The organism is Ruegeria sp. ABV3_008 (genome assembly GCF_056161185.1).
On sequence record NZ_JBSWYP010000001.1, the window covers coordinates 110761 to 338837 of the forward strand.

The following is a 228077-nucleotide window of genomic DNA, read 5'->3' on the forward strand; positions in this document are numbered from 1 at the left end:
GGCTCGATGTCGGCGCAACGGACTTTGTTCAGAACCAGATCCGTGCCGTAGCCCAAAGCGGCGTGGGGGTTCTCTATATCTCCACTGAACTTGAACATGTGCTCGACATCTCTGACCGCGTCGCCGTGATGGCCTTTGGCCGGATCACGGGTGTTGTCGATCCAGAAAACACAAGTCTTCAAGACATCGGGCTCTTGATGACCGCAGCGCCGGAGGAGGTCCAATGAACAGATTTACCATGCAACGCCGGATTGCGATTGCTTTACTTTTAGCGCTGAGCGTTGGCGGGGTGCTGATCCTGCTGGACGGGCACAACCCGTTTGAGGCCTATAAGGTTCTGTTTCTGGAATCCTTCCTGAATTACTGGGGTTTCTCCAATACTTTGGTCAAAGCCTCGCCGATGCTTCTGGCCGGACTAGCCGTGATCATTCCAATGCGCGCCGGTGTATTCAATATCGGTGGCGAGGGGCAGATCTATATTGGTGGGTTGTTCGGCGCCGTCTTTGCTTTGGCGATCCCCGATCTGCCCAGTCTATTAGGCGTGCCGCTGATATTTATCGCCGCCGCCGCCGGCGGGGCGTTCTGGGCGGCAATTCCCGCGTATCTCAAAGCCTATCGGGGCACGAATGAGGTCATTGTCACGCTGCTGATGAACTTCATTGCAATCCACATCGTCAGCTACGCCGTGGCGGGGCCGCTATTGGCTGAAGGCGCGCCATATCCTTATTCTGAAGAAGTGTCAGAAGACTATCGCCTGCCTATTCTGATGCCGCAATCTGATACCCATGCGGGCTTTGTATTCGGGCTGGGCATGACGATCATCTTGTATTTCTGGCTACGCTTCACGCCATCGGGTTTCCAACTGGACCTTGTGGGGCGCAATGCGCGCGCTGCGGCCTATGCCGGTGTGAACCAGAAAAAGACCATCATTCGCGCCATGTTGATCGGCGGCAGCCTTGCCGGTATCGCCGGCGCAATCGAGGTGATCGGGTTGAAGTACCGCCTGTTTCACCTGTTTAGCGATGGCTACGGCTATGACGGAATTGTCGTCGCCTTCCTTGCGGCTCTTAATCCAATTGTCGCGCCTTTGACCGCGCTGTTCCTTGCCGGGCTCTCTGCCGGGGCGGGAACGATGCAACGTGCCGTCGGGGTCGACAGTTCCGTCATCGAAGTGGTCGAGGGGCTCGTCGTGGTTTTTGTCGCTGCCGCCCTCGTGACACCGCGAACTAGGTCAAAATCCATTCTGAAACTCCTGGCAAAAAACCTGCGGCTGCGCCGCCAAACACAACGCCAAAAGAAAGAGGCATAGGCTATGATTGATCTTGTTTTTTTGGGCGACGTCCTTGCCGGAACCGCCCGATTGGGTACGCCAATTGCTTTTGCTGCCCTTGGCGGGGTGATCGCGGAACGTGGCGGGCTATACAACATCGGCCTCGAAGGTCAGATCCTCGCCGGAGCGCTTGGCGCTGCTGCTGGTTCTTTCGCAACGGGCTCCGCCGTGATCGGGCTCGGATGCGGGATCATTTTCGGCCTGATCTCTGGCCTGCTGCTTGGGTATATGTCGATCCGGCTGCGCATCAACCAGTTGGTTGGCGGTATCGCGCTCAACCTGCTGCTGGCCGGACTCACAGCTTTTCTGTCCCGTCAGATATTCGGGGCTCAGGCCGGAGGGGCGCGGGTAAACGGGTTCTCGCAGATCGATATTCCCTTCTTGTCAGATCTTCCCGTCGTTGGCCCGTCCCTGTTTTCCCAGGATCCGCTGTTCTACCTATTGATCGGATTGGCAATAGCAGCCTGGTTCTGGCTGATGAAATCCCACAAGGGTCTGGACCTGCGCGCCGTTGGCGAAAACCCGAAGGCCGCGGACTTGGCCGGGGTTCCTGTCTTTCGCATGCAATATCTCGCAATTGCAGTCAGCGGAACCCTCGCGGCGCTGGCCGGGGTGCACCTGGTCTTATCGCAAGTCTATGTGTTTGCGGAAGGCATGAGCGCGGGCAAGGGCTTCATCGCGCTTGCGGCAATCATCTTGGGACGTTGGTCGCCCATTGGCGCGATCTGCGCGGCGCTTTTCTTCGGCTTCTGTGATGCGGTGCAGTTCAAACTTCAATTCACCTCGCCAGAGATTCCCTATCAGCTCTTCCTGATCTTGCCTTACCTCGCATCGCTCATCGCTCTCGTGGTCCTCAGCGCCAAGGCCAGCGCACCTGCAAGCGTCGGACTGCCCTACGACCGGGAGCATCGATAAATCTCAGCCGTGACGTGAGAAACCATCGTTTTTCACGTCGCGATCCTCCCGTCACCCTGACAACACATATCCAATATGGGAGAACAACAATGCAATTGAAGTCCAAACTATTGGCGGGGCTTGCGGCACTGATGTTGGTCGGGCCTGCGGCCGCTGAGGGGATCGAACGCGCTGCGATCGTTATGCCCGGATCGATTTCTGATAATGGCTGGAACCAAGCCGGATTCGAAGGTCTTACTAAGGCAGGTGAAGCGCTCGGCTTTGAAGCCGCATTTTCCGAAAGTGTGCATCAGCCGGAACAAATCGAAGTTCTGAGTGACTACGCACGCCGGGGGTATGACCTTGTGATCGGTCACGGCGGAGAATTCCAGGACGCAGTGGAACGTGTCGCAGCACGCTTCCCGGAAACCATGTTCATGGTGAACAACGGGCTGGGCACCAAAGACAACATTGCCAACGCGGATTTCTATTTCAGCCAAATCGCTTATCTGATGGGCTACGTCGCGGGCTCCATGTCAGACACAGGCACCATTGGCATAATCGCAGCGCAACATTTCAAATTCACGACCGACACCGTTGCTGGCTATGAAGCAGGGGCCAAAGCGGCCAATCCGGACGTCAGAGTTCTGGTAACCTGGACCGGCGACTGGGATGACATCGCCAAGGGCAAAGAAGCTGCCTTGAACCAAATTTCCCAAGGCGCCGATGTCGTCTGGCCGACAATGGACAGCGCGACGCTGGGCTCTATGCAGGCCGTTCAGGAAAAAGGTGTCTATGGCATCGGCATTTATCGTGATGCGATCAACGAATGGCCGGAAATCCTGCAGTCCGCTATTTTGGATGTCCGAGGCAACATGCGGTTCTACCTGGAACTGGCAGCTGCTGGAAAACTGGAAGGTGCACTCTACCGGGCGGATATGGGCAATGAACTGGCCATGCGGATCGGGTCGTTCCACCCAGATATCCCGGTAGACGTTGTGGATGAAGTCAACAAGCTGATCGACGCCATGAAGTCAGGCACTTTGGTTGTAAATCCACAATAATGCATCCCTAATAGTCGCTCCTCCTTTCACTCTCGCCTCCAAGTCTGGGGGCATTTTTTTTTGTCAGAGAAATCAATGATTGAAGCCTTTCGCTTGTACCGCGTGGGACTGTGTTTCCCCCGATTTCGTCGGAGTCGCTGTGCTTTCTATTGATGGTTTTTAGTTCTGCAATGTCCGAAAACAAACAACTCCAGGACTGCCCAAGATCCAACCATGCAAAACGCTCAATCAACACCGTCCTTGCAAAATCTGTGACCAGACATTCCTGCGCATTGCAGCATCGGTAGAACTGGGCTCGGTGCAGCCCTTGCGTCCCGACTCCACAGGCGACCGCTTCCCAACACCGAATGTCCCCGTTTCCGGCTATCGCACTGACAGGGATGAAGTACCTAACCGGCACCAACGGCGGCTTCCGGTGCTCTGGCCAAGCCCGCCCCGCTGCGTCGCCGCAAGGCAGCTCTGAGCCCAACTTGCTCCTTCATCGGGCTGCAGCGAAGGACTTCTTATGGTCTGGCGAAGCTGCCAGCAGAATGCCAGATCGTTACTTCAGTGCCTCATCGATTGCTGCCGCGCAGTGGACGAGTGTCGTGTCGAATACCGGAACCGGTACGTTACTTTGATTGAGCAGCATGCCAACTTCGGTACACCCAAGGATGAGACAATCCGCGCCGGCATCACGGAGGCGGCTCGCAATACGTACATATTGAGCTTCGCTGCTTGGTGTCGTGATGTCTTTGCAGAGCTCTTCATAAATTATGCGATGCGTTTCTGCTCGGTCAGCTTCGTTTGGCAAGACCGGCTCAAGAGCAGCATCGCGCAAACGCCCCGTGTAAAAGTCTTGCTCCATTGTGAATGCAGTTGCCATGAGGCCAGGGCGCCTTAGCCCAGCATTTCTAATTGCCTTTGCGGTCGCGTCAGCAATGTGAAGCAGAGGTATGCCGACACCGGACATCATCTGCTCGACGAGCTTATGCATCGTGTTCGTCGCAAGGATCAGGATGTCGGCACCGCCGCGCTCAAGACCTTTGGCCTCTTTATTCAGAACTTCACCGGCACGTGCCCAGTCGCCGCGCGCTTGAAGCACTTCTATCTCGGCGAAATCCAGTGAGCGAATGAGCAACTGAGGTGAATGCAATCCGCCAAAACGCTCACGGGTAAGCCTGCAAAGTTCAGCATAGTAGAGTTGCGTCGATGCGGCGGACATGCCGCCAAGTATACCAATCGTTTTCACGCCCGCCTCGCTGCAAATGAATAGATGTTGATAAGTAAGTACTCGAATGCGGACATCAGTTGAAGGTCGGCTCCGTCCGCTCGCCGTTTGTCGAGGCCGGTTGCAGCGAAGGGGAGGTTTCCGATCCGCGAGATTTCGGCGCTTTGAATGACCGGTTCGACGACTTGGGCTGCGTCGCGGCGAAAGAACTGCCGCGCACGCCAAGCAATGCTGCGTCAGCGAAAGCCGCGATTGCAAAAGTCGGGATTGTCCGCGACTCGGACATAGCCTCATTTTTTGCCACCGTCCGCTCCTGCACAAAGCAGTCTTTCGAGGTACGTGTTTCGAAAATTTCGGCGTCAACGTCGGCTAAGCGTATCTTTTCAGTCACCTGACAGAAACGCTCAGATGACCGAGTCGAGCCCAAAGGCGACGTCGTTTTCTACTGCAACATCAGCCGGAATGGGCGGGAAGCGGAAGTTCGCTGCAGATGCGAGCTTAGTGAGGGGGGCAGCTTTGACCGGGCATTGCTCGTGACGCTGCCCTCGATTCGATCGCGATCAAATAGTGGCCGATGTTGCGAGGTCGCCCACTCACTATCGAAGTTACGATCGGGATTAACGCCCAAAAGAAACTTGCAAAAACGTTCAGCAATTCCGCGCTTCTTGAATAACTATTTCAAAAACTGTGAACGACTTTTCGCGTTCTCGACCAAGGGTATTTGCAGTTGATTTAAGGAGCCCGAAATCACTCATTGAGTTCTCAACAAGTTGGTTCCTACTTGGGTTTCCATTTTCCCTCCCAGCCGCTCACGAGGGCCCCTTGGACGATATAGCGACCGAACCAATTTTGCAGGACTGTGAATGCTATTGATTTTGGCGCGTCGCGACCAGTCTTGGTAGCTGAAAGGTTGCTCATTTGTTGAGTTCGCGCCAATCAGATCACGTCGAGATTTTGTTATAAATTTGTCAAAAATATGACTCACGCCTTTCAAAAACCAATGAGAGGGTCTGGCGCATTGTCGTCTGGCAACTCGATTGTTCCACCCAGAACACAGTTCCGTTCCTGGCTTTGAAAGGCACTAAAATGAATGCTTTGATCAGTGAATTCCAACCCAACCCAACTGGTTCCGACCCTGCAACTCAGACGATTGAACTCTTTGGTCCTGCGGGGCAGAGTTTTTCGGCATGGTTGTTGAGCATCGAAAGCGATCAGGGCGGATCGGCGGGTACCGTAGATCGCGCATTCCAGATCAGTGGAACATTCGACGCATCTGGAATTCTGACGGTAGAGGTTCCGGATCTGGAAAACCCAAGCTTCACCTACGTTCTGGTGGATGAGTTCACAGGGTCAGTCGGCGACGATTTTGACACGGACAATGACGGCGTTCTGGATATCGATCCTGCATTGTTGGGCATCACCGAGGTTTATGATGCGATCGGGATTCCTGACTCAGAGGCGGACGAAAATTTTGTTTACGGCGCGCAATTGGGTGGCGTCGATTTCAGCTTCACCGGTGCGGAGCCAGCGCGCGTTTTCCGCAGCGGATCGGAAGGGGACCTCTACGCTGTAAATGTGATTGGCGATGCCGAAGTAATTGATACAAATGGCAATGCGATCAGCGTAAGCGAATTTACCGAAAACCCGGCGGATGCCACCAACTTTGGCGAGGTGAATGCGTCTTTTGTTGCACCTGCCACCGCGTTCACACTGGAACTGCTGCACTTTACAGATCAGGAAGCAAACGCTGCCACTATCGACAATATAGACAACCTGTCTGCTGTTCTGAACGCGCTGCGGGCCGAGGATCTGGGCAGTGACGGTCTGCCTGACAACACCCTCACGCTGTCAGCAGGAGATGCCATCATCCCCGGCCTGTTTTTCGACGCTTCCGAGTCTGTTTTTGGCTCGCAAGGTATCGCAGATATTCAGATTCAGAACGAGTTGGGCGTTCAAGCCATTGCTCTGGGCAATCACGAGTTCGATCTTGGCACTGGTCTGTTGGCCGGTCTTATCGATGGTTCCGCAACGGGTGATTTTTCGGCGTTGACAACCGGTACCGCGTTGGACGGGCAAGATTTCACTGGCGCGGCCTTCCCGTACCTTTCGGCGAACCTCGACTTCTCAACCGATGCCAACCTGGCACCGCTGGAGACTGCCGGCGGACAGGACGCTGCGACATTGAACAACGTGGTGACGTCGTCAGTGGTGTCGGATGTAAACGGTGAACTCATCGGTATTGTTGGTGCAACAGTTCCAACGATCCGCTCGATTTCCAGCCCCGGTGCTGATCTGGGTATCTCTCCAGAGTGGGCGAGCGGCACACCGACAAGCGAAGAACTGGATGCGCTCGCCGCTATTCTGCAGGCCGAGGTAGACCAGTTGCTGGCCGACAACCCGGACATGAACAAGGTCGTGCTTCTGTCGCACATGCAGCAGATCTCGATCGAGCAAGAGCTGGCGTCGCGGCTTGAGAATGTCGACATCATCGTTGCGGGCGGTTCGAACACCCGCCTGTTTGACAACAATGACCGCATCCGCGACGGGGACAGCGATCAAGGCCAGTACCCGCTGTTCATCGAAAACGCCGGCGGCACCACGACTGCGGTCGTCAATACCGACGGCAACTACAAATATGTTGGGCGTCTCGTCATCGACTTTGACGAAGATGGCAACCTGATCCCGACCAGCTATGACGAGGAGGTCTCGGGTGCATATGCAACCGACGATCAGGGCGTCGCAGATCTTGGTGCCGAAGGGTTGGTTGATCCGGAAATCGATGCCATCACAGACGCGATTCAGTCGCAGATCGTCGCAACCGAGAGCAACGTATTCGGTGTGTCGAACGTGTTCCTGAACGGCAACCGCTCGGGCACCTTTGCAGCGGACGATCCGGATGGGGTGCGCACACAGGAAACCAACCTCGGCAACCTGACGGCGGACGCAAATCTGGAATACGCTCAGGGTTTCGATGACACCGTGGTCATATCGATCAAGAATGGTGGCGGCATCCGAGCAAACATTGGTGAGATTGTTGTTCCGGCCGGTGGCACCGAAGCCGTTCGCCAACCGAACTCGGCCGTGTTGGACGAAAACGGGGTTGAGGTGAAGCCCGAAGGCGGCATCAGCCAGAACGACATTGCGACCACGCTGGCGTTCAACAACGGGCTTACTTTATTGGATATGACCCGGCAGGAATTGAAGGACTTCCTGGAAGGCTCTGTCTCGGCGCTGCCAACTGGCGCCTCGGGCGGCTTCCCTCAGCTTTCCGGCTTGCGGTTCTCGTTTGACGAGACACAGACGGCCCAAACCTATGATGTTGATGGGAACATTCTGGTCGCTGGTGAACGGGTGATCAACGCAGGCATCTTTGACGAGGATGGTGAACTGATCGCCGAGATCGTGCGCGACGGAGAGGTTGTCGGCGACGGCAACGAAACGTTCCGCGTCGTGACGCTGAACTTCCTTGCCAACGCGGGCGACGAAATCCTGTCGAACCTGTCCAACCCGAACCGAGTGGACCTGATCGATCTGGACGGTGACGGAGTTGACGACGACCTCTTCACAGGCGATGCAACCTTTGCGGCGGATGGTAGCGAACAGGACGCATTGGCTGAGTATCTGGATAACAACTTCCCAAACGCAGAGAACGCGTTTGATCAGGCTGATGTTGGCCCAGAAGGCGATCTGAGGATCCAGAACCTGAGCTTCACTGAAGATACAGTCTTCGGCGACACGCCCGAACCAGAACCCGCTCCAGAGGCGACTGGCGATGTGATCTTTGAGCAGGTCGCAATCTTCCAGGGCGAAGGCGAAGAACCCGGTGACGGCGATGGCGCCGCGGAATCTGTGGCACACGAGGGAGGCAAGCTTTATGTCACGAACGGCGCTCAGGATCGCATCGACATCTTCACCATACCCGACACGGCTGGCGCAGACCCAGAGCCTGCGGATGCAATCGATCTGAGCGGCTTGGATGGCTATGACGGCGTACAGTCGGTCGCGGTAAAGAATGGCGTTGTTGCTGTCGCGATCTCGCGCGCTCCGGTCGAAACGTCGGTCTTTGGTGGCACAGCAGTGTTGTCGCAGGCAGGTTTTGTCGCTCTGTTTGATGCGGAAACTCTGGAGCTGCTGTCGACAATTGATGTGGGCAATCTGCCGGATCAACTGACCTTCAACGAAGACGGGACACAGTTGCTGGTTGCCGGTGAAGGTGAGAAGAACGACGACAGCGATAACGATGACAACCCACCGGGTACAGTCGCTGTCATTGACACCACAGACCCGACCGCGCCAAGCGCTGAAATTCTGGACTTCGCACAGTTCAACGGCCTCGAGGACCTGGCCCGCAACGCTGGTATCCGTATTCAAGATGGCGTCAGCTTTGCCGAAGATGTCGAGCCGGAATATATCGCGATCAGCCCCGATGGCACCATGGCATTTGTCTCGCTGCAGGAAAACAATGCCATCGCCAAGATCGATCTGGCTACTAACGCGATTGTCGATGTCTTCTCGCTGGGAACCGTTGATTTCAGTGGTGAAAGCGCTCTGGACGCGGATGACAATGGTGAGATCAACATCACCAATTTCGACAATCTGGTCGGCTTCCGCATGGCGGATGCGATCACCTCGTTCGAAGTGAATGGCCAGACCTTCATCGCTACGGCAAACGAGGGCGACAGCCGGGACTTTGATGAAGATCGCGTCGGTGATCTGGCCGACGCCGGCTTGATCGACCCAAATGTCGACATCACCGGGTTGGAGCGTTTGGAGGTTTCGACCACCGACGGGGATACGGATGGCGACGGCGATATAGACGTGCTGCACACCTTCTCGTCACGGTCCTTCTCGATCTTCGATGCGGATGGCAATCTGGTCTTTGACTCGGGGGCCCAATTCGAACAGATCATCGCCGATTTGGCGCCAGAAAGGTTTAACGACGATGACGGTGACGATGGCGAGGATCGCTCGGACGCCAAAGGCCCGGAACCAGAAGCCATCGCGGTGGGTGAAGTAGGTGGTCGCCTCTATGCCTTCATCGGGTTGGAGCGGGACAGCGGCATCATGCTCTATGACATCTCGGAGCCGGAAAACGCGTTCTTCGTGAACTATATTCCGCCGCTTCATGTCGACAACGCAGCCGAAGGGGAACCCGCACTGCATTCGCCCGAAGTCATCGCCTTCATCTCGGAAGAGGAAAGCGGCACAGGCAATGCGCAAATCGCGGTTTCCTACGAAGTGTCCGGTACCACGGCGGTCTACGATCTGACTTCGATCAACCCGATCGTCACGATCCCTGAAATTCAGGGCGAAGGCCACATCTCGGAATACGAAGGCCGTACTGTCACTACCACGGGTATCGTCACAGCGGTGGACACCAACGGCTATTACCTGCAGGACGCCGAGGGTGACGGCAACGACGCCACATCAGATGGTATCTTCATCTTCACCAACTCAGCCCCGACCGTTCTGGTGGGCGATGAGGTTACCGTATCGGGCGATGTGTCCGAGTTCATTCCGGGCGGCGCGGGAACCGGAAACCTGTCGATCACTCAGATCAGCGCCAACACCGAAGAGGTCCTGTCCTCAGGCAACACGGTGGACGCTCTGGTTTTGGGTGCAAATGGCCGTCCGATCCCAACCGATGTCGTGATCTCGCCGGATGAAACGCCGGTCAATTTGCAAGACGAACCGGGTGAGTTCAACCCTGAGACCGACGGCATCGACTTCTACGAAAGCCTCGAAGGGATGCTGGTCACCGTGGACAACCCGGTCGCCATCTCGGCCACCAACCGCTTTGGGGAGAGCTGGGTTGTCGCGGATGATGGCGCCAATACAACGCCAGGTCTGAATGACCGGGGTGGTCTGAACCTCAATGCCGACGCAGATGGTCTGGGCGATCTCAACCCGGAACGGATCCAGATCCAATATGACAGCGGATTGCTGCCTGAAGGCTTCACCGGTCCCGAGTTGAATGTCGGCGACGACCTCAGCAACGTGACCGGTGTAGTTGGCTACGGCTTCGGCAACTACGAGATCAACGTGACCGAAGCGTTCACTGTCGAACAACCGACTTCGAATGTGGCAGAAGTCACCGAGATCGCCGGGTCAAAGACCGAGCTGACCGTTGCGACCTATAACGTCCTCAATGTCACCTCGAATGAGGCTGACGGTGACGCGGATCAGATTGCTCAATTGGCACAGCAGATCGTCAACAATTTGGGTAGTCCCGACATTCTTGCGCTGCAGGAAATTCAGGACAACTCGGGTGTGACGAATGACGGTACTTTGGACGCAGACGAAACTCTGCAGGCCATCGTTGATGCCATCGCGGCAGCGGGTGGACCGGTCTATAGCTTCCAAAGCGCCGTTGTGGATGAAGACGGTGAAAACGGCGGCGTACCGGGCGGCAATATCCGCAACGCGTTCCTCTACAATGAAGAGCGGGTTGAGGCGAACTCCTTCCTGACACTGGAAAGCAACGTGCTAACGGATATGGGGGTCACCAATCCCGATGCGTTCGAAGGTTCACGCGATCCGCTGCTGGGTGTGTTCACCTTCAACGGTCAGGAAATCACGCTGATCAACAATCACTTCTCGTCGCGCTTCGGGTCCGAGCCGGTGTTCGGTGGACCGCAGCCCTTCAATCAGGGCGGTGAAGATGAGCGTGAGGCGCAAGCCCTGACGATCAACGAAGTGGTGGATGGTCTGCTGGCCAATGACCCGGATGCGAACATCGCGGTTCTGGGCGACCTGAACACCTTCGATTTCACTGACGAGTTGACCGAAGATCTACCAGGTGTCGGGGATGAGCAGGTTCTTACCAACCTAATTGAACTGTCTGAAGGGGACGAGGCTTATAGCTTCAACTTCCAAGGCAACTCTCAGGCGTTGGACCATATCTTCGTCACCGACAGTCTGCTGGAAGGCGCGAATGTCGACTTTGTGCACGTGAATGTGGACTTTGCGGACGCAGCTTCAGATCACGAGCCGATTGTCGCCAGCTTCACGCTGGAAGCCCCGGCCGAGGATCAGTTCCTAATCGGTACACGCAAGAAAGACACGCTGGAAGGCGATGCGGGTGATGACATCATCCTGGGCCTGAAGGGGCGTGATCTTCTGATCGGCAATGACGGGGATGACTTCATCTTCGGCGGCCGCGGCAGAGATGTGATCAAAGGGGGCGGAGATGATGACTCGCTCTTTGGTGGTCTTGGCCGTGACACGATCTTCGGCGGCGAAGGCGATGACCTGATCGATGGCGGGCGCGGCAGGGACAAGCTGGAGGGCGGTGAAGGAGATGATGTCTTTGTCAATGTCGATGCCGGCGACGTCTTCCACTTCTACGGCGACTTCGGAAATGACGAGGTCTACGGCGACTCGGTAGAGGTGGAACAGTTTATCTTTGCCAAGGTGAACAGCGATGACATCGCAATCGAAGAGGTCGACGGTGCGCGCATCGTGACTGTCAGCGGTGATGAGACCTTTGGTACCGTTACAGTCTTCGACGGCGAGTGCGAAGACAACTGCCTGATGTTTGTCTAATATCACGGTGGGGCCGGTAGCTTCAAAGCTCCGGCCCTGTCACTTTCATACAAGGCCCAAGTTGCAGCAAGCTAAGAGTGACCGGGCCAGCGAGACTGAGTTTTTCGTTGCGATCACGTGCATCATCCTAACCCCTTTCAGAACACGGCAATTCCAAGTAACGTTCCCGAATTGTTACGTTCTGAAGGGGGTAGGCATGAAGAAAGTGCTTTACATTGCCGAGACAGATGGCCGCGGAACAATCGAGTGTGTTTGGGTGTCACGTCCAGCAGATCGATACCCAACCTTGTATAACCCTGCCCGCCATCGGTTTGACCCGGCAGACCCGGCTGAGTTTTCCGGTTCAACGAAATCGGCAATCTCGTCGTGGTTGGTGGCCTACCAATCAGAAAGGGAATGACGCGGCGCTGAACAAGCTGCTTTTGCCAGGGCAAACCCCGGCCAGTTAGTGCGCTGTCACTCTCAGTTTGTCCCTTGACGCTGATCTGCGGACACATTAGCGGCTGTTTCCTTTGCAATACATGTCGGAGACCTAAGCCATGGCCCCAGTCAGCCCTTGGATTGGTATCGATTTTGGTACCTCGAACTCCGCTGTTGCCTATCTTGATGTGAATGCACCCCGATTGGTTCAATTCGATGATTTGGCGACAACAATACCCACCACGTTTTTCTTCGATTTTGATACGCGCGAAACCTTGATTGGGGAACCGGCCAATCGCGCATTGCTGGAAGGGTTGGAGGGGCGCTTTATGCGTGGGCTCAAACGGGTTCTGGGCACCACTTTGATGCATGAAAAACGTCAGATTTTGAACCAAAGGCTGACATTCGTCGAGATCATTGGGTCCTTTTTGCGCAACCTGAAGGACCGTGCCGAGGCTGAGCGCGGCGGGCCGTGCACACATGTCGTATCAGGGCGCCCAGTGGTTTTTCACGGCTTAGACGACCCGCGCGAAGCGCAAGCCGAAGCCGACCTGCTCTCATGCTATGAGGCAGCCGGTTTCACCGAAGTTCTGTTTTGCCCTGAACCAGCCGCCGCCGCTATCGCAACGGGTGGGGTGAGCCATGGTAGCACAACCGGTCTGGTCGTGGATATCGGGGGCGGGACCTCGGACTTTTCCGTTTTTAAATCTGGGACTTCAGGTGTTGAAATTCTGGCCAATCATGGTGTGCGGATCGGTGGCACGGATTTCGACCGGGCCATCAGTATCGATCAGGTGATGCCCGTTCTGGGCAAGGGTTCGAGGATTAAAGATGTTTTTGGCAACCGTGTTTCTCCAACGCCCAATGCGATCTTCAATGACCTTGCGACCTGGGAAATGATCCCGTTTCTCTACACCGCGCAGAACCGGCGCATGGTCGCTGAAATGCAAAAACTGACAGATTCTCCCCAGCGGCTATCCCGGCTCGCCTCGGTTCTGGAACACGAATTGGGCCACGAACTGGCCTTTGCGGTCGAGCGTGGGAAGATCGCTGTGAACACAGGCGTGAAAAGGCCAGAAATCCAGCTGGAAATGTTGGAAAGCAAGTTGTCTGTACCGTTGAACAGTATCTTGGTTGCGCACAGTCTTGCGGCCCATGCGGCGCTTCTTCACGAAGGAGCGCTTGCGGTGCTGCGTAAGGCTGATCTGGCGCCTGAGCAAATCGACCGTGTCGTCTACGTCGGCGGCTCCAGCCTGATGGCCATTGTGCCTGAGACGATGCGTAGCGTATTCCCGACGGCTGTGCATTCTTTTGCCTCAGTGTTTACCGCAGTAGCCGAAGGGCTGGCCGTCGTGGCTGATCGAGAAGTTAGATAATCTCTGCCCTACGCCAAAAATGGCTGCCGGCTGCGGGCAGAGGATGCGCGGTTCATCCCAACGTGGGATCAAGAGTAACAGGATTTGTAAGGTCCGTTAACTTCCGCTTTTCGTGTAGCACCCATAAACTGAGTAACGACGGTACAAATGCTTGAATGTCGTCGTGCCGTCGGTCTGGGCGAGCTCTCGCATCGCGGTTTCCTGGGTCGTGCGAGGAGCCACATGAAACCGAGCGAGCCATCCCAGCAAACCGCGTTGGAACCAGCGAGGCAGGCCTGCACTGTCGCCGAAATCGACCACATACAACCGTCCGCCGGGCGCGAGATGCCGTGTCGCCTCGGTCAAAGCTGCCGTCCAGTTGGGGATCATCGAGAGGCTGTAGGATAGGACAATATGGTCGAAGCTTTCGATGCCGAACATCGCCATAGGGTCAAACTGGCAAGCATCCCCATGGGCAAGCGATACACTCTTGTCCAGCTTTGCCCGCGCCGTTGTTAACATTTGATCCGAGATATCAAATCCAACTACCTGGGCCTCGGGATATCGTTTGTGGATCATCGCGAGATTGCGCCCGGTGCCGCAAGCAATCTCCAGCACGCGCGCGCCCGGCTGCACGCCCATTTCCTCGATCAAATGGTCGCGTCCCAAAAGGTAATACTTCCGGGTTAGATCATAGATCAGCCGCTGGTAGCGATAGGTTTGATCCATCAGCTGAGCATGTTGGAGTGCGTCGGTCATCTACACAGCCTTTCGGTATAGATGTACACCGCCATAGATCGCGGAACGATCGGTTTTAAATGCGGTTTCGGAAGCGTCTTTGTCATAGGTCCACTGGCGCAAGGTTATGGCCTCAATCCGTCCGGGCAATATGTCATCGGCCCCTCCGGTGCGGAACAGCACCCGTGCACCCGGTCGCGCGGTGCGGGTGATCTGCGTCCAAAGCGCGTTCAGTTGTGCATCCGTCATCCAGTCTTGCGCATCCAGAAGAACGTAAACCGACTTCGACTCGTTGGGTGCAAGACTCAAGACATCAGTGATGGAACGATTTCTGACTGTGGCTCGGCCTGCTACGCTGCGAAGTACAGCAAAATGCCGAGCCTCAAGATAGGGGGGCACTGGCCCATTCCCATCCGGGGCATAGGCGCGGTTCGCAGCCTGCCACGCAAAGTAATTTTCGGCGATAGGGAAGTCGCAAAACAGCTTGCGTGTACGCGCCTTGAGGACCGGGAGGATGTCGCCATCGGTCTCCCTGGCCAGCTTGTCATATTGCGCGGGTGGAATCCCCAGCCCGAACAGAGAGGCGCGACGACGGGCCATGAACTTGACGAAACGCGAGTCAAAGAGCGGCGCTATCTGAGTGTTGAAGAAGGTATCTTGTTCGGCAAGGGTTTTGGCCTGCAAGAGCTGTGTGAAATCTACACGGCCTATACGAGCTACCGTATGAACGGCACCCAGAAATCTACCGAGCACTCCAAAGCGATAAAAGTCGCGTGCAAACATCGACTTGCGGGTCTGCAATTTCGCGCGACCATTCCAGAACGACTGTGATTTGGCATCCAGACAAGGCAGTACGTACTGGTCCAGCAGCGCGACATTCTCGGGCCGATCTGCGAAACCAAAAACTGAATAGAATGCCGTGTGATCGGGCAAGTGCCGGGCCGCGGCGAGCTTGAGGCGGTTCAGCTCGACATGCCACGGCGACAGATCAACCGCAGTCAGCGAAGCGGGCTGCGCCGTCAGATAGGACATCACATTGCATCCGCCTGAGGCGATGCAAATGATGTCATCCTTTTCGTTCAGGTCCAAAGCGACCATGTCACAGACCGGATCTTCCCAAATCTGCGGGTAGACCAGGCCCCGAAAAAGAAAAGCAAATACCCGCTCGGAGAGCGTATCCAGAGAGATGGTGCGATTCTCGTAGACCGCGTCCCTTATTGAATCCGTGCTCGCGAGGCTCATGCCTGTTCCCTTTCAGAGGTAGAGTTGGATGGGTTTTGCATACGCGGCGCCCGCTTTCGGCGCGTTTGGCGTTTTTCCAGCAATCGCAATCGGTTGCTGCGCGCCTCCCAGTCGATAAGTCGCAGTTCACCGTTCATGTCCTCGACAATAGCGGTACAGCTTTCGACCCAATCGCCGGTATTCACGTAGTGGATGTCACCTATTTGGCGGACTGCAGCATGATGAATATGGCCGCAGATCACACCGTCAAAGCCGCGTTGGCGTGCGTCCGCTGATAAGACTTCTTCATATTTTCCAATGAAGTTTACCGCCTGCTTGACCTGATGTTTGGACCATTTCGAAAGCGACCAATACTTGCGCGACCAAAGCCGACGCAGCATGTTGATTTTGGGGTTGAGCCAGATCAATGTCGCGTAAACGCGATCACCGAGATAGGCCAACCACCTTGCATTGGCGATGACCGTGTCGAACTGATCCCCATGGGTAACGAGATATCGTTTGCCATTTGCGGTCACGAACGTGTCGTCGTCCTTGACCTCAATGCCACCAAAATGAATGCCCGGAAAACGGCGCATGACCTCGTCGTGATTACCCGGGATGAAGACCACCCGAGTTCCTTTTTGTGCCTTTCCAAGAATGCGTTGGACAACTTCATTGTGGGCATCTGGCCAATGCCAGCCGCGTTGGATCTGCCAGCCGTCAAAGATGTCGCCCACAAGGTAGAGCACATCGCAGTCATGCCTTCTGAGGAAATCCGCCAATAATGGCGCACGACACCCCCGCGTCCCCAAATGGACATCGGAAATGAAAATCGCGCGGTACTTTGTCATCGGCGGTCCAGTCGAAATTTGAGACCGGGGTTATAGGTGGAATATGTCAGCTTCATTACGGAGCCAAATTTTGAGCCGTTTTTGAACCTGTGGCGTGCCAACCAGAAAAGAAGCCTATCCAACAATGACGTAGCTTAGCTCGGCGACGGTTTGCTTCGTTGCACGGATTGAAAGCTCGGGCTTCTGCAGATTTTGTGCACGCCGCGAATGGAGGCAATGCCGATTGCAACTGCAGCAATCTAAGACTGCGCCGAAGGTCGGCTATGGGCCGTCATTACACATCCCAACAAGCTGACTTATCGGCAGCTTTGTCCGCGTTGCGGTCATTGCTCCAATTTCCGCCAGCGTCCGCTTTTGCGAGGAGCTGCCATTCACGGTAGGAATTTCAACATTTGTGCCCTGAGCGATTAGCCCACCGCTGTTTGAAGTTTTGTATTCGGGAAAAATCGAAAAATTTTTGGGCAGAGCGCAACACGTAAAAATCGAAAATATTCTGGAAGGGGTAACGTGATGTGGGGAGGCCCAGCTCCACTGGCCCCGGTGTTTTTGTCGGGGTGGGGGGGGGGTATTTTCAGGGTTTTGGTGGGGGGGGGTATTTTCAGGGTTTTGCCTCGCCTGACAAAACCCACCCCGACGCCTACCTTTCGATCGACGAAGCCTCACTGCATGCTGGTACTAGGTCGATCTCATTGTGTATCCCGATCGCCGTTGGTTTTGGGTTTCGCGGGTTGGATGACGCAGGCCACGTCGCGCGTATTCTCATTACGTCAGCGGCGCAGTAGCACTTTACGCCATGTCGCTGGATACACTCGTGGTATTCTGCCCCGACATATGTCCGGTCACGGCGCTTGCCTTCTCGAATGCGGATTAGGAGAACAGGTTGCAGGTCGTAGTGCCAGCGGATGTCACAGGCCGCACAGGCATGGATATCCCTGCCGAGGCTACCGAACACCCGTGTGGCGACCTCCACGGCGTCGGGATTACCATCCAGAAATTCGAATATGAGGGGCGTCGCCTCAATGGTGACGACACCGGACTTGCGGGCCTGTGCGGTGCGCTTCCTGCGCTCGTGCCGGTTCATGTTAAAAGACCCGAGAGGAAGGAAAGTGAGGAAGGAATGTGTATTTTTTAAATTTATGACGTGCGCGGTGTGTCTGTATGTATATACACCTCCCTGTCATACAGTTCGGGAGGGAGCGCGCTCTCGCGTATTATGTGATTATATATATTCATTCCTTCCGTTCCTTCCTCTCAAAACTCGTCAGGAAGGCCCAAAAAATCATTTAACTTTTTGATTTGTTTTGGTAATTACGAAAAAATGCTCTTTTGGTCGCTGTTCGAACCTTCCGGCTCTCCAAAGTCCGCTATCTCTCCCAAGGTGTTCCAGAACGCCTTGAAGCCGTGGTCTGAGTACCGCTCACCGACATTGCTCAAAGTCCACTTTTGGTACGCCTCTCGAACCTTTTTTCGGGAAATTCGGACTGGTTCCTTCCTCCAATCGGGGGTTTTTTCAACGATTCCGTGCTCAAAAAAGTACCCCTCTACCGGGAATTCTCCGCTGTGAACGGCTTCCATCCACCATCGGTGGACGCCTTTGAGAGACTGTTCTTTCTGGTGGATGGTTTCAGCTGTGAGGGGGCGGTCGCGCTCTGGGTTCCAGTCCGACACGTCGCGGTTCAGCATCTTTTGTAGGAAGTGCGCCGCGCCGTCGCCTTCAATGTGGTTGGACAGGCGTTCGAAGTATTCATAATCGCGCTTCCGGTCATCACTGGTCCGACCCACTACGACGCGACGGTCATCATGCTCCACGTGGACGGCGTGACTTTCGTTAGTGGCGGCGACGATGCCCAGATATGAGGGGGTGGTTTCGCCGTCGAGCCCCTTGGCCTCAAGCAGCATCGTTTTGGCCGTGATGCGCCGTTTCATTTTCTGGTTGGCCTTCTTGTCACCGACAAAGAAGCACTCGTCTGCGAACACGTAGCAGGCGCTCATGAGGTGCTTATTGAATTTCCCCAGCAGGTGGCCGCTTTCTTCGATCACCACGGCGTGTTGATTGAAAATACGCTGCGCCAACAGGTCGTCAAAGATGATGCCTTTACGCGTGCCCTGCCCGCCGAGAAAGGCGGGCATGACGCCCATTACACGGGCCGGGTCTTGGATTTTGGCAGCGATGAAATTCAGGGTGTATTCGTTCAGCGCTTCGTCGCCATTGCAGATCACGTCGCGGATGTGGTCGAGGATCAGGTCGCACGGCCCCTCTTTCGGCTCAACACCCCAACCCATCCACAGGTTCAGGAAACCGTCAGGAACCTCGCCTGTGGGCATCATGACTGTGCCCTTGTACTGGCGTCGGTCGGGTGATGCCATCCAAAGCGGACCGGCAGGCACCAACCCTTCGGGGGTCGCAACGGTGATGTTTTCGACCAGAGCCAAGAAATCTGCCTTGGTGAGCAGCGAAAGAACCTTGCGCATTTTCATGTCGCCGGTCGTGTTCTTCTTGAGCCGCATCGGCTGCTCAACCCAATAACCAACGCGGAATTTGCTGCCGATGATTAACGCGAAGAATTCTGCGTTTAAAAGTTCCGTGGCCTGTTGCGCGGCGTCCTGTCGTTCGTCTGCGTCGCGGTGCTTGATCATCCGCTTGAGCGACTTTTCGAGGTTCTTCTTGGTCATTCGAACACCTGCGTCGGTGCAGTCGTCCCGTAGCGCGTCGAGCGCGTCGTCATGTTCGAGCCAGTCCATCTCAGCGATTTCCGCCAGACGCCGTTTGATGTCTTTTTTGTTCATTTCAACCTAGTCTCCATCATGCGGGAGATTCTCGCCTCGCGGGTGTCTTGTTCGCGTCTCGGGAGCTTTCTGAGCGCGTCGAACCGGCGGGCGAACATGTCCCGGTATTCCGCGTCAGTGCCAAGGATGTACTTGCGCACCTTCCCGTGCGCGTGAGACGTGAGGCGTCGGCCATAAGCAAAGATCATGCCGGTGATGGCACCGTCTCGGTAATCGGGTTCTAGTGGGTCGCGGGTCTTGGCTTTGTCGTAGACGCTGGGGTGCATCAGGACATCACCCACGGTCACGAGTTGCCCGTTGGACAGGTGCAACACAAAATCCGACCCAAGGACCGTGTGTTCCGTCTCATGCATGCCCAGCAGTTCCTTGCGCCGTCCGCGCTGCGTGGCGTCGGTCACATGCGCGGCGATGGCCCCTGGCGTAGCCGCGACGCCCAGCGCTGTGCGCGCCTCTACCTCAAGCCGTTCGCCTGCCCAGACTTCTCGCTTTGCGTGTGCCCTGTCGCGGGTCCGCGCTAACTCGCGCGCGACGCGCTCCGCATACTCATGCTCCTCATCGGATGTCAGGTCTGGAAAGACCCGTCGCGTATCGGCCAGGGCCAGCCCCTCGCTGATCAGGAAAGCGTCAGGGCGGCGTTGCTCCAAACCCTCACCACATACAGCCCCGGCGGCGTAGTCCTGCCGTGAGGGTTGGTACATACACGGGTCAAGCGTGGCACGTATCAATTGCGCGCCACTGCCTGAGATGAGGATGTAGCCGAACCCGTTCAGCCAGAGGCGTTTGAGCAGGACCTCGGCTGCGCGGGGTATGTCCGTGCCGTCCTCAACGCCCATGTATAGGCGCTGCCCTTTGAGCCCGACCACCTCGCAATCGAGAACAGTATCGAAAATATAGGAGGACGACGAGCAACCCCACAACACGTCGTGGTCGGCATATCCCGGCACGGCGGTCACGACCTGTCGCCACAAATCCTCACGGCTCAGCGCGGAGTGGTCGGGTCGTGGGTCATAGTCGGCAGCGAGGATGGCTGGACCCTCGGGCCATGCGAAATGGTCCTCGCTGCGGGCGATGGTGCCGGGTGTGACCCGTTCCTTGGTAACCAGCAGCACACCATCGTCGGGCATGTCGATTGTCGGGACGCCGTAGGTCAGCACGTCCCGCCCAGCGCGCAGTTCAGTGTTCAGCACTGTAGCGAAATCCGCCATGTTGGTGGCCTCGTCCACGAACGCCCGCCCCGCGCTGAGCCAGCCAACGGTTTCCTTATCCAGTTCGTTGTCAGCGCCCCAGCGGTAGTGTTTGCCACCCGTCTCGGGTTTAGTCAGTTCAATCCGCGTGTAGCTGAGCGGCGGGGTGTTCCGATTACGCGCCATTTCACCGTTTTCCTTCATCTTGCGCCCACAGAAGCTTGTGTTGCGGGCAATTCATCGTTTTACTGCGTGTTTCGGCGGCTCGGGCAGAGGCGGTCACTGTTCGCGTCACTGATGCCCCTCCGAAACAGCACTTATTTCCCTCACGCTCGCTGGTTCAGGAGCGCCAGGTCCAGATCACGCGGCATCGTCTCGCTCCTTTGGCTGGATGCGGTTCCGTTCCTTGAAGGCGTCGATGCTGGCGCGGTCGATGCGCGTGACGCGCCCGTTCGAGTAGCCGGTCAACTCGCCGCTACTGAGCCAGCGCCAGACGGTCGAGGACGACACCTGCAACTCGCGACAGGTTTCCTTGACGGACAGGTCCGAGGATTGATTTGGGGTAGGGACCGGGGCGCTTATGCTGCGTCTCCTGCCACCTTAGCCAAAAGGGCAGGGTCGGGCACGTAGGCGTTGTTCGCCTTGTACTCATCTAGTGAGGTTCGTGTGATGCGCTCTTGCTTGCCTACGAAGTAAGTAGACAATTGCCCGGACGCTATCAGCTTGCCGACCGCATTACTCGAGACGTTCATCTCAGTGCATGCCTCGGCGATAGTCAGGTCAGGCTCTCTAGCCATGTGTCACTCCATTAATTAGGTCGTGACACTTGGCTAACAGGGGGTGTTCCAGATGGACGAATTCGTAACTCAGTTACGCGCAAACTATCTTTTTAGCGGTCCATTTTTCTTGAATTCCGCCCGTATCCAGCGGGCTATGCTGCCCTCGGAAGGTAGTTTCGCCACCTCATCCGCAGTCCGTTCTAACGACATCTCATCATAAACCCGTTCCGCGAGGTGTTTCGCCGAACCTGCCATGTTTGGGCTGCGTTCAACTATCGCCATCGCTCGCCTAATCACCTCGTCATGGTGAAGACGACGACCGGGGCGGGCGTTCTTACCGCGCGCGCTGTTGCGCTCGCTCAGGACGCTTTGCACTGCCGTGTAAGCCGATTCTGCCTCTATGTGATCCTCTCGGGGGTCATGCCCGTCTAGGTTCAGCAGGCGCAATTTGATGAAGTCCAGCGCACTCACTTTACCCGATGGCAGCGCCGCCAGCCGCTCGGCTTCTTCGCGGCTCACTTTCAGGCGGCGCATGATCGTGGCCGTGGTATCGACGCGCTGGGCGTCGGCGAACGGGTTGGGTTTCGGCTTGGTCATGCCCGTCCCTCCGACAACTGCACCACGCTCTCAGCGGTGAGCCCGTCGAGGAAGTCCGCCCATTTCTGCCACCATTCGGCGGCGGGCTGGTTCAACTCGGATAGCTGATAATGCGCGTCCGCCTCGCTGGTGTCAGGGCTATGTGCGGACAGGCGGTCGCGGATGTCCTTGCCGCCACCGTTTTCGGCAACCCAACTAAGCAGCGCCTTACGGTTGGCGTGGCTGGTGTAGTCGGTGGGCAGGCTTAACTCGTCGCGCTGCCGCGCCCAATTCAACGAGACAGTCTTGCGGCCACGACGACCGAACACACGACCCTCTCGCGTGGGTTGGTTGCGCAGCAACTCGACCGCCTGCGCCGAGAGCATGACCAGATGTTCTTTCTTGGCTTTCATGCGCTGGGCGGGAATGGTCCAGCGTCCATGTTCAAGGTCAATCTCCGACCACTCAGCGCCCAGCGCCTCGCTGATGCGGGTGCCCGTCAGCAGTTGCAGGCGCATGATGTCCCGGTCGATGACTTGCAGTTCGTCAAGGCCCCGGACCATCGTGCGCAGTTCGGACATGGACGGGCGGTAGTCCTTGATCTGTGATTTCGGGGTCTTATCCAACTGCGGGACCGGTACGCCTGCGGGCATCATTTTCTTCTCGCTGGCCCACTTGAACATGCTTGCCATCGCCATGCGGATGTTGTGCGCCGCACCGGGCTTGTCATCTATCAGGTGGGCAAACGTTGCGTTCAGGGCCTCCACGTCCAGCGCGCCGAGGCGCATGCCGCCATGGTTGGGCAGGACGTTCTTGGTGAGGATGTTCTCCGACCGCCGCCACGACTTTGTGCCGCGCGTCTGCATGGCTGTGATGTAAGCCTCGGTCAGTTCGTCCAGCGTCGTTTCAGACCGCTTGTCGGCGACCTTGGTGACGGGCTGCGCCCACGCCTCTCGTGCCTCGGCAAGGCTCATGGCGGGGTAGTGCCCGAGGGTGATTTGTCGCTGCCGCTTGCCTTTCTGGGTGCGGTAAATCCAACGCTTGCCCCGTGTGGTGGCTACAAGCGTAAGGCCCGCGTATTGCGGGTCCGAGAGACGCCGACCGGGTTTCAGGCGGCGGCAGGCCAGATCAGTCAATTCCTTGGCAGCGGTTCCGTTCGCCTGTTCGAGGGCAAACGCAACACTGGCGCGCAGTTCCTTGCGGATGCCCGTGTCGAGTGCAGCCTGCATCAGGTCAGCAACAACCTCGCGGGGGTCGCGGTCGTCCTGATCCACGAGACTTGCAACTGAGGTCAGAAAGTCAGATGTGTTCTTTGTCATGGCCGCGTCCTTATGCAGTTCGGTCGTGTCAGTCGGGCGGGTGTTGACGCACCCCCCGACACCTTGGATTTAGCAACGCCATCGCACCGCTACCAGCCCCTCGTCACTGATGCGTCACTGTTTTGGCATGATATCCACGCGGGTTGAGTGGGTCTGACAGGGGCAGTGAAACGGTTTGGTGATACAAGCAAACGCCTGTTTTTTTTGTGTTTTTCCATGAATTTGCAGGGGGTTCGCTGGCGCGGGGTATGAGAACGCCCGGTTGCGGGTTATTTGCGTCTGGCTGCTTTGGCAGGTGGTGGGGATTGTGTCAAGAGCGGGAGCGAGGGGCCAGCCCCTCGCGCTCCCCGAGGTATTTTTAGCCAGATGAAGGAGGATCACGGAATTGCACTTAGGCGGGGGGCGTGCATGATGTCAGGAAAGCAAAGAGGGCTTCATGGCAGCAACAGATTTTTTGGAAACGGCGCAGGGGCGGCGGTTGGCTTATCACAAGAGTGAAGGGGCCGGGCCGACAATTGTTTTTCTGGGAGGTTTGAAATCGGATATGGAGGGCACCAAGGCCGTTCATCTTGAGGCTTGGGCGCAGGCGCGGGGGCAGGCGTTCTTGCGGTTTGACTATTCCGGGCATGGAGAAAGCTCTGAGGCGTTCACTGACGGCTGCATTGGCGATTGGCATGAAGATACGCTGGCAGCGGTAGGTGCCTTGACTGAGGGGCCTTTGGTGGTCGTTGGGTCGTCGATGGGCGGCTGGCAGGCGTTGCTGCTGGCCAAGGCGTTGCCGGAGCGACTTGTGGGCATGGTGACCATCGCCGCAGCCCCGGATTTTACCGAGGACGGCTATTGGGCGTCCTTCTCAGATGCGCAGAAGGCAGCGCTGGAGGAGGTTGGGCATGTGGAATTGCCCTCGGATTATATGGAGCCTTACATCATCACAAAGCGTATGATCGAGGATGGTCGGCAGCGCCTGGTTCTGCGGGACGCGTTGGATTTACCGTTTCCCGTACGTTTTTTGCAGGGAACGGCTGATACGGCGGTGTCGACTGAAACAGCCTTACGTCTAATTGAGCATGCGACAGGAACGGATATGCGATTGTTGCTGGTCAAGGATGCGGACCATCGGTTCTCGGACGGGCCGTGCCTTGGCTTGATCGAGAACGCCGTTCTCGACGTTTTGGGGGATGAGTGATGCGCTGGTTCGGATGGGTGCTGGGGCGAATTCTACTGGTTCTGATCGTTGTCGGAGGCCTGATCTATTGGTTCGGGCCGCGGGAAGAGGTGAACCTGGATCCCGATTTCGACCCCCGCAAGTTTGGCGAAGGTGTTCAGGTCTATTTTGAAAGCACGGAATCCGCCTTTGACGATATTGTTCCCGGCGTTGAAAAACGTGTGATCTGGCAGGACGGGTTCAAAGAACAGCGCACGCCTTTTTCGGTGCTATATGTCCATGGCTTCTCGGCCAGTTCAGAAGAGATCCGCCCCGTGCCTGATATGGTCGCTGATGCTCTTGGGGCCAATCTGGTTTATGCGCGCTTGCAAGGACATGGGCGCAGTGGGGCCGCGATGGGCGATGCGACCGCCTCGGGCTGGATGCAGGACATGGCCGAAGGGCTGGCGGCGGCCAAGGCCGTTGGGGAAAAGGTCGTAGTCATTTCGACATCGACCGGGGGCACGCTGGCAGCGGCGGCCGCTTTGAACCCGGACCTCAGCGAGGATGTCGCGGCAATGGTGTTTGTGTCGCCGAATTTCGGAGTGAATGCGACAGGGGCGTTCATACCCGGTCTGCCTTGGGCTCGGGATTGGTTGCCACTGCTGATGGGGCCGGAACGAGATGTATCCGGGCCAGATCCAGAAAAGAACAAGTACTGGACTTCGGTTTACCCGTGGGAGGCCGTGGTGCCGATGACTGTTCTCGTCGAAACGGTCTACGGTCTTGATTTCTCACAAGCTTTGGTGCCGGCGCTGTTCTGGTTCTCGGATGATGATCAGGTTGTGCGCCCGGACAAGACACACAAGGTGGCCGAGGCCTGGGGTGCGCCAGCAACAGTTGAGCTTGTCACAATGGGGTCGGGGGATGATCCGATGTCGCATGTGATCGCCGGTCGCCTGATGTCTCCGGACCAGACAGAGCCGACGGTGAAAGGGGTATTGGCGTGGTTGAAAACGCAGGGGATCGAATGACCCCTCGTTCAAGGGCATAGCGATGCGCAAGCCGGGCAGTATGTGGAGCCTTGAGACGCTGGGTCGTGTGCGTCTGTCCCGGCATTTCTTCATGCGCGATTTCCTGTACTCCGAGATCGGGAATTTCCACCAAAAGCAGAACCTGCCGGAGAGCCCGGATCTGGCCATCGAAACCGGCAGCGCCTTTTGCCAAGCTTTGCTGGACCCACTAGAGGAGACCTTTGGCCGGGTCGCAGTGCGCTCGGGCTATCGGTCGCCGTCCTTGAATACGTTCGGCAACGAAAACCGGCTGAATTGCGCGCGCAATGACAATCCGTTGGAGTGCCATATCTGGGACTGGGGGCAAGGTGAGGCGCGAGTCGCTGGTGCGTCTATCGTGATCCCCTGGTTTGCGGATCGCTACACGCAGGGGCGGGACTGGCGCGATCTGGCGTGGTGGATGCATGATCATCTTGACTACTCCGAGATCTGGTTTTTCCCGAAACTCTGCGCATTCAATCTGGTGTGGCGCCCCACGCCTCAACGCCGGATCGACAGCTATATCGCGCCCAAAGGTTGCCTTTTACGACCGGGGGCCGAGCCAGCCGAAACACTTTCCGTCCGTCAGAAACGCTATGCTGATTTCCCGTCGTTCCGTGGAATCGCCTATCCATAAAGATTCACTTGCTGGGCTGATCCAAACCTTCCATCCTGATGAGAAGGAACGACTCGGATAACCGAGCAGAAGGAGGCCCCACGTGATTGAGCCGCTGGTGTTGTTGCCGGGTTTGATGTGTGATGCCCGGCTGTTTCATCCCCAAATTGATGCCTTTTCACGCCGCCGCGCCGTGGTCGTCTCGGCGATCAGTCGGGGGGAGCGGATTGAAGAGATCGCCTCGGATCTGTTGGATCAGCTGCCTCATCGGTTCGCGCTGGCCGGGCACGGGCTGGGAGGCGTGGTGGCGTTGGAGCTTGTCCGTCGCGCCCCGGATCGGGTGTCGCGGTTGTGCCTGATCTCAACGGATGCTCAGGCCGACACACCGCAGATCGCAGCCGCTCGGGAAGATCTGATCATCGGCGCGCAGGCTGGTCGGCTTGAAGAGGTTATGCGGCGGGTTGTCGGGTCGGACACTCTGGCGCCGGGGCCGCAGCGGATCCCCGTTTTGAACGACCTGCTGTCAATGGCAATTGATTTTGGCGCCGAGGTTTTTGTCACCCAGATGCGTGCGCTGCAGAGGCGCGCGGATCAGCAGGGCACGTTGCGCCGGATCAAAGCGCCCAGCCTGATCCTGTGTGGAAAGCATGACCGGCTGACGCCCGAGCGCAAACATGCCTTTATGGCGGACATGATCCCAAATGCGGTGATGCACACAATTGATGCGGCCGGATATCTGCCAAGTCTGGAAGCGCCCGAGCAGGTGATCGACCTGATGCAGGCGTGGCTGGATGAACCCTTGCGCATGGCCTAGGGGTAGAGCGCTGCGCGTTCCTCTTTGCTGATCACCGTCGGTGTCACGACGGGCTCAAAACTCTCAGGATCAAAGAACGGCGTGTTCTTCCACCCGCCGGATAGTCTTGATTTGATCACGCGCCTAAGCAACCCAATTGCCGCCGGAGCCAGATTTTCGTGCTTTTGCTTTCCGTTGGGCCGAGGCACGAACCCGCGAGTCGCAATCGGGCCAAGCCGCGCGTGATCGGCGATACGCAAAGCGATGAACCCCGCAAAGGGAAATCTGGCGGTGCGTGGCGTCGTTGCCAAGGGCGCGTTGCAGCATTTGGCATACCATCGCAGCATACCCTTCGGGCTCAGTGACATCGCCGCCAAATGGTCGGCGCCGCTGTCAATCGTCACCTCGTCGGGGGCGATTTGAAACACCTCAACCGGGCCGGGGGCCGGGTCGGGTTGGCCGAAGTAACGCTGGGCGGCACGGCAGTCGTGGCAAAAGCATTCGGCATGGGTACCCAGACGCGCACCATCGGATGTGATGCGCCCTGTCAGTGTCCCACAGGCGCAAGAAAAGGTGAGGTCAGACTCTGACGCCAAAGCCCTTACGCGACTTTATTGCTGTTGGCCGCCCGACGACGCGGTTTGCGGCTGTTCTCGTTCATGAAGTCGATGACCAGCGGGCGGATATTGTCGCGCCAGCTGCGGCCTGCAAAGATGCCGTAGTGCCCCGCACCGGGTTCAACATGGCTGGCTTTCTTGCTGTCTGGCAGACCGGTGCACAGATCAAGCGCTGCGATACACTGTCCGGGGGCCGAGATATCGTCATTCGCGCCTTCCACGGTTTTCACGGCCACATCGGTGATCTTGCCCATATCCACCTTGTGCCCGGCGACGACAAACTCGTTCCGCCCGATCTCGCGGTTTTTGAAAATGCGTTCGACCGTGGAGAGGTAAAACTCGGCTGGCATATCCATGACAGCGAGATATTCATCGTAGAAGCGATTATGGGCATCATGGTCCGAGGCTTCCCCCCGCATCACGCGCTGGATCTGATCCGTGAAAGCGGTGGAGTGGCGTTCTGCATTCATCGACATGAACGACGCCAGCTGCAACAGGCCGGGATAAACCATCCGACCCACGCCTTTGTATTTGAAACCAACGCGCTGGATCATGGTCTCTTCCAACTGGCCCATCGTCACGCGACGGCCAAAGTCGGTTACGTCGGTCGGGGTAGCGTCGGGATCGACCGGGCCACCGATCAGTGTCAGGGTGCTGGGTTGGGCCTTCGGTTCGACCTCGGCCAGATAGGCGGTTGCGGCCAGTGTCAGCGGCGCAGGTTGGCACACGGCGACCACGTGCGTGTCCGGGCCAAGCTCCTTCATAAAATCGACAAGGTAGAGGGTGTAATCCTCGACATCGAACTTGCCAGCGGACACGGGGATATCGCGCGCATTATGCCAATCGGTGATGTAAACTTCGCAATTGACCAGCAGACTTTTGACGGTCGAGCGCAGCAATGTGGCGTAGTGACCGGACATTGGAGCCACCAAAAGCACCTTGCGAGGTTGCGTTTCGCGCCCGTTTACCTTGAAATGGAGAAGGTCCCCAAAGGGACGCTCCAGAACCGAGGTGACTTCGACCAGATGATCTTTGCCATCTTCACACGTGAACGTCCGGATGCCCCAATCGGGCTTCGCGACCATGCGTTGGAAGGTGCGCTCGGTCACTTCACCCCAGGCGGCCATCCAGCTGAACGCCGGGTTGGGAACCATCGAAAACAGCGGGTAGGAGGCCATCGCGTTTGCCGTCGAACCAAGCCATTGGTTCGTATTGCGCATGGTTTCCATCAGATCGTAGGTCATCATGTAGCGCATCGAAGGATCCTCCGGAGTATCAACCTAAGAGTTCGGACCATTCGTCGCTTTGTCGACCAACGTCCGCGACGTTATTCTGCATAGCAGCGAGAGTAGGGGTGAATTGTTAAAATGACAACAAGTGAAGACAATACGGGCCAAGTTACCGAAGAACATATTGAACGCATTAAAGAAAATATGGAGAAGGTTGAGGCTCTCTCCAAGCGACTGATCGAAGTCATGGCTTCGAAGAAGTCTCATGTCCCGGCATTGGACGGCCCGAATCAAGAGCTTTATGCACGTGCGGCAACGGCCTATTGGGCCGACGCATTGCAGAATCCCGCCAAACTGCTGGAACAGCAGATCGAATACTGGGGCAAGTCCGTTCTGAACTTTGCCGAGGCGCAGCAAGCCCTGACCACAGGCGAAGTGGATGAAGACGAACCCAAACCCAAGGACAAACGCTTTTCCAATCCGCTTTGGGACACCAACCCCTATTTTCGCTTGATCCGCCAGCAGTACCAGACCAATGCCGAGGCCATCGCGCAGGCGGTGTCGTCAGTCGAGGACCTTGAAGACAAGGACAAGCAGCGCCTTCAGTATTTCTCACAGCAGATCATTGACCTGATGGCCCCCACCAATTTTCTGGCAACCAACCCCGATGCCTTGGAGAAAGCTGTCGAAACCGAGGGGCAATCCCTGATCCAAGGGCTTGAAAACCTCGTCTCGGACCTTGAGGCCAATGATGGTGAACTTGTGGTCAAGCTTGCCGATGACAGTGCCTTCGAGGTTGGAGTCAATATTGCGACCAGCCCCGGCGATGTTGTTTATCGCAACCGCATGATGGAGCTGATCCAATACAAACCAGCAACCGAGACGGTGCACGAAACGCCCATCGTTCTGTTCCCGCCGTGGATCAACAAATTCTACATTCTTGACCTCAAAACCCAGAACAGCCTGATCAAATGGGTGACCGAGCAGGGATACACCCTGTTTGTCGTTAGCTGGATTAATCCCGACTCCACCTACGCTGATGTGGGGATGGAGGACTATATTCAGGACGGGTTCCTGACTGCGATCGAGACGGTCAAGAAGATCTGCAAAGTAAAACAGGTCAACGCCGTCGGGTATTGCATTGCGGGCACCACGCTCAGCCTGACCCTGTCACTGCTCAAACAGCGCGGGGACAAATCGGTCAAGTCGGCGACCTTCTTTACGGCTCTGACCGATTTTGGCGATCAAGGAGAATTCACGCCGTTTTTGCAAAACGACTTTGTGGATGGGATCGAGGATCAGGTCGCCAAAGATGGCCTTCTACGCGCGTGGATTCTTGGGCGTACGATGTCCTTCCTGCGTTCGCGCGACCTGATCTACACGCCTGCAATCCGCAGCTATATGATGGGAGAGACCCCTCCGGCTTTTGACCTGCTGTATTGGAATGGCGACGGCTCGAACCTGCCGGGGAAGATGGCGGTGCAGTATCTGCGCGGCCTGTGCCAGCACAACGAATTCGTGGGCGAGGGCTTCGAGATGCTGGGCCACAAGCTGCATGTCAGGGATGTGGACGTCCCCCTGATGGCTATCACCTGCGAGACGGACCATATCGCCCGCTGGAAAGACTGCTATCGCGGTGTTCAGCAGATGGGGTCCAAGTCCAAGACTTTTGTCGTATCAGAGTCCGGCCATATCGCCGGAATTGTGAACCCGCCCAGCAAGAAGAAATACGGCCACTACACCAACCCAGATCTGAAGTTGGATGCCGAGGCCTGGTTGAAAGACGCTGACTTTCACGAAGGATCCTGGTGGCCGATGTGGGGCGCTTGGCTGAAGAAACGGTCTGGTAAGCAGGTTCCGGCGCGCGAAACGGGTGATTCGGAGCATCCAAGCCTGTGTCCGGCGCCTGGCAGCTATGTTTTGCTCAAGGCAAATCGCTGATTTCAAAATGAAACTTTATTTTTTCTGCATCGCAGCAAGAAAAAACTTGAAATGCTGCGATGCAGAAATCATATTGTCCTCAAGCCGATGGAAACCGGGGTGGGCCCGGTTCGGTGAAAAGGATTAGGACAATGGCAAAGACCCAAGACTTCACCGCGATCATGAAAGACGTCATGGGCGCGTTTCCGGTAGACACCACCGCAATGGAAGGTGCCTTCAAATCGACCGCAGCGCTGAACGAAAAGCTGTCGGGCGTTGCTCTGGACGCGGCTGAGAAATCGGCTGAAATCTCGAACAAATGGACCAAGGACACCCTGGCCAAGCTGACCGAGATGTCGAAAGCAAAGGCCGAGCCTGCTGACTACGCAAAAGCCGCAACCGACTTCGCAAGCGCGTCGGCTGAAGTTGCTGCTGAAAACCTGGCTGCTTTCGCTGAAATCGCGAAAAAAGTTCAGTCGGAAACCGTTGAGCTGCTGATGGCCGCTGGTAAAGACGCTGCTGAAGAAGCAACCGCAGCTGTCAAGAAAGCGACTTCTGAGGTGACGACTGCTGCCAAGAAAGCTGCAGCTGCCAAGTAAGAACGTCCGCGACGGGCATCTTATCCTCCCTATAGGTGCCATCGCGTTGGGCAGGTCGATTGACCTGCCCTTTCTTTTTGTGCTGCAGTCGCATAACCTCTGCTGCAACGCATCATCCTTGGGGAGGGTACAAGGTGTCGGACAAAGAAAAACCGCTGTTGATCAAGCGCTATGCCAGCCGTCGGCTGTATAACACCGAGACCAGCGATTACGTGACGCTCGAAGATATTGCGGGGTTCATCCGCGATGGGCGCGAAGTTCAGATCATTGATCTGAAAACGGGCGATGACCTGACCCGCCAGTACCTTTTGCAAATCATTGCCGAACACGAAAGCCGGGGCGAGAACGTCCTGCCGGTCAATGTTCTGAACGATCTGGTGCGTAGCTACATGGTGCCGGGTGGGGGCATGATGCCGCAATTCCTGCAAAGCTCATTCGACATGCTGCGCGAAAGCCAAAGCAAGATGATGGAGAACATGAACGCCATGAACCCGATGTCTCAGATGCCGGGGTTTGAGGCGATGCAGGCGCAGCAACAGGCTTTTCTCAAAGCGATGACTGGCGGGTTGTCTGGCAACTGGTCAGGCCCCGACAAAGAGGACGAGTCCGAACCGAAAGAGGATCTGGACGACATCAAAAAGCAATTGGCCGAGTTGCAGCAGAAGCTTTCGAAATTGAACTAGAGGCATAAGCGATGCGCTGGCTGGTCCTGTGTGTCGCTATTTTGTGGTCGCAAGCCGTTTGGGCCGAGGGGCAGTTCTCTGAAAACTGGTCGGCGGTGTGTCGGTTGGGGACCGATACATCTGCGGGATGTCAGGATATTCGGGCGCGTGAGATACTCGATGCGTCCGAGGCCCCTTGGCGCGCGATTGGTCGCGTGAACTACGCAGGGCGGGACCAACGATCTCATTGTACGGGTGTTCTGATCTCGGAAAACCATGTGCTGACGGCGGCGCATTGTCTCTACAATCGATCACGCAAACGCTGGATACCTCCCGAGAGTATTCGATTTGCTGCCGGGTACCAGCGGGGCGAGGCGGTCTCGGTTGCGCGGGCCGACGACTATATCTTACCTGCGGGTCAGGATGTATCGGTCAGCTTCTCCGATCAGCCCGAATTAGACTGGGCCATTCTGGTGCTGGACGCTCCGATCGGGGCCGAGGTCGGTTTCGTGAAACCGGCAAATCAAGAGGTCGAGGCAGGCTTCGTCGCGGGCTATCCGGGTCTGAGACCCCACGTTCTGAGCCAGACAGAGATCTGCGCCATGCGCCCATACTCGGACCAATCGCTACGTGGAATTTGCCCGGTGATGATGGGGGATTCCGGCGCGCCGCTGTTGGTGAAGACCTCGGACGGGCTGCGGGTGGCCGCTATCCTGTCCCGCATTGCGCCGACCCCCGAAGGGATCGACGCGTTGTTCGTCTCAGTGCTTGGAGTTCAGGTGCCGTAAGCAGGAACCGGGCCAATCACCTCACCGACCGAGGCCAGCAGGATGTCGGCGATCACGTCCAGTTCCTCGCGCGTCAGGCGTACGGGCAGGCGCACGTCACAGGCTGTCATCAGCATGGCACGGGTTTGCGGCAGTTCGAATTGCTCAGGCAGGAACTGCCAGTTCCAGAAGGCGCGGGCATTGTCTTCGCTCATGCCAAAGACCTGAACTTTGACGCCACGCGCCTCGGATGCGGCGGCAAAGGCGCGGATTTCACCCTCATCCATGCCGACCAGATTGAATTGAATCGAATCCGGTGCACGACGTTCGGGCGCAAGCGGGGCGGGGACGTCGATATAGTCCGACCTGTTCAGCCGTTCCGCTACATAATCGTGGTTTGCCAGCCCATCGCGCACGCGGCGCGCCAGTTCTGGGATCTGAGGGCGGATCACTGCGGCGCTGAGATTGCTCATCCGCAAATTATAAAGCGGGAGTTTGTTCTGCCAGCGCGCAAAGGCCTGCTCCAACTCGGGCGAGTTGTCGCCATGCGGGGTTTTGTGCTTCTTCCAGTTATGCTCGTAGGCGCCTGACATGATCACGGTGCGCGCCACCAGATCGGCGTCGTCGGTGATCAGAATGCCACCTTCGCCCGCGTTGATCATCTTGTAGGACTGGAACGAGAAGCAGCCAATTTTGCCGATGGTGCCGATGTTGCGCCCATGCCAGGTGGTGCCCAGCGAGTGGGCGGCATCTTCGATCACCGGGATATCGCGCGCGTCGCACAGCGCCATGATCGCATCCATATCCGAGGTATGGCCGCGCATATGGCTGACGATCACCGCTTGTACATCGTCTAGCTTGGCCTCGAAATCAGCCATGTCGATGCGGTAGTTCGGACCAACTTCGCACAGAACCGGAACGCAATCCGCATGCACGACCGAAGATGGTACGGCTGCAAATGTGAAGCCTGGGATCAGAACCCGTGCATCCCGCGGCAGGCCAAATGCCTTCAGCGACAGAAACAGAGCAGCCGAGCAGGAGGAAACAGCCAATGCGTATTTTGTTCCCAGCAGCGCGGCGAACTCGGATTCCAGCAAAGCAACCGGCGCGTCCTGCGGCGCGGTGTAACGAAACAGGTCGCCTGACTGCATCAGGGCGTCAATTGCGTCTCGTGCGGCGGCGGGGATGGGTTCGGCGTCATGAACGTTGGGTGGCAGCGTCATATTTGGTTTTCCCGAATTCTAACTTTCACTTTATTAAATCAAGCATCCCGCCCGTGCCAAGCCCCCAAACGCAAGATCGGCAAAATTTCACCAAATTGTCGTATGGAAAACGGGGGCTAGATCCCCAGCCGATCCCGCATCGCGTACCATGTCATCGCCAGCACCAGCAGAGGGCTGCGCAGGGCCGGACCACCGGGAAAGGGCAGGGCCGGGACACGGGCCATTGTATCGAACCCTTCGGCCTGCCCTTGGATGGCCAATGCCATCAGTTGACCGGCATGTGTTGCGGTGCCGACGCCATGGCCGGAATAGCCAGAGGCGGACAGGATATTCGGCGCAACACGCGTAAGATAAGGCATCCGCCGCATTGTAATCGCCAGAGTGCCGCCCCACGCGTAGTCGAGCCTGACGTCCCGCAGATGCGGAAAGATCTCGGTCATTGGCTTGCGCACGGTGGCGGCGATATCCGAGGGGAAACGGTAGCCATAGCTTTCGCCTCCGCCAAACAGAAGGCGCCCATCGGCGCTGAGGCGGAAGTAATTCACCACGAATTTTGTATCTGCAACGGCGACATCCTGCGTCAGCACGCGCGCGGCCTCAGCCCCAAGCGGTTCTGTCGCGGCGATGAAGTTGTTGATCGGCATCACCCGCGCCGCGACCTGCCGGTTCAGTGTCCCAAGGTATCCGTTGCAGGCCAGAATGACGTGTTGGGCGCGAACCTTGCCGCCTTCAGTTAGAACCGTGGCCGGGTCGCCTTGTTCGATCCCTGTCACCTCCGTGCCCTCAAAGACACGCACGCCCGCGGCCTCAGCAGCACGGGCCAGACCGAGCGCATAGTTCAACGGGTGCAGATGCGCCGCCCCCATATCCAGATACCCACCCTTGTAAGCGGGTGAGGGGCAGAGGGCTTGGCCTGCCTCTTCATCCACCAGCTCGATCTGATCGTAGCCGTAGCGGTCCGACAAATGCGCGGCATGGGCGTGCAGATCGCTGCGCTCGGACGCTGACAGGCCCAGGTTGGCGATCCCAGGCTTCAGATCGCAGTCGATTTTGTGCTTTTCAATCAGCGATTTGACCAAGGCCTTCGCATCTTCGGCCAGATCCCAAAGCTTGGTAGCGTCGTCCTGCCCGACGAGCCGCTCCAGATCCTCTTGATCCATGCGCTGGGCGCTGCCCAACTGGCCGCCATTGCGGCCTGATGCGCCAAAGCCCACTCGGTGTGCCTCAAGCAGGACAACGTCCATCCCGGCCTCGGCCAGATGTAACGCAGCCGACAAACCCGTATAGCCACCACCGACGATACACACATCGGCGCGGGTTTCGCCCTTGAACTCAGGGAACCGCGCGAGCGGATTGGCTGTTGCGGCATACCAGCTTGCCGGATACTCGGCTTTGCTATCGTTGGAATAGAGAAGGTTCATCTCTGGTGACCCCAAAAGGCTCAGACGTTCAGCAAGAGATGTTCCCGCTCCCACGGAGAGATCACCTGCAAAAACTCTTCATACTCGGCCCGTTTCACGATGCCATAGACGCGGGCGAATTCGGGGCCCAGAATCTCATGCAGTTCCGTGGCTCCGTCAAACAGTTCCAGAGCATTCCCCATCACCTGCGGGATATCCCCGTCACCCTCGTAGGCGTCACCGTAGAACTGACGGCGTGGGCGTTCCTGTTGGACCAGACCCAGATAGCCACAGGCCAGTGACAGCGCGACCCCGAGATACGGGTTGCAGTCCATCCCAGCGATACGGTTCTCCACGCGTCGCGCCTCTGGCCCGGACAGCGGCACCCGGATACCCGTGGTCCGATTGTCCCGCGCCCATTCCAGATTGATCGGCGCAGCATGGTCTTTCACGTAACGGCGGTACGAGTTCACATACGGTGCCATCACGGCAAGACCGGCGGGCAGGTGTGTCTGCAGGCCAGCGATGAAGTGATAAAACGCGTCCGTCTCACCGCCTTGTGGTCCGGAAAAGATGTTCTGGCCGGTCTCTATGTCGATGATCGAATGGTGGATATGCATCGCCGATCCCGGCTCATCCTCGATCGGTTTCGCCATGAAGGTCGCAAAGCAATTGTGACGCAGCGCGGCCTCGCGGATCAGGCGTTTGAAGTAGAAAACCTCGTCCGCCAGCTTCACTGGATTGCCGTGGCGCAGGTTGATCTCAAGCTGGCCTGCGCCGCCTTCCTGAGTTATCCCGTCAATCTCAAACCCCTGATGTTCGGCGAAGTCATAGATGTCGTCGATCACCGGGCCGAATTCGTCCACGGCCGTCATGGAATAGGCCTGACGCGCGGCGGCAGGACGGCCCGAGCGGCCCATCATCGGCTCAATCGACTGCGCCGGGTCAACGTTGCGGGCGACCAGAAAGAACTCCATCTCCGGGGCGACCACCGGCTTCCAGCCCTTGTCGTGATAGAGCTGCACAACACGCTTCAGCACGTTGCGCGGGCTGTAGGGGATCGGGTTGTCGTCGCGGTCATAGGCGTCGTGGATCACCTGCAGCGTCCAGTCGCCAGTCCAAGGCGCCGCCGATGTGGTCGAGAAATCCGGTTTCAGGATCATGTCGCGTTCAATGAATCCGTCCTCACCCGCGGCTTCACCCCAGCCGCCCGTGATCGTCTGGTAGAAGATACTGTCAGGCAGGTGGAAATAGGATTGCCGCGCGAATTTCGATGCGGGAACGGCCTTGCCGCGGGCAATGCCCGGCAGGTCCGAGATGATGCACTCGACCTCATCCAGCCGATGTCCGGCGATATAGTCTTGTGCGGCCTGCGGTGCTGCGTCTGTCCAATCGGCCATCAGGCCCTCGCTTTCTTCAGAAAATCCGCCATGATCTGCGCGATCCGGGCATTGTGATCCGGTGCTGTTTGTCTGTTCGCTGCGGCTTGCATGAGGTCATCAGGCACTAACCCTTTGCCCCGCGTGCGCATCAGGCCCGAGACGAAATCGTTGGTAAATTCAGGGTGCGCCTGCACGGTCCAGATTTGGTCACCATAGCGCAGCATGGCGTTTTGGCAGAAATCGTTGCTGCCGATCACTTCGGCCCCGTCGGGCACGGCCACGACCTGATCCTGATGCCAGGCGTTCAGCCAGACGTTGTCGCCATCGAAGTTATATTCGGTCCGTCCAACCGACCATCCACCTTGGTACTTTTCAACTTTGCCGCCCAGGGCCTGCGCGATGATCTGATGGCCAAAGCACACGCCCACCAGCGGCTTTTCGCTTTGGTGAATCTGACGGATCAGATCCTCAAGCGGGGGAATCCATGGCAGATCCTCATAGGCCCCGTAGCGAGAGCCTGTGATCAGCCAGCCATCTGCATCTTCTGCGCTATCTGGGAAGATCCCGTCAACGACTGCGAAGGTTTTGAATTCAAACCCATGCCCGTCCAGCAATGCCGGGAACAGAGAGTCATAGTCCCCGAAATCCTGCATGAGCGCATCGGGGGTGTGGCCAGTTTGTAGAATGCCGATTTTCATAAGTCACCGAATTTGATCAAATTCAGAAATACCCGAGAGCGGGCCTTCGGGCAAGGGGGTCACACGGCCTCGAGATAGCTTAGCCAGTGTTCGTCCTCGGGGCGGTCTGCAAAACGTGCAATTTCCTGGCTTTTGGTCATCGACATGTTGCGGATCAATTCCGACGGGAAAAGCCGGGCTATGATCGGGTCACTTTCGAACAGGTCGATGGCGGCGGACCAGTCACCAGCCAGCTGAGGCAGGCCATCAATCTCATAAGCATTGCCCGAGATCGGGGCGGGGGGCACCATGCCGTCCTCGATACCGACCAGCGCTGCGCCCATAACGGCACTCAGCATCAGGTAAGGGTTGATGTCGCCGCCAGCCACGCGGTGTTCGATACGTCTGGCCGAGGGCGCTCCGCCCGGAATACGGATGGCGGCGGTTCGGTTTTCATAGGCCCAGCTTGCACCGGTGGGTGCATGAGCGCTGGGCACAAGCCGCGCGTATGAATTCCCATGAGGGGCAAAGATCAGAGTGCTGGCGGGCATGGCCGCGAGGCACCCGGCCACGGCTGAGCGCAGCAGGTCGGTGCCCTCGGGCCCGCCATCGTCGAAGATGTTCCGCCCATCTTGGTCGAGGACAGAGAAATGCACATGCATCCCGTTTCCCGCGTCCTCGGCATAGGGTTTCGACATGAAGGTCGCCGCAAACCCATGTTTTCGGGCCAACCCGCGTGTCAAGGCTTTGAAAAGCCACGTATCATCGGCGCAGCGCATGGCGTCCTGATGATTGAGGTTGATCTCGAATTGACCGATACCGCTTTCGGAAATTGCGGTTTGTGCGGGGATGCCCATCGCGGCGCAACCGTCATAGAGATCGGTGAAGAACGCCTCGAACGCGTCCATTTCAGCGACAGACAGAACTGCCTCGTCCGTCAGGCGGCGACCAGTGATCGGGTTGAGAGGCGCTAGTGGTTGGGGGCCGGACGCGTCGACAAGGGTAAATTCCAGCTCGGTCGCCGCAACGACTGACCAGCCGCGCTGCGCGTAGCGCGACAGCACGGAGGCTAGCGCATGGCGCGGGTCGCCCGCAAAGGGAACGCCGTCATCGTCATAGAGGCTCATGGGAACCAGGGCTGTTAAAGTCGCCAACCAAGGGACCGGAACGGGCCCGCGCTCGGTCGGGAGCAGGATGCCATCGGCGTCACCGGTTTCGAACACGAGGGGGCTTCCGTCGATATCCGCGCCCCATAGATCGACGTTCAAGGCCGAGAACGGCATGCGCACAGCACCCTTGCTCAGCTTATCGGCATATGTTGGCGGGACGCGCTTGCCTCGCATCTGACCATTCAGGTCGCAGGCGGCAACGCGGAAATTATGCAAGGCGTTCAGGTCCATTGGGGCTGTAGCTCCTCTCGGTTATCCGAGATGTAGCGAAGCCAAACGGCCTTGTCACGAAATTTGATCAAATTTCAGCGGTGGAAAAAGGCGTCGGCACAAATTGCGCCGACGCCCCGTGTTTTAGGATCAGACGAAGGTCACGCCGTTTTCCGCCATGGGCAGGGTCGTGACCTTCACACCCGAAAGCGCGCGGATGGCATTCGCCAGCGCCGGGGCGGACGGAGGCGTGCCCGGCTCTCCAACGCCCGTGGGCGCTTCGGCTGACGGAACGATATGGACGTCAATCGCCTGGATGTCGCCGATCCGCAGAGGCTCGTAATCCGGGAAGTTGAACTGGTCCACCGCGCCGCTGGTCAGCGTGATCTGATCGCGCATGACGTGACCAATGCCATAGCCGACACCACCTTCGATCTGTGCTTTGACCACATCGGGGTTCACCGCGATGCCGCAATCAACGGCACAGGTGACTTTTTCGATGCGAACTCCGCTGTCCAGATCGCCGGACACCTCGACTACTTCGGCCACAAAAGAGCCAAAGGACTTGTGGACCGCGATGCCTTGCGCGCGCCCGGCTGGAGCGTCGCCCCATCCTGCCTTCTCAATCGCCAGCTTCAGAACTCCAGCCTTGCGGGCCTGATCTGCGCTGCTGTCATCGCTGAGATGCGCCAGGCGGAACTCGACCGGGTCGCGACCGGCGGCCTCGGCGGCCAGATCCATCATGGTCTCCATCGCATAGCCCGTGTGGGTATGCCCGACCGAGCGCCACCACAATACAGTCGTCGCTTTCGGTGTATCCGTCAGACCCACGGCCATCCCGGGGATGGCGTATGGGCTGTCAGAAACCCCTTCGACCGAGCTGTGGTCGATGCCGTCATGCACCAGAACGGCTTCGAAGGGCGTACCTTTGATGACCGATTGACCGGCGATTTGATGGTGCCATCCGACTATGTTTCCTTCACCGTCCAGACCGACGCGCACTTTGTGACCAAAGGCGGGGCGGTAGTAACCGCTGCGAATGTCATCTTCACGTGTCCACACCAGTTTGACTGGGCGAGAGCGGTCGGTGACCACGAAGGCCAGTGCAGCCTCGACCTGATAATCCGCATCTGGTGTCGCGCGGCGGCCAAAGGACCCGCCTGCCAGCATTGTGTTGATATGTATCTTCTCGGCCGGAAGCTCGAAGATCTGCTGGTAGGCCATATGCGGGCCGGTCGGCATCTGCGCGCCATCATGCAGGACAATGTCTCCATCCGCAGTCTGTTCGATGGTGCAGTTCAGGGGCTCCATTGGAGCATGGGCCAGAAGCGGGAAGTAGAAGGTCCGCTCAACCACAGTGTCAGCGCCGTCGATGGCGGCAGAGACGGCGGCAAAATCGGCCTTGTTGACGTTGTAGGTCGGCTCGGCCTCCAGCGCGTCCATGATCTCGGCCTTGATCTGATCCGAGTCGCGGGTTTCAGCGCCTGACATGTCCCATTCGACCTCAAGCGCATCACGCGCCTGAATCGCGGCCCAGGTGTTTTCCGCGTAGACGGCGACACCCGCTTGGTTGGGCAGAACGGCTGCATTGATGTAGCCTTTGACCTCTTTCGAGGCGCTATCGTCAAACCCTAGCGCAATTCCGCCCTTGGATTCGGGGCGTTTGATCATGGCGATCATCTGGTTGGGCAGGTGGACGTCCATGGCATACATGGCCTGACCATTGCCCTTGATCGCCGAATCTTTACGCCGAACGGCTTCATTTCCGATCAGGCGGAACTCGGACGGGTCCTTCAGACGCGGCTCGGTCGGGGCGTCCAGCTGAGCGGCTGCGGCCACGAATTCGGCAATTGGAGCCGACTTGTCGCCGGATTTGACAATGCCTTCTTCGATTGTGATGCCCGATGCGTCGACGCCCCAGCTTTGGGCCGCCGCGTTGATCAGCATCTCGCGTGCGGCAGCACCGGCCTGACGGTATTGCAGCCACGAATTCGCCATCGCGGTCGACCCGCCCGTGCCTTGGAACGGGCCGAACAGAAGGTTGTTGTAGACGTTGGGATCAGAGGGCGCGAATTCGTATTCGATCTGGTCCATTGTCAGGCCGATTTCTTCGGCAATCAGCGTGGGCAGACCGGTCGCAGGACCCTGACCCTTCTCAAAGTGTTTGACGATTGCGGTCACAGTGCCGTCGGCATCAATTTTAACGAAGGGGTTGAACTGAGCGGTCTCGGATGAAGCCGCCGCCAGTGCGCCATCTGGACGCGCGCCAACCAGCAGGACGGCACCAGCAGCTGCTGCGCCTTTCAGAAATCCACGGCGAGAGGTGTTGATGGTCATGGATCAGGCCTCCAGAATTTCAGATGCGCGCTGGATACCGGCGCGGATACGTTGATAGGTGGCACAGCGGCAGGCATTGCCGTACATGTATGCGTCGATCTCTTCAGCGCTGGGCTTGGGGTTCTCAGCCAGCAGGCCAACGGCCGACATTACTTGACCCGACTGGCAGTAGCCGCACTGTACCACGTCTAGCTCGACCCAGGCCTGTTGGACAGCTGCGCCGATCTTGTCCTCACCGACGGCTTCGATTGTGGTGATCTCGGCGTCTTCGACGTCTTCGATATAGGTCTGGCACGAGCGGACAGGCTCGCCATTCAGATGCACGGTGCAGGCGCCGCAAGACGCGACGCCGCAGCCAAATTTGGTTCCGGTGAGCTTCAACTCATCCCGGATCACCCAGAGCAGGGGCGTGCCGGGTTCGGCGTCGACGGTATGCGTCTCACCGTTCAGTTTCAGATTGATGGCCATGAGGGGATACTCCGTGTTGGCTTGCTACCTGAGTCGGTAAACTGGCGGGTTTACATGTGGCACAGAAAGCCGCGCCTGTAAACTCCCGCGTTTACCTAGTGTTTGACCCGGCGCTGTCAATGGGTCTATAGCAATGACATGAATGAGATCAGCGCGCCCAATGCGTCCAAATATGCACAGATCATCGAAGCTGCGGTGGCCGAATTCCAGGAAAAGGGGTTCGCGGCGGCCAGCATGGATCGTATTTCGCGTCAGGCTGAAGTCTCTAAAAGGACGCTTTATAAGTATTTCGAAAGCAAGGAAAATCTGTTCCGCTCAATCGTGACGGAACTGTCCAGTCGCTTCGCCGAAGTGCTTGAGATCAGGTATGAAAAAGGGCGCGATGTTCGCGAACAACTGACCGAGCTGGCTTGGGCCGAGGGGCGCATTCTGATGCTGCCGGATGTGATGGCCATGTCCCGCATGGTGATCAGCGAAATCCTGCGCAACCCGACCTTGGCTGAACAAGCGCAGGGCAAGCTGGACAAGACGGCCTCATTCATCGACATGCTGCGCGAGGCGGCTGCGGACGGGCAATTGAAGATCGACGACGCAGAACAGGCTGGTCGCGAATTTATCGGCCTGATCAAGGCGCGGGCGTTCTGGCCGCTGTTGTTTTCGGGAACGGTTCTCAGCCATGAGGAAATGGCGGACACGATCAACAACAGCGTCGAGATGATGATGCGCAGATACAGCCCGGATACCGCGCAGCGTTCAGCGCCATAGGGCGGACAAACCCGTCCCTACATGCCGTTGCGCGGGATCACGTCATTCCATTCCGTTTTGAAGAACAGCGTGTCTCCGTCCCAGCATTCGACCGTGGCGTTCAGCACGAAATCACTTGCCGTGGCCGTCTGCTGAGACCAGGTCTTGATACGTGCATCCCAATCGCCACGCTCAAAGCGGGTTTCCTGCCGCATGGTCGCGATCGCGGATAGGGGATCATCGGGCAGAATGGAGTAGATCCGCTCGGACGTGTCGGAAATCTCGGTCCCTGTTTCCAGCACCTTCTTCGCTGATGGGCCCATGACGCCGCCACCGATGAAGACGCGCTCCGTCAGCCTGCCGGTGTGGGCGTCCCGTGTCAGCGTCGTCTCGGACCCGCCCTGACCTCTGGTCGAGGTCTCGGGCACCGAACCCGGGACCGGAACCGGAAGGTCCCGAGGGGCCGGCGCATCTGGTGCATTGGTGCGAACGGGCAACGACAAGGCCGAGGAGCCGGGCACGACAGTTGCGCAAACCGGATTCGGGGCGGGCCACAAGATAGGCCAATAGGCGGTAGCAAGCTGCACCATGATCCGGTGACCGACAGGAACGTTGTAGCCGATGGCGTGCAACTGGATCGAGATCTCCATCTCTTCTCCTGGCACGACCGGGGTTGGTTCTGTGTCACTTTCGCGGTGCATCAGGTTGAAGAACCCGCGCGAGATCAGGGTCTGCGCGCCGTCGGGGGCCTCATCAATCAGCAGGGCTGCGACAAAGGCCTGAGGCTGGTCGACACTGACCCGCAACGCGATTTCAGGTTGGCCCAGAATGTCCAGCGGTGCCTCCAGCGTGTCACTGCGGAAGACCATCGCCCCGGCGGCGTCGATCCGACAATCCAGTGGCAAATCGCCCGGAATACCGAAAGAACACATGACCCCACCGGCCGAGCCGAATGTCTGCGGCGAGGTGATCTGCATCTGCGCGCCTGTTTGCGCCTGAGCGTCCAGCGACCCCGCGTTCAGCCAATAGGTCTCGTTCGACACGTTGGGCGAGGGCCAGCTGGGCTCCTCGACCCAGCGCCCGGGGCGGTGCGTTTGCGTTCCAGCAGGGCGCGTGCTGTCCATCATGTATAGGTGCAGCGAAGGCTCATCCATGATCCCGGTTTCGATCCCCTTCAACCAATAGTCCCAGAACCGCAGGACCTCGGTGATGAAATCGACCTGTGGGGTGGGCTTACCCTCGTGCGGGTAGAGATGCGACCACGGGCCCATCATCACCTTGACCGGCACATTAAGGTGTTCCGAGATCCGGAACGGCGTGTCGCGATAAAGATCGGCCCAGCCGCCGAAATAGTAGACGGGCACATTGATTGCGTCATAGTCCTCGCAGATCGAGCCACGTCGCCACATCTCGTCATGGGTTTGATGTTCCAGCCACATGGCGGGCCAGAACTCCATCGCCTCAAGCCGTTCAAGCCAGAGGTCGCGCCACTTGTCCTCGCCCACGATTTCGGGGTCGGGCGGGAAGGCGTTCAGCAATTGCATGATCGAGCCCCACCAGAAATTGTCACCAGCCAGCACGCCTCCGTAGAAATGGATGTCTTCGCGCCAGCGGTCGTCACAGCCCATGACGGGCGCGATGGCTTTCAGCGCAGGGGGGCGTTTGGCGGCAACCTGAAACGAGTTGTAGGCCCCCCAGCTTTTGCCGAACATACCGACATTGCCGTCGCACCACGGCTGTTCGGCCAGCCACGCGATGACATCCACACCGTCCTGCGTTTCCTGATGCGAGTATTCATCCTCGGCCAGTCCACCGCTATCGCCGTTGCCGCGAATATCCACCCGGATTGAGGCATAGCCCGCCTCGGCAAAGCGCGGATGCATGGTTTCATCGCGAAGGCGCGTGCGATCTCGGCGACGATAGGGGATGTATTCCAACAGGCAGGGCACCGGGTTATCGCGCGCATTGGGTGGCAACCACAGACGCGCGGCCAATTGCGTGCCATCGGACATCGGAATCCAGACGGTTTCGATCACCTCTACGCTATTCATGGCCGGGTCCTTCCTGTTGTTTTGGCTCGTGTTTCTCTCAAGCACCTGTGTCGCGTCGCCGCGTTTGGTCGTATGAAACGCACAACCCGTTCAGCGCGCAAGCGAATAGGAGGCTTCGGGCCGCAAAATGTGACTCAAGTTTGCCGTTCCGCTGTGATAGCCACACGCAGGCACAGACCGGGATTTGTCAGGTGACAGAGAATAACGTGAAGAACTTGGACCGAGCAGCGCGTTTAAGCGTGGCACCTATGATGGATTTGTGCGACTGATCGTAGAGTGTTGTTTTATATTTGTTTTTTAAGGGTGATATTGGCGCGTAGCACATATGTAGCAATCGTCTCTACCTGATGGTGAAGCCATGCTTCACTTGTTTGATGATGCAGCATTCTCGGCTTTGCAGCAAGCGAACGTGCAGAGGAACGCCGAGCCTGACCTTTGTCGGGAACTCTGTGAATGTAGTACCTTGCTGAAACGCTCTGGCTGTTCAGCCGAAGGCCGTTGCCTTTCGCGTCACGGCGGGGTCGGGTTTTTCTTCGGGGATCATGACAAACTCCCGGAGAAATACTTGAGACCGCAAGTCGCGCCCGATTTCAATTCTTATGATTTTCAATAGGAGTTCGCGAGCAGAATCTGGGTCTTCCGTCGACTTTTTGACCTCATCGGACTCCCGTCTCTCTTGGCACGGGAATAGGTCAGGGGAATTCCGGCCCTTGGATGACTTTTAAGCATTCCGAATTACTTCTTCGGTATGCGCAATATTGTTAACCAAGCGTATGGAATTTTTTCGTCAGCAGTGGCCGTTGTCCTGCTACTTGGCACCATGGTTGTTATCCTGCTTGCGACCGGCAGTTTCCTGAGGGAGATCGCAAATGCTGTGACCTCATCAGGTGCGGAGGTGTCATATGAGGACCTACAACAGCTTTTTGCACTACTTCTCGGGGCTATTATTGCGCTGGAGTTGGCGCATTCCGTGCATCTTATGGTAATGGGCAGCAAGGGCTATGAGCAGGTCAGGATCGTGTTGATGATCGGTATTTTGGCCGTAGTCAGAAAACTGATCGTCATGGAAATGGATCAGGTTTCGGGCATTCTGATTTTTGGCTTGGCCGCGGCTGTGTTGGCATTGGGTGGTGCTTTTGCGTTGCTGCTCTGGGTCGATCGGACAACGGCCTTGAAAGAGAAAACCTAAGCTGGTCTGTTTCACAGCAACCATCCGAAATCTACAAAATGAGGTTCAACTCAGAATGAAATCCGGGAGTGGGCAAAAATCACTGCAAAGGCGTCGTACTATCAACGACTGACAATAACTTGGGAACTGCTTCCAAGCATTGGAAGAAAGGTCATTTCTTTATCGAGTTTCTGATTGAGGCGACCAGATCGTGCAACTGAGAAATTTCGCTGAGCAACCCAAGGCGAACGAGCTCGGACAGAGCTTCATTCGTTGATTTAATCCTGTTTGCTTTTCGCCATCCTTCGGCCGCGGCGGCGAGCTCAGCATCCAACTCAATCAGGTAAGTCGTAGCACCTGATGCTCCGTTGGGTGCAGGACCATGCTGCGTGCTGCCGTCAAAAGGCTGACTTGCGTCAGTTGGCACGTTCTTTCCCCTAAGTTGCGGTGAGCATTAGGGTAGGTAGGTTTCGGGTCGCCCGGTAGTTGTGGTGATCCACTACGTAGTAATACGTATAAGTGTAGCCGTCGCTCTATTCCGTCATCCTGATGAGGTCTGCGATTCCGCGTGCCTGCATTTTTTCGCGGATGCGGGATCGGTGAACTTCAACCGTGCGACGGCTAAGCCCGAGTTCACCGGCAATCTCTTTGTTGAGCTTGCCTTCAAGAAGCAACTGCAAAACCTGATGTTCGCGATCCGTCAGTTTCGACAGGCGCTCTTCTACGATTTTCTTTGGCACAGTTGAAATCGGCTTGTTGGCAATACTGGTTTCAGCCGATTTGATTGCCTCAAGAATTTGTTCAACGGGCGGTGGCTTTTCGATAAAGTCAACGGCGCCCAGCCGCATGGCCTGAACAGCGGCAGGTACGTCGCCATGCGCTGTGATTACGATAACTGGGCAGCGCGCATCCGTTTCGCTCAGATGCTTAAGTAGTTCCATCCCGCTCATGCCCGGCAGTCGAAGATCCATAATGAGACAGGAATTTGCATGCCTGTCGAACTGATCAAGAAAAGCTTCAGCTGATGTCAAAGGCTCTGTTTGATATCCATAGGCTTCGAGGACAGCGCAGAGTGAGTTCAAGACTGCCGTATCGTCTTCTACAACGTAGATCAGCATGTCATTGAGCTTGGTAGACATTTGCTTCCTCATTCAGCGGTAGGTTGAAGACCACAGTCGCACCGGTGGGCGCGGGTTCAACCCAGATTTTTCCGCCATGTGCTTCAAGGATAGAACGGCACAAAGATAAGCCAATACCCATGCCCATTGTTGTCGTTGCGCGTAGTGGCTCGAAAAGAAAGTCCTGTATCTCATCAGGAATCCCGGGCCCGGAATCCCGAACCACGACCTGAACATGGTTTCCCAGCCTCTTGCTTTCTATGGTCAGCCGGTGGTCTTCACGGTTTTCCATGGCCTGAAGACTGTTGCGCACCAGATTGAGGACTACCTGCGATAGTTGAACCGGGTCTCCCACGACCTTAGGCAAACCGTGATCAAGATGGGTGGTCACTTGCAGGTCAGGAAGCTCGCTTGCGACCAATGCCAGATCCAGCCCCTGTTGTATCACTTTGTTGATGTCAATGAGGTCAGTGTTAAGATCGCCGCTGGAAATGAAATTTCTGATGCGTTGAACCAATTCGCCTGCGCGCGCTGTCTCGTTGACGGCCATATCAATATGGTTTTGGGCGGGCTCTGGAATTTCGACGCCGGACCGAACCAACTCTTGACGGCACGCGTTTACATAGTTCGATACCGCCGTAAGGGGTTGATTGAGTTCATGTGCGATGGCCGAGGCCAATTCCCCCATCGAACTTGCCCGAGCTGCGTCAAGCAGAGCATGGCGCAACTTGATTTTCTCAGCTTCTGCTTTCTTCTGCGCCTCTAACGCGGCCTGTTCATGTTCCAGACTGTTCAATGCAAAAAGCGCACGCCGTAGGATGCGCAAGGCATCCCGGTCCATGGCGTCAAAAGGTTTGCTTTGTCCGCGTCGCTCCTCGCTCCAAAGCGCGAATGAGCCGCGTGGTGAAAGGCGGGTTGCACCTTTATCTGTTTGTGTTTCAATCTTCTCGGGTTTCCCGGCCCAACTGATCGTCTGGACGTATTCCGAACGCAGGAGAACCAGATAGTCTTTCCCATCTTCCGAAAGTTCCAGAAACGCTGCGCCGGCTGCCTGTTCGATTTGCTCATCATTCAGTTGCGTCATTGAGGACAGATGCGAGGACGTTGCAACACCGTCATTGGAATGTGCGCGTAAAGGTTGAAATTCGATTGGATGCGATGGTACCGAACCGACTGTGGTGACTGTGCGACCCAGAACCAGAACCAAGCCTTGGACGTCTATCATCTCCATCAAGGCTTCGGCCTGATCTCTGACCAGATCACTCAAAGCAGCTCCGCTTCGCGCGCGCTGTTCGATTTGGAATGCGGTCTTTTCCGCGGTAATGCATTTTTTCAGTTGGTTTGTGTTTTCGATGCTTTGAAGCAGGGCAGAGGTCGTGCTGGCCAGAAGCTCTGCAAATCGCAGTCTGCTGGAGGACACGAGGCGTTTGCCGTAATGATGGCAGGCGACCAGCCCCCAAAGTTCATTGTTTGTCACCAGCGAAATCGAAAGGCTGGCACCAACACCCATATTGTTCAGGTACTCGACATGAACCTGAGCCACTGCGCGCAGTTTCGAGTACGTCAGATCAAGTGGACGAGAAGACGTTTCGCTGGCCACCTCACCTGACCGGGAGACGATCGGGATGCGTGTGCCGTTTATGTCGGGGATGGTGCGAATGACATTCAAAGTAAAATGTCGGCGCGCTGGATCAGGGATATCAGACGCGGGGTAGTGCAGGCCCAGAAAGCTGTCCGGTCGGTTTGTGCTCTCGGCGATGACTTCGCCGTGTTTGTCTTCGGCGAATTTGTAAATCATGACGCGGTCGAAACCGGTCACATCTCGGATCATCTTGGCACTGGCTTCGGCAATCTCGACCAGAACGCCGGGTTTGACGAGTTCGGAAATGATGCCCTGCCGCAGAATTTCGTCTTCCCAAACGGCAGTTGGGCTTGGTTCGGGTTCGACGAACTCCAGAATTATGTGGCCGCGATATCTGTGCGGAAAGCACTCGACGCGAAGCGCATCGCCCGTTTGGCTTTCGATGCTGAAGAACCAAGGCTTGAGGAGTTCCGGGATGGACGGCTCCAATGGCAATTCAAGCAATCGCCGTGTGTTTTCGTCGCCAATCAGCTCGGAGATATGCCTGCCCAGAATGGCTTCTGCCGCAGCACCGACGAACAGGTACGTGTTCTGGCTGGCGTATTCGATTTCCAGGGTTTCTTCCGATAGGGCAACCAGCGCGCCATGAGGCTGAACAGCCCCGATCAGATGGATCGGTTCGCGGTCGCACGTGCTGAGATCGACGCCATTGGACATCAAACCGCTCCCTGTTTGGGTCTCGGATCCAGTGGCGCAAGCCAGTCGTCCAGCAAACGAAACGTGTCCTTTGCGCCAGACACAAGATCATCAAGCGAACTGGCGGAAAACTGCAGGTGGTCCAGATATTGCAGGGTCATGCGCCACCGGTTTCGGCCTTCGACTCGGCACCAGTCCCAATATTTTCTGCCAAGTGTATTGTCTGTGCTCAGAAGCCTTTCCGCGGCCTTGTTGATGAGCGCCCCGCCCATTGTTGCACCCTCAACGACGTAAAGCACACCACCTACCGTTTTCGGTGTCACAACCTCGGCAATTTCTCTGCAGGTTGGACCGGTCGAAACGTTGTCGTGGTCAACTTCCAGATCGCGGATATCCTGCGCAATCAGGCGCGATCTTTTCTCGTACCAGAAAGGTGGTGTCGAAACGTCATCGTCGGCCAGCGCCGCTAAAACCGCATCATCCAATGGCGCATAAAACCCATGCAAGCGTTTAATTAACGCCTGATATTCAGACCGTTGTAGCGTACCGTCGAGCAGCGCCGCGAAACTGAATTGCGCGTGCAGTTTGTTGTGCAAGACGTCCGTTTCGTTCCGCAATACCGCCCGCAAGGACTGGCCGTCCATTTTTGACAGAGCTTTCAAATGTTTTCCTCCGATCTGCGCAATTGGCAAGTCTACGGACCAAGGCGATGAACGAGACCTCCACAAGCTCGGCAGGATCATTTCGAAACGACCGTGCGCTCATAACTTAGGTCTATCGTGAAAAAAATCTGGTGCAAAATCAATGAGACACTGGGTGAGCGATTTGAAAATCTGGTAGTTCTGCGGTATTGCTTTTTTACACTGGAAAAGGTGAGACGGCGTTGTGAGTAGTCAAGACACGGGTTTGTTGACCCAATTTTCCGAACTTGATGCTGGGACACTGAAGTCTTTGCTGACACACGCGGCGGATGTCCTTCTTTTCGTTAGTGAGGATGGCCTGATCAACGATATCATCGGAGATTCAAAGTTGCTCGACAGCCTTGGGGCCTCCAGTTGGGGAGGACAATACATCAGTGATGCTCTACCCGGCGACGCTTGTGCCCAGTTCCGGGAGTTCCTGTCAGACGCTGCAAATGACCAACTCCGGCGGGAATGTGTGGTTCAGCACGAGACGGGCGACGACCGTACGAAAACGATCGCCTACTCGATCGCGCCTATGGAAGAGGCGCACCCGGGTATCGTATTGGGTAGGGACATCAGCGCGTTTTCGGAATTGCAAAACCGTGTCGTCGAATTGCATCGGATGATGGGAGAAAAGCTCGATGCTCAGAAACGGATCGAGGCTGAATACAGAACCCTGTTCAGCATTGGGTCAGAGCCGTTTTTGATTGTGAACGTGGCCTCCGGGCAGATTATTGACGCCAATCCGGCGGTTGCCAAAACTCTGGGGGAAGAACTGGAATCGCTATCGAACCGGCCAGTTGTTTCCCTGTTTCGAAAATCGGATCACAAAGAGCTGAAAGCGCTCCTTGATGCCGTCGCGCGTACGCAGGCTCCGGCATCGATGCAAGCGCGCTTTTCAAACGGGCAGCCGCTTATTGTGGACGTTTCGCCGAGTTTCGGCGGTACCGAAACGGCCGTTGTGCGGTTGCGCCCGGCAGGGTCTGAGGGTGGGCAGATGGTGACCGAAGACGTTCTCGTCGAATGGGTTCGAGCGGCAGTTGAAGCCATTGTCGTCACTGACGATGCGGGTAAAGTCATTTGGCACAACACGGCGTTTGAGGAACTGGTCCATCTCGCCCCGTCGACTTCCGAGCTGGGTTTAGGTGAGTTCTTTGATCCTGCGGACTTGGATTTCGCTTCCGTCCTGAAAATTCTAAGGGATAACCCCCGCATTCGCTCCCTACCTGCCAGCGTTAGACGGCCCAACGGTCAAACCCTTGAAGTCGAGCTTTCCGGGACTGTAATCCCTGACTCTGATCCTCGCAGGATCGGGTTCGTTTTTCGGAACCTTTCAACCCGGTTGACCAACGATAGCGCAAATTTCGTCGCTGACGCGTCGATTGAGGCGATGCTCAGTCGGATCGGAAAGGCTCCGCTACGCGAATTGGTTCAGGAAGAAACGTCGGGTCTGGAGAAAAACCTGATACTTGCTGCGCTGAAACTGACTGGCAATAACCGAGCCGCGACGGCCAAGGTGTTGGGCCTCAGCAGGCAAGGTCTCTACAGCAAGTTGGACCGTTACGGTCTTGGGTCCGATTGACGGGAGTCTTCAATCGCTGAGCGGACAAGCGAAACGAACAGCTCTGGCGCTTCTTCATGCGCAAGATGCCCAAGATTGGGCAGTTCGGTCAGCGTCGAGTTTGGAAGCGATTTTTGCACCTCAGCAGTACGGTCCGGCGGCACTGCCTGATCATTCAGGCCAACGACGATTTCCATCGGGGTCTGCGATTGGGAAAGGGTTGTTTTGAAGCCCCTCAACGACCATTGCGCCATCATGAACAAAGCCCCCTGAACATGTTTGCGGTCCTTCAACAGCCTTGCATACAGCGACAGTTGCTCGGCAGGGATCGTTGACCCGGTTGAAGCGATCAACCGTTTTGCACGAGACATGGCGTCAGGACCAAGTGTGAAGAGCCACGGTGTCAGCGGGTTCACGGCCAAAGACTTGGCTATGAGCGGGAAGAGCACTCCCGCTAAACCGTCAAAGTCAGTGAAGGCCGGGTTTATCGCCAAAACGGATTGAGGCCGAGTGTCCAGCGTCAGGTGATGTTCACAGAGTTGCAGAGCGATTGCGGCCCCGGCGGAATGGGCAATAACCTTCTGCGGCTGCCACCCTTCCTGTTTGCAAAGAGCGGCGACATCTTCGGTCATCTGGGTCAATCCGCTGCGGTTCGAGGCACCCAGAGTCGTGAAACCATGTCCGGGCAGATCGATTGCAACGACATGATGATCCCGCGAAAGCTCTGTCATCATTGCGTTCCAGCTATGAGTTGAAGCGCCCGCACCATGCAGGAAAAGCAACGTTGGTCCTTTGCCATGTTCTTGTACATGCCAGCGATGTGGTGCGCAGACTACGCGTCGAGACCATGCATTGTGCGGCCAGGTTGGTAAGTCGCGCTGCCAGTCCATCGCTCAGGTGTGAACTGCGGTTTCAATCGCCTGCGTCAGCCCCGCAGTGGTCGCGCGGGGCAGGGCGACATGGTCGGCGCCCATTCGATGTGCCAGACTTTGAAGCGCCTTCTGGGGGCGGATGGCGGTATCCAGAACAACGCTGCGGATTTTAGAGGCGCGCAGCCAATCGGCGGTGTGTTCTGCATCTTCGGTGGCCTTTTGTCGGTTTCTCTGGCCATCCAGCGCCACGTTCGCACGGCCATCTGTTAGCAGGATCACGGTTGGGGTCATGCCCCGCTTATGAGCGCTACCCGCCATTATCCCTGCGCATTGCAGCCCGTCGGCCAATGGCGTCGCGCCACCTCCTGGCAGGGCGGCCAGTCGTCTCTTTGCCAAGACCAAAGACCGATTCGGGGGCAAAAGGACATCAGCCGAGTCATTGCGGAACCCGATCAGGGCCACTTGATCTCGATGGGAATAGGCGCGGGCCAGCAGGTGTTCGACCGCGCCCTTGGCTTCGTTCAAGCGGGCACGTGCGGCTGATCCTGAGGCATCGACAAGGAAGATCAGCAACCGTTCGGTCTGGGTCTCAAACCGTTTCAGGCAGATATCGCTGGGTAGCACGCTGACATGGCCCTCGGCGGCGCGCCGCAGTTTCTGCCAGGGCGCGGCCATGCGCAGCGTGGCGATCAGATCAACCCGGCTGCGTCCGTCCGGCCTGCGGCGACGCGACGCGATGGGCCGTCCGCGTTGTTTAGCAATGCGCGCGTCTCCGGCGCCAGTTCCTGTGGCTCCGGCGCGGCGGGAGCATGCGTGTGGCAGAAGCCCTTCGGGTAAGGCTATCCGCACGGCTTCAACCAGCACGTCCTGATCGGGGTTACTATCTGATGGCGAGGAGGGCGCTGGCTGTTCGGGGGTGAGCGCTTCGGCCTCGGGTTCTGGGGCAGGCAGGCAGGTCGCACGATGCGCCAGAACCAACGTGGCTGCGATTTCGAGGTCTTCGGTTTCCACAAGCATTCGCCCACTCAGCGCTGCATTACATCGAGCGGCTTTCAATGCAAAAGATGGCGCGCGCAGGCTGGGGATGCCCAGCCGTGCAGAAAGATGCACAAGGGTGGAAATATCCGTTGCCTTTGTCTGAACGGCTGGTAGCAGAGCACGCGCGTAATTCAAATCTTCGGTGTCTATGGCAGGCGGATCGCACGCGCGCAAATCAGTCAGATCAATGCGCAAGGCAAGGCGGTCGGCCAAGGCTGGGGCCAGTGTTTCCTCAGGCTCGGCGCCTTCATCGAAGGCAATCAGGCAGGAATGACCTTCATCCAACCTGCGCGCCAGTTTGGCGGCCAGTTGATAATGACAGCGTTCCGCCATGCACAGGTGATAAGCCGCTGGTCGGTGCAAAAGACCTTGGCGATAGATTTGCTGTCCTTTTGCAAGGGTTGCCGCGAAATCCATCGAGGCAAATAGCTCGGCATCCGTCAGAGAAGGATGCAGCCGCTGGTGTGGTAAGCCCAGATCAGGCAGTGTCGCCACACAAACATCGCGGGCGGGTCCAGCGCGGGCACGCAACCCAATGCCGCCCAATCCAACCGGGTCGACGGCGAACAGGCGCAGGCTGCGCCACACATGCGCCCATGGATCGGGCGAGGGTGTCATCCCAAGACCTCATCCAATGCTCGGCGGACGCGGGCAACAGATCCGGCCTCGTCCATCGGGTCGCGGCGCAGGCGGTGGGCCAGCGCGATCGGCGCAATACGACGGATGTGCCGACGCGTGACCGAGGCCGCGCCTTCGTAAGCCGCCAATGCACGGCAGGCGCGAACAAGGGTCAGTTCTCCACGCAACCCGTCCGAGCCGAGCGCAATGCACAGTTCCGCGCAGTCGCGTAGTTCGCGCTTGCGGATTTTGATGTCTGGCAGGGTTTCACGCGCAGTTAGTATGGCTTTGCGTACACGGGTGTCCTCGCGGTGCCATTTCTTCAGGAACTTGTCGGGTTGCAACTCAAACGCATCCCTGCGTTGTACCACTTCGACCCTTTGATCGATATCATCAGGTGACCGTACTTCGACCGACAGGCCAAACCGGTCCAGCAATTGCGGACGCAGTTCGCCTTCTTCGGGGTTGCCAGACCCGACCAACACGAACCGAGCCGGATGACGGATCGAAAGCCCCTCGCGCTCGACCACATTTTCTCCGGTTTGGGCCACATCCAAGAGTAGATCGACGAGGTGATCTTCCAGCAGGTTGACCTCATCAATGTAAAGGTATCCCCGGTTCGCTTGTGCCAGCAGCCCAGGTTGAAAGGCCTTCTCGCCATTCACCAAGGCGCGCTCGATGTCCAAAGCGCCGGTCACCCGATCTTCGGTCGCGCCCAAAGGCAAATCGACGACAGGGGTGGGGTAGTCGAGAACCTGCGCATCTTCAGCCACCTCGGCCCAATCCGGGCAAGCGGACTGTGTTGCGGATTGCACCGGGCAGCCCTCAACCGCCGAGATCGGTGGCAGCAAAGCGGCCAACGCGCGGACGGCGGTGGATTTGCCGGTGCCCCTGTCGCCAAAGACAAGGACCCCACCAAGTTTCGGATCAATCGCTGTCAGGATCATGGCGAGCTTCATCTGATCCTGACCTACAATTGCGGAGAATGGAAACGCGTGCGTCATGTGTTGTCCTGACCCTCCTTCAAAACCACCGGGTGCTTCCCTTCCCAGTGGCCGGCTTCGTTTATGACGTCGAACCTTGCGTAAAGCTCTTCGCGGAACCAATTGCCTTCACGCACCGCTTTCACGGCCTCGGAATGCGGGCCGGGGTGACGGGCGAAGGCGGCCATCGATCCGGTATCTGGCCAGATCGAGAACGTAATTTGATTAAGGAACGGTACCTCTCCCAACCCGACCTTCATCAGCACATCCGAGTTCGAGCCGATCATCTGACTGATATCCGGTACCCTGCGCCAGAACCGCATCAGGATCTTCGGCTTCAGCGTCGCGCGGGTGAGTGCTGCCGTAAGCGACCCGGTGGGCGTCGGACTGTCGATATGGAACGGGTTCTGCCCCGACCAAGCGCCGCGGGATGAGATCGGGCGTAGGAACACAGTCCAATGTTCGCAAGCATGGTTTCGATACCATCTGAACGGGCTGGCGGATTTCAGGAGGCTCTGCGCCGTTTTTTCATCTGACCAGACACATAAGACAGCCCAAACGGCGGTATTGGGGCGCGGCGTAAACCCTTCGCCGGTGCCAGAGCCGCAGAGTTTCCAGAATTCCAGCCCGTTGAGTCGCGACAACGGCCAGCGTGCCAAGCCCATCATAGCAAAGGCACCGAGACGGCTGAAAACGCCGTCGAAACGAAACAGGCTCAGGGTTGCGACTTGAATGATCGAACCTCCATAGTGTCAATTTAGATTGACATATTAACGTCAAAACCGGAAGACTTTTGATGGAGTGTGTCAATTTAAGTGAACAGATTGGGCCGCTAACGTATGACTCGCCTTGACGCGCAACTGACCCAAGACGCGATCCCTGTTGGGGATGACCGGTCTCATGCCGTGGTGATCGGTGCGGGACTGGGTGGTTTGGCCGCTGCGATGCGGCTGGGGGCGAAAGGCTACCGTGTCAGCGTTCTGGACCGGCTGGATATGCCCGGTGGACGCGGTTCGGTTATCTGGCGCGAGGGACATCGGTTTGATCTGGGTCCTACGATTGTAACTGTGCCCGAGGTGTTTCGCGACCTTTGGGCCGATTGCGAGCGCGACTTTGACGAGGACGTGAAGCTGGTCTCGCTGGACCCGTTCTACGAAATCCGCTGGCCGGATGGCTCGAAGTTTGCAGCGCGGCAGGGCGCTGATGAAATGGAGACCGAAGTCGCACGCCTGTCGCCCGGCGACGTGAAGGGCTTGCGCAAGTTCCTGAAGGACAGCGAAGCGCGCTATCTATTTGGCTTCGAAGATCTCGGACGTCGTCCGATGAACCGTCTTTGGGACCTGATCAAGGTCCTGCCGACCTTCGCCCGGATGCGCGCGGATCGCTCGGTCTATGCCCACGCAGCGCGACGGTTCAAGGACCCGCGCCTGAGGATGGCGTTCAGCTTTCATCCTTTGTTCATTGGCGGAGACCCAACGCAGGTGACCTCGATGTATATTCTGGTCAGCCATCTGGAAAAGGCGTTTGGCGTGCATTACGCCATTGGCGGTGTCGCGGCTATTGCCGAAGCCATGCGCAATGTCGTTCGCGATCAGGGCGGGCTTGTGCGTCAGAATGCCGAGGTGGATGAGATTCTGATCTCTGGTGGCGCGGCGCAAGGTGTGAAGCTAACCTCTGGAGAGGTGATCAACGCAGACATCGTCGTCTCCAACGCCGACCCGGGCCATACCTACACCAAGCTTCTGCGTAAAACCGGGCGCAAACGCTGGACCGATGCCCGGCTAAAGCGCACCCGTTGGTCCATGGGTCTGTTCGTTTGGTATTTTGGAACCAAACGCACCCGCAATCTGTGGCCCGATGTTGGGCACCACACGATCCTGAACGGGCCGCGCTATCGCGGGCTGATCAACGATATCTTCAAAAAGGGGCGTCTGGCCGAGGACATGAGCCTCTATGTCCATCGCCCGTCGCTGACCGATCCGACCGCAGCGCCTGAGGGGGATGACACCTTTTATGCCCTCAGCCCCGTGCCGCATCTGGGGCATGACAGTTCCGTTGATTGGGTCACGCATGCCGAGATCTACCGCCAGCGCGTGCAAGCGGTGCTGGAGGATCAGCTTTTGCCCGGATTGGGCCAGCACCTGACAGCGTCCGAGGTATTCACGCCGGACACGTTCCGCGACCGCTACTTGTCACCTTTGGGCTGCGGGTTTTCAATTGAGCCCCGCATCCTTCAAAGCGCATGGTTCCGGCCGCACAACATCAGCGAAGAAGCAAAAGGGCTGTATCTGGTTGGTGCAGGTACACATCCAGGCGCGGGCTTGCCGGGCGTGGTCAGCAGTGCCGAAGTGTTGGCGAAACTCGTCCCTGATCCGGTGGGTGTGCGATGATCGACCCCCAGGATATGCAATTCTGCCGGGATGCGATCCGGCACGGGTCCTTGTCTTTCCATGCGGCCTCCAAGCTGCTGCCACAGTCAGTGCGCGATCCGGCGCTGGCGCTCTATGCGTTCTGTAGGCTGGCGGATGACGAGGTTGATCTGAAAACCGAAAAGGCCGCCGCCGTTCTGATGCTGAAAGAACGATTGGAGCTGGTCTATGCCGGACGTCCGCGTAATGCGGCACCAGACCGGGCGTTCGCAGCGCTGGTGCAGGGGTATGAGATGCCCCGCGCTTTGCCCGAAGCCTTGCTGGAAGGTCTTGCTTGGGACGCGATGGAGCGGCGTTACGATGATATCTCAGATCTGATCGCGTATTCTGCAAGGGTCGCGAGTGCCGTGGGTGTGATGATGTCTGTGCTTATGGGCGAGCGCAACGCCGACGCCCTGGCGCGGGCCTGTGATCTCGGTGTCGCCATGCAATTAACCAACATCGCCCGTGATGTTGGCGAGGATGCGCGTGAAAACCGTCTTTACCTGCCGTTGAAATGGCTTAAGCAGGAAGGCGTCGACGCGAATGCTTTCATGGCAGATCCACGCGCCGAGCCGGGCATACGCATCTGTGTCTCTCGGTTATTGAAACACGCGCAAGACCTGTATGTGCGGTCAGAGACGGGAATTGCTGAACTGCCATTGCAATGTCGCCCGGGAATTTATGCCGCGCGTTTTGTTTATGCCGGTATCGGCGGGCAAATTCGCAAGTCCGGTTTTGACAGCGTGTCGCAGCGTGCGCGGACGGGGCAGGGGCAAAAACTCGGCTGGCTGATGTGGTCCCTGTGCCGTACTGCGTTGAGCGCGGTTGCGCCTCGGTCACCTCGCCTATACGCTCGGCCCTTGCCTGAAACCGCATTTCTGGTGGACGCTGCGGCGCATAACCGGCCCGCTCAAACGGATTGGAGCGATACGTTGTACGCAGCCTTTGCGCAGTTGCAGACGTCGGAAAACGCCCGGCGACGGCACACTATGGCCTCAGTACGGACGCATGCAAGATAATGTTTATTCTGTATTTTCTGATCTTCTTTGCAGCTTGTGCTGCAGCCGGTGCGACTGGCGGTATGTTTCCGCCGGGCCAGTGGTATCGTGACCTGCGAAAGCCATCGTGGACACCGCCGAACTGGTTATTCCCGGTGGCCTGGACGACACTTTACGTTTGTATGAGCTGGGCAGGGGCCCGTGCTGCGGTGGCTGGTGATGCAAGCCTCGCGCTGGCACTTTGGGGGTTGCAGATCGCGATCAACACGCTTTGGACGCCGGTCTTCTTTGGCTTGCGGCGTTTGCGGGCTGGAATGGTGGTGCTGTCTGCGCTTTGGGTTGCGGTGGCGGCGACCATGCTTGCGCTTTGGTCCGTCGATACTTGGGCGGGTGTACTCTTCGTTCCCTATCTGGCTTGGGTCAGTGTCGCGGCGGCGTTGAATTGGTCGGTGCTCCAACTAAACCCCGAAACTGCCAATAGCCCGCCTCCGATCGAAACCTAAAAGGTCCAGCTTGCGCGGCGTGGGACTCGCAAGGCCAACATTGGTTTCAACAACGGAGACCGAAATCTGCGTAAGTCCAGCGCTTCATACACGCCGGTTGTTTCCACTCCGCCCAGTTGAGTTCTGACCATAGCACGCGAGTAGAATGGTGCATCCAGCATGTTCATCACCTGTCGGGGGCGATACTCTTCGTCTGCCCGCGTCTCACGCCGGACGGCCCAAAGGCTACGGTTCAGCCGTGCCTTGGGGGGCAGGGGGGCAGGTTTGGCTCTGCCATTTGAATCGAAAGACACGGCCAGACTCAAGGCTGAGCCGTCCAGTCGTTGAGCGTCATAAAAACAGGTGCCGCCCTCGGCGGTCGGGAAGCGACCCCATGACCAATACGAGAAGTCCTCTTCCAGTGCGCGGGTTCCGAAATTCGCGTCGAAATACCCATGCCCAGTCCACTGCCAGCCCATGGCTGTCAGATCGACATCGATCCGCGCGGTTGGGGCAAACGGTCGCCAGACATGGGTGTTGTCTGCAGTCAGCGGCAGTTCCACATCGGTCAGGGCTGTCGGTTCCAGAACCACCTGTCCCCGAACGGGCGAGATCATTGGTGGAGCCCCCATCTCATTGATGTCGATGATCAGCTTGTCGCCGTCCCACCGCATCGACGAGGGGCCAACGGTCATACTATCGCGCGTCAGTCGTAGGGCCGAACGCCCCCTGTCCGTCATCGTGAACCGTCCGCCGGGTCCATACGTGGCCACGTTGATGCAGACATGGTTTTCCGGGTCTTTGCGACCCGACCATCGATACCAAGGCGAAAAAACCGAACCGATAAAGGCTATTATCGAGATTGCCCGGCTCTGATCGTCGCTGATCCCGTCGACATACCACCAGGCATAGCCGTTGGGCGGGACGTTGAGGGCGAAGTTTGGTCTTGCATGATCGTCTCGACCGCGTGCCGGGCGGAGAGCGCAGCCATCGGCAGCCCCGCTCCCGGATGTGTGCCGCCGCCTACCAGATATAAGCCCTTGATCGATGTCCGCGCCCGCGGGCGCTTCAGCGCTGCCGTCAGCCCATGCGGGCTCTGCCCGTAGAGTGATCCGCTGCTCTCGGGGAACAGAGCCTCGAAATCCGCCGGGCGAGTCAGGTTGGCTTGCCCCGGTAGCGGATCGAAGGTCAGGTCGAAGCGGCGAAGCACGTCGAAAGTACGCGTTTGGCATATCTGGAACTCCATATCGGGTGCAGGGCCGGTGCCAAGGGGCGGGGCGTTCTGAATGATTTCGAACCGTTCGCGCACCCCGGGGGACTTTTGCATGACCGGTCCTCGGTCTTGCGCGCAAACATAAATCGACTGCTGGCGGGGAAAGAGACCGGCTTGCAATTCTTCAAACTCCGGACTGCTCGGATCGGTGAAGAAAACGTTGTGATGCTCCAGATCCAGACCACGCGGGACTGCATCGAAACTCCACACCACCGCTGACAGGCTGCGTGGGGTGTTCAGTGTCTGCTGAGCGACACCAGTCACATTCGGCCCCAGCGCCCCTTTAGCCAGCGCTCGGGGATCCCCGTTGAAGATCACGAGATCTGTCTCGATTGTAGTCCCGCCGTTGTATTCGACACCTTTAACGTGGCCGTCTTCGCAAGACACCGAAGTCACCTCGGTGTCATACTGAAAACGTGCACCGTGCCTCTTGCACAACGCCTCCAGCGCCTTTGGCAGGGACTGCATACCGCCCTTAACCGACCAAACGCCTGCTGCTTCGGCTTGCCAAATGAGGCTGAGCAATGCAGGAGACTGGTGCGGCAGACCACCAACGTAGGTTGCATAACGGTTGAACAATTGAGCAAGACGCGGGTCACTGAACCTGTGAGCCAGCTTCCCGCGAAGGCTTTGCATTGGCGCCATTGCCCCAAGCAATGCGGGGTGCCGAAGAAACGTCGTCGCAAGATCTACTGGCGATGGCTGAGGTTTCTCCATCATCGTCGGGCTCAGAGCGACAAACAGGGCTTTGGTTTCAGCGTTAAAGCGCATGAATTCCGCCTCTGCCTCGGGTCCGGCAAATTCTTTGATCGCTTTGCGGTTTGCATCCAGTCGGTCGTGCAGATCAAGCTTAGTTCCATCGGGCCAGAAATGCCGAGCGATAATGGGCAGCTTGTGGAGCTCAATGTGATCGTCCAGCCGCTCATCCAAATTGGCGAAGACGTCGTCGAATATATGCCTGAGGGTCAAAACAGTTGGGCCCGCATCAACAGCACCACTTTCAGAGGGGAGAGTCCTGACCTTTCCGCCCGGATCGGCCTGTCGTTCGAGAACAGTCACACTGAACCCGGACGCGCACATCCGCGCGGCGCTGCACAGGCCGCCAATGCCCGCGCCGATGACCACCGCGTGGCGCATATGCGTTTGTTTCGCGCTCATAAGGAATTGTTGACTCCGAACAGATAACTGTCCAGTGTAATTTACACTATTGTGTCAATTTAAACTTTCACACTGGGTTGTCAGAGCAAAGGGATGCGCATGGAACTGAAGACAAGGATCGATAGTGCCATACAGCAGAACATTGCTCGCGCAAGGGTTGCCCCAGCACCGGATCAGCTTGCAAGGGCCTTGGACTATGCTTGCTTTCCTGGCGGCGCGCGGGTGCGTCCGACGATCTTGATGTCCGTCGCGCTGGCCTGTGGTGACGATAGACCCGCCGTAGCAGATGCTGCCGCGGCTGCGCTCGAGATTATCCATTGTGCAAGTCTTGTTCACGATGATTTGCCCTGTTTCGACAACGCGGACATCCGGCGCGGCAAGCCATCTGTTCACCGTGCGTTTTCAGAACCTTTGGCGGTTTTGACCGGTGACAGCTTGATCATCTTGGCCTTTGACATTCTGACACGCGCCGCCACGCATGAACCGCAACGCGCACTGGGGCTGCTGTCCTTGTTAGCGCAGCAGACGGGTATGCCGAATGGCATCTGCGCTGGGCAAGGGTGGGAGAGCGAACAGAGCATTGATCTGAGCGCCTATCACCGATCCAAGACCGGTGCGTTGTTTGTTGCAGCGACTCAAATGGGAGCCGTTGCCGCCGGGCACGATGCTGAACCTTGGTATGAATTGGGTGCACGGATTGGCGAAGCCTATCAGGTCGCAGATGATCTTCGGGATGCGCTTTACGATGAAAAGACACTTGGCAAGCCTGCCGGGCAGGATGATCTTCACGGTCGTCCAAGTGCGGTCGAGCAGTTTGGCATCAAGGGCGCAATACAGCGGTTGAATGATATCTTAAGCGGCGCAATCGCCTCGATTCCGTCCTGTCCGGGAGAAGCCATCTTGGCCCAACTGGTGCGCAAACAGGCAGAAGCGTTGACACCAGTTACGCCGGCAGTTGCGAAGGCCTGACAATGGAACGGTCGCCTCTTGTTGCGCGCCCTTTTTCGATCAGCACTAAGCTTGAACGTCTTTTGGGACGGAGTGATGTGCAATCCTTTGCGATGCGCCTTCCGATTGCACGCCGGTATGCCAAGCGGGACGGGGCCGAGATATTCGAGGTTATTCAAGGCTTTGTTTCAAGCCAGGTGCTTATGGCACTGGTTGAGTTTGAGCTTTTCGACCGCTTGGCGGATGGCCCGAAATCGGTACGGCAATTGGCCCATGAAATCGGGGTGAATGCGGAACGTCTGCAGGTCTTTTTGCAGGCTGGCGCGGCTTTGGGTTTTCTACGCCAGCGAAAGGGTCAGTTTGGCCTTGCACGCAAGGGCGCGGCATTGCGTGGTGTTCCCGGCCTTGCCGATATGATCCTTCATCACCGCGCTTTGTATCGCGACCTTGAAGATCCAAGCGCATTCCTGCGCGACAGCACGAGCACCGAGCTTGCCGAGTTTTGGCCCTATGTTCACGACGCATCCAAAGTTGGCCGGGAAGAGGCAGACCGCTATTCCCATTTGATGGCGCGCAGCCAGCGGTTGGTGGCCGAGGATACCCTGCGCAAAGTTCGACTTCACGGTGTAGACCATCTTATGGACATCGGAGGTGGCAGCGGTGCCTTTCTCGCCGAAGTCGCGCGGCGCTATTCGCAGATGCAGTTTACACTGTTTGATCTGCCAGAAACACGCACAGCCGCAAATGCTTATCTTGCGTCCGTCGCGCTGACGGATCGCATCAACTGCATTGCAGGCAGCTTTAGATCGGACCCATTACCAACCGGAGCGGATGCAATCAGCCTGATCCGAGTGCTTTATGACCACGACGATGCGACGGTTCGTGATCTTTTGAATAAGGTGTTCGAGGCACTGCCGCCCGGTGGACGTCTGGTCATTTCTGAACCGATGTCCGGTGGAGAAAGGCCGGACCGGATCACAGATGTCTATTTTGCAATATACACTCTTGCGATGGGCACCGGGAAAACCCGTTCGGCAGCACATATAACTGAATTGCTGGCTGAGGCAGGGTTTGTGGATGTCAGTCATCCAAAGCCGCTTCGAAGTTACATCACAGGGGTTATCACAGCTGTGAAGCCGCAGTAGCGGGAAATCTCTCAAAGTGTCAGTTTTAATTGACAGATACATACGTAAAGTTAAACTGACATAATAGCTCGCCAGGGACTCACCCATCGGGTGTCCCAAGTCGGCGAGGGGAGGGAAGACCGTGAGATCTTCAGCCGTAGTACTGCATGGACCCGGGCATCTGTCTGTTGAGTCTGTGACATTATCCCCGCCATCCGCATCGGATCTGGTGGTTGAAATCCGTCATTCCGGGGTCTCGACTGGAACAGAAAAACTGTTTTGGTCCGGGGAGATGCCGCCCTTTCCCGGCATGGGTTACCCACTGGTTCCCGGCTATGAGGCCGTGGGCGAAGTGGTCGAGGCCGGGTCCGATACGCGGTACGGTGTGGGCGATGCGGTGTTTGTACCCGGAGCCACCTGTTACGAGGATGCGCATGGGTTGTTCGGAGGTTCCTCGCGCCTGATCGTGACGGATGCGGATCGTGTCACGCCACTCGACTCGGGCTGTCAACGTGAGATGACACTGCTGGCGCTGGCCGCCACAGCGCGTCATTCGATGGCCGGTTTGGGCCATCAGGTCCCTGAACTGATCGTCGGCCACGGTGTGGTTGGCCGCCTGCTCGCGCGCCTCACCATCGCTGCCGGAGCACCAGCGCCGCTGGTGTGGGAGACCAACCGCGCCCGACGCGATGGGGCCGAAGGCTATCAGGTTATCGCCCCCGAGGAAGACCCGCGCCGCGACTATGGCTGTATCTACGATGCCTCGGGCGACAGCGCGATCCTGAACTCTCTGGTCTCGCGCCTGAGACGCACGGGCGAGATCGTGCTGGCCGGGTTCTACACCCAACCGCTCAGCTTTGCTTTCCCGCCCGCCTTCATGAAAGAAGCCCGGATGCGCATCGCGGCGGAATGGACGCCCGAGGATATGCGCGCCACCCGCTCGCTGGTCGAAAGCGGGGCTTTGTCGCTGGACAATCTGATCAGCCATATCGCGCCCGCGTCGGATGCCGCAACGGCCTATGCCACAGCCTTTGAAGATCCCGACTGCCTGAAACTTGTTCTTGATTGGGAGATCACATGAAAGACGACGCCCCCAACCTGAAAGAGTTCGACGCCCGGCTCAAGGCCGAGGCCCATGAGGATTTGGCCGACGTGTTGCCGACCGAGGCGGTCAAGAAAACCCAGATCATCGCGATCTATGGCAAAGGCGGGATCGGCAAAAGCTTCACGCTGGCCAATCTCAGCCACATGATGGCCGAGCAAGGCAAACGCGTGCTGCTGATCGGCTGCGACCCAAAATCCGACACCACCTCGCTGCTATTTGGCGGCAAGGCATGCCCGACGATCATCGAGACCTCGACCCAAAAGAAACTGGCGGGTGAAGAGGTGAAGATCGGCGATGTTTGCTTCAAGCGTGGCGGTGTTTACGCGATGGAGCTGGGCGGCCCCGAGGTCGGGCGCGGCTGCGGTGGTCGCGGTATTATCCATGGGTTCGAACTGCTCGAGAAGCTGGGCTTCCACGATTGGGATTTTGACTTCGTTCTGCTGGATTTCCTGGGCGACGTGGTTTGCGGCGGCTTTGGCTTGCCGATTGCGCGAGACATGGCACAGAAGGTCATTCTGGTTGGCTCGAACGACCTGCAATCGCTGTATGTGGCGAACAATGTCTGCTCGGCGGTGGAGTACTTCCGCAAGCTCGGCGGTAACGTTGGCGTCGCCGGCCTGGTCGTGAACAAGGATGACGGAACGGGCGAGGCGCAAGCTTTTGCCGAGGCGGTAAATATCCCGGTTCTCGCGTCGATCCCACAGGATGATGATCTGCGTAAGAAATCAGCGAACTATCAGATTGTTGGCACGGAATCCGGCCAGTGGGGCCCTCTTTTCGCCGCCCTCGGTGTGAACGTGGCCGACGCGCCGCCGGTCCGGCCTGCGCCTTTGGATCAGGACGGTCTGCTGGCGCTGTTCGACGGTAAGGAAACCGGGGCGGGCATCGAGTTGGTTCCAGCCACCGACGAAGACATGCGCGGAAAGAACGCAGCGCCTAAGAAGTCTCTGGAAGTGATCTACGACGACGCATGAACAAAGAAGTCACATATGACGCGTCCGCCGAGGCGCAGGTGATCAAGGGCGAACCTCGCGTGGAAACCGTCGGTGAGCCGCCTGCCTTGGGCTGTCATTCTGGGTCCGAGATGGAAGACGCCGCGCGCATCGCAGGCCAGTCCGAGTTGCTGGACCAATATGCGCGCGATTACCCGCAGGGCCCCCATGACAAGCCGCAAAGCATGTGTCCCGCTTTTGGCTCGCTGCGTGTCGGGTTGCGGATGAAACGGGTGGCTACAGTGCTGAGCGGCTCGGCCTGCTGTGTCTATGGTCTGACCTTTGTCAGCCATTTCTACGGCGCCCGGCGGTCGGTGGGCTATGTGCCGTTCAACTCGGAAACGCTGGTCACTGGCAAGCTGTTCGAAGACATCCGCGCGGCTGTTTACGATCTCGCGGACCCTGAGAAGTACGATGCAGTTGTTGTCACCAACCTCTGCGTGCCAACCGCCAGCGGCGTGCCGCTGCGGCTTTTGCCAAATGAAATCAATGGGGTGCGGATCGTCGGGATTGATGTGCCGGGGTTCGGCATTCCAACCCATGCCGAGGCCAAGGATGTTTTGGCCGGTGCCATGCTGGCCTATGCCCGCTCTGAGGTCGAGGCAGGGCCGGTCTCCGCCCCGGACGGTGCGCGGCAGGACCGGCCTACTGTCAGTTTGTTGGGCGAGATGTTCCCCGCCGATCCGGTGATGGTTGGACAGATGTTGGCGCCGCTGGGTCTGGCAGCTGGGCCAGTTGTTCCCTGCCGCGAATGGCGCGAGCTCTACGCTGCGCTGGATTGCGGTGCTGTGGCCGCGATCCATCCGTTCTACACCTCGGCCATTCGGGAATTTGAGGCCGCAGGCCGTCCTGTATTGGGAAGTGGACCAGTCGGGGTTGAGGGCACGGCTGCTTGGCTGTCGTCCATCGGTGACGCGTTCGGTCTTCCTGCGGAGACGGTAGGCACGGCGCAGAATGCGTTCCTTCCCGCAATCAAGGGCGCATTGGCCGCTGCCCCGATTTCTGGAACAGTGACTGTCTCTGGCTATGAGGGCAGCGAATTGCTGGTGGCGCGTTTGCTGATCGAAAGCGGCGCGAGCGTGCCATATATCGGTACCGCCTGCGCCAAAAGCCAATGGTCCGCGCAAGACGCTGACTGGCTGGAAGCGCATGGTGCTAAGGTGCAGTTCCGCGCCTCGTTGGAGCAGGATTGCGCGGCGATGGAAGGGGTCAAACCCGATCTGGCCATCGGCACAACTCCGGTGGTGCAAAAGGCCAAGCAATTGGGCATCCCGGCGCTTTATTTCACCAACCTGATATCTGCCCGTCCACTGATGGGACCTGCGGGCGCTGGATCATTGGCGCAGGTGATCAACGCGGCGATCGCCAATAAGGACAGGATGGACCGCATGCGCGACTTCTTCGAAGAGGTCGGCACTGAGGATACCGCCGGGATCTGGGAAGGCGATCCGAATCTGCGCCCCGATTTCCGCGCCATCAATCAGAAAAAACTGGAACGGCAGGCCAAGGCCGCCAAAGCGCAGGAGATGATCTGATGCTCATCCAAGATCATGACCGCGCCGGGGGCTATTGGGGGGCTGTTTACGCTTTCTGCGCCGTGAAGGGCCTGCAAGTGGTAATCGATGGGCCGGTTGGCTGTGAAAACCTGCCTGTTACGTCTGTCCTGCACTACACCGACGCTCTGCCGCCGCATGAATTGCCCATCGTTGTGACTGGTTTGGGCGAAGAGGAACTGGGCCGCGACGGGACCGAAGAGGCGATGAAACGCGCTTGGGGAACGCTTGATCCGGCACTGCCTGCGGTGGTTGTAACCGGGTCGATTGCCGAGATGATCGGCGGAGGCGTGACGCCTCAGGGCACTAACATCCAACGCTTCCTGCCGCGCACCATTGATGAGGATCAGTGGGAAGCCGCTGACCGTGCGATGACGTGGATTTTCACAGAATTCGCAATGACCAAGGGCCGTATGCCGCCCGAGAAGAAACGGGACGAGGGCGCAAAGCCGCGCGTCAACATTCTTGGGCCCATGTACGGCACGTTTAATATGCCCAGCGATCTGGCCGAGATCCGGCGTCTGGTCGAAGGCATCGGGGCCGATGTCAATATGGTCATGCCTTTGGGCGCGCATCTGGCCGAGATGCGCAATCTGGTGAATGCCGACGTAAATATCGTCATGTACCGCGAATTCGGTCGGGGCCTGGCCGAGCTGTTGGGCAAACCCTATCTGCAAGCCCCGATCGGCGTCGACTCGACCACCAAATTCCTGCGCAAATTGGGTGAGCTTACGGGATTGGATCCGGAACCGTTCATAACGCGCGAAAAGCATTCCACCATCAAACCGGTCTGGGATCTGTGGCGTTCGGTCACGCAGGATTTCTTTGCCACGGCTTCGTTCGGAGTTGTCGCCAATGAAACTTACGCGCGCGGCCTGAGGCTGTTCTTGGAAGAGGATCTGGGCCTGCCTTGCGGTTTCTCGGTCGCGCGCTGCGCCGGGACCAAGACCGACAATGATCAGGTGCGGGCGCTGGTGGCGCAGAAGAAGCCTCTGGTCGTGTTCGGCAGCATCAACGAAAAGATCTACCTCGCGGAACAAAAGGGCGGGTTCGGGCCATCCCCGGCCTTTATTCCAGCCAGTTTTCCGGGTGCCGCGATCCGTCGGGCAACCGGCACGCCCTTCATGGGTTACGCGGGCGCGACCTATGTGCTGCAAGAAGTCTGCAACGGGCTGTTCGACGCCCTGTTCCACATCCTGCCGCTTGGCACCGAGATGGACGCAGGCCCGGCCACGCCTGCCACGCAACGCACCGAATTGCCGTGGGACGAGGATGCCAGCGCAGCGCTGGAACGCATTCTGGAAACTCACCCCGTTCTCACCCGCATTTCCGCCGCGAAATCCCTGCGCGACGCCGCAGAGAAGGCGGCCCTATCCAACGGGGACGCGCGCGTCTTTGCCAGCACCGTTCAGGCGTTGGACCCCGCGCGTTCCAAAACTGATCCAACCGAAGGAGGAGACCTGTGCCAGCAGCAACCCTGAATTCACACAGTGACACGGACAAAAAGCGGACACAGCGCCCGCCCGAGTTCATTTTCTACTTCGCGATCCTGTTCCTGATTTCGATCCCCTTCGCGATGATCGAATGGATCAGGCTGTCCCTGCGCCGCCGCACGCTGAACCTGCGTGGACCTTTGGCGCGGGCCTGGTCCGAGGCCGACAGGATCACGCCAATCATCTTTTCCAGATGACGGCGACCCGAGATCCGGCCCGCACCACGCGGGACGGGGCCCAGCCGCTGGGTAAGCGGCGTCAGCATAATGATCCGGAGGTTCTTTATGGCTGATAATGACGACCTGTCCTTCACAGGTCTTACCGACGAGCAAGCTCAGGAGCTGCATTCGGTCTACATGAGCGGCCTATGGCTGTTCGCGATCGTTGCGCTGGTTGCACATATCGCAACCTACATCTGGGCTCCGTGGTTCTGAGGAGGGATCGACAATGGCAAAATTTTACAAGATTTGGCTGATCTTCGATCCGCGTCGCGTCTTTGTAGCGCAAGGCGTATTCCTCTTCCTGCTCGCCGTCATGATCCACCTCGTTGTGCTTAGCAGCGGTCTCAACTGGTTTGAGAACGCGGCATCAACCGCCGGGTTCTAAACCCGTTCGGCGGCATCGCGTGATGGACTAAGAGACTGCCGCGGGCGGCATGACTCGCCCGCGGCGCAGACCGGGACACTGGCACCCGGCACGGACCGAAAACGTCGGAGCAAGACTATGGCGATGCTGAGCTTTGAAAAGAAGTACCGAGTCCGGGGAGGGACGCTGATCGGTGGCGACCTGTTCGATTTCTGGTTCGGTCCTTTCTATGTTGGCTTCTTTGGCGTCACGACGGTGTTCTTCGCCGCGCTTGGCACGATCCTGATCTTTTGGGGTGCGGCGATGCAAGGCACGTTCAACCCCTGGCTTATCAACATTGCCCCGCCAGACCTCAGCTATGGTCTGGGGATGGCCCCGTTAATGGAAGGCGGGCTGTGGCAGATCATAACTTTCTGTGCAGTGGGCGCCTTTGTCAGTTGGGCGCTGCGCGAGGTTGAAATCTGCCGTAAGCTGGGGATGGGGTATCATGTGCCCTTCGCCTTCAGTTTTGCCATTCTGGCTTATGTCACGCTGGTTGTGTTCCGCCCGCTGCTGATGGGCGCGTGGGGGCATGGGTTTCCATATGGCATCTTCAGCCACCTCGATTGGGTGTCAAATACCGGCTACGCCTATCTTCATTTCCACTACAACCCGGCTCATATGCTGGCCGTGACTCTGTTCTTCACCACCACTTTTGCCCTTGCCCTACACGGTGCGCTGATCCTTTCCGCGGCCAACCCGGAAAAAGGGGAAGAGATGAAAACGCCCGATCATGAAGACACATTCTTCCGCGATTTTATCGGGTACTCGATCGGGACGCTGGGCATTCACCGTCTCGGATTTTTGTTGGCCATCAACGCAGTCTTCTTCTCTGCCGTGTGCATCATCATCTCGGGGCCCGTATGGACGAAGGGCTGGCCCGAATGGTGGAATTGGTGGCTGGAGTTGCCGATCTGGCCCTCACAGGCGGGGATGTGATCCATGATTGAGTATCAGAACATCTTTACCCAAGTGCAGGTCCAGGGCGAGCCCGAATGGGGCATGGACGACAACCGCCGGATGGGGCGCGAGCGTATAGGCAAGCCGTTCTTCTCGAAGCTGGCGGGTTGGGTCGGCAACGCTCAGATCGGACCAATCTATCTGGGCTCTTTTGGAGTGATCAGCATCGCCACCGGCATCCTGTGGCTCAACATCGTTGGCTTGAACATGCTGGCACAGGTCAATTGGTCAATTTCCGAGTTTCTGCGCCAAGGCTTCTGGCTGGCGCTGGAACCACCCAGCCCGGAATACGGGCTGACGATCCCACCGCTGAGTGACGGGGGCTGGTATATCATCGCCAGTGTCTTCCTTCTGGTCTCGGTCATGTCCTGGTGGTTGCGCACCTATGCGTTGGCGATGGAGCACAAGATGGGCAAGCATGTCGCCTGGGCCTTTGCCTCGGCGATCTGGCTTTTTCTTGTGTTGGGGCTGTTTCGTCCGATCCTGATGGGATCGTGGTCCGAGGCGGTACCCTATGGCATCTTCCCGCATCTGGATTGGACCACGGCGTTCTCGATCCGATATGGCAACCTTTACTACAACCCATTCCACTGTCTCTCGATCGTATTCCTCTATGGTTCGGTTCTACTGTTTGCCATGCACGGGGCGACCATCTTGGCAGTTACGCGTTTTGGTGGCGACCGCGAGTTGGAGCAGATTGTGGATCGCGGTACGGCAACGGAACGCGCGGCGCTGTTCTGGCGCTGGACCATGGGGTTCAACGCCACAATGGAGGGGATTCACCGCTGGGCCTGGTGGTTTGCGGTACTTACCCCGATCACCGGAGGGATTGGCATTCTGCTGACCGGTACCGTGGTCGACAACTGGTTCATCTGGGCACAGGAACACAACTTCGCCCCCGCTTATGACGGGTCATACGGATACGAAGCCTTTGGCACTTACGAAGGCTTCATAGGGCAGGAGAACTGAGATGCTTCCCAAGTGGTTTGATGAGTGGAACAGGGAAAACCCGACGGATATCTTTGGCCCTGCGATCCTTGTGGGGGCGCTGGGCGGCGCGATCTTCATTGCAGCGATGTTGGTGGCCTTCGGCCAGCCCTTTGCCACCAAAAGCATCCAGACCGGCCCGCGTGGGACAGGCATGTCGGTGACCGAGTTCATCAACGATGTCGAACGTCCTGATCCGACAATCGAGGAATACCTGACCGAAGAACCCTATCCCCCGCAGCCTGGCGACGTTCTGGCCCGGGATATCTACGAAAACGTGCAGGTGCTTGGTGATCTGACTGAGGACAACTTTAATCGCCTGATGACGGCGATGACCTTTTGGGTCTCGCCCGAGCAAGGCTGCGCTTACTGCCATGGCGATGGGGATCTGGAAACCTATGGCGAGGATAATCTCTACACCAAACTGGTTTCCCGGCGCATGATCGAGATGACCCAGAACATCAATGAAAACTGGGATGGGCATGTGAACGCCAACAAAGAGGTCGGCGTGAACTGTTATACCTGTCACCGAGGTCAGAACGTACCCAGCGACATCTGGTTCCGCATCACTCCAGTCGTCGATGCGATGACGGGATGGGGTGCGGTACAGAACCGTGCGACGGTGCAAAGCCAGTCAACATCGCTGCCATCAGATGCACTGGAAACCTACCTTCTGGACTACGGAATCATCGGTGTTCATGATTTGGAATCCCGCGTTGCCGGTTCGCCCGCAGACGAAGGCTTCCGGTCCATTCAGGACACCGAACGCACCTATTCACTGATGAACTACATCGACAACTCCTTGGGAGTGAATTGCGTGTTCTGCCACAACAGCCGCGCCTTCTACGACACGGCCGAGGTCACCCCGCAATGGGCCACCGCCAGCCTTGGCATCGCAATGGTGCAGGAGTTGAACAACGATTACCTGGTGCCGCTGGGCGAGCTTTACCCGGAAGAGCGACTGGGGCCGATCCATCAGGACGCGCCCAAAGCGGCGTGCCGGACCTGCCACAAGGGCTATCAGCAGCCCTTACAAGGCATGAACATGATCGCGGATTGGCCGGAACTGACGACGTCAGAAGTGCCAGAGTACGAATAGGGCCAGCCGTCTCCCCATGACCGGCTGACGCCCTTACGCAGCACGGACCTGGTGGCTTCCCCGGTCCGCGCATGGGGCACAAAATGCCTCGCAACTGTTCTGTGGCGACAGAACATCTGGCTGGTGATCTGCACGGACGTGCGTTCGGTACCGTGCAGATCGCCGGTCGACTGACCGGAGTAAGGCTATGACACACCCAGATACACCGCTGTTGGACCGCGTTGCCGGGCCAGCTGATCTGCGGATGCTCAGCGATGAAGAGCTTGCACTGATCGCCGATGAATTGCGGGATGAAGTGATCGACATTGTTTCGGAAACCGGCGGGCATCTGGGGTCTTCGCTGGGCGTGGTTGAACTGACTGTTGCATTGCATGCTGTGTTTAATACGCCAATGGACAAGCTGATCTGGGATGTGGGCCACCAGTGTTATCCGCATAAGGTTTTGACCGGGCGGCGCGACAGGATGCGGACCTTGCGCCAAAAGGATGGGCTAAGCGGTTTTACCAAACGCTCAGAGTCCGTGTTTGATCCATTCGGAGCAGCGCATAGTTCTACTTCGATCAGCGCAGCGTTAGGGTTCACGATTGGTCGCGATATGGGCATGCCAACAGGGGATGCGATTGCGGTGATTGGAGATGGCTCGATCAGTGCCGGTATGGCTTATGAAGCGCTGAACAACGCGGGTTGTGAAGGGCGGCGGTTATTCGTGATCCTGAATGACAACGAGATGAGCATCGCTCCGCCAGTCGGTGCAATGTCGACCTATCTGTCGCGGCTCTATGCCTCGGAGCCGCTGGCTCGGATGCAATCCCTGTCCGAAGGGTTCGAGGCCGCCATGCCTCCACCGGTGCGTGCCGGAATGCGCCGGGCGCGACAGCTGGTGTCGGGGCTGCCGGGCGCAGGTACGCTGTTCGAGGAATTGGGTTTCGACTATATCGGTCCCATCGATGGGCATGACATGGACCAGCTCTTGCCCGTGTTGCGCGCCGCGAGGACGCGCGCGACCGGGCCGGTCCTTATCCACTGTGTGACCGTCAAAGGCAAAGGCTATGCCCCAGCCGAGAATAGCGCAGATAAGTATCATGGCGTGTCCAAGTTCGATGTCTCAACAGGGGCAATGAACAAAGCTAAGGCCAACGCGCCCAGTTATACCTCGGTGTTTGGCGACACCCTGACAGACGAGGCCAGCCGAGATCCGTCTATCGTTGCGGTGACCGCTGCAATGCCGGCCGGGACCGGGGTCAAAACGATGGCTGAACGGTTCCCTGGTCGTGTATTCGATGTCGGCATCGCCGAACAACACGCCGTCACTTTTGCGGCCGGGATGGCGGCCAGTGGTCTAAAGCCCGTCTGCGCTATTTATTCGACCTTCCTACAGCGCGGGTATGACCAAGTAGTACATGACGTTGCTTTACAGGGGTTGCCGGTCCGCTTTGCGATTGACCGCGCGGGCCTTGTCGGGGCTGACGGTGCGACCCATGCAGGGGCTTTCGATTTGACCTATCTGTGTAGCCTACCTGGATTCGTGGTCATGGCCCCGTCGGATGAGGCTGAGCTGCGCCACATGATTGCAACTTCGCTGTCCCATGATGATGGGCCGTCGGCTGTTCGCTTCCCGCGTGGGGCAGGGGTGGGCGTAGAGCTTCCCGAACGCGGAGAGATCCTTCCCATTGGCAAAGGGCGGATCGTTCGCGAAGGCGAGGACGTGGCCATCCTCTCACTGGGCGCACATCTTGCCGAGTGTATGGCGGCGGCAGATATGCTGGCTGATGAAGGGCACCAACCAACGATTGCAGATGCAAGATTCGCCAAGCCAATCGACACCGAGCTATTGGCTGAACTGGCGGCCCGCCACAGTGCTATCGTCACGGTGGAACAGGGCGCGCAGGGCGGGTTCAGCGCTCATGTCCTGTCACATCTGGCGAATTCGGGCGCTTTGGATCGGGGCCTGAAGATGCGTACGGCCACGCTGCCCGATAGGTTTATCGAGCAGGCCGCGCCGAGTGAGATGTATGAAGATGCGGGAATGACCGCGCGGGATATCGCAGATGTTGTCCGCGGGCTTTACGCTCGCGAGACAAAGGTCATCTCTTTCCCTGCTGCCCGTTAGGTCTGAGGGCCGACCGAGTTCAGATAGGCCCAGATGTTGGCGGCCTCATCTTCTTTGCGCAGTTTAAAAGTCATTTTTCCACGCGCGCTGGTGTCGTCGAGGTATTCCTTCAGGAATTTGGACGGATCAGCCACATAAGCGGTAAAGTCTGCCTCTTCCCAGACCAGACCGGCTTCTCCTGCCGCGACCATCGAGTCCGAGTAGTTGAAGCCTTCATACGTTCCGGCAGTCCGACCCACGACACCATACAGGTTGGGCCCGGTCTTGCCGCCTTTTACAATTTCTTCGCCAGCGTCATCGACAATGACATGGCAGGCTTTGCATTTATTGAAATTCTTTGCGCCTTTCTCAGCGTCCCCCTCGGCAAAAACGGGGCCCGCGAAAACAGCCAGTGCTGCGCCGGCAGACAGGATTCTTTTCATCTGTATTTCCTCCTCCGAAGTTCTTTTAAGTTAGAGCATCAGTCTCAAAGTCAATTTTGCACACAATGAGATCAGGCAACCGCGTGCGCCAAAGCACACTGCTTCCAAAGTACCATCAACGCCTCGACCAGGCGGTCGATATCGTCATCGCTGTGCAAGGGCGACGGTGTAAACCGCAACCGCTCAGTTCCTTTCGGGACGGTCGGATAGTTGATCGGTTGCACGTAGATGCCGTAGTCGCGCATCAGGATATCGGACAGCATCCGGCATTTGACCGGGTCCTTGATCATCACCGGGATAATGTGGCTGGGGTTGTCCATATGCGGGATGCCATAGGCGTTGAGCTTGTCGCGCAGACGCTTCACTTGGCGCCGCTGGGCCAAACGTTCAGCACTACTGGTTTTCAGATGCCGAATGCTGGTTGTCGCCGCCGCCGCAACCGCCGGCGGCAGGGCGGTCGTGAAGATAAACCCGCTTGAGAAGCTGCGCAGGAAATCACACAGCGCCTCGGACCCGGTGACATAGCCGCCGACACAGCCGTAGGCCTTGCCCAACGTGCCTTCGATCAGGGTGATGCGATCTGCCAGCCCTTCGCGTTCGCTGATGCCGCCGCCGCGCGGACCGTATAGGCCGACGGCGTGGACCTCGTCCAAATAGGTCAGTGCGCCGTGCTTCTCGGACACCTCGACGATTTCTTTCATCGGGCAGATATCGCCATCCATCGAATAAACGGATTCAAAGGCCACGATCTTGGTGCTGTTGACAGGGAGGGCCGCCAGCTTGCGATCGAGGTCTTCGGGATCGTTGTGCTTCCAGATGACTTTCTTGGCCCGCGAATGGCGGATACCTTCGATCATCGAGGCGTGGTTCAGTTCATCACTCAGGATCACCGCATCCGGCAGGCGGCTGCCCAGGGTCGACAGCGACGCCCAGTTTGACACATAGCCCGAGGTGAAAACCAGAGCAGCCTCTTTGCCATGCAGGTCGGCCAGTTCCGCCTCAAGCCGAACGTGATGGTGGTTGGTGCCCGAGATATTGCGCGTACCGCCAGCACCGACGCCGCAGCTGTCGATGACGTCTTTCATCACCTCGCGTACTTTCGGGTTCTGACCCATGCCAAGATAATCGTTGGAACACCAGACAGTGACCTTGTCAGGGCTGTCTTCTACGTGGGATTTCGCGGTCGGGAACGCGCCGCAGAGCCGTTCAAGCTCGGCAAAGATCCGGTAATTGCCTTCCTTTTTCAACTGATCCAGCTGCGCGTTGAACATCTTGTCAAATTCCATGACGTCCCTCCCTTTCGGTATTCATGGTGAGCGGTTTCGGGTCCGGCAGCATCCAGCGCCACAGCTTCGCGTCGGGCAGCGGCAGAACCAGCAACCAGTGTTCCAGTAAGGCCAGCGCAGTGAGGCTGGCCAACAAGATTTGCGTTGTCTTGATCGGGTCAGTCGCGGCATGTCCGGCGCGCGCCATGAACAGGGCGACGGCGACGGACAGCAGCGATACGGAAATGGGAAAAAACCAGTTCATCCGGGCGATGCGGAAGTGGCTGGGCAAGTGCGCCAGGTGGTCGGGCAGAAACTCGGTATTGAACTTCGGCACGCCGAAAAACAGGTTCAGCTTGGCCGAGATGCGGGCGGAGAAAAGGATGCCGAAGCACCAAGCGCCGACAGTGTTGGGCTGGTTCCAACTGATCAGCGCCAGCACGATAGTTATCAGGACCAATAGCATCTCGTGATAAGCAATGGTGCCCCAGGCGCGGATAAAACGCTCCCATAATGGCGCGTCGGTGGGGCATGGATAGGCGTTTGGGCCGGTGATCATACCGCATAGGAAGGCCAACTCGATCCAGCCCCAAATCGCCAGAGCGCTTGTGAAACCCAGATAGATCGAGCCGGTACTGCCATCGCCCAGCGACAGCCAGAACCCGGCCAGCCCTGCGATGAGTACGGGCAAGGAGCACAGCGCAGTGCGGTTGCGTCCGCCCGCGCTACGGCGGACAACCCACAGGATCGCCCCGGTGGAGAACCACCAGAGGAAAAGCGCAATAGGCGCGGCGATCCAGGGGGCGAGGGTCATCAGTAGCAGGGCTCCAATCTTGTTTGAGCCGGAACTTGATGCTTTTTCGCAGGGATGAAATACAGCGCGGCAAAGGCGCGACCAGCGCGGAGCGAACCCCAAAGCTGAGCGACCTTACCCGCGATGCCACCGCGTTCCTTCGCCTTGGCAATGTCTGCGTTGGCCCGATACAGCGCACGGCAGTTCTTGAGCCAGCGTGGATCGTCGATATCCAGCGTGATCGGGAAGATCTGCTTGCTGAGCTCGCTGGTCTTCTCGAACACCGCGTGGGCATACCAATCCGGATCGACGCCCAATGCCTCATGGAAGGCGGGCCGCTGATGGTCGCGCACGAACATGGTCGCGTAGACGGCGGTCAGGAAGAACTTGATCCACAGCACATTGACGCCCGAGGTCAGCTTTGGGTCGGTCTTCATCAGCAAAGCAAACGCCTCGCCATGGCTGAACTCGTCATTGCACCACTCTTCGAACCACTTGAAGATCGGGTGGAACCGATGTTCGGGGTTGGCCTGAAGATGCCGGAAGATAGTTATGTAGCGGGCGTAGCCGATCTTTTCCGACAGGTAAGTGGCGTAGTAGATGAATTTGGGCCGGAAGTAGGTGTATTTCTTCTTCTGGGTCAGGAAGCCCAGATTCACCCGTAGCCCGGCCTCGCGCAGCGCATCGTTGATGAAACCCGCATGGCGCGCCTCATCCCGAGCCATCAGTTGGAACAGCTGGGTGATGTCCTTGTTGTTCCCACGCCGCTTCATCTCTTTGTACAGCACACAACCCGAGAATTCGGCGGTGCAGGACGAGATCAGGAAGTCGATGAACTCTTTCTTCAACTGCGGCTCCATTCCGCCCCAGTCGATCTGGTCCCAATCCTCGTTCTTCTTGAAATGCCCCTTGTTGGGGTCCGAGAGCATCTGGGCGATCAGCCCGTCCCAGTCCTCGCGCACCGAGGAGACATCAATGGCATCCAGCTCATCAAAGTCAGTAGTATAAAAGCGTGGAGTCAGCAGGGTGTTCTGCATCGCCGTCTCGGTCGCCATTTCGTCGTTATAGATCGCGTCCTGTTCGGCTGCGATGGCCAGGCCCTCTTCGACCGTGGTGGCGTCGGCGGTGTGTTTGGATTGCATGTTCATAGCGTGACCTCCTCAGAGAAGGAGAATTCGCACAGCTCCATCACTTCGAAATCGCCCGTAAGGCGGGTCCAGAGACGTTCGAGCAGGCTGGCGCGTATGATCGTCGCTTCGCGCTGTTCGATGACGATCTCACCGAACGGGGCCATGATTTCTGGGCCTTTCACCTGCACTTCGTCGCCGGGATAGATCACGGCACCGTTGTCGAACCTTACATGGGCGTGCAGGCTCTCGAATTTGTGGCTCACCTCGACTGTGCAGGGCGCGCGTTCAAAGTCTTTTGTCAAAAGTCCCATGTTGGCTTCCTTTCAAGGTTGGTCCAGAAGTCTGGCGAAACGACTGGCATTATCAGCGCCAAATCCCATGAGGTCGGCGCTCCATCCCGTTGCGGGATCGGTGATATCGAGACGGCCGTTGGCGCGGCGCGTTACGATGACGGGGGTGTGTGCAGGCAGATCGGCCTGCGCGCGATTGCGGTCGATGACCCGGGCAACACCGGCGACAAAGCCGCCCTGGGTGGCGTCCAGCCGGGCAATGACTGCACCTTCGGGCGACAGCACGCTGACGGCACCGCTGACGCCATCGCTGATCAGGATCATCGCACGCTCATGCGTAATTTCGGCCGCCGGAGGCGTCGCCGAAAGTGGCACATCGGCGATGCGGGCATAGGTGACGATGGCCAGAACAGCACAAACCAACAGCCCCATGGCCCGAAGCAGCGCGCGCGGGATCAACTCGCGGTCTTGGCTATGGGATTGGGTATCGGTCATGCCGTTCTCCTATTCCGCCGCGATTGGGTTCATGGTGCGCTCGACGCGCGGGATGCTGACCTGCGCCTCGGCGGCATCTGCGAAGATGCGCGCGACGTTTTCCGCATCTGGGATGCAGCGCAGGGCAGGCTGGGTGTTGAAACGCCACGGCCGCACATGGGGCCAGCAGAGCAGATAGCTGAACCGCGTCGGACCTTGCAGTGTCAGGGCAATTGTCCCGGTGCCATCCTTGCGCAAATCCAGATCGGCGCTTGCGATTTTCGAGTATGGTAGGTTCAGCGTGATGGTCAGCGCGGCCCCGATCCGCATGGCGACGCGACGGTTGGTCAGCGTGTACATCGTGCACCGGGCCTGAATGACCGAAAACAGGACGAGAAGCGCGCAGGTTACGGCCCCAAGGATCACGAAGGGCAGCGACGCGGCAAAGGCCAGATCCAATGGCATCAGGTCCACCACCGACACAAAGCGCCAGAGCGTCAGGACCGCAAAATAGCCCGCAATCCACAAGACACTGACAGAGGATTTCGCAAGCGCCCACCAGTGCGGGCGACCCTGCCAAAGGATCACCTCACCCTCGGGCGGGCGTTCCGGCAGGCCCGGCACCGGTTCGACTGCGAAATCGTCATGTGACATGCGGGTGGCTCCTGTCCTTAGATCTGCGGCTCTTGTCGGGCTTCGCTGGCGTAAAGCGTGCCGCCGGCGTAGTAGGCGCTGATTTTCTCTTCCTCGAGCAGGGTGACCTGATCGGGGTTCGCGATCTGCGGCACGTCCTTGACATGCTCGGCAAAGATCGAGCGGACCTTGACCCGGTTTGACCAGATGCGCGCCATGGTCAAAGGCACCAGCCGGGTGCCGCCGCCATGTTCCGCGTCCAGTTCGTATTCGAGATAGCGGACCAGTTGCTCAGGTACGTCGACCCACATATCGGTGACGGTGCCGACGGCCTGATTGTCGCCGGTCACAACGGGTTTGCCGCGCGGGTCTCGGCCTGCGGCGTGCGAGAATGCCTCAAGTTTGCGCATTGGCTGCAGTTTGAGGTGTCCATGGCCGTCCAGTTCCGGAATATCGCGTCGCGGAGCCCAGGCGGCGGGCCCCACACCGTCGACCATCGGGTTGCCGGTGGGCTCGAACGGATACCCTCCAGCGGCGTTTGTGCGTTCCAGTGCCAGATCATCGCGATCACCGCGTTGGCCGCTGGGAACAGTCAACTCTCCGCGTCCGTGGGGCAGTTTGAAGGTCTTGTCATCCGGGACCGGGAACAGACCCTGATTGGGCGCTTCCTCACCGTCGTCATCGACCAGAGGAAAGCCCTCGCGCATGTTTTCCCGTTGGATGTAGAAGATCAGAAGGGCGAAAAAGACCCAGAAAAGCCAGATCGACAGGCTGGCGAGGTCGAATTCTCCGAAAAAGGTCTGGGTCATGCCGTGATCCTTTCATTCAGTGTTTTGCGCATCATGCCGGGAACTCCGGCAGACCGGTTGGGCCAGTCGCCCGACGTTTGCGCGTCGCCAGCGGCCCAAGCACGATGAGTGTGATGAAAAGCAAAGCGATTTCAGTGTGGTAGACGACGGAATAACCCGTCGCGTTCGAATTCAGTGCGGTGCCGAGGTTGCCCTGCAGCGCTTGTATGTTGACGATGTCACGCAGTGCGCCGCCAAGGGCGATAGCAAGCCCCGAGGCGGTTGCTTGCGCAGCACCCCATGCCCCCAAGGCCAAGCCACGCCCGGCAAAGCCCTGTTCTGGCAGGGACATGGTTGAGATCAGAGTGCAAACGGCGAAGATACCCCCGCCAAAGCCGATCAGCCCGGCGCCGGTGAAGAACAACAGCGGGGCCTGCATCGGGGCCGAGAAGATCACGGCGCTGAACGCGGCGATCCCGACCAGGATGCCACCGCAGGAGAGGCGGATCGGATCGCGACCCAGCCCGAGGAGGCGCGCGGACAGCCCATACCCTGCGAGTGCTCCGGTGGCCCACATGGCCGTCAGAACGGTCGTGGACGAGACCGAAAGGCCAAGAATTTCACCGCCATAAGGCTCAAGCAGCACGTCCTGCATGTTGAAAGCCATGGTGCCCAGGAAGACGACCGCCAGCAGGCGCCCAGCTTGACCTCCGCTTAGCAGATCGGACCAGGCATCGCTGAACCGGGGGCGAGGCGCTGCACGTTCTTCGGCGCTCATGGGGCGGACTTTTTCCTGCCGCCAGAGGGCGATCAGGTTCAGTACCATGCCAACCACTGCCGCGCCCTGAACCACGCGGATCAGGCGCAGGTCTGAGAAATCGCGCAGCAGCCAGCCAACGATCAGGGCCGAAGCCCCCATGCCAATCAGGAACATCACGTAAAGCAGGGCGACGACCTTGGGCCGCGTCTCGGGTGTGGCCCGGTCACAGGCCAATGCCAGCCCGGCGGTTTGGGTCATGTGGATGCCCAAACCCGCCATCAGGAAAGAAATCGCCGCCAGCGCCTCACCGGCGTAGGGGACATGCAGCGTGGAATGGCCGCCCAACACCAGCAGTGCGAACGGCATCACAGCCAGCCCGCCCATCTGCCAGATCGAGCCGAACCACAGGTACGGGATGCGTTTCCATCCTATCGCGCTGCGATGGGTGTCACTGCGGAAGCCCAGAAGAGCGCGGAAGGGTGCAATCAGGACCGGCAGGGCGATCATGATCGCAACGACCGTAGCGGCCACGCCCAACTCGACAATCATCACACGGTTCAGCGTGCCCAGCAACATGACCGAGGCCATCCCGACCGACACTTGGAATAGCGACAGCCGCAGCAACTGGCCCATCGGCAGGTCCGCACTGGCGGCATCTGCGAAGGGCAGGAACTCGGCCGGTATCCGGGTGAAGGGCGAGGGGCGATGGCTCATAAAGCAACCTCCAGCGCGTGAGAGATGTAAAAGCCGCAATTAACGCGACCCAGATCGCGGACCGTTCCGGCATCATCGAGCCTACGGGTCAGCACCTTGGTGTTGTGGGGCACCATAGTTGGCGAGCGGTCATTTTTTGGAAAAACCTTGCCTGCGTACCACATGGCGGCCAGCAGAGGCGTGCGCGGAGCCACGGTAAACCGGACGTTTGCGCCGTGACCTGCGAAGCGATCCACCGCGTCACGGATATGGTCGGCGTCATAGTAGATCAGGCTGTCCATGGCGAAGACTTGATCAAACGGGCCATTGGGCTCATGCAGCATGTCGCCCGCGTGGAAATCGACTTGGTCCTGCAGCGCCGCGGGCAAGCGCGCTCGGGCGATGTCGATCAGGGCAGGGGAAATGTCGATGGCCACCACCTCGGCCCCACGTGCAGCAAGGATTTCGGTCAATTGGCCAGTGCCACAGCCCGCATCCAGAACACGACGTCCGGTCAGATCTGCGGGCAACCCCTCCAACAGGCGGTTGCGCATCTGATCGCGGCCTTCGCGCACAGTCTGGCGGATCTTTGAAACAGGCGCATCGCTGGTCAGCCGCTCCCACGTGCGGGTGGCGGTACGGTCGAAATAGGTTTCGACCCGAGCGCGTGTGGCTTCATAGGTCATCAGTCAAACCCCAACAGCTCAAAGATTTCCCGGTCTGGCAGAGGTTCAGGCGCCAATGCCTCAGTCCCGTTCCAAAGCGTCTCAGCCAGCCGGACATATTCAGCACGGCAGCGGACGATGTCCTCGTCATCATCCATCTCGAACAGGGTTTTTTTCTTCAGGCGCGAACGGCGGATGGCGTCGACATCGGGCATATGCGCGATGCGCTTGAAGCCGACCTGATCGCAGAAGCGGTCCACCTCATCCGTGTCGCGGCTGCGATTGGCGACGCACCCGGCCAGACGGACTTTGTAATTGGCGGATTTCGCCTGAACAGCAGCGATGATCCGGTTCATCGCATAGATCGAGTCAAAGTCGTTCGCAGTGACAATCACCGCCCGGTCGGCATGTTGAAGCGGCGCAGCGAACCCGCCGCAGACCACGTCGCCCAACACGTCAAAGATCACCACATCGGTGTCGTCCAGCATGTGATGCTGCTTCAGCAGCTTAACGGTCTGCCCAACCACGTACCCGCCGCACCCTGTGCCTGCCGGAGGACCACCGGCCTCGACACATTGCACGCCGCCCCAGCCTTCGAATACGAAATCCTCTGGGCGCAGCTCTTCGGGGTGGAAATCGACCTCTTTCAGAATGTCGATCACGGTCGGCACCAGGGACCCGGTCAGGGTAAAGGTGCTGTCATGTTTCGGGTCGCAACCGATCTGCAGCACCCTTTTGCCCAAAGTCGAGAACGCGGCTGACAGGTTCGAACTTGTGGTGGATTTCCCGATCCCGCCCTTGCCGTAGACCGAGAAAACCTTGGCCCCTTCTATCCGCGCAGTCGGGTCCTGATGCACTTGAACCGAGCCTTCACCATCAAGGCCAGTCAGGTTTGGAGGGTTTTTGTCCAATGGGCTCATGATGTGTTCCTCATTCCGCGGCAATCCCTTCCATCCGGTCTTCCAGCGCGTCTGCCGCGCGTTGCAGCGCGTCGAGGGTTTCCGCATCGGGTTGCCAATAGGCGCGATCGCTGGCCTCGAGCAGGCGGTTGGCCATGCGGCTGGAGGCGACCGGGTTCAGATCGGCCAGCCGGTTGCGCATGTCTTCATCCAGCACGAAAGTTTCCGAGATGCGCTGATACACCCAAGGTTCCACCTGACCGGTGGTGGCCGACCAGCCCAGTGTGTTGGTCACATGCGCCTCGATCTGGCGAACGCCCTCGGCGCCGTGCTTCAATAATCCTTCGTAGAATTTCGGGTTCAGCGAGCGGGACCGTGTCTCCAGCGCCACTTGATCGGCCAAGGTGCGCACTTTGCCATCGCCCCGTGTCTGATCGCTGATATAGACCGCTACATCCGAACCCCGTGCCCGGCGCACGGCGCGGGAAATACCGCCCAGAGTATCGAAATAGTGGTCAACGGTGGTGACGCCTAACTCGACGGATTCGAGGTTCTGATACGCAACCTCGACGTCTTTCATCGTTTGTTGCAGCAGATCGGTGTTCTTTTGCGCTTTGCCCTTGGTGTCATAGGCGAAACCCTTGCGGGCCTCGTAGGCGTCGGCCAATTCGTCCTCGTCCACGAAGGCCAGACTGTCGACCAGTTGATTGACGTTCGAGCCATAGGCCCCTTCGGCATTCGAGAAGACGCGGAGGGCGGCCTCTTCCAAGGACACATTCATGCGCTCGGCATAGGCAAGTGAATGCGCGCGGATGAAGTTCTGGTCCAGCGGCTCATCGGCTTGTGCGGCCTTCAGCGCGGCCTCGGCCAGCAGGCGGGTTTGCAGGGGCAGCAGGTCGCGGAAAATACCCGAAAGGGTCATCACCACGTCGATCCGGGGACGGCCCAGTTCCGATAGAGGGATCAGGTCCGCCCCGGACAGACGGCCAAAGCTGTCAAACCGGGGTTTTGCGCCCATCAGGGCCAGTGCCTGCCCGATGGGGCCGCCATCGGATTTGATGTTGTCGCTGCCCCACAGCACCAGGGCCACGCTGCGCGGCAGGGTATCATGGGTTTTCAGCAGCAGTTCCGCCTGTTTCGCACCGTCTTGGCAGGCATAGGCTGTGGGCATCCGGAACGGATCGAAGGCATGGATGTTACGACCTGTGGGTAGAATATCGGGGTTGCGCAGCAGATCGCCGCCGGGAACAGGTGGTGTAAATCGACCTTGCAGCGCTCGCAGCAGGGCGGGGAGTTCGGTCTCTCGGGACAGCGCCGCGTCCATTTCGGCGCGACCTGTCGTGTCCAGATCGAGCAGGTCCAGATAGTCTGAGCGCTCGTGCTCAGCCATCGGTTGGCCGACCACATGCAGACCTTCCGGGATCAACGCGCCTTCGGTATCCAGCAGGGTATGCCACAGGGCCGCTGGGTCTTGTCCGTCCAGATCCACGGCCTCGGCCTGATCCGCAATCAGCGTTTCAAGATCCGCGCGGTCGGGTGCATTCGGGGGCAGGGCGCGCCAGCGGCTGAGGCTGTCTTTCAGTTCAGCCAATCCTTTGTACAGCCCCGCGCAGGAAAGCGGCGGAGTCAGGTGGCTGACGGTCACCGCGCCAGACCGGCGCTTGGCCAGAGTGGCCTCGGACGGGTTGTTTGCGGCGTAGAGGTAGATGTTCGGCAGGTCTCCGATGAGGCGATCTGGCCAGTCCGCGCCGCTGAGACCAGTTTGTTTACCCGGCATGAATTCCAACGCGCCGTGCATACCGAAGTGCAGTACGGCATCCGCACCGAAGCTGTTGCGGAGCCATAGGTAGAACTGAGCAAAGGCGTGGGTCGGGGCAAAGCCGTGTTCGAACAGCAGGCGCATTGGGTCGCCCTCGTATCCGAAGCCCGGTTGCAGACCGACGAAGATATTGCCGAACTGACGCCCCAGAACAAAAACGTCGCGCCCATCCGTCTGAACCCGACCGGGGGCGGGTCCCCAACTTGCCTCAATCTCATCCAGCCATGGCGTATCGCGCACGATGTCATCGGCGCTGATCTTGGCAGCGACGTTGGCCTCTTGCCCGTAAATCTCGGCGCTGCCGCCCAACACAGCTTCGCGCAGGTCTTCGACCGTTTCGGGCGGCTCGAGATCATAGCCATCGGCCTTCAACGCCCGCATCGTGTTCAGCAGAGACGCGAAGACATCCAGATGTGCGGCGGTTCCAGCGGCCCCGGCATTGGGTGGGAAGCCGAAGAGAACAATTGCCAGCTTGCGCTCGGCCGCGCGGGATTTGCGCAGAGCAGCTAACCGAGCCATACGGGCGGCCAAAACCTCAATCCGCTCGGGGCAGGGGGCCATGGCTTTGCTGGTGATGGTTTTGCAGTTCAGAGAACAGCCAGTGCAGCCATTTGGCCCGTGGCGCCCGGCGAAAACGGTGGGAACGGTTGCGCCATCCAACTCGGGCAGGGCGATCAGCATAGTGGTTTCAATCGGCCCAAGCCCTTGCGGAGACGCGGCCCATTGATCCAGAGTTTGGAACTCAAGCGGGTGTGCCGATACGTAAGGAATATCAAGGTTTTCCAAAACCTTGATCGCGTTTTCATTATCATTGTAAGCCGGACCGCCCACAAGCGAGAAACCGGTCAGCGACAACAGAGCGTCAATCTTGCGAGCACCATCCTTTTGAAAGAACTGGTCGACGGCAGGCCGCGCATCCAACCCACCTGCGAAGGCCGGGATCACCCGCAAGCCCTTGACTTCAAGGGAACGGATAACCGCATCATAATGCGCGGTGTCAGAGCTGAGCACATAGGACCGCATCATCAGAACACCCACGGTCGCACGCGGTTTGCGAGGAGCAGGCAGGTCCTCCACATCAGTGGTGATACGCTGGGGCAAGTCCGGGTGATACAGACCCGCATCGGGATACTCGCGCGGGTCCGGAGCCTCCGCGTTCTGCCATTCCGGCCTGTCAGCGTAGCGGCTGATTAGGAAACGAACCATCGCCTCCATATTGTCGTCAGAACTGCCAAGCCAGTACTGCATGGTGATGAACCAAGCGCGCAAGTCCTGAGCCTTGCCGGGGATGAATTTCAGGATCTGCGGCAGGCGGCGCAGGATTTTCATCTTGCGCTGGCCGGTATCGGAGGATGGCTTGGACGAGCCCCGCAGCCTACGCAGCAGTTTCAGAGCGCCTGAGGTTGGCGCGGCCATATCCAGCGCGCCCATGCGGGTCAGCTTGACGATCTGCGCATCGGCAATGATGCCGATCATCGCGTCGCAACTGTCGCGCCGGGCCTGAAGCGCGGGCAGGATTGCGTTGATATGTTCTTCAAGGAACAGAAGATTGGCGATGACGAGATTGGCCTTGGCGACACCCTGTCGCGCGGCTTCAAGCGCAGTCGGGTCTTCGCCCCATTCCGCAGCGGCAAACACTTCAAGTTCCAAGCCGGGAAAATCGGATTGTAGTCGCGCCAGAACCCGATCACACGGACCGGCGGCGTGGCTGTCCAGCGTCACGATCGCGATGCGATAGGGCCGATATGTCTGGCTGTCATCGCGCATAGTGGGCCTTGGCCTCGTAAAGTGTTTCGACGGAGATTTCGGATTCGCCCCGCGCCTCGGCAAACGCTTCCGTATTGCGCCGCGCCTTGCCGCGCACGAAGAAGGGGACTTTGCGCAGCTCACGCTCGGCGTCATCCAGCCAGATGATATGGGCGCCGGTGGAATCCGCTATTTCTGCAACCTGCTTGGCTCCATGGGCATGATGCGAGGGGCCGGCGGCGTCGTTGAATTCGGGGTCTTCGCGGAACATGTGCAGCAGGTGTTCCTCCAGCCCCATGACCAGCGGATGTACCCAAGTGTCAAAGATCACGTTAGCGCCTTCGATACCCATTTGCGGCGAATAGCGGGCGGGGAAGTCCTGTACATGAACCGGAGCTGAGATGACGGCACAGGGAATGCCCAGACGCTTGCCGATGTGGCGTTCCATCTGCGTGCCGAGGATCAGTTCAGGCGCGAGGTCCGAAATCCGCGCCTCGACCTTAAGGTAATCATCAGTGATCAGCGCCTCGACACAGATCTCCTTGGCCAGTGCGCGGATCGGGCGGGCCATTTCGCGGTTGAAACAACCGATGCCGACGACTTCGAACCCCATTTCCTCGCGCGCGATACGAGTGGCGGCAGCGACATGGGTGCCATCGCCAAACAGGAAGACGCGCTTGCCAGTCAGATAGGTGCTGTCGACGCTGGCCGAGTACCACGGAAGGCGCAGCCGGTCGGTATCCAGGCTCGGTGCGCATCCGGCGAGCGCGGCTACTTCATTGACGAACTCCCTCGTCGCACCGACGCCGATGGGAATAATGCGTGTATAGGGTTGGCCGAGGTTCCGTTCCATCCAGCGACAGGCGCTTTCACCGGTTTCGGGATACATCAGCACGTTGAAATGTGCGGCCCCCAAGCGCGTAATGTCGGACGGTGTCGCGCCAAAAGGGGCAGTAACATTAACTTCGACGCCCATATCATTCAGTAGGGCTGTGATTTCGGTGATGTCATCGCGATGTCGGAAACCCAGCGCGGTGGCACCGATCAGGTTGCATGACACGCGTTTCGTGCGTTCGGTCGGTTTGGCGAGGCAACGCACGATTTGTAGAAAGGTCTCATCCGCACCGAAGTTCTCTTTCCGCTGATAGCTGGGCAGTTCCAGCGGGATCACCGGAACGGGCAGTCCCAAGGCTTCGCCCAACCCGCCGGGATCGTCCTGGATCAACTCGGCGGTGCAGGAGGCGCCAACGATCATAGCCTGTGGCTGGAATCTGTCATACGCAGCCTGACAGGCGTCACGGAACAACTTGGCAGTGTCAGACCCCAAATCACGCGCCTGGAACGTCGTATAGGTCACCGGCGGGCGGTGATTGCGACGTTCGATCATGGTGAACAACAGATCGGCGTAGGTGTCGCCTTGCGGAGCGTGCAGAACATAATGCAGCCCGGTCATCGCCGTTGCGACGCGCATGGCCCCCACATGGGGCGGGCCTTCATATGTCCACACCGAAAGCTTCATTCTGCCGCCACCCCCAAAAGGCTGCGCCGACGCAGTGGGCGGGCAAACAGACCAGCCAGATCACCGGCTTGTTCGTAGAAATGGATGGGCGAGAAGACCAACTCGATGGCCCATTTGGTCGCCAGCCCTTCGGCTTCGAGCGGGTTGGCAAGTCCTAAGCCGCAAACCGTCAGATCGGGCTGCGCAGCGCGCACCCGGTCGAGTTGTTTTTCGACATCTTGGCCTTCGGACAGGGTTGGACCGTTTTGGATTTCAGCAAGGTCTTGGCCGACCAGATCGCGGTGAAGATAGGGTGTTCCGACCTCAACCAGTTCCATGCCGCATTCACGAGACAGGAAACGCGCCAGCGGAACCTCTAACTGACTGTCAGGCATCAGGAAAACGCGCTTCCCTCTGAGCGGTTCCGAGGCTTGCGCAATCGCCTTTTGTGCCCGCAGGCGCGCGGACTGCGTGACCGCGTCCACATGATCTGCCGAAATACCGAAGCGGGCAGCAACGGCATGCAGCCATGCAGTTGTACCCTGCTCACCCAAAGGGAACGGCGCGCGGATTGGTTGTGCGCCCCGGCGCACCAGAATGTCGTGGGTCTCACCCAGGAAGGGCTGCACAAAGGCCACCTGAGTATTCGGTCCAATCCCGAACTCTTGGTCGCTGGAGCGATTGGGGAGCAGCCGGACGTTCGACACACCGATCTTCGACAGCAGGTCCAGCATCTGATCCTGAACAACGTCCGGCAGACCCCCGGCGACGACCAGCTGCGCTGCGTCGCTGTTGGGCATCGCCGCAACCATCGCGGCCAGGCAACTGTCTTCGCCCTGCGTAAAAGTGGTCTCGATCCCCGAGCCGGTGAAGTTCAGCACCCGGATCTTTGGCGCATAGCGCGCGTTCAGCCGTTCAGCCGCTTTGGCAAGATCCAGCTTAATCACCTCGGACGGGCAAGAGCCAACAAGGAACAATCGGCGAATGTCAGCCCGTCTTGACAGTAAACGGTCAACTTCGCGGTCGATCTCTTGCTGCGCGTCGGCCATGCCGGCCAGATCAGTCTCTTCAAGAATCGCTGTGCCAAAGCGCGGCTCGGCGAAGATCATGACGCCGGCGGCGCTTTGCAGCAGATGCGCGCAGGTGCGCGAGCCGACCACCAGAAAGAAGGAATCCGGCATCATCCGGTGCAGCCAGATAATTGATGTCAGACCGCAGAAAACCTCGTGCTGGCCACGCTCACGCAGCAGCGGCGTCTGGGTGCAGCCCGTGGATATGGGAGCAGCGGTATTCATGCGCGGGCCTGCATCTGCAACCGCGCGCGGCGGAGCTTCCAAAGGAACTGCCCAGCGTTGATCACATACGCCAGATACGCGGCCAAGGTCAGCAGCATCAGTTGTGTCGGTGTTAGCCAACCTGTTGAAAGGGCGACCAAATACGCCGTGTGCAGGGCGATGACCAGAAAGCTGAAAACGTCTTCCCAGAAGAAGGCAGGGGCCAGCAGGTACTGCCCGAACACGACCTTTTCCCAGATCGCACCGGTGACCATAATTAGGTACAGAACGAGCGTTTTCAGGACAATCGAAACGGTGGCGATCGTGTATCCCTCACCGGTTGCAAGGTAGCGCAGCACCAACCCAAGCGAGACAAGAAACACCGCAAATTGCAGCGGTGCCAGGATGCCCTGAACGGTCGTCCAATATGTGCTGTCCCGGCGCGCCAGTTGGTCCGGTGTGTAAAGCTGGTGCGTTCCAGGCGTACTCATGGCTGGTCGCGCCATGGTGGCCTCCCTCCTGAACTTCTACACCAGCGTAGAGGGCTGGATTGGAAAGTGTCAATTAAAACTTACACTCTGGAAAAGTTGAAGAGAATCCACGACTTTCTGGATTTGCAACTTGGATACTGAATTATATTATTGAAATTAAATGATAATATAAAGTTCCGCGTTCATTCCGGATGGAGATATCCACAATATGTCTACTAAGTTTGACAAATCCGTCCACTTGAACCAGACTGATCCGAGGTCAGTTAACCACCCCAATAACGATTCCAGTCGCAGCCCTTTAACAAGGATTGGATACTCCGATGCCACCTGTCGATCCATTTCAAGGCAATCGACCACTGGATCAAAACCAACTTGAAGCGTTTGCGAAGCAGGTCTTGAGTTCCCTTGACTCGCAGTCACAGAACCCGTCGTTGCTGGATCTCAATGAGGTGACAGATTGGCTGTTTGCCGAGGTGATGTACGACGGAGACTTTTCTCAAGAAACGGCAATTGATTTCTTGAGGGAAACTGGTGTGTCATCGTCCGAGATTATTGACATATGCATCCCTGAAGCCGCTCGTCGCGCTGGTCAGATGTGGGTGGATGATGAAGCGAGTTTCGCGACGGTAACATTTGCGTCTTCGCGTCTCTATGCACTGTGCAAGGCCTTGTCAGATAACTGGGACATGCGCCCGCGTCGTACTGGGCAGCCCACGATCCTTGTCGCTATAGCACCTGGTGAGCAGCACATGATCGGATCAGTCGTGATGACGTCGCAGTTGCGCCGCATGGGATGTTCCGTTCAGTTGATCGCCGGAGCCAAACAAAAGGAAGTGGTATCATGCATTCGGCGGGGGCGGTTTGATGCTGCGCTGATCTCCTGTGCTGGAACCCAGGCTCTTGACAATGCGGTACGTTTGATCACACGTATTCGGTCAGAAATAAACCGGCCGCCAAGGCTGGTTATTGGCGGGGCAATAGAGAAGCAGGTGAAGTTGACTTCAACAGGAACAGGCGCGGATATTACCACATCCAACTTCGAAGTTGCGCTTGCCGGACTGGCGAACGCCAAGGATCGTGCGGGTCCTCTCGCGGCTCAATGACATGACGTCGGGCAAGCCGAACCCTTGGCAGATCGCCGCACTGCCAATGATCGAACCAGAGTTCTTAGCAGGCGTTCTTTCTGAAGCGTCAGATATAGCATTGATCATAGATGCAGAGGGCGTGGTCATGGCCGCGTTGGTCAGCGAAAACGGTGCCCCTTACGGCGATCTGGATCATTGGGTTGGCAACAATCTGACAGACTATTTGACCGAGGAGTGCCTTCCCAAGCTGGACCGCATACTCAAGCAGACTGCCGAAAGCGCCAGTATTCAGCAGGTCGAATTGAACCATCGGGACAAAATGGCTTGGCAATATCCGGTTCGATATTCGATACATCCGGTCGGACACAGCGAGCCTGCCATCCTGATGCTTGGGCGTGATTTGCGACAAGTCGCTGAAACTCAACAGCAATTGGTTCAGGCCCAACTGGCGTTGGAGCAAGGCTATGAGGAGCGGCGTGAGTTTGACGCGCGCTACCGCATGCTGATGTCGGTCACGCGTGACGCTTTTGCGTTGGTGTCGGTCACAGATGGGCGTATTCGCGATTTGAACGATGCGGCCGCGCATCTGTTAGGGGCTGCTAAAGACCAGCTTCAGGGCCAGCCCTTTGCAAATGAATTCAAGGATCGCGGACGTTCCGAATTTGTTCAGAACATTTTGGCTCTGGCGCTTTCAGAGGTCGACGCTGAGGTGACCATTCAGGCCAAGCGTACGCGCAGTGACATAACGATAACGCCGATTAGTTTCCGGGCCGGCGGGGAGCGTTTGCTGATCTGTCGTCTGGAATCTGGCACAACGGAAGAACACGCCAGCGATCAGCTGTCGGACAATCTGGCTCGGCTGTTCCGGACGGGGACTGAGGCGATTGTTTTCACGGATAGCAAGGGTGTCATTCAGTCGGCAAATGAAGCATTTCTCAGGCTCGTCGATTTTGCCCATCACGTAGACGTGCGGGGAACCAGCCTGGCTGAATACATGTCGCGCGGTCAGATTGACCTGAATGTACTGCTTGATAATGCAATGAAATCAGGTCGCATGTCCGTATATGCGACCAAGTTTTGCAACGACGTGGGCGTTTGGACAGCTGCCGAGGTCTCGGTTTCCTATTTGAACAGCCGCTCTAATCCATCCGTCGCATTTGTGATCCGGGACGCAACGCGGTCCGAGGCGATGCGGGCGCCGGTCAACAATCGTCAGAATCTGGCGGGTGGGGACGTGGTTGATCTGGTGGGTTCGGCGCATCTCAAGGAAATCGTGTCCCAGACCACGGATGTGATCGAGCGCATGTGCATTGAGACGGCGATTGAGCTAACGGGCAATAACCGGGCTGCCGCTGCCGAAATGTTGGGCCTGTCGCGCCAAAGTCTATACGTCAAGTTGCACAAGCTGGGAATTCAGGAAAAACAAGACGGCGAATAGCGCGCGTTTTTCTTGCATCGACTCAAGTTGTCAATCAAGATTGACACATGAGCGCAAATCCTGATTTACACTCATCCTCCTGGCCGCAGCCACTGGCGGCGTTGGAGTTGATCAAGCCCATCACCTGGTTTCCACCGATGTGGGCGTTTTTGTGCGGGGTGGTGTCCTCGGGCGGCGCATTGTCTGGACAGATCGGATTGATCCTGTTGGGCCTCGTCCTTGCCGGCCCGATTGTCTGCGGAATGAGTCAGGCCGCGAATGACTGGTGCGACCGTCATGTCGACAAGATCAACGAGCCCCACCGCCCTATTCCGTCGGGTCGTATCCCCGGTATGTGGGGGGCTTGGATCGCCATCGCGATGAGCGTTCTGGCCTTGGCGGTCGGTTGGCAGTTGGGGCCCTGGGGCTTTGGCGCAACCGTGTTTGGAGTGCTTGCAGCCTGGGCCTATTCGGCTGAACCCGTACGGCTGAAACGTTCAGGCTGGTGGGGTCCGGGCCTTGTGGCCCTGTGTTACGAAGGCCTGCCCTGGTTCACCGGCGCGGCGGTTCTGTCGGCTGGGGCACCTTCCTCGCAAGTCGTGATCATCGCTGCGCTCTATGCGCTTGGCGCGCATGGGATCATGACGTTGAATGATTTCAAGGCGTTAGAGGGTGATCGGCAATTGGGGATCAACTCCCTTCCGGTGACACTCGGACCTGAGCGCGCTGCTCGTTTGGCATGTTGGATGATGATTGTGCCGCAAATGGCCGTCATTGCTCTGTTGACGCTTTGGGGCCAACCGATCTTTGCTGTGGCTATCCTGGCTGCAGTGATCGGTCAGCTGATGGCAATGCGCGTCTTGCTGAAAGACCCCAAAGCAAAGGCACCTTGGTACAACGGCACCGGCGTATCCCTTTACGTCGGTGGCATGATGATCGCGGCCTTTGGCCTGCGTGGATTGGAGGCTTTGGTATGAGCAACTCCGGATATCTCTCTTGGATCGGAATTGTCCGGCTGGGTCTGGTTCAGATGTGTTTGGGGAGCATCGTAGTTCTCACAACATCGACCCTGAACCGGCTTATGGTGGTCGAACTGGCGCTGCCTGCGATCCTGCCGGGCCTTTTGGTGGGTCTGCATTACGGTATTCAGATTTCTCGCCCACATTGGGGCTTTCTGTCGGACGCGACGGGGCGGAGGACCCCATGGGTTATCGGGGGCATGGCGATCCTTGCGTTTGGGGCTTTGGGTGCGGCGTTCTGCATTCCGCTCTTTGGCGAGAGCTTCTGGTTAGCGCTGTTCCTGTCGGTCCTCTCGTACACAGCGATCGGCGTGGGGGTCGGCGCGTCAGGCACGTCATTGCTGGCTTTACTCGCTACTGCCACGGCGCCTCGCCGCCGCGCGGCTGCTGCAACGATCACATGGCTTATGATGATTGCCGGGATCGCGATTACCGCCGCATCTGTTGGTGCGATGCTCGATCCGTATAGCCCGTTCAGACTGCTTGTCATCGTCGCGTGTGTCGGGTTGGGCGCCGTAGTTCTGACGTCTGTGGCCACATGGCGCATCGAGGCGGGCGTAGAGACTGTTATACGGCCATCGAAAGCTAAGCTGCGATTCCGCGACGCTCTGCGCGACGTCTGGGCGGATGATGCGGCACGCAGGTTCACTGTGTTTGTCTTCCTGTCGATGACAGCCTTCTTCATGCAGGAATTGATCTTAGAACCCTATGCGGGACTGGTATTCGGCTTTACGCCGGGCGAATCCACATCCCTGTCTGGGGCACAAAACGGCGGGGTATTCCTTGGGATGCTCTCAGTTGGGATCGCCGTAACCGGGCTGAGGATCGGATCGCTGCGCGGTTGGGTGGTTGCAGGCTGCCTGGGTTCTGCGGTCAGTCTGGGGGTGATCTTCGCGATGGGCCAGATGGGGCCGGGTGCCCCACTGATATGGGCCGTTGTGGCGCTTGGCTTCTTCAATGGCATGTTCGCTGTGGCTGCGATCGGCGCCATGATGGAACTGGCCGGTGAGCATGCCAGTGGACAAGAAGGCACGCGCATGGGGCTTTGGGGTGCAGCACAAGCAATTGCCGCTGGTGTCGGAGGTTTGCTGGGCGCAGCGGCGGCGGATGTATTCCGGTCAGCGATGTCGGATGCAAACGCGTTCGGAGCGGTCTTCCTCGCCGAAGCTGCCCTGTTTGTCGCCGCTGCAATCCTTGCCGATCAAGTCATTCACGAAACACGGCGTGATACGCACGTCGTTGCGGGAGAATAGCCATGTATGATGTCGTAGTCGTCGGTGGCGGCCCAGCCGGAGCCACAGCCGCCGAAGATCTGGCAAAAGCCGGGCATAAGGTTTGCATGCTTGACCGGGACGGGCGGATCAAGCCTTGTGGCGGGGCGATCCCGCCGCGTTTGATCGAGGACTACAACATCCCTGACGAACAATTGGTGGCCAAGATCAACACGGCGCGCATGATCTCTCCGACCGGGCGGCAGGTGGATATTGCCATCGAAAACGGATTTGTCGGGATGGTCGACAGAGAGTATTTTGATGAATTCCTGCGCCAGCGGGCACAATCCGCCGGTGCGCGGCGCCATACGGGGACGTTCCTGCGGATCGAACGAGACGAACGCGGCCCTTCGGTTGTCTATCGGGAAAAACAGAGCAAGGAAGAGGTGAAACTGCCCACGCGGCTGATCATCGGTGCGGATGGAGCGCGGTCAAACGTTGCGCGGGCCGAGGTTCCCGGTGGTGACAAGATCCCCTATGTCATTGCTTATCATGAGATTATCGAAGCACCGGACGCGGTGCAGGCCTATGATCCGACCCGATGTGACGTGGTCTATGATGGATCGATTTCTCCAGATTTCTATGGCTGGGTGTTCCCTCACGGCCAGACCGCCAGCGTAGGTATGGGGACCGGTATCAACGGGTTCGACCTCAAGAAAGCGACGAAGGAGCTGCGGAGCGTATCCGGTTTGGAGGGGTGCCGTACAATCCGTCACGAAGGCGCACCGATTCCGCTAAAACCATTGGATCGCTGGGACAACGGTCGCGACGTCGTTCTGGCTGGGGATGCTGCAGGCGTGGTGGCTCCAAGCTCGGGCGAGGGGATCTACTACGCGATGGTAGGTGGCACGGTTGCGGCAACCGCTGCGCAAGCCTGCCTTGCCTCATGCAAGGTTTCCGACCTCAAACTGGCGCGGCGACTGTTCCTGAAAGAGCATAAGACGGTTTTCCGCGTGCTGGCTTCGATGCAAAACGCCTATTACCGCTCAGACGACCGACGCGAGCGGTTCGTGTCGCTATGCCATGACATCGATGTGCAGCGCCTGACGTTCGAGGCCTATATGAACAAGAAACTGGTCAAGGCGCGCCCGATGGCGCATGTGCGCATCGGTCTGAAGAACCTTGCGCATCTGACGGGGCTGGTTCGGGCGGAATTCGTATGAACACGATGATTCCCGCTTGGCTCGACGGCAGTCTGCAACCTGTAGAAAAGCTGAAAGCGCATCAGTTGGGTCTGCGTCACAAGGCGGTATCAGTCTTTGTTCTGCGGGGGCCGACCTTGTTGTTGCAGAAACGGGCTGCGGGTAAATACCACACGCCGGGCCTCTGGGCGAATACGTGTTGCACCCATCCGCAGTGGAATGAGGTCTCGCTTGATTGTGCAACTCGACGCTTGCGCGAAGAGTTGGGGATCACCGGTTTGTCGCCACGCTTCACCACTGTGCTGGAATATCGCGCCGACGTAGGGCAGGGGTTGATCGAGCATGAACTGGTCGACGTCTTTTGTGCCGAAGCGCCCATTGACCTGGCGGTGAATGCAAACCCTCACGAGGTCTCGGATACGCGCTGGGTTCATGTGTCTGATCTAAATGCTGAGATCGAGCGCACGCCAGACGCTTTTACACCGTGGCTGCAGATTTACATGCGAAACCATGCGCAGAAAATTCTTGGACCGACCCTCACGGCCGACCTTTTATCTTAGCCATATCTGCTGGTTAGTCTACTGACGGGTTGTAAAGCATCCGTTTGCCGCCCGAAATCACCGAGATTTTTCTGGGCTTGTTCGACAGCAGCTTGAACGGCAGAATCCGCTGCGACATGAAACGTGTCCCAGACATCGCCGAGCGTTTGGTGCGGTGCTTCGTCAGCAGTTTCCAGTGCATCGCCCGCGATACCAGCCCGCGATTTGCGTTTGCATAGGGGTTCATGTCCGGGGTCAGGAATCTGGGATGATCGCGCAGAATTTTCTGACCGATGAACAGGTCCATGTCAGGTTCGTCACGGACATACTGCGTTTCGGTTTCGACCTTTGCCGGCACGCTTTGGACGCTGTCCATGATCTTCATGGCGTTCCGTGCGGCCCCGAACGGGGTGAAAGGCGCGCGCATCACAATCAGTGTTGCCCCGTCTTCTTTCAGCATTTTGGCATAGACGGCTGCAGTATCTTTGGCGACCCGCGCGGCGTGAATTTTACCCGCCAGACCCCTTGCAGCTCCTTTGAAGACGTCGATATTTGCATCGGGATGCCCGGCTTCGCGCAGCGCTGTCCTCACGCCTTCGGCTGTGGTTTCGTCTGCGTATATTCTTGAAATTACAGTCGTCATGATCGCTCCTGTTCTTCAGTTCAATGTCGGGCACCGGTTCGGCGGGTTAGGTCGGTCTGGCTTTCGTCAACTCCATTTGCTTTCAGTTAAGGTAGGCCGAATGGTCAGGCCGGGTAGGGTGCAGGCGCAAGAGCGGCAAAACCGCAACGAGAGCGAAGGCAAGAAAGAGAATCTGCATCGAAAAGACCGGTAGATAGGCGACTTCGGGCGCAAACTGGTGATCACCCTGCAATTGCAGCATCAAATCTCGGATGACGCCGCCCAGTGCAACACCAGCACCAGCGGCTGTCGCCTGAACAGCCCCCCATGCGCCAAGCGCGAGCCCGGTTTGGGTTTTAGGCGCTGATCGCATGGTTGCGGTTAGCGTTCCATGACCAAACAGACCAGCACCGACACCGGTTGCAAAGGTTCCGGCCACGAACAGGGACAACCAATCCAGCGGCGAGGCCAGAATGATCGCGATGTAACCCGGAATGCCGACAAGAGCCCCCATCAGGCACATACGGGTGGGTGAGCCGCCCCGGCCCAGGATGCGCGAGGCAACAGCCAGACCAAACAACGTGCCAAGTGCCAGCGTCGCGGTGAGCTTAGTGGTCGCGGCAACCGACATTCTCAGAACCTGACCGCCATAGGGTTCGATGATCACATCCGCAATTCCGAAGGCGAAGGTTCCCAAAGCGATCACCGTTAGCAAACGTTTTGCTCCGGCCCGATTTGCAAACCTTTCCCAGGCGACTGAAAATGGCGGTGCTGGGACGGCTTTGACATGCCGACCTCTCGGCTCTTGTTTCCAAACTGAGAAACCGTTCAGAAGAACTGTAATGACTGCGGCACCTTGAATGACCTGGATCAGGCGTCCCGGGCTGTAGTTTTCAAGCAGCGCACCAAAGATGAATGCAGATCCAATCATCCCTATAAGCAGCATGACATACATCAGCCCAACGACCTTGGGCTGGTCCTCTTGCGGAACAAGGTCGGTCGCAAGCGCAAGGCCAACGGTCTGAACCATGTGAACTCCCGCGCCGACCAGCAGGAAAGACAACGCCGCCGAAGACAAGCCGATCCAGCGGGGGGCGTCGATCGCCTCGCCATAACCCGATAACACCAGCAGCGCGAAGGGCATGATGGCAAAGCCGCCGAATTGCAGCAGCGTACCGCGGTAAATGTATGGGAAGCGCCTTAAGCCAAGGGCCGAGCTGTGCGTATCTGATTTGAACCCAATCAACGCGCGCAAAGGTGCGAATAAAATGGGCAGGGCAATCATCACCGAAACCAATGCGGCGGAAACACCCAACTCGACAATCATCACCCGATTCAATGTGCCGACGAGCAGGACCAAGGCCATGCCAACAGTGACTTGAAACAAAGACAGTCGAAGAAGCCTTGTCATCGGAACATCATCGCTCGCCACGTCTGCGAAAGGCAGATACCGCGTGCTAAGCCGCGACAGCTTATTCAGTGCAAATGACCGATAGTCGAGCATTGCTCAATACTTGTCCCAAATCGTCTCATGCCAGCCGATATCTTCAAGCGACTGGTCTGTCCGGTGCCGCTTAGCACCGGACCCGTTCCGTTGTTTTTGCTGGCCTCAGTGCTCCGGAGGCGGAACCGCCTCGGATGCCGATGCCAGAACGGCTGGTGCTTCGACCGTCGCTACAGCCAGAGTACCATCCGGCATCTCTACCAGGATCCGATCGCCGCTGGACGCAGTGCTTGCAGAAACAAACGATGCTTTCGCGGTCGCTTCGCCATCTTCCTGCGGTAGCATCGCGGTTTCCTCACCGCTGCCTAAAGGCTGACCAGATAGGAAATCAGATACCCAAGTCGTGTTGCTGAGAACCGCTACATGAACCGCAAACGATCCAACCGCGACCGCTGACAAGAACAGCGGAATGCCAACAGTGGGTTTAACGACGAGCCAGATTTTTGAGTTGTTCATCTGATCGCTCCTTTCATCCGAGCCAAGGTGTTGCGACCGCGACAAGGATATGCGCGAGCAGAGCGATAACGCCAAACACACGGGTCCCGTCGATCAGGTAGCTGTGGACCTCTTCAGCCTCACGTAGGTTGAGACCGGTTGGCCATACTTTTTCTGGGTCGTCAGACATGATTGCCTCCCGTTGATCGGCTGTTGAAAATAACGTGCCAAAAACGCGTGGAACGGATCCTGCACGGCAAGTTCTCCGGTCGGGTGCGCACAGCCGATATGGAGCGCATTCAAAGAAACCGAAGTGTCATTATTATATGACAGTTAAAACTGTCAGGTCAATTAGACACTTTTTAGAGTCCGCATTTTGGAAAGATCCTGCCTTTCATCGCGACAACATTCCCAAAAATATGAATAGGAAACCCATTCAACTCGATTTCCAGAAGTTTCTTGTTCCACCATCTTCACGCTTGCCGGACTTCGAAAGGTTTACTTGACGCTGCGCTGTTTTCTAACGACACGCCTGCGAGTTTGACCCCATGGGGCACATGGCGTTCTCTGCCCGCAATCTTATTGGTGTTTGGTTCCTCGAATTTCTCCTTGAGGTTTGCGGAAGGCGGTTTCTTAGAAGCCTTTTTCCTCTTTGCTGTGCGTGGTGGGGGCGGGCATTTTTGAGCAGTAGTGGCCGCGACAAGGCGCTGTGTACGGTCGTTGAGCTTGGTCATGGATTACACCCATCTTGGTCTCTGGGGAATTCGGTTCGAACATCAAAAAAAACCGGGGTTTGATAGTCGATTTCCGGTGGGCAACGGATGCATGCACAATGAGCATGCCCGGCTCAGTATCCAGCAGCATTCGTGCCGCTGTTTGTATGCTTTGGATGTGCTACACCGTAGCACGTTCGAATCGAACGCCCCCGGAAACACCCCGGAATCCAAGGTAATCGTGCTACGCGAAGGTCGAAGGTGCATGGAGTTAGTGCTTTGAAAAATAACGCACAAAAAGCGGCACGCCTAAGCGTGGCACCCATGATGGACTGGACCGACCGCCATTGCCGGTTTTTGCATCGGCTGCTGAGTGAGCAGACGCTGCTTTACACCGAGATGGTAACCGCGCCCGCGCTGGTGCGTGGTGGAGCGTTGCATCTGTTGGATTATAGCCCGCAGGAACATCCAGTTGCTCTGCAGTTAGGTGGCTCGGACCCAGAAGAGCTGGCGCAGGCCGCGCGGCTTGGAGCTGAGGCCGGGTATGATGAGATCAACCTGAATTGCGGTTGCCCATCGGACCGGGTGCAATCGGGCACGTTTGGGGCTGTATTGATGAAAGACCCTGCGCGGGTCGCCGACTGCGTGGCCGCTATGGGTGAGGCTGTCTCGGTCGATGTGACCGTCAAATGCCGGATTGGCGTGGACGATCAGGAACCGCGCGACGTGCTGCCGGACTTTCTGGACAAGATACAGCAGGCCGGGTGCCGACGGGTGACGATCCACGCGCGCAAGGCGTGGCTACAGGGGCTCAGCCCGAAAGAGAACCGCGATATCCCTCCGCTCGACTATGACCTCGTTCATCAGATGAAGGCTGATTTCGCGGATCTTCACATATCGATCAATGGCGGCATTACCTCGTTGGACGAGGCGCAGACGCATCTGGAGGCCGGGCTGGACGGGGTGATGATTGGACGGGCGGCCTATCATCAGCCCTCGGACACTCTGTCTGAGGCGGATGTGCGGATTTACCAGAGCGGCAACGCTCGGGACCCGATCAAGGTGGCCCGGCAAATGGTGCCCTATATCGAGCAGCACCTTGTCAACGGAGGGCGTTTGCACCAGATCACGCGGCATATGCTTGGCCTCTTTGCCGGACGCCCCGGTGCACGGGCCTGGCGGCGCGCGCTGTCGGAAGGGGCGGTGCAGGATGGGGCAGGGCCCGAAGTGATGCTGAAGGCGCTCGATCACGTGGCGCCTCTGGCCGAGGTTTGAACGAATGAAGCCCGGTCTCTGACCGGTTTGGGGGGAAGATGCCCGAGACGATGTTGCTGGCCCAGATGCTGGGCCTTTTGCTTGTAATTGGCGCACTTGCGGGCGTTCTGGCGGGGCTGCTTGGCGTGGGCGGAGGCATCGTGCTTGTGCCTGCGTTTTTTTACGCGTTCCAAACGCTTGGATATGGCGGGCCGCAGTTGATGCAGCTGTGCCTGGCGACGTCCTTGGCGACGATCATCGTAACCTCGGTCCGGTCGGTGCTGGCCCATAACAAGAAGGGCGCCGTGGATTGGCAGATCCTGCGTGGATGGGGGCCGGGTATTGTCGTGGGGGCGATTGTCGGCGTGCTGGTCGCCTCGGCCTTGCGGACAGAGGCCCTGCAGGCGCTGTTCGGCGTTCTGGGCATGGTGATTGGTGCGTATCTGGGCTTTGGTCGCTCGGAATGGCGCTTGGGGGATGCGATGCCCAAGGGGATCAAGCGCGCGGTTCTGTCCCCGTCCGTTGGGTTCCTGTCGGTGCTGATGGGGATCGGAGGCGGCAGTTTCGGCGTCCCCCTTATGAGCCTTTACAACACGCCCATCCACCGGGCTGTGGCAACGGCTGCAGGGTTCGGAGTGATCATTGCCGTGCCGTCGGTGCTGGGCTTTCTTTTCCTGGAGATCGCCCCTGAACACAGGCCCCCGCTGACGATTGGGGCCGTGAACCTTGTGGCCTTCGGGCTTGTGGTCGCCATGACGATGATTACGGCCCCTTGGGGCGTCAAACTCGCTCATGCGATGGACCCGAAGCCGCTCAAGAGGGTCTTTGCACTGTTCCTGACACTGGTCGCTTTGAACATGCTGCGGAAGGCGTTGGGATGGTAGAGGATTTCTGGGCGAAGGGTTGGGTCAAATTCCCGTTCGACCTGGCTCTGGCGGAATGGATTGGGCAAGTTTTGCCCGCCGCTCAGCAGTCGGTCACGGCCCCTGAACATGCCGAATGGCTGGATTGCGAGGGCACATGGTTTGTTGGTGTCGACGCCTTGCCCAATGATGAACTGGGCAAAGTAGGGGCGTCAAATCCGCTGTCCGGGATGGCTATGGATTTCATCGCGGCGCATCTGGGCGCATTGCCGCTGCATCCGGGGCAGGTGTCGATCATCTATCCGGGGTATCCCCGCCCTCGGAAGGGTGAAAGCGAGGCCGCCGGGCGCTACAGGCGCAATCGCGACGCGGCGCATGTGGACGGGTTACGACCTATGGGGCCGGAGCGTCGTCGTCGCGTGGATGAACCGCATGCGTGGATTTTGGGCATTCCCCTGTCGGATGCCAGCCCCGATGCCTCGCCGATGGTGTTGTGGGAAGGTAGCCATATCCTTATGGGAGAGGCCTTCAGAGCGGCTTTTGCGGATCAGTCCCAGACCGATCTGAGTCAGGTCGACATCACCGATATATATCAGGCGACCCGCCGCGAGGTCTTCGAGACCTGCCCAAGGATCGAATTGCCTGCCAAACCCGGCGAGGCCTATCTGCTGCACCGCCATTGCCTGCATGGCGTTGCGCCATGGCCAGATGAGGCGACCGCGGGTCCGGATGGACGTATGATTGCCTATTTCCGCCCCGAATGCACAAACGGCGTCGCGGAGTGGATTGAAACACGATGATGTCTCGGTGGGGAAACGGTTCCCCCGTATTTCCCAAGCAGACCGCGCCCACATTTGCCCTGTTCGGGACTTGAGGGCTTCAAAACCCGGCTTGTCACGAAAAATGACGTAGGGTCACTTTGCGATAAGTTTATTGATTGCTGAGTCAATGAATATACAACGGACGGCGTTTTCTTCGTCGTTCCGGCTGAAAACTCTTTAGCCAGACCGTGCCGCTGCGGGTCGCCACTCACTCACGGAACCGGCTTTCGCCTCGCATTTTTCGAGGCGTGCGTCCGACCCGCAGCAGGCACACTTAATTGATTGGTTCTTAATGTCTTTCAAAAGCTTTCTACGACGCTTTTCCAAGCTGCACGATCACGCGCAACCCGTGACTGTCGCCACCACGATGGAACGGTCTGCCAAACATCCAAGAACCAGCCGGTCTGAATATTCTGACCTGTTCAAGGATGAACTCGCGACCCGACAGGCGGGCAGGCGTGACAAAGCAAAGAACGAAACCAGCCCGGTGGAGTGAGCGGTTAGCTTTTCAGACGAGCGGCCCGTCCGCCGCGCCGTTTGGCAAGGCGTGGTTTGCGGGCGGGCAGAGCCTCCATGATTTCGGCGCGTTCGCTGCTGTCCATGCGGGACCAGCGCGCGATCTCATCAAGGGTGCGGTAACAGCCGGTGCAAATCTGTTCTGTCGGGTGGACAACACATATTCGTACACAGGGGCTTTCGACCTCATCGCGCTGCCAAACCATGTTCGTCATTCGTGGTCTCCGACCCGTTACAAAAAGCGCAGCCTGTCCAGCGCTCCCTGCAAGATATACCCTGCTGCAACGTGATCAATAACCTGTCCGCGACGTTTTCGTGTCGTATCCGCCTCTAAAAGTGCCTTTTCTGCCGCAACTGTGCTCAGACGCTCGTCCCAAAAGCCGATGGGGCAGTCGGTCAGACGGGTTAAGTTGCGGGCAAAGGCACGGGTAGATTGGCAACGGGGGCCTTCGGAACCGTCCATGTTTTTTGGTAGCCCGAGGATGACGCCGCCTATCTCGCGATCCTTGATCAACTCAAGCAAGCGCGCGGAATCGACGGTGAATTTCTTGCGGCGCACGGTCTCCAGAGGGCTGGCCACCCCGCGCATCCGGTCCGAGACCGCCACGCCGATGGTCTTTTCACCCAGATCCAGCCCCATAAGCGCCGTCATCGGCGACAGGGAAGCGGCGAAACCCTCAAAATCGTCGTGGATCATTGGGCAATACCGGCTTGCAGGGCGGCTGCGTCGATCATCTCAAGCGCCTCGGGGTTGTCGGCAAAGAGGATCTCGGCTTCGTCGCGAATATCTATTGCACGCTGGGCCTGACCCAAAACGCCAAGCGCCGCGATCAGGCGCGCCCAGTCCTGAGGAGGACCGCCCTCAGTCGCCAGGCGATCAGACAGACGGTCAACCATGCCTTGGATCATCTCTTGCCGTTCTTCCGGGGTCATCTCGGCTGCGGCGGCGACATCGTCCTGACTTGGGCCGGGCTGCCCCAATGAGCTGGGGTCTGGGCCGTTGAAAACCCCCGCGCGAAAGGCAAGCTCATCCAATTGGGCGCGAATGGCATCACCCCAGGGTGCGCCCGCTGGCGCATCCCGCGCGGTGTCGACCCAGACACGATAGGCGAGGTCGGGACGTCCGGTCTGGGCCAGCATCTGCCCCCAGTAGTAGCGTGCCGGGCCGTGTCGGGGATCACGTTCAAGCGCGGCGGCCAGAACTTGCTCGGCCTCGGGCGAGATGTAGCCGCCTGCTGCAAGGATCATCTTTTCGGCCAGATCCGAGTAGTCATCGGCTGTTGCTGCCTGACCCGAAAGCTCAATAACGCGTTGCTGCGCGGCATAAGCAGCCTTGAAGTTCCCAGCATTGGCTTCGTGCTGTGTCAGCAGGATATGCCCTTGCAGGTCATTCGGCCGGGCCGCCACGGTGTCGCGCAGTTGCTGGAGCAGCGTTGCGTAGCTTTCTTCTAGTTGTCGCGGCTTCGGCGGTGTGGCAAGGGCTTCGGCCGCTTCTTGCGCCGGGCGGTTCGTCCGGACCTCCTCGGCCAATGCCAGCCTTGCGGTCAGGGGCTGGTCGGGCAGGCCGACGGCACCGGTTCGGTAATACAGCGCTAGCGCGCCACCGATCACGACCAGCATTACGATTGCGATGGTGACGACGGAAAACCCACGCGACGGGCCAGAGGTTGCCCGGTCGCCCTGCATCTGGGCGTCTGCTGCCAGAATGCGGCGTGAGATCTCGGTGCGGACCCTTTCGGCATCGGCTTCGCCAATGACACCACGGGCCAGATCACGGTCCACACCGGCCAGTTGTTCGCGGTAGACGCGCAGATCGTAGGCTGCGGTTGGCTCGTCCGCGCGGCGGCCGCGCAAAAGCGTGTAGCCGAGGAACCCTGCGACCAGCAGCGCGATCAGACATGAAATGACCCAGAACGTCATGCTCTCTCCTGAAATTCTGCCCTGACTTAGACCTGCGGGCCGCCTAAAAAAAGGGACAAATGGCCGCGAATGTGCCACATGTCGCAATAGTGCTATATTGCGGCGTTGACCGGCGTGGATATACCCGGTCGACGCGGCATACCTGCGCCAATCACCGAACCGGATGGATTCGCTTATGAAACACTATTCAGCCTTTGCTGTCGCGCGCGAAGCGTTGCGCTATCACACCGGATGGGAGCGCGCATGGCGCTCGCCCGAGCCAAAGAAAAAATACGACGTCATCATCGTCGGTGCCGGGGGGCATGGTCTGGCGACCGCCTACTACCTTGGTAAAAACTACGGCATCCAGAACGTCGCCATCATCGAAAAAGGATGGCTGGGCGGCGGGAACACGGGCCGGAACACGACCATCATCCGGTCGAACTACCTGCAGGATCCTTCGGCGGCGCTCTATGAAAAGGCGCGGGGCCTCTATGAGGACCTGAGTCAGGACCTGAACTATAACATTATGTTCAGCCCCCGCGGCGTGATCATGCTGGCGCAGACTCAGCACGAAATTCGCGGCTACCAGCGCACGGCGCATGCCAATGCGCTGCAGGGTGTTCAGACTGAGTGGATCGGACCCGAACGCGTGAAAGAGCTGGTGCCGATCATCAATCTGGACGGTCCGCGCTACCCGGTTCTGGGTGGCCTTTGGCAGGAACGCGGCGGCACTGCGCGTCATGATGCAGTGGCTTGGGGCTATGCACGCGCCTGTTCGGCCATGGGCATGGATATCATTCAGAAATGCGAAGTCACCGGCGTGCGCTCGGACAATGGTCGCGTTGTTGGCGTTGATACCACCAAGGGGGCGATCGACTGCGACAAACTGGGGATCGTGGTTGCGGGCCATTCCGGACAGCTGGCCGAGATGGCAGGCTTCCGCTTGCCGCTGGAAGCCGTTGCGCTGCAGGCCCTGGTGTCCGAGCCGATCAAGCCCTGCATGGACGTGGTCGTGATGGCCAACACTGTTCACGGCTACATGTCGCAGTCCGACAAGGGCGAGATGGTGATCGGCGGCGGTACCGACGGGTTCAACAACTTCACCCAGCGTGGCAGCTTCCATCACATCGAGGAAACCGTCCGCGCACTGGTCGAGACCTTCCCAATGATCTCGCGCCTGAAAATGCTGCGTCAGTGGGGCGGGATTGTGGATATGACCGGCGACCGGTCTCCGATCCTGTCGAAAACGCCGCTTCAGGGCTGTTTCATCAACGCAGGTTGGGGAACCGGTGGCTTCAAGGCCATTCCGGGCTCGGGCTGGGGTATGGCACAGCTGATGGCGACAGGTCATTCACCACTGACCGAGGCCTTCTCGATGGACCGCTTCAAAGAGGGTCGCTTCATCGACGAAAGCGTCGCCGCCGGGGTGGCGCACTGATGGTTAAACCGGAAACATGCTTTCGGTTGGGGTTAACGATCATGCCCGTTGTCACCCATTACACCGTTTCGGATTGCCTCCGCTCGGTCGTACCCGCTGCCGGGCGAATGCGGCGTATGAGTTTGTTCCAATGGCTTTTTGTGAGTTTGTCTTCTCAAAAAAAGCCAGCAGCCTGCGACGAAAACAAAGATCGCAATGGTGAGCGTAAGAATTGGTCCAATATCCATACTGAGCACTTGGGCCTGTGGTTGCAAAATTTCAAGCGAGGAGTGGCACGATGCTGATCCTGAATTGCCCCTATTGCGGCGTCGATGCCGAAGAAACTGAACTGGCCGCTGGCGGCGAAGCGCATCTGAAGCGCTTTGGTCCAGGCTCGTCGGATGATGAATTCCACGACTACCTGTTCATGCGTGAGAACCCAAAAGGCGTTCATTTCGAACGTTGGCGCCACGCAAATGGTTGTGGCAAGTGGTTCCACGCGGCGCGCTGCACCAACACGCTTGAGGTGTTCGGCACATATCCGGCCCAGACCACCGAGCCACCGCAAGAGATCAAGGACGCCATCACAGCCAAGCGTCCCGGCTGGACGTGGAGAGAGTTTAAATGATCCGCCCATCCATCCGTAATTTCGCCTGCGAAAGGTCCGCAACATGAGCACCCGTCTCGCAAATCAAGGCCGGCTGATTGACCGGTCGAAACAGGTTACCTTTACCTTCAACGGCACCTCGATGCAGGGCTATGAAGGTGACACGCTTGCCTCTGCCCTGCTGGCCAATGACCAGATGATGATGGGCCGGTCGTTCAAGTATCACCGTCCGCGTGGCGTCGTTGCCAGTGGCGCGGAAGAGCCGAACGCTCTGGTCGGTTTGGGCGAAGGCAACCGGTTTGAACCGAACCAGCGCGCCACCACGACCGAGCTGTTCAACGGTCTGACGTCTGTGTCACAGAACCACTGGCCGAACCTCGAGTTCGACATCGGGTCGATCAACACCCATCTGTCGCGCTTCCTGCCGGCTGGCTTCTACTACAAGATGTTCATCCATCCGAAGCCGTTCTGGAAACACGTCTACGAGCCGTTCATCCGTCAGTCCGCCGGGCTGGGCAAAGCGCCCGACAAGGACAATCGTGATGCAGACACCTATGAGCATTTCTACCACTTCACCGATGTACTGGTGATCGGTGGCGGTGTTGCCGGTCTTCAGGCGGCCAAAACGGCAGCTCAATCCGGTGCCAAGGTCATGCTGATCGAGCAGACTGCGCATTGGGGTGGTCGTGCTCCGGTTGATGGTGGAACGATCGACGGTGAGCCTGTGGATAAGTTCGTGGAACAATTAGTTTCTGAACTCGAAACAATGGACAACGTCATCCTGCGCAATCGCTGCATGGGGGCAGGGGTCTATGACCACGGCTACGTACTGGGTTACGAGCGCCTGACGGACCACACTCCGGGCGTGCAAGGCCCTCGTCACCGCCTGTGGCGTATCCGTGCCAAACAGGTTGTCACAGCAACCGGCGCGATTGAGCGTCCGCTGTCTTTCGCGGGCAACGATGTTCCGGGCGTGATGCTGGCCTCGGCCATGCGGGATTATGTGGTGAACTGGGGCGTGACCCCGGGCGACCGCGTTATCGTTGCGACCAACAATGACGACGCCTATCGCACTGCAATTGCCCTCAAGAAAGCCGGTGTGGATGTTCTACGCGTGGTCGATGCGCGCGCAAGCGCCGGACCTCTGGCGGAAGAGGCGCGTCAGCTAGGCATCCGTGTCGATCCCGGCAAGGCCATCGCCAAGGTCAAGGGCGGCAAGCGCGTCAAAAAAGTTGCGCTGTGCAACCAGGAAGGCATCGGTGGTGCACGGGAGGAGGTCGAATGCGATGCAGTCGCCATGTCGGGCGGCTGGTCTCCGGTTGTTCACATGTGGTCGCATTGCGGCGGCAAGCTGATCTGGGATGAGGCGAACGCCCATTTCCGTCCTAACCCTGAACGTCCTCCGCTGGGTGCAGACGGTGAAGGCTTCGTGATCGCTGCGGGTTCGTCTAACGGTCCTCTGGCTCTCGGTGAAGTTCTGACTGACGCGGATGCCGCAGGTAAAGCGGCGGCCAAGGCGGCCGGTTACAAGGCGAAACGCACCAAGGCTCCCACGGGCGAAACCACGGCCGAGGCTCCTATGGCCGCTGTTTGGCTGATGCCTGCCAACGCCGACATCCAGCTGCGCATGAAATCGTGGTTGGACTTTCAGAACGACGTGAAGGTCTCGGACGTTCAGCTGGCTGCGCGCGAAGGTTATGAAAGCGTCGAACACACCAAGCGTTACACCACGCTGGGTATGGCGACGGATCAGGGTAAGTTGAGCAACATCAACGGCTTGGCGATCCTTGCTGATGCGCTGGATTCCGAGATTCCGAAGGTCGGTACCACGACGTTCCGTCCGCCCTATACGCCTATCTCGCTGGCGTCGATCGGTGGTGAAGCACGTGGTGAGGTGTTCCAGCCGATCCGTCAAACGCCGATGCACAACTGGCACGACCAGAACGGTGCAGACTGGGAGCCGGTCGGCCATTGGCGCCGGACCTATGCCTATGTCCGTCCCGGTGAATCCGTACATGACGCGGTGAATCGCGAGGTAAAGAACACCCGCGAAAACCTTGGCCTGCTGGACGCTTCGACGCTTGGTAAACTGATCGTCAAAGGCCCCGATGCTGGCAAGTTCCTGGACATGATGTACACCAACATGATGTCCACGCTGAAGGTCGGTAAATGCCGCTATGGCCTGATGTGTTCCGAGAACGGCTTCCTGATCGATGACGGTGTTGTTGCCCGCATCGACGAGGACACATGGCTGTGCCACACCACCACCGGCGGTGCCGAGCGCATCCATGGTCACATGGAAGAATGGCTGCAGACCGAGTGGTGGGACTGGAAAGTCTACGTCGCGAACGTCACCGAGCAATATGCTCAGGTCGCGGTGGTTGGCCCCAACGCCCGCAAGGTACTGGAGAAGCTGAACGCCCAAGCCGGTGGCGGCATGGATGTCTCGAAGGAGGCGCTGCCCTTCATGGAATGGCGTGACGGCAAGATCGGCGCGTTCGATGCGCGGGCCTACCGCATCTCGTTCTCGGGTGAGCTGTCCTATGAGATCGCGGTCCCTGCAAGCCAGGGTCAAGCGTTCTGGGACGCTCTGATCGACGCGGGCAAAGAGTTCGGCGTGATGCCTTACGGCACCGAATGTCTGCACATCCTACGGGCCGAGAAGGGCTTTATCATGATCGGCGACGAGACCGACGGCACCGTGATCCCACAGGATCTGGGGCTGCACTGGGCGCTGTCCAAGAAGAAAGAGGACTACCTCGGGAAACGTGCCCATTCGCGGTCCCATATGGCCGATCCGGAGCGTTGGAAACTGGTCGGTCTAGAGACTGTGGATGGATCGGTTCTGCCGGACGGAGCCTATGCGGTGGGCGAGGGTGTCAATGCCAACGGCCAGCGTAACATGATCGGGCGTGTCACCTCGACCTATTACTCGGCCAATCTGGGCAAAGGCATCGCCATGGGTCTGATCAAGCACGGTCCTGACCGCTTGGGCGAGATTGTCGAGTTCCCGGGAACCGATGGCAAAACCTACAAAGCCAAGATCGTCGATCCGATCTTCTACGACAAGGACGGGGAGAAGCAGAATGTCTGAACCCATCAGTGCACTGAACCACGCCAGCTATGACGGTATCGCCAAAGTGGCCGAGGTCGGCCTGCAGGGCATGATCACCCTGCGCGGCGATCTGTCCGACAAGGTGCTGGCCAAGGCGGTCAAGAATGCAACCGGGCAGAAAATGCCCGGTCAGCGTGAGGCGCTGGTCGATGGCGATACCGGCGTATGCTGGATGTCAACCGATGAGCTGCTGGTACTTGTGCCCTATGCTGAGGTCGAGGCCAAACTGGCCGAGATGACCAACGCGCTTGGCGGTACGCATGCGCTTGCCGTCAATGTCTCGGACGCCCGTGCTGTGTTCACAGTCTCGGGCAGCAACGCGCGTGAAGTTCTGGGCAAGGTTGCTCCGGTCGATCTGTCACCTGCGGCTTTCCAACCCGGCCAAATTCGCCGTTCGCGTCTGGCTCAGGTCGCTGGTGCCTTCTGGATGGACGACGCCGAGACCCTACGCGTTGTCTGCTTCCGTTCGGCGGCTGACTATGTGTTCAAACTGCTCAAGGTTGCGGCGCAGCCGGGCAGTGAGGTCGGGGTATACTAACGACCCGACGACTGATGTCAAAAAAGGCTCCGATTTTTTGGCCGGAGCCTTTTGCGTTCTGACTTTACAATTACCAGCTAAGAGTGATCGGAGGCTCTAGCGGCGACCGCTTCAATCATGCAAAAGGATCGTTTGATAGCGATTGAGCGCCGTGGGTTCCAACAGCGCCTGCACCGTCACCGGCTGCCCGTTTTCGTCGCACAGATTGCTATAGAACCGTAGGCTGTCCAGCAGGACTTCCATACGGGAACGCCTGTCTGCCTCTTCCAAAAGCGGCGCATGCAAGGAGAGAAAAAGGGCGGGACGTTTCTGTTTCAGCCAGTCCACAAGCGTGGGCAGGACAAAGAACTCCGCCCCTTCGATATCCATTTTCACCAGCGAGACCCGGCTTAAATCCTGGACAGCCTGGAACTGCTCCCATGCGATTGTCAAAGCATCCGTTCCATGCGCCGCGTCGTGTAAAAGGGAACTGGTGGAATCGCCTGGCTCTCCTCGGGTTGAGGCCATGCGGGCCACTCCGAACTGATCTGACAACGCCACTCCGAAGGCCGAGACATTGCGGATATCGTTCAGGTCCAGGTTCCAGGCCAGATGGCGAAACGCGGTCGGATCGGGTTCAAAACAATACACATGGCGGGCATTGCGCGCACCGTAGAGGACCGTCGGCCCGATCCAAGCGCCGATATCCAGATAGTCGCTTTCCGGGGACAGAAACTGATCGAGAGCGGCGAAGGTCTCAGGCTCCCAATCTCCGGCCGAGGCTTTGCGCCAGAATTTTGAATGGTAGGGATCCAGCCGGAACGCCTGACCATTCAGGTTCCCTGCATAGTATCCGCGGGCGCGGTAAAACATCTTGCGCGCCTGTGTCAGCATCGCGGACCTCCGGGTTTTATTGTCTCGCCCCTTGACCTGCGGCAGTTGCCAAAGCATTTAACCCTTGGGAACCGCAACTTTTATTTTACAGGGGGCCGACATGGCTTTTGAACTTCCTGATCTTCCTTATGCACATGACGCGCTGGCAGCCAAGGGCATGTCCGCCGAAACGCTGGAATATCACCACGACCTGCACCACAAAGCCTATGTCGACAACGGCAACAAGCTGATCGCCGGCACCGAGTGGGACGGCAAGTCGATGGAAGAGATCATCGTAGGGACCTACGACGCAAATGCCGTCGCGCAGAACGGTATCTTCAACAATATCAGCCAGTTGTGGAACCACAACCAGTTCTGGGAGATGATGGGCCCCGGCGAAAGCGCGATGCCTGGCGAGCTTGAAAAAGCGCTGACCGAAAGCTTCGGCTCGGTTGACGAATTCAAGTCGCAGTTCAGCGCGGCTGGCGCTGGTCAGTTCGGCTCGGGCTGGGCATGGCTGGTCAAGAACGCAGACGGCTCGCTGGCCGTGACCAAAACCGAAAACGGCGTGAACCCGCTGTGCTTTGGTCAGACCGCTCTGCTGGGTTGCGACGTGTGGGAGCATTCCTACTACATCGACTTCCGCAACAAGCGTCCGGCTTACCTGTCGAACTTCCTCGACAACCTGGTGAACTGGGAAAACGTCGCGTCGCGCATGTGATCTGAGAGTCCCGTTTGGGCACAAGGGCCTGCTGGCGGAGACGCTGGCAGGCCTTTTTCATTGGCATAGTTTTTATGTGGCGCGGTTGGTCAATCCGCGCAGCAAACCTTGCGGGACCGTCTCAACCGTGACAGTCCTGCTGTAACCAACTGGCAAACCGCCATTTTGACGATTGGACCTCAAGCTTGCGTGGAAACCATCTCCTCGATCACGCGATTCTTCTGGCGGGCGTTGCCTTGATGTGCGGGCCGGTCTGCCTGCTGCTTTGGCAGTTGCTCACGGCCCTTGATCCGCTCGAGCTTTGGGCCTTGGTTCAGCGGGTCTGGCGTGGTGGCCTCAGCAGCGCTGGGATTGGGGCAGGGGCGATGATGTGGAATTCGCTGGTACTGGCCCTTGGCGTTGCCATCTTGAAAAGCGTGATGTCGATGATGGCTGCCTATGCGTTGGTGTTCTTTCGACTGCCCTGTAGCGGATTGATCTACGGCGTGATCCTGATCGCGATGTTCTTTCCGATCGAGACCCGGATCCTGCCGACCTTCGCCGTTGCCAGTGATCTTGGGCTGCTCAATTCCTACGCCGGGATGATCCTGCCGATCACGGCCAGCGGTCTGGGCGTGCTGGTCTTCCGTCAATACATGCGGCAGATCCCAAATGAAGTGATGGAGGCCGCCCAGATGGACGGCGCCGGACCGCTGCGTGTACTGTTTGATATCATTGTCCCACTGTCTCTGCCGATGATCGCGGCTGTATTCGCGATCCTGTTTGTGCTGGGGTGGAACCAGTATGTCTGGCCGATCATGATCACCACCACCAGTCAGGACCATGACACTTTGGTGCGTGGTATGGCTTACTCGGGTTTTGGCGGCACGGCAGGCATGGTTCTGGCGCTTTTGGCGCTGCTGCCACCAGCTATTGTCGTGATCGGGCTGCAGCGATGGCTGATGCGGGGTCTGACCGCAGGCATCCACTAGGTCCGCGATCTGCTCGAACATGAAGCGCAGGTGAAAACTTGCCGATACGTCAAGTTTCGGTATGAGACGGGATTGTACCGGGTCCGCCAGTGCTTAAGTAAATACAGCGGTGGGAGAGAGCCGCACTCATTGGAAGCACAAGCAAACACCGCGCCAGAACGCTCTGACCGCGAAGCAAAGAACTTGTGCCCAATACATGAGGGATAGCCATGGAAACCACTACGGGAGAGCATAATGGCTGCACTTGAACAGGGAACCTGGGTTGTTATCGCGGATGGGGAAAAGGCACTGTTCGTCGAGAACATCACCGATGCCGAAGACCCCAATCTGGTTGTTGTTTCGGTTGAGGAGCAAGAATCTCACGACCGCCCCACTGACAGGGCCGGTCGGCGGTCTGATCCGGGGCCGAACCAGAAATCGGCGGTTGAGGAGCCAGACTGGAAATCCCATGCGAAATCGCTGTTCGTGCAGGACCTCGCCAATCTTCTGAACCGCAAGGGTTTGAAAGGCAAATTCAGCAGGCTTGTACTGGTGGCCAGCCCGCACGTTCTGGGCCTGCTGCGGCGCAGGCTGCATAGTGAGGTGCTGGCCAAAGTCGTGGCCGAGGTGGACAAAACCCTGACCAACCACCCGCTTCACAAGGTCGAACAGGTGCTGAAACAGCGCCTTCGCCCTGCGCCACGTCTGGCGTGAATGAAAACGGGCGGCTTCAGCCGCCCATACATCTGCCTACCGCAAAGCGGCGATGGCCGCGTCCGCATCCTCGACCCAAGTCACGAAACTTGATAGAGATTGATCGGCAAAGCCTTGTTCGATCACCTGTTCCAGAAGGTCGCGGAGCTTGTCCCAGTAGCCCCCCACATTCACCACCACAATCTGCTTGTCATGCAGGCCCAACTGCCGCCATGTCAGGGCCTCGAATAACTCATCCAGTGATCCCGGCCCTCCGGGCAGTACCACGACGGCATCCGCATTCATGATCATGACTTTCTTGCGCTCGTGCATCGTCTCGGTGATCACGTAATGCGTCAGGTCGCTTTTGCCGACTTCGCGCTGGACCAGATGCACCGGGATAACGCCGAAGGTCTCACCCCCGGCAGATTGCGTAGCCCGCGCAACCTCCCCCATCAGACCCACATCTCCGGCCCCGTAAACCAACCGCCAGCCCTCCTGCGCCAGCGCGGTTCCCAACTGCTTGGCCGCATCAGAATAGGCGGGATTGGTGCCATTGCGTGACCCGCAATACACACAGACGGATTTCTGGGACATGACAGGTGCGCTCCGGGCTTGTTTCAGACGTTTTGACCCCTGATAGCGAGATTGATAGGTTGGCTCAACTGTCCGCCGGAACACGAGTCACTCACATCAGTTTCGCGGCGGAATGAAAGGGAAAGAATGAACGGCACATCGGGAAGCGGAAGCTCGGGCAGCTTCATCTGGGGGCTGCTTGTCGGCCTTGTAGCAATTCTTGCGGCCGGTGGTCTGTATTTGTCAGGTGTGTTTTCAAGCAGTTCCGAACCCGTGCAGGAACAGGTTGGGGTGGCAGAGGAAGCTCCTGCCCCTGAGGTTGCACCGGAAGAGGAGGCCTCGCAGGAGTCCGCACCCGAGCCAGAGGTGGCTATCGCCGAAGCCGAGGCTGAGAAACCTGCCGCAGAAGAACCCGAAGCCCAGCCCGAAGAAGTTGCAGTTGAGGCTACCCTTTCGACACCTCCGGCGTTGGACCAGATTTTCGTGTCGCCGGACGGTAGCGCGTTGCTGTCGGGTGAGGCAGAGCCGGGCAGCGAGGTTGATGTGGTGCTGAACGGTGAGGTTGTGCATCAGTTTTCTGTCGATGAAACGGGTGAGTTCGCCGAATTCGTTGCGGTCCCGTTCAGCGATGGTCCGCGCGGCCTTGTTCTGCAGTCGACCGATGGGGATGAAACCGTTCGATCTGACGACTATCTGATCGCAGCCCTGCCAGAACCCGCCCCCGAGGAGCCAGCGCCAACGGTTGAGGAAACGTCCTCGGAACCGGAAGTTGCTGAAGATCCCGAGCCTGAGGCGGAAGGTACGACTGTGGCAAATGTTGAGCCCGAACAGTCGAGGGAAACCGCAGACGCTGGTACGGAAGCTGAGGACGCCAGTACGGAAACTGCAGACGCGGGCACAGAAGCCGAGGGCACCGTTACAGAAACTGCAGATGCCGGTGCCGAAACCCAGAACACTGGTGCGGATACAGAAGAGGCCGTTGCTGAGGCTGAATTGGCCCCGGAAGAAGAAACCGAAACCCCTGCTGAAAATCAACAGGTCGCCATCCTGCGTTCAGGCGAGGATGGGGTAGAGCTGGTGCAATCCCCGTCCGAAGAGAACTCCGCGCCCGAGCAGGTTGAGCTGGACACAATCGGCTATTCAGACACCGGCGATGTGCAACTGACAGGCCGTCTCAACGAAGGATCGGCTGTACGTATATACCTCAACAACCGTCTGGTGGCGGATGTGACTCCACAAGAGGATGGCAATTGGCGGGGCGACCTCGAAGGGATCGACCCCGGCGTCTACACCCTGCGAGTGGACGAGGTGCATTCCGACGGCACAGTCCTGAGCCGGGTTGAAACGCCTTTCAAACGTGAACCCGTCGAGGTGTTGCAGGCGGCCGAGGCGCAAACCTCGGAGCAACCGCAGGAAACCCCTGCGCCGATCCGGTCGGTCACGGTTCAAGCGGGCGACACCCTGTGGGCCATCTCGCGTGAGCGATTCGGAGACGGCGTGCTATATGTCCGCCTGTTCGATGCCAACCGCGAGCTGATCCGCGACCCGGACCTGATTTTCCCGGGGCAGGTGTTCACCATTCCTGAATAAGCTCAGGCTCTGGCCTTTCTCGGGCCGGAGCCCATATTGCACTTCACACTAGGCAGGTAATGCGACGTATGCCCCCCATGACATCGGACGAATTGGCCGGAATTGACGAGCGCCGCTCTGGCTGGCGGACGATCCGCAAGGTTGCGCCATATATGTGGCCTGAGGATGAGCCATGGGTGAAGCGCCGAGTTGTGATTGCCATGGCGATGCTGGTGTTGGCCAAGCTGATCGCTGTTTATACGCCGATCCTTTACAAAGGTGCGGTGGACGGTCTGGCGGGCGAGGGCGTGCCCCCTCTGGCCCTTGGCGCGGTGGGGCTGACCGTGGCCTATGGTGTCGCCCGGATGATGACTGTGGGCTTTCAGCAATTGCGCGATGCAGCCTTTGCCCCCGTGGGCCAAAGGGCCTTGCGTGCGCTCGCGTTGGAGACCTTTCAGCATATCCATCAACTGTCCATGCGCTATCACGTGGGGCGCCGAACCGGGGGTCTCAGCCGGATCATTGAACGCGGGGTCAAGGGCGTCGAGTTCCTTCTTCGGTTCCTGCTGTTTTCCATCGGACCGCTGATCCTGGAGCTGCTGCTTGTCGCAATCATCCTGATGTGGCTGTTCGATGTCTGGTATCTGGTCGTCGTGGCTGTCACAATCGCGCTTTACATCTGGTTCACCTTTGCCGTCACCGAATGGCGCGTGAAGCTGCGCCGCGAGATGAATGATCAGGATACAGAGGCGAACCAACGCGCCATCGACAGCCTGTTGAATTTCGAAACTGTCAAGTATTTCAATGCCGAACAGCGTGAAGCGAACCGGTATGACGTGTCGATGAAAGCCTATGCGGGGGCGGCCTTGAAAACCGCCTATTCTCTGGCCTTCCTGAATTTTGGGCAGTCTTTCCTGATCACCTGCGGCCTGATCGGAGTGATGGTCCTGGCCGCGATTGGGGTTCAGAACGGCACGCTCACGGTTGGCGATTTCGTCATGGTGAATGCCTACATGATCCAGATCACCGTGCCTTTGAACTTTCTGGGCACCGTGTATCGAGAGATTCGGCAAGCACTTGTCGATATGGGCCAGATGTTCGACCTGCTGGAACAGCCCGCCGAGGTGAAAGACAAGCCGGACGCTCCGGACCTGAAGGTCAATGGAGGCGAGGTGACCCTGCAGAATGTGCGCTTTGGTTATGATCCGGAGCGCGAGATCCTCAAAGGAGTATCGCTGTCGGTGCCTGCAGGGCAGACCGTCGCCATTGTCGGCGCGACGGGGTCCGGGAAATCCACCATCGGGCGGTTGTTGTTCCGGTTTTACGACGTGACCGGCGGGGCGTTGAAAATCGATGGCCAGGACGTGCGGGATGTGGCTCAGACCAGCCTTCACGCGGCCATCGGCGTTGTGCCGCAGGACACGGTGTTGTTCAACGACACCATCCGCTACAACATTGCCTATGGCCGTGATGGCGCAACGCAGGACGATGTGGAAGAGGCCGCGCGTGCAGCACAAATCCACGATTTCATCGCCTCTCTGCCCGAAGGATATGACACCAAGGTGGGTGAGCGTGGGCTCAAGCTGTCAGGCGGAGAAAAGCAGCGTGTCGGCATCGCGCGGACGCTGCTCAAGAACCCGCCTATCCTACTGCTGGACGAGGCGACTTCGGCCCTCGACACCGATACTGAGCAGGAGATCAAGGATGCTCTGGCCCGAGCTGGCGAAGGGCGGACCGTGATCACCATCGCGCACCGTCTGAGCACGATTGCCGAGGCCGACCAGATTGTGGTTCTGGAAAGCGGTGAGATCATCGAACAGGGCACCCATGATGCGTTGTTGGCGCGCGAAGGTCGCTACGCCCAATTGTGGAGCCGCCAGCAGGCCGACACACAGGCTGCCTAAGATTTTCTGTTTGACGCGACTCGTCCACTGGTTGAAACCCCAACTAGCGCAGTATCGCGTCAGGTTTGGTTTTGCCATCGAACAGGAAAGAGCAAAGAATGAAGAAAATCGTCACTTCCTTGACACTCGGTTTGATACTCGCGGCATCTGCCGCGTCCGCCGAAGATCTGGAGTTTCTGCTGGTTAATGAAACCAGCGCGGATCTGGTCGAATTCAATGTCTCCCCCGCGTCATCCGGCAGTTGGGAGGGGAATCTTCTGCAGGATGGATACCTCGCACCAGACTATGAGATCGATGTTTTGATCGCGGATGGGCTTGTGACCTGCGTCTATGATATTCGCGGCGTGTTTGATGACGGCAGCGCGGTTGAGGACTACGACCTGGACCTGTGCGATCTGGGCGAATACGCGTTCTCGGAATAGAAAAACGTTTGAAGAAACAAAAATGGCGGGCCTTTGGCTCGCCATTTTTGTTGGTTACTCGGCTGCTTTTAGCGGTGACCCGGGCGGGATGGTCGGGTGATCCTCTTCCGTCCCTGTCGCCTGCTCGGGCCGAGGCGCCGGCTGCTCGTCCCAGACAATCTCGGTTGCTTGCGCGGCCCGAGCGCTTTGGCCGATGGCCATGTCCTGTGCAATCTGGCTGGACCGGCCTGCTGTGACTCGCGCCAGAAGTTTGCCCAGCCAGATGGCATAGGTTGTCACCCAGACTCGGAGAGCTAGCATCGATGGGGTCACGATCAGGGTCAGCACGGTGGCGATGCCGAGGCCAAAGACCACGGCGGTGGCCAGCTGTTTCCACCATAGTGCAGTGGGGCTGTCGATAGTGTAGCCGCCGTTGATGAAGTCAAGCGACAGGCCAAACATCATTGGTGTCAGACCGGCCATTGTGGTCAGCGTTGTCAGCAGAACGGGGCGAATCCGAGCCTCAGCCGTACGCACGATCGCGTCGATCCGCGGCATGTAGCGGCTGTACTCCTGATAGGTGTCGATGAGAACAATGTTGTTGTTCACAACGATCCCTGCCAAAGCGACGATCCCCGTACCGGTCATGATGATCGAGAAGGGTTGCTCCATCACCAGCATCCCGATCAGAACGCCGGTTGTGGAAAGTACAACTGCCAGCAAAACCAGAACCGAGTTGTAGAAGCTGTTGAACTGCGCCAGCAGGATTACGAACATCAGCCCCAAGGCCGCCAGAAACGCGCTGGACAGGAACGCCTGGCTTTCCGCCTGTTCTTCCTGATCACCGGTCCATTCCCATGTGATCGAAGGGTCGAACGGGTTGGTGTTCAGCCATTCAGTCAGGACGGCGATACGCTCGTTGGGATTGATCGGCGCGATGCTGGCTTCACCATTTTCAACGGCGGTGCGCAGCTCCTCGGTTGTCTCAGCCCCGGTCAATTGCACCAGATCGTATTGCTTGCCATTGGGCGCTGTGATCGCTGCAGAGGACGGCTCAGCTCCATCCGCAATCGCGCGCAGAACGGCCAAGCGCTTTTCGCCATCGTCGGGTCCAGCGACCACCGCTTTGCTCAGGCCAGCTTCGACATCGGCTTTGACGTCATAATAACGTTCCTGATCAACACGGTTGATTTCGGCCAGTTTGGCGACCGGCTGACGGGTGACAAAGTTGGACAAGGGTACGAGGCCGTCCGCCGTCCGCACCTTCAGCGTGTCCAGCGTTGACAAGACACGGTCCTCTTCGGGCAGGCGGACACGGATCTCGATCTCTTCATCCGTGGTGTCGGGGCGCATTTCGCCCAGAAGGATGCCGCGTGTGACCAGCTGTACCATGGCCCCGACGGTGGCCACGTCTGCGCCAAATCGGCCTGCCTTGGCGACGTCAACGTCGATCTGCCAGTCGATTCCGGGCAGGGGCAGGGTGTCTTCTATCTTGATCAGGCCGGGGGTCGTGTCGAAAACCTCTCGGGCGGCGACAGTAGCAGCAGTCAGCGGCTCCCACCCGTCGCCCTTGATCCGCAGATGCACGGGCTTGGCTGAGGCGGGGCCTTGTTCCAGCGCCAGAATCTCAACCTCGAAACCGGGCAGCTCGGCCAGTTGGGTGTTCAGTTCTTCCAGAACATAGTCGCCATCATATTCGGGGGCGATGAAATGCCGATCAAACAGCCCGCCCAGAATAGGTTCAGAGACGTTGGGGCGGTCTTCCCATGGGATGATTTCGAACTGGACGCGTCCAACCGTGTCTGCCGGGTCTTGCGCGCCGCCATTATTCTGGGTCAGCCCACCTTCGCCCGCGAACGAGAAGACGTTGATCACGGCCGGGTGCGCGGCAATCACCTGTTCGGCGGCCAGCACCATGGCGTCTTTTTCCATCAACGAAAGGTTGCCCCGCGCGCGAACGTAAGCGGTAGCCTGTTCAGGCTCGCTTTCGACGAAGAACTCGACGCCTCGGTTGTTTTCGCCGAACACCGAGATCACCGTCATCACAGCCATGATAACGGCAGCGATCGAGACAATCGGCATCACCGGATTGCCCACTAGGAACTTGATGACATAGCCGAAGGGCGTGTGTTCCTTGGCCGTGTGAACCTTGGTATCGGGTTTGCGCTCGATCCGGGCCGCGCCTAGCGTGACCGATCCGGCGAAAGCTCCAAGGATCATCAGAACGGCCCCGAGGAGCGAACCACCATCCTCGACCAGATAAGAGGGGTTAAGGACCTGCATCGCGCCGAGGAAGACCAAATAGAAGGACGGGGGTACCAGAACGGCGCGCAGCCACCATGGCGTACGACCACGCAACCAGTCAGAAGCACGGTCGAAAATTCGGCTCAACCGGCCCGAGACGCCGCCCATAACTGGCAGGTAGATCAGGGCCACGATCAGCGACGCGGAGAGAACAAAGATCAGCGTGACCGGTAGCATGCCCATGAACTCACCCGGAATACCGGGCCAGAACAGCATCGGCAAGAAGGCACAGAGTGTCGTGGCCGTGGAGGAGACGATGGGCCAGAACATGCGCTGCGCCGCCTCGACATAGGCATGCATCGGGCCGACGCCCTCTTTGATGCGCTTGTCCGCATATTCGACCACAACGATCGCGCCATCCACCAGCATACCAACGGCCAAGATCAGACCGAACATCACGATGTTCGAAATGCTGACCCCCATGACCGCGAGAAAGGCAAAGCACAGTAGGAACGAGGTCGGAATCGCAAAGCCCACCAAAAGCGCCGCCCGCGACCCCAGCGAGGCCAGAACCACGATCATCACCAGCGCAATCGCCGTCAGGACCGAGCCCTCCAACTGGCTGACCATGGATCCAACGATCCGGCTTTGGTCGTTCGATGTGCCCACGTCCACCGCAGCCTGCAATTCGGCGGGCCACTTGGTTTGCGCTTCGGCAATCGTGGCTTTGACCTGCTCGACCGTATCGATCAGGTTGAAGCCCTTACGCTTCACCACCTGCAACGCGACGGTTGGCACATTGTCGAACCGGGCCGTGCCTTCACGATCCTCAAACGTGTAGTTGATTTCGGCCAATTCACCCAGCGTGACGACCCGGTCGCCGTTGACCTTGATGGGCAAGCCGTACACGTCCTGCGCGGTTTTGAAGGACGATGGGATCTTGACCGAAAAAGCACCTTGAGCGCTGTCCACTTCGCCCGCTGCGATCAACTGGTTGTTGTTTTGCACAACCGTGATCAGCTCATTGGCGGTGACGTTGTAGGCCTCAAGACGCAATGGGTCGATGATGACCTCAAGTAGCTCATCGCGATTGCCTGCGATCCCGGCTTCAAGCACGGAATCAAGCGCTTCGATGTCGTCTTGCAGGTCCTTGGCGATGCGCGCCATGGTCCGTTCAGGCACCGCGCCGGTTAGGTTGACGATGACGATGGGGAACTCGGAAAAGTTCAACTCGCTCAGCGAGTATTGCTCGGCCCCGTCAGGGAACTCGGCCTGTGCGCTATTCATCGCGTCGCGGACATCGGCGGTGATCGCGGTCTTGTCCCAGCCGAATTCGAACTCAAGGAACAGGCCTGCATATCCCTCGGCGGCGGTCGCGGTCATCTCTTTGAGACCGTCCAAATCTGCCAGCTCGGTCTCCATCGGTTTGACCAGCAGGTTCTCAGAATCCTCTGCCGAGATTCCGGGGAAAACGACCGACACGAAAAGGGCAGGGACCTCGATATCCGGCTCGCCCTCTTTTGGTAGATTGACATAGGCAAACCCGCCGATGACCAGCGAAATCAGGATGAAAGCCAGAACCATGCGGGCCCGGTCGGCGGCCCAGCTGACGATACCCGTCATTGCGTGACCTCCTGATAGGTCGGGTTCACGGTGACGCCTTTGACGACGAATTCCTGCCCGACCACGATGATGTCCGTGGTTTCAGGCAGACCGTCGATCCAAACGCCCTCGGCCGTGTCGCGCAACACGCGGACCGGCATGAAATCGACCACATCGCCCGCGCCGACGGTGCGCACGCCCAACTGCCCTTCATTGCTGAGGGTCAGAGCCGATTGCGGCAGCAGATGCGCCTTGGCCCCTTCGGCCGAGATACGGATTGTCGCTGTCTGGCCATCGCGAATAGTCAGGTCTTCGTTCGGTACGGTGATCTCGACCTCAAAGGTGCGGGTCGTCTCATCTGCCGAACGGCTGAGGAAGGTTACGCGGCCTTCGACCTGACGACCGGTGACCAGTTGGGCCGAGGCCAGCGCCCCGACCTGAACGCGGTTAACTTCGGTCTCGGGCACGAAGCCAACAAGCTTGATCGGGTCCAGCTGGATGATCGTGGCGCAGAGCGTTCCCGGCTGCATCAGGCTGCCCAATTCAGCGGTGTCGCTTTCCAGCAGGCCCTGAAACGGGGCCTCAATCGTCAGCCGATCCATTTCACGTTGGGCAGCTTCAACCTCGGCAGCGGCGGATTCGATTCCGGCGCGGGTGGCTTCCAACCCGGCTTCAGCCGATTTGATGCCTGCTTCGGCGCTGCTCATCGCGGCCTCGGAGGAGACGCGGCGAGTTTCCGAGCCAAAGCCCGTCTCGGACAGTTTGCGGGCCGCTTTCAGGTTGATATCGGCCTCGGCCACAAGGGCATGTGCTTCTTCCAGACGCGCCTCTGCCTCGGGGATGCGGCTTTCGGCCTCAAGCTTGCCTGCCTTCGCTTCGGCTAGGCTGGCGGGGCGGGTGCCGGGATCAAGCTCACACAGCAGATCGCCCGCCTCAACAAAGGCGCCGCGGCGCTTGGGTTCCGAAATCACGGTCGAGGTCGTCTCGGCCAGCACTTCGACCTGACGGTTGGCTTTTGTCTGGCCGCGCAGCAGGACGGCGCTGTCAATCTCGCGCGCGACCGAGCGCAGGGCGACCACGCGCACAGCATTTTCATTGGCTAGCGAAACAACCGCCTCTTCGGTCTCTGATGGGGTGCTTTCCTCTACGTCACCTCGGCCTGCAAAGGCGAACAGCGCGTCACGCTCAAAAACAAGGAAATACAGCGCGACAATCACCAAGGCTGCATTGATGAATGAAATCAGACGCATAAAGCTGGTCTCCTTAAAAAATTCGCCGGCTTAGTCCGGGTTAGTATAGTGAAAGATGGGCGTCGGCTTGTGTATTTTCTACGCTAAACTGATTAGTTCGGTTTATTTTTTTTGGCAAGGGCACACGCAGTCAGCGGAATTGTGCAAAATCCGGCCCTTGGCTTGGCCGTAGCGCCGGGGTATGACATGGCCCACCAAGACAGGATTACAGCCCGGGGGCAGGTATGAGCGATACCGACAGTTTCATTGATGAGGTCACGGAAGAGGTGCGCCGCGACCGGCTGTATCTACTTTTGCGGCGTTGGGGCTGGGTCGGTGTTGTTGCAGTCGTGCTGATCGTCGGCGGGGCTGCATTCAACGAATACCGCAAGGCGCGGGACACGTCGCAGGCCCAGAAGCTGGGCGATGACATTCTGGCCGCGCTTGCGGAAAACAATACGGCAGCGCGTGTCGCTGGCCTAGAGCAGGTGGACGTACTGACGCCGGGTGGTGAGGCTGTGCGCAACATGCTTCTGTCGGCTTCACAGCTCGATGCTGATTCCCGGCAGGACGCGGTCGACAGTCTGAATGCTGTGGCCGTTCAGGGCGATCTGCCCGAGATTTACCGCGCCATTGCCAGCTTCAAGGCACTGCTGCTTCAATCCGACACGATGCCCGCTGCAGATCGTCGGCAACAGTTCGAGGCTTTGGCCGCCCCCGGCGCCCCGTTGCGCCTTCTGGCCCAAGAGCAACTGGCTCTGATCGACATCGCCGACGGCGAAGTAGACGCCGCGTTGGAGCGATTGCAGGCGCTGCGTCAGGATGCAGAGGTCAGCGTGGATCTACAGCAGCGCGCCGCGCAATTGATTGTTGCACTGGGCGCTGAGCCCGAGCCATTGGTCGCTCAGCAGGGCTGATTGGGCGGAACACAGGTTAATGACAGGCGAGTTCGGATTAAAATGGTAACAAGACTTTTCTCTCGCGTGGGACTGCCGATTGCGGCACTGGCCCTGACCGCTCTGGCCGCTTGTGAAGAACCCGAACAGATTTTGCCGGGCGTGCGCGAGGATATCCGACCTGCCTCAGACCTTGAAACGGTTGCCAAAAGCGGCTCACAACCAATTAGTCTTCCATCGCAGAACGCAAATGCAAGCTGGCCGCAAAGCCCCGGCACGCCGGCCTTCCGAACGTCCAATGCTTCGCTGCGTGCGACACCTCAACGTATTTGGTCGGCCTCTATCGGGGATGGCGATTCACGCAAACAACGAATTACGGCCGACCCGGTTGTCGCGGGGGGGCTGGTCTACACGCTTGATGCGGGAGCGACGGTTTCGGCGGTTACACCGCAGGGACAGGTCGCCTGGAGCACCAATCTGATTCCAGCAACCGACGGTGACGCGGATGCCACGGGTGGCGGAATGGCCTATTCGGGGGGCGTTCTCTATGTCTCCTCGGGTTTTGGCCGTCTGACGGCGTTGGATGCCAAGACAGGCGCGATCCGATGGCAGAAACGCCTGAACGCAACTGGTAGCGGCGCGCCTTTGGTGAGTAACGGACTGTTGTACCTCGTCGCTGGGGATGAGACCGGTTGGACCGTCGACACCAAGGATGGCCGCATTCAATGGCAGATCGAGGGCACCCCTAGCGTCGGCAACGTTCTGGGCGCACCTGCGCCGGTTGTGACCTCGGATCTGGCTGTCTTTGCCTTTGGTTCGGGTGATATCGCCGCGACATTCAAGCGGGGCGGGATCAGCCGATGGAATGCCTCGGTGGCCGGTGGCCGCCGCGGACGCGCCACAGCTCGGATTGTCGATGTGACTGGTAGCCCGATGGTGGTGGGCGACACCATCTTCATCGGTAACCACTCTGGCCGTACCGTTGCGTTTGACGCGGGAACAGGTGAGCGCCGCTGGACTGCAGATGAAGGCGCGGTCGATACTGTCTGGCCCGCAGGCAACAGTATTTTCCTGATCAGCGATCGCAGCCAGCTGGTCCGCTTGAACAGCGCCGATGGTTCGGTGATCTGGGCGCAGGACCTACCGGGCTTTGTCAAAGACAAACCAAACCGTCGCGGTCCGATCGTGGCCCATTATGGCCCGATCCTGGCCGGAGGGCGCATTGTGATCGCCTCAAATGACGGGTTCCTGCGGTTCTTCAACCCGGTGAACGGGGCGCTTGTGCATCAGGTCGAAGTCCCCGGAGGCGCGACCACCGCGCCTGTAGTCGCCGGACAAACACTGTATGTCGTGTCGACCAAAGGTGATCTACACGCTTTCCGTTGACCAAAAGATGCGCTAAAGGGCGCGTCTGAGTCTTGAAAGTTGAGTATCATGTCGCTGACCCTCGCCATCGTGGGCCGCCCGAACGTGGGCAAATCCACACTGTTCAACCGCCTTGTGGGCAAACGTCTGGCCTTGGTCGACGACCAGCCCGGCGTGACGCGCGATCTGCGCGAGGGTGAAGGGCGGCTGGGTGATCTGCGGTTCACCGTGATCGACACGGCGGGTCTTGAGGACGCGACTGATGATAGCCTTCAGGGCCGCATGCGCCGACTGACCGAGCGCGCGGTGGGCATGGCCGATGTCTGCCTATTCATGATCGACGCGCGCACCGGCCTCACACCGACTGATGAGATGTTTGCTGAGATTCTGCGCAAACGCTCCAAACACGTGATCTTGGCGGCCAACAAAGCCGAAGGGTCGGCTGCTGATGCCGGTGTTCTTGAAGCCTATAACCTTGGCCTCGGCGAACCCGTCCGCCTGTCGGGCGAGCATGGCGAGGGGATGACCGACCTTTACGCCCAGCTGATGCCTCTGGCAGATGCGGCTGAGGAAGAGGCCGAAGACGACGCCCCCGTGGTCGAAATCGAGCTGGATGAGGATGGAGAGGGCGAAACCCCTCTGATCACCGCAGCTAAGCCGTTGCAGGTCGCCGTCGTTGGTCGCCCGAATGCAGGTAAATCCACCCTGATCAACAAGATCATGGGTGAAGACCGCCTTCTGACCGGTCCTGAGGCTGGGATTACCCGTGATGCGATCAGCTTGCGGGTCGATTGGGCCGACCCGGATGGCGAAAGCACTCCGATGCGGATTTTCGACACTGCGGGCATGCGCAAAAAGGCCAAGGTCCAAGAGAAGCTGGAGAAGCTCTCGGTATCTGATGGTCTACGCGCGGTGAAATTCGCCGAAGTGGTTGTCGTCCTGCTGGATGCAGCCATTCCGTTCGAGCAGCAAGACCTGCGCATCGCCGATCTGGCCGAGCGGGAAGGCCGTGCGGTCGTTGTCGCGGTCAACAAATGGGACGTTGAGGAAAACAAGCAGGAGAAGCTGCGAGAGCTCAAAGAGTCCTTCGACCGGCTGCTGCCGCAACTGCGGGGCGCACCTCTGATCACCGTGTCGGCCAAAACGGGCCGGGGGCTGGAACGTTTGCGCGCCGCCATCTTGCGTGCGCATGATATCTGGAATCGTCGCGTGCCCACCGCCGCGCTGAACCGCTGGCTGACCGCCATGCTCGAGCAGCACCCGCCGCCAGCCCCGCAAGGCCGCCGCATCAAGCTGCGCTACATGACCCAGGCAAAAACGCGGCCGCCGGGCTTTGTCGTTATGTGCTCGCATCCCGACAAGATGCCGGCCAGCTATACTCGCTATCTGGTCAACGGCCTGCGTGAGGATTTTGACATGCCCGGCACGCCGATCCGCCTGACGTTGCGCGGGCAAGGTGACAAGAACCCTTACAAAGGGCGGCGCAAGAAAAACGCCGGTGCCTTGGCCAAACACCTCAAGGGACGCGCGTAACTGCGCCAATTTTCAGCATTTTCAGCGCAAGGGCGTGACAGCGCCCTTTCTGCACGCTAGCATTCAGGAGCGTGCATTTGTTTCCTGTGCGCGGTCCGTCCTGCGGCGGGTCTGAATTCCTTTTGCTTTTCATTTAACCGGGCCATCGTGGGAGAGGGCTTGATGAATCTCAGAGACTACACGCGGCAATACGCGGTTCAGGACAACAGGCTTGCAGCCCTGAGCTATTTCGGAACCTTCGCCGTCTATTTTGCTTCGCTGGCCTTGGCGATTGTGAACGTGGACCATTTGTATGTCATGGTCCCAGCCGGGATCATCTTCGCCTTTTCCGCTGTGCGACTTTACGTGCTGCAACACGACTGCGGGCATCATTCCCTGTTCGAAACCCGGCAGCAGAATGAATGGGCGGGGCACGGCCTGTCGCCTTTCACCTTTGCTCCTTTTGAGGTGATGAAGCAGAACCACAATCTGCATCACGCAGGGATCGGCAACCTTGAGCATCGGGAGACTGGTGAAATCCACACCATGACCCTGCGGGAATGGAACGAGGCAGACTGGCTCAAACGTCTTGTCTATCGCCTGTACCGCAACCCGTTCATTCTGGTGCCGGTCGGTGCTTTGTTCACTTATTTCATTCGCTACCGGTGGCCCAAAAACACGGTGCGGTTTGGTGTAAAGGGCGTTGTTCTGCACAACCTCTCGATCGTCGTTTTTCTCGGGCTGCTTTACCTGATCGCCGGGACAACAGGTATTCTGGTCTGGCTTGTGTTTTCCTTGCTGGGTGGGATGCTGGGCGTATTCCTCGTCTACCTGCAGCATAATTTCGAGGATACATATTGGGATCGTCGCCCGGAGCTGGATCCGCAGATCGCGGCGCTTCAGGGCTCGTCAGCGCTGGATTTCGGTTGGTGGTTCGATAACGCAGTGGCATGCATCACCTTGCACGACATTCACCATTTCAACGCCCGTATCCCGTCCTACCGGTTGCGGGAATGCCACTATAACCTGCCGCCCGAATACACGCCGCGTCGGATCAAGTTCCCCGAAGCCGTGGCCGCGTTGAACCTGAAACTATGGGACGAAGACTCCAAGCGACTGGTGCCTTTTCCGAAAAAAGGGCAAACTGCTAACTTGGCCCATGGATCGTCATAGGCGCAGCTCCGCTTGAAGAGCGTATATCCTGTGTATATACAGGTGACCAGGGAGACAGAGAAAGGACCCAGAATGACCGCATTGACCGAGATAAAAGGCGTTGGCGACACGCTCGCCAAAGGTTTGGCCGATAACGGTCTCAAGACCGCCGAAGCCGTTGCGAAAGCGAAACCGGAAGATCTGGTCAAGGTCCCCCGTGTCGGTGTGGCGCGCGCGGCCGTCCTGATTGCCGCTGCAAAAGAGGCGACCGCTGCGAAACCGGCCGCTGCGAAACCAGCCCCGCGTCGCGCTGCGACCCGGAAACCTGCTGCACGCAAACCCGCTACGCGTAAACCGGCGGCCCGACGCCCCGCTGCGCGCAAGACAGTTGTCGCCGCCGCTGCCGAGAAGCGCGCCGCCGAAGCTGCACGCAAAGCGGCCGAGGAAAAAGCTGCTGCAGAAGCCGCAGAGGCGAAGGCCAAGAAGAAAGCCAAGGCAAAAGCCAAGGCTGAGAAAGCTGCGAAAAAGCGGGCCGAGATGGAGGCTGCGTTCTCCAAGGCCAAGGACAAGGTGAAGGCCAAGTCCAAGAAAGGGAAGAAATCCAAGAAGGACGACAAGTCCAAAAAGGCCGACAAAAAGAAAGACTCTGGCAAAAAGGATGCCAAGAAGTCGGACAAAAAATCTGACAAGAAGAAGGATAAGAAAAAGGCGAAGAAGTAGCTCTTCCTCGCCCTTTCAAGTGTTTCTAACCGGCGCCGCGCAACGCGGATGCCGGTTTTTTATGCCAGCGTACCGTCCAGCTGCAGCGTCATCTTGCCACCCAGATAGGGGGCAAGGACGTCGGGCAGGCTGACGGTACCGTCTGCGTTCTGACCATTTTCCAGCACGGCGATCAGGCAGCGACCCACCGCAAGGCCAGAGCCGTTCAGCGTGTGGACATATTCTGGTTTGCCACCGCCTTCGGGCCGGAAACGTGCATTCATGCGGCGGGCCTGAAAATCACCACAGGTCGAGACTGAACTGATCTCCCGATAGGTACCCTGACCGGGAAGCCATGCCTCGATGTCAAAGGTACGGCGGGCACCAAAGCCCATGTCACCGGTGCACAGGATCACGGTGCGGTAGGGCACGCCCAGTTTTTCCAAAATGCCCTCGGCGCAGCGCACCATGCGTTTTTGTTCGTCATCCGAGGTCTCGGGATGGGTGATCGAGACCATCTCGACCTTTTCGAACTGGTGCTGACGCAGCATCCCCCGTGTGTCTTTGCCCGCCGAACCGGCCTCAGACCGGAAGCAGAGCGAATGCGCGGTATAACGGCGGGGCAGATAGCTTTCCTCGATCAGCGTGTCATTGACGATGTTGGTCAGCGAAACCTCGGAGGTCGGGATCAACCACCAGCCTTCGCGGGTCTGATAGCTGTCCTCGCCGAATTTCGGCAGCTGGCCGGTGCCCTGCATCATCTCGGACAGAACCAGAACCGGGCCGTTGACCTCGGTCAGACCGTTTTCGTTGATATGCGTGTCCAGCATGAACTGGGCCAGTGCACGGTGGATACGCGCAACGCCGCCAGACAACAACACAAAGCGCGAGCCAGAGAGTTTCGCAGCGGTTTCGAAATCCATACCGTTTTGAACGGCCTCAATCTCAAAATGCTCTTTTGGGGCAAAGTCCATTTCGCGCGGGGTACCCCAAAGGCTCACCTCGACATTGTCGTTCTCGTCGGCGCCCTCTGGCACATCGTCGGCGGGTAGGTTGGCAATGCGAATCAGTTGGTCTGTCAGCAGAGCGTCCAGATCCTTGGCCTCGGTCTGCATCCGGGCGATTTCGGCCTTCTTTTCAGCTACTAGCGCGCGCAGGCGTTCAAATTCGGCCTCATCACCGCGGGCTTTGGCTGCGCCGACCTCTTTGCTGGCCTTGTTCTGTTCGGCCTGCGCCGTTTCAGCAGCCAAAATCTTGGCGCGGCGGCTTTCGTCCAGCCGCAGCAGGTCTGACGACACCGGCGCGTCCCCACGGCGCGCGAGTGCGGCGTCGAAAGCAGCTGGGTTTTCGCGAATGGCGCGGATGTCGTGCATAGTTCAGATCCTTGAATGCAGTGAATCACTGCGACTGCTTATGCACCATATATCTCGGAGGGTGTAGCGCTGGTTAACCAAACCGCGCCTAACTTTCCGGCTCCTCATCGTGATGGGCCAGATGTCCGTCCCATTCCGCGGGCGGGATCTTTGGTTCGGGCGGATCAGCGATGTATGAGGGGGTCATGATCTGCACGTTATTCTCGTTGAATACGGCCACAATGTTGCGATGCAGGTCCGAGCGGATCTTTGGAATGATACTGCCTCGGGTCGTGTATCCGTTGATCTGATAGTTGATCGCGTAGTCGGCCAGCGCGGTCCACAGGACAAAGGGTTCAGGCTTGGACTTGATCCCTTTGGTGCGATTGGCGGCCTCGATCAGCATTGCCTCGATCTTTTCGGGTGGCTCTTCATAGCCGATGCCAACGGTTGTGTGCAGCAATAGCCCGCTGCCATCTGTTTTCTTCGAGAAATTCACCACGTCCGAATTCATCAGCTGCGCGTTGGGGATTGAGATCAGCTCGTTCTTGATGGATTTCAGATGGGTTTCCATCAGCTTGATCTGCACCACGTCGCCAATGTGATCCCCGATCTGAATACGGTCCCCGATCGAGGTTGAGCGGCGATAGATCACGAATAGCCCGGCCAGCATGTTCGACACGACCGAGTTCGCGCCCAACGACAGCATTGCGCCGACCAGAATGGTCAGGCCCTGAAATGCCGCCGAATCCGAGCCTGGAATGTAGGGCACGGCAAAGACCAGTGCGATCAGGATCACGACAACTCGGGCGATGTTGAAGGTGGGGTTAACCCAATGCTTCTCAAAATCCCCCATATCGAACGATCCGGCTTCGACTGCGTCGAAGAAGACCCGCATGCCCTTGATAATATACATAGTTACCCATGCGATCAGGCCAAGCATGATCATGTTTGGGATATAGCTGAGGATGCCTTTGAAGATCAGAAGGACCGGCTCGGTCAGATAGGTCAGCAGCAATTGCGCGAAATATCGTGTTTCGGCAAAGGCCAGTAAAACGAAAGACAGGTAGTAGTAGAAACCCAGGAAGAAAATCACCAAAAGGACGAAATTCAGACCGTAACGCACCAGGGCTGCAATGGCCTCGGCTTGAACGCTCTTGGCCGTGGCGGTTTCCACGTCCTTGAGGTAGCGCTTCACGAATCTCAGTGTCCGCCGTCTGATTCTGCGGTGCAGCCAAAAGATGACAACGACAAAGACAACGAAGCCCAAGGTCCAAGCTGCGGCTTCGATAGCGCCTGAAACTCGCGCCTGTTCAGTTCGGTTCAAACGGTAGGCCTCAATAGCCTGTTTGATTGCATTGCCGTGCAGAACGCTGACAACGCTGAGTTCCATCTGGTCCAATTCTGCATCGGCTTCGGTGACGATCGAAACCCGTTCACCATCAACCAGAACCCAGGTGCCGAACTCGGTTTCCTCAAAGCTGATCGTGACCTCGGACGCGTCCGACGCTTCGGCGATTTCTATGATCTTGTCTTGAACTTCTTCGGCACGCTCGGGGGCGGGTAGTGCGCTTGAGCCTCGAACCTGAAACAGAACGTCCCCGTCTATTATAACTGGGGCCATAAAAGTTTCAGATTCTGCAGCTTCTGGCACAGGCGCATCGGTCGGTGACTCTTGTGCCTCGACAGGTTGGCTTAGCCAAAGGGCTGTCGCCATTGCAGTCAGCAAATAACGTAGCAAATGGAAGGGTTTGAATTGCCGTGCCATGTGTCCCCCTTGTTTGGAACTATACCCGGTTTGAACAGTGTTCCTAGGACATATCTGCAACGTTTTGACGGTTCTTATGGTGGCAGGTGTGCGTTCAGGTGGGTCACGCTGCCGCCATTGCTTGCAAACACGCATATCAGCGCATAGGTTCCCGCCAAATTTGCGGAACGGTGCCGCAGGTCAAAGAAAAAGGAATATCCCATGGAAGGTGGCGCAATCGCCCAGTTTCTCCCGCTGATCCTGATCTTCGCGATCATGTATTTCCTGCTGATCCGTCCGCAGCAAAAGAAGATGAAAGAACATCAGGCCATGGTCGAAGCCGTGCGCCGTGGCGATCAAGTCGTCACACAAGGTGGTCTGATCGGCAAGGTGTCGAAGGTCAAGGAAGGCGACAACGAGATCGAGGTCGAGATCGCCGAGGGCGTTAAGGTTCGTGTGGTCAAATCGACCATCGCTCAGGTTCTGAATAAGACCGAACCTGCGAAGTAACTTCGCCTTACAATTCCTTGAAAAGGCAGGGTTATGCTGCAAATTGATACCTGGAAGCGGGTTCTGATCTGGCTGGTCTGTGTGACCGGCCTGCTCTTGGCTCTGCCGAATGCGTTCTACACGCGGGTCGAACAATCCAACGACGCTAAAGCTGCGATAGAGCTTGGCGCGGATACGCCCGAAAATCAGGCCGAAGCGGCGCAGTGGCCGAACTGGCTGCCGTCCTCCTTGGTCAATCTGGGCCTCGATCTGCGGGGCGGTGCGCATCTGCTGGCCGAGGTCAAGGTCGAGGATGTCTACGAATCCCGGATGGAGGCGATGTGGCCCGAAATCCGCGACGCCCTGCGGGATGAGCGTTCCACCGTTGGCACGATCCGCCGTCAGGACTCGAACCCCGATCAGATTCGCGTCCGCATCAGCCAGCCCGAGGGGATGTCTCGTGCATTGGAAACCGTTCGTGGTCTGGCCCGACAGGTTCAGACGCTGACTGGTGTCGGTGCGACTGATATCGAGGCCTTTGCCGATGGCGATACAATCGTTGTGCAGCTCTCCGAGGCGGAGAAGCTGGCCTCGGATGATCGCACCGTTCGTCAATCGCTTGAGATCGTGCGCCGCCGGATTGACGAGGTTGGTACGCGTGAACCCACCATTCAGCGCCAAGGTGCAGACCGTATCCTGATTCAGGTTCCCGGGATCGGAAGTGCAGGCGAGCTGAAAGAGATCATCGGCACGACGGCGCAGCTGACTTTCAACCCGGTTGTCGGTCGTGGCACGGACCCGGATGCCGTTGCAGGCATCGGTGAAGAAGTGGTGCCGTCGATTGACGAAAGCGGTGTGTACTACACGCTTGAATCCTCTCCTGTCGTGACTGGGGAGGAACTGGTTGATGCGCAGCCCTCGTTTGATCAGAACGGGCGTCCCGCCGTCAGTTTCCGGTTCAACACATCGGGCGCGCGCAAATTCGGCGACTACACGCTGGAAAATATCGGCGCACCTTTCGCGATTGTGTTGGATGATGAGGTGATCTCGGCCCCTGTGATCCAAAGCCACATTCCCGGCGGCTCAGGCATCATCACCGGCAACTTCACGGTCGAGGAAAGCACCAATCTCGCCATCCTGCTGCGGGCAGGGGCCTTGCCTGCCGAGCTGGAGTTCCTCGAAGAACGCACCATCGGCCCCGAATTGGGTCAGGACAGCATAGACGCCGGTAAAGTCGCCACTATGGTAGCCTTTGCCGCGGTGCTGGTGTTCATGGCGCTCAGCTACGGTTTGTTTGGCCTTTTCGCCAACATTGCCTTGATCATCAACGTGGGCCTTTTGTTCGGACTGCTGTCGCTGATCGGCGCCACGCTGACCCTGCCGGGCATTGCGGGTATTGTTCTGACGGTCGGTATGGCCGTGGACGCCAACGTGCTGATTTTCGAACGTATCCGAGAGGAACTGAAATCTGCCAAAGGTCCCGCGCGTGCGATTGAGCTGGGCTATGAAAAGGCCCTGTCGGCCATCGCGGATGCCAACGTGACCACCTTCATCACGGCGGTGATCCTGTTTGCCATGGGCAGCGGCCCCGTGCGCGGATTCGCCATCACTCTGGGCCTGGGTATCCTGACCTCGGTCTTCACCGCGATCTTCGTGACGCGCCTGATGGTCGTCATGTGGTTCGAACGCCGCCGTCCGAAAACGATCGAGGTTTGATGATGAGACTGAAACTCGTACCCCAAAGCACCTCGTTCGATTTCTTCAGCCGCTGGAAGCTCTGGCTGGGCATTTCGGCCCTGATGATGGTTGTGGCCTTTGCCTCATTCATGTTGCAGGGTTTGAATTTCGGCATCGACTTCCGGGGCGGCACAACGATCCGTACCGAAAGCACCCAGCCGATTGACGTGGGTGTCTATCGCGACGCAATTGCACCTCTCGAACTGGGCGACGTCTCAATCACTGAGATTTTTGACCCGACCTTCGGACCGGAAGACAACGTTGCAATGATCCGCATTCAGGCACAGGCAGATGCAGAAGCTGTCGAAGCCTCGACCATCACAGCTGTTGAGGGCGCGTTGCAGGCCGTGATCCCCGCTATCCAATTCGTATCGGTGGAGTCGGTTGGCCCCAAAGTCTCGGGCGAGTTGATCCAGACAGCCGTGATCGCCATCGTTTTGGCCATCGGAGCGGTGCTCGTCTATATCTGGCTGCGGTTCGAATGGCAGTTCGCTCTTGGCGCGGTCGCGGCACTTGTGCATGACGTGATCCTGACCATCGGCATCTTCTCCGAGCTTCAAATCCGCTTCGATCTGGCCATCATCGCGGCGCTTCTGACCATCGTGGGTTACTCACTTAATGACACCGTAGTCGTGTTTGACCGGGTGCGTGAAAACCTGCGGAAGTATAAGAAGAAAGACCTCAAAGAGGTTCTTAACATCTCGATCAACGAAACCCTCAGCCGGACGGTGATGACCTCGGTCACGACCCTGCTGGCGCTGATCTCGCTCTACGTGCTGGGCGGTGACGTGATCCGCGGCTTTGTCTTCGCGATGATCTGGGGTGTGATCGTGGGGACCTATTCGTCGGTCTTCGTGGCCTCGACCATCCTGCTGTGGCTGGGCGTCAAGCGCGACTGGTCCAAGCCGTCGAACAACGCAGGCAACCAGTTTGCCAACGTAGATGCCTGAGTTCTTCGGCCAGTCCCCACAGGGTCTGGCCGTTGTCTTATTCGCAGCCTTTCTTGGGGGCGTCGTTCGCGGTTTCTCGGGGTTTGGCACCGCTTTGGTTTTCCTGCCTATCGCCACCCCATATCTCGGCCCGTTCGGAGCGCTGATCGGCCTGACGATCATGGATATCTTTGGCCCCTTGCCGAATCTGCGCCGGGCTTGGAGCGCCGTGAACAAGGGCGATCTGATGCGCCTCCTGCTGGGCTGCGCAGTGGTTCTTCCGCTGGGGCTATGGGTGCTGACGCAGGTCGCGCCCGAGGTTTTCCGCTATGCGGTCAGCGGTCTGGCCCTTGCGATGCTGGCCATTCTGATCCTCGGCCTGCGCTATCACGGTCATGTCAGCCGCATGATGGTCACAGGTATCGGCGGTGCCGCCGGGTTCCTTGGTGGCGTCGCCGGGCTCCCCGGTCCCGCCGTCATCCTGTTCTACATGTCGCGTCCCCTGCCGGTAGAGGTCATTCGCGCGACGATCCTGTTGTTTCTGTTCGGGTTCGACTTCCTGCTACTCGGCTACCTTACTGGCATGGCGCAGGTCACCCTTGCCGCTGCTGGGCTGGGGCTGCTTCTGGCGCTCCCCAACCTGCTGGGCAATTGGCTGGGCGGGTGGCTTTTCCGACCAGACCGAGAACGCCTCTACCGCGCGGCCGCCTATCTGGCGATTGCACTGGCGGCCTTGTCCGGCCTGCCGCTTTGGGGGTAAATACTGCGCATGCGATTGAATGAGATCAACTACACTAACGCCGAACCGGTCGATGGATACGGCCCCGGCTTTTTCCGGATCGGAGGGCGCGTTTATCTAGGCGCCGTGCTGACCGGTCCGACGGGAACGCAGGCATGGGGCGGATACGCAGACGACGCCCCACTGCGAGACCTGTCCGAGATGGTCGACGTCCTGTTCATCGGAACCGGAGCAGAGCTGGCCCACATCCCGCCCGAACTGCGCCAAACTCTCGAATCCGCCGGGATCGGCGTCGAGATCATGAACTCCCCCGCCGCCTGCCGCACCTACAACGTCCTGTTATCCGAAGGTCGCCGCATCGCACTCGCTCTGATCCCGGTCTGACGGGATCCCCTTTATTTGGCCAAAAATATCCCGGGGAGCCGCCATTGATGCGCCATTGGTTCGAGCAACAGAGGCGGCGGGCAGCACCCCTCGCATCCGGACCCACCTAAGCGCAACACCCTAGATCCCTGCGGCAAATCCAACCTTTTGCCTGCGTCCCCAATCGGATAATCGAGTCTCATGACACTATCCGTTTCCGATCTGACCATCACTCGTGGTGGTGTGCCCGTGCTCGAGGGGTTGAGCTTTAAACTCACCTCCGGTCAGGCGCTCATTTTGCGTGGGCCAAACGGAATCGGAAAAACAACGCTGCTCCGCACTCTGGCGGGGCTACAACCTGCCTTGGCAGGAAGGATCGAAGGTGCCGAGGACCAGATCGCCTACGCCTCACATTCCGATGGTTTGAAGCCAACGCTGACGGTGGTCGAAAACCTTGCTTTCTGGGCGTCGGTCTTTGGGACCCATGACATACAGCCCGCACTGGACGCCTTTGCGCTGAATGACCTGTCCGACCGCCATGCGGGCAACCTGTCGGCCGGGCAAAAGCGCAGGCTGGGTCTTGCACGGATGCTGGTCACGGGGCGGCCGATCTGGATGCTGGACGAACCAACCGTTTCGCTCGACAAAAACGCCGTTCAGATGTTCGCTGATGCCGTGCGCGGCCATCTGGGGCAGGGCGGCTCAGCCCTGATCGCCACACATATAGACCTCGGCCTCGACGGAGAGGTTCTGGACGTCGGCCCCCACAAAGCCAAACCGCAACCCATCGACGATTTTGACGGAGGTTTCCTGTGATCGCCCTGTTGCTGCGCGACCTGAAGCTGGCCTTCCGCGCAGGCGGAGGCTTTGGTCTCGGCCTGGCCTTTTTCCTGATCGTCACTGTTCTGGTGCCTTTTGCTGTCGGTCCACAATCGTCGCTACTCTCGACCATCGCGCCGGGAATTCTATGGCTGGGTGCTTTGCTGGCCTGCCTGCTGTCCCTCGACCGCCTTCTGGCTCTGGATTGGGAGGACGGATCGCTGGACCTTCTGGCTACCGCGCCTCTCCCGCTTGAGGCTGTAGTTTCTATCAAAGCTCTGGCGCATTGGATAACCACCGGCCTACCTTTGGTTCTGGCGGCACCGTTTCTGGGCGTCTTGCTGAACCTTCCCGCGCCGGGGTTCTTCTGGCTGGTGATCTCGCTCCTGCTCGGAACGCCCGCCATGAGCGTCATCGGCACCTTCGGCGCAGCCCTGACCGTCGGGCTGAAGCGCGGCGGCCTGCTGTTGTCGCTTCTGGTTCTACCTCTCTACGTCCCAACCCTGATCTTCGGCGCAGAAGTCGCCCGCCGAGGTGCCGTCGGGATGGAGACCCAAACCCCACTTCTGATGCTGGCGGGGATCACGATGGCCACGATCGCTCTGCTTCCATTCGCCAGCGCAGCGGTTCTGCGCATCAATCTGCGGTGAAGCGCCACAACTTTGAGCAAGGTCAATTGAGAATGAACCCGAGTCAGACTAAATAACGGCCATGTCTATCGCAGCCAAAGCCAACGCCCTCTGGGAATATGCCAACCCGCGCAAGTTTCTTGCCACCAGCGAGCGTGTCTTGCCCTTTTTCTGGATCACCTCCGCGGTTTGCATCGTGGTGGGGTTGATCTGGGGCTTCTTCTTCACGCCGGACGACTTCCGGCAGGGCTCGACAGTCAAGATCATCTACTTGCACGTCCCATCGGCCCTGATGGCGATCAATTGCTGGCTGATGATGCTGGTAACGTCGTTGATCTGGCTGGTGCGGCGCCATCACGTCAGCGCTCTGGCCGCGCGAGCCGCCGCACCCGTGGGCATCGTGATGACCCTGATCGCATTGGCGACCGGAGCGATTTGGGGCCAGCCGATGTGGGGTACATGGTGGGCCTGGGATCCGCGCCTGACTTCGTTCCTGATCTTGTTTCTGTTCTATCTCGGCTACGTCGCCTTGTGGGAGGCGATCGAGGATCCAGACACCGCCGCCGACCTGACCTCGGTCCTGTGTCTTGTGGGATCAGTCTTCGCAATCCTCAGCCGCTATGCGGTGAACTTCTGGAATCAGGGGCTGCACCAGGGTGCGTCGGTCATGCGAGCCGGAGCGGTCACGGGAACGGACACCGAAGAGAAAGTTAGCAACGTTTTCTTCTATCCATTGCTGACCTGCATCATTGGCTTCGTTCTGCTGTTCATCGCATTGGTTCTGTATCGCACCGGCACAGAAATCCGCGCGCGTCGGGTCAAAGCGCTGCTGGCACGTGAAAGGGTGGGCGCATGATGCCTGATCTTGGAAAATACGCGGACGCTGTCTTGTCGTCCTACGCTGCTTCGATCCTGCTGCTCGTGGCGCTGGTCGTCTTTAGCGTGATCCGGGGACGCAAAGTGCGGGCCGAGATGGAGAAAATCGAACAAAGGATGTCGCGCAATGGCTAAGATTTCGCCTTTGATGGTCGCCCCGCCTTTGATTTTTGGTGCTTTTGCCGTTCTGGCCGGGATCGGTATGTTCCGAGACGACCCCAACGCTCTTCCATCTGCCCGCGAAGGGCAACCCGCCCCTCCGGTCGTCCTGACCGAGTTTCCGGGCAAAACGCCTTTCGACGACGCGACCCTGCGGGACGGGCAGGTCAAGCTGGTCAACTACTGGGCCAGCTGGTGTGCCCCCTGTCGCGCAGAGCATCCAAACCTTGAGGCGCTGTCGAACGAAGGCATCCCGGTCTACGGCGTCAACTACAAAGACAAGTTGGACAATGCGCAAAGCTTTCTGACTGAATTGGGCGATCCCTATACCGGCATCGGTCGCGACGAGCAGGGCCGCATGGCTTTGGATTGGGGGCTTTACGGCGTTCCCGAAACCTATGTGATCGACGGGGAAGGCACCGTGGTCCTGCGTTTCGCCGGTCCGATCACCCAACGTGTGATCGAAAGCACGATCCGCCCGGCGCTTGAAAAAGCGGCTGGCGGTTAGAGCCTGTAGCCACCGGTCACAGCCAAGGTCTCACCCGTGATGAACGCGGCGTCGTCTGACGCCAAGAACCTTACGGCCTTCGCGATATCCTCGGGCCTCCCGATCCGCCCTATGGCCGTGTTCTCGACGAACAAAGCGGTCAAGTCTTCGGTGCGTGGGTCTTCGGGGATGTTAATCGCCCCCGGTGCCACAGCATTAACCCGGATACCCTGAGGCCCAAGTTCCTTTGCCATCCCGCGTGTCCACAGGTTGAGGGCCGCCTTGCTTGCCCCATAAATCACCGCGTCTTTCGGTGGCAAAACGGCGTTCATCGAGGAAATGCTGACAATCGCCGCGCCCGGTTTCAAATGGGGTATGGCAGCCGCCAGCAAAGCAGCAGGGGTCAGCAGATTCAAATCCAAAATGGCGCGATGATCTTCCTGGTCAAAAATCTCTTTCGGAGTGGACCTGACCAAACCCGCATTGTTCACGATCACGTCCAGCCGACCGAATCGTTCGACAACGTGGCGTATGACTGCCTCAGGCTGTCCGTCCTGCGTCAGATCGGACCGTATCGGTTGCAAACCTTTCTCTTCCAACACCGGATCGGGCTCAGTGGACAGCCATGTGAAAGCAACACGATAATCGCGCCGCAGATCCTCAACAATCGCGCGCCCAATCCCCCGCGCGCCACCCGTTACCAAAGCCACTTTATCCATACCAACCTCCTGCGCACGGTTGATAGTCCACTCAGGACACAATCAACTTCTTCTGTTCAAAAATACCTCGGAGCGCGAGGCAGAGCCTCGCATAAAAAAGGACGCCGACCGGCGTCCTTCCCAGTCTGTGGATCAACACCACATCAACCCGCCTTCGCGAGATTGCGCAACACATAGTGCAGAACACCGCCGTTCTCGATGTATTCGATCTCAGGAGCTGTATCTATGCGGCATTTCAGGGTGATGGTCTTCTCTGTCCCGTCGCCATAGGTGATGGTGCAGGGTACCTCCTGCAGCGGTTCAATCGTGTCCAGACCGTGGATCGAGACCGTCTCATCCCCCTTCAACCCAAGCGTTTTGCGGGTATCACCACCGGTGAATTCGAACGGAATCACGCCCATGCCCACCAGGTTTGAACGGTGGATGCGCTCAAAACTTTCTGCAATCACGGCTTTGACACCCAGCAGAGCAGTCCCCTTCGCGGCCCAGTCACGGGACGAGCCCGCGCCATATTGTTCACCTCCGAAAACGACCAGAGGGGTGCCATTTGCCTGATACGCCATCGACGCGTCGTAGATCGAGGTCTGCGCGCCATCCGGCCCCTTGGTGTAGCCACCTTCGACCCCGTCCAGCATCTCGTTCTTGATGCGGATATTGGCGAAAGTGCCGCGCATCATGACCTCGTGGTTGCCCCGGCGTGAGCCGTAGGAGTTGAACTCACGCGGTTGCACCTGACGTTCGATCAGATACTGACCGGCGGGCGAGGTCGTGGCGAACGAACCAGCGGGTGAGATATGGTCGGTCGTGACCATATCGCCCAGGATCGCCAGCACCTTGGCCCCTTCGATATTCGAGATCGTGCCTGGCTCGGCCCCCATGCCCTGAAAATAGGGCGGGTTCTGGATATAGGTCGAGGTCGGTGGCCAGTCATAGGTTTCCTGCTGTGGAACCTCGACCTCACGCCATTTCTCATCCCCTTTGAAGACGTCGGCATATTTAGACTGGAACGCCTCGCGGGTGACGGTTGCCTCGACCAATTCCGCGATTTCGCTCTGGCTGGGCCAGATGTCCTTCATGAAGACATCATTGCCGTCCCGATCCTGACCGATGGGTTCGGATGTAAGGTCGATATCCATCGTTCCTGCCAGCGCATACACAACGACCAGAGGCGGCGAGGCCAGATAGTTGGCGCGCACATCCGGTGAGATCCGACCTTCGAAGTTGCGGTTGCCCGACAGAACCGAGGTGGCAACAAGATCGCCCTCGGAAATCGCCTCGCTGATTTCTCGCTGGATCGGACCCGAGTTGCCGATACAGGTGGTGCAGCCATAGCCCACAAGGTTGAACCCGATCTTGTCCAGATCGTCTTGCAGACCCGCGGCCTCAAGATAGGCGGAAACCACCTGCGATCCCGGTGCGAGCGAGGTCTTGACCCATGGCTTGCGGTCCAGACCCAGCGCGGCGGCTTTGCGGGCAACCAGACCCGCTCCGATCATCACATAGGGGTTCGAGGTGTTGGTGCAGGAGGTGATCGAGGCGATCACGACCTTGCCCGATTCCATACCGTAGTTCTCGCCTTTGACTTCGACCTGCTTGCCCATCGGGCGCTTGAAGGTCTTCTCCATCTCGTTCAGGAACGCGGCCTTCGCTTCGGTCAGCGCCACATAGTCCTGCGGACGTTTCGGCCCCGAGATAGCTGGAACGATGGTGCCCATATCCAGCGACAGGGTGTCGGTATAGATCGGCGCGTAGTTCTCATCACGCCACAGCCCGTTTTCCTTGGCATAGGCTTCGACCAGCGCAAGACGGTCTTCGTCGCGCCCGGTATTGCGCATGTAGCGCAGGGTTTCGCCGTCGATTGGGAAGAAGCCGCAGGTTGCGCCATATTCGGGGGCCATGTTGGCGATCGTGGCACGGTCGGCCAAAGGAAGACGATCCAAACCTTCGCCGTAGAATTCGACGAATTTACCAACCACGCCCTTTTCACGCAGCATCTCGACGACTTTCAGCACAAGGTCAGTGCCGGTAGTGCCCTCGACCATCGCGCCGGTCAGTTCAAAGCCTACAACCTCGGGGATCAACATCGAGATCGGCTGGCCGAGCATCGCTGCCTCTGCCTCAATCCCGCCGACGCCCCATCCCAGAACGGCCATGCCGTTGACCATGGTGGTGTGGCTGTCTGTACCGACAAGGGTGTCGGGATAGGCGACCTCTTCGCCGTTCTGATCAGTATCCGTCCAAACGGTTTGGGCCAAATATTCTAGGTTCACCTGATGGCAGATGCCGGTGCCAGGCGGAACGACGCGGAAGTTGTTGAAGGCGTTCTGACCCCATTTCAGGAACTGGTAGCGCTCCATATTGCGCTCGTATTCGCGGTCCACATTCATCTGGAACGCACGAGGGTTGCCGAACTCGTCAATCATGACCGAGTGGTCGATGACCAGATCCACCGGGTTTAGCGGATTGATTTTTTGCGCATCTCCGCCCAAAGCTTTGATCCCATCGCGCATCGCCGCCAGATCAACCACGGCAGGCACACCGGTGAAATCCTGCATCAGCACGCGGGCAGGGCGATAGGCGATCTCACGCGGGTTCTTGCCCCCGTTTTCGCCCCATTCCGCAAAAGCCTTGATGTCGTCGACAGAGACAGAGAATCCGTCATCTTCGAACCGAAGCATATTTTCCAGCACCACTTTCAACGCGGCGGGCAGCTTGGAGAAATCTCCCAGACCGGCCTCCTGAGCGGCGGGGATGGAGTAATAGGAAATGGTTTTGCCATTCACGCTCAGGCTGCGGCGTGTATTGGCGGTATCCTGTCCGGTTTTGATAGGCATCCTGTGGCCTCCCTCTCAAATAACTTGGAAAATGGGATTCGCTGCGGTTTATCTTGATCACGTTTGTCCGGGGTTCAAGCGTCAGTTAGTGACAAATCGAAAGTGTATACTGTGGTATGCAGATTCAAGGGCAGGAGGTCGCCTCGTCTCAAGAAACCTTGATTGGAGCTTGAAGAGCAAAACGTTTATCCGTTTTGCAAGATTTTCAAGCCGAGGGGACTCATGTTCAAATCCGCCCTAGCAGCCGCCATTCTATCCGCCTGTGCCGCCCTTTCTGTATCGGCGCAAGAGGATCCGGTTGTGATCGAGTTGTTTACCTCGCAAGGGTGTTCGTCCTGCCCCCCGGCGGATCGGCTTTTGCACGATCTGATCAAGCGCGACGATGTGATCGGGCTGGCGTTGCATGTGGACTATTGGGATTACATCGGCTGGAAGGACGAATACGCCATTCCTGATCATACGTCGCGGCAACGGGCTTATGCTCGCAATGGTGGCCGGTCGATGATCTACACGCCACAGATGGTGATCAACGGACAGAATGATGTGGTTGGCGCGAAGGCGCAGGAATTGGATCGGCTGATAAAAGCGCATCTGATCGCCGCGCCCACAGCCGAAGTCGAAGCCGAGCGTTCGGGGCAAGAGGTGACGGTGCGCGTGAGGCCGATCGACTTGCCAGCTGGGGATACCTACGACGTGCGGATCGTACAGTACACGCCGCTGCGTCATGCCTCGATCCGGCGTGGAGAGCTCGCGGGCCATGACCTCGATTATGCCAATGTGGTGGAAAGCTGGCAGATGGCTGGGCGCTGGGACGGTGTCAATGAGCAGGCGTTTTCAGCGCAGTTGGACACGGACCTGCCAGCGGTTGTTTTGGTACAGCGGGCAGGTCACGGGCCAATCATCGCGGCCGCGCATGTGAAGTGATCAGGGCATATCTTCGGGCTGAACACCCAGCCCGTTCCAGGCCTTCCAGCGGCGGTGAATCCAGAACCATTGACCCATATGCTGGCGCACCATTTGTTCCAGATCGTCGTTGATAAGCTGCGTCATGGTTCTGGGGTCGGAATGTGGCACCGGGTCGTGTAACACAATTTCGAAATCCAGACCATTGGGTTGGCGTACTGCATAGCAGGGGATCATGACCGCATTGAACTTCATCGCAAGTTCGGCATTCAGCAGGGATGTGACGGCGGGTTTGCCAAAGAACATTAACTCCTCCCCGCCATGAACGTGCAGGTCCGAGACGATTGCGATCATTTCACCGCCTTTGAGGGAGCGCACCATCTCAACCATCCCACGCCGGCCTTGTTCGAACATGGGTGAGCCGGTTTTGTAGAAGGCTTTGACATAGGCCTCGTTGAAATACGGGTTGGCCATGCGACGGAATAGGCAACCTATTGGGCGCCCGCTGCGGGCCTGCAGCGCGATTCGCGCTGCCAAGTAGTGCCCGAAATGCGCTGCGATGATCATGACCGGTCGCCCCTCGGCGGCAGCGGCATCAAAAGCAGCCACACCGGGGCCGGATGTCTTGGCGTTGCGTTGGCGCGCCGTGAACCCTTCGGGCGAGAAGTGTTCCATCATGGCCCGGCCTGCATTGTCCGAGACCTCAGCCGATATACGGTTAATGTCACGATCTGAAAGCTCAGGGCAGGTCAATTTCAGGTTGTCTCGGACCCGTTTGCGAAACCCCACCAGCGGGGCCAATCCGCGCACCAAGGTCCCCATCGCCGCGATGCGGGTTCCATAGGGTAGCAACCGCATGCCGCCGATCACGCCCTTCAGGAACAGACTGGCGACATAGTATTTCCCAAGCTCAAACCGGCTGAGCTCTGACTTTTCGACAGGCATGGAGGTGTCTCACGGCGTGTTGCATATTGCTGGGTCAGACATACAGGCCCGGCCCGGCAAGCTCAAGCACTCAGCCGGTTGAGGTTAGTCTTCGTCTTCCTCTGGCTCGATCAATGTCAGGGTACCGTCGTCCACCAACGTGCGGATGGCCCCTACGATCTCGGTCATGGCCTCTTCGGCCTCGAACTGTTTGACGCGCCCGCGTTCGGCCATTTCCTCGCGCAGATTATCCGCCATACGGGCAGAGATGTTGGACAGGATGAACTCGACCGAGGCCTTGTCATCATCGGCGGCGGCTCCAACCAGTGCGGTGACAAGGCTGGTTTGTTCGACTCCGCGCAGAATGGTGGGCACATCGCGCGTGGCGATACGGGCCGGGATATGCGCGAAGGTGAAGATGGATTGACGCACGATATCCGCGAATTCAGCGTCCTCTTCGTTCAGGGCCGTCAGCAAACCATCTCGGGTCGAGGTCGCCGATTGGTTCAGGATCGCCCCCACACGCGCACCGGGGCCATCGGAAAACGCCTGCGATGGGCGTTGATCCAGTTGAGCAGCCAGCGACCAACCGATCCGTTCCACCGCTTCGGGGGTCACATTGGCTGTTTTGGAGATCGCATAGGTGATGCGTCGCGCAATGGGGCCGGGCAGGTGCCCCAGCAATTGCGCCGCTTTGGCCGTGTCGAGCTTGGATAGCATCACGGCGGCCACCTCGGTGCTTTCTGCCTGCGCCATCTGAGCCAGATCTTCGGCTGAAACGTCTAGCAGTCGTTGCCACGGATCGCCGATCTGGCGCACGCCAGCGATCTTGCGCAATCGTGCCGCAGTGGCGGGGGCAATCTTTCCGTTCACCGCATCCAGTGCGCCAGCGAGGCCATGGGGGAAGGAGAGGCCAACGCTATCCAGCGCATCGCCAAATTCCTGCGCCACTGCATCCAATGTCACACGGTCCACAAGGCCCATCTGACCCAGTTGATGCGTGAGTGTTTCCTGCAATTCGTCGGGCAGTTCCTCCAGCGGAATATCCGCCCCTTCGTTCAGCAACAGACGCACCACGATAGCGGCCTTTTGGCGATTGCTAAGTGTGCGTGAGACGACGCGAGGCGCGTCGTCCGCCTGACCTGCGCCCGAGGGCTGAGCCCCCGGTGCCACCTGAACCAAAGTCTTCATGTCCTGCATCTGCCTGTGGTGCCAAAGTTGCGTTCCACAGGCAGGTTAGCGGGAATCAGGTAAAGAAAGGCTGAACCTCAGTAGTTGTAGGTCAGCCCGGTCTTGATGGCCTCGCGCAGAGACGCCTCGGCCCAGGTGCCTTCGCCGCCACGGGCCTTGATTTCGCGCCATTGCGCAATGGCCAGATCAGTTTTCCCTTCGGAAACAAAACCCTGAGCCATATAGCTGCGTGCCAAAAGGTTGTCGGGGTTTGTTGCGATGGCCTGTTCGTAATAGGCATTCGCTAGCTCAATGTTGCCCATCTTGCGGTGCGTGAAGCCCCAGTAGGTCAGAACGCGGTCATCGTTTTGATCGCTCATGACGCGCAGGATGTTCTGGGCGTTTTCCAATTGACCATCATAAGCCAGCTCACGCACGGCCTCATAGAGGTCCTCATCGGTGAAATTCGTCGCGCTCGGTTTGACGCAGCGCCCGCGGTCTTCGCTCCAGACCCGACCGAACAGGCATTTTTTTGTCGTGTTGGTGGGCTTGGGGGGATTGGCACCGCCGCCACCGGCCGCGTGGGCTACTATGGGGGAAAAGGCGAAAGAGGTCAGTGCAATCGCGGATGCAAGAAGAATGCGCATAGTTTTAACTCCGTGGTCAGGTCTGCTCATTGAAATCATAGTGTGATCTTCAAAAAAGCTAACACCGGAGCTTTTCGATTTATTCACAAAGCAGACAGAATTTTTGTTCACGAAGTGCGTTATGATGCAAAAAGCGCCCGGTCGATGAGGGGCCGGGCGCTTTTCTGGGATGGTTTATTCGCCGAAGACGCGCTCGAAAATCGTGTCGACATGCTTGGTGTGGTAGCCCAGATCGAATTTCTCTTCGATCTCGTCCACGCTGAGGGCGGCGGTTACCTCGGCATCGCCCAGAAGTTCGGTTTTGAAGTCCTTGCCTTCTTCCCAAACCTTCATCGCGTTGCGCTGAACCAAACGGTAGGCGTCTTCACGGCTGACACCGGCTTGGGTCAGAGCCAGGAGCACGCGCTGGCTCATAACCAGACCGCGGAACTTGTTCATGTTGGCCAGCATGTTTTCTGGATACACGACCAGCTTGTCGACCACGCTGGTCAGACGCGACAGCGCGAAGTCCAGAGTGACGGTGGTATCAGGGCCGATGTTCCGCTCGACCGACGAATGCGAGATGTCACGTTCATGCCACAGGGCCACGTTCTCCATCGCGGGTACGACGGCCATACGGACCAGACGGGCGAGACCGGTCAGGTTTTCTGTCAGAACCGGGTTGCGCTTGTGCGGCATCGCCGAGGAGCCCTTTTGGCCTTTCGAGAAGAACTCTTCGGCTTCCAGAACCTCGGTCCGCTGCATGTGACGGATTTCGATGGCGATGTTCTCGATACTGCTGGCGATGACGCCCAGAGTGGCAAAGAAGGCCGCGTGGCGGTCGCGCGGGATGACCTGGGTGCTGATCGGCTCGGGCACCAGACCCAACTGGTCGCACACATGCTCTTCAACGCGTGGGTCGATGTTTGCAAAGGTGCCAACAGCGCCGCTGATCGCGCCGGTGGCGATTTCGGCGCGCGCGTCACGCATACGAGACAGGTTGCGATCCATCTCGGCGTAGAAGCGGGCAAAGGTCAGGCCCATCGTTGTAGGCTCGGCGTGGATGCCGTGGCTCCGGCCGATGCGAACCGTGTCTTTGTGTTCGATGGCACGGCGCTTCAGAGCAGCCAGCAACCCCTCGAGGTCTGCGATCAGAATATCGGCGGCGCGGGTCAGCTGCACGTTGAAGCAGGTATCCAGAACATCTGAGCTGGTCATGCCCTGATGAACAAAGCGGGCCTCTTCGCTGCCCACATGCTCGGCCAGGTGAGTCAGGAATGCGATAACGTCGTGCTTTGTGACGGCCTCAATCTCGTCAATGCGTGCCACGTCGAATTCCACGTCTTTGGCTTTCCACACCGCGTCGGCGTTCTCACGCGGGATCACGCCCAGATCAGCCATCGCTTCGCAGGCATGCGCCTCAATCTCGTACCAGATACGGAACTTGGTTTCGGGCGACCAGATGGCAACCATCTCGGGGCGGGAATAACGAGGAATCATTGGCAGCAGGACCTTATTGTGATTTGGCAGAGAGCGATGCGGCGGGGTTTAACGCCGCAGGCCTATGGGAACAAGGCATGAGTGCCCGATTGCGGCGATCTGGCCGGGATAGTGGAAATGACGACTGCACCGACAACATTGACCGATTTCGAAGGGCGTTGGCGCCTGACGCGCACGATCCACGATGCGCGGGCCGGGCAGGTCGTGCAGGCTGAGGGAGAGGCCCTGTTGCAGCGATCCGAGGACGGGCTGATCTACACCGAAGAGGTGACGCTCAACATCCCCGGACAGCCTCCAATGAAAGGAACCCGCAAATATTTATGGCGCGACGGCGGACATCGCGTGTTGATCCATTTCGACGACGGGCGGTTTTTCCATGCCTTAACACTGGGCGAGCATAACGCCTCGGACCACCATGATTGTGCGCCTGACAGTTACGATGCCGTCTATGATTTCAACGACTGGCCCCGTTGGTCGGTGCAATGGACGGTGAATGGGCCGCGAAAATCCTACGAAATGACCACAGACTATGCTGCGATAGCGTAATCATGTTGCAGTTTGAGCGCTGACAAGGCATTGCTGGTGCAGAAATCTTGGTCCGAATTGGGAGAAGTTAAGATGAATGTAAACGTTCTGGCCAATGCGTTTGGCCCGCGTGAAGGGACTGCACTGCTTGTAAAGCAGGTTGCACTGGTCGCTCTGGGCATCGTGGCCCTGGCGGTTGCCGCGAAAATCAAAGTGCCGATGTGGCCTGTTCCGATCACCATGGGCACCTTTGCCGTCCTGACCATCGGCACCACCTATGGCGCACGTCTGGGTCTGATCACCATGTTTGGTTACCTGCTGGTCGGCGCGCTGGGCTTTGATGTGTTCGCAGGCTCCTCGGCCGAGAAGCTCGGTCTGACCTATATGATGGGCGGCACCGGCGGCTATCTGGTCGGCTACCTGATGGCGACCGTTCTGCTGGGCGCTCTGGCCGCGCGCGGCTGGGACCGCTCGGTAACCAAACTGGCACTGGCGCTGTTGCTGGCCAACGTTCTGATCTACGTACCGGGCCTGCTGTGGCTGGGTCAGCTCTACGGTTGGGACAAGCCGATCCTGGAATGGGGCCTGACGCCGTTCCTGCTGGGCGATGCAATCAAGCTGGGTCTGGCAGCCTTGCTGATCCCCGCCGTTTGGAAACTGGTCGGCGACGCGCGCGGCTAAGCGCCTCAACCTGCTGAAATTCTAACCCGCGCCCCGAGATCCGAGGCGCGGGTTTTTTCTTTTCTAGGCAAGGGGGTTCTGGACAAGACCAGCCGCGACGGGTCAATCTGCGATCAGTGAAATAATTAGGCAATTGAGATATGCGTATTCGTTTAAAGACGGCTATGGCGGCCTGCGCGGCACTTTGGGTCGGGGCGGCTGTGCCAGCTGCCGCAGATACTCCGGTGACGTATACCGACGCCGGGCGTGCGCTCTTCAGCTTTGCGGTGCCGGATTTCTGGGTGCTGCGGACAGGCGGGCCACGCGACATTGAAGACACCGAGCTGGGCGACCCCCGCGCGGTGGCGCGTGTGATAGGGTTCAAGCCGGTCACGGATGACTCGGTCTGGATGGGCTTTGTCTCGCCGGCCGGAGTTACCAGCATTCAGGACGGGTTGCGGTACCTGGATGATATCGACAAGTTTCTGGTGAATGATCCCACGGTTACCAGCACCAGCAACATTCGGATTGCAGGACTGCCTGCCAAGGTGATCCGGGGCACCGGCACGCGAGACGGAGGCGTGAGTTTCACTGCCACCATTATTGATCTGCCCCGTGGGCGCGTTGCGATTGCCGTGACAATCCTGCGGAATGGGGCCGATCCTGCCTATGTGGATGATCTGAACGCCGTGTTCGCGTCTTTCCGGTCTTTGCAATAGGGGGCTCAAATGGCACGTAAACTGATGAAGCGATCCGTTCTTGTGTTGGGTCTGGGGATTTCAAGCCTGACTCTGGCGGCCTGTGATGGCGTCAGCGTGGGGGTAGGGGTCGGATATGGTTATGATCCCTTCTACGACTCGATGCTGTGGAACGATTACTATCACGACGTGGATGTGGATATCGATATCGACCGTCCGGACAGGCCGGACCGACCGCCGGTCAATAGACCTCCGGCACGTCCGACGCCGCCGATCGCAAAGCCTCCGGCGCGGCCGCGTCCTCCGGTTGCGCGGCCGCCAGCAGCACGGCCTCCGATCCATCGGCCCGCGCCTCGTCGGGGCTGAGAATCGTCAGGCTCAGGGTAGGAGTTCGGTCGTGATATGTGCCGAACCCTCCAACGTGCGATGCACCGGGCATTTGTCGGCGATTTCCAGAAGACGGTCGCGCTGGGCCTGATCCAGAGGCCCCTCAAGCCGAATCTTGCGGCGGAACAGGTCGACCTTGGCGTCCCCGTTCAGCCCGGCATCCTGCGCGTGGACTTTGTTGTGGCACACATCAACCGACACGCTGGTCAGCGGCCACTTCTTGCGGCGCGCATACATGCGGATCGTCATCGACGTACAAGCCCCAAGCCCAGACGAGACAAAGCCGTAGGGCGACATACCCCGATCCGTGCCGCCATATGAGGCGGGCTCATCCGCGACGACATGATGGCGCGGCCCGGCCTGGATATCCTGCAGGAAGCCATTGGGATCGGCCTCGGTCACCCGGACAACACCTTCGGGTGCGCCGGGAGGCGGCGCTGGCGGGCGGAGGTCGATATAGCGCGAAACCCATGCTGAAATGACGTCAGCGGCATATTCGGCGTCTTTGGCCCGCGTGATCAGGTGATCGGCATCGTCGAGTGTCACGAAGCTCTTGGGGTGTTTGGCGGCCAAAAAGAGCGTGCTGGCATTGTCGATGCTCACCGTTTCATCCCGCGGCGCGTGCAAGATCAAAAGTGCGGCCTTGAGGTCGGCAACCGAGGGGGTCAGCGCAGCCTCCGAAATATCATCGACAAAGGCCTTGCCAATGCGGAAGGGGCGACCGCCCAGGGAAACCTCGGCGCTGCCCTCTTGTTCGATCTCGGGCAGGGCCTGTTCGAAATGGTGCGAGACGTGCCCCGGATCGGCTGGCGCCCCAAGCGTTACCACCGCCTTGACCGAAAGAATGCCCACGCGCGCGCGCAGCACTGCAGCGCCCCCGAGGGAATGCCCGATCAGCAGCGTAGGGGCCATGTCTCGGCCGGCAAGGTAGTGCGCGGCCGCGATCAGGTCTTCGACATTCGAGGTGAAGGTTGTGTTTGCGAACTCGCCCTCGGAATGACCCAGCCCTGTGAAATCAAAACGCAAAACGGCAATGCCCATTGCCGCCAAACGGGCCGAGATCCGACGCGCGGCAGGAATGTCCTTAGAGCAGGTGAAGCAATGCGCAAACAGAGCGGTCGCCAGGACGGGTCCTTCCGGCACGTCGAGTCGCGCGGCCAGACGGCCGCCGTCGTGACCGGCAAAAGTGATGCGTTCGGTGGGCATGGCAGTTCCTTGGATTTCGGTATGGGATCAATAGTGTGCAGTTGTGCCGGATGTCTCAACCCCATTGTAGGAAGCGTCACGGGAAGGTGAGCAAAATCCAGTGAATATTTCGGTATTCAAGAAATGTGATGATGCACACATCAAATATTCGTTTTCATAATTGATCTCCTCCCCCCATTTTGCAGTTGTCACACCAAGCAAGACAAGGAGACCGAGATGACACATACGGCATGCGCCCCTCGCCAGCATAACCTTCGCGCTGATCTGCTGATCCTTATCGCGCTCAGCGGGGTATTGGGCTTTTCACTGGGTCAGAATTGGGAAAGGGCGACCCCGACCAGTGTCGAAGCCGCCCTTCCATCCGAGGATTGGCACGGGAATGTCCGGCGCTCGACCTGGCCGGACTGAGTGCTTATTCCAGCCCCATCAAGCGGGCATCAAACGGGTATTTGGTCAGATTCTCATAGCCGTCTTCGGTGATCAGAACCTGATCTTCCAACTTGATCGAAAAGTCCCCACCGACCTCACCAACAGCGGCCTCGACGCACAGGACCATGCCAGGTTCGAGCGCGTAGTCATAGGCGCCCGCGACCGCTTTGTCCGGGTAAGCGACCAGCGGCCATTCATCGCACAGACCGACGCCATGCATCAGGCAGCCGTATTTCTGGGCCTGGAACTTATCGTCGAGTTTGTGCGCATTTGCGGTAAGCTCAGGGATCATGACGCCGGGTTTGAGCATTTCCATGTTGGTCATGATATGCTCATGCGCGTGCTGCATGGCATAGACCATGTCCGGGCGCGGCTTCTGGTCACCGATCCACCATGTGCGTGAGATATCGATGCAGATCCCGTATGAACCGACCAGATCAGTATCAAAGGCGATGATCTCGTTCTGTTGCGTGATGCGTGGGCCGCACTCCTGGAACCACGGGTTGGTGCGTTGGCCCGAGGCCAGCAGGCGGGTTTCAATCCATTCGCCACCGCGGCGGATGTTCTCGGCGTGCAAAACTGCCCAGATGTCATCTTCCGAAGTCTTGCCATCCCCAACATTGGCGCGGGCGAATTTCTCCATCTCGGCCACGGCGGTTTCGCAGGCGTGGCTGGCGCAGCGCATGGCCAGAATCTCATCCGGGCCTTTGATGGCGCGGGTTTTCTCGGTCAGTTCTTCGCCTTCCATCACCTCGAAGCCCTGCGCCTCAAGCGCGCGCAGACCGTGCAACATGATCTTGTCGACGGCCAGACGCTTGTTGCCGCCGCTATGTTCCTCGATCAGGATCCGCACCTCGTTCGAGAACACATCCGCCGCGACATCCACCTTGTCGCCTCGGTCGAAATAGAACAGGTCCGCGCCCGAGCGCTGCTCGCGCACCAGCGGGTTGAATTCGGACAGGAAGGGTGAGTTCTTGTAGTCCCAGATCACCATATACCCGTCAGCGCACAGCAGAACGGCGCGGAATGGGTTGTGGGTGTTCCACAGCTGCATGTTCGTGCTGTCGGTTGCATAGCGGATATTGAGCGGGTCAAAAATCAGCAGCCCGCCATAGCCACGATCCACGACGGCTTGGGTCAGACGCTTCCAGCGATGCTCGCGCATACGCTCGAGGTTGGGCAGGGCCAGCCCGGCTACGGCCCATTCCTCGAAGGCAAGCTGGGTGGGCCCGATTTCGATTCGGTCATTGTCATTCGGCGTACCATCGCCGAGCGTTGCGCCTCGGGTCGGGTCGATTTTACGCGTATCGCGGTAATGCTGGTTCATGACTGGCCTCTGCTGGTTCACCCGAGAGGTATCAAACTTCGGTCTGGGGTGTCCCAGAAGAATACGACGGATTCTTGGTCGCTTTTTTACCGACAGTCGGTCAGGCTGATGATAAGTGGATGGCATGGTTGCCATTTTACAGTCCAGTATCCCATACGATCCGAGCCAAACCCGTGCCTTGCCAGGCATTCAGCCCACCGATATGTCGGAATGGTTGCATCAGGACGATGCATTCGCCGCGCAGATGGCGCACCGCGCTACCCTGTTGAAAAACCAGCGGGACGATGTTCTGGCCCTGTCCCCCGAGGCGGAGCCAGCCGCGCAGGAGTTGCAACAGCTTGTGCTGCGTCAAACCTACCCAGAGGCGACTGACTGCGCTTTGCGTTTGGATGGCGTTCGCGTGCCGATTGATTTTGCAAACCCGTTGGATACGCTGTGCAATCTGGTGCAAGAGGATTTCTGCATCCTCCAGAAGCACGGGGATGAGCATGTTCTGACCGGTGCGATCTTGTGCTTTCCGGCCAGTTGGCTCTTGCGTGAAAAGTTCATGCGGCCGTTGGTTGGAATTCATGTGCCCGTGGACAGCTATGATGACAATATTGCCCGTCGCGTGCAGCGTCTGTTTGACGGGATACAGCCGGGGCGACCGCTCTGGCGGTTCAATGCCCTCTGGTATGACGACCCCGAGTTGCACCAGCCCCGTAGCGCCAGCGATCGGCGTGCAATCCGAGATCATGGTCGCGCCCCATATTTGCGTAGCGAACGTCAGACCCTTCTGCGCCTGCCGGAAACGCGCGCAGTGGTGTTTTCGATCCATACCTATGTTTTGGCAGCAAACCAGATGCCAGAAATGGAAAACCCCGCCTGATGGCGGGGCCTCCAAGGAGGGTCTTCGGTAATAAGGTTACATGCCAAGCACGGTGGCGACATCGGCAAATGCATTGCTGGTGTTCAGCGCTACGATCGCAATGGTAAAGACCAGAACTTGCGTGTTCAGGCGGAAATCCTCACCTCGGATCAGGTTGACCGCAGCCATCGACACAGCAATCGGAGCGGACATGCTGGCGACGACACCCGTCAGGCACCAGCTGCTCAGCCGTAGGGCGTCGCTGGGATGATCGGAATTGTCCTCTTGTTGATCAGGAGTGGCATGCGCCACCGGGTCACCTTCGGTGCGAAAGGCGATGCTCAGCAATTGCTCATCGGTCAGTTGGATGGGGCGGGGGGTAGGTTTGGCAATCTCGGACTCTTCGGGTTCTGGAAAGTTCAAACCTGCAAACTGTCCGCTGACCGACTGAAAGATCTGTTTGCGATTTCTGGGTTTGGTCGGTGCGAGCGTGTCAAAGGCGCTCATGAACTGCTCGACTGTCAGAACCGTATGAGGCGACAGCCATTCCACCCGCTGGGATGAGCAGATGTCGACCATGCGATACAGGATAACCACCAGCATCAACTCCGAGATTTCGGAATCATCCAGCAAGGGGGACACTGGGGAGATGTTGATAACCAAACGGTTGCGAGGACGCGACGCAGACGGCCTGACCAAGGTCCTAAGGCCGGCGGCACGGTCCAGACGCTCATGCCGGTCGTCGGGCTGCAGGTCCTCGGTCTCGAGCGTCAACCGCACGAGATACTGGCTGCAGACGATGCTCGCCTCAGTGTTGCTCAGCAGGGCCTTGCGCTCAACGAGGTGGCCGTAATCTTCCAAGGTCGCGGCGACAATAGTTCCGAAACGCTCGACCGCGCCGTCGGTGTCGCCTGCAAACTGCAAGCCGCCATGATAGCTGTGCTTTTTGGTCACTGCGCATTCCTTTGCCGCAAGTCGTCTTGGGCATCATTCTAAAGCGCGATGTGGGGCAGAATTTGACGAAATTGCAAAAAAATCGAAATTCAGATGGATTGACTACGCTTTGGAAACCAAGCGATTGAGGCTTTTTCCGTGCAACTATGGCGATATTGTGGCTGAACTGTGAGGGGTGCGCGGCGGGATCGCGGCCACGCTATCCATCGATTCGGGCAGCCATTATCGCGATAGATTGCTGGTAGACCGAGGCGGCGTTCCACTGTTGGATAACCTTGAAATTTGGTTGCCCCGGCTGGTAGCCGCGACCGGGTTTCCAGCCCTTCTTGCGCAGAAAATTGGCGGTTGAGGCCAGCGCATCCGTCATGTTGTAGAAATCCACACGCCGGTCCCCTGTGGCGTCGACACCGTAGGTCAGCGCGTTGCCGGGCAGAAACTGAGTATGGCCCAACTCGCCATGTTTTGCCCCTTTTGTCGCCATGGTGATACTACCCTGATCGACCAGCTTCAGTGCCCCAATTGCGTGGGGAATAAAGAACTCAGATCGGCGACAATCATACGCCAGAGTAGTTATTGCTGACACAACCTGACTTTCGCCCATAAAACCCCCAAAGCCGGTTTCCATACCGTGAATGGCGATCAGAACTCCAGCGGGAACTCCATATTGGCGTTCCAACGCGGCGTAGAATTCCGGGTTTCTGGCCTTCCGTTTGCGTCCCTGCGCAACAATGGTGTCGGCCCCGCGCACACGCATGAATTTATCCAGCGAGTATTTGAAGCTTTTCTGGTTTCGATCCGCGGCAATGGTTCCGGTCGCATATTGCGTCTGTGCAAGGGCTTGCAGGCCCTTCTTCTTCACCCCGGATTTCTTGGCCTGCTTGGCGAAATCGGCTTTCCAGGCCTCGAACCCGGCACTGGTGTTCCCACAGGGGGCCGCGAGACCAAGCGTAGGTGCAGATAGGGCGAGCGTCAGGGTTAGAATGCGCAACATCAGGTCAATTCCCTCATACAATCTGCATCAAGGCTAAACGCCAGTTCCTGCTTCGCAAAGGGTTTAATACAGGTCCAACTCGCCTGCTTGCTTGAGGTCTTCGAACCATTCATCGGGGGTTTTATCGATCTTGGCGTGTTTGACCATCATCGCGTTCATATTCGGCAGGTCTGAGGAGTCAGGCCAGTTCTCCGGCTGCCAGAGGTTGGAGCGGATGACGCATTTGGGGCAGTGGGCAAAGGCGGTTTCGACATGGACCAGCAGCGCCAGCTTGGGCGCTTTGCCTTTGATAGCCATGGTCCCCAAAAGCGTTTCATCGGCACAGATACGCGCCATACCGCGAAGGCGCAGCGTCTCCATCTTGCCGGGGACGAAGAAGATCACGCTGACGCGTGGGTCTTTCAGAACGTTGTGAAAGGTATCGACGCGTTTGTTGCCGGGTCGGTCAGGGATAGCGAGCATTTTATCCGAGATGACATGCACGAAGCCTTCGGGATCGCCACGCGGCGAGATATCGAGATACCCGTCCGGGTTGGCTGATGCTATCAGGCAGAATGTGGACCTGTCGATGAAGTCCCGGCACATCTGATCCAGAGCCGACAGTTCCTTTGCGATGATCTGAGGCAATGGCGCGCCGGTGATGCGTTCCAGCTGTTCCGCCGAGGTCACATATTCGGTGAATTGCGCGAACGGGTCATCGGGTGACATGCGCTCTCTCCCAACCTATTTTGACTGTCAGTTTGAAAGATCACGCCAAACGAAACAAGGGCGCCCGAATGGACGCCCTTGGAATGGTAGGTCTGCAACCGGCTTAGCAGCTGTAGTACATGCCGTATTCTACCGGGTGCGGTGTGTGCTCGTAGGTTTCGACCTCTTCCATCTTCAGTGCGATGTAGCCGTCGATCTGGTCTTTGGTGAACACGTCGCCCTGCAGCAGGAAGTCGTGATCGGATGCCAGAGCTTCCAGAGCCTCACGCAGCGAGCCGCAAACGGTCGGGATGTCGGCCAGTTCTTCAGCAGGCAGATCGTACAGGTTCTTGTCCATGGCTTCGCCCGGATCGATCTTGTTCTTGATGCCGTCCAGACCAGCCATAAGCAGTGCAGCAAACGCCAGGTAGGGGTTCGCAGCTGGGTCAGGGAAGCGAGCCTCGACGCGCTTGGCTTTCGGGCTTTCGGTCCACGGAATACGGACACAACCCGAACGGTTACGGGCCGAGTAGGCGCGCAGAACAGGGGCCTCAAAACCCGGGATCAGACGCTTGTAGCTGTTGGTCGACGGGTTGGTGAAGGCGTTCAGGGTCTTCGCGTGCTTCAGAACGCCACCAATGAAGTAAAGCGCTTCGTCCGACAGGTCGGCGTATTTGTCGCCAGCGAACAGGGGCTTGCCGTCTTTCCAGATCGACATGTTCACGTGCATGCCGGTGCCGTTGTCACCTGCGATCGGCTTTGGCATGAAGGTGGCCGATTTGCCGTAGGCATGTGCAACGTTGTGGATGACGTATTTGTACTTCTGCAGCTCGTCGGCTTGCTTGGTCAGGCTGTCGAAGATCAGGCCCAGCTCGTGCTGACAGGATGCAACCTCGTGGTGGTGCTTGTCCACTTTCATGCCCAGACGCTTCATGGTCGACAGCATTTCCGAGCGCAAGTCTTGCGCTTCGTCAACGGGGTTCACCGGGAAGTAACCGCCTTTGACACCCGGACGGTGGCCCATGTTGCCCATCTCGTACTCGGTGTCGGTGTTCCACGACGCGTCGGTTGCATCAACTTCGTAGGATACCTTGTTGATACTGTTCGAGAAGCGGACGTCGTCGAACAGGAAGAATTCGGCTTCCGGGCCCATGTAAGCCACATCACCGATACCCGAGGATTTCAGGTACGCTTCAGCTTTCTGAGCGGTGCCGCGCGGGTCACGCTCATAGGCTTCGCCGGTGTCGGGCTCAACAATCGAGCAGTGAAGGCAGATGGTCTTTTCCGCGTAGAACGGGTCGACATAGGCGCTTTCTGTGTCGGGCATCAGCTTCATGTCTGATGCTTCGATCGACTTCCAGCCCGCAATGGACGAACCGTCGAACATGAATCCTTCTTCCAGGAAGTCTTCATCGACCTGGTCTGCCATGATTGTCACGTGCTGAAGCTTGCCGCGCGGGTCGGTGAACCGGATGTCGACGTACTCTGCGCCTTCTTCCTTGATCAGCTGAAGAACTGCGTCCTTGCTCATTCTCTTGTTTCCTCTGAGTTGAAGATGGGTGTGTTAAAGGGCTTCCGAACCGGTCTCGCCGGTACGAATGCGAATGGCTTGCTCGACAGGCGAGACAAAGATCTTGCCGTCACCGATCTTGTCGGTTTTCGCGGCCGAGACGATGGCTTCGATCGCGGCGTCAACCTGATCGTCGTCCAATACGACCTCGACTTTTACTTTGGGCAGAAAGTCGACGACATATTCCGCGCCGCGATACAGCTCGGTGTGACCTTTCTGGCGGCCAAAGCCTTTGACTTCGATCACGCTGAGACCTTGGACACCAACGTCCTGCAGTGCCTCTTTCACTTCGTCCAGTTTGAACGGCTTGATGATCGCTTCGATCTTTTTCATTCCGGCTCACCTTGCATGGTTGTCTGAGGTGCAGTGATCACGTCTAAAGGGATGCAGCAATCCGATTGCGCGCTTCGGCGTGATCTGGTGCATCGAAAAAAGGCGACAGGTTAAATTTTGATCGGTTTGCACAAAAAGTAATCGAAATTGAATCGCGTGAGGATTTGAGATGGTTGATTTGCTGACGGCTGCGCAGATGGGTGCGCTGGAACGCGCGGCTATCGACTCGGGCGAGGTAACCGGGCTGGAGCTGATGGAGCGCGCCGGTCAGGGCGTTGTGGACGCGATCTTCGAGGAATGGCCAGAGCTGAGGGATCGAGGGGCCAGCCCCTCGAGCTCCCCGGGACATTTAAGGCCAGATGAAGGGGATCTTTTGCGCGCCATGGTGCTGTGCGGACCCGGGAACAATGGGGGCGACGGGTTTGTGGTGGCGCGGCTGCTTCAACAGCTGGGGTGGGCGGTTGAGGTGGTCTTGTTTGGCGACCCGACAAAACTGCCTGAAGACGCGCGGACGAATTATGAGCGGTGGGGCGGGCAAACGCGCGCAGCGGCGGATTTGGGGGACGAGGATTTGCGCCACCCGGATGTGTCGATTGATGCGCTGTTTGGGACAGGGTTGGCGCGGCCAATCGACGATGCTGCGCTTTGGGAACACCTTTGGGCGCATGATGATGCAGCAGATGCCTGGGCTTTGCGGCGGAAGGGGCGCGGTACAGATATCGTGCCACCACGGACCGTCGCGATTGATCTGCCCTCGGGGCTTTGTTCGGAGTCGGGAAAGGTTTTGGGGGGGGCGTTTCCCGCGCATGGTCGACGCTGTGCTCGTTCGGCCCTGACGGTTACGTTTCACTCGCGCAAGCTTGGGCATGTTCTGGGGGATGGGGCGTCCTATTGCGGGAAGCTGGTCGTGAAGGGCATCGGACTGAGGGCTGAGCAGAGCGCGCCCGAGGTGGTGACGGCGGTTCAGCCGCCGTCTGGTGAGGAGTTAGGAAAAGGTGCGTCGGGCCACAAATACGCGCATGGGCATGCTTTCATTCTAACGGGTGGTTTTGGAAAAACAGGAGCCGCGCGACTTTCGGCGCGGGGGGCGTTACGTATTGGGGCAGGGTTGGTGACATTGGGTGTGCCGCCCTCAGCGCAGATGGAGGTGGCCTCTCAGATCACGGCCCTTATGATGACGCGGGTCGCAGGGGGCGACGACCTGCGCGACATTCTAAAGGATCATCGACTTAACGCTTTGTGTCTTGGCCCCGGACTGGGCGTTGAGCGGGCGGCGGATCTGGTACCTGTTGCCCTCGCGGCGCAGCGCGCAACGGTGTTGGACGCGGACGCGCTGACGGCATTTGCCGAAGACCCCTCGGACTTGTTCGTTCAGCTACATGAGTCGTGTGTTTTGACGCCTCACGGCGGCGAGTTTGCGCGGCTGTTTCCTGATATTGCCGAGAAGCTCTCGGCCCCTCCGACCCGAGGTCCAGCGTTCTCCAAGGTCGATGCAACGCGTGAGGCTGCAAAGCGCGCCGGCTGTGTCGTGCTGTTCAAAGGGCCAGATACGGTGATCGCCGCCCCGGACGGGCGGTGTTCGGTTCATTCGGCGCAGTATGAGCGCGCGACCCCTTGGCTGGCGACGGCTGGGTCCGGGGATGTGTTGGCCGGATTTATCACCGGATTGTTGGCCCGGGGGCTCGACGCGATGGGTGTGGCGGAGACGGCGGTGTGGCTTCATGTGGAATGCGCGCGTCGGTTCGGTCCCGGATTAATCGCTGAAGACCTGCCTGAGGTCTTGCCTGATGTTTATAAGTGTATGAATATGTAAGTGCGTCTTGCGCGATCGGGATGCGAAAATCACATCTGATCGCGCGTTCGTTACAGGAATTTCCCTGTGCGCATAGCGGCTATTTGCTGCGCTCATGAGAAGCTGTCGGATTTTTCTTGGGGGCAGCCCGTTGTTTTTGCGGGAAGGCGGTTAGATGGTTGAATTAAAACAACTTATCTTGATTGCACCAAGATATTCTGTTGCGGATTCGTCACCTTCTTTCGGCGTAGGGCGCGCCCCATTGGAACGGCTCGGTGTGGTGAACATGTGAGCAAGACCTAATAACAAACCCTTTCAAGGTGAGTGACATGACCCTTAACCTGAAAACCTCGTCTGCCGCCGCTCTTTTGGCGGCGACCATGGCCATTCCAGCTGCGGCTGAGCTGAAATACGAAAACAATAGCGGCGGATATGTAGAGCTCTACGGACAGTTCAACCCGGCGCTGATCTCTGTTGACGACGGACAAGACACCGAGACACGTTTGCTGGACAACGACCTGTCCAACAGCCGTGTCGGCTTGCGCCTTATGCAGCCCTACGGCGACAACGAGTTTACGTTTCGGCTCGAAACCGGACTAGGACTGCCAAACTCGAGCGAATGGAACCAGCTGGGTACGGATTTCAGCGGTTGGACGCGTGAAGATATCCGTCACGTGGATTTCGCGCTGAAGGGCGGCTACGGCAAGTTCTCGGCGGGGCAGGGCAGCATGGCTTCGGACGGGGCGGCTGAGACGGACCTGTCTTATGTTGGAACGGCCCTCTATTCGTTCACCAACGATGAAAACTCGGGCTTCTTCTATCGCGGAACCGATGGGGTACTCAGCGACATTACGGTCGGTGACTCCAGCAGCAACTTTGACGGTGGCCGCCGGACGCGCGTGCGCTACGATACGCCTGACTTCAACGGATTCAGTGCAGCTATCGCCTATGGTGAAAACGCGCTCTCCAGCAGCGACGACGACACGTATTACGACCTTGCGATCGCGTACAACAACACCTTTGCCGGTGGCGTCGAGTTTGCTGCCAGCGTGGCCTATGCAGTGCGAGACTTCGACAATGTATCGGGTGAGCGCAAGGATACCATAGGGTCTGCCTCGGTTCTGCTGCCCAGCGGGTTTAGCTTTACCGCTGCTGCAGGGTCGCGGGACGACACCGCAAGTGGCGCATCGGATCCAAGCTTCTGGTACGCAAAAATAGCATACGAGGGCGACTGGGTGGCCTGGGGTAAAACCGGTGTGGGCATCGACTACTACGATGGCTCAGACTTCAACAACGATGGGTCGGACACCAAAGCATGGGGTATTGCTGTCGTGCAGCGGATCGACTCGATCAACACGGATGCATACCTGAAATACCGCAACCACGATTTCGAAGATGGGACGTCGTTCGACAAGAACGAAGCCTGGGTCTTGGGCGCGCGCTGGCAGTTCTGATCAGCGATAGATGTTTCACAAAACGCTCCGGTTCCAGCTGGGGCGTTTTTTTGCTGTTGAAGACGGTAAAACCGGGGTGATCCGGGCATTGCCCCCTTGCACGTGGGCGGCTGGGCAAATAGAAGGCGTCAAATTTGCCCGGCGCGCCGTTTTGCGCGCCCCGAATCCTATGGGGACTACCATAATGCAGGTTACCGAGACGCTGAACGAAGGTCTGAAACGCGGCTACAACATCGTTGTGACCGCAGCCGAGCTGGACGACAAGGTCAACGAGAAGCTGACCGAAGCGCAGCCCGAAGTCGAGATGAAGGGTTTCCGCAAAGGCAAAGTGCCGATGGCGCTGCTGAAAAAGCAGTTTGGCCAGCGTCTGCTAGGCGAAGCCATGCAGGAAACCATCGACGGTGCGATGAACAAGCACTTTGAAGACAGCGGCGACCGCCCTGCGCTGCAGCCCGAGGTCAAGATGACCAACGAGGACTGGAAAGAAGGCGACGATGTCGAGGTCGCGATGTCCTACGAGGCGCTGCCTGAAATCCCGGAAGTTGACCTGAAATCGGTTGAGCTGGAAAAGCTGGTCGTCAAAGCTGATGACGCAGCCGTCGAAGAAGCGCTGAACAACTTGGCCGAAACCGCGCAGGACTTCAAAGCGCGCCGCAAGGGTTCGAAAGCCAAGGACGGCGACCAGATCGTGTTCGACTTTGTTGGCAAGGTTGATGGCGAAGAATTCGAAGGTGGCTCGGCCGAGGACTACCCGCTTGTTCTGGGCTCGAACAGCTTCATCCCCGGTTTCGAAGAGCAACTGGTTGGCGTGAAAGCCGAGGAAGAAAAAGACGTCAACGTCACCTTCCCCGAGGAATACGGCGCCGAGCATCTGGCCGGTAAAGACGCTGTCTTCACCTGCACCATCAAAGAAGTGAAAGAGCCGGTTGCAGCCGAGATCAACGACGAACTGGCAACCAAATTCGGTGCCGAGGATCTGGAAGCCCTGAAGGCCCAGATCTCTGAGCGTCTGGAAGCCGAATATGCCGGTGCTGCACGCGCTGTCATGAAGCGTGGTCTGCTCGACGCGCTGGACACCAAAGTGTCGTTCGACCTGCCTCCGTCGCTGGTTGAAGCCGAAGCCAAGCAAATCGCACACCAGCTGTTCCACGAGGAAAACCCGGATGTGGAAGGCCACGACCACGGCGAGATCGAGCCTTCGGATGAGCACAACAAACTGGCTGAACGCCGCGTGCGTCTGGGTCTGCTGCTGGCCGAGCTGGGTCAGAAGGCCGAGGTTGAAGTCACCGACGCCGAGATGACCCAAGCGATCATGAACCAGGCGCGTCAGTACCCGGGGCAAGAGCGTCAGTTCTTTGAGTTCGTTCAGCAGAACGCACAGATGCAGCAGCAGCTGCGCGCGCCGATCTTCGAAGACAAGGTCGTCGACTACGTGTTCGAACTGGCTCAGGTGTCTGACAAAGAAGTCAGCAAGGACGACCTGCAAAAAGCCGTTGAGGCACTGGAAGAGGAATAATCCTCTTCCCCCCTTTTGGGGCGCCAAAATAGAAGCGGAGCCGCCTGATCAGGGCGACTCCGCTAGGGTGGCTTTGTACTATGAGGTGAGGGGGTCAGGCCTCATGAGCAAAAGCACGGGGGGTATGTAGCAGAGCAGTCTTCTGCTCTGGCGTGAAGGTGTTGGAGAGCGTCTCGATGAGCCTCAGAACATCTTGCCGTTCGGCCTCGGTTCGCGCTGCGTTCATCTGCTCCACAAAGTATTTCTCAAGCTCTGTGAGCGGCTTGTGGTCGCGATTTGCAGGGTTCTGATCAACCAGATTCTTGCTGTTGAACAGCTCGAGCGCCTTGTCTTCTTCCAGGAAGACATCGGTTTTGATGCCTGCAAAGTCCCGAATGGCGTCGATACGTTCATCGGTGCAATCCAGAAGGGCGGCAAGGGCCGAGACTTTGCCCATCGGCACGGTTTTACCCACATAGTCATAGGGCGCACAGTTCGACCGTTTCAGAACCCGATCCATGATCGGGTCAATCACGGTGATGATGTCCTGAATACCGGCGTTCTTCGCATATTCCAGCGAACCGATCATCAGCTCACAGGTTGCGTAAGATACCGAGTTCTTGTCTTTGCCGCGGTTCAGGCGTTGGGTGTCGACGCAGAAGCGGGTGGATTCCCACATTGTCGCGCTGCGGATCGGAGGTTCGCCGTCAAGGATGGCCGAGAATACGTCCGACAACATGTGCGGTCCGGTGGTCTGCAGGGCACGCACGGCTGCGACGACATTCCCCCCGTCGTCGAGTCCGATTACGTATGCAGGATCAAGATGATCGAATTCATCGATTTCTTTGCCGTCTTCGATTTTGACGTCCCAGCCCAAGCGCTCGCCGAAAACGCGCGCGCGCAGTTCAAACATTTCGTCAAGGACGTCGCTGAATTGGTGTCTGTTCAGCCCATCTACTACGATGATCATGGTTTCCCCCTTCGAGTGGTTGTTCGGTAAACCGATCGTTACTCGTTTGAAGGGAGATTTCTATTGGGGGTTTCCCGTATTTTGACCGAATTGTGTGATTTTTGTGTTTATCCCGGGGTGATAAGCCCGATCGCGATCGCCCTCCCAACGGCCTGAGGCGTCGTCAAAGCGCTGAGTTTTTCGCGGCTGGAGCGCAGATGAACCTCAACCGTGCGGTGCGAGATCGACAGAATGTCGCCGATATCCTGCTGAGATTTCCCTGCCGCGACCCATTGCAGGATCTCGGCCTCGCGGGTCGAGAGGTTCGGGTGATAAAGCGCACCTGTCAGCTCATCCGAGGTCACCACGTTGTCATGGATATGCACGGCCATGGACTGCAGATCGCTGATCACATGGGTATACAGCTTGCGCCATTCTTCTTTGGAACAATCCCGCGTTGCGCTCAGGAACCCGATATCCCCGTAAGGGCCGCGAACCGGTATCGTAACACCTTGATTAGAAAGGCCAAAATCATGTGCATCGCGGAATACGCGTTGGAAGTCGGGGCTGCGTTCCAAGCGGCTCCAATCAACGGGGGCGATGCTGCGTTTTGCCATGTGAAGTGTCGGGTCAATCATGACCAGACCCTGTTTCTGGTAATGCTCGTTCCAAGCATCATCATAGGTAACGAAGCCAGCAACTTTGCCCGCAGCGGGGTTCATCCCAGCGTAGGCGGCGTGATCCATATCGTGTTTTTCGCACACCTGCTTCAGAAACTCGGTGTACCGAGTTTCTGAGTCCGGCAGAGTGCTCAGATCAACGATCTCCATCTTTCGCCTACGACCTGCGGCTTATCTTGAAGTCCGGTGGTGTGGCCGGACTTGCAATTTACCTAGAGTGGAACCCAACTTACCTCACGGCAATCAGGACATCACATAATTCAAAACATGACAAGTCAATGCAGGAAATGTCTAAGCTTTTGGCGTGTTGTTTCAAGCTATAGAGCATTTTTGTCACTATTTTGCCCAAACTGCTAACAGCGCACAGGGCTTAGGGCGCGGGTCGTAACCCTGTTTCTACGAGCATGCCGCGCGCCTTTGCTTCGGGGTAAAACCCTTTGGCGTAAAGGAAAATCGCGCGTTGTTGATCTCCGTCCGCCAGCATCCAAGCCCCTTTCAGGTACTTGCCTGCGTATTCAAGATTTGTGTCTGCGTCCAGCAAACCTTGGGCATTTCCCTTGTATCCCATCGAACGTGCGGTAGCGGGCAGGATCTGCAAAAGCCCGTAATACGGCCGGTTTACAGCCCATGGCCTGTGCGTGCTTTCGCGTATCGCAAGTTTGTGGACCAGCTCTCGGGGGAGTTCGTAGTGATCGGCCCATTTGTTGATAGAGGCCCTTAGCTCGGGCGTTTCGTTGGGGTAGAGCGGCGGATCGAAGGGATCGGGGTCACCGCGTGATACCTCGGCACCGCTGCACGCGGCGAGGGCAGACAGGGCAAGGAAAGCGATGATGCTGCGACGAGAGAATAGGGCCATCAAACTACTCCGAACTTCAGGTGGCGATCATATGGATCACGGGTCTTGCTTCAACCTTAGCTTTAAAATTTGGCTGAATTTTGCTGGTTCCGATACGAAAAAGGGCCGCGCGAGTGGCGCAGCCCTTCAATCTTGTTGCGTCAGCCAGATCAGGCTTTGGCTTCGTCTTCGTCCGCCGGAGCGGCCTCGGGCGCCAGATCTTCGTCTTCCGACGCGGCCGAGCCGATGTCGTCAAACAGTTCGGCGATTTCGAATTCAGCAGCGGCTTCTTCTTCAGCAGCCAGTTCCTGAATCGATTTGCCCGATGCCTGCAGCTCGGCTTCTTCTTCCGAACGAGCAACGTTCATCTTGATCTCGACTTCAACCTCGGGGTGCAGGCGAACTGCAACCGCGTGCAGGCCCAGTTCTTTGATCGGAGCGACCAGAACGACCTGTTTCTTGTCGACGGTGAAGCCTGCTTCGGTCGCAGCGTCTGCGGCGTCACGAGGAGTAACTGAACCGTACAGAGCGCCAGCATCCGATGCCGAGCGAATCACGATGAACTGCTGACCGTCCAGCTTTTCAGCCAGGGCTTCAGCTTCTTTCTTGGTTTCCAGGTTGCGTGCTTCCAGCTGCGCTTTCTGGGCTTCGAACGACGCGATGTTAGCGTTCGATGCGCTCAGCGCTTTGCCTTGTGGCAGCAGGAAGTTGCGGGCGTAGCCGGGCTTAACGTCAACGACGTCGCCCATTTGACCCAGTTTCGCAACGCGTTCCAGAAGGATAACTTGCATGTCAGTCTCTCCTTACTTCACAGCGTAGGGCAGCAGGGCGAGGAAGCGGGCGCGCTTGATAGCACGGGCCAGTTCACGCTGCTTCTTCGCCGAAACGGCGGTGATGCGCGAAGGTACGATCTTGCCACGCTCAGAGATGTAGCGCTGCAGCAGACGGGTGTCTTTGTAGTCGATTTTCGGCGCGTTCTCACCCGAGAACGGGCAGACCTTGCGGCGGCGGAAAAATGGTTTTGCGGCCATGGTTTATGTCCTTTCGTCAGGCGTTGATCAGCGGCGCTCGCGGCGGCCTTCGCGCTCATCGCGCTTCTGCATCTGGACCGAGGGGCCCTCGGCATGCTCGTCGACCTTGATGGTCAGAACGCGCATAACGTCGTCATGCAGGCGCATCAGGCGTTCCATTTCCTGAACCGCACCCGAGGGGGCATCGGTTTTCAGGAAGGCGTAGTGGCCTTTGCGGTTCTTGTTGATCTTGTAAGCCATCGTCTTGACGCCCCAGTACTCGCTTTCGACGACGTTGCCGCCGTTGTCAGCCAGAACGGTGCCGAAATGTTCGACAAGGCTTTCTGCCTGCGCGTTGGACAGATCCTGACGCGCGATCATTACATGCTCATACAGTGGCATGTGCACTCCTGTTTATATCAAGGCGCATTTCAAAGGCGGGGCCATCTGGTCCTTCGCGACCCTGCCACGAGAGGCTGCGCGATTCATATCTCTTGCGAAGGATGGCCCCGTATACACGTTTGAGCGGGCGGGGCAAGCCCTGCCACATATGCCTCTGTGAAGTCGCCCAATTTCCACTGCTGCGCCCAATTCCTGACGCTTTTCGCCCCGAAGTTGATAAGCAACCCGGAAATAGCCGGATAGCACAGACTTACGACGGTAATCATAATAAGGGTATGGATGTTATGACCGCGATTCAGACAAATACGCTCGACAATAAAACTACGGGTACGAGCTTTGAGCATTCCGTTCCGGTCATGATCACGTTCAAAGCGAACTGGCAAGCACGGCTGGTTCTGGCGCGCGCCGTCGGAGCCTTCCTGATCGTTTCCGCCTTTTCGATGTGGCTGATGCCCGGTTCGATGTTGGGAGCCGAGGTTTGGCCGATCAAAATGGTGGCCTCGATGGTGTTTTTGATCGTTGGCGTAAGCCTGTTGACGATCGAAGTGATGGACAGCCGCCCGGATGCCTATTTTGATCCGATCCGCCGCGAGGTACGCGTGCTGCAGAAGAATGAAAACGGACGCCCTCAGACCGTTCTGCGTCGCAGCTATGACAGCCTAGGTGGTGCAAAGTTCGAGGATGACGAGGTGCAGTTGTTCGATGTTGACGGCAGCCTGTTGATGAAACTGCCTCTGCAATCGGCGGATGTCAGCCGAGCGCTGAAGGGGCAACTCAGCCAAAGTGTAACAATTTTTGCCTGAGATTTATTCTGTTCAACCAAGCACAGAAATTGTGAATCAAAAAGACTTGTGTGCTGCCCTTGGGCAGCACATTTTTGTTTCCGAGCAAACGCACTATGTTTGCGTATAGTCCACAAACCCGGAGACAGTCATGAAATCCACCCTCCTTGCTGCCGCGCTTGCCCTTACGGCAACCACTGCTTTCGCCAGCGCCGAAAAATACGTTCTGGACTCTAGCCATAGCCAGGTGCTTTTCAGCTACGATCACCTTGGTTTCTCGACCACTTACGGCATGTTCTCGGGCTTTGAAGGCGAGATCATGTTCGATCAGGAAGACCCCGCCGCGTCGAGCGTTTCGGTCTCCATGCCGGTTTTGGAGATGTTCACAGGCTGGAAGCCGCGTGAAGATCACTTCATGACCGAGGATTTCTTTGGCGCCGCCGAAGGGGACCTGATTACGTTCACCTCGACTTCGATCGAAGTGACCGGCGAAAACACCGCAAACATCACCGGTGACCTGACCATGAACGGCGTTACCAAATCGGTCGTTCTGGACGCCAAGCTGAACAAGGCTGACAACCACCCGATGGCAAACAAGCCTTGGGCCGGCTTCGACGCCACAACGACGCTGGTGCGCAGCGAGTTCGACCTGGGTCAGTTCGCGCCCTTCGTAAGCGATGAAGTTCAGGTGCAGATCTCTGTCGAGGCTCAGAAAGCAGAGTAAGTCTGCGCTGATTTTTTGGATCACAACCGCCGGGGGCCAAAACTCCCGGCGGTTTCTTTTTTATTCAGAACGTTTCGCCGTCAGGTCAACGGAGACCGTAACGTTGAAGCCCAGAGACTCCTCGGTCGGTTGGGATGTGCCCACATCGAACGCCATGCGGTTCAGCTCCAATGTGCCGGACATGGTTGCGGTGTCGTCCTCGAGTTGCAGGGAGAAGGGAAGTACGACGTCCACCGATTTGTCTCGGATGGTCAGGGGGCCTCGGGCCTCGTAGCCTGTATCTGTCTTGAACAGGTCGGCTTTGAACTGGGCCGTTGGGAATTGCGCGCTGTCGAAGAAATCAGCGCCCATGGCTTGGTCCGTGACTGTCCCGAGTCTGAGCGACGCGATGGCGATGGTCACATCCACCGATCCCGCAGGGCCCGGTTGGGCGGGTTCTTCAAACGCGATTGCCGCCGTCCATTCGTTGAAACTGCCGGTGACGGGGCTGCCCAACTGCGAGATAGTGATCGACAGGGTGCCTTCCTCCACGTTCCAGTCGGATTGCACATCGCCAAGCTCGGCCGCGTCCACAGCGCCTTTTGCGTGATCCTCGAACACTCCGATGGACCAGCCGCCGATCAGAACGGTGCCCCAAATGGCCAGGGCTGCAAATGCAGGTACGGGTGAGTGGTGTTGCGTTGGAGGCTCGGGCGCGTCAGTGCGCCCCGGCAGCATCCGCCGCAGGGTGCTGTCCTTGTCCACGACATGATGTTTCAGCGCGCCCGCGATGTGCAGCGCCAGCGACCCGGCAAGAACCCAGATGAACAGCCAATGCAGGTTTGCCGTCACCTCGGACAAATAAAGGGATTTGGGCACGAAGGGCAGGTTTTGGCCGAAGGGCCACCAGATGGGCGCAAAGCCTTCGGTCGCGGCGTGGTGTATCCAGCCGGTCAAGGGCACCAGAACAAGCGAGGCGTAGAGCATCCAGTGAACGGTCTCAGCAGCGAACGCCTCGGGCTTGTTGTCCGCATTCAGCAGGCCGGGTTTGGTTTGGGTCAGGGCCCAAAGGATACGTGCCAGAGCCACGAAGAACGCGGTGACCCCTATCGTTTTATGCAGGGAAAACAGTGTTGCGGCCCGCGCGATATCGGATTCGCTGGTCGGGATGTTCGGGTCGTAGATGGCATGCGCCAGATCATTGGCAAACCAGCCCAAAGGCAGGGCGGTCAGGATCAGCAGGGCGGTCAACCAGTGGAAAGTCTTGGTCACGCTGCCATAAGTTGAAAAGGTATTGGTCGAGGGCATCTCTTGCACGCTCCGGATTCGATTGTCTGACTTGAACCTAAAGCCAGACGGATTCGGCACAAGCCCGACCCGCGCACAGATATGGTGCCCGAATGCAGAGCGCAGGCCCTACTTGTGCCGCGTCCTCACACGGTTTACACCCCGCCGCAACCTAACGTCATCCAAGAGGTTGCAATGACACGCGCGTTCGTTTTCCCAGGGCAGGGTGCCCAGACCATCGGTATGGGCAAGGCTCTGGCCGAGGCATACCCGGCGGCTCAGGCCATTTTTGACGAGGTGGACGACGCGCTTGGCGAAAAGCTGAGCCAGCTGATCTGGGAAGGCGATATTGCCGATCTGACCCTGACGCAGAACGCACAACCGGCGCTGATGGCGACCTCGATGGCGGCGATGCGCTCGCTTGAGGCCGAAGGCGTCTCGGTCACCGCTGCCGCTTTTGTGGCCGGGCATTCATTGGGTGAGTATTCCGCGCTGGCTGCGGCTGGTGCGTTGACGGTGGCTGATACCGCTCGCCTGTTGCGGACCCGTGGTCAGGCCATGCAAAGCGCCGTTCCGGTGGGCGAAGGTGCGATGGCCGCGATCTTGGGGCTGGATCTCGATACCGTGCGCGAAGTTGCCGAAGAGGCCGCGCAGGGTGAGGTTTGCCAGGCGGCCAACGACAACGACCCGAACCAGGTTGTGGTGTCCGGCGCGAAGGCTGCTGTGGAACGTGCGGCTGAGATTGCCAAGGAAAAGGGCGCAAAGCGCGCAGTTATGTTGCCCGTCAGCGCTCCGTTTCATTGCGCGCTGATGCAGCCCGCGGCGGATGCGATGGCCGAGGCACTGGCCGCGGTTGAGATCAATGCGCCGGCCGTTCCTCTGATCGCAAATGTTCGGGCAGATGCGGTCACAGACCCAGATCTGATCCGCCAATTGCTGGTGGAGCAGATCACAGGCTCGGTCCGGTGGCGGGAAAGCGTGCAATACATGGCGGCGCAGGGTGTCACCGAGACATGGGAAATTGGCGCGGGCAAGGCTCTGTCTGGTATGATCCGCAAGATTGACCGGGCAATTGCGGGCAAGGCCGTTGGTACGCCCGAGGATGTTCAAAAGGCCGTTCAGGCCGAATCGTAAGCATAGAACGCGGCCTTCGGGGCGCCTCACGAGGGAAATAGAATGTTTGATTTGACAGGTAAGAACGCGCTGATCACTGGTGCTTCGGGTGGTATCGGAGGCGATATCGCACGGGCTCTGCACGGCGCGGGTGCCTCGGTCGGTCTGTCCGGCACGCGGGTTGAACCGCTGCAGAAACTGGCCGACGAACTGGGCGAGCGCGCCCACGTGCTGCCGTGCAACCTGAGCGACTCCGAAGCCGTCGAGGCCCTGCCGAAACAGGCAGCCGAGGCGATGGGCTCGGTCGATATCCTGGTCAACAACGCGGGTATCACACGTGACAACCTGTTCATGCGCATGTCCGACGAGGAATGGCAGAGCGTGATTGACGTAAACATGACCTCGACCATGAAGCTGTGCAAAGGCGTGATCCGCGGCATGATGAAGGCACGCTGGGGTCGGATCGTTAATGTCTCATCCGTGGTTGCGGCGATCGGCAATCCTGGGCAGGCGAACTACGCGGCCTCCAAGGCGGGGATGATCGGGTTCTCGAAAGCGTTGGCGCATGAGGTCGCAACGCGTGGAATTACCGTGAACGCAGTGGCGCCTGGCTTTATCACGACGGCGATGACGGAAAAGCTGACGGACGACCAGAAAAAAGGTTTGTTGCTGAAAGTTCCGGCTGGTCGAATGGGTGACCCCGAGGAGATCGCGGCCGCTGTTCTATACCTGTCCAGCCCCGAGGCCGGATACGTGACCGGAACAACCTTGCATGTGAACGGCGGCATGGCCATGTTGTGACCGCAACCAAGGCGGTGCGAAAGCGTTTGCCTTGCGCGTCGACTATGCTATAGGCGGCGCATCCATGCTGGGGCCGGTCGTTTTGGTCGGCCCTCTACTTTCCCGGACAGCCGGGAGCCAAACCGCCCGGAACGGGCAAAACAAGTCCATCCCGAGCGGGCAAGGGCAGAACCGGGCGGATCGCCCTGAAGAAAGAATGAGGAATAGACATGAGCGACGTCGCAGATCGCGTGAAGAAGATCGTTGTTGAACACCTGGGTGTTGAAGAAGACAAAGTAGCGGAAAACGCTTCGTTCATCGACGATCTGGGTGCAGACAGCCTGGACACCGTTGAACTGGTCATGGCCTTCGAAGAAGAGTTCGGCATCGAGATTCCCGATGACGCAGCCGAGACCATCCAGACCTTTGGCGACGCCGTCAAATTCATCAGCGAAGCGTCCTAAGCGTATAGTACTGATAGAAAAGCGGCGCTTCCGGGCAACGGAGACGCCGCTTTTTTGTGCCCGCTTTAAATTCAGGGTTGCACAAGGCGATTTCGATTCGCACTGTTTCCACTGAGGCACAATTCAAGGTGGGCAGGACATGATAAGATCCACCCCGATGATAAATACGGCGCGTCTGACACTCTGTGCGATGCGCCCTGAGGATTTTGAACGGTTCGCCGAGATCTGGCGCGACCCATGTGTCACGCGCCATATTGGTGGCACCCCGCGGTCGCGCGGTGAAGCCTGGGACTCGTTCCTGCGTAATGCAGGGCATTGGCAGATGGCCGGGTTCGGGCAATGGGGCGTACTGCAGCAATCGAATCGCAAGCTGATCGGTCAGGCCGGTTTCTTCTATGGAAACCGTGCGATGGGCGAGGATTTTGACACTTATCCCGAAGCCGGTTGGGTTCTGGCCCCCGAAGCTCAGGGGCTGGGTCTCGGATATGAGGCCGCTCAGGCCGCCCATGATTGGTTTGATCGGATCATGCCGGGCCGATTGGTGGCTATGGTAAACGCAGCCAACGCCTCGTCGCAGAAGCTGGCGAAAAAGTTGGGCTATGTCGTGATGCGGGAGGCCGAGTACAACGGCACCCCTGTTCATCTGCTTCGTCGCAACGGTCCTCCGGCGCGGGCGTAATACCGCCAACACGCCGCTATGCCGCAAACAGCGCAAACAATGCCGATCCTGGTCGCAGCAGGCTCGGAGGTGAGCGTGTATGTTACAATGAGACTTTAGGGCGCTTGGGCGGAGGAGAAAGCTCATGAGAATTTACCCCACAATGGAACTTCAGAACGGTCGCTGCGTCACCTTGGACAAAGGGCGTCTGGAGGATGCGATGATCTGGCATGTGAACCCGGTCGAAACCGCGCGGGGTTGGGCCGAGGCCGGGGCCGAGTGGATGCATCTGACAGACTTCGATGCCGTAGAGGGCCGTGATACCAACCATGAACTGGTGGAAGAGATCATTCGGTCGGCCGAGATCCCCGTGCAATTGGCTGGGGGTATGCGCACGCGCGAGCAGGTCGAATACTGGATCGACAAGGGCGCGGGTCGCGTTGTGATCGGGACGCTTGCGGCGCGGGACCCCCATTTGGTGAAGGAACTGGCCAAGCTCTACCCGGATCAGATCGTTCTTGCGGTCGATGTCTGGCAGGGGTTTGTCATGACCGACGGTTGGCGCAGCCAAAGTGCGTTCACACCTGAGGCGTTCATTGACGCCTTCGACGGCACGCCTTTCGCAGCCATCGTTGTGACGGACATTGACAGCGACATGGAAGATGTCGAAGCGCAGCTTGGCTTGATCTCCGGCCTGGCGCAGCATTCGCGGACGCCGGTCATTGCCAGCGGCGTAGTGCGTACTGCGGACGATATCTCGCGTCTGTCCTACATCCCGAACATTGCGGGCGCGATTGTCGGCCGAGCTTTGTTCCGGAAAACAGTCGATCTGTCCGACGCTCTGGGCGTAGCAGCTGGTGCGCATGAGCCAGTGGCGCAGTTCCAGTAACGGAACCGAAAATGAAACTCTCTCGCCCTGCGATGTCAGCAGGGCGAGGGGGATTTGCAGGCGCCGGTTCGCCCAAAATCAAGCTGAAACCGCAAGATGCAGACGGGGAATGGAGCGTGGCCCTTGCCCCCGCACCCCGGGCCGGGGTATGAGCGGTTCGCATAACAGTAAGCAGGCAAGAGGCACTTCATGCGCAGAGTCGTCGTAACCGGTCTGGGGTTGGTCACTCCTTTGGCCAGCGGAGTCGAGGAAACCTGGTCGCGTCTGCTGGACGGAGAGTCCGGCGCAGGGCCAATCACACATTTCGATGCCGAGGCAAGCGGGGTCACTACGACCTATGCCTGCGAGGTGCCGCGTGGGGACGGAACAAACGGAACGTTCAACCCCGATGACTGGATGCCTCCGAAAGAACAACGCAAGATCGAAGACTTCATACTGTACTCGATCGCTGCGGCGGAAATGGCGTGCAAGGATGCAGGCTGGACCCCTGAGGGTGAGGAAGATCGCCTGCGCACTGGCGTTCTGATCGGCTCGGGCATTGGTGGGCTGGGCTCGATTGCGGATACAGCCAATCTGATCCGTGACAAAGGCCCGCGCCGTGTGTCGCCCTTCTTCATTCCCGGCGCGCTGATCAACCTGGCGTCCGGTCAGGTGTCGATCCGGTTTGGGTTCAAGGGACCGAACCACTCGGTCGTGACTGCGTGTTCAACAGGTGCCCATGCGATTGGCGATGCAAGCCGCATTATCCGCGCAGGCGACGCCGATGTCATGGTAGCCGGTGGCGGCGAGGGCTGCATCTGCGAGATCGGCATCGCAGGTTTCAACGCCTGTAAGGCGCTGTCGACCAAGTATGCAGACGATCCGAAGAAAGCCAGCCGCCCCTACGACGTTGACCGCGACGGTTTCGTCATGGGCGAGGGCGCAGGCATCGTCATTCTGGAAGAATACGAACACGCCAAGTCGCGCGGCGCGAAGATCTATGCCGAGGTTCTGGGCTACGGCATGTCGGGCGACGCTTATCACATCACCGCACCGTCCGAGGATGGCGACGGGGCCGAGCGTTCGATGAAAGCCGCGCTGCGCAGCGCCGGGCTGGAGCCGAAAGATCTGGATTACATCAACGCGCATGGTACCTCGACCATGGCGGACACGATCGAACTGGGTGCTGTTGAGCGTTTGCTGGGTGACCATGCATCGAATGCCACTATGACTTCGACCAAGTCTGCCACTGGCCACTTGCTGGGGGCTGCGGGCGCGATTGAGGCGATCTTTTCGATCCTTGCGATCCGCGATCAGGTGGCGCCTCCGACCATCAACCTCGACAATCCGGCGGTTGAAACGCCGATTGATCTGGCTCCGAACGAAAAGCGCGAGCGTGAGATCAACGTGGCCCTTTCGAACTCGTTCGGGTTCGGCGGCACCAATGCCAGCGTGATCTTCGGAAAGGCCAGTTAAATGTGGCGGGCCATTGCATCGAACGCGCTGACCATCCTGGTGGTCGGCCTGTTTCTGGTGGGCGGTCTGATCCTTTGGGGCCAGACCCAGTATCAGTCAGAAGGCCCGCTGGAAACCGCGATCTGCCTGCGGGTGGAAAGCGGTTCGAACATGACGCGGGTCAGCCGCGAGCTTGAGGATCAGGGCGCGATCACCAACGCCACGATCTTTCGCATGGCCGCCGACTACACCGACCGGGCGCAGCAGTTGAAAGCAGGCAGCTTTTTGGTGCGTGAAGGCGCGTCGATGGAGCAGATCATCTACGAGATCACCAGCAGCGGCGCGAGCACCTGCGGTTCGGAGATCGAATACCGCATCGGCGTGACCCGCGCCCAGACTCGCGTGCGTGAGTTGAACCCAGCCACGCTGGAATTCGACGAAATCGCCGAGTTTGATATGGCCGAGGAAGAAACCCCGGCGGCCTATCAGGAGAAGCGCCAAGAGGCAGACACGCGCTATCGTGTTTCACTCGCAGAAGGCGTGACCTCATGGCAGGTGGTTGAGGCGTTGAAGGCTTTCGAAGCGCTGAGCGGCGAGATTGCGGAGATTCCTGCCGAAGGCTCGCTTGCGCCAGACAGCTACGATGTTGCTGCCGGTCAGGACCGCAACGACATCCTGAAAGCGATGCAGGACAAACAACAGCTTCGGATCAATGCTGCCTGGGAAAACCGCCAAGAGGGTTTGCCGCTGGAAAGCCCTGAGGAAATGCTGATCCTTGCCTCGATCATCGAAAAAGAAACGGGCGTTCCCGGAGAGCGGGGCCAGGTCGCCAGCGTCTTTGTGAACCGTCTGAATCAAGGCATGCGCCTGCAGACCGACCCGACGGTTATCTACGGCGTCACCAAGGGGCAGGGAACGTTGGGACGTGGCCTACGGCGCAGCGAGCTGAACCGGCCAACACCTTGGAACACCTATCAGATCGACGGGCTGCCACCGACCCCGATCGCCAACCCCGGTCTGGCGAGTCTCGAAGCAGCCGTTGCGCCTGACAACACGGACTACGTGTTCTTTGTTGCGGATGGTACCGGAGGTCACGCTTTTGCCGAGACGTTGCAGGAACATAACCGCAATGTCGCGAAATGGCGCGAGATTGAGGCCGAACGAAACTCGGGCAACTAAGCCAAAACGAAAAACAGCGCCACTTTCGGCGCTGTTTTTTTAGGTCAGGCTGCCGGTTTGCGACGGGGGCGTCGGCGCTTGTTGTGCGCGGGTTTCGCGCTTCCATTTGCTGGTCTCGGCTTGAAACGCCGGTTGTTCTGGCGACGCCCGCTGCGTGCAGCTTCAACAGGTTCTGGCTGTGTACCGCTGGCGATCGGGATGTCGATCTTCATCAGTCTTTGGATTTGACGCAGCAGGTCGACCTCTTCCGCCGAGCAGAACGCAATTGCCTCGCCTTCGCGACCGGCGCGGGCTGTACGGCCAATGCGGTGGACATAGTTGTCGGGCACCTCGGGCAGGTCGTAGTTGATCACATAGGCCACCCCGGGAATGTCGATCCCGCGCGCGGCGACATCGGTTGCGACCAGCACGTTGATCTCTCCCGCGCGGAAGGCCTTGATGGCGCGGTCACGCTGTCCCTGGCTTTTGTTGCCGTGGATCGAGGCGGCGTTGTAGCCATCGGCGACCAACCCCTTCATCAGCTTCTCGGCCCCGTGTTTGGTGCGCGAGAAGACAAGGGTCAGAGCGCCGGTGTCCTGCGACAGAATCTCACGCAGTTTGCCGGGCTTCTCGGGTTTGGTCACGAAGTGAACTGATTGCGTGATCTTGTCTGCCGCTTTACCCGGAGGCGAGACCTGCACCCGCTGGGGATTGGTCAGATAGGCGCGGCTGATCTCCTCCATCTGTTTTGGCATTGTGGCCGAGAACAGCATGGTCTGACGCGGTGTGCCCAAGGCAGGCGCGATTTTGCGCAAAGCGTGGATGAAGCCCAGATCCAGCATCTGGTCGGCTTCGTCCAAAACAAGGTGGCGAACCGACCCTAGGTCGACGGCCTTTCGCTCCATCAAGTCGATCAGACGCCCAGGTGTGGCCACCAGAATATCTGTGCCGCGGCCCAGAAAGGCGATCTGTTTGTTGATGGACTGACCACCCACAACAGTTGCTACGCGCAGTTTGGTCTTTCCGGTCAGAACCCGCAGGCTGTCGGCAATCTGGTTCACAAGCTCGCGTGTGGGCGCAAGGATCAATGCCTTGGCCGTTTTTGGTGCAGGTTTGCCGGATTGGTTCAGCAGGTGATCAATCAACGGCAGGCCAAAGGCCAGCGTTTTGCCGGTACCGGTCTGCGCCAGCCCCAGAATGTCATGCCCGTTCAGAGCCAAAGGGATCGCCTGGTTCTGGATCGGAGTGGGCTGTGAGAATTTCGCACTTTTGAGTGCATCGTTGAGCGCTGGTGCAAGGCCCAGCATATCGAATTCGAACAATATTTATCCTTTGCTGCCCGCAGCATTCGCCAACGGGCAAGTCGTGATGGGCCGCATTCGCGACCGGTAGGGTCAAGCGTGACCTCGGGACAGACAGGCGGTTCCTGCTCTATCTGGTCGTCGCGTTAAGAACCCTGCGTGATGGGGAACTGGAAAATCTGTGGCGCTGTGGGGCAGATAGTGCCCGCCGAGGCTCACGCGTCAGCGCTGGTCAGAGGCACATGATGCGTGGCGACTGAAATGTCAAGGCTTGTGAGTGATGGTTGCTTGGTCGCACGAAAACCCTGATCCGGCTTATCGGATCAGGGCAGGGCAAGTTTAGGTGCGAAGATCCCCCGCATGGGCGATGCTATCGCGATTGGCTTCGACGAATTTCAGCATATGCCCCATCGAATACGTTCCGTCGTCATCGGCGCCAAGTTCTTTCCACGGCTTAAAGTCGTGGGTCGAGCAGACAAGGCTTTCCGGGTCAAGATGCAGAAGCCGCAGCAACACCGTCGCGACGATCGTGCCGCCCACCGGCCCAAGTCGACCGCCATGACCCTCAGCCTCTTGTAGACAGTAGTACCACAGCGGTGTTTTGGTGACGCCATGGTCCGATAGCTCGGGCGGAGCGGCAAGTTCGGGCACATGCATCTTGCGCGCCATTTGTTGACCTGAGGCAAGTTCCAACGTGAGGCGGTCGCGCAGCAGGTTGCGCAAAGGAAGTTTGCGGTTCTGATCCTCGGTCATTGTGGCGCCGCCGATATCGGCCGTGCCGCTGATGAAGGGGAGCGCGAAAATGGATTGCGCCATTTTGCGTCCAATGGGGCGCGCACGCGCGCCTGCAGTTTGACCGGGATAGTCGAACAATTTCTCAAAGTGAATGTTCAGGTCTGACGGTCGGAAGGAGAACTCGGGCCGTCCTAGCTTGAACAGGTCGAAATCCAGATTGTCATGATTGAGCTGGTATTTGGACTGCACTGTGGCGTGCCCGAAGCGGTAAGCAGCGCCGGAGAATTCTATCGGCATAACCGGAGAGTCATCTTTGAAAGGCTTCGGTAGTGTCCCACCTTCGAGATGTTCGCGAACATGTTTCAGAATGTGGGCATCTACGAATGCCTGAAGCAAATCATGGGCCACGAGATACTGATAGTGCAGCCGACAAATTCGCCTCGCAACCTGGAAAGGTTCCTCGCTTTTCTTGAAGGTATGCATGGCTACCGCTGAAATGCCGGACAAGGCTTTGCGTGCCATGCCACTGTCTGCCTCCAAGGCTGTCATAACGGTGTTGTGTAGGCAGATAAATGCGCCTTGCAATTGCGATACGATCTGGTTCTCGTCGTTACGAGGGTCGCCAATCAGCGCTGTACCTTGCTTGGTTCGGGCAAGATCGAGATGATTGTCAGCGTTGCCAAAAAGAAGGAAACCGTGATGGTCCGGGTGATAGAGGTGCGGTGATGCCTCGGGGCCATCGCCGTAAACGCAATCGAGGTCCAGTGTCGGGGTACGGATATTGCGAATGGTGGCTGGATCAATAACTGTCCCAATGGCTGAAGTTGCGTCCAGCGTTACATCGTGGTCGACGAATTGACCGAAGAAGGTCATACCGGCGGCGACGTCATGACCCTGTGGGTCATTGGTGTCTTTCATCGAGTCGACCGCTGCATCAAACGCGGCGAGGACATCGGCGGTATCAAAAGGCTCACCGCCTGGGGCGATACCTGAGAGAGGGTTGCGATGCCCGATTCGTCCAAACGTATCCGGCAGCGGCGGGCGTGGGGTATCCGCGCATTCTTTTACCAGCGTTTCATATCGGCTAAGCCCATGGGGTTGGCGTGACATAACTACTCCAAAAAATAAACAACTTCGTTCTAGGTTGAATCATGCTCACAAAATGATGAGCATAATGGTCAAAATAGCACAAATGAGGACCGATTTCCTTCTTTTTCTCAAAAAAGGAAACGTAATTGGGAAATAAGTCTGTGTTTAATCTGCATATGCGAGCTGTATTGGTGGGTTTTTTCTGTCGATAAGGTGGTTCGCGCAGGAGAACGCTCGCGAAGGGTTGTGAAAAGTTTAATGTACAGAACGGTTTAGGCGTTGCGACCCGTTGCGTGCAAACTTGACGCCGCGCACTCATTCTCGTATAAGTTGTGCCATGCTAGAAGAAGTGGGCAACGGCCCCGGGGCGACCCGGTGGCCGTTTTTTCATTTCTCTCGTGCGGAGAAAACTCACGCATGAGGTCACAGGCAAACATGACTTTGATTACCCCGGAAGAGCGGATTTCCCAGACGGCTGACTTGTTTCAGTCGCTCGAGAGGTCCATTCGCGATCTGCGCCATACAGCGGAAGAACTGCGCCAGCAGATCGGAGCCGGGGAGGATGCAGACCTTGCCGGAACAGGCAAGCAACTCGGTCAGCTAGAGGGGCTGATCCGCAGTTGCCAGAAAGTGGAGACAAGCTTTGTCGAACAACATCACAGACAAGCCGGAATTGCCCAAGGTGGATATGCGCTCGACCTTGACCGAGCTCGGTTCGAGGTCGGGTGCAGGCTGGCTCGCCTCCGCACCTGTTGCGGTGCAGGACAGATTTCTGAGTGAGATCGGGGAGGGGGGGCTATGTGCCCTCCCTTTTCTTTTCGAGTTCTGGGCACTGCCACATCAGTTGCCACCCGAAGGCGACTGGCGGTCCTGGGTGATCATGGGTGGGCGCGGGGCAGGAAAGACGCGGGCCGGGGCTGAGTGGGTGCGGTCGATGGTCGAAGGGCCCAAGCCTTTGGACAAGGGCGCGGCATCTCGCGTGGCTTTGGTGGGGGAGACCTTTTATCAGGTGCGTGATGTGATGATCTTTGGCGATAGCGGGATTTTGCAGTGCTCACCCCCGGACCGAAGGCCTGTTTGGAAGGCATCCGAACGCAAGCTGATCTGGCCCAACGGGGCCGAGGCGCAGGCGTTTTCAGCGCATGATCCCGAGGGGTTGCGCGGCCCTCAGTTCGATGCGGCCTGGGTGGATGAGTTGGCCAAATGGAAGAAGGCCGGTGAGACCTGGGATATGCTGCAATTTGCTTTGCGGTTGGGGGAGCGGCCTCAAGTCTGCGTGACCACGACACCGCGCAATGTGAAGGTTCTGAAGGATTTGCTGGCGTCGCCCTCGACCGTTCAAACACACGCGCCAACCGAGGCGAACCGGGCCAATCTGGCCGCGTCCTTCCTCGAGGAGGTGCGCGCACGCTACGCAGGCACGCGGCTGGGGCGGCAGGAGTTGGATGGGGTGCTGCTGTCGGATGCCGAGGGGGCGTTGTGGACGGGCTCGATGTTGGAAGCAGCACGTTGCGCGCATTTGCCCGAACTTGACCGGGTGGTGGTGGCACTGGATCCCGCAGTGACGGCGGGCTCAGATGCGGATGCCTGTGGAATCGTGGTCGCGGGCGCGCAGCTACGAGGCCCGCCCGAGAAGTGGCGCGCCTATGTGCTGGCCGACCGGACGGTGCAGGGCGTCGGCCCGGCGGGATGGGCGCGGTCGGCAATTGACGCGATGGATGAATTTGGGGCCGAGCGGTTGGTGGCCGAGGTCAATCAGGGCGGGCAACTGGTGGAAGAGGTCGTGCGGCAGGTAGACCCTTTGGTCCCGTTCCGCGCAGTGCGAGCCTCTCGCGGTAAGGTCGCGAGGGCCGAGCCTGTGGCGGCGTTGTACGAGCAGGGTCGGGTTGGCCACGTGATTGGCTTGGACTCGCTGGAAGAACAGATGTGCCAGATGACCGCGCGCGGGTTCGAGGGGCAGGGCTCACCTGACCGCGTCGACGCGCTGGTCTGGGCTCTGCATGAGTTGATTGTGGGGCCTGCAGGCGCGTATCGGCGGCCTAGGGTGCGAAGTTTGTGAGCTCTAGAAAGTTTGCTTTCCAACGATCACGTTTTTCCTAGCGGACTGACCACTTGCTGAAAGCACAGAGATTCAGGACATCGGCTTCCCTTGGCTCCAACTGTCCTCATATTCACCGAGCAATCGGGACAACGCCAACAGCGAAGAAAACAGCCTTGCATAGACATCCGGTGACATCATTGTTTTGTAGTCATCAAGCACCTGCACAAGATTGACTACGCTTGAAGCAAACGCCTCGTAGACGTGTTTGTCAGCAGCGGTAGGTTCGTTTGTCCAGATATCGTGCGCATCGTAGTAGATGGACGGGATAGGGTCATTTTCATTCATTGTGTGGCCTCTTGCACTCGAAGCGCACGTGGGGGGCAAGTGAGACGCAAACAACATCTCTGGCATGAATTCAAAAGACTTTGGCTGCGACTGAAAAGGAATTTGGCTCAAACTTCAACGAGCGGCCAATTCTTACAATTGGCCATTTTGGATTCAGGGCAGGGCTCACACGACCGGCTCGACGCGCCGGACTGCGCACTGCACGAGTTGATGGTGGGGCCCGCGGGGGCATATCGGCGGCCTCGGGCGTGGTGCCTTTAGTTATTGCTCACCAGTTTTCTCGAATTTAGCAAATGCTTCTGCGTAATCGGGGTGCCAGCGAGAGAGTGGAGGGCGGTTTTCGGTAATGTCTTGAATAGCCCATTGTGCTCGACGTCGATCGCGTGTCTCGTCGACATCGTTGTCCGGGCAAAGGATATAAAAATCACCGTTGGCCATTCGACTGAACAAGTGATCAACTGTTTTTTCACTGGTCCAAGCCGCGGGCGGTTTTTCCGGGAGGAAAGACGCAATCATACCAGTGTATGTAAAACCTGGCACAAACAAGTGAACAGAAATTGGCGCTCCGGCTTCTCGCAACTCATGAGCCAATTGTTCGCTGAGCACTTTGACCGCGGCTTTGGTGACATTATAGCCGGGGTTGCCCGGCGGTGTTGTAATACCCTGTTTCGAGCCGGTATTTATGACTACAGCAGGGCGGTTAGCTTCGATCATGCGAGGCATAAAGGCCAGCACACCTCGCAGAACGCCGAAAAAGTTTACTTGCAAAAGTCGCTGCCAGTTTTCCATTTCCGACCAAGCGGTTGTCGGCAGACTTATCCCCGCGTTGTTCATCAAAGCAGCAATTGGACCTATCTCAAATGCGCGATCGGCAAGTCTGTCTACCTCTTCATATGATGTCACATCAGTCGGTATGCCTTCAATAGGAGCGTCAGCGGACGCCAATTGGCGTGCTTCTTGAACCGTTGCGTCAAGTTGTGCTCCGGGTAGGTCCGCCAGAACAACACCCAAACCCGCCTGCGCAAACCGTAGTGCCGCAGTACGTCCGACCCCACTTGCTGCCCCGGTAACAACTGCAACGCCACCATGTTTCACTGCGTCGTTAAACATTTTGCTTTCCTTCCCGATCCATAAAACTGCGCAAATTTGAAATGGTCATCCAAAAGTAACAAACGTTGCCTCAATAGAGTATCGGTCTCGTCACCAATTCTGTCTACTACTCAGGCCACAGATGATTTTGGGTGCTTGTGTTGCTCACCCTCCGCGCGCTCCATTCCCAAGGTTTAAACTTCTCACCGTCATAACTCCTTTCAACAAGCCGGGCAGAGCGGCGGCAGAAAGGAGCATCTGGACATGGTATTCGATTTCTTGCGTCGTGGAGCGCCCGGGGAAGCGCCCGAGGCGAAGGCCAGCGCGGCGGGCCCCGTGGTGGCGTGGCAGACGGGTGGGCGCGTGGCGTGGAGCCCTCGGGACGCGGTGTCGCTGACGCGGACGGGGTTTTCGGGGAATCCGGTGGGGTTCCGCTCGGTCAAACTGATTGCTGAGGCGGCGGCGGCGTTGCCTCTGGTTCTGCAGGATCAGGCGCAACGCTTTGATTTGCATCCGATCTTGTCTCTGATGCGTCGCCCGAATGCGGCACAGGGGCGGGCGGAGTTGATGGAGGCGCTGTTTGGGCAGTTGTTGCTGTCAGGCAACGCATATGTTGAAGCGGTGCAGGCCGAAGAAGGGCTGCCGGTTGAACTGCATGTTCTGCGATCCGATCGGATGAGCGTGGTACCGGGGGCGGATGGGTGGCCCAAGGCGTATGATTATGCGGTTGGCGGCAAGAAGCACCGGTTTGCGGCGGAAAATATCTGCCATATCAAGTCATTCCACCCTCAGGATGATCACTATGGGTTCTCGCCGATGCAGGCGGCGGCGATGGCGATTGATGTGCATAACAGCGCGTCTCGGTGGTCGAAATCGCTGCTCGATAATGCGGCGCGGCCTTCAGGGGCGCTGGTGTGGAAAGGCGATGGCCATGGGGTGATGGCTGAGGATCAATTCCGGCGTCTAAGCGACGAAATTGAGCAGAACTATCGCGGGGCGCGCAATGCTGGCCGTCCGATGGTTCTGGAAGGGGGGCTGGATTGGAAGCCGATGGGGTTCTCTCCGTCCGATATGGAGTTTCAAAAGACCAAGGAAGCCGCCGCCCGCGAGATCGCGCTGGCCTTTGGGGTCCCGCCGATGCTGCTGGGAATTCAAGGAGACGCGACCTACTCGAACTATCAGGAGGCCAACCGGGCGTTTTATCGCCTGACCGTGCTGCCACTGGTGACGCGGGTGGCGGCGGCGGTGTCGGAGTGGCTGGTTGGCTTTACCGGCGAGGATCTGATGCTGAAGCCCGACCTGGATCAGGTGCCCGCGCTGTCGGCGGAACGCGATGCGCAATGGGCGCGGGTTAACGGGGCCGATTTCCTGAGCGATGCCGAAAAGCGGGCCTTGCTGGGCCTGCCGGAGCGCGCGGATGTCTGATGGGTATCCTCCGTTCGAATGCGCGCCGGGCCTACGTCTGGCCGCGCATGAACGGGTGGCCGAGATCCAGCATGCGCATCTGTGCAGACGGTTGGATCAGATCGAAGAGATGATGGAGCGGCTGGAGCGCCGGTTGTGGCTGACGGTCTATGGCGTGGTCGCGGTGATCCTAGCGCAGGCGTTTCAATCCATCTTGGTGGTAACGCCATGATTTCAGTGATTTACATGGAGAAGTTCATGGATTTAGAACATAAATTCGCCCGGTTCGGTGACGGATTGTCGGTCACCGATGATGCCGTGATTGAAGGCTATGCCAGTCTGTTCGGGCAGGTCGATCAAGGCAGCGATGTGGTGCAGCGCGGGGCGTATCGCGGCTCGCTCGACGGGCTGGCAAAGGCTGGGCAGCGGGTCAAGATGCTGTGGCAGCACGATCCGGCGCAGCCCATCGGCGTGTGGGACGAAGTGTGCGAAGACGACAAGGGCCTGTGGGTCAAAGGGCGTCTGCTGGAGGCCACGCAAAAGGGTCGTGAGGCGGCGGAACTGATCCGGGCGGGTGCCATGGATGGCCTGTCGATTGGCTATCGCACCAAGCGGGCCGTGAAGAATGACAAGGGCCAGCGGGTCCTGACCGAACTGGAGCTGTGGGAGGTGTCCTTGGTGACCTTCCCGATGCTGCCCAGTGCGCGGGTGGCGGCAAAGGGTTTTGAACCCGACGTTGAAAACACCTGGCGCAGTATCGCCGAGGTGTTCCATGACGCCCGGCAGGAGCTGGCGCGGATCTAGCGCGCCTCAAACCCATCCAAAAACAGGACATGCTGATGAGCAAGACCGAGAGCCCGGCCTTGACCGGAGAGGGTGCGCCCCTGGTTCAGGAGGTGAAGCAGGCGATGGCTGGCTTCGTGAATGAATTCAAGGGCCTCAAGGCCGAAGTTAAATCCCAATTGCAACAGACAGAAGAGCGACTGACCATGCTGGATCGTAAATCAACCATCGCGGCGCGCCCGCATCTTGCAGCCTCCGTTGAGGACGGCGCACCGCATCAAAAGGCGTTTGATGCCTATGTGCGGTCCGGTGAGGATGACGGGCTGCGCGGGCTTGAGATGGAGTCGAAATCTCTGTCCAGCGCGGTGAACAGCGATGGCGGCTATCTGGTTGATCCGCAGACCGCCGAAACAATTAAGTCGGTACTGAATTCGACCGCCTCGATCCGCTCGATTGCGTCGGTGGTGAATGTCGAGGCGAACTCGTTCGATGTGCTGATTGACCACACGGATCTGGGCGCAGGCTGGGCGGATGAGACCTCGGCCACGGCTGAGACCGCGACGCCGTCGATTGACCGGATTTCGATTGCGCTGCACGAGCTGAGCGCTCTGCCCAAAGCCTCGCAGCGTTTGCTGGATGACAGCGCGTTCGATGTCGAGAGCTGGCTGGCTGGTCGTATTGCCGACAAGTTCGCCCGCGCCGAGGCCGCGGCGTTCATTAATGGCGATGGTGTCGACAAGCCGAAGGGTATTCTGACCCATGGCACCATGGCGGATGACAGCTGGGCCTGGGGCAATCTGGGCTATGTGCCCACCGGCATTGATGGCGGTGTCGATGCGGATGCGATTGTCGATGTGGTCTATGCGCTTGGTGCGCAGTACCGGGTGAACGGTACCTTCGTGATGAACTCGAAAACCGCTGGTGTGATCCGTAAGCTGAAGGACAGTGATGGCCGTTTCCTGTGGTCTGACGGTCTGGCCGCCGGTGAACCTGCGCGTTTGATGGGCTATCCGGTGCTGATTGCCGAGGATATGCCGGATGCGGCGACCGACAGCTTCTCGATTGCCTTTGGCGACTTCCAGGCAGGTTACACCATTGCTGAGCGTCCCGATCTGCGCGTGTTGCGCGATCCGTTCAGCGCCAAACCGCATGTTCTGTTCTACGCGACCAAGCGCGTGGGCGGAGATGTGAGCGACTTTGCCGCGATCAAGCTGGTGAAATTCGGCACCGCCTAAAGCGGTGGCGGATCCGGGGGGCGCAAGCCCCTCGGGCGGCGGGCGCGGGCCGGGGTGAGATCCCCCGCGTTGTCTAGCTGCTCCCCTCCGTCCGAGCAACGTGGGGCGGCGCGTGCCCGTCATTTTCCAAGGATACGACCCCGGAGGGGTCCGAGATTGCGGAGTGAATGGATGATGTTGATCGAAGAAACCGCCATCGCGGATGCGGCGCTGCCGGTGGATCAGTTCAAGGAGCATCTGCGGCTGGGCACGGGTTTCGCCGAGGGTGATACGCAAGATGAGGTTCTGACCGGTTTTCTGCGTGCAGCGATTGCAGCGATCGAGGCGCGCACCGGCAAGGTTCTGATCGAGCGGGAGTTTTCGTGGAGCCTGAACGGCTGGCGCGATCCCGAAAGCGAAACTCTGCCGGTGGCCCCGGTGGTTTCAGTTGGTGCGTTGACGCTAACGGACGCGCTGGGCGCTAAAACCTTGGCGGACAGCGCGACGTACAGGTTGGAGCGGGATGCGCAGCGCCCTCGGGTGCGAGCGGCGGGATCTTGTTTGCCGAGAATCCAGACGGGCGGATCGGTAAAAATCGCCTTCACGGCGGGCATGGCCGCCGATTGGGGCGGCTTACCCGCCGATCTGGGGCAGGCGGTTTTGCTGTTGGCGGCGCACTACTACGAATATCGCGACGAAACAGCCTTGGGCGCGGGGTGTATGCCCTTCGGTGTGACCAGCTTGATCCAACGCTATCGCACGGTGCGCTTCGGCGCCGGGGCGATGCAATGAACGCGCCTCAATTGAACCGCAAGCTGGAGCTTGAAGCACCGGTTCGCACCGCTGACGGTGCTGGGGGCTATACCGAAACCTGGGCCGCTTTGGGCTCGCTCTGGGCCGAGGTGAAGGCGCGCAACGGAGCTGAGCGGGCGGTCGGTGGGGCTTCGGTCTCGCGCGTTGGCTACCGGATCGTTGTGCGGGGCGCGCCTGAAGGGTCGAGCATGCGGCCCGCTCCGGACCAGCGGTTCCGCGAAGGTGCCCGCCGGTTCGTGATCCGCGCAGTCGCCGAGCGGGATCCGCGCGGTCAGTACCTGACCTGTTTTGCAGATGAAGAGGTGGCGGCATGAGTTATGGCGTTTCAGCCGCATTGCAGGCGGCGGTGTTTCAACAGCTGTCAGGCGATGCGCAGGTCAGCACGCTGTCGGGCGATGCGATTTACGACGCGGTGCCTGCCGGGACCATGCCGCAGACCTACGTGACTTTGGGCTCGGAAGAGGTGCGAGAGGCCTCGGACCGCGCGAACGCGGGGGCTGTTCATCGCTTCACGGTCTCGGTGGTGTCCGAGGCGGCAGGCTTTGGTGCCGCCAAGACGCTGGCTGGCGCGGTTTGTGACGCGCTGGAGGGTGCGGCGCTGAGTTTGGACCGGGGTCATCTGGTGGGCCTTTGGTTCGAACGCGCCAGCGCCCGACGCACGGGAACTGGCGGCGCGATCCGCCAGATCGACCTAAGATTCCGCGCCCGCGTGGAAGACGACTAAGCAATCAACGGAGAGAGCATATGGCTGCCCAGAACGGAAAAGACCTGTTGGTCAAAGTGGATATGAACGGCACGGGCCTGTTTGAGACCATCGCGGGCCTGCGCGCCACGCGGATCAGTTTCAACGCGGAAAGCGTCGATGTCACCAGCCTGGAAAGTCAAGGCGGATGGCGGGAGCTGCTGTCGGGGGCGGGGGTCAAGTCGGCCTCGATCTCGGGCTCGGGCGTGTTCAAGGATGCGGGCACGGATGAGCGCGCGCGTCAGTTGTTTTTTGACGGCGAGACACCCGGATTTCAGGTGATCATCCCCGATTTCGGCATTGTCGAAGGGCCGTTTCAGGTTAGCAGCATCGAATATGCGGGCTCGCATAACGGTGAGGCGACCTATGAGATGAGCATGGCAAGCGCCGGTGCGCTGAGCTTCACGGCGCTCTGATGGCCAATCCGTGGACGGGCGAGGTGGCACTGACCATCGATGGGGAGCAGCGGGTGCTCAAGCTGACATTGGGGGCCTTGGCGGAATTGGAACAGGAACTGGGGGCTGGATCTCTGGTCGAATTGGTGCAGCGGTTCGAAGGCGGTGCGTATTCCAGCGGTGACGTGCTGGCGCTGTTGGTCGCGGGTCTACGTGGCGGCGGCGCGCCGGTCACCCGCGATGAACTACTGCATGCCGAAATCGCAGGGGGGCCGATGGCCGGGGCCAAGGCGGCGGCCGAATTGCTGGCCCGCGCCTTCATGGTGCCGGAGCAGTGAGCGGGTTCGACTGGCCCGCGCTGATGCGGGCCGGGATCCTCGGCCTGCATCTGACGCCGGATCAGTTCTGGCGTCTGACCCCGGCCGAGTTGCGGCTGATGCTGGGGCAGGGTGCTGGGATGCCTGCGATGAACCGGAAGGGCCTCGACGCTTTGCTGGCGGCCTATCCGGACAAGGAACAAGGAGAGCGTGATGACGGATCGTGAAGGTTTTGACGACCTGCAGGAACGGGGCGAGTCGCTGGGCGATGCGCTGGGCGACGCGGCGAGCATGGCGGCGGCGTTTGATGGTCACTTGCAGCGGGTCAGGGCCGCCTTTGAAGAGACCGGCAAGGACGTTGCCACTCTGGAGCGGGGCCTGTCCGGCGGTTTGCGCAAGGCGTTTGACGGTGTGGTGTTGGACGGGATGAACCTGTCGGATGCGTTGGATGTGCTGAAGAACTCGATGATCCGCACGGCGTATTCGGCGGCGATCAAGCCGGTGACGGATCATTTCGGCGGCATGCTGGCCAGAGGGGTTGGCAGTCTGGTGCAGGGCATTCTGCCTTTTGCGGATGGCGGCAGCTTCAGCCAGGGCCGGGTGATGCCTTTTGCCAATGGCGGCGTGGTCAGTAGCCCGACGATGTTCCCGATGCGCGGTGGCACCGGCCTCATGGGCGAGGCAGGACCTGAGGCGATCATGCCTCTGGCGCGCGGCGCGGACGGCAAGCTGGGCGTGCGGACGCAGGGCGGCGGGCGTGCCGTGAATGTGGTGATGAATATCTCCACACCCGATGTGCAGGGGTTCCGCCGGTCGCAAGGCCAGATCGCGGCGCAGATGAGCCGCGCCTTGGGTCGCGGCAATCGCAACAGATAAGGGGAGCAGAAGATGAATTTCCACGAGGTGAGATTTCCCGCCAGCCTGAGCTTCGGCTCGGTCGGTGGTCCGGAACGGCGCACCGATATCGTGACGCTGGCCAACGGGTTTGAGGAACGCAACACGCCCTGGGCGCATTCGCGCAGGCGCTATGATGCCGGGCTGGGGATGCGGTCGCTGGATGACATCGAAACGATGATCTCGTTCTTCGAGGCGCGTCAGGGCCAGATGTACGGGTTCCGCTGGAAGGACTGGTCGGACTACAAGTCGGGATCAGCTACGGCTGATGTCGATCACGGCGATCAGGTCATCGCGCGGGGCGACGGAGAGCGTACCGAGTTTCAACTGGTGAAGACCTATAGCTCGGGCGGGGTCAGCTATGTGAGACCTATCACCAAACCCGTCCTCGGTACGGTGTGTCTGGGTCTGGATCAGGACGCCATGCGCGAAGGTGTCGACTATGAGGTCGATCTGGCCCGTGGGGTGGTCTCATTCGTGGCCCCTCCGCCCGAGCAAGTCGAGATCACGGCGGGGTTCGAGTTTGACGTGCCGGTGCGGTTTGACACCGATAAGATCCAGACCAGCGTAGCCAACTTTCAGGCCGGGGATGTGCCAAATGTCCCCGTGGTCGAGGTGCGCGTCTGATGGGCGGGGATACTCAGGCACTTCAAGCCCATCTGCAAGGCGGTCTGACCACGGTGTGCCGCTGCTGGGCGATCACCCGCAAGGATGGTCAGGTCTTTGGCTTCACCGATCACGATATGGAGCTGCGGTTCGACGGGCTGATCTTTCGGGCCAGCACCGGCCTGACCGCAGCCGCCATTGAACAGGCCACCGGGCTGTCGATCGACAATTCCGAGGCGATGGGCGCGCTGTCCGATGCCTCGGTCCGCGAGGATGATATCGAGGCCGGTCGCTTCGACGGCGCCGAGGTACGCGCTTGGCTGGTCAATTGGGCTACGCCCGAGCAGCGTGTGCTGCAGTTTCGCGGCTCGATTGGTGAGCTGCGGCGGGCGGGTGGAGCCTTTCACGCCGAGCTGCGCGGGCTGACCGATCTGCTGAACCGCCCTCTGGGGCGGATCTACCAGAAACCCTGCACCGCCGTCTTGGGGGATTCCGCGTGCCGATTTGCCTTAGGCCAGCCCGGCTATCAGGTCGAGGCTGAGGTCTCCGGTTTTGACGGAGGCGCGTCGCTTCGGCTGCTTGGTGGGACCTCCTCTGACGAAGCCTGGTTCGAACGGGGACGGTTGGATGTGACCTCGGGTGCGGCCAATGGGCTATGGGGGTCGATCAAACAGGACCGCCGGACGGAAGACGGGCGCGAGATCACTCTGTGGGCCAGCATCGGTGGTGGATTGGCCGTTGGAGACCGGGTGCGCCTGACCGCCGGTTGCGACAAACGGATGGAGACCTGTCGGTTGAAATTCAACAATTTTCTGAACTTTCAGGGCTTTCCGGATCTTCCGGGTGAAGACTGGGTGATGGCAGTGCCAAAGAAAGGCAACGCGAATACAGGCGGTAGCAGACGATGACGAAATGCAAGCAAGATGTCGTGGACACCGCACGCGCGTGGCTGGGCACGCCTTATGTGCATCAGGCCTCGGTTCGCGGGGCGGGGACGGATTGTCTGGGCCTGCTGCGCGGCGTGTGGCGCGAGGTGATCGGGCATGAACCCGAGGCGGTTCCCGTCTACAGCATGGACTGGTCCGAGCCGCAGGGTGAGGAACGCATGTGGGCAGCGGCGCGCAGGCACCTGAGCGAAAAGCCCTCAGCCGAAATGGCCGCCGGAGATGTGCTGCTGTTCCGGATGCGGGACAGCGGCGTTGCAAAACATCTGGGCATTGTCAGCAGCATCGACGAGGTGCCGCGTTTCATCCATGCCTATTCCGGACATGGCGTAGTCGAAAACGCCCTGAGCGACCCCTGGCGCCGCCGGGTGGTCGCCTGTTTTGAATTCCCGTTGGAGGGTCGCTGATGGCTACTATTCTTCTTTCCGCAGCAGGGGCTGCGTTGGGCGGCTCAATCGGCGGCACGGTGGCCGGTTTGTCCACCGCCATTGTCGGTCGGGCGGTCGGAGCCACGCTGGGCCGCGTGATCGACCAACGCATGATGAGCCAATCGGTCATGGGCAGTGGCAGCGAAGTGGTCGAGACCGGCCGCATGGACCGTTTCCGCCTAACCGAAACGGCCGAGGGCGCCCCCGTGGCCACGGTCTTTGGCCGTATGCGCGTGGGTGGTCAGGTAATCTGGGCCTCGGACTTTCTGGAGACCCGGACCACTAGCACACAATCCTCAGGCGGAGGCGGCAAGGGTTCGCCGAAACCGCCCAAAGTGACGACAACGACCTACAGCTATTCGATCTCTCTGGCGATTGCGGTCGGCGCAGGCGAGATCGCCGATGTCACGCGCGTCTGGGCCGATGGTGAGGAGCAAGAGCGCGCGAGCCTGAACATCCGTGTCTATCACGGGACGCAGGATCAACTCCCCGATCCCCTGATCGAGGCCGTCGAGGGCACCGGCAAAGTCCCGGCCTATCGCGGTACGGCCTATGTGGTGATCGAGGATTTCCAGCTGGCGTCCTTTGGCAACCGGGTGCCTCAGTTCTCGTTCGAAGTGGTGCGCCCCACACAGCCCGAAATGCCGGATCACGTGTCCGCGCTGGGCCAAATCGTCAAGGGCGTGGCCCTGATGCCGGGCACTGGTGAATATGCGCTGGCCAGCACTCAGGTGAACTATTCCCAAGGGCGCGGACGCAGTTGGGCGGCCAATGTCAACTCAGCCTCGGGCGAGCCGGATCTGATCACCTCGACCAAAGCGCTGGCGCGTGAGCTGCCGGGCTGCGAGGCGGCCTCCCTGATTGTGTCGTGGTTCGGAAATGACCTGCGCTGCGGTGACTGTCAGATCATGCCCAAGGTGGTGCGCGATGACATAGATGGTGTGAACATGCCCTGGGTCGTGTCGGACCTGCGGCGCAATACGGCCCAAGTGGTCCAGCATCAGGATGACCGGCCTGTTTATGGTGGCACCCCGGCGGATGGCGCGGTTGTGCAGGCGATCCAGCATCTGAAGGAGACCGGCAAGGATGTGATGTTCTACCCGTTCATCCTGATGGATCAGTTGCAACAGAACGGCTTGCCCGATCCATGGTCGGATGGCGAGCAACCGCATCTGCCCTGGCGCGGACGGATCACGCTTGACGTGGCTCCGGGGCGCGACGGGTCGCCGGACCAGACAGCCGCCGCTGACGCGCAAGTTGCCGCGTTTTTCGGGGCAGCTCAGGTCAGCGATTTTGGCATCAGCGCGGGGCAGGTGACTTATTCTGGCCCGGACGAATGGGGGCTGCGTCGCTTTATCCTGCACTACGCCACCCTCTGCCAAATTGCAGGTGGCGTAAGTTCCTTTTGCATCAGTTCAGAGATGCGGGGTCTGACGCAAATTCGCGGAGAAAGCGGCTTTCCTGCCGTCGAACAGCTGCGCCAACTGGCTGAGGATGTGCGGCAGATTTTGGGACCGGATACCAAGATCGGCTACGCAGCGGATTGGAGCGAATACTTCGGCTATCAACCCACGGGAACGGGAGACAGGTTCTTTCACCTCGATCCCCTTTGGGCGGATGACAATATCGACTTTGTCGGTATCGATAACTACATGCCTCTGTCAGATTGGCGCGATGGCGAAGACCATCAGGATGCCGATGCCGGGTCGATCTACAATCTGGATTACCTGCGCGCCAATGTCGAAGGCGGCGAGGGCTATGACTGGTACTACGCTTCGCCCGAGGAGGCCGAGGCGCAGATTCGCACTCCGATCGAAGACAGCACCCATGATGAGCCCTGGATCTGGCGCTACAAGGACCTGCGCAACTGGTGGTCGAATTGGCATCACGAACGGATTGGCGACGTGCGCCAGAATAATCCGACCGATTGGGTGCCGGGGTCCAAGCCGATCTGGTTTACGGAACTGGGTTGTGCCGCCGTGGATAAAGGCACCAATCAGCCGAACAAGTTTCTCGACCCCAAATCCTCGGAATCGAGCCTGCCGCCGCATTCCAACGGCCTCAGGGACGACTTCATTCAGGTGCAATATCTGACGGCAACGCTGGGCTACTGGTCCGAGCCCCAGAACAACCCGGTATCCGAGATTTATGACGGCCCAATGCTGGACCTCTCCAACGCCTATGTCTGGGCCTGGGACGCGCGGCCATATCCCACCTTTCCGAACCTGCGAAGCCAATGGGACGATGGCGAAAACTATGCCCGAGGGCATTGGCTGAACGGTCGATCCGGCGCGCGCACGCTGGCCTCGGTTGTGACCGAAATCTGCCATGGTGCAGGGGTCACGGACATTGATGTCTCGCAGCTCTATGGCGTGGTCCGGGGCTATGCGGTCGAGGACGTCTCGGACGCGCGTTCGGCGTTGCAGCCGTTGATGCTGCGCTATGGGTTTGACGCGATTGAACGGGATGGTGTCCTGCGGTTCCAGACGCGCGACGGCTTTGGTGCTGTGGCGCTGGACCCGGATCACCTGGCCGTCAGCTCCGATCTCGACGGTACAGTGGAGTACCGCCGTGAGGGCGAGGCCGAGATGACCGGACGTGTTCGCCTGCGCTTTGTTCAATCGGATGCCGATCACGATCTGGTCGCGGAAGAGGCCGTGCTGCCTGACGCGCAGACCCATGCGGTCGCGGTGAACGAGATGCCCCTGTCCATGACCCGTGCTGAGGGTCGCCAGACTGCCGAGCGCTGGCTCAGCGAGGCGCGCTTGTCCCGCGACACCGCCCGTTTTGCCTTGCCCCCGTCCATGCTGCATCTGGGCGCCGGAGACGTGGTGCGCCTGTTAGAACAGGACGGCAGTGCGCTCTACCGTATCGACCGGTTGGAAAAAGCGGATCTGCAACTGGCCGAGGCGGTGCGGATTGAACGCGGTGTCTACACGGCCAACGGGTTGCAGGATGATCCGGTCGCGATCCGGCCCTTCGTCGCCCCTGTACCGGTGGCGCCTGTGTTCATGGACCTGCCTCTGTTGACGGGGACAGAAGCTCCGCACGCGCCGTATCTCGCCGCATCGGCCGATCCTTGGCCTGGCAACGTCGCCGTTCATGTGTCGTCCCGAGATGAGGACTATGCGCTGCGCGACGTCATTGCAGATCAGGCGGTGATGGGCTTTACCGAAACGCCGCTGCATCGCGCCTCAGCAGGGATCTGGGATGAGGGCGCGCCCCTGCGGGTCAAACTGATTGACGGCATTCTGGAGTCCCGTCCGCGCACATCCTTGCTGAATGGGGCCAATTTGGCGGCCATCGGTGACGGAGCACCGGGTAATTGGGAGGTGTTCCAGTTCTCTGACGCTGCCCTGCAAGAGCCGGGGGTCTATGCCCTCTCTGGTCGCCTGCGTGGTCAGCTCGGAACGGATGCCCTGATGCCCGACGTCTGGCCCGAAGGATCAACTTTCGTCCTGCTGGACGAACGCGTTGCGCAGACCAACCTCTTGCCAAGCGAGCGGCGCGTGGCCCGGCACTTTCGGATCGGCCCGGCTTCGCGCGGGTATGACGACCCATCCTACGAGCATCTGGTCGAGGCTTTCGACGGGAACGGCCTACGCCCCTACGCGCCGGTACATGTGTCTGTGCAGACCGCGTCGGACGGGGATACGTTCAGTTGGATCAGGCGCACGCGGATCGAAGGAGATGACTGGGCGGGGCTGGATGTCCCACTGGGCGAGGAAAGCGAGTCCTACATCATCCGTGTCCGGGCCAACGGGGCTTTGGTCCGCGAAGAGATCGTGCCTGAACCGCGCTGGGCCTATACCGAAGCCGCGAAGTCCGCCGATGGTTTGACAGGTGGATATGCGGTCGAGATCGCGCAAATCTCGGCCACTTATGGCGCTGGCCCGGCGGCGCGCATTCAGGTCGCGTAAGACCTGTGCGCCCCGTCCTCCACGGAGATGTCAGCGCTGCGGCACGCGCCTTGTTGGCCGTGCCGCAGCGCAGCCGCCGAACGCTCTGTATCAAGATGGTGGCCGAGGCCGAACTGGCCGACCGCCATGTCCAGCGCACTGGGCGGCTGCACCCGGCCTATGGCAACGGATCCCTGATGACAGTGGCCCGCACGCGGGTGCTGGCGGATGAACCGAACTTTGATGATCCGCACTATTGCCAGTGTTTTGAGATGGTTTTGCGTCAGCTGATACGATTTCAGACCCTGCGAGCGCTGGGCTGACTGTCATAATTGCCAAGAGGTGCAAGACCCCTCTTGGAACACATTCATTTTGGTTAAGTTACAGATCACGGGTTTGCGTTTGGCGTTTTTACCACTAAATGGCATGCTAGGCGCAGCAAAGGATCAAAGCCATGTTTGAAAAGCGCAGCCACGTGACCCCCGTCGACCCGGTCTGGAACCGGATCACGACCGAGGCCCATACCGCCGTTGAGCAAGAGCCGCTGATGGGCGGGCTGGTGCATGCCTGTATTCTGCATCACCGCAGCCTTGAGCGGGCATTGTCGTACCGAGTGGCGGCCAAGCTGTGTTCGAACGAGATGTCGATGATGGTCCTGCGTGAGATCGTGGACGAGGCCTATGCCGACGACCCTAGCTTGATTGAGGCTGCGCGCGCGGACCTGATGGCCGTGTACGAACGCGACCCAGCCTGCCACCGACTACTGCAGCCGATCCTCTATTTTAAAGGGTATCAGGCGATGCAGGCCTATCGTGTGGCCCACTGGTTGTGGCGCAAGGGACGGCATGATTTGGCCTATTTCTTCCAGATGCGGTCGTCTGAGATTTTCGGCATCGACATTCACCCCGCCGCCAGGATCGGCAAAGGGATCATGATCGACCACGCCCATTCCATCGTGATTGGTGAGACTGCTGTGGTTGGTGACAATGTCTCGATGCTGCATTCTGTGACTTTGGGCGGAACCGGCAAGGAAGAAGAGCAGCGCCACCCAAAGATCGGTGATGGAGTTCTGATTGGTGCCGGGGCCAAGGTTCTTGGCAACATTGAGGTCGGCCACTGCAGCCGGATCGCCGCCGGATCGGTGGTGCTGCAAGAGGTTCCGGCTTGCAAGACAGTTGCCGGCATCCCGGCCAAAATCGTGGGCGAGGCGGGGTGCGATCAGCCCTCGATCTCGATGGACCACATGCTGGGCAAGGACCAGTAAAAATCAGTTTGAGCGGTTGTTCTTTCTTTTCAACCGCTCTTGCCGTCTTTGTTCCCTGCGTTCCTTACGCTTGTCGATGCGTTGCTGGCGCTCAGCCTTTTGCTGGGCGATCACGGCTGGATCACTGGATTTGAACCTGGAGTTTTCGCCCGGATAGCTGTTGGGTTTTGCGAATGCCATGTCCGCCGCAGTTGCGGACGCGGCAACGACAAGCAATATCTTGGTCAAATCAAAAAAGCGCATGGACCACCTTTGGCTTTTAAAACCGTCTGTTTTTAAGGTGGGAGAGCGCGGTTGCTGAGGCAACCTTTCGGGCGATCACGCTTGCTCACATCATGGCCGTGATCGCGAGAGCACCCGCCGAGGTCGGACCCCGGCAGGCAGAGTTTGATCAGGCCAGCATGACCATCGGATTTTCCAGATTTTCGACGATGGCTTGCAGCAGCTGAGCCCCAAGCGCGCCGTCGATGACCCGGTGATCCACGGACATCGTGACGGACATCACGGTTGCAACCGTCAGCTCTCCGTCGTCGCCTACGACCGGTTTCTTCAGGCCGGTTCCGACCGCCAGAATTCCGGCATGTGGCGGGTTCACGATGGCGTCGAAATTGTCGATGCCGAACATGCCCAGGTTCGAAACCGCGAATGTGCCGCCCTGGTATTCATGCGGGGCCAGCTTGCGTTCGCGGGCGCGACCGGCAAGGTCCTTCATCTCGGTCGACAGGGCAGACAGAGACTTGGTGTCGGCATCCTGCAGGACCGGAGTGAACAGACCGCCTTCGATCGCAACCGCAACGGCCACATCAGACGGTTTCAACTGCAGCACGCGGTCGCCCGCCCAGACTGCGTTGCATTCGGGGACCTGCTGCAGCGCGTTGGCGACAGCTTTGATGATGAAGTCATTGACGCTGAGCTTTACGCCACGGCCTTCCAACTGCTTGTTCAACTGGCTGCGGAACTTGAGGAGTGCATCGAGCTTGATATCGCGGCGCAGGTAGAAATGTGGGATGGTCTGCTTGGCCTCGGACAGGCGCGCGGCAATGGTCTTGCGCATGCCGTCGAGCTTGATTTCCTCGTAGTCGCGACCATCGTACATCTTGGCCACAGCATCTGCCGATGGGCCAGCCGGTGCCGCCGTTGCGGGCGCGGCTGCTGCTGCAGGGGCCGGAGCGGCTGCAGCTGGCGTCGCAGCTACGCTTTCGACATCCGCTTTGACGATGCGACCATGCGGGCCCGAGCCAGTGATCTGTGCCAAATCAAGGCCCTTTTGCGCTGCGATGCGACGGGCCAGCGGTGAGGCGAAAATACGACCGCCATCGGCCTTGGCCGGTGCTGCCGGGGCAGGGGCGTGCGCCTCGGACGCCGCTGGCGCGGCGACCTCGTTGCCCGCGGCAGCTGTAGGCGCAGCCGCTGGGGCCGGGGCCGGTGCAGCGCCGATGTCATCGACGCTTTCGCCATCTTCCAGCAGGACTGCGATGGCAGTGTTTACCTTGACCCCTTCGGAGCCTTCCGGGATCAGGATCTTGCCGATGGTGCCTTCGTCAACGGCCTCGAACTCCATCGTGGCTTTGTCGGTTTCGATCTCGGCCAGCAGGTCGCCGGAGGAGACGGTGTCGCCCTCTTTGACCAGCCATTTGGCAAGGGTGCCTTCCTCCATAGTCGGAGACAGGGCGGGCATTAGGATTTCGGTGGGCATTTCAGCGCTCCTCAATCAGAGTAATTTGGTCAAAGGGCGCCTTGGGGCGCCCGGTGCCGCGTGCGAGCGTCGCAATCGCAGCCTCGATTTTTTCTTTGTTCTCCGCCATCCAGACATAGGCGGTCTGGTGAGAGGGGCGCGCGCCTATCAACCGCATATCCGCCGCCAATCGTTCGGGCACAAGCGCCCGTACGATGCGGTTGTCGATGTCAATCTCGACACGGTAGCATTCGGTTGCTGGATCGCGGCCCCTGATCTCCATTACCGGTAGGTCACCTGTTTGACGGCAGCGATCACCTCATCCGTGGTGATCAGGGCCAGCTTTTCGAGGTTCGCGGCATAGGGCATCGGAACATCCTTGCCGGTGCAGTTGATGACCGGCGCGTCGAGATAGTCGAACGCCTCTTGCATCACGACCGAGCTGATGTAGCTGCCGACCGAGCCTTGGGGCCAGCCTTCTTCGACTGTCACGAGACGGTTGGTCTTCATCACCGAGTTGATGATCGCGCCAGTGTCCATCGGACGGATGGTACGCAGGTCGATGACCTCCGCGCTGATGCCCTCTTCGGCCAGTTTATCGGCGGCTTCGAGGGCATATTGCATGCCGATACCGAAGCTGACGATGGTCACATCCGAGCCTTCGCGCCAAATGCGAGCCTTGCCCAGAGGAATGGCTAGGTCATCCACTTGCGGCACGTCGAATGTGCGTCCGTAGAGGATTTCGTTTTCCAGGAAGATCACCGGGTTGGGGTCGCGGATCGCCGATTTCAGCAGGCCTTTGGCATCAGCGGCCGAGTACGGCATCACGACTTTCAGGCCGGGGATCTGCATGTACCATGCGGCGTAATCTTGAGAGTGCTGCGCGGCCACGCGGGCGGCGGCACCGTTGGGGCCACGGAACACGATGGGGCAGCCCATCTGACCGCCGGACATGTAGAGCGTCTTGGCGGCGGAGTTGATGATCTGGTCGATCGCCTGCATGGCGAAATTGAAGGTCATGAACTCGACGATGGGTTTCAGGCCACCAAAGGCAGAGCCCACCGCGATACCGGCAAAGCCATGCTCGGTGATTGGGGTGTCGATCACGCGTTTGGGGCCAAACTCGTCCAGAAGGCCTTGGCTGATTTTATAGGCGCCCTGATATTCGGCGACTTCTTCACCCATCAGGTAAACGTCTTCGTCGCCGCGCATCTCTTCGGCCATCGCATCGCGGAGCGCTTCGCGGACGGTTTCGGTCTTCATTTCTGCGTCGGCGGGCCAATCGGGCGAGAGGTCCACAACCGGAGCGGCCGGGGCGGCAGCTGCGGGAGCGGGGGCCTCAACCGCCGCAGGGGCGGCCTCGGTCACCGCTGCGGCTGCGGGGGCAGCCGCGGGCAGGGCGGAGGCATCTTCGCCTTCTTCAACAAGGATCGCGATGGGGGCGTTGACCTTGACCCCTTCGGTGCCCTCGCTGATCAGGATTTTGCCGACGATGCCTTCGTCAACGGCCTCGAACTCCATCGTGGCCTTGTCGGTTTCGATCTCGGCCATGATGTCGCCGGAAGATACGGTGTCGCCTTCCTTGACCAGCCATTTGGCCAGCGTGCCCTCTTCCATTGTGGGCGAAAGGGCGGGCATGAGAATTTCGGTTGCCATGTCTTATTCGTCCTCTCAGGCGTAAATGTCTGTCCAGAGCTCGTCCAGCGACGGCTCGGGGCTTTCTTTCGAGAATTCGGCGGCCTGGTTGACGACCTCTTTGATCTCTTTGTCGATCGCCTTCAGGTCATCTTCGGTCGCGTGTTTGCCGGTCAGCAGCAGCTCGCGCACATGTTCGATCGGGTCGCTTTGCTCGCGGACCTTCTGAACTTCTTCGCGGGTGCGGTACTTGGCCGGGTCGGACATCGAGTGACCACGGTAGCGGTAGGTCTTGACCTCAAGGATGTAGGGGCCTTTGCCTGCGCGGCAGTGGGCGACGGCTTTCTCGCCTGCGGCTTTGACGGCCAGAACATCCATGCCGTTGACCATTTCGCCCGGGATCCCGAAGGCCTGACCACGGTGATAGATATCCGCCGAAGAGGTCGAGCGCGCTTGCGCCGTGCCCATCGCATATTGGTTGTTCTCGATCACGAAGACGACCGGCAGATCCCAGAGGGCGGCCATGTTGAATGTCTCGTAGACCTGACCCTGGTTGGCAGCACCGTCACCAAAATAGGTGAAGGTCACGCCGCCGTTTTCTTTATACTTGTCTGCAAAGGCCAGACCCGCGCCTAGCGGGACCTGAGCGCCAACGATGCCGTGGCCGCCGTAGAAATGCTTCTCTTTCGAGAACATGTGCATCGAGCCGCCTTTGCCTTTGGACAGGCCGCCCTCGCGCCCGGTCAGTTCGGCCATCACGCCGCCCGGATCCATGCCGCAGGCCAGCATGTGGCCGTGGTCACGATAGGATGTGATGCGTTTGTCGCCTTCTTTCGCAGCAGCCTCAAGGCCGACAACAACCGCTTCCTGTCCGATGTAGAGGTGGCAGAAACCACCAATCAGACCCATACCGTAAAGTTGCCCCGCCTTTTCTTCGAATCGACGGATCAACAGCATTTCGCGGTAGTAGGTTTTCAGCTCTTCCGCAGAAACGTTTGGTTTCTTTGTGGTTTTTCGCGCAGCCATTGTGGCGATCTCCCCCTTTCGGACAGATAGTTTAGCGTTAAACTATCTTTTAGAGCATTTCTTGCGATCTGGCGAGCGTAAATATGACGCAGCGTAGCTTTGCGCAATTCGTGCAGGGGGAGGAAGGGGTTAGCGGATAACGATTTCATCCGCGCGGATCATGCCCAGTACGGATCGGGCCTGTTGATCCAGTAGGTCGAGATCAAGGTAATTGTCCGAAAGACGGCGGGTGAGGTTTTCCATCTCGGCAATCTCAGCTTTGAGCGCCGCGAGGTCGCGTGACAGGGCGTCCCGTTCCGCCGAAATCTCAACCCGTCGAAACAGGCCATAGTCTCCTTGAACGGCGGCAAAGGTGAAATATACACCCAGCATAAAAGCCACCGAAAAGAAAAAAACTGCGCCCAAACCGGGCCGATGGGAACGGGACACTCTGTTGACCGCCGTATGAAGTCTGCCTCAATAACGGGCCCTTTGTGGGCCTCTGATTGCACTATGTCACAGGTGATTCGGGATGTGAATCCCCTGATTCGCAAAAATTTCGCGGTTGAGTCAGATTGTCTCGCGGCCCGGTTTTGCGCGCGCCGCGATGATCACTGTTCTAACGCTGCGACGCCGGGTAGGGTCTTGCCCTCCATCCATTCCAGGAAAGCTCCGCCTGCGGTCGAGATATACGAGAAGTCCTGGGCTGCGCCCGACGCATTCAGCGCGGCAACCGTGTCCCCGCCACCCGCGACCGAGATCAACTGACCCGCGCGTGTCAGCGCAGCGGCTTTCAGGGCGGCGGCGTTGGTGGCGGCGTCAAACGGCTCCAACTCGAACGCGCCGAGCGGGCCGTTCCAGATCAGGGTCTGGCTTTTGCCGAAAATCTCGTTGATGGCGGCAACACTTTCGGGACCTGCGTCTAGGATCATGCTGTCTGCGGGACACTGATCGGCGGGCAGAACCTGATGCGGCGGGTTTGCTTCGAATTTCTCGGCGACCACCACATCAACAGGCAACACGATGGTGCAGCCGGACGCTTCGGCCTTGGCCAGAATCTCTGCGGCAGTGTCTTTCATCGCGGTTTCGGCCAGCGATTTTCCGACATCAACGCCCTTGGCGACAAGGAACGTGTTCGCCATTCCGCCGCCGATGACCAGATAGTCGACCTTGTCGATCAGGTTGCCCAACAGCTCCAGCTTGGTCGACACTTTCGCGCCGCCAACAACGGCTGTCACAGGGCGTTTGGGTGCGCCCAGAGCGCCCTCCAGCGCTTCAAGCTCGGCCTGCATCAGGCGACCGGCGCAGGCGGGCAGCAAACGGGCCAGCGCCTCGGTCGAGCTATGGGCGCGGTGCGCGGCCGAGAACGCGTCATTGCAGTAGACATCGCCCAGACGCGCCATACCAGCGGCCAGATCGGGATCGTTCTTGGTTTCAGCCGCGTGAAAGCGGGTGTTTTCCAGCAGCAGAACCTGACCGGGCTGCAGGGCTTCGGCGGCCAGTTCCGCCTCGGTGCCCACGCAATCGGCGGCGAACAGGACCTTCGCGCCAAAAGCAGACTCCAAGGTCGGGACAAGTTGGTTCAGCGACAGGCTTTCGCGGCGTTCGCCGCCGGGACGACCGAAATGGGCTAGCAGGATGGGCTTGCCACCGGATGCCAGAATGTGCTGCACCGTGGGAACAATACGCTGAATACGGGTGGCGTCGGTCACAACACCGTCAACGACCGGCACGTTGATATCCACACGCACCAGCACGCGTTTGCCGTTCAGGTCCATATCGTCCAGTGTTTTCCAGCCCATCGCGCAATCCTCGTGTTTTGATACCCTTTGGGCGGTTCTTTTCCTGCATTTTGCCCTCAGGTCAATGCGTCACTTGGCATTCAGGCGCTTGGCGCATAGGTATTTGCGCAAGACAAACGACAGGAGGGCCAGATGGCCGAGATCAAGGATCCCGAAAACACAATCATCATCGAGCTGAAAGACGGCAATGTCGTCATTGAGCTGCTTCCCGACGTGGCGCCTCTGCACAGCGCCCGGATGAAGGAACTGGCCCGTGGGGGTGAGTATGACAACGTGGCCTTCCACCGTGTGATTGACGGCTTCATGGCCCAGACCGGCGACGTCCAGCACGGCGACATGGAAGACGGGTTCAACATCCGCATGGCGGGCACAGGCGGGTCGTCTCTTCCGAACGTTCCGGCTGAATTCTCGAAACTGCCACATGACCGTGGAACGCTGGGTGCGGCGCGTTCACAGAACCCGGACTCCGCCAACTCGCAGTTCTTCATCAACTTCAAGGACAACCACTTCCTGAACGGTCAGTACACGGTCTATGGCCGCGTGATCGACGGGATGGAGCATGTAGACGCTATTGTACGGGGCGAGCCGCCTGCGAGCCCGGACCGCATGATCAGCGTCAAGGTAGCGGCAGATGCATAAGCTTGCCGCCGCTTTTGTTCTGTTGGCCAGCCCCGCGCTGGCCACCGGGCTGCAGATCGAGGTTGAGGGTGAGGCCAATGGCACCATCACCGTCGACCTGTTCGAAGATGTCGCACCCAAGCACGTTGAGCAGATCACCGCACTCGCCAACGCAGGTGAGTATGACGGGGTCGTCTTCCACCGCGTGATCGAGGGGTTCATGGCCCAGACCGGAGATGTTCAGTTCGGCAACCAGACCAAGGGCAGCTTCAACGCTGCCAATGCAGGTCGTGGTGGCTCGGACCGTCCTGATCTGCCGGCCGAATTCTCGGACATCACCTTTGATCGCGGTGTAGTCGGCATGGCGCGGTCTCAGAACCCCAACAGCGCGAACTCGCAATTCTTCATCATGTTCGAGCCGGGACCGTTTCTGGATGGCCAGTACACCGTTGTCGGTCAGGTCACGGACGGGATGGACGTAGTTGATGCGATCAAACGCGGTGCGGGCCAGAACGGCGCTGTTGTCGGCCAGCCTGACGCGATGAAAAAGGTCACCGTGACCGAGTAACGAAAAACCCCGGTGCAGGCCATGCGCCGGGGTTTTCTTGTGGGCTAGGGACTGAGATCAGTCGTCGCCCATTGCTTTCCAGATCAACGCACCGATTGCCCCCCCGATCAGCGGGGCAACCCAGAACAGCCAGAGCTGTGCAAGGGCAGGGCCATCGGCAAACAGGGCCACGCCTGTGGACCGTGCCGGGTTGACCGACGTGTTGGTGACAGGGATTGAGATCAGGTGGATCAGGGTCAGGGCCAGACCGATGGCAATCGGAGCAAAGCCCGCAGGCGCTCCGCTGGAGGTGGCCCCCAGAATGATCACGATGAAGAACGCGGTCAGCACGATCTCGATCACCAGGGCGGAGATCATTGAATACCCTTCAGGGGACGCCTCGCCATACCCGTTTGAGGCAAACCCACCGACACCTTCAAAACCCGGCGCGCCGCTGACGATCACATACAGCACCACCGCTGCCGCAATTGCACCCAAGACCTGCGCGACCCAATAAGGCAGTAGGTCTTTGGCGGGGAAGCGCCCACCGATCATCAGGCCGAGGCTGACCGCTGGGTTGAAATGCCCGCCCGAAATATGACCCACCGTATAAGCCATGGTCAAAACGGTCAGGCCGAAGGCGAAGGATACACCAAGCCATCCTATGCCGACATCAGCGACCCCTGCTGCCAGAACCGCGCTGCCGCAGCCCCCCAGAACCAGCCAGAACGTGCCGAAGAATTCGGCCATGAGTTTTGATGACATGAATAGTCCTCCGTTAATCAATGAGGACCAGAGTAATTCAAAAACCGTGATTTGTGAAACTAGCGTTCAGGGGAATTTTCACGGTGTGCGCGTCAGTTAGGCACTTCACCCCATGTCGCGGGATCGAGATTGAACAGCGCGGCAAGCTGTTCATAGACATGAGGTGCCGCCTTTTGCAGGGCGTGAGGGCGCTCAAAGAACACCTCGACCGAGACGGCAAAGAACTCCTCATGGCCTTCGGCACCGTAAGGGTCGATGACGGTGCGATGCCCGGCCTCTACTGCCGCGACATGGTCGGAATAGGCCGCTAGAAAGACCTTTTCCCACTCAGCATAGCTCTGTCCCTTTGCCAAGACCGGAATGCCGTTGGTGCCACCCGACAGGTCGTCGATCTGGTGTGCGAACTCATGGAATACCACGTTGTGCCCGTCATGGTCATTCATCGCGCCTTGCTTGCTATGGGCCCATGACAGGATCACCGGGCCACGGTCCCAGCTTTCGCCGGTTCGGATGATCTCTTTCTCAGTGATCACATAACCGCTGCGCCTTTGCTGACGAGACTTAAAAGCATTGGGATAGATCAGAACAGTCGTCAGATTGTCGTACCAGATGTCGGTGTTCACCACGAGCAGGCAGGCTTGCGCGGCGATGGAGAGTTGCATCTCATCGGTGACTTCCAGCCCGTCGCAGCCATAAAAGCTCACCTGTTCTAGAAACAGGTTGATCTTGCCATCCAGTTTCTCACGCAGGTCGGCGGGAACACGTTGGAGGATAGGGACCTGTGCCGCGATGATACGCCGATCGTCTGCGCTCAATGGCTCGGCCAGAAGCGCAGCGCGCGCCTTTTTCTTGGACCAGGACCAATACAGAAACGCGCCTGCGACGGCAGCGACAAGAGCGAAAAACATCCACATGGGCATAGTTTAGCCGTATCAGTTCAAGCTTGGAACTGGATTCAGAGGAATGCCTGCAGTTGAATCGAAAACGCCGCAGGATGGCCTGCGGCGTTTCAAAAATCCGAGTTGGATTTGCTTTACTGTTTGACTTCCGCAGCCGGGTTGGCACCCGGTTTTGCGCCGCGGCCAGGGTTCAAAGGGTCGTCCTGGCGCTGAACCGAACCTTCGAAATGCGCGCCGCTTTCGATGGCGATTGTCTTGTGGATGATGTCGCCTTCGACCCGCGCTGTCGAGGTCAGGCGGACTTTCAGGCCACGCACGCGACCCACGATGCGGCCGTTGACCACGACATCGTCTGCAGTGACTTCGCCTTTGATGGTCGCGGTTTCGCCGATGGTCAACAGATGCGCGCGGATGTCGCCTTCGACAGTGCCTTCAACCTGAATGTCACCGGTTGTCTTGATGTTGCCGGTGATGTGCAGGTCCGAAGACAGGACCGATGCTGGTGGCTTCGGCTTGGGCGCCGTGCTGGCCTTGGGTTCGGAAGGTGCAGGGGCCGCCGGAGTCGCCGGAGCAGCAGGTTTTGCCGCCTCAGAATCCTTGGATGCGGGTTCGTTGATTTTGCTCTTAGAAAACATTTCTCGCAGCCTTGATGTAAGTCATTGGGTTTACAGGTTTTCCGTTCACGCGCACCTCATAGTGCAAATGCGTGCCGGTGGACCGTCCGGTGCTACCCATATCAGCAATATGATCCCCGCGCGAGACCCTTTGGCCGACCTTCACACGGATCTTGGTGTTATGGGCGTAAAGTGTCTCAATCCCGAAGGCGTGTTTGATCCTCACAAGGCGTCCAAAGCCGGACTGCCAACCGGCATGGGTGACCACGCCATCTGCGGTTGCAAAGATATCGGTGCCTTGGGGACCCGCGAAATCAACGCCGTTGTGCATCCGACGTCCGCCCGTTTTTGGGTCGCGGCGGGAGCCGTAGCCGCTTGTAAACCGCACAGCGGAATGAACCGGGTTCGCAAAGGGCGCTTTTTCGGCCGCCAGACGATACAGGTTCAACTGATCCATTTGTTGCAGAAGCTGGTTTGCGCGCACCTCGTCGGCGGAGATGTCACTCTCCTCGCCGCGGGTGCTCAGGGATAAAGGGGTCAGCGGACCGCCCATACCGCTATATCCGCGCCGCACCTCTTCGATGATGCGGTCCGTGGGCATGCCCGCCTGGCGGAACATCTTGTCCAGAGGCTCGACCGAAATCACCATCGCCTCTTCCAACTGGCGGAAAATCTCGTCACTGCGTTCCTGCATCAGTCGGATTTCCAGCTCCAGATCATCGCGCTGGTCCAGCGCATCGCGTGCGTCAGCTGCAATCTGATCCCGCTCTTCCGCGGTGCGAGCCAGCGCGTCGGTCATGAATTCCATCTGCGCCGGGGCCGATGCTGCCACGACATAGGCGTCCGTTGTATCCGCATCCTGTTGCAGCTTCGCCAGTTCGCCACGGGCCTCTTCGCGTTGCTTCATCGTGGCGCGCAGGGTCGTCTGGATCACTTCGATTCCGGTCTCCAACTCGCGCCGACGGTTTTCCGAGGCCAAAAGCTCGGACTGCATCGCCGAGACCTGTGCCAATGCAGCGTTGAACCGGTCCTGTGCGGCCAAGGCTTCCTGAGCGCGGGCGTCACGCTCAGCGGACAGGATGTTGAGACGTTCTTGATAGGTGGCCTGATCGCGTTTGGCTTGCTCGCGGAAGTTGCCAGATCCGATACTGTCCATCAGCAGAATCGCTGTGGCGACGGCGGTCCAGCCAACCATGACGGCCACACCGGTCACCGCAGCGATCTGCGTTTCCGAGCTGAGTCGGATGTACCGTGTGTCTTTGTCAGATTTCAGAAAAACCCGGCGTTCCGGGAAGTGCCGTTCGAGCAGCGAGTGAAATTTAATTGCCAGACGTGTTCTCACGCGTCTTACCTCTCATCCCCAAGATCGGGACCGGTCGTGGTGCAATAGCCGTCCCTTGGACGGGATGCTTAATAGGGTCTCAGCATTCGGGCAAGTTTGTTGACCAATTTGTCGTCGAAGGTGCAGTTTTCCCCCTACGGATCGGCGAAAACCTGCCGAAATTAACCTTTAACCTTAGTCTGAGACCTGACCCGTCGCGGGCATATCCTCGGTGAGTGGCCAGTAGAAGTCCGGCGGCAACCCTGCCTCGGCGCGCTTCTCTTCGTTAAAGGGCGGTTTCAAGGCACCGTGGAAATAGCGCCGAACCAATTGGTGGAAGACGTCCTTGGGGTCGGCGTTTTCGCGTCCGCATAGAAAATGGAACCACTTGGAGCCATAGGCGACGTGGCCGACCTCTTCCGCATAGATCACCTCGAGTGCAGCGATGGCTTGTTCCGCCTTTGCCTTGCGAAAGATATCGATCATGCCGGGGGTGACGTCCAGCCCGCGTGCCTCTAGCACCATGGGAACCACTGCAAGGCGGCCCATCAGATCTTCGGCAGTGTCTTCGGCGGCGCGCCACATGCCTGCATGGGCGGGCAGGGCGCCGTAAAGGCTGCCCATCTGTTCCAGACAATCGCACACCATCTCAAAATGGCGCGATTCTTCTTCGGCGCATTTGACCCAGTCATCGTAAAAACCGATCGGCATGGGCACGTGACCGAAGCGGGCAATGATGTCCCAATGCAGATCCACGGCATTCAGTTCAATATGTGCAACAGCGTGCAGGAGCGCGATCCGTCCGGCCTCGGACCCCGGTTTGCGCTTTGGCACTTCGCGCGGGGAGAGCAGCTCGGGCTTTTCAGGGCGTGCAGGGGTCAAAGGCGGGGTGGCGGTGCCGATTTCAATCGCGTCACCCTCGCCCTTGCGCGACGCGAACCAAGCGGCGGCATGGCGTTTGGAAAGGGCGGTTTTCTCCCGCCCGTCCGCTGTGGTCAGAACCTCGGTTGCCATCTGGGTCAGTGTTTTGGGCACTGGTACGCTCCGCCTTGTCGTGTCGGGGCTGGGGATAGACCGGATGGCGCGCGGGGTCGAGGGGGGCTACATCGCCTTGACGGCTTCAAGCACAGCATCCACGTGGCCCGGCACTTTGACCTTGCGCCAGACCTGCGCGATGCGGCCCTTGGCGTCGATCAGAAAGGTCGAGCGTTCGATGCCCATGGATTTGCGGCCATACATATTCTTCTCGACCCAGACGCCGTAATCCTCGCAGACGGTCGAGTTTTCATCCGACAGCAAAGGCGTAGTCAGGTCGTGTTTGGCGACGAACTTGTCATGTTTGGCAACGCTGTCGCGCGAGATGCCGAAGACCTGAGCGCCCGCATCGGCAAAGGCCTGAAGCTGCTCCGAAAAACCGATGGATTCCTTGGTGCAGCCCGGCGTATCATCGCGGGGATAAAAGAATAAAACGACGGCATTGCCGCGCAGATCCGCGAGGGATACCTCACCGCCGCCGTCTCGGGGAAGGGTGAAGTCAGGGGCCATGTCTGAAACGTCGGGCATTGGAAACTCCGCTAAAGGTTTTTAAACGCTGCCCGATATCATAGGGCAACGCGGACGGGTTGAAAGGCGTGGAACGCAAATTGGTGCAGCTGGATCAGGACAATAGCGAAGAGGCGGGCCAACCGAAACGTCGCCGCTCGCGCCGTCGGTCGGCGGGCATCTGGACGTTGCGGGGCGTTGTTTTGCTGGTCGTTCTGGCTGTGGTCACGGGGTTTATGGTGTTGGGCCAGCGTATGCACGCCCCGGCTTGGCTACGCAGTCACGTTGAGGCGCGTTTGGAGGAGAATCTGGGCGGTCTCCAGATCCGCTTTGGGGATGTCAGCTTTATCATTCACGAAGGCTGGCGGCCCCGTTTGCGTCTGACGGATGTGTCCATCAGTGATCAGGCCGGACAACAGATCGCCCAAGTGTCGGATATGCGGGCCAGCCTGGCGATGCGGCCCTTGCTGCGCGGTCATGTGCGACCCAAGCGGATCATACTCAGCGGGGCACAGATCGCCCTGATCCGGGGTGAGGACGGTGCGCTGACCCTGACGGTGGGCACTGGCAGCGCGCCCGTGCAAAGCGCATCGAACCTCGCCGAATTGATCGAGGCCGGGGATGAGGTGTTCCTTTCTCCGGTCCTGTCCGCGCTGACCTCGGTGCAGTTGGACGCGATCACGCTGGACTATCGCGATCTGCGGTTGGGGAGGTCCTGGATACTAGACGGCGGCCATATTCAGCTGACCCGCAATGACGACGACATGCGGCTGGCCACCGGGTTCTCGGTCCTGTCCGGGCGCGATTTTGTCAGCCAGATCGAGGCCAATTACACCAGCATTCTGGGTACGCCCGAGGCACGTTTTGGCGTGACGATCACCGATCTTCCAGCCGAGGATATATACGGCCAAAGCCCGGCATTGGCGTGGTTGCAGGTTTTGAAAACGCCCATCTCGGGCGCGGTACGAGGCAGTGTGGATGGCTCAGGGGGGTTCGGCCCTGTTTTCGCGACGCTCAATCTGGGGGCCGGGGCGGTGCAGCCGAATCCGGAGACACGTGCCATCCCGTTCGACTCCGCGCGCACCTACTTCACCTATGATCCCAACCGGCAGGAGCTGGACTTCAACGAGGTCTCGATCGATTCCGCCTGGGGATCGGTGCAGGCCGCGGGCAAAGCCTATCTGCAAGGGGTGGAAAACGGGACGCTCGACAGTCTGGATGGGCAGTGGAGCCTGACGGGGATCAACGTCAACCCGGCCAACCTCTTCCCCGAGCCTCTGAACCTGAAGAGGGCCGATCTGGACGTTCAGATGAAATTCGCCCCCTTCCGGCTGCGCGTAGGTCAGATGACGATCGAGGATGGCGGCCACCGCGTGCGGGCCTCGGGTCTGCTGGTCGGGCTGGCCGATGGCTGGTCGGCCGATCTGGATGCGCATCTGAACCAGATGGACTCTGAAGATGTCCTAAACTATTGGCCTGAACGTCTGGCGCCGAAGCCGCGGGAGTGGGTGACCAAAAACCTTTCCAAGGGCGCCTTGTCGGATATGGATTTCGCGCTGCGTCTGCGACCCGACAACAAACCCGATATCTATCTGGACTTCGGATTCGAGGATGCCACCATCCGTTTTGCCAAGACCCTGCCTCCGGTCGAAGGCGCGCAGGGGCAGGCCAGTCTGATTGACGACCGCTTTACCGCAACCGCGCAGCAGGGTGTGGTGATGGCCGATCAGGGCGGGGTTGTGGATGCTTCGGGGACGTCCTTCATCATTCCCGATACCGAAATCAAAAAAAATACGCCGGGTATTGCACGGATAAGTGCGACGGGGGGTGTCACTGCCGCGCTATCCCTACTGGATCGCCCACCTCTCAGCTTGCTCAGCAAGGCAGGACTGCCGGTCGATATGGCCGAAGGAAACGTGGCGCTCAAGGGCACGTTGTCCTTGCCGCTGATCAAGGGCCTCAAGTTTCAGGACACGCAATTTCACTTTGCAGGCACCCTCGGCGACCTGCGGAGCGACCGTCTGGTGCCGGGATTTTCCGTCAGCGCACCGATTCTGGAGTTGTCCGGAGACCAGACCGGCGTGCAGATCGAAGGGCAGGGTCTGTTCGGCGATGTGCCTTTGCAGGCCAAATGGCAACAGCCGATTGATGGCGAGACGGCGCAGCGCAGCACCGTGACGGGGCAAATCGAACTGTCCCAACGTCTGATGGCCGAATTGAAGGCTGGGTTGCCGCAAAGCTTCCTCAGCGGATCCGGCACGGCTGATTTTACGCTGGGCATCGGTGCGGGCTCGCCGCCGCAACTATCAGCCTCATCCGATCTGGTGGGCGTCACGCTGGCCATACCCGAACTGGGATGGCGCAAACCCGCGTCGACCAGCGGCACGCTGACTGCTGATGCAACGCTGGGCGATGGGCTGAAGGTTGATGCCTTGAACCTGCAGGCGGCGGGGTTGCGGACTGCGGCGTCGATCACCTTCCGAGAGGGAGAGTTTGGCCGTGTTTCCTTCAGTTCCTTCGATCTGGGCAACTGGTTGGCTGTTCCGGCCGAGCTGATCGGGCGGGGTAATGCCGCACCCGACATTCGCGTTCTTGGCGGGGTGCTGAACCTGGGCCGCGCCACATTTGGCAGGTCCGAGGGCGGCAGCAGCGGGTCGGGCGCTGGACCGAATCTCGACGTAACGCTTGACCGCCTCCAAGTCACTGAGGGCGTGGCTCTGACCGGCTTCAAGGGCAAGTTTCAAACGACCGGAGGTGTCAACGGCACCTTCAACGCCCGTGTCAACGGAGGGGCTGCCATGCAAGGCCGCCTCACCCCGCGGGGCGCGCGCAGCGCGGTAGAGCTGACCTCGAACGATGCGGGGGCTGTCCTGCGCTCAGCGGGTTTGCTGACGCAGGCGCGAGGCGGAACGTTAGATGTACAGTTGGAACCAGTCGCGGCGGCTGGCAGCTATGATGTGATCCTCAGCATCGTTAGCACCCGCATTCAGGATGCGCCGGCTATGGCGGCGCTGCTGAATGCGATCAGTCTGGTCGGGTTGCTGGATGAGATGGCTGGCCAGGGCATTTTCTTCTCGTCCATCGACAGCCGGATGCGGATCACTCCGACCGAGGTCAAGATCCTCAGTGGAAGTGCTGTTGGCCCGTCCATGGGACTGTCTTTTGATGGAACAGTGAATACGGTGGCCGGGACGCTGAACCTGCGGGGTGCCATTTCCCCGATCTACCTGCTGAATGCGGTTGGCAGCGTCTTTACCAAAAAGGGCGAGGGGGTCATCGGGTTCAATTATTCCCTTACGGGGCCTTTGGCAGACCCGAAGGTCTCGGTGAACCCGCTGTCGGGCCTCGCGCCGCTGTTCCTGCGCAACCTTCTGCGCCCACCAGCCCCGACGGTTTCAGATGGGCCGAATGCCCAACCGCGCAAACCTGACGAACCCAAGCGTACGTACGGCGCCCCGAAAAGCGACCGCTAGGGGATATGGCCGAATCTCTTGTGGCCTTGTATGGCGCGGCCATGAAACTCAGCGATTTTGATTTCCACCTGCCCGAAGACCTGATTGCGACCCGACCCGCCAACCCGCGCTCGTCCGCGCGTTTGCTGGTGGCCGAGGGCGAGGCGATTTCGGACAGCCATGTGTTCGATCTGCCCAACTGGCTGCGCCCCGGCGATCGGCTTGTGTTGAACGATACGCGCGTGATCCCGGCAAGGCTCAGCGGACGGCGGCACCGCGACAGCGCGCAGGGGCTGGTTTCCGCCGCGATCGAGGCGACGTTGCTGGAGCCTAAGGCGGATGGATCCTGGACCGCGCTGATTAAGCCGCTGAAAAAGGTCAAGCCGGGCGAAGAGATCGTATTCTCGGACGATCTCAGTGCGACGCTGGACCGGGTAGAGGACGGGCAGGCCTATCTGCAGTTCAACCTCAGGGGTGAGGATTTTGACGCCGCCCTTGAACAGGCCGGTGCAATGCCCTTGCCACCCTACATCGCCGCCAAACGTCCAGCGGATGAGCAGGACAAGGCGGATTACCAAACCATCTGGGCGCGCAACTCGGGCGCTGTGGCCGCACCAACCGCGTCGCTGCATTTCGATGATGCGTTGATGGCTGCGCTGGCAGAGCGTGGGGTGGAATTCAGCCACGTGACCCTACATGTGGGTGCGGGCACGTTTTTGCCGGTAAAGGTCGAGGACGTGACAACCCACAAGATGCATGCCGAGTGGGGCCGGGTCAGCCAGCAGGCTGCTAATGAGATCCGCGCCACCAAGGCGGCAAGGGGCCGGGTGATCCCGGTCGGTACCACCGCACTGCGCCTGATCGAAAGCGCCGCGCGCAGTGGGCAGATCGCGCCTTGGGAAGGGGAAACCGACATCTTCATCTATCCGGGCTTTCAGTTCCACGTGACGGACGCACTGATGACCAATTTCCACCTGCCCAAATCGACCCTGCTGATGCTGGTTTCGGCCCTGATGGGACAAGAGCGTATGCGGTCCGTCTATGCCCATGCGATTGAACAGAAGTATCGCTTTTTTTCGTATGGGGATTCGTCCCTTCTGATCCCCTAAAACCCTCAGCCGCGACACTGTCAGACAGGGAATGTCGTAGACAGGCGCGAACTGCATTTGTTTTGATCACATAACAACTCGCAATTCAGCTTAGCACATCCCGGAGGCCCAAATGATTCAGGTTCTGTCCACCGCTTGGGCGCTTCTTCTCGGCATGGGTTTGCTGATGGTCGGCAACGGCCTGCAAGGCACGATTCTGGGTGTTCGCGGTGAAATCGAAGGTTTCTCGACCCTCGAGATGTCCTTTGTGATGTCGGCCTATTTCATGGGATTTCTAGGCGGATCACGCCTCGCGCCTGAGATGATCCGCAGGGTCGGCCATGTGCGTGTCTTCGCAGCCCTGGCCTCGTTCATTTCCGCGGTCATGATCATGTATCCGATGCTGACCGACCCGATCGCGTGGTTCCTGGGGCGTGCCGTGATCGGCTTCTGCTTCTCGGGCGTGTATGTGACCGCTGAAAGCTGGCTCAACAACGCGGCCAGTAATGAGAACCGGGGGCAGGCGCTGTCGCTTTATATGATCGTGCAGATGCTGGGGATCATTTCGGCTCAGGGGTTGGTTCTGCTGGGCGATCCCGCAGGGTATGAAACGTTTGTGATCGCGTCGATCCTCGTTTCTGTCTCGTTCGCGCCGATCCTCTTGTCGATTTCTCCGACCCCTGCATTCGACACCACCAAACCCATGACCCTGCGCGAACTGATGGGCAAATCCCCGTTGGGCTGTGTGGGCATGTTCCTTTTGGGCGGGGTGTTCTCGGCGCAGTTCGGCATGGCAGCGGTCTATGGCGCGCGCGCCGGGCTGAGCCTGATCGAGATTTCGACCTTCGTGGCCGCCTTCTACATCGGCGCCATCGTGCTACAATACCCGCTGGGTTGGTTCTCGGACCGGATGGATCGGCGTTTCCTGATCCTGCTGGCGGCTGCCATGGGCGGTGCCAGTGCCATAGCTGGCATGCTATTCGGGGTGAATTTCCCGATCCTTCTGGTTACCGCTTTCTTTATTGGTGGTATGTCAAACCCGCTCTATTCCCTGCTGATCGCCCATACGAACGATTTTCTGGATCGCGAAGACATGGCCGCTGCATCTGGTGGTTTGCTTTTCATCAACGGCTTGGGCGCGATTGCTGGCCCGCTGATTACGGGTTGGTTGATGGGGGACGGGATCTTTGGACCTCCGGGCTTTTTCCTGTTCATCGCGGCGTTGCTGCTCGCGATGGCCGGCTACGCAATGTATCGCATGACGCAGCGCGCGGCGATCCCTGTTGACGAAACCGGCACTATGTCGCCTCTGTACCCCTCCGCATCCCCTGTTGCGCTTGAGGTGGCCCAGGAAGTGGCCATCGAAGCCGCCGAGGCCGAGGAGGACGCACAAGATGTTTCCGCTAACGCCTAAATATGTCCGAAATGTAGTAATATTTTACTGTTACAAATCTGTAAAACAGCCTTAAATGACCTTACGTCCCTGGGGAGGGCAACACACGGAGTTAAGGGCAATGGTTGGTCCTGAAGACGTATTGAGTTTTTGGTTGGATGAGGTCGGCCCCAAGGGGTGGTACATGCAGGACGACGCGCTGGATCAGAAGATCCGCGACCGTTTCCTGACCACTTGGGAAGCCGCGACAGAGGGCAAGTTTTCGCTCTGGTTGACATATCCCAGCGGGTCGCTGGCCTATATCATCCTAGCAGACCAATTCCCGCGCAACATGTTCCGGGGTGAGGCACGGGCCTTTTCGTCGGATCGGGCGGCTCTGGCCGCTGCGAAATGTGCGGTGGACAAGGGCTGGGATATGAAAATCGACGAACCCGCCCGGCAGTTCTTTTATCTGCCGATGATGCATTCCGAAAACCTGTGTGATCAGGAACGCTGCGTGCGTCTGATGTGCCAGAACCTCAGCAGCGAGGATTCCAGCAACCTGCTGCACGCGCGCGCCCATCGCGAGGTGATCCGGAAATTCGGACGCTTCCCCTATCGGAATGAGGCCCTGTCACGCACCCCAACCGTGCATGAGACCGCCTATGTCGACATGGGCGGCTATGGCTCCACTGTGCGTGAGTTGCAAGCAGCCGGTTAACTTTCGGGCACGCATCCACGGATAGCAATGATCCGGTCGGCTACCACGTCGACCGAGGTCTCAATTGCATGGTCGATCAATTGGTCAGGTGACTCCGCCAACTCTGCAAACCGGGTTTGAACGGTCTGCAGATTGGTTTCTAGCGTTTCCAGCTTGTCTAGCGTATTGGACATTCGCAGAGAAACGACGGTGTTGCTCACCAGACCGTCCTCTTGAATGCGGGCCAAATCACTGCGCAGTCCGGAAAGCTGCTCGCGAATACCCTGCGCCTCGTCCCGCAACGGGGTGACAACTTGCAGCTTTTCCGACAGGCCCGAGGTGACATCCTCGACGGTCGAAGCCAGTTTCCAGCCCAAAAACAGGCAAAGCGCCACTAGGATCAGCGTTGCATTCAGAAGTGCAAGGAGAAGGTCTTTGAGGGTCTTGGCCATGATAAGTCTTTCGAATGCTTTGTGAATATAAGACGGGCGGAGGCCCCGGCTGTTCTTTTCTAGCCTTTGAAAAAGCTTGGGTATAGGCTGAAAGCTGCACGTATCGACCATAACATACCGGCGTCGCTTTTGTCGCGGTATGTCTATATTGATGCGCTGTGAAAAATAGTTTAATGCTAAACTAAATTTCAAACCGACCTGGGCCGAGAGGGACACATGGCTGAAAAATCTTTTGATCTGATCGTAATCGGTGCTGGTCCGGGCGGCTATGTGGCCGCAATCCGCGCGGCGCAGCTGGGCCTCAAGACCGTCGTGGTCGAGCGGGAGCATCTGGGCGGCATCTGCCTGAACTGGGGCTGCATTCCAACTAAAGCAATGCTGCGCTCCTCAGAAGTCTTCCACCTTATGGAGCGCGCGAAGGACTTTGGCCTGACGGCGGACAAGTTCGGCTATGATCTGGACGCGGTGGTCAAACGCTCACGTGGCGTTGCCGGCCAGTTGTCGGGTGGGATCGGCCACTTGCTGAAGAAGAACAAAGTCAGTGTCGTGATGGGCGAGGCGACGATTACCGCAAAAGGCAAAGTCTCAGTCAAAACCGAGAAGGGCACCGAAGAGCTGGCCGCCAAAAACATCGTCCTCGCCACTGGTGCACGCGCGCGAGAGCTTCCAGGGCTGGAAGCAGATGGCGATCTGGTCTGGACCTACAAACACGCACTGCAGCCGCCGCGGATGCCGAAGAAACTGCTCGTCATCGGCTCGGGCGCCATCGGGATCGAATTCGCCAGCTTCTACAACACGCTGGGCGCAGACACGACCGTGGTTGAAGTGATGGATCGCGTGCTTCCGGTTGAAGACGCTGAAATCAGCGCCTTCGCGAAGAAAGCCTTCACCAAGCAGGGCATGACCATCATGGAAAAGGCGATGGTCAAGCAACTTGATCGCGGCAAGGGTAAGGTCACCGCGCATATCGAGGCCAAAGGTAAGGTCGAAAAGCACGAGTTCGACACTGTGATCTCGGCCGTTGGCATTGTCGGCAATGTCGAGAATCTGGGACTGGAAGCACTCGGCGTGAAAATCGACCGTACGCATGTTGTGACGGATGAGTTCTGCCGCACCGGCGTTGATGGTCTCTATGCGATTGGCGATATCGCGGGCGCGCCTTGGTTGGCTCATAAAGCCAGCCACGAAGGCGTCATGGTGGCCGACCTGATCGCAGGCAAACACGCGCATCCGGTCAAACCCGAAAGCATCGCAGGTTGCACCTATTGTCACCCACAGGTGGCCTCGGTTGGCTATACCGAAGCCAAAGCCAAAGAGCTGGGCTACGACATCAAGGTCGGCCGCTTCCCCTTCATCGGGAACGGTAAGGCGATTGCGCTTGGAGAGCCTGAGGGCATGATCAAGACGATCTTTGACGCCAAAACCGGTGAGCTGCTGGGCGCGCATATGATCGGTGCAGAAGTAACCGAGTTGATTCAGGGTTACGTGGTCGGTCGCCAGTTGGAGACGACAGAAGAAGACCTGATGAACACCGTCTTCCCGCACCCGACACTGTCAGAAATGATGCATGAAAGTGTTCTGGATGCTTATGATCGCGTGATCCATATGTAAGGGGTTAGGGGGCGCTGCCCCCGTCGCGGCAAGCCGCGACTCCCCCGGGATATTTATAGCCAGATGAAGCATGGGATCCGTCCTTCATCTGGCCGAAAATACCTCGGAGCGCGAGGCAGAGCCTCGCAAAAGACTTCTACGAATTCAAAGCATCGAGAATGCGGGCCCAAGAGCGGATGCCCTTGTGGAAGCTTTTGACATCATATTTCTCATTCGGAGAGTGGATGGCATCGTCGTCATTGGCGTAGCCGACCAGCATCGAATCCAGGCCCAGAACGGTGTCGAAATAACCAACGACCGGGATTGAGCCGCCCATTCCGGTGAATACGGCTTCGCGGCCCCATTCGTCGGACAGCGCCGCGCGGGCCGCTTCGAATTCAGGGCGATCGAGATTCATGACCGAGGCTGGGGACCCTTCGAGGTCATTGTCCCAGACAACTTTGGCATCCGGGGACAGGTGCTCCTCTACATGTTTACGAATCTTGTCGCGCAAGGCGTCGGGGTCCATGTCACCGACAAGGCGGCAGGTGATTTTGCAATGAGCTTCCGATGGGATCACCGTTTTTGATCCAGCACCGTTGTAGCCGCCCCAAAGGCCGTTGACCTCAAGCGTGGGGCGTGCCCATTGCTGTTCCAGCGTGGAATAGCCTTTTTCGCCATGCGGTTGGCTATATCCCACCGAGTTCAGATATTCGGCTTCGTCGAAACCGCAGTTTTCCCACTGGCGCAGCTGATCTGCCGGGACCTCGTGAACGCCTTCGTAGAAACCTTCAACAGCGACACGCCCGGTCTCGTCGTCATAGAAGGAAGCCACGATCTTGGACAATTCGCGCAGCGGGTTCAGACCGGGGCCGCCGTAGTGGCCGGAATGCAGGTCGATGCGGGGGCCTACGATAGTGAACTCATCCTTCAGCATTCCGCGCAATTGCGAGGCAATCGAGGGCACTCCGCGTGACACCATTGAGGTGTCGCAAACCAGGGCCAGATCGGCCTGCAATTCGTCTTTGTTCGCTTCGAGGAACGGCACCAGCGACGGCGAGCCTGATTCCTCTTCACCTTCGAAGAAAAAGGTGATGCGGCAGGGCAGGGTGCCGTGGACGGCTTTCCAGGCACGGCAGGCCTCGACAAAGGTCATCAGCTGGCCCTTGTCGTCGGACGACCCACGGCCGCGGATGACGGGTCCGTTTTCGGTCTCCTCGATGGCGGGGTCGAACGGATCGCGGTTCCACAGGTTCAGCGGATCGACGGGTTGCACATCATAATGCCCGTAGAACAGCACATGCGGGCCGTCGCTGCCCTCACCGACATGACCCACGACCATCGGGTGACCGGGTGTTTCGCGTTTTTCTGCTGCAATCCCAATGCTCTGCAGATCCGTGACCAGCCAGTCCGAAGCCTTGTCGACCTCGGCCTTGTAGGCGGGATCGGTTGAGATCGATTGGATGCGCAACAGCTCCATCAGGCGGTCGATCGAGGTTTGCAGATCAGAATCGATCCGGCTCAGCACGGCGTCTAGCGACATAACAGGGCTCCTGCTTGGGAATGATTTGCGCGAACCCTATCAGTGTTGGCGCTGCCGTCCAGAGCAGAGTGCGCAGTATCGCCCCGTAGTGAGTGGCCGAAGTTAAGCTTCTGTACCTGCGTCGTTTCCCCACGTCTTTTAGACGTAAGTTTACTTGCTGCGCGGCTATGAAGCTTATATTTGATGCAAATCAAAGTTGGGTTCTAACTAGCGGCTTTAATAAGGTCGAACGTGCGAACACAAAGCTGCTTTAGGGGCAATGTCCTGTAAGGTGGCGGAATACAGGCTTTGGGTGAGAGGTTTGCCCGAGGCGATCAAGGAGGGTCCGTTGGACTATACTGCTCAGCTCGATTCAGCGATTGCCAGGCTGCATGACGAAGGACGCTACCGGACCTTTATCGATATCGAACGCCGCAACGGGCACTTCCCGCATGCCGTTCGGACCCGTCCCGATGGAACGCAACAGAACATTACCGTGTGGTGCGGCAATGACTATCTTGGCATGGGCCAGCACCCGGTAGTCCTGAACGCAATGCACGAAGCCGTTGATGCGGCCGGTGCCGGTTCGGGCGGAACGCGCAACATCTCGGGCACGACTGTATATCACAAGCGCCTTGAGGCTGAGCTGGCCGATCTGCATGGCAAAGAGTCCGCTCTGCTGTTCACCAGCGCTTATATCGCCAATGACGCGACGCTTTCGACCTTGCCGAAACTGTTCCCCGGTCTGATCATCTATTCGGACGCGCTGAACCATGCCTCGATGATCGAAGGTGTGCGGCGCAATGGCGGCGCCAAGCGCATCTTCCGGCACAATGATGTCGCCCACTTGCGTGAGCTGATTGAGGCCGACGACCCCAAAGCCCCCAAGCTGATCGCATTTGAGTCGGTCTACTCCATGGACGGTGACTTTGGCCCGATCGAAGAGATTTGCGATCTAGCCGATGAATTCGGTGCCTTGACCTATATTGACGAGGTCCATGCAGTTGGCATGTACGGCCCGCGCGGTGGCGGTGTGACCGAGCGTGACCGTCTGGCGCATCGCATCGACATCATCAATGGCACTCTGGCGAAAGCCTATGGCGTAATGGGGGGCTATATTGCCGCCAGCGAAAAGATGTGTGACGCCGTGCGCTCTTACGCGCCGGGTTTCATCTTTACCACGTCTCTGCCGCCTGCTGTTGCGGCTGGTGCGGCGGCCTCGGTCGCGCATCTGAAAGTGACGCCGGAACTGCGTGAGCAGCATCAGACTCAGGCCAAAATCCTGAAACTGCGCCTGAAAGGCTTGGGCCTGCCGTTGATCGACCATGGCAGCCACATCGTGCCGGTTATCGTCGGAAACCCAGTCCATACCAAAATCCTGAGCGACCGCTTGCTGGACGATCACGGTATCTATGTGCAACCGATCAATTTCCCTACCGTTCCACGTGGTACAGAGCGCCTGCGCTTTACCCCATCTCCGGTCCATGGACCCGGTGAGATGAACCGTCTGGTTCAGGCGATGGACGAACTTTGGTCACATTGTGCGCTAAATCGCGCCGAACTTGCCGGTTAAACTCACGCTAAAGTGTGCAACGCGTTCGCCGCGTGTTAAGCTTACGCTAACAAAATAAGTGGACGAATCGTTATGGGGACGATTCGCCATTAGCGTGAAACACGCGACGGGCAAAATGGGGCGGCAGGAATGATTGGGCGCAGATCACAGCGCGATTCCGAAGAAGGTTTAGAAGTCAGACCAAAGGGTTTTGACGACTACGAAGTACGGCTTGGTGATCAGATGCGCGGCGAACGCGCCACCATGGGCAAATCCCTTCTGGATGTTCAGCGCGAACTGCGGATCAAAGCCAACTACATCGCTGCAATAGAAAACGCCGATCCTGATGCGTTCGATACACCCGGCTTCATCGCCGGGTATGTGCGTTCTTACGCCCGGTATCTGGGCATGAACCCGGATGAGACCTTTGCCGCCTTCTGCAAGGAAAGCGGCTTTGAGGTCGCGCATGGCATGTCAGCCGAAGCATCCGTTGTTCGCAAACCGACCGGAGATCTTCCGGCCCGTGGCCCGATGGGGCGGGATCCGTTTGTGTCTCCGAACACACCATATATCCCTGGCAAAGAATCCTTCGTCAGTCAGGTTGAACCGCGCGCGATTGGCTCGTCCTTGGTCTTGCTGGCCGTTATTGGCGGCATTGGCTATGGCGGCTGGGCCGTGCTGAACAAGATCCAGCAGGTGCAGGTCAGCCCGGTTGAGCAAGCTCCGGTGGTTCTGTCGGACCTCGATCCCCTTGATGCGGCGCGTAGCACTGAGACCGTCGAGACCGCTTCGACCGAAGCGCTGGATCGCCTCTATCGCCCGCAAGCGCTGGATGTTCCCGTGATGGTCGCGCGGGATGCTCCGATTTCCACGCTTGACCCACGGACCGTTGGCGCGTTCCGTCCGCCGGAACTGCCCGAGGTTCAGGTGGCCGAACTGCACACGGTCGAGCGACCAGCCTTGCCGCAGGTGGTCGAGCAGTTGGATACGACGTTGAAGATTGTCGCCGTGAACCCAGCATGGATGCGTGTCACGGCCGCCGATGGTAGCGTGATCTTCGAAGGCACACTCGGTACGGTTGAGCAGGGCAGCATATTCGAAGTGCCGCTGACCGAAGAACCGCCGCTGTTGCGGGCCGGGGCGTCGGGTTCGGTGTTCTTTTCGATGAATGGTGAACATTTCGGACCGGTCGGTGCGCCGGGCACTGTCGCGAAGGGCGTTGTCCTGTCCAAGGACGCAGTGGCTGAGACTTATGCCGTCGCTGATCTCGAGGCCGAGCAAAACAGCGCCCTCAAGCAATTGGTGGCCGAGCTTCAGACGCAAGCAGCGGACGAGCCTGCCGAATAGTCTTGCCATTGCTCAACTGCGGTTGCCGAACTATCTATGAGGCAACCTAGGCAGATGCGGACCTCTCTTCATGGCGCTCAACCACGTACGTCCCTGGCGTGATATCTACCGCCGCAAATCCCGTAAGATCATGGTCGGCAATGTGCCGGTTGGAGGCGATGCTCCGATCGCTGTTCAGACCATGACCAACACCCTGACGACTGATGTGGCGGCAACGGTCGCGCAGGTTCAGGCTGCGGCTGAGGCCGGAGCTGATATCGTGCGGGTTTCCGTTCCGGACGAGGACTCGGCCAAGGCGCTGAAAGAGATCGTGTGCGAAAGCCCGGTGCCCATCGTGGCTGACATTCACTTTCATTATCGCCGTGGCATTGAGGCCGCTGAGGCCGGCGCGGCTTGTCTGCGGATCAATCCGGGCAATATCGGCAACGAGCAACGCGTGAAAGAGGTCATCAAGGCCGCAAGGGACCACAATTGTTCGATCCGGATTGGGGTAAATGCGGGCTCGCTAGAGCGGCACCTGCTTGAGAAATACGGCGAGCCCTGTCCTGAGGCGATGGTCGAAAGCGGGTTGGAACATATCCGCATTCTGCAGGACAATGATTTCCACGAATTCAAGATCAGCGTGAAGGCCAGCGACGTCTTCCTATCGGCGGCGGCCTACCAAGGCATTGCCGAGGCCACCGATGCCCCCATTCACCTTGGGATCACCGAGGCCGGAGGGTTGGTCAGCGGCACCATCAAATCCGCCATCGGTCTAGGCAACCTGCTTTGGATGGGGATCGGAGATACGATCCGTGTCAGCCTGTCCGCCGATCCGGTCGAAGAGGTCAAGGTCGGTTTTGAAATCCTGAAATCGCTGGGCCTGCGCCATCGCGGCGTCAACATCATCTCTTGCCCCTCCTGCGCGCGTCAGGGGTTCGACGTGATCAAAACCGTCGAGGCGCTGGAGCAACGCCTGGAACACATCAAGACGCCGATGTCCCTGTCGATCATCGGTTGCGTCGTCAACGGACCGGGCGAGGCGCTGATGACCGATGTCGGCTTCACAGGAGGTGGAGCAGGGTCGGGCATGGTCTATCTCGCAGGTAAGGCTAGCCACAAGATGTCGAACGACCAGATGATCGATCACATCGTGGAAGAGGTCGAGAAAAAGGCCTCTGAACTGGATGCGGCAGAGGAGGTTGCAGAGTAGCTACACTGCGGGCATTTGCTGCCGCACAATGAATGCCTCCGCCCAGTTCGCCCAGCGTGTTGACATTCAATGAAACGACCTCGCGCCCGGGGTAGTGACGCCTAAGGGCATTGCGCGCAATTTTGTCCGTTTCACTATCTCCGAACTCGGCAATCACCACTGCACCGTTGCAGACATAGTAGTTTGCATATGAGGCTACGAATTCCGGGTCTTGAACACGACGTTCGAAAGGTTCGGGGACGACGTCGATCTGCAAGCCTTCGTCCGCAAGCAGATCATGAGTGTCCAGCGCAGCGAGGTGAAACAGATCACCCATGTCTGGTTCATCTGGAAGGTTGATGAGAACGCGCCCCGGCCCTGTAAAGCGGGCTAGGCTATCAATATGGTAGTCGGTGATATCTTCGCCCAAGACACCTTCGGACCAAATGATGCGGTCAGCACCATAGGCTGTCAGCAGACGGGTTTCGATTTCGGCGCGTGTCATGCCAGGATTGCGGTTTTCATTCACCCAAGAACTTTCATGCGCCATGAGCAGCCCATGCCCATCCTGCTCGACCCCACCAGCCTCGCCTTGCAAACCAGTAGGTCGCAGACTAAGGCCCAACCGATCCGCGACCCTGCTGGCTACTTTTGCATCGAGGGCGTGGGGTTGCTTTTGTCCCCAGCCATTGAATTGGATTTGGCTGATGGCCAATTTGCCCTGTCCGTCGACGACAAAAACCGGGCCGGAGTCGCGGCACCAAAGTTCTTCGGTCGGGATGTCCCATAGCTCGACCTGCGCAGAGAGCCTCCGGCGCGCGGTGTCGTGATGTTCAGCCTCGGCCAACATGGTTACAGGCTCAAAATCCGAGATCGCGTTGGCAATGTCCGCGATTGTCTGCTGTACCGAGTCTAGAAATATGTGGTCGCGATAGACTTTGCGACTGTTGGGCCATTGCATGAAAGTCCGCTGATGACGCATTTCCTCGGCCGGTACGTAGTAGCCAGAACGAGGCTGGGTCGAGGATTGACTTGGCAAACCCACAAGACCCAGCGCCCCTCCAGCAATCAAAAGCTGTCGACGATTGACTTAGGGAGTCTACCCTTGTTCAGCTCGCACGCCGTCTGCGATCTGCTGCATCTGATCCGCTGGTAGGAAGCCGCGCAGCATTTCGGTGCCCAGAACGAACGAAGGCGTGCCGGTGATCTGCATGCGTTGTGCCAGCTCTCGGGTGCGGGTGATCTCTTCGGTGACCTGGTTGCTGTCCATCGCGGCGATGATGGCGTCGCTGTCCAGACCAAGCCCGTCCGAGATGCGGCGCAGGGTCACTTCGCTGGGTTCTCCGCTGAATTCCATCAGGGCGTCGTGGACCTGTTTATAGGCGTCATCCCCGGCGACATGTTTGGTTGCCACGGCAAAACGCGAGGACAGAACCGAGGCATCGCCAAGAATCGGGAACTCTTTGATCACAAGACGGATATTGCCGTCTTCGGCCAACAGGCTGGCCACCTCGGGCACGGCACGGCGGCAATAGCCGCACCGGTAGTCCATGAACTCGACCAGGGTGATGTCGCCATCCGGGTTGCCGCCGACCCAGCTATAGCCGTCATTGAACAGCTCATCCGCGTTCGAGGCGACCAGATCGCGATCTGCCTGTTCCTGAGTCGCAGCGTTGCGCTCCTCTAGGATTGTGATCGCTTCGATGATCACTTCGGGATTTTCCAGCAGATACTCGCGTACTTGCGCTCCGAACTCGGCCTTTTCGGTATCGCTGAGCGCGTTCAGGTCTAGCGCCTGCGCCGAAGTCGATATCAGGGAAAGCCCCAAAAGGGCGGGGGCTGCATGTTTCAGGATCATTTGCGTTTCCTTTTCGCTTTCTCTGCGCGTTTCGAGGCAATCAACACATCTTGTGCCCTTTGCCAACCCGGTGAGCCTTCGGGAAGTTGCCCGATGGCCCGTCTTGCGTGAATGCCTGCATCGGCCAGCCGGCCCTGCAAGGCGTATCGTTCTGCGGTGACGGTCGAGGCCATCCCGTTATTGCCGACCTTGGAATAGGCCACGCCCAGATCCCGCATCAGCCGCGCATTGCGGTAGTCGCGGGCACGGGCTTTCTCAAGCGCTTCCAACGCCGTGTCGGTCTGGCCCTGTAACAGCAGCGCTCGTCCGTATCCTGCAAGGATCAACGCATCGTGCGGCGCCATTTCAACCGCTTGGGCGTATGCATTAACAGCCTCGGATAATTGCCTGTTTTCCAGAAGAATTTGCCCTTTCAATTCGTAGTAGAAGGGATCCTCGGGCCGAATTTTCAAGGCTTCATCTATCGCTGCGCGCGCACGGGCCAGATCGCGGTTCTGGTGATGGGCCGACGCCTCGCGCATCATTCGGATGTCGTAGGCCGTTTCCTCTTTCGCGCGGCGCATTGTCCAACTCGGAGAGCGCAAAAAGGCCGAGAGCTTACCCTTGACCCGCGCAAACCAGTAATCGGCGCTTTCATTGGGTTGGGTTTGATCGCCGAATTCGTCCAGAAACGCCTCAGCTGCGCGCAGACGATCCCGGCTGGTGGGGTGAGAGCGCATGTAGGGGTCCTGATTGGCCGTGCTCAGCAATTCCTGACCTGCGAATTTGCGGTGGATCGCGACCATCCCCTTGGGTGAGATGCCGGCCCACCGCAGATAGCTGGCCGCGCTGCGATCGGCTGAGGCTTCCTCAGCCCGCGTGTGCCCCAGAAAGCCGCGAATGGCCGCGCCTTGCGTTCCGGCCGCAATCCCGGCAGCGGCTTCCCCTCCGCCCGCTGCGGCTGCGATAAGAGCAAGCGCCGTGCCAAGGCTCGCCTTACGCTGTGCGTCCTGCAGGTTTTGGTGACGGCGGGCCAGATGACCGTTGGCAATATGGGCGGCCTCGTGGGCGATGACGGCTTGTAGCATTTCGGGGCTGTCGACCGACAGGATCAGGCCGTAGTTCAGGTAGATCGCGTTGTAGTCGATGACGAAGGCGTTGAAGGTGTTGTCGTTGACTACCAGAATACGCACCTGATTGGTGCTTAGCCCGGCTGCGCGCAGCACCGGAAAGGCCAGTTCGCGCAGGCCGAACTCGATATCGGGATCGCGGATCAGGCTTTGGGCGTGGGTCTGCACCGCCGCCGTCAGCCAGAGGACAGCCGCAAGTATCAGGGCCGGGATTGACGCCAGCCGGGATACGCGTTCAAAAGCCATGGCTGCAACATGGGAGATGGGCATGAGAAACTCAACCCGGTCCGGGGTCGATCCGTTTATTGTGATGGACGTGATGGAGGCCGCGCGCAAAGCCGAAGAGGCCGGAAGCCACGTCATTCATATGGAGGTCGGCCAGCCCGGAACCGGCGCCCCGAAAGGCGCGACCGAAGCCCTCGCCAAGGCAATGGAACAAGGCCCGTTGGGCTATACCGTTGCACTCGGGCTGCCGGCTCTGCGTCAGCAGATCGCGCAGATGTATGGAGAGTGGTACAATGTCGATCTGAACCCCGAACGGGTCGTAGTAACGCCGGGGTCTTCCGGCGGGTTCTTGCTGGCCTTTACTGCGCTGTTCGACAGCGGGGATTGCGTGGGTATCGGCGCGCCGGGATATCCGTCCTACCGCCAGATCCTCAAGGCGCTTGGATTGGTGCCCGTCGATCTGCCGACTTTGCCCGAGAATCGGCTGCAACCGGTGCCTTCCGATTTTGCCGGGCTTGATCTTCAGGGCCTGATGGTCGCGTCGCCCGCCAATCCGACCGGCACTATGCTGGATCACGCGTCGATGGGCGCGTTGATCGATGCCGCGCAGGGGCAGGGTGCCTCTTTCATCAGTGACGAAATCTACCACGGGCTGGAATACGAGGCCAAAGCCGTCACCGCGCTGGAGCTGACGGATGAGTGCTATGTGATCAACTCGTTCTCGAAATATTTCTCGATGACCGGTTGGCGTGTTGGTTGGATGGTCGTGCCCGAGGATCAGGTCCGCGTGGTAGAACGTATTGCCCAGAACATGTTCATCTGCGCGCCCCATGCCAGCCAGGTGGCCGCCTTGGCCGCGATGGATTGCGACGAGGAGCTGCAGGCCAATCTCGATGTCTACCGTCGCAACCGTGAGCTGATGCTCGAAGGGCTGCCAAAAGCTGGTTTCACGAATATCGCGCCACCTGATGGGGCGTTTTACGTCTATGCCGATGTCTCTGATCTGACTGATGACAGCCGCGCCTTTGCAGCCGAGATTCTGGAAAAGGCCGGTGTCGCCGTAACGCCCGGTTTGGATTTCGATCCCGAGCGCGGACATACGACCCTGCGATTCTCCTACGCGCGGGCCACGGCGGATATTCAGGACGGGTTAGAGCGTCTGCGCAGCTTCATGGCCGAACGCGGCGCGTTGCAGCCGGTGTAAAGCGTTCACAAGAGGGGGCGGATGCGCTAGGGTCGCGCTCAAACGATCTCGGGAAAACTTGAGGCCATGAGCAGGATTTTCTATTGCATCGCGCTGATCTGGGCGCTGACCGGTGCTGCATTGGCGCAGGACTTCACTGCGCTGGCGCGCGTGCAGCCGGACCAAAGCCGCATCTTCGATTCTGGTCGTACGGCGGTTCAAGTCGATCTTGGCGTCAGTCAGGGGGTGCCCTACCGCATCTTCACGCTGCGCGATCCCTACCGCATGGTTCTCGACTTTCAGGAGGTCGACTGGACCGGCCTCAACGCCGACGACTTCCTACAAACCGACCGGATCAGTGGCGTGCAATTCGGGGCCTATGTTCCCGGCTGGTCCCGTATGGTGCTGGAACTGGGCGCGCCTATGGCGGTGGACACGGCCGAGTTGCGTTTGGATGAGGCCTCAGGCGCGGCGC

The 228077-nt window shown here is 58.7% G+C and carries 221 protein-coding genes (2 of these 221 only partly in view); 118 read left to right on the plus strand and 103 right to left on the minus strand.

Features of this window, described 5'->3' with window-relative positions; translation table 11 throughout:
• The 4 genes from ACXAH8_RS00580 to ACXAH8_RS00595 all read left to right on the plus strand — a co-directional run.
• On the plus strand, positions 1–227 hold the end of the coding sequence (locus ACXAH8_RS00580; protein WP_475215242.1) for an ABC transporter ATP-binding protein. It extends 1303 nt beyond the left edge of the window; the window shows 227 of its 1530 coding nt (coding positions 1304–1530); its start codon lies beyond the left edge, outside the window; its stop codon occupies positions 225–227.
• The gene (locus ACXAH8_RS00585; RefSeq protein WP_475215244.1) at positions 224–1309 is read left to right on the plus strand and encodes an ABC transporter permease; all 1086 of its coding nucleotides are present in this window, start codon (positions 224–226) and stop codon (positions 1307–1309) included. Before ACXAH8_RS00580 ends, ACXAH8_RS00585 begins: the two co-directional genes overlap by 4 nt.
• 3 nt (positions 1310–1312) lie before the next feature.
• A complete protein-coding gene (locus tag ACXAH8_RS00590; RefSeq protein WP_475215247.1) occupies positions 1313–2245 on the plus strand; it encodes an ABC transporter permease in 933 nt (310 codons plus the stop codon).
• 89 nt (positions 2246–2334) lie between these two features.
• Complete coding sequence (locus tag ACXAH8_RS00595; protein ID WP_475215250.1) at positions 2335–3288, plus strand: BMP family protein; 954 nt, start codon at positions 2335–2337, stop codon at positions 3286–3288.
• Positions 3289–3829: 541 nt separating this feature from the next.
• Here ACXAH8_RS00595 and ACXAH8_RS00600 read toward each other — a convergent pair.
• Entirely contained in the window at positions 3830–4519 is a 690-nt protein-coding gene (locus tag ACXAH8_RS00600; RefSeq protein WP_475215251.1) for an aspartate/glutamate racemase family protein, read from the minus strand.
• Positions 4520–4574: 55 nt separating this feature from the next.
• Positions 4575–4802, minus strand: coding sequence for a hypothetical protein (locus tag ACXAH8_RS00605; protein ID WP_475215252.1), 228 nt, complete (start codon positions 4800–4802; stop codon positions 4575–4577).
• Positions 4803–5584: 782 nt separating this feature from the next.
• Here ACXAH8_RS00605 and ACXAH8_RS00610 point away from each other — a divergent pair.
• Both ACXAH8_RS00610 and ACXAH8_RS00615 read left to right on the plus strand, forming a co-directional pair.
• Positions 5585–12043: a choice-of-anchor I family protein gene (locus tag ACXAH8_RS00610; RefSeq protein ID WP_475215255.1), complete on the plus strand. Its 6459-nt coding sequence runs from the start codon at positions 5585–5587 to the stop codon at positions 12041–12043.
• A 539-nt stretch (positions 12044–12582) separates the two neighbouring features.
• Complete coding sequence (locus ACXAH8_RS00615) at positions 12583–13839, plus strand: Hsp70 family protein (RefSeq protein WP_475215257.1); 1257 nt, start codon at positions 12583–12585, stop codon at positions 13837–13839.
• A 96-nt stretch (positions 13840–13935) separates the two neighbouring features.
• Here ACXAH8_RS00615 and ACXAH8_RS00620 read toward each other — a convergent pair whose 3' ends face one another.
• From ACXAH8_RS00620 to ACXAH8_RS00665, 10 genes are all read right to left on the minus strand, one after another.
• Positions 13936–14577 carry a class I SAM-dependent methyltransferase gene (locus ACXAH8_RS00620; protein ID WP_475215259.1) on the minus strand — a complete coding sequence of 214 codons (642 nt, stop codon included), beginning with the start codon at positions 14575–14577 and terminating at the stop codon, positions 13936–13938.
• On the minus strand, positions 14578–15798 hold the full coding sequence (locus ACXAH8_RS00625; RefSeq protein WP_475215261.1) for a BtaA family protein: 1221 nt from the start codon (positions 15796–15798) through the stop codon (positions 14578–14580).
• Positions 15795–16628 (minus strand): UDP-2,3-diacylglucosamine diphosphatase, encoded by an 834-nt coding sequence (locus ACXAH8_RS00630; RefSeq protein WP_475215263.1) that lies wholly within the window; start codon positions 16626–16628, stop codon positions 15795–15797. The genes ACXAH8_RS00625 and ACXAH8_RS00630 overlap by 4 nt, the downstream gene beginning before the upstream one ends.
• Before the next feature lie 637 nt (positions 16629–17265).
• On the minus strand, positions 17266–17709 hold the full coding sequence (locus ACXAH8_RS00635; RefSeq protein ID WP_475215266.1) for a hypothetical protein: 444 nt from the start codon (positions 17707–17709) through the stop codon (positions 17266–17268).
• A gap of 227 nt (positions 17710–17936) precedes the next feature.
• On the minus strand, positions 17937–19415 hold the full coding sequence (locus ACXAH8_RS00640) for a primase-helicase family protein (protein WP_475215270.1): 1479 nt from the start codon (positions 19413–19415) through the stop codon (positions 17937–17939).
• Positions 19412–20785 (minus strand): hypothetical protein, encoded by a 1374-nt coding sequence (locus ACXAH8_RS00645; protein WP_475215272.1) that lies wholly within the window; start codon positions 20783–20785, stop codon positions 19412–19414. Before ACXAH8_RS00645 ends, ACXAH8_RS00640 begins: the two co-directional genes overlap by 4 nt.
• Before the next feature lie 174 nt (positions 20786–20959).
• Positions 20960–21181 carry a helix-turn-helix domain-containing protein gene (locus tag ACXAH8_RS00650; RefSeq protein WP_171177354.1) on the minus strand — a complete coding sequence of 74 codons (222 nt, stop codon included), beginning with the start codon at positions 21179–21181 and terminating at the stop codon, positions 20960–20962.
• Positions 21178–21396: a helix-turn-helix domain-containing protein gene (locus ACXAH8_RS00655; protein WP_475215274.1), complete on the minus strand. Its 219-nt coding sequence runs from the start codon at positions 21394–21396 to the stop codon at positions 21178–21180. The genes ACXAH8_RS00650 and ACXAH8_RS00655 overlap by 4 nt, the downstream gene beginning before the upstream one ends.
• An 84-nt stretch (positions 21397–21480) precedes the next feature.
• Positions 21481–21975, minus strand: coding sequence for a hypothetical protein (locus ACXAH8_RS00660; protein ID WP_475215278.1), 495 nt, complete (start codon positions 21973–21975; stop codon positions 21481–21483).
• Positions 21972–23273, minus strand: coding sequence for a tyrosine-type recombinase/integrase (locus ACXAH8_RS00665; RefSeq protein WP_475215280.1), 1302 nt, complete (start codon positions 23271–23273; stop codon positions 21972–21974). The genes ACXAH8_RS00660 and ACXAH8_RS00665 overlap by 4 nt, the downstream gene beginning before the upstream one ends.
• A gap of 436 nt (positions 23274–23709) precedes the next feature.
• Here ACXAH8_RS00665 and ACXAH8_RS00670 point away from each other — a divergent pair, with 436 nt between their 5' ends.
• The 4 genes from ACXAH8_RS00670 to ACXAH8_RS00685 all read left to right on the plus strand — a co-directional run bounded on the left by ACXAH8_RS00670 (position 23710) and on the right by ACXAH8_RS00685 (position 26899).
• Positions 23710–24459, plus strand: coding sequence for an alpha/beta hydrolase (locus ACXAH8_RS00670; protein ID WP_419739969.1), 750 nt, complete (start codon positions 23710–23712; stop codon positions 24457–24459).
• Positions 24459–25451 (plus strand): alpha/beta hydrolase, encoded by a 993-nt coding sequence (locus tag ACXAH8_RS00675; RefSeq protein ID WP_475215283.1) that lies wholly within the window; start codon positions 24459–24461, stop codon positions 25449–25451. The genes ACXAH8_RS00670 and ACXAH8_RS00675 overlap by 1 nt, the downstream gene beginning before the upstream one ends.
• A gap of 40 nt (positions 25452–25491) precedes the next feature.
• Positions 25492–26106, plus strand: a complete 615-nt coding sequence (locus ACXAH8_RS00680; protein ID WP_475216253.1) for a hypothetical protein — start codon at positions 25492–25494, stop codon at positions 26104–26106.
• 82 nt (positions 26107–26188) lie between these two features.
• Entirely contained in the window at positions 26189–26899 is a 711-nt protein-coding gene (locus ACXAH8_RS00685) for an alpha/beta fold hydrolase (RefSeq protein WP_475215285.1), read from the plus strand.
• Here ACXAH8_RS00685 and ACXAH8_RS00690 read toward each other — a convergent pair.
• Together ACXAH8_RS00690 and phaZ are read right to left on the minus strand one after the other, a co-directional pair.
• Positions 26896–27474, minus strand: coding sequence for a DUF6151 family protein (locus tag ACXAH8_RS00690; RefSeq protein ID WP_475215288.1), 579 nt, complete (start codon positions 27472–27474; stop codon positions 26896–26898). The two genes, ACXAH8_RS00685 and ACXAH8_RS00690, sit on opposite strands and share 4 nt — an antisense overlap.
• Positions 27475–27479: 5 nt before the next feature.
• Positions 27480–28751: a polyhydroxyalkanoate depolymerase gene (gene phaZ / locus ACXAH8_RS00695; RefSeq protein WP_170374116.1), complete on the minus strand. Its 1272-nt coding sequence runs from the start codon at positions 28749–28751 to the stop codon at positions 27480–27482.
• Between the two features lie 111 nt (positions 28752–28862).
• Between phaZ and ACXAH8_RS00700 the strand changes: the two genes are divergently transcribed.
• The 4 genes from ACXAH8_RS00700 (at position 28863) to ACXAH8_RS00715 (ending at position 32693) form a co-directional block, all read left to right on the plus strand.
• Positions 28863–30665, plus strand: a complete 1803-nt coding sequence (locus ACXAH8_RS00700) for a PHA/PHB synthase family protein (protein ID WP_475215291.1) — start codon at positions 28863–28865, stop codon at positions 30663–30665.
• A 131-nt stretch (positions 30666–30796) separates the two neighbouring features.
• Entirely contained in the window at positions 30797–31243 is a 447-nt protein-coding gene (locus ACXAH8_RS00705; RefSeq protein ID WP_170374114.1) for a phasin family protein, read from the plus strand.
• Positions 31244–31377: 134 nt separating this feature from the next.
• A complete protein-coding gene (gene phaR, locus ACXAH8_RS00710) occupies positions 31378–31926 on the plus strand; it encodes a polyhydroxyalkanoate synthesis repressor PhaR (protein ID WP_170552879.1) in 549 nt (182 codons plus the stop codon).
• An 11-nt stretch (positions 31927–31937) separates the two neighbouring features.
• Complete coding sequence (locus tag ACXAH8_RS00715; RefSeq protein WP_475215300.1) at positions 31938–32693, plus strand: trypsin-like serine peptidase; 756 nt, start codon at positions 31938–31940, stop codon at positions 32691–32693.
• Here the strand turns inward: ACXAH8_RS00715 and ACXAH8_RS00720 are convergent.
• The 7 genes from ACXAH8_RS00720 to ACXAH8_RS00750 all read right to left on the minus strand — a co-directional run bounded on the left by ACXAH8_RS00720 (position 32681) and on the right by ACXAH8_RS00750 (position 41538).
• Positions 32681–33895, minus strand: coding sequence for a DegT/DnrJ/EryC1/StrS family aminotransferase (locus ACXAH8_RS00720; RefSeq protein ID WP_475215305.1), 1215 nt, complete (start codon positions 33893–33895; stop codon positions 32681–32683). The genes ACXAH8_RS00715 and ACXAH8_RS00720 overlap by 13 nt on opposite strands.
• Before the next feature lie 116 nt (positions 33896–34011).
• On the minus strand, positions 34012–35316 hold the full coding sequence (locus ACXAH8_RS00725; protein ID WP_475215308.1) for an NAD(P)/FAD-dependent oxidoreductase: 1305 nt from the start codon (positions 35314–35316) through the stop codon (positions 34012–34014).
• 20 nt (positions 35317–35336) lie between these two features.
• Positions 35337–36695, minus strand: coding sequence for a glutamine synthetase family protein (locus tag ACXAH8_RS00730; RefSeq protein ID WP_475215310.1), 1359 nt, complete (start codon positions 36693–36695; stop codon positions 35337–35339).
• Positions 36695–37375, minus strand: a complete 681-nt coding sequence (locus ACXAH8_RS00735; protein WP_170721697.1) for a type 1 glutamine amidotransferase — start codon at positions 37373–37375, stop codon at positions 36695–36697. The genes ACXAH8_RS00730 and ACXAH8_RS00735 overlap by 1 nt, the downstream gene beginning before the upstream one ends.
• Before the next feature lie 59 nt (positions 37376–37434).
• Entirely contained in the window at positions 37435–38754 is a 1320-nt protein-coding gene (locus ACXAH8_RS00740) for a glutamine synthetase family protein (protein WP_475215315.1), read from the minus strand.
• Positions 38755–38883: 129 nt separating this feature from the next.
• The gene (locus ACXAH8_RS00745; protein WP_475215317.1) at positions 38884–41070 is read right to left on the minus strand and encodes a xanthine dehydrogenase family protein molybdopterin-binding subunit; all 2187 of its coding nucleotides are present in this window, start codon (positions 41068–41070) and stop codon (positions 38884–38886) included.
• Positions 41071–41073: 3 nt separating this feature from the next.
• Positions 41074–41538 carry a (2Fe-2S)-binding protein gene (locus tag ACXAH8_RS00750; RefSeq protein ID WP_170374105.1) on the minus strand — a complete coding sequence of 155 codons (465 nt, stop codon included), beginning with the start codon at positions 41536–41538 and terminating at the stop codon, positions 41074–41076.
• A 138-nt stretch (positions 41539–41676) separates the two neighbouring features.
• Here ACXAH8_RS00750 and ACXAH8_RS00755 point away from each other — a divergent pair, with 138 nt between their 5' ends.
• Entirely contained in the window at positions 41677–42303 is a 627-nt protein-coding gene (locus ACXAH8_RS00755) for a TetR/AcrR family transcriptional regulator (protein ID WP_475215319.1), read from the plus strand.
• Between the two features lie 17 nt (positions 42304–42320).
• Here the strand turns inward: ACXAH8_RS00755 and ACXAH8_RS00760 are convergent, their stop codons facing one another.
• Entirely contained in the window at positions 42321–44378 is a 2058-nt protein-coding gene (locus ACXAH8_RS00760) for a CocE/NonD family hydrolase (protein ID WP_475215321.1), read from the minus strand.
• 703 nt (positions 44379–45081) lie between these two features.
• On the opposite strand from ACXAH8_RS00760, the gene ACXAH8_RS00765 reads away from it, so the two are divergent.
• A complete protein-coding gene (locus ACXAH8_RS00765) occupies positions 45082–45522 on the plus strand; it encodes a phosphate-starvation-inducible PsiE family protein (protein ID WP_171668552.1) in 441 nt (146 codons plus the stop codon).
• Positions 45523–45673: 151 nt separating this feature from the next.
• Here the strand turns inward: ACXAH8_RS00765 and ACXAH8_RS00770 are convergent, their stop codons facing one another.
• The 4 genes from ACXAH8_RS00770 to ACXAH8_RS00785 form a co-directional block, all read right to left on the minus strand.
• A complete protein-coding gene (locus ACXAH8_RS00770) occupies positions 45674–45928 on the minus strand; it encodes a hypothetical protein (RefSeq protein ID WP_171327819.1) in 255 nt (84 codons plus the stop codon).
• Positions 45929–46034: 106 nt separating this feature from the next.
• Positions 46035–46640 (minus strand): response regulator, encoded by a 606-nt coding sequence (locus ACXAH8_RS00775; protein WP_171668551.1) that lies wholly within the window; start codon positions 46638–46640, stop codon positions 46035–46037.
• Positions 46621–48918 (minus strand): ATP-binding protein, encoded by a 2298-nt coding sequence (locus ACXAH8_RS00780; protein ID WP_475215327.1) that lies wholly within the window; start codon positions 48916–48918, stop codon positions 46621–46623. Before ACXAH8_RS00780 ends, ACXAH8_RS00775 begins: the two co-directional genes overlap by 20 nt.
• The gene (locus ACXAH8_RS00785; protein ID WP_475215329.1) at positions 48918–49541 is read right to left on the minus strand and encodes a biliverdin-producing heme oxygenase; all 624 of its coding nucleotides are present in this window, start codon (positions 49539–49541) and stop codon (positions 48918–48920) included. Before ACXAH8_RS00785 ends, ACXAH8_RS00780 begins: the two co-directional genes overlap by 1 nt.
• Positions 49542–49806: 265 nt before the next feature.
• Here ACXAH8_RS00785 and ACXAH8_RS00790 point away from each other — a divergent pair, with 265 nt between their 5' ends.
• On the plus strand, positions 49807–51162 hold the full coding sequence (locus ACXAH8_RS00790; protein WP_475215331.1) for a PAS domain-containing protein: 1356 nt from the start codon (positions 49807–49809) through the stop codon (positions 51160–51162).
• Here ACXAH8_RS00790 and bchO read toward each other — a convergent pair.
• The 4 genes from bchO to crtA are packed head-to-tail and all read right to left on the minus strand — an operon-like array spanning position 51141 to position 55389.
• Positions 51141–52031 (minus strand): alpha/beta fold hydrolase BchO, encoded by an 891-nt coding sequence (bchO, locus tag ACXAH8_RS00795; protein WP_171668547.1) that lies wholly within the window; start codon positions 52029–52031, stop codon positions 51141–51143. The two genes, ACXAH8_RS00790 and bchO, sit on opposite strands and share 22 nt — an antisense overlap.
• A 3-nt stretch (positions 52032–52034) precedes the next feature.
• Positions 52035–53669: a magnesium chelatase subunit D gene (locus ACXAH8_RS00800; RefSeq protein ID WP_171668546.1), complete on the minus strand. Its 1635-nt coding sequence runs from the start codon at positions 53667–53669 to the stop codon at positions 52035–52037.
• Positions 53666–54673, minus strand: a complete 1008-nt coding sequence (gene bchI, locus ACXAH8_RS00805; RefSeq protein WP_171668545.1) for a magnesium chelatase ATPase subunit I — start codon at positions 54671–54673, stop codon at positions 53666–53668. The genes ACXAH8_RS00800 and bchI overlap by 4 nt, the downstream gene beginning before the upstream one ends.
• Positions 54670–55389, minus strand: coding sequence for a spheroidene monooxygenase (gene crtA, locus ACXAH8_RS00810; protein WP_171668641.1), 720 nt, complete (start codon positions 55387–55389; stop codon positions 54670–54672). The genes bchI and crtA overlap by 4 nt, the downstream gene beginning before the upstream one ends.
• A 102-nt stretch (positions 55390–55491) precedes the next feature.
• Between crtA and ACXAH8_RS00815 the strand changes: the two genes are divergently transcribed.
• Genes ACXAH8_RS00815 through tspO form a run of 3 tightly spaced genes read left to right on the plus strand, consistent with a single transcriptional unit; the run spans position 55492 to position 58564 of the window.
• A complete protein-coding gene (locus ACXAH8_RS00815) occupies positions 55492–57042 on the plus strand; it encodes a phytoene desaturase (RefSeq protein ID WP_475215336.1) in 1551 nt (516 codons plus the stop codon).
• Complete coding sequence (gene crtB, locus ACXAH8_RS00820; protein WP_475215338.1) at positions 57039–58082, plus strand: 15-cis-phytoene synthase; 1044 nt, start codon at positions 57039–57041, stop codon at positions 58080–58082. Before ACXAH8_RS00815 ends, crtB begins: the two co-directional genes overlap by 4 nt.
• Positions 58082–58564, plus strand: coding sequence for a tryptophan-rich sensory protein TspO (tspO, locus tag ACXAH8_RS00825; RefSeq protein WP_171668542.1), 483 nt, complete (start codon positions 58082–58084; stop codon positions 58562–58564). Before crtB ends, tspO begins: the two co-directional genes overlap by 1 nt.
• Here tspO and crtC read toward each other — a convergent pair.
• On the minus strand, positions 58561–59430 hold the full coding sequence (gene crtC / locus ACXAH8_RS00830; protein WP_371808692.1) for a carotenoid 1,2-hydratase: 870 nt from the start codon (positions 59428–59430) through the stop codon (positions 58561–58563). The genes tspO and crtC overlap by 4 nt on opposite strands.
• Positions 59397–60974: a 1-hydroxycarotenoid 3,4-desaturase CrtD gene (gene crtD / locus ACXAH8_RS00835; protein WP_475215341.1), complete on the minus strand. Its 1578-nt coding sequence runs from the start codon at positions 60972–60974 to the stop codon at positions 59397–59399. Before crtD ends, crtC begins: the two co-directional genes overlap by 34 nt.
• Before the next feature lie 99 nt (positions 60975–61073).
• Between crtD and ACXAH8_RS00840 the strand changes: the two genes are divergently transcribed.
• The 13 genes from ACXAH8_RS00840 (at position 61074) to dxs (ending at position 73969) form a co-directional block, all read left to right on the plus strand.
• Entirely contained in the window at positions 61074–61943 is an 870-nt protein-coding gene (locus ACXAH8_RS00840) for a polyprenyl synthetase family protein (RefSeq protein ID WP_171668540.1), read from the plus strand.
• Positions 61944–61945: 2 nt separating this feature from the next.
• On the plus strand, positions 61946–63067 hold the full coding sequence (locus ACXAH8_RS00845) for a methyltransferase (RefSeq protein WP_475215343.1): 1122 nt from the start codon (positions 61946–61948) through the stop codon (positions 63065–63067).
• A gap of 121 nt (positions 63068–63188) precedes the next feature.
• Positions 63189–64127 (plus strand): chlorophyll synthesis pathway protein BchC, encoded by a 939-nt coding sequence (gene bchC, locus ACXAH8_RS00850; protein ID WP_475215345.1) that lies wholly within the window; start codon positions 63189–63191, stop codon positions 64125–64127.
• Positions 64124–65125 carry a chlorophyllide a reductase iron protein subunit X gene (locus ACXAH8_RS00855; protein WP_171668537.1) on the plus strand — a complete coding sequence of 334 codons (1002 nt, stop codon included), beginning with the start codon at positions 64124–64126 and terminating at the stop codon, positions 65123–65125. Before bchC ends, ACXAH8_RS00855 begins: the two co-directional genes overlap by 4 nt.
• Positions 65122–66678, plus strand: coding sequence for a chlorophyllide a reductase subunit Y (gene bchY, locus ACXAH8_RS00860; protein WP_171668536.1), 1557 nt, complete (start codon positions 65122–65124; stop codon positions 66676–66678). Before ACXAH8_RS00855 ends, bchY begins: the two co-directional genes overlap by 4 nt.
• A complete protein-coding gene (bchZ, locus tag ACXAH8_RS00865; protein ID WP_171668535.1) occupies positions 66678–68177 on the plus strand; it encodes a chlorophyllide a reductase subunit Z in 1500 nt (499 codons plus the stop codon). The genes bchY and bchZ overlap by 1 nt, the downstream gene beginning before the upstream one ends.
• Positions 68159–68386, plus strand: a complete 228-nt coding sequence (gene pufQ / locus ACXAH8_RS00870) for a cytochrome PufQ (RefSeq protein ID WP_371808689.1) — start codon at positions 68159–68161, stop codon at positions 68384–68386. Before bchZ ends, pufQ begins: the two co-directional genes overlap by 19 nt.
• A gap of 87 nt (positions 68387–68473) precedes the next feature.
• Entirely contained in the window at positions 68474–68623 is a 150-nt protein-coding gene (pufB, locus tag ACXAH8_RS00875) for a light-harvesting antenna LH1, beta subunit (protein WP_152458433.1), read from the plus strand.
• Between the two features lie 13 nt (positions 68624–68636).
• A complete protein-coding gene (gene pufA / locus ACXAH8_RS00880; protein WP_152458432.1) occupies positions 68637–68795 on the plus strand; it encodes a light-harvesting antenna LH1, alpha subunit in 159 nt (52 codons plus the stop codon).
• Positions 68796–68912: 117 nt separating this feature from the next.
• On the plus strand, positions 68913–69752 hold the full coding sequence (gene pufL / locus ACXAH8_RS00885; RefSeq protein WP_171668534.1) for a photosynthetic reaction center subunit L: 840 nt from the start codon (positions 68913–68915) through the stop codon (positions 69750–69752).
• A 3-nt stretch (positions 69753–69755) separates the two neighbouring features.
• Entirely contained in the window at positions 69756–70742 is a 987-nt protein-coding gene (pufM, locus tag ACXAH8_RS00890) for a photosynthetic reaction center subunit M (protein ID WP_475215348.1), read from the plus strand.
• 1 nt (position 70743) lies between these two features.
• Entirely contained in the window at positions 70744–71859 is a 1116-nt protein-coding gene (gene pufC / locus ACXAH8_RS00895) for a photosynthetic reaction center cytochrome PufC (RefSeq protein ID WP_475215349.1), read from the plus strand.
• A 187-nt stretch (positions 71860–72046) separates the two neighbouring features.
• A complete protein-coding gene (dxs, locus tag ACXAH8_RS00900) occupies positions 72047–73969 on the plus strand; it encodes a 1-deoxy-D-xylulose-5-phosphate synthase (protein WP_475215350.1) in 1923 nt (640 codons plus the stop codon).
• Here the strand turns inward: dxs and ACXAH8_RS00905 are convergent.
• From ACXAH8_RS00905 to bchF, 15 genes are all read right to left on the minus strand, one after another.
• A complete protein-coding gene (locus ACXAH8_RS00905) occupies positions 73966–74391 on the minus strand; it encodes a c-type cytochrome (protein WP_171668530.1) in 426 nt (141 codons plus the stop codon). The genes dxs and ACXAH8_RS00905 overlap by 4 nt on opposite strands.
• A gap of 71 nt (positions 74392–74462) precedes the next feature.
• Entirely contained in the window at positions 74463–75677 is a 1215-nt protein-coding gene (gene hemA, locus ACXAH8_RS00910) for a 5-aminolevulinate synthase (RefSeq protein ID WP_475215352.1), read from the minus strand.
• Positions 75667–76470 (minus strand): putative photosynthetic complex assembly protein PuhE, encoded by an 804-nt coding sequence (gene puhE, locus ACXAH8_RS00915; RefSeq protein WP_171668528.1) that lies wholly within the window; start codon positions 76468–76470, stop codon positions 75667–75669. The genes hemA (ACXAH8_RS00910) and puhE overlap by 11 nt, the downstream gene beginning before the upstream one ends.
• Positions 76470–77597 (minus strand): magnesium-protoporphyrin IX monomethyl ester (oxidative) cyclase, encoded by a 1128-nt coding sequence (acsF, locus tag ACXAH8_RS00920; protein ID WP_171668527.1) that lies wholly within the window; start codon positions 77595–77597, stop codon positions 76470–76472. Before acsF ends, puhE begins: the two co-directional genes overlap by 1 nt.
• Positions 77594–77890: a hypothetical protein gene (locus ACXAH8_RS00925; RefSeq protein ID WP_171327865.1), complete on the minus strand. Its 297-nt coding sequence runs from the start codon at positions 77888–77890 to the stop codon at positions 77594–77596. The genes acsF and ACXAH8_RS00925 overlap by 4 nt, the downstream gene beginning before the upstream one ends.
• Positions 77891–77902: 12 nt before the next feature.
• Positions 77903–78364: a photosynthetic complex assembly protein PuhC gene (gene puhC, locus ACXAH8_RS00930; protein WP_475215354.1), complete on the minus strand. Its 462-nt coding sequence runs from the start codon at positions 78362–78364 to the stop codon at positions 77903–77905.
• Between the two features lie 9 nt (positions 78365–78373).
• Positions 78374–78997, minus strand: a complete 624-nt coding sequence (gene puhB, locus ACXAH8_RS00935; protein WP_171668525.1) for a photosynthetic complex putative assembly protein PuhB — start codon at positions 78995–78997, stop codon at positions 78374–78376.
• Positions 78998–79014: 17 nt separating this feature from the next.
• Positions 79015–79785 carry a photosynthetic reaction center subunit H gene (gene puhA, locus ACXAH8_RS00940; protein ID WP_171668524.1) on the minus strand — a complete coding sequence of 257 codons (771 nt, stop codon included), beginning with the start codon at positions 79783–79785 and terminating at the stop codon, positions 79015–79017.
• Between the two features lie 31 nt (positions 79786–79816).
• Entirely contained in the window at positions 79817–81238 is a 1422-nt protein-coding gene (locus ACXAH8_RS00945) for a PucC family protein (protein ID WP_475215356.1), read from the minus strand.
• Positions 81235–81903, minus strand: a complete 669-nt coding sequence (gene bchM / locus ACXAH8_RS00950) for a magnesium protoporphyrin IX methyltransferase (RefSeq protein WP_171668522.1) — start codon at positions 81901–81903, stop codon at positions 81235–81237. The genes ACXAH8_RS00945 and bchM overlap by 4 nt, the downstream gene beginning before the upstream one ends.
• Complete coding sequence (gene bchL / locus ACXAH8_RS00955) at positions 81903–82802, minus strand: ferredoxin:protochlorophyllide reductase (ATP-dependent) iron-sulfur ATP-binding protein (protein ID WP_171668521.1); 900 nt, start codon at positions 82800–82802, stop codon at positions 81903–81905. Before bchL ends, bchM begins: the two co-directional genes overlap by 1 nt.
• 10 nt (positions 82803–82812) lie before the next feature.
• Positions 82813–86367 (minus strand): magnesium chelatase subunit H, encoded by a 3555-nt coding sequence (locus ACXAH8_RS00960; RefSeq protein ID WP_475215359.1) that lies wholly within the window; start codon positions 86365–86367, stop codon positions 82813–82815.
• On the minus strand, positions 86357–87865 hold the full coding sequence (gene bchB, locus ACXAH8_RS00965; RefSeq protein ID WP_171668519.1) for a ferredoxin:protochlorophyllide reductase (ATP-dependent) subunit B: 1509 nt from the start codon (positions 87863–87865) through the stop codon (positions 86357–86359). The genes ACXAH8_RS00960 and bchB overlap by 11 nt, the downstream gene beginning before the upstream one ends.
• A complete protein-coding gene (locus tag ACXAH8_RS00970; protein WP_171668518.1) occupies positions 87862–89139 on the minus strand; it encodes a ferredoxin:protochlorophyllide reductase (ATP-dependent) subunit N in 1278 nt (425 codons plus the stop codon). The genes bchB and ACXAH8_RS00970 overlap by 4 nt, the downstream gene beginning before the upstream one ends.
• Positions 89136–89624, minus strand: a complete 489-nt coding sequence (gene bchF, locus ACXAH8_RS00975; protein WP_171668517.1) for a 2-vinyl bacteriochlorophyllide hydratase — start codon at positions 89622–89624, stop codon at positions 89136–89138. The genes ACXAH8_RS00970 and bchF overlap by 4 nt, the downstream gene beginning before the upstream one ends.
• Positions 89625–89929: 305 nt before the next feature.
• On the opposite strand from bchF, the gene ACXAH8_RS00980 reads away from it, so the two are divergent.
• From ACXAH8_RS00980 to idi, 6 genes are read left to right on the plus strand one after another with little or no spacing between them, the layout of a single operon-like run.
• Positions 89930–90712, plus strand: a complete 783-nt coding sequence (locus ACXAH8_RS00980) for a cobalamin B12-binding domain-containing protein (protein WP_475215361.1) — start codon at positions 89930–89932, stop codon at positions 90710–90712.
• A complete protein-coding gene (ppsR, locus tag ACXAH8_RS00985; RefSeq protein ID WP_475215362.1) occupies positions 90687–92132 on the plus strand; it encodes a transcriptional regulator PpsR in 1446 nt (481 codons plus the stop codon). Before ACXAH8_RS00980 ends, ppsR begins: the two co-directional genes overlap by 26 nt.
• A gap of 47 nt (positions 92133–92179) precedes the next feature.
• The gene (chlG, locus tag ACXAH8_RS00990) at positions 92180–93088 is read left to right on the plus strand and encodes a chlorophyll synthase ChlG (RefSeq protein ID WP_475215365.1); all 909 of its coding nucleotides are present in this window, start codon (positions 92180–92182) and stop codon (positions 93086–93088) included.
• Positions 93085–94383, plus strand: coding sequence for a BCD family MFS transporter (locus ACXAH8_RS00995; protein ID WP_475215367.1), 1299 nt, complete (start codon positions 93085–93087; stop codon positions 94381–94383). The genes chlG and ACXAH8_RS00995 overlap by 4 nt, the downstream gene beginning before the upstream one ends.
• 2 nt (positions 94384–94385) lie before the next feature.
• Positions 94386–95564 (plus strand): geranylgeranyl diphosphate reductase, encoded by a 1179-nt coding sequence (locus tag ACXAH8_RS01000; protein WP_475215368.1) that lies wholly within the window; start codon positions 94386–94388, stop codon positions 95562–95564.
• Positions 95561–96103, plus strand: coding sequence for an isopentenyl-diphosphate delta-isomerase (idi, locus tag ACXAH8_RS01005; RefSeq protein ID WP_475215369.1), 543 nt, complete (start codon positions 95561–95563; stop codon positions 96101–96103). The genes ACXAH8_RS01000 and idi overlap by 4 nt, the downstream gene beginning before the upstream one ends.
• Positions 96104–96116: 13 nt before the next feature.
• Here the strand turns inward: idi and ACXAH8_RS01010 are convergent, their stop codons facing one another.
• From ACXAH8_RS01010 to ACXAH8_RS01030, 5 genes are all read right to left on the minus strand, one after another.
• Positions 96117–96725 (minus strand): hypothetical protein, encoded by a 609-nt coding sequence (locus ACXAH8_RS01010; protein WP_171668510.1) that lies wholly within the window; start codon positions 96723–96725, stop codon positions 96117–96119.
• An 82-nt stretch (positions 96726–96807) separates the two neighbouring features.
• The gene (locus ACXAH8_RS01015; protein WP_475215371.1) at positions 96808–98208 is read right to left on the minus strand and encodes a PucC family protein; all 1401 of its coding nucleotides are present in this window, start codon (positions 98206–98208) and stop codon (positions 96808–96810) included.
• Positions 98209–98313: 105 nt separating this feature from the next.
• Positions 98314–98664 carry a light-harvesting protein gene (locus ACXAH8_RS01020; RefSeq protein ID WP_475215373.1) on the minus strand — a complete coding sequence of 117 codons (351 nt, stop codon included), beginning with the start codon at positions 98662–98664 and terminating at the stop codon, positions 98314–98316.
• Between the two features lie 13 nt (positions 98665–98677).
• On the minus strand, positions 98678–98833 hold the full coding sequence (gene pufB / locus ACXAH8_RS01025; protein WP_152458403.1) for a light-harvesting antenna LH1, beta subunit: 156 nt from the start codon (positions 98831–98833) through the stop codon (positions 98678–98680).
• Between the two features lie 283 nt (positions 98834–99116).
• Positions 99117–99377 carry a hypothetical protein gene (locus ACXAH8_RS01030; RefSeq protein ID WP_475215375.1) on the minus strand — a complete coding sequence of 87 codons (261 nt, stop codon included), beginning with the start codon at positions 99375–99377 and terminating at the stop codon, positions 99117–99119.
• Between the two features lie 258 nt (positions 99378–99635).
• On the opposite strand from ACXAH8_RS01030, the gene dusA reads away from it, so the two are divergent.
• The 4 genes from dusA to ACXAH8_RS01050 all read left to right on the plus strand — a co-directional run bounded on the left by dusA (position 99636) and on the right by ACXAH8_RS01050 (position 102790).
• Positions 99636–100631 carry a tRNA dihydrouridine(20/20a) synthase DusA gene (dusA, locus tag ACXAH8_RS01035; protein ID WP_475215376.1) on the plus strand — a complete coding sequence of 332 codons (996 nt, stop codon included), beginning with the start codon at positions 99636–99638 and terminating at the stop codon, positions 100629–100631.
• Between the two features lie 38 nt (positions 100632–100669).
• Positions 100670–101494: a sulfite exporter TauE/SafE family protein gene (locus tag ACXAH8_RS01040; protein WP_170465961.1), complete on the plus strand. Its 825-nt coding sequence runs from the start codon at positions 100670–100672 to the stop codon at positions 101492–101494.
• Positions 101488–102273: a hypothetical protein gene (locus tag ACXAH8_RS01045; protein ID WP_475215377.1), complete on the plus strand. Its 786-nt coding sequence runs from the start codon at positions 101488–101490 to the stop codon at positions 102271–102273. Before ACXAH8_RS01040 ends, ACXAH8_RS01045 begins: the two co-directional genes overlap by 7 nt.
• A gap of 313 nt (positions 102274–102586) precedes the next feature.
• Entirely contained in the window at positions 102587–102790 is a 204-nt protein-coding gene (locus ACXAH8_RS01050; RefSeq protein WP_475215379.1) for a hypothetical protein, read from the plus strand.
• 4 nt (positions 102791–102794) lie between these two features.
• Here ACXAH8_RS01050 and ACXAH8_RS01055 read toward each other — a convergent pair whose 3' ends face one another.
• From ACXAH8_RS01055 to ccmI, 3 genes are read right to left on the minus strand one after another with little or no spacing between them, the layout of a single operon-like run.
• Positions 102795–103025, minus strand: coding sequence for a DUF1289 domain-containing protein (locus ACXAH8_RS01055; RefSeq protein WP_170458987.1), 231 nt, complete (start codon positions 103023–103025; stop codon positions 102795–102797).
• 17 nt (positions 103026–103042) lie between these two features.
• Positions 103043–103507: a Holliday junction resolvase RuvX gene (ruvX, locus tag ACXAH8_RS01060; RefSeq protein WP_170374098.1), complete on the minus strand. Its 465-nt coding sequence runs from the start codon at positions 103505–103507 to the stop codon at positions 103043–103045.
• Positions 103504–104730 (minus strand): c-type cytochrome biogenesis protein CcmI, encoded by a 1227-nt coding sequence (gene ccmI, locus ACXAH8_RS01065; RefSeq protein WP_475215380.1) that lies wholly within the window; start codon positions 104728–104730, stop codon positions 103504–103506. The genes ruvX and ccmI overlap by 4 nt, the downstream gene beginning before the upstream one ends.
• A 175-nt stretch (positions 104731–104905) precedes the next feature.
• On the opposite strand from ccmI, the gene ACXAH8_RS01070 reads away from it, so the two are divergent.
• The 4 genes from ACXAH8_RS01070 (at position 104906) to ACXAH8_RS01085 (ending at position 110389) form a co-directional block, all read left to right on the plus strand.
• Positions 104906–106150, plus strand: a complete 1245-nt coding sequence (locus ACXAH8_RS01070) for a sarcosine oxidase subunit beta family protein (protein ID WP_170666423.1) — start codon at positions 104906–104908, stop codon at positions 106148–106150.
• A gap of 277 nt (positions 106151–106427) precedes the next feature.
• Positions 106428–106757: a sarcosine oxidase subunit delta gene (locus ACXAH8_RS01075; protein WP_170374095.1), complete on the plus strand. Its 330-nt coding sequence runs from the start codon at positions 106428–106430 to the stop codon at positions 106755–106757.
• 43 nt (positions 106758–106800) lie between these two features.
• A complete protein-coding gene (locus tag ACXAH8_RS01080) occupies positions 106801–109830 on the plus strand; it encodes a sarcosine oxidase subunit alpha family protein (RefSeq protein ID WP_475215382.1) in 3030 nt (1009 codons plus the stop codon).
• Positions 109823–110389, plus strand: a complete 567-nt coding sequence (locus ACXAH8_RS01085; RefSeq protein WP_475215384.1) for a sarcosine oxidase subunit gamma — start codon at positions 109823–109825, stop codon at positions 110387–110389. The genes ACXAH8_RS01080 and ACXAH8_RS01085 overlap by 8 nt, the downstream gene beginning before the upstream one ends.
• Positions 110390–110500: 111 nt before the next feature.
• Here the strand turns inward: ACXAH8_RS01085 and ACXAH8_RS01090 are convergent, their stop codons facing one another.
• Positions 110501–111262, minus strand: a complete 762-nt coding sequence (locus tag ACXAH8_RS01090) for an FkbM family methyltransferase (protein ID WP_475215386.1) — start codon at positions 111260–111262, stop codon at positions 110501–110503.
• A gap of 100 nt (positions 111263–111362) precedes the next feature.
• On the opposite strand from ACXAH8_RS01090, the gene ACXAH8_RS01095 reads away from it, so the two are divergent.
• The 3 genes from ACXAH8_RS01095 (at position 111363) to ACXAH8_RS01105 (ending at position 113626) form a co-directional block, all read left to right on the plus strand.
• Positions 111363–111962, plus strand: a complete 600-nt coding sequence (locus ACXAH8_RS01095; RefSeq protein WP_170552937.1) for a superoxide dismutase — start codon at positions 111363–111365, stop codon at positions 111960–111962.
• A 185-nt stretch (positions 111963–112147) separates the two neighbouring features.
• Positions 112148–112933, plus strand: a complete 786-nt coding sequence (locus ACXAH8_RS01100; protein ID WP_475215389.1) for an ABC transporter permease subunit — start codon at positions 112148–112150, stop codon at positions 112931–112933.
• 234 nt (positions 112934–113167) lie between these two features.
• Positions 113168–113626, plus strand: coding sequence for a host attachment family protein (locus ACXAH8_RS01105; RefSeq protein WP_170700291.1), 459 nt, complete (start codon positions 113168–113170; stop codon positions 113624–113626).
• 36 nt (positions 113627–113662) lie between these two features.
• Here the strand turns inward: ACXAH8_RS01105 and ACXAH8_RS01110 are convergent, their stop codons facing one another.
• A complete protein-coding gene (locus ACXAH8_RS01110; RefSeq protein ID WP_475215391.1) occupies positions 113663–114202 on the minus strand; it encodes an LOG family protein in 540 nt (179 codons plus the stop codon).
• A 126-nt stretch (positions 114203–114328) separates the two neighbouring features.
• Between ACXAH8_RS01110 and ACXAH8_RS01115 the strand changes: the two genes are divergently transcribed.
• From ACXAH8_RS01115 to ACXAH8_RS01125, 3 genes are all read left to right on the plus strand, one after another.
• Entirely contained in the window at positions 114329–115771 is a 1443-nt protein-coding gene (locus ACXAH8_RS01115; RefSeq protein WP_475215393.1) for a LysM peptidoglycan-binding domain-containing protein, read from the plus strand.
• A 77-nt stretch (positions 115772–115848) separates the two neighbouring features.
• A complete protein-coding gene (locus tag ACXAH8_RS01120) occupies positions 115849–117654 on the plus strand; it encodes an ABCB family ABC transporter ATP-binding protein/permease (RefSeq protein WP_475215394.1) in 1806 nt (601 codons plus the stop codon).
• A 98-nt stretch (positions 117655–117752) separates the two neighbouring features.
• Positions 117753–118076 carry a hypothetical protein gene (locus tag ACXAH8_RS01125; RefSeq protein WP_475215395.1) on the plus strand — a complete coding sequence of 108 codons (324 nt, stop codon included), beginning with the start codon at positions 117753–117755 and terminating at the stop codon, positions 118074–118076.
• A gap of 54 nt (positions 118077–118130) precedes the next feature.
• Here the strand turns inward: ACXAH8_RS01125 and ACXAH8_RS01130 are convergent, their stop codons facing one another.
• Both ACXAH8_RS01130 and ACXAH8_RS01135 read right to left on the minus strand, forming a co-directional pair.
• Positions 118131–121922 (minus strand): efflux RND transporter permease subunit, encoded by a 3792-nt coding sequence (locus ACXAH8_RS01130; protein ID WP_475215397.1) that lies wholly within the window; start codon positions 121920–121922, stop codon positions 118131–118133.
• Positions 121919–123151, minus strand: a complete 1233-nt coding sequence (locus ACXAH8_RS01135; RefSeq protein ID WP_475215398.1) for an efflux RND transporter periplasmic adaptor subunit — start codon at positions 123149–123151, stop codon at positions 121919–121921. Before ACXAH8_RS01135 ends, ACXAH8_RS01130 begins: the two co-directional genes overlap by 4 nt.
• A 224-nt stretch (positions 123152–123375) precedes the next feature.
• Between ACXAH8_RS01135 and ACXAH8_RS01140 the strand changes: the two genes are divergently transcribed.
• The 5 genes from ACXAH8_RS01140 (at position 123376) to ACXAH8_RS01160 (ending at position 128775) form a co-directional block, all read left to right on the plus strand.
• Positions 123376–124047: a hypothetical protein gene (locus tag ACXAH8_RS01140; RefSeq protein WP_475215399.1), complete on the plus strand. Its 672-nt coding sequence runs from the start codon at positions 123376–123378 to the stop codon at positions 124045–124047.
• A gap of 42 nt (positions 124048–124089) precedes the next feature.
• Positions 124090–125412 carry a PQQ-like beta-propeller repeat protein gene (locus ACXAH8_RS01145; protein ID WP_475215401.1) on the plus strand — a complete coding sequence of 441 codons (1323 nt, stop codon included), beginning with the start codon at positions 124090–124092 and terminating at the stop codon, positions 125410–125412.
• 48 nt (positions 125413–125460) lie between these two features.
• On the plus strand, positions 125461–126924 hold the full coding sequence (gene der, locus ACXAH8_RS01150) for a ribosome biogenesis GTPase Der (RefSeq protein WP_475215402.1): 1464 nt from the start codon (positions 125461–125463) through the stop codon (positions 126922–126924).
• A gap of 162 nt (positions 126925–127086) precedes the next feature.
• Entirely contained in the window at positions 127087–128076 is a 990-nt protein-coding gene (locus tag ACXAH8_RS01155; RefSeq protein ID WP_475215404.1) for a fatty acid desaturase, read from the plus strand.
• A gap of 72 nt (positions 128077–128148) precedes the next feature.
• Positions 128149–128775: a helix-hairpin-helix domain-containing protein gene (locus ACXAH8_RS01160; RefSeq protein ID WP_475215405.1), complete on the plus strand. Its 627-nt coding sequence runs from the start codon at positions 128149–128151 to the stop codon at positions 128773–128775.
• A gap of 59 nt (positions 128776–128834) precedes the next feature.
• On the opposite strand, the gene serS is transcribed toward ACXAH8_RS01160, so the two are convergent.
• Together serS and ACXAH8_RS01170 are read right to left on the minus strand one after the other, a co-directional pair.
• The gene (serS, locus tag ACXAH8_RS01165; protein ID WP_475215407.1) at positions 128835–130127 is read right to left on the minus strand and encodes a serine--tRNA ligase; all 1293 of its coding nucleotides are present in this window, start codon (positions 130125–130127) and stop codon (positions 128835–128837) included.
• Between the two features lie 88 nt (positions 130128–130215).
• Positions 130216–131730 (minus strand): mechanosensitive ion channel family protein, encoded by a 1515-nt coding sequence (locus ACXAH8_RS01170; protein ID WP_475215409.1) that lies wholly within the window; start codon positions 131728–131730, stop codon positions 130216–130218.
• Between the two features lie 345 nt (positions 131731–132075).
• Between ACXAH8_RS01170 and yajC the strand changes: the two genes are divergently transcribed.
• The 10 genes from yajC (at position 132076) to ACXAH8_RS01220 (ending at position 139101) form a co-directional block, all read left to right on the plus strand.
• Entirely contained in the window at positions 132076–132363 is a 288-nt protein-coding gene (gene yajC, locus ACXAH8_RS01175; RefSeq protein WP_155151194.1) for a preprotein translocase subunit YajC, read from the plus strand.
• A gap of 33 nt (positions 132364–132396) precedes the next feature.
• Positions 132397–134058, plus strand: a complete 1662-nt coding sequence (secD, locus tag ACXAH8_RS01180; RefSeq protein WP_475215411.1) for a protein translocase subunit SecD — start codon at positions 132397–132399, stop codon at positions 134056–134058.
• Positions 134059–134060: 2 nt separating this feature from the next.
• The gene (gene secF / locus ACXAH8_RS01185) at positions 134061–135029 is read left to right on the plus strand and encodes a protein translocase subunit SecF (protein ID WP_475215415.1); all 969 of its coding nucleotides are present in this window, start codon (positions 134061–134063) and stop codon (positions 135027–135029) included.
• Complete coding sequence (locus ACXAH8_RS01190) at positions 135022–135768, plus strand: TSUP family transporter (protein ID WP_475215416.1); 747 nt, start codon at positions 135022–135024, stop codon at positions 135766–135768. The genes secF and ACXAH8_RS01190 overlap by 8 nt, the downstream gene beginning before the upstream one ends.
• Positions 135769–135777: 9 nt before the next feature.
• On the plus strand, positions 135778–136131 hold the full coding sequence (locus ACXAH8_RS01195; RefSeq protein ID WP_475215418.1) for an Mth938-like domain-containing protein: 354 nt from the start codon (positions 135778–135780) through the stop codon (positions 136129–136131).
• A 180-nt stretch (positions 136132–136311) separates the two neighbouring features.
• A complete protein-coding gene (ccmA, locus tag ACXAH8_RS01200) occupies positions 136312–136926 on the plus strand; it encodes a heme ABC exporter ATP-binding protein CcmA (protein WP_475215419.1) in 615 nt (204 codons plus the stop codon).
• Positions 136923–137579 carry a heme exporter protein CcmB gene (gene ccmB, locus ACXAH8_RS01205; RefSeq protein ID WP_170482748.1) on the plus strand — a complete coding sequence of 219 codons (657 nt, stop codon included), beginning with the start codon at positions 136923–136925 and terminating at the stop codon, positions 137577–137579. Before ccmA ends, ccmB begins: the two co-directional genes overlap by 4 nt.
• 61 nt (positions 137580–137640) lie before the next feature.
• A complete protein-coding gene (locus ACXAH8_RS01210) occupies positions 137641–138414 on the plus strand; it encodes a heme ABC transporter permease (protein WP_475215421.1) in 774 nt (257 codons plus the stop codon).
• Positions 138411–138569 carry a heme exporter protein CcmD gene (gene ccmD, locus ACXAH8_RS01215; RefSeq protein WP_170374069.1) on the plus strand — a complete coding sequence of 53 codons (159 nt, stop codon included), beginning with the start codon at positions 138411–138413 and terminating at the stop codon, positions 138567–138569. The genes ACXAH8_RS01210 and ccmD overlap by 4 nt, the downstream gene beginning before the upstream one ends.
• On the plus strand, positions 138562–139101 hold the full coding sequence (locus tag ACXAH8_RS01220; protein ID WP_170374068.1) for a DsbE family thiol:disulfide interchange protein: 540 nt from the start codon (positions 138562–138564) through the stop codon (positions 139099–139101). The genes ccmD and ACXAH8_RS01220 overlap by 8 nt, the downstream gene beginning before the upstream one ends.
• Here ACXAH8_RS01220 and ACXAH8_RS01225 read toward each other — a convergent pair.
• The gene (locus tag ACXAH8_RS01225) at positions 139098–139799 is read right to left on the minus strand and encodes an SDR family NAD(P)-dependent oxidoreductase (protein WP_475215422.1); all 702 of its coding nucleotides are present in this window, start codon (positions 139797–139799) and stop codon (positions 139098–139100) included. The genes ACXAH8_RS01220 and ACXAH8_RS01225 overlap by 4 nt on opposite strands.
• A gap of 143 nt (positions 139800–139942) precedes the next feature.
• Positions 139943–142633 (minus strand): aconitate hydratase AcnA, encoded by a 2691-nt coding sequence (acnA, locus tag ACXAH8_RS01230; protein WP_475215424.1) that lies wholly within the window; start codon positions 142631–142633, stop codon positions 139943–139945.
• Positions 142634–142855: 222 nt separating this feature from the next.
• Here acnA and ACXAH8_RS01235 point away from each other — a divergent pair, with 222 nt between their 5' ends.
• Positions 142856–143557, plus strand: a complete 702-nt coding sequence (locus tag ACXAH8_RS01235; RefSeq protein WP_475215426.1) for a DUF1223 domain-containing protein — start codon at positions 142856–142858, stop codon at positions 143555–143557.
• Here the strand turns inward: ACXAH8_RS01235 and ACXAH8_RS01240 are convergent, their stop codons facing one another.
• The 4 genes from ACXAH8_RS01240 to purB form a co-directional block, all read right to left on the minus strand.
• A complete protein-coding gene (locus ACXAH8_RS01240; RefSeq protein WP_475215428.1) occupies positions 143558–144481 on the minus strand; it encodes a lysophospholipid acyltransferase family protein in 924 nt (307 codons plus the stop codon).
• 84 nt (positions 144482–144565) lie between these two features.
• On the minus strand, positions 144566–145651 hold the full coding sequence (locus tag ACXAH8_RS01245; protein ID WP_475215429.1) for a flagellar motor switch protein FliG: 1086 nt from the start codon (positions 145649–145651) through the stop codon (positions 144566–144568).
• Between the two features lie 77 nt (positions 145652–145728).
• Complete coding sequence (locus ACXAH8_RS01250; protein WP_475215431.1) at positions 145729–146277, minus strand: tetratricopeptide repeat protein; 549 nt, start codon at positions 146275–146277, stop codon at positions 145729–145731.
• A gap of 174 nt (positions 146278–146451) precedes the next feature.
• Positions 146452–147756, minus strand: a complete 1305-nt coding sequence (gene purB / locus ACXAH8_RS01255; RefSeq protein ID WP_475215432.1) for an adenylosuccinate lyase — start codon at positions 147754–147756, stop codon at positions 146452–146454.
• A 117-nt stretch (positions 147757–147873) separates the two neighbouring features.
• Here purB and ACXAH8_RS01260 point away from each other — a divergent pair, with 117 nt between their 5' ends.
• The 4 genes from ACXAH8_RS01260 to ACXAH8_RS01275 all read left to right on the plus strand — a co-directional run bounded on the left by ACXAH8_RS01260 (position 147874) and on the right by ACXAH8_RS01275 (position 150005).
• A complete protein-coding gene (locus tag ACXAH8_RS01260) occupies positions 147874–148302 on the plus strand; it encodes a DUF6314 family protein (RefSeq protein ID WP_475215434.1) in 429 nt (142 codons plus the stop codon).
• A gap of 72 nt (positions 148303–148374) precedes the next feature.
• Entirely contained in the window at positions 148375–148962 is a 588-nt protein-coding gene (locus tag ACXAH8_RS01265) for a biotin transporter BioY (protein WP_475215435.1), read from the plus strand.
• A gap of 140 nt (positions 148963–149102) precedes the next feature.
• On the plus strand, positions 149103–149660 hold the full coding sequence (locus tag ACXAH8_RS01270) for a hypothetical protein (protein WP_475215436.1): 558 nt from the start codon (positions 149103–149105) through the stop codon (positions 149658–149660).
• Between the two features lie 9 nt (positions 149661–149669).
• Positions 149670–150005 carry a hypothetical protein gene (locus ACXAH8_RS01275; protein WP_475215438.1) on the plus strand — a complete coding sequence of 112 codons (336 nt, stop codon included), beginning with the start codon at positions 149670–149672 and terminating at the stop codon, positions 150003–150005.
• Between the two features lie 12 nt (positions 150006–150017).
• On the opposite strand, the gene ACXAH8_RS01280 is transcribed toward ACXAH8_RS01275, so the two are convergent.
• Entirely contained in the window at positions 150018–151232 is a 1215-nt protein-coding gene (locus tag ACXAH8_RS01280) for a bifunctional alpha/beta hydrolase/OsmC family protein (RefSeq protein ID WP_475215439.1), read from the minus strand.
• Between the two features lie 216 nt (positions 151233–151448).
• On the opposite strand from ACXAH8_RS01280, the gene ACXAH8_RS01285 reads away from it, so the two are divergent.
• Positions 151449–151640 (plus strand): hypothetical protein, encoded by a 192-nt coding sequence (locus ACXAH8_RS01285; protein ID WP_170374055.1) that lies wholly within the window; start codon positions 151449–151451, stop codon positions 151638–151640.
• 4 nt (positions 151641–151644) lie between these two features.
• Here the strand turns inward: ACXAH8_RS01285 and dddP are convergent, their stop codons facing one another.
• Positions 151645–152988 carry a dimethylsulfonioproprionate lyase DddP gene (gene dddP / locus ACXAH8_RS01290; protein WP_475215442.1) on the minus strand — a complete coding sequence of 448 codons (1344 nt, stop codon included), beginning with the start codon at positions 152986–152988 and terminating at the stop codon, positions 151645–151647.
• A gap of 124 nt (positions 152989–153112) precedes the next feature.
• On the opposite strand from dddP, the gene ACXAH8_RS01295 reads away from it, so the two are divergent.
• Entirely contained in the window at positions 153113–153856 is a 744-nt protein-coding gene (locus ACXAH8_RS01295; RefSeq protein ID WP_475215444.1) for a heme-dependent oxidative N-demethylase family protein, read from the plus strand.
• A 36-nt stretch (positions 153857–153892) separates the two neighbouring features.
• Here the strand turns inward: ACXAH8_RS01295 and ACXAH8_RS01300 are convergent, their stop codons facing one another.
• From ACXAH8_RS01300 to ACXAH8_RS01320, 5 genes are all read right to left on the minus strand, one after another.
• Positions 153893–154789: a hypothetical protein gene (locus tag ACXAH8_RS01300; RefSeq protein WP_475215447.1), complete on the minus strand. Its 897-nt coding sequence runs from the start codon at positions 154787–154789 to the stop codon at positions 153893–153895.
• 199 nt (positions 154790–154988) lie between these two features.
• On the minus strand, positions 154989–155780 hold the full coding sequence (locus ACXAH8_RS01305) for a lytic murein transglycosylase (protein ID WP_475215448.1): 792 nt from the start codon (positions 155778–155780) through the stop codon (positions 154989–154991).
• Positions 155781–155843: 63 nt separating this feature from the next.
• The gene (locus tag ACXAH8_RS01310; RefSeq protein ID WP_475215449.1) at positions 155844–156488 is read right to left on the minus strand and encodes an MSMEG_1061 family FMN-dependent PPOX-type flavoprotein; all 645 of its coding nucleotides are present in this window, start codon (positions 156486–156488) and stop codon (positions 155844–155846) included.
• A 103-nt stretch (positions 156489–156591) separates the two neighbouring features.
• Positions 156592–157998: a type I glutamate--ammonia ligase gene (gene glnA / locus ACXAH8_RS01315; RefSeq protein WP_170374049.1), complete on the minus strand. Its 1407-nt coding sequence runs from the start codon at positions 157996–157998 to the stop codon at positions 156592–156594.
• A 33-nt stretch (positions 157999–158031) separates the two neighbouring features.
• Positions 158032–158370 carry a P-II family nitrogen regulator gene (locus ACXAH8_RS01320; protein WP_170325301.1) on the minus strand — a complete coding sequence of 113 codons (339 nt, stop codon included), beginning with the start codon at positions 158368–158370 and terminating at the stop codon, positions 158032–158034.
• 169 nt (positions 158371–158539) lie between these two features.
• On the opposite strand from ACXAH8_RS01320, the gene ACXAH8_RS01325 reads away from it, so the two are divergent.
• From ACXAH8_RS01325 to tig, 3 genes are all read left to right on the plus strand, one after another.
• Positions 158540–160183 (plus strand): NAD(P)H-hydrate dehydratase, encoded by a 1644-nt coding sequence (locus ACXAH8_RS01325; RefSeq protein ID WP_475215451.1) that lies wholly within the window; start codon positions 158540–158542, stop codon positions 160181–160183.
• 308 nt (positions 160184–160491) lie between these two features.
• A complete protein-coding gene (locus ACXAH8_RS01330) occupies positions 160492–161616 on the plus strand; it encodes a porin (RefSeq protein WP_475215452.1) in 1125 nt (374 codons plus the stop codon).
• Between the two features lie 184 nt (positions 161617–161800).
• A complete protein-coding gene (tig, locus tag ACXAH8_RS01335; protein WP_170666493.1) occupies positions 161801–163132 on the plus strand; it encodes a trigger factor in 1332 nt (443 codons plus the stop codon).
• Positions 163133–163226: 94 nt separating this feature from the next.
• Here tig and ACXAH8_RS01340 read toward each other — a convergent pair whose 3' ends face one another.
• The 6 genes from ACXAH8_RS01340 to rpsF form a co-directional block, all read right to left on the minus strand.
• The gene (locus ACXAH8_RS01340; RefSeq protein WP_170766933.1) at positions 163227–164081 is read right to left on the minus strand and encodes an acyl-homoserine-lactone synthase; all 855 of its coding nucleotides are present in this window, start codon (positions 164079–164081) and stop codon (positions 163227–163229) included.
• 107 nt (positions 164082–164188) lie between these two features.
• A complete protein-coding gene (locus ACXAH8_RS01345) occupies positions 164189–164890 on the minus strand; it encodes an autoinducer binding domain-containing protein (RefSeq protein WP_170374044.1) in 702 nt (233 codons plus the stop codon).
• A 220-nt stretch (positions 164891–165110) separates the two neighbouring features.
• Positions 165111–165596, minus strand: a complete 486-nt coding sequence (locus tag ACXAH8_RS01350; RefSeq protein WP_170466117.1) for a transglycosylase SLT domain-containing protein — start codon at positions 165594–165596, stop codon at positions 165111–165113.
• A 149-nt stretch (positions 165597–165745) separates the two neighbouring features.
• Positions 165746–166366, minus strand: coding sequence for a 50S ribosomal protein L9 (rplI, locus tag ACXAH8_RS01355; protein WP_170640804.1), 621 nt, complete (start codon positions 166364–166366; stop codon positions 165746–165748).
• Between the two features lie 12 nt (positions 166367–166378).
• Positions 166379–166606, minus strand: a complete 228-nt coding sequence (rpsR, locus tag ACXAH8_RS01360) for a 30S ribosomal protein S18 (protein ID WP_005608650.1) — start codon at positions 166604–166606, stop codon at positions 166379–166381.
• Between the two features lie 27 nt (positions 166607–166633).
• Complete coding sequence (gene rpsF, locus ACXAH8_RS01365; RefSeq protein ID WP_068332653.1) at positions 166634–166987, minus strand: 30S ribosomal protein S6; 354 nt, start codon at positions 166985–166987, stop codon at positions 166634–166636.
• Between the two features lie 284 nt (positions 166988–167271).
• Here rpsF and ACXAH8_RS01370 point away from each other — a divergent pair, with 284 nt between their 5' ends.
• Entirely contained in the window at positions 167272–167790 is a 519-nt protein-coding gene (locus ACXAH8_RS01370; protein WP_170374041.1) for a hypothetical protein, read from the plus strand.
• Between the two features lie 130 nt (positions 167791–167920).
• On the plus strand, positions 167921–168493 hold the full coding sequence (locus ACXAH8_RS01375) for a YceI family protein (protein ID WP_170374040.1): 573 nt from the start codon (positions 167921–167923) through the stop codon (positions 168491–168493).
• A gap of 60 nt (positions 168494–168553) precedes the next feature.
• Here ACXAH8_RS01375 and ACXAH8_RS01380 read toward each other — a convergent pair whose 3' ends face one another.
• Positions 168554–169780 (minus strand): cytochrome b/b6 domain-containing protein, encoded by a 1227-nt coding sequence (locus ACXAH8_RS01380; RefSeq protein ID WP_475215455.1) that lies wholly within the window; start codon positions 169778–169780, stop codon positions 168554–168556.
• Between the two features lie 174 nt (positions 169781–169954).
• Between ACXAH8_RS01380 and fabD the strand changes: the two genes are divergently transcribed.
• The 7 genes from fabD to mltG all read left to right on the plus strand — a co-directional run bounded on the left by fabD (position 169955) and on the right by mltG (position 176276).
• Positions 169955–170893 (plus strand): ACP S-malonyltransferase, encoded by a 939-nt coding sequence (gene fabD / locus ACXAH8_RS01385; RefSeq protein ID WP_475215457.1) that lies wholly within the window; start codon positions 169955–169957, stop codon positions 170891–170893.
• Between the two features lie 42 nt (positions 170894–170935).
• Positions 170936–171673, plus strand: coding sequence for a 3-oxoacyl-[acyl-carrier-protein] reductase (gene fabG, locus ACXAH8_RS01390; protein WP_170458849.1), 738 nt, complete (start codon positions 170936–170938; stop codon positions 171671–171673).
• Between the two features lie 209 nt (positions 171674–171882).
• Positions 171883–172116, plus strand: a complete 234-nt coding sequence (locus ACXAH8_RS01395; RefSeq protein WP_008756330.1) for an acyl carrier protein — start codon at positions 171883–171885, stop codon at positions 172114–172116.
• A 139-nt stretch (positions 172117–172255) separates the two neighbouring features.
• Positions 172256–172795 carry a GNAT family N-acetyltransferase gene (locus tag ACXAH8_RS01400; RefSeq protein ID WP_170374036.1) on the plus strand — a complete coding sequence of 180 codons (540 nt, stop codon included), beginning with the start codon at positions 172256–172258 and terminating at the stop codon, positions 172793–172795.
• A gap of 124 nt (positions 172796–172919) precedes the next feature.
• Positions 172920–173663 carry a 1-(5-phosphoribosyl)-5-[(5-phosphoribosylamino)methylideneamino] imidazole-4-carboxamide isomerase gene (locus ACXAH8_RS01405; protein ID WP_170666504.1) on the plus strand — a complete coding sequence of 248 codons (744 nt, stop codon included), beginning with the start codon at positions 172920–172922 and terminating at the stop codon, positions 173661–173663.
• A gap of 189 nt (positions 173664–173852) precedes the next feature.
• Positions 173853–175118 carry a beta-ketoacyl-ACP synthase II gene (gene fabF / locus ACXAH8_RS01410; protein ID WP_170374034.1) on the plus strand — a complete coding sequence of 422 codons (1266 nt, stop codon included), beginning with the start codon at positions 173853–173855 and terminating at the stop codon, positions 175116–175118.
• Positions 175119–176276, plus strand: a complete 1158-nt coding sequence (gene mltG / locus ACXAH8_RS01415; protein WP_475215461.1) for an endolytic transglycosylase MltG — start codon at positions 175119–175121, stop codon at positions 176274–176276.
• A 44-nt stretch (positions 176277–176320) separates the two neighbouring features.
• On the opposite strand, the gene ACXAH8_RS01420 is transcribed toward mltG, so the two are convergent.
• Together ACXAH8_RS01420 and ACXAH8_RS01425 are read right to left on the minus strand one after the other, a co-directional pair.
• On the minus strand, positions 176321–177577 hold the full coding sequence (locus ACXAH8_RS01420; RefSeq protein WP_475215463.1) for a DEAD/DEAH box helicase: 1257 nt from the start codon (positions 177575–177577) through the stop codon (positions 176321–176323).
• Between the two features lie 318 nt (positions 177578–177895).
• On the minus strand, positions 177896–179401 hold the full coding sequence (locus ACXAH8_RS01425; protein WP_475215465.1) for a peroxidase family protein: 1506 nt from the start codon (positions 179399–179401) through the stop codon (positions 177896–177898).
• A gap of 414 nt (positions 179402–179815) precedes the next feature.
• Here ACXAH8_RS01425 and ACXAH8_RS01430 point away from each other — a divergent pair, with 414 nt between their 5' ends.
• Entirely contained in the window at positions 179816–180160 is a 345-nt protein-coding gene (locus tag ACXAH8_RS01430; RefSeq protein WP_475215467.1) for a hypothetical protein, read from the plus strand.
• Positions 180069–181439: a DNA-packaging protein gene (locus ACXAH8_RS01435; RefSeq protein ID WP_475215469.1), complete on the plus strand. Its 1371-nt coding sequence runs from the start codon at positions 180069–180071 to the stop codon at positions 181437–181439. Before ACXAH8_RS01430 ends, ACXAH8_RS01435 begins: the two co-directional genes overlap by 92 nt.
• 72 nt (positions 181440–181511) lie before the next feature.
• On the opposite strand, the gene ACXAH8_RS01440 is transcribed toward ACXAH8_RS01435, so the two are convergent.
• Positions 181512–181766, minus strand: a complete 255-nt coding sequence (locus ACXAH8_RS01440; protein ID WP_170640794.1) for a hypothetical protein — start codon at positions 181764–181766, stop codon at positions 181512–181514.
• A 261-nt stretch (positions 181767–182027) separates the two neighbouring features.
• Positions 182028–182876 carry an SDR family NAD(P)-dependent oxidoreductase gene (locus ACXAH8_RS01445; RefSeq protein ID WP_475215470.1) on the minus strand — a complete coding sequence of 283 codons (849 nt, stop codon included), beginning with the start codon at positions 182874–182876 and terminating at the stop codon, positions 182028–182030.
• A gap of 243 nt (positions 182877–183119) precedes the next feature.
• Here ACXAH8_RS01445 and ACXAH8_RS01450 point away from each other — a divergent pair, with 243 nt between their 5' ends.
• From ACXAH8_RS01450 to cysE, 17 genes are all read left to right on the plus strand, one after another.
• On the plus strand, positions 183120–184280 hold the full coding sequence (locus tag ACXAH8_RS01450; protein WP_475215471.1) for a phage portal protein: 1161 nt from the start codon (positions 183120–183122) through the stop codon (positions 184278–184280).
• Positions 184273–184491: a GTA head formation protein, RCAP_rcc01685 family gene (locus ACXAH8_RS01455; protein WP_170458832.1), complete on the plus strand. Its 219-nt coding sequence runs from the start codon at positions 184273–184275 to the stop codon at positions 184489–184491. Before ACXAH8_RS01450 ends, ACXAH8_RS01455 begins: the two co-directional genes overlap by 8 nt.
• Before the next feature lie 26 nt (positions 184492–184517).
• Complete coding sequence (locus ACXAH8_RS01460) at positions 184518–185063, plus strand: HK97 family phage prohead protease (RefSeq protein ID WP_475215473.1); 546 nt, start codon at positions 184518–184520, stop codon at positions 185061–185063.
• A 35-nt stretch (positions 185064–185098) separates the two neighbouring features.
• Positions 185099–186277 (plus strand): phage major capsid protein, encoded by a 1179-nt coding sequence (locus ACXAH8_RS01465; RefSeq protein ID WP_475215474.1) that lies wholly within the window; start codon positions 185099–185101, stop codon positions 186275–186277.
• A gap of 171 nt (positions 186278–186448) precedes the next feature.
• Positions 186449–187048 (plus strand): head-tail connector protein, encoded by a 600-nt coding sequence (locus tag ACXAH8_RS01470; RefSeq protein WP_475215476.1) that lies wholly within the window; start codon positions 186449–186451, stop codon positions 187046–187048.
• A complete protein-coding gene (locus ACXAH8_RS01475) occupies positions 187045–187383 on the plus strand; it encodes a phage head closure protein (protein ID WP_475215477.1) in 339 nt (112 codons plus the stop codon). The genes ACXAH8_RS01470 and ACXAH8_RS01475 overlap by 4 nt, the downstream gene beginning before the upstream one ends.
• Positions 187380–187793 (plus strand): DUF3168 domain-containing protein, encoded by a 414-nt coding sequence (locus tag ACXAH8_RS01480; RefSeq protein WP_475215478.1) that lies wholly within the window; start codon positions 187380–187382, stop codon positions 187791–187793. Before ACXAH8_RS01475 ends, ACXAH8_RS01480 begins: the two co-directional genes overlap by 4 nt.
• A gap of 20 nt (positions 187794–187813) precedes the next feature.
• Positions 187814–188227, plus strand: a complete 414-nt coding sequence (locus tag ACXAH8_RS01485) for a phage major tail protein, TP901-1 family (protein ID WP_170779913.1) — start codon at positions 187814–187816, stop codon at positions 188225–188227.
• Entirely contained in the window at positions 188227–188544 is a 318-nt protein-coding gene (locus tag ACXAH8_RS01490; RefSeq protein ID WP_475215480.1) for a gene transfer agent family protein, read from the plus strand. The genes ACXAH8_RS01485 and ACXAH8_RS01490 overlap by 1 nt, the downstream gene beginning before the upstream one ends.
• Entirely contained in the window at positions 188541–188750 is a 210-nt protein-coding gene (locus tag ACXAH8_RS01495) for a rcc01693 family protein (RefSeq protein ID WP_475215481.1), read from the plus strand. The genes ACXAH8_RS01490 and ACXAH8_RS01495 overlap by 4 nt, the downstream gene beginning before the upstream one ends.
• The gene (locus ACXAH8_RS01500) at positions 188737–189399 is read left to right on the plus strand and encodes a phage tail tape measure protein (RefSeq protein ID WP_475215483.1); all 663 of its coding nucleotides are present in this window, start codon (positions 188737–188739) and stop codon (positions 189397–189399) included. Before ACXAH8_RS01495 ends, ACXAH8_RS01500 begins: the two co-directional genes overlap by 14 nt.
• 12 nt (positions 189400–189411) lie before the next feature.
• A complete protein-coding gene (locus ACXAH8_RS01505) occupies positions 189412–190044 on the plus strand; it encodes a phage distal tail protein, Rcc01695 family (RefSeq protein ID WP_475215485.1) in 633 nt (210 codons plus the stop codon).
• Positions 190044–190931, plus strand: coding sequence for a DUF2163 domain-containing protein (locus tag ACXAH8_RS01510; protein WP_475215486.1), 888 nt, complete (start codon positions 190044–190046; stop codon positions 190929–190931). Before ACXAH8_RS01505 ends, ACXAH8_RS01510 begins: the two co-directional genes overlap by 1 nt.
• On the plus strand, positions 190928–191374 hold the full coding sequence (locus ACXAH8_RS01515; protein ID WP_475215487.1) for an NlpC/P60 family protein: 447 nt from the start codon (positions 190928–190930) through the stop codon (positions 191372–191374). Before ACXAH8_RS01510 ends, ACXAH8_RS01515 begins: the two co-directional genes overlap by 4 nt.
• Positions 191374–195315 (plus strand): baseplate multidomain protein megatron, encoded by a 3942-nt coding sequence (locus tag ACXAH8_RS01520; RefSeq protein ID WP_475215490.1) that lies wholly within the window; start codon positions 191374–191376, stop codon positions 195313–195315. Before ACXAH8_RS01515 ends, ACXAH8_RS01520 begins: the two co-directional genes overlap by 1 nt.
• Before the next feature lie 5 nt (positions 195316–195320).
• Positions 195321–195617, plus strand: a complete 297-nt coding sequence (locus ACXAH8_RS01525) for a DUF7742 family protein (RefSeq protein WP_170721813.1) — start codon at positions 195321–195323, stop codon at positions 195615–195617.
• 131 nt (positions 195618–195748) lie between these two features.
• A complete protein-coding gene (gene cysE, locus ACXAH8_RS01530) occupies positions 195749–196558 on the plus strand; it encodes a serine O-acetyltransferase (protein WP_170374012.1) in 810 nt (269 codons plus the stop codon).
• 3 nt (positions 196559–196561) lie between these two features.
• On the opposite strand, the gene ACXAH8_RS01535 is transcribed toward cysE, so the two are convergent.
• The 7 genes from ACXAH8_RS01535 to ACXAH8_RS01565 all read right to left on the minus strand — a co-directional run bounded on the left by ACXAH8_RS01535 (position 196562) and on the right by ACXAH8_RS01565 (position 202675).
• Positions 196562–196864 carry a hypothetical protein gene (locus ACXAH8_RS01535; protein ID WP_475215493.1) on the minus strand — a complete coding sequence of 101 codons (303 nt, stop codon included), beginning with the start codon at positions 196862–196864 and terminating at the stop codon, positions 196562–196564.
• Between the two features lie 85 nt (positions 196865–196949).
• Entirely contained in the window at positions 196950–198254 is a 1305-nt protein-coding gene (locus ACXAH8_RS01540; protein WP_475215495.1) for a pyruvate dehydrogenase complex dihydrolipoamide acetyltransferase, read from the minus strand.
• A 1-nt stretch (position 198255) separates the two neighbouring features.
• Positions 198256–198516 carry a hypothetical protein gene (locus ACXAH8_RS01545; protein ID WP_170374009.1) on the minus strand — a complete coding sequence of 87 codons (261 nt, stop codon included), beginning with the start codon at positions 198514–198516 and terminating at the stop codon, positions 198256–198258.
• Positions 198516–199889 (minus strand): pyruvate dehydrogenase complex E1 component subunit beta, encoded by a 1374-nt coding sequence (locus ACXAH8_RS01550; RefSeq protein ID WP_475215500.1) that lies wholly within the window; start codon positions 199887–199889, stop codon positions 198516–198518. Before ACXAH8_RS01550 ends, ACXAH8_RS01545 begins: the two co-directional genes overlap by 1 nt.
• Positions 199890–199904: 15 nt before the next feature.
• Positions 199905–200894: a pyruvate dehydrogenase (acetyl-transferring) E1 component subunit alpha gene (gene pdhA, locus ACXAH8_RS01555; protein ID WP_170374007.1), complete on the minus strand. Its 990-nt coding sequence runs from the start codon at positions 200892–200894 to the stop codon at positions 199905–199907.
• A gap of 129 nt (positions 200895–201023) precedes the next feature.
• Positions 201024–201323, minus strand: a complete 300-nt coding sequence (locus ACXAH8_RS01560) for an FtsB family cell division protein (RefSeq protein ID WP_170458795.1) — start codon at positions 201321–201323, stop codon at positions 201024–201026.
• Between the two features lie 161 nt (positions 201324–201484).
• Positions 201485–202675, minus strand: coding sequence for a phosphoglycerate kinase (locus ACXAH8_RS01565; RefSeq protein ID WP_475215503.1), 1191 nt, complete (start codon positions 202673–202675; stop codon positions 201485–201487).
• Positions 202676–202807: 132 nt separating this feature from the next.
• Between ACXAH8_RS01565 and ACXAH8_RS01570 the strand changes: the two genes are divergently transcribed.
• A complete protein-coding gene (locus tag ACXAH8_RS01570; RefSeq protein ID WP_170374004.1) occupies positions 202808–203314 on the plus strand; it encodes a peptidylprolyl isomerase in 507 nt (168 codons plus the stop codon).
• Positions 203307–203861, plus strand: coding sequence for a peptidylprolyl isomerase (locus ACXAH8_RS01575; RefSeq protein ID WP_170374003.1), 555 nt, complete (start codon positions 203307–203309; stop codon positions 203859–203861). Before ACXAH8_RS01570 ends, ACXAH8_RS01575 begins: the two co-directional genes overlap by 8 nt.
• A gap of 57 nt (positions 203862–203918) precedes the next feature.
• Here ACXAH8_RS01575 and aqpZ read toward each other — a convergent pair whose 3' ends face one another.
• The 6 genes from aqpZ to ACXAH8_RS01605 all read right to left on the minus strand — a co-directional run bounded on the left by aqpZ (position 203919) and on the right by ACXAH8_RS01605 (position 209002).
• Positions 203919–204605, minus strand: coding sequence for an aquaporin Z (aqpZ, locus tag ACXAH8_RS01580; protein ID WP_475215507.1), 687 nt, complete (start codon positions 204603–204605; stop codon positions 203919–203921).
• A 92-nt stretch (positions 204606–204697) separates the two neighbouring features.
• On the minus strand, positions 204698–205513 hold the full coding sequence (locus ACXAH8_RS01585) for a M90 family metallopeptidase (protein WP_475215510.1): 816 nt from the start codon (positions 205511–205513) through the stop codon (positions 204698–204700).
• Positions 205514–205638: 125 nt separating this feature from the next.
• Entirely contained in the window at positions 205639–206139 is a 501-nt protein-coding gene (locus ACXAH8_RS01590; RefSeq protein ID WP_170374000.1) for a bactofilin family protein, read from the minus strand.
• Positions 206129–207460: a DUF5930 domain-containing protein gene (locus ACXAH8_RS01595; RefSeq protein ID WP_475215512.1), complete on the minus strand. Its 1332-nt coding sequence runs from the start codon at positions 207458–207460 to the stop codon at positions 206129–206131. Before ACXAH8_RS01595 ends, ACXAH8_RS01590 begins: the two co-directional genes overlap by 11 nt.
• Before the next feature lie 174 nt (positions 207461–207634).
• On the minus strand, positions 207635–208453 hold the full coding sequence (locus tag ACXAH8_RS01600) for a ferritin-like domain-containing protein (protein ID WP_475216256.1): 819 nt from the start codon (positions 208451–208453) through the stop codon (positions 207635–207637).
• Positions 208454–208540: 87 nt separating this feature from the next.
• Entirely contained in the window at positions 208541–209002 is a 462-nt protein-coding gene (locus tag ACXAH8_RS01605; RefSeq protein WP_475215514.1) for a peroxiredoxin, read from the minus strand.
• Between the two features lie 68 nt (positions 209003–209070).
• Here ACXAH8_RS01605 and ACXAH8_RS01610 point away from each other — a divergent pair, with 68 nt between their 5' ends.
• From ACXAH8_RS01610 to ACXAH8_RS01625, 4 genes are all read left to right on the plus strand, one after another.
• Positions 209071–212454, plus strand: a complete 3384-nt coding sequence (locus tag ACXAH8_RS01610; RefSeq protein ID WP_475215516.1) for a YhdP family protein — start codon at positions 209071–209073, stop codon at positions 212452–212454.
• 41 nt (positions 212455–212495) lie between these two features.
• Complete coding sequence (gene queA / locus ACXAH8_RS01615) at positions 212496–213542, plus strand: tRNA preQ1(34) S-adenosylmethionine ribosyltransferase-isomerase QueA (RefSeq protein ID WP_475216258.1); 1047 nt, start codon at positions 212496–212498, stop codon at positions 213540–213542.
• A 112-nt stretch (positions 213543–213654) separates the two neighbouring features.
• Complete coding sequence (locus ACXAH8_RS01620; RefSeq protein WP_475215518.1) at positions 213655–214935, plus strand: MFS transporter; 1281 nt, start codon at positions 213655–213657, stop codon at positions 214933–214935.
• Positions 214936–215035: 100 nt separating this feature from the next.
• On the plus strand, positions 215036–215614 hold the full coding sequence (locus ACXAH8_RS01625) for a DUF924 family protein (RefSeq protein WP_475215520.1): 579 nt from the start codon (positions 215036–215038) through the stop codon (positions 215612–215614).
• On the opposite strand, the gene ACXAH8_RS01630 is transcribed toward ACXAH8_RS01625, so the two are convergent.
• Positions 215611–216045, minus strand: a complete 435-nt coding sequence (locus tag ACXAH8_RS01630; RefSeq protein ID WP_475215522.1) for a hypothetical protein — start codon at positions 216043–216045, stop codon at positions 215611–215613. The genes ACXAH8_RS01625 and ACXAH8_RS01630 overlap by 4 nt on opposite strands.
• A 216-nt stretch (positions 216046–216261) precedes the next feature.
• On the opposite strand from ACXAH8_RS01630, the gene lpdA reads away from it, so the two are divergent.
• The gene (gene lpdA / locus ACXAH8_RS01635; protein ID WP_475215524.1) at positions 216262–217656 is read left to right on the plus strand and encodes a dihydrolipoyl dehydrogenase; all 1395 of its coding nucleotides are present in this window, start codon (positions 216262–216264) and stop codon (positions 217654–217656) included.
• 136 nt (positions 217657–217792) lie between these two features.
• On the opposite strand, the gene ACXAH8_RS01640 is transcribed toward lpdA, so the two are convergent.
• Positions 217793–219178 carry a dipeptidase gene (locus ACXAH8_RS01640; protein WP_475215526.1) on the minus strand — a complete coding sequence of 462 codons (1386 nt, stop codon included), beginning with the start codon at positions 219176–219178 and terminating at the stop codon, positions 217793–217795.
• A 328-nt stretch (positions 219179–219506) separates the two neighbouring features.
• Here ACXAH8_RS01640 and hemA (ACXAH8_RS01645) point away from each other — a divergent pair, with 328 nt between their 5' ends.
• From hemA (ACXAH8_RS01645) to ispG, 3 genes are all read left to right on the plus strand, one after another.
• The gene (hemA, locus tag ACXAH8_RS01645) at positions 219507–220730 is read left to right on the plus strand and encodes a 5-aminolevulinate synthase (protein ID WP_475215528.1); all 1224 of its coding nucleotides are present in this window, start codon (positions 219507–219509) and stop codon (positions 220728–220730) included.
• A gap of 129 nt (positions 220731–220859) precedes the next feature.
• On the plus strand, positions 220860–222056 hold the full coding sequence (locus ACXAH8_RS01650) for a helix-turn-helix domain-containing protein (RefSeq protein WP_475215530.1): 1197 nt from the start codon (positions 220860–220862) through the stop codon (positions 222054–222056).
• A gap of 70 nt (positions 222057–222126) precedes the next feature.
• The gene (ispG, locus tag ACXAH8_RS01655) at positions 222127–223248 is read left to right on the plus strand and encodes a flavodoxin-dependent (E)-4-hydroxy-3-methylbut-2-enyl-diphosphate synthase (RefSeq protein ID WP_475215532.1); all 1122 of its coding nucleotides are present in this window, start codon (positions 222127–222129) and stop codon (positions 223246–223248) included.
• Here the strand turns inward: ispG and ACXAH8_RS01660 are convergent.
• The 3 genes from ACXAH8_RS01660 to ACXAH8_RS01670 all read right to left on the minus strand — a co-directional run bounded on the left by ACXAH8_RS01660 (position 223148) and on the right by ACXAH8_RS01670 (position 226464).
• Positions 223148–224188, minus strand: a complete 1041-nt coding sequence (locus ACXAH8_RS01660; RefSeq protein ID WP_475215534.1) for an agmatine deiminase family protein — start codon at positions 224186–224188, stop codon at positions 223148–223150. The two genes, ispG and ACXAH8_RS01660, sit on opposite strands and share 101 nt — an antisense overlap.
• Positions 224189–224326: 138 nt before the next feature.
• The gene (locus ACXAH8_RS01665; RefSeq protein WP_475215537.1) at positions 224327–225085 is read right to left on the minus strand and encodes a DsbA family protein; all 759 of its coding nucleotides are present in this window, start codon (positions 225083–225085) and stop codon (positions 224327–224329) included.
• Complete coding sequence (locus ACXAH8_RS01670) at positions 225082–226464, minus strand: M48 family metalloprotease (RefSeq protein ID WP_475215539.1); 1383 nt, start codon at positions 226462–226464, stop codon at positions 225082–225084. The genes ACXAH8_RS01665 and ACXAH8_RS01670 overlap by 4 nt, the downstream gene beginning before the upstream one ends.
• On the opposite strand from ACXAH8_RS01670, the gene ACXAH8_RS01675 reads away from it, so the two are divergent.
• Positions 226463–227623, plus strand: coding sequence for a pyridoxal phosphate-dependent aminotransferase (locus tag ACXAH8_RS01675; RefSeq protein WP_475215541.1), 1161 nt, complete (start codon positions 226463–226465; stop codon positions 227621–227623). The two genes, ACXAH8_RS01670 and ACXAH8_RS01675, sit on opposite strands and share 2 nt — an antisense overlap.
• Positions 227624–227689: 66 nt before the next feature.
• Positions 227690–228077: the 5' portion of an N-acetylmuramoyl-L-alanine amidase gene (locus tag ACXAH8_RS01680; protein ID WP_475215543.1), read on the plus strand. Its footprint extends 833 nt past the window's final position; the window shows 388 of its 1221 coding nt (coding positions 1–388); it begins with the start codon at positions 227690–227692; its stop codon lies off the right edge, out of view.

Coding starts and splice junctions, on each gene's coding strand:
- ACXAH8_RS00585 (WP_475215244.1), top strand. CDS start 224: ATGAACAGATTTACCATGCAACGCCGGATTGCGATTGCTTTACTTTTA.
- ACXAH8_RS00590 (WP_475215247.1), top strand. CDS start 1,313: ATGATTGATCTTGTTTTTTTGGGCGACGTCCTTGCCGGAACCGCCCGA.
- ACXAH8_RS00595 (WP_475215250.1), top strand. CDS start 2,335: ATGCAATTGAAGTCCAAACTATTGGCGGGGCTTGCGGCACTGATGTTG.
- ACXAH8_RS00610 (WP_475215255.1), top strand. CDS start 5,585: ATGAATGCTTTGATCAGTGAATTCCAACCCAACCCAACTGGTTCCGAC.
- ACXAH8_RS00615 (WP_475215257.1), top strand. CDS start 12,583: ATGGCCCCAGTCAGCCCTTGGATTGGTATCGATTTTGGTACCTCGAAC.
- ACXAH8_RS00620 (WP_475215259.1), bottom strand. CDS start 14,577: ATGACCGACGCACTCCAACATGCTCAGCTGATGGATCAAACCTATCGC.
- ACXAH8_RS00625 (WP_475215261.1), bottom strand. CDS start 15,798: ATGAGCCTCGCGAGCACGGATTCAATAAGGGACGCGGTCTACGAGAAT.
- ACXAH8_RS00630 (WP_475215263.1), bottom strand. CDS start 16,628: ATGACAAAGTACCGCGCGATTTTCATTTCCGATGTCCATTTGGGGACG.
- ACXAH8_RS00635 (WP_475215266.1), bottom strand. CDS start 17,709: ATGAACCGGCACGAGCGCAGGAAGCGCACCGCACAGGCCCGCAAGTCC.
- ACXAH8_RS00640 (WP_475215270.1), bottom strand. CDS start 19,415: ATGAACAAAAAAGACATCAAACGGCGTCTGGCGGAAATCGCTGAGATG.
- ACXAH8_RS00645 (WP_475215272.1), bottom strand. CDS start 20,785: ATGGCGCGTAATCGGAACACCCCGCCGCTCAGCTACACGCGGATTGAA.
- ACXAH8_RS00655 (WP_475215274.1), bottom strand. CDS start 21,396: ATGGCTAGAGAGCCTGACCTGACTATCGCCGAGGCATGCACTGAGATG.
- ACXAH8_RS00660 (WP_475215278.1), bottom strand. CDS start 21,975: ATGACCAAGCCGAAACCCAACCCGTTCGCCGACGCCCAGCGCGTCGAT.
- ACXAH8_RS00665 (WP_475215280.1), bottom strand. CDS start 23,273: ATGACAAAGAACACATCTGACTTTCTGACCTCAGTTGCAAGTCTCGTG.
- ACXAH8_RS00670 (WP_419739969.1), top strand. CDS start 23,710: ATGGCAGCAACAGATTTTTTGGAAACGGCGCAGGGGCGGCGGTTGGCT.
- ACXAH8_RS00675 (WP_475215283.1), top strand. CDS start 24,459: ATGCGCTGGTTCGGATGGGTGCTGGGGCGAATTCTACTGGTTCTGATC.
- ACXAH8_RS00680 (WP_475216253.1), top strand. CDS start 25,492: ATGTGGAGCCTTGAGACGCTGGGTCGTGTGCGTCTGTCCCGGCATTTC.
- phaZ (WP_170374116.1), bottom strand. CDS start 28,751: ATGCGCTACATGATGACCTACGATCTGATGGAAACCATGCGCAATACG.
- ACXAH8_RS00700 (WP_475215291.1), top strand. CDS start 28,863: ATGACAACAAGTGAAGACAATACGGGCCAAGTTACCGAAGAACATATT.
- ACXAH8_RS00705 (WP_170374114.1), top strand. CDS start 30,797: ATGGCAAAGACCCAAGACTTCACCGCGATCATGAAAGACGTCATGGGC.
- ACXAH8_RS00715 (WP_475215300.1), top strand. CDS start 31,938: ATGCGCTGGCTGGTCCTGTGTGTCGCTATTTTGTGGTCGCAAGCCGTT.
- ACXAH8_RS00720 (WP_475215305.1), bottom strand. CDS start 33,895: ATGACGCTGCCACCCAACGTTCATGACGCCGAACCCATCCCCGCCGCC.
- ACXAH8_RS00725 (WP_475215308.1), bottom strand. CDS start 35,316: ATGAACCTTCTCTATTCCAACGATAGCAAAGCCGAGTATCCGGCAAGC.
- ACXAH8_RS00730 (WP_475215310.1), bottom strand. CDS start 36,695: ATGGCCGATTGGACAGACGCAGCACCGCAGGCCGCACAAGACTATATC.
- ACXAH8_RS00735 (WP_170721697.1), bottom strand. CDS start 37,375: ATGAAAATCGGCATTCTACAAACTGGCCACACCCCCGATGCGCTCATG.
- ACXAH8_RS00740 (WP_475215315.1), bottom strand. CDS start 38,754: ATGGACCTGAACGCCTTGCATAATTTCCGCGTTGCCGCCTGCGACCTG.
- ACXAH8_RS00745 (WP_475215317.1), bottom strand. CDS start 41,070: ATGACCATCAACACCTCTCGCCGTGGATTTCTGAAAGGCGCAGCAGCT.
- ACXAH8_RS00750 (WP_170374105.1), bottom strand. CDS start 41,538: ATGGCCATCAATCTGAAACTGAACGGTGAGACGCATACCGTCGACGCC.
- ACXAH8_RS00755 (WP_475215319.1), top strand. CDS start 41,677: ATGAATGAGATCAGCGCGCCCAATGCGTCCAAATATGCACAGATCATC.
- ACXAH8_RS00765 (WP_171668552.1), top strand. CDS start 45,082: ATGCGCAATATTGTTAACCAAGCGTATGGAATTTTTTCGTCAGCAGTG.
- ACXAH8_RS00775 (WP_171668551.1), bottom strand. CDS start 46,640: ATGTCTACCAAGCTCAATGACATGCTGATCTACGTTGTAGAAGACGAT.
- ACXAH8_RS00780 (WP_475215327.1), bottom strand. CDS start 48,918: ATGTCCAATGGCGTCGATCTCAGCACGTGCGACCGCGAACCGATCCAT.
- ACXAH8_RS00785 (WP_475215329.1), bottom strand. CDS start 49,541: ATGGACGGCCAGTCCTTGCGGGCGGTATTGCGGAACGAAACGGACGTC.
- bchO (WP_171668547.1), bottom strand. CDS start 52,031: ATGGACTGGCAGCGCGACTTACCAACCTGGCCGCACAATGCATGGTCT.
- ACXAH8_RS00800 (WP_171668546.1), bottom strand. CDS start 53,669: ATGACACCCTCGCCCGATCCATGGGCGCATGTGTGGCGCAGCCTGCGC.
- bchI (WP_171668545.1), bottom strand. CDS start 54,673: ATGACGCACGCGTTTCCATTCTCCGCAATTGTAGGTCAGGATCAGATG.
- ACXAH8_RS00815 (WP_475215336.1), top strand. CDS start 55,492: ATGACTCGCCTTGACGCGCAACTGACCCAAGACGCGATCCCTGTTGGG.
- crtB (WP_475215338.1), top strand. CDS start 57,039: ATGATCGACCCCCAGGATATGCAATTCTGCCGGGATGCGATCCGGCAC.
- tspO (WP_171668542.1), top strand. CDS start 58,082: ATGTTTATTCTGTATTTTCTGATCTTCTTTGCAGCTTGTGCTGCAGCC.
- crtD (WP_475215341.1), bottom strand. CDS start 60,974: ATGAGCGCGAAACAAACGCATATGCGCCACGCGGTGGTCATCGGCGCG.
- ACXAH8_RS00840 (WP_171668540.1), top strand. CDS start 61,074: ATGGAACTGAAGACAAGGATCGATAGTGCCATACAGCAGAACATTGCT.
- ACXAH8_RS00845 (WP_475215343.1), top strand. CDS start 61,946: ATGGAACGGTCGCCTCTTGTTGCGCGCCCTTTTTCGATCAGCACTAAG.
- ACXAH8_RS00855 (WP_171668537.1), top strand. CDS start 64,124: ATGAAAGACGACGCCCCCAACCTGAAAGAGTTCGACGCCCGGCTCAAG.
- bchY (WP_171668536.1), top strand. CDS start 65,122: ATGAACAAAGAAGTCACATATGACGCGTCCGCCGAGGCGCAGGTGATC.
- bchZ (WP_171668535.1), top strand. CDS start 66,678: ATGCTCATCCAAGATCATGACCGCGCCGGGGGCTATTGGGGGGCTGTT.
- pufB (WP_152458433.1), top strand. CDS start 68,474: ATGGCTGATAATGACGACCTGTCCTTCACAGGTCTTACCGACGAGCAA.
- pufA (WP_152458432.1), top strand. CDS start 68,637: ATGGCAAAATTTTACAAGATTTGGCTGATCTTCGATCCGCGTCGCGTC.
- pufL (WP_171668534.1), top strand. CDS start 68,913: ATGGCGATGCTGAGCTTTGAAAAGAAGTACCGAGTCCGGGGAGGGACG.
- pufM (WP_475215348.1), top strand. CDS start 69,756: ATGATTGAGTATCAGAACATCTTTACCCAAGTGCAGGTCCAGGGCGAG.
- pufC (WP_475215349.1), top strand. CDS start 70,744: ATGCTTCCCAAGTGGTTTGATGAGTGGAACAGGGAAAACCCGACGGAT.
- dxs (WP_475215350.1), top strand. CDS start 72,047: ATGACACACCCAGATACACCGCTGTTGGACCGCGTTGCCGGGCCAGCT.
- ACXAH8_RS00905 (WP_171668530.1), bottom strand. CDS start 74,391: ATGAAAAGAATCCTGTCTGCCGGCGCAGCACTGGCTGTTTTCGCGGGC.
- hemA (WP_475215352.1), bottom strand. CDS start 75,677: ATGGAATTTGACAAGATGTTCAACGCGCAGCTGGATCAGTTGAAAAAG.
- puhE (WP_171668528.1), bottom strand. CDS start 76,470: ATGACCCTCGCCCCCTGGATCGCCGCGCCTATTGCGCTTTTCCTCTGG.
- acsF (WP_171668527.1), bottom strand. CDS start 77,597: ATGAACATGCAATCCAAACACACCGCCGACGCCACCACGGTCGAAGAG.
- ACXAH8_RS00925 (WP_171327865.1), bottom strand. CDS start 77,890: ATGGGACTTTTGACAAAAGACTTTGAACGCGCGCCCTGCACAGTCGAG.
- puhC (WP_475215354.1), bottom strand. CDS start 78,364: ATGACCGATACCCAATCCCATAGCCAAGACCGCGAGTTGATCCCGCGC.
- puhB (WP_171668525.1), bottom strand. CDS start 78,997: ATGTCACATGACGATTTCGCAGTCGAACCGGTGCCGGGCCTGCCGGAA.
- puhA (WP_171668524.1), bottom strand. CDS start 79,785: ATGACCCAGACCTTTTTCGGAGAATTCGACCTCGCCAGCCTGTCGATC.
- ACXAH8_RS00945 (WP_475215356.1), bottom strand. CDS start 81,238: ATGAGCCATCGCCCCTCGCCCTTCACCCGGATACCGGCCGAGTTCCTG.
- bchM (WP_171668522.1), bottom strand. CDS start 81,903: ATGACCTATGAAGCCACACGCGCTCGGGTCGAAACCTATTTCGACCGT.
- bchL (WP_171668521.1), bottom strand. CDS start 82,802: ATGAGCCCATTGGACAAAAACCCTCCAAACCTGACTGGCCTTGATGGT.
- ACXAH8_RS00960 (WP_475215359.1), bottom strand. CDS start 86,367: ATGCGCGATGACAGCCAGACATATCGGCCCTATCGCATCGCGATCGTG.
- bchB (WP_171668519.1), bottom strand. CDS start 87,865: ATGAAGCTTTCGGTGTGGACATATGAAGGCCCGCCCCATGTGGGGGCC.
- ACXAH8_RS00970 (WP_171668518.1), bottom strand. CDS start 89,139: ATGAATACCGCTGCTCCCATATCCACGGGCTGCACCCAGACGCCGCTG.
- bchF (WP_171668517.1), bottom strand. CDS start 89,624: ATGGCGCGACCAGCCATGAGTACGCCTGGAACGCACCAGCTTTACACA.
- ACXAH8_RS00980 (WP_475215361.1), top strand. CDS start 89,930: ATGCCACCTGTCGATCCATTTCAAGGCAATCGACCACTGGATCAAAAC.
- chlG (WP_475215365.1), top strand. CDS start 92,180: ATGAGCGCAAATCCTGATTTACACTCATCCTCCTGGCCGCAGCCACTG.
- ACXAH8_RS00995 (WP_475215367.1), top strand. CDS start 93,085: ATGAGCAACTCCGGATATCTCTCTTGGATCGGAATTGTCCGGCTGGGT.
- ACXAH8_RS01000 (WP_475215368.1), top strand. CDS start 94,386: ATGTATGATGTCGTAGTCGTCGGTGGCGGCCCAGCCGGAGCCACAGCC.
- idi (WP_475215369.1), top strand. CDS start 95,561: ATGAACACGATGATTCCCGCTTGGCTCGACGGCAGTCTGCAACCTGTA.
- ACXAH8_RS01010 (WP_171668510.1), bottom strand. CDS start 96,725: ATGACGACTGTAATTTCAAGAATATACGCAGACGAAACCACAGCCGAA.
- ACXAH8_RS01015 (WP_475215371.1), bottom strand. CDS start 98,208: ATGCTCGACTATCGGTCATTTGCACTGAATAAGCTGTCGCGGCTTAGC.
- ACXAH8_RS01020 (WP_475215373.1), bottom strand. CDS start 98,664: ATGAACAACTCAAAAATCTGGCTCGTCGTTAAACCCACTGTTGGCATT.
- pufB (WP_152458403.1), bottom strand. CDS start 98,833: ATGTCTGACGACCCAGAAAAAGTATGGCCAACCGGTCTCAACCTACGT.
- ACXAH8_RS01030 (WP_475215375.1), bottom strand. CDS start 99,377: ATGACCAAGCTCAACGACCGTACACAGCGCCTTGTCGCGGCCACTACT.
- ACXAH8_RS01040 (WP_170465961.1), top strand. CDS start 100,670: ATGCCCGAGACGATGTTGCTGGCCCAGATGCTGGGCCTTTTGCTTGTA.
- ACXAH8_RS01045 (WP_475215377.1), top strand. CDS start 101,488: ATGGTAGAGGATTTCTGGGCGAAGGGTTGGGTCAAATTCCCGTTCGAC.
- ACXAH8_RS01050 (WP_475215379.1), top strand. CDS start 102,587: ATGTCTTTCAAAAGCTTTCTACGACGCTTTTCCAAGCTGCACGATCAC.
- ACXAH8_RS01055 (WP_170458987.1), bottom strand. CDS start 103,025: ATGACGAACATGGTTTGGCAGCGCGATGAGGTCGAAAGCCCCTGTGTA.
- ruvX (WP_170374098.1), bottom strand. CDS start 103,507: ATGATCCACGACGATTTTGAGGGTTTCGCCGCTTCCCTGTCGCCGATG.
- ccmI (WP_475215380.1), bottom strand. CDS start 104,730: ATGACGTTCTGGGTCATTTCATGTCTGATCGCGCTGCTGGTCGCAGGG.
- ACXAH8_RS01070 (WP_170666423.1), top strand. CDS start 104,906: ATGAAACACTATTCAGCCTTTGCTGTCGCGCGCGAAGCGTTGCGCTAT.
- ACXAH8_RS01075 (WP_170374095.1), top strand. CDS start 106,428: ATGCTGATCCTGAATTGCCCCTATTGCGGCGTCGATGCCGAAGAAACT.
- ACXAH8_RS01080 (WP_475215382.1), top strand. CDS start 106,801: ATGAGCACCCGTCTCGCAAATCAAGGCCGGCTGATTGACCGGTCGAAA.
- ACXAH8_RS01085 (WP_475215384.1), top strand. CDS start 109,823: ATGTCTGAACCCATCAGTGCACTGAACCACGCCAGCTATGACGGTATC.
- ACXAH8_RS01090 (WP_475215386.1), bottom strand. CDS start 111,262: ATGCTGACACAGGCGCGCAAGATGTTTTACCGCGCCCGCGGATACTAT.
- ACXAH8_RS01095 (WP_170552937.1), top strand. CDS start 111,363: ATGGCTTTTGAACTTCCTGATCTTCCTTATGCACATGACGCGCTGGCA.
- ACXAH8_RS01105 (WP_170700291.1), top strand. CDS start 113,168: ATGGCTGCACTTGAACAGGGAACCTGGGTTGTTATCGCGGATGGGGAA.
- ACXAH8_RS01110 (WP_475215391.1), bottom strand. CDS start 114,202: ATGTCCCAGAAATCCGTCTGTGTGTATTGCGGGTCACGCAATGGCACC.
- ACXAH8_RS01115 (WP_475215393.1), top strand. CDS start 114,329: ATGAACGGCACATCGGGAAGCGGAAGCTCGGGCAGCTTCATCTGGGGG.
- ACXAH8_RS01120 (WP_475215394.1), top strand. CDS start 115,849: ATGACATCGGACGAATTGGCCGGAATTGACGAGCGCCGCTCTGGCTGG.
- ACXAH8_RS01125 (WP_475215395.1), top strand. CDS start 117,753: ATGAAGAAAATCGTCACTTCCTTGACACTCGGTTTGATACTCGCGGCA.
- ACXAH8_RS01130 (WP_475215397.1), bottom strand. CDS start 121,922: ATGACGGGTATCGTCAGCTGGGCCGCCGACCGGGCCCGCATGGTTCTG.
- ACXAH8_RS01135 (WP_475215398.1), bottom strand. CDS start 123,151: ATGCGTCTGATTTCATTCATCAATGCAGCCTTGGTGATTGTCGCGCTG.
- ACXAH8_RS01140 (WP_475215399.1), top strand. CDS start 123,376: ATGAGCGATACCGACAGTTTCATTGATGAGGTCACGGAAGAGGTGCGC.
- ACXAH8_RS01145 (WP_475215401.1), top strand. CDS start 124,090: ATGGTAACAAGACTTTTCTCTCGCGTGGGACTGCCGATTGCGGCACTG.
- der (WP_475215402.1), top strand. CDS start 125,461: ATGTCGCTGACCCTCGCCATCGTGGGCCGCCCGAACGTGGGCAAATCC.
- ACXAH8_RS01155 (WP_475215404.1), top strand. CDS start 127,087: ATGAATCTCAGAGACTACACGCGGCAATACGCGGTTCAGGACAACAGG.
- ACXAH8_RS01160 (WP_475215405.1), top strand. CDS start 128,149: ATGACCGCATTGACCGAGATAAAAGGCGTTGGCGACACGCTCGCCAAA.
- serS (WP_475215407.1), bottom strand. CDS start 130,127: ATGCACGACATCCGCGCCATTCGCGAAAACCCAGCTGCTTTCGACGCC.
- ACXAH8_RS01170 (WP_475215409.1), bottom strand. CDS start 131,730: ATGGCCCCAGTTATAATAGACGGGGACGTTCTGTTTCAGGTTCGAGGC.
- yajC (WP_155151194.1), top strand. CDS start 132,076: ATGGAAGGTGGCGCAATCGCCCAGTTTCTCCCGCTGATCCTGATCTTC.
- secD (WP_475215411.1), top strand. CDS start 132,397: ATGCTGCAAATTGATACCTGGAAGCGGGTTCTGATCTGGCTGGTCTGT.
- secF (WP_475215415.1), top strand. CDS start 134,061: ATGAGACTGAAACTCGTACCCCAAAGCACCTCGTTCGATTTCTTCAGC.
- ACXAH8_RS01190 (WP_475215416.1), top strand. CDS start 135,022: ATGCCTGAGTTCTTCGGCCAGTCCCCACAGGGTCTGGCCGTTGTCTTA.
- ACXAH8_RS01195 (WP_475215418.1), top strand. CDS start 135,778: ATGCGATTGAATGAGATCAACTACACTAACGCCGAACCGGTCGATGGA.
- ccmA (WP_475215419.1), top strand. CDS start 136,312: ATGACACTATCCGTTTCCGATCTGACCATCACTCGTGGTGGTGTGCCC.
- ACXAH8_RS01210 (WP_475215421.1), top strand. CDS start 137,641: ATGTCTATCGCAGCCAAAGCCAACGCCCTCTGGGAATATGCCAACCCG.
- ccmD (WP_170374069.1), top strand. CDS start 138,411: ATGATGCCTGATCTTGGAAAATACGCGGACGCTGTCTTGTCGTCCTAC.
- ACXAH8_RS01220 (WP_170374068.1), top strand. CDS start 138,562: ATGGCTAAGATTTCGCCTTTGATGGTCGCCCCGCCTTTGATTTTTGGT.
- ACXAH8_RS01225 (WP_475215422.1), bottom strand. CDS start 139,799: ATGGATAAAGTGGCTTTGGTAACGGGTGGCGCGCGGGGGATTGGGCGC.
- acnA (WP_475215424.1), bottom strand. CDS start 142,633: ATGCCTATCAAAACCGGACAGGATACCGCCAATACACGCCGCAGCCTG.
- ACXAH8_RS01235 (WP_475215426.1), top strand. CDS start 142,856: ATGTTCAAATCCGCCCTAGCAGCCGCCATTCTATCCGCCTGTGCCGCC.
- ACXAH8_RS01240 (WP_475215428.1), bottom strand. CDS start 144,481: ATGCCTGTCGAAAAGTCAGAGCTCAGCCGGTTTGAGCTTGGGAAATAC.
- ACXAH8_RS01245 (WP_475215429.1), bottom strand. CDS start 145,651: ATGAAGACTTTGGTTCAGGTGGCACCGGGGGCTCAGCCCTCGGGCGCA.
- ACXAH8_RS01250 (WP_475215431.1), bottom strand. CDS start 146,277: ATGCGCATTCTTCTTGCATCCGCGATTGCACTGACCTCTTTCGCCTTT.
- purB (WP_475215432.1), bottom strand. CDS start 147,756: ATGATTCCTCGTTATTCCCGCCCCGAGATGGTTGCCATCTGGTCGCCC.
- ACXAH8_RS01260 (WP_475215434.1), top strand. CDS start 147,874: ATGACGACTGCACCGACAACATTGACCGATTTCGAAGGGCGTTGGCGC.
- ACXAH8_RS01265 (WP_475215435.1), top strand. CDS start 148,375: ATGAATGTAAACGTTCTGGCCAATGCGTTTGGCCCGCGTGAAGGGACT.
- ACXAH8_RS01270 (WP_475215436.1), top strand. CDS start 149,103: ATGCGTATTCGTTTAAAGACGGCTATGGCGGCCTGCGCGGCACTTTGG.
- ACXAH8_RS01275 (WP_475215438.1), top strand. CDS start 149,670: ATGGCACGTAAACTGATGAAGCGATCCGTTCTTGTGTTGGGTCTGGGG.
- ACXAH8_RS01280 (WP_475215439.1), bottom strand. CDS start 151,232: ATGCCCACCGAACGCATCACTTTTGCCGGTCACGACGGCGGCCGTCTG.
- ACXAH8_RS01285 (WP_170374055.1), top strand. CDS start 151,449: ATGACACATACGGCATGCGCCCCTCGCCAGCATAACCTTCGCGCTGAT.
- dddP (WP_475215442.1), bottom strand. CDS start 152,988: ATGAACCAGCATTACCGCGATACGCGTAAAATCGACCCGACCCGAGGC.
- ACXAH8_RS01295 (WP_475215444.1), top strand. CDS start 153,113: ATGGTTGCCATTTTACAGTCCAGTATCCCATACGATCCGAGCCAAACC.
- ACXAH8_RS01305 (WP_475215448.1), bottom strand. CDS start 155,780: ATGTTGCGCATTCTAACCCTGACGCTCGCCCTATCTGCACCTACGCTT.
- ACXAH8_RS01310 (WP_475215449.1), bottom strand. CDS start 156,488: ATGTCACCCGATGACCCGTTCGCGCAATTCACCGAATATGTGACCTCG.
- glnA (WP_170374049.1), bottom strand. CDS start 157,998: ATGAGCAAGGACGCAGTTCTTCAGCTGATCAAGGAAGAAGGCGCAGAG.
- ACXAH8_RS01320 (WP_170325301.1), bottom strand. CDS start 158,370: ATGAAAAAGATCGAAGCGATCATCAAGCCGTTCAAACTGGACGAAGTG.
- ACXAH8_RS01325 (WP_475215451.1), top strand. CDS start 158,540: ATGGTTGATTTGCTGACGGCTGCGCAGATGGGTGCGCTGGAACGCGCG.
- ACXAH8_RS01330 (WP_475215452.1), top strand. CDS start 160,492: ATGACCCTTAACCTGAAAACCTCGTCTGCCGCCGCTCTTTTGGCGGCG.
- tig (WP_170666493.1), top strand. CDS start 161,801: ATGCAGGTTACCGAGACGCTGAACGAAGGTCTGAAACGCGGCTACAAC.
- ACXAH8_RS01340 (WP_170766933.1), bottom strand. CDS start 164,081: ATGATCATCGTAGTAGATGGGCTGAACAGACACCAATTCAGCGACGTC.
- ACXAH8_RS01345 (WP_170374044.1), bottom strand. CDS start 164,890: ATGGAGATCGTTGATCTGAGCACTCTGCCGGACTCAGAAACTCGGTAC.
- ACXAH8_RS01350 (WP_170466117.1), bottom strand. CDS start 165,596: ATGGCCCTATTCTCTCGTCGCAGCATCATCGCTTTCCTTGCCCTGTCT.
- rplI (WP_170640804.1), bottom strand. CDS start 166,366: ATGCAAGTTATCCTTCTGGAACGCGTTGCGAAACTGGGTCAAATGGGC.
- rpsR (WP_005608650.1), bottom strand. CDS start 166,606: ATGGCCGCAAAACCATTTTTCCGCCGCCGCAAGGTCTGCCCGTTCTCG.
- rpsF (WP_068332653.1), bottom strand. CDS start 166,987: ATGCCACTGTATGAGCATGTAATGATCGCGCGTCAGGATCTGTCCAAC.
- ACXAH8_RS01370 (WP_170374041.1), top strand. CDS start 167,272: ATGACCGCGATTCAGACAAATACGCTCGACAATAAAACTACGGGTACG.
- ACXAH8_RS01375 (WP_170374040.1), top strand. CDS start 167,921: ATGAAATCCACCCTCCTTGCTGCCGCGCTTGCCCTTACGGCAACCACT.
- ACXAH8_RS01380 (WP_475215455.1), bottom strand. CDS start 169,780: ATGCCCTCGACCAATACCTTTTCAACTTATGGCAGCGTGACCAAGACT.
- fabD (WP_475215457.1), top strand. CDS start 169,955: ATGACACGCGCGTTCGTTTTCCCAGGGCAGGGTGCCCAGACCATCGGT.
- fabG (WP_170458849.1), top strand. CDS start 170,936: ATGTTTGATTTGACAGGTAAGAACGCGCTGATCACTGGTGCTTCGGGT.
- ACXAH8_RS01395 (WP_008756330.1), top strand. CDS start 171,883: ATGAGCGACGTCGCAGATCGCGTGAAGAAGATCGTTGTTGAACACCTG.
- ACXAH8_RS01400 (WP_170374036.1), top strand. CDS start 172,256: ATGATAAGATCCACCCCGATGATAAATACGGCGCGTCTGACACTCTGT.
- ACXAH8_RS01405 (WP_170666504.1), top strand. CDS start 172,920: ATGAGAATTTACCCCACAATGGAACTTCAGAACGGTCGCTGCGTCACC.
- fabF (WP_170374034.1), top strand. CDS start 173,853: ATGCGCAGAGTCGTCGTAACCGGTCTGGGGTTGGTCACTCCTTTGGCC.
- mltG (WP_475215461.1), top strand. CDS start 175,119: ATGTGGCGGGCCATTGCATCGAACGCGCTGACCATCCTGGTGGTCGGC.
- ACXAH8_RS01425 (WP_475215465.1), bottom strand. CDS start 179,401: ATGTCACGCCAACCCCATGGGCTTAGCCGATATGAAACGCTGGTAAAA.
- ACXAH8_RS01430 (WP_475215467.1), top strand. CDS start 179,816: ATGACTTTGATTACCCCGGAAGAGCGGATTTCCCAGACGGCTGACTTG.
- ACXAH8_RS01435 (WP_475215469.1), top strand. CDS start 180,069: ATGCGCTCGACCTTGACCGAGCTCGGTTCGAGGTCGGGTGCAGGCTGG.
- ACXAH8_RS01440 (WP_170640794.1), bottom strand. CDS start 181,766: ATGAATGAAAATGACCCTATCCCGTCCATCTACTACGATGCGCACGAT.
- ACXAH8_RS01445 (WP_475215470.1), bottom strand. CDS start 182,876: ATGTTTAACGACGCAGTGAAACATGGTGGCGTTGCAGTTGTTACCGGG.
- ACXAH8_RS01450 (WP_475215471.1), top strand. CDS start 183,120: ATGGTATTCGATTTCTTGCGTCGTGGAGCGCCCGGGGAAGCGCCCGAG.
- ACXAH8_RS01455 (WP_170458832.1), top strand. CDS start 184,273: ATGTCTGATGGGTATCCTCCGTTCGAATGCGCGCCGGGCCTACGTCTG.
- ACXAH8_RS01460 (WP_475215473.1), top strand. CDS start 184,518: ATGGATTTAGAACATAAATTCGCCCGGTTCGGTGACGGATTGTCGGTC.
- ACXAH8_RS01465 (WP_475215474.1), top strand. CDS start 185,099: ATGAGCAAGACCGAGAGCCCGGCCTTGACCGGAGAGGGTGCGCCCCTG.
- ACXAH8_RS01470 (WP_475215476.1), top strand. CDS start 186,449: ATGATGTTGATCGAAGAAACCGCCATCGCGGATGCGGCGCTGCCGGTG.
- ACXAH8_RS01475 (WP_475215477.1), top strand. CDS start 187,045: ATGAACGCGCCTCAATTGAACCGCAAGCTGGAGCTTGAAGCACCGGTT.
- ACXAH8_RS01480 (WP_475215478.1), top strand. CDS start 187,380: ATGAGTTATGGCGTTTCAGCCGCATTGCAGGCGGCGGTGTTTCAACAG.
- ACXAH8_RS01485 (WP_170779913.1), top strand. CDS start 187,814: ATGGCTGCCCAGAACGGAAAAGACCTGTTGGTCAAAGTGGATATGAAC.
- ACXAH8_RS01490 (WP_475215480.1), top strand. CDS start 188,227: ATGGCCAATCCGTGGACGGGCGAGGTGGCACTGACCATCGATGGGGAG.
- ACXAH8_RS01500 (WP_475215483.1), top strand. CDS start 188,737: ATGACGGATCGTGAAGGTTTTGACGACCTGCAGGAACGGGGCGAGTCG.
- ACXAH8_RS01505 (WP_475215485.1), top strand. CDS start 189,412: ATGAATTTCCACGAGGTGAGATTTCCCGCCAGCCTGAGCTTCGGCTCG.
- ACXAH8_RS01510 (WP_475215486.1), top strand. CDS start 190,044: ATGGGCGGGGATACTCAGGCACTTCAAGCCCATCTGCAAGGCGGTCTG.
- ACXAH8_RS01515 (WP_475215487.1), top strand. CDS start 190,928: ATGACGAAATGCAAGCAAGATGTCGTGGACACCGCACGCGCGTGGCTG.
- ACXAH8_RS01520 (WP_475215490.1), top strand. CDS start 191,374: ATGGCTACTATTCTTCTTTCCGCAGCAGGGGCTGCGTTGGGCGGCTCA.
- cysE (WP_170374012.1), top strand. CDS start 195,749: ATGTTTGAAAAGCGCAGCCACGTGACCCCCGTCGACCCGGTCTGGAAC.
- ACXAH8_RS01540 (WP_475215495.1), bottom strand. CDS start 198,254: ATGCCCACCGAAATCCTAATGCCCGCCCTGTCTCCGACTATGGAGGAA.
- ACXAH8_RS01545 (WP_170374009.1), bottom strand. CDS start 198,516: ATGGAGATCAGGGGCCGCGATCCAGCAACCGAATGCTACCGTGTCGAG.
- ACXAH8_RS01550 (WP_475215500.1), bottom strand. CDS start 199,889: ATGGCAACCGAAATTCTCATGCCCGCCCTTTCGCCCACAATGGAAGAG.
- pdhA (WP_170374007.1), bottom strand. CDS start 200,894: ATGGCTGCGCGAAAAACCACAAAGAAACCAAACGTTTCTGCGGAAGAG.
- ACXAH8_RS01565 (WP_475215503.1), bottom strand. CDS start 202,675: ATGGGCTGGAAAACACTGGACGATATGGACCTGAACGGCAAACGCGTG.
- ACXAH8_RS01570 (WP_170374004.1), top strand. CDS start 202,808: ATGGCCGAGATCAAGGATCCCGAAAACACAATCATCATCGAGCTGAAA.
- ACXAH8_RS01575 (WP_170374003.1), top strand. CDS start 203,307: ATGCATAAGCTTGCCGCCGCTTTTGTTCTGTTGGCCAGCCCCGCGCTG.
- aqpZ (WP_475215507.1), bottom strand. CDS start 204,605: ATGTCATCAAAACTCATGGCCGAATTCTTCGGCACGTTCTGGCTGGTT.
- ACXAH8_RS01585 (WP_475215510.1), bottom strand. CDS start 205,513: ATGTTTTTCGCTCTTGTCGCTGCCGTCGCAGGCGCGTTTCTGTATTGG.
- ACXAH8_RS01590 (WP_170374000.1), bottom strand. CDS start 206,139: ATGTTTTCTAAGAGCAAAATCAACGAACCCGCATCCAAGGATTCTGAG.
- ACXAH8_RS01600 (WP_475216256.1), bottom strand. CDS start 208,453: ATGGCAACCGAGGTTCTGACCACAGCGGACGGGCGGGAGAAAACCGCC.
- ACXAH8_RS01605 (WP_475215514.1), bottom strand. CDS start 209,002: ATGCCCGACGTTTCAGACATGGCCCCTGACTTCACCCTTCCCCGAGAC.
- queA (WP_475216258.1), top strand. CDS start 212,496: ATGAAACTCAGCGATTTTGATTTCCACCTGCCCGAAGACCTGATTGCG.
- ACXAH8_RS01620 (WP_475215518.1), top strand. CDS start 213,655: ATGATTCAGGTTCTGTCCACCGCTTGGGCGCTTCTTCTCGGCATGGGT.
- ACXAH8_RS01625 (WP_475215520.1), top strand. CDS start 215,036: ATGGTTGGTCCTGAAGACGTATTGAGTTTTTGGTTGGATGAGGTCGGC.
- ACXAH8_RS01630 (WP_475215522.1), bottom strand. CDS start 216,045: ATGGCCAAGACCCTCAAAGACCTTCTCCTTGCACTTCTGAATGCAACG.
- lpdA (WP_475215524.1), top strand. CDS start 216,262: ATGGCTGAAAAATCTTTTGATCTGATCGTAATCGGTGCTGGTCCGGGC.
- ACXAH8_RS01640 (WP_475215526.1), bottom strand. CDS start 219,178: ATGTCGCTAGACGCCGTGCTGAGCCGGATCGATTCTGATCTGCAAACC.
- ACXAH8_RS01650 (WP_475215530.1), top strand. CDS start 220,860: ATGATTGGGCGCAGATCACAGCGCGATTCCGAAGAAGGTTTAGAAGTC.
- ispG (WP_475215532.1), top strand. CDS start 222,127: ATGGCGCTCAACCACGTACGTCCCTGGCGTGATATCTACCGCCGCAAA.
- ACXAH8_RS01660 (WP_475215534.1), bottom strand. CDS start 224,188: ATGCAATGGCCCAACAGTCGCAAAGTCTATCGCGACCACATATTTCTA.
- ACXAH8_RS01665 (WP_475215537.1), bottom strand. CDS start 225,085: ATGATCCTGAAACATGCAGCCCCCGCCCTTTTGGGGCTTTCCCTGATA.
- ACXAH8_RS01675 (WP_475215541.1), top strand. CDS start 226,463: ATGAGAAACTCAACCCGGTCCGGGGTCGATCCGTTTATTGTGATGGAC.
- ACXAH8_RS01670 (WP_475215539.1), bottom strand. CDS start 226,464: ATGCCCATCTCCCATGTTGCAGCCATGGCTTTTGAACGCGTATCCCGG.